The following is a 230,686-nucleotide window of genomic DNA, read 5'->3' as shown; positions in this document are numbered from 1 at the left end:
GCATGACCACCTTGAGGCCGGGGATATGGCTGTACCAGGCGGCATAACACTGGGAGTGCTGTGCCGCGACACGAGCCGCCGCGCCATTAGGGCCGCGGAACACAATCGGCGCGCCCATCTGGCCACCCGACATGTAGAGCGTCTTGGCTGCTGAATTGACGATCTGGTCTATGGCCTGCATGGCGAAGTTGAAGGTCATGAACTCGACGATCGGCTTCAGGCCGGCCATCGCCGCACCGACACCAATACCGGCAAAACCGTGCTCGGTGATCGGCGTATCCACGACACGGCGCTCCCCGAATTCCTGCAGCAAACCTTGCGTGACCTTGTAGGCGCCTTGATATTCGGCGACCTCCTCGCCCATGACAAAGACGTCTGCGTCGCGGCGCATCTCTTCGGCCATGGCATCGCGCAGCGCGTCGCGCACGGTCGTGGAAACCATTTCCGTTCCGGCGGGAATATCCGGATCGGCGGCAAGCTGTGCCGTGGGCGCGGCCGGAACCGGCTCGGCCTTTGCGGTGTCCTGCACGCCTGCAACGGCCTTTGCCGGCGCTTCGCCTTTTGCTGATTCTGCCTTGCCGATGTCGTCGGCGCTTTCGCCGTCCGCCAGAAGGACGGCGATCGGGGTATTGACCTTCACACCCTCGGTGCCTTCGTCAACCAGGATCTTGCCCAGCGTGCCTTCGTCGACGGCCTCGACCTCCATGGTCGCCTTGTCGGTTTCGATTTCGGCAATCACGTCGCCCGAGGCAACCTTGTCACCTTCCTTCTTCAGCCATTTGGCGAGATTGCCCTCTTCCATGGTCGGCGAAAGGGCGGGCATCAAAATTTCGATCGGCATGTCCCGTCCCTCTTCCTAGTGCGTCACATCTGTCCAGAGCTCGGACACATCCGGCTCGGCATCGGCCTGGGCGAATTCGGCGGCATCGGCAACCACGTCGCGGACACCCTTGTCGATTGTCTTGAGATCGTCTTCACTTGCCCACTTCTTGCCGATCAGTCGCGCCTTGACCTGTTCGATCGGGTCATGCTCGGAGCGCATTTTCTGCACTTCCTCCTTCGAGCGATATTTGGCAGGGTCGGACATTGAGTGGCCCCTATAGCGATAGGTCTGCATTTCCAGAATGATCGGGCCATTGCCGGAGCGACACCATTCGGTCGCCATTTCGCCGGCCGCCTTAACCGCGCGCACGTCCATGCCATCGATCTTGACGCCGGGAATCTTGAAGGACGCGCCTCGATTGGAGAAATTCGTCTCAGCCGACGAGCGGGTGACCGCCGTGCCCATAGCATAGCGGTTGTTTTCTATGATGTAGATTACTGGCAGCTTCCACAGAGAAGCCATGTTGAAGCTCTCATATACCTGTCCTTGATTGGCAGCGCCGTCGCCGAAATAGGTGAGCGAGACATTGTCATTGCCGCGATAGCGGTTAGCAAATGCAAGGCCAGTTCCGAGCGGCACCTGGGCGCCGACAATGCCGTGGCCGCCGTAGAAATTTTTCTCCTTGGAGAACATGTGCATCGAGCCGCCCTTGCCCTTGGAGTACCCTCCCTGCCGCCCGGTCAGCTCGGCCATCACGCCGCGCGGCGACATATCCATGGCCAGCATATGACCATGGTCGCGATAGGCGGTGATCATCTGGTCACCATCCTTCAGCGACATCTTCATGCCGGTGACGACAGCTTCCTGCCCGATATAGAGGTGGCAGAAACCGCCGATGAAACCCATGCCGTAGAGTTGGCCCGCCTTTTCCTCGAAACGGCGGATCAGAAGCATGCGCCGATAGGCATCGAGCTCCTGTTCCTTGTTGAAATCGGCTGGCTTGGGAGCCGAAGGGTTGGCCGGCGATTTGGATTTGACAGGCGCTTTCCTGGCGGCGGTTGCCATGCGTAACTCCCTGCTGGCGTCTCTTTATGGACATTGAGGGAGCGTGTTCGCATCACCTCACCCGCTAGAAGCTAGCATGCGGCTCGTCATTCTGCCATGCAGAAAAAATGCATGGCAGACATGCGGTAAGCGACTATAATCTTTATAAAATATGGCGATTAACGTAAATTATGTTAATCCGCTTTTCGAGGCGTCATGACGATGATTTCATTCGGCTTGGATAGATTCAGCGCCTTGCGCGCTTGCTCGTCGAGCATGTCCTTCTCCAAGGTTCCGTCATGCAGCAGAGCCACGCGGTGCTCAAGATCGGCGCGGCGCGCCTTGACGGCGGCGAGTTGCTCTTCAAGATTGGCTGTCCGGGCCTGTAGCCGGTACTTGGAGTAAATACCATATTCGCCGTGATAGGCGTGGAAGCCGAAATAGGCCAGGAATGCCGCACACAGGGTCGGGATGATGAGCCGCCCGGTATTTCTCTGCTTGTGCTGGCGTGTCCACATGGCGCAATCCTCTCCCCCCCTTTTCACCCATTGTACTTAATGGACGGTTACGGTGGATGGATTGCTATCAAAAAATGGGAGGCGATCGCCTCGCCTCCCAGATGCCATCAGCCCTTGACTGCCGAACGGCCGGCATAGACGGCCTGCTTGCCCAGTTCTTCCTCGATACGGATCAACTGATTGTACTTGGCGATGCGGTCGGAGCGCGACAGGGAACCGGTCTTGATCTGCCCGCAATTGGTGGCGACAGCGAGATCGGCAATGGTGGAATCCTCGGTCTCGCCCGAGCGATGCGACATCACCGCCGTATAGCCAGCCTTGTGCGCCGTCTCAACGGCATCCAGGGTTTCGGTGAGAGAGCCGATCTGGTTGACCTTGACCAGAATAGAATTGGCCACGCCCATGCGGATGCCGTCGCGCAGGCGCGCCGAATTGGTAACGAAAAGATCGTCACCGACGAGTTGCACCTTTTTGCCGATTAGGTCGGTCAGGATTTTCCAGCCTTCCCAGTCATCCTCGGCCATCGCGTCCTCGATCGAGATGATCGGGTAGTCAGCCGCAAGTTTGGCCAGATACTTGGCCTGCGCCTTGGGGTCGCGCGACTTCTTCTCGCCCTCATAGACATAGGCGCCGTCCTTGAAGAACTCAGTAGCGGCGCAATCGAGTGCCAGCGCGATGTCCTCGCCCGGCTTGTAGCCGGCCTTTTCAATGGACTGCATGATGAAGTCGAGCGCCTGCGGGGCGCTCTTAAGGTTCGGCGCAAAGCCGCCCTCGTCGCCGACATTGGTGTTATGTCCGGCATCCTTGAGCCGCTTCTTCAGCGTATGAAAGACTTCCGAACCCCAGCGCACGGCTTCCCGCAAGGTCGGCGCGCCGACCGGCATGATCATGAACTCCTGGAAGTCGATGGGGTTGTCGGCATGGGCGCCGCCATTGATGATGTTCATCATCGGCACCGGCAGCACCTGCGCACCGACACCGCCGACATAGCGATAGAGCGGCAGACCGGCAGACTCGGCAGCCGCTTTCGCCACGGCCAGTGACACGCCGAGAATGGCGTTTGCGCCGAGCCTGCCCTTGTTGGCAGTGCCGTCCAGTTCGATCATGGTGCGGTCGATATGGATCTGGTCTTCGGCCTCCATGCCGCCAATCGCCTCGAACAATTCGCCGTTAACGGCCTCGACGGCACGTTCGACACCCTTGCCGAGATAACGCGCACCGCCATCCCTCAATTCGACGGCTTCATGCGCACCGGTGGAAGCGCCTGACGGGATCGCCGCACGCCCCATCGAGCCGTCTTCCAGAACGACATCGACCTCCACGGTCGGGTTGCCGCGGCTGTCCAGGATTTCGCGGCCAACGATATCGACAATGGCGGTCATGGTTTTGTTTCCCCGTTTCGGTGATTTGAACGCGTTCGTCTTAGCTCAAGCGTGGCAAAACACAATCGCCCGAAATGAGGAGATCGGGTAGGTTCAAGTTCCTGATCGGGCGTTTGTCGTCATTATGAACTGTCAGAAGTGGTAAAAAAGAAAGGCTCCTTTCAGGGAGCCTTTCGATTCAAGATCTACAGGCATTCTCAATGCCAGTAAGGCGTCACGCCGTAGTAATTATGCGAGGCGTCACGCGCCGCCTCCCCGTCATCGCCGCTCAATTCACTGATGGAATAGGCGGGCGCGGCCTTGAGTTGCTCCTCGGTGAAAGGCACCACATAACCGCCGCGTTCCGGCACATAGTCCAGTGCAGACCACGGGACGGCGTGATATTTCTCGCCCATGCCGAGAAAGCCGCCGAATCCGACGACGGCAAACATGATGCCGTTCGACAACTTGTCCAGCATTACATCCTCGATGCTGCCGATCTTCTCGTCCCTCGTGTTGTAAACAGATGTGCCGATTACGCGCGAGGCGGCGATGGCTTCCGTATGTCCTGTCTGTGTGGTCATCATGACTCTCCTCATTGTTGTTAGCCTGTAGACACAATGAGGGGGCGCGGGCGAAAGTTCCGAGCCGTACCGATTCAATCCGTCAGAACGAACGTGACCTTCATGTTGACGCGGTAGGCACTGATGCGGCCGTCCTCGACTTCGACCGTCTGCTCCTGAACCCAAGCGCCCTTGACGTTCTTCAGCGTCTTGTTGGCGCGCTCAAGACCCTTCTCCAAGGCATCCTGAAAGCTCACCTTGGACGAAGCGGTAATTTCGGTAACGCGAGCGACGGACATGGCATTCCTCCTTGCGAATGAACCTGGCCCCCGTACAAGCGTACAATCACCGCGCGCCGCTCACAAGGCGGGGTCAAGCCTTTGCCACCCGGTCGAGCGCGATCAGCCGTTCAAGCAGTGCCGGCAGCTTGTCGAGCGGCACCATATTGGGGCCGTCGGAAGGGGCATTGTCAGGGTCCTGGTGGGTTTCGATGAAAACGCCGGCCACACCGACCGCCACAGCCGCGCGCGCCAGCGTCTCGACAAAGCGACGCTCGCCGCCCGACGAGTTCCCCTGCCCGCCAGGTTGCTGCACGGAATGGGTGGCATCGAAGATCACCGGCGCGCCAATCTCAGCCATGATCGGCAGAGCGCGCATATCGGAGACCAGCGTATTGTAGCCAAACGAGGCGCCACGCTCGGTTACCAGCACATTGGCATTGCCCGACTCCGTCAGCTTCGCGACGACGTTCTTCATGTCCCACGGCGCCAGAAACTGGCCCTTCTTGACATTGACGATCCTGCCGGTGCGGGCAGCAGCGATCAGAAGATCGGTCTGGCGCGACAGGAACGCCGGGATTTGCAGTACGTCGACATGGGGTGCAACGATCCCGCATTGCTCCTCATTGTGAATGTCCGTCAGCACCGGAAGCGAGAATTCCTTGCGCAGATCGTCGAAGACCGGCAGCGCCTTTTCCAGGCCAGCGCCGCGCGTGCCGCCAAGCGAGGTGCGGTTCGCCTTGTCGAAGCTGGTCTTGTAGACGAGCCCGATGCCGAGCCTGCCAGCCAATTCCTTCAATGCACCGGCCATGTCGAAGGCGTGCTGGCGCGATTCAAGCTGGCACGGCCCGGCGATCAGCGCCAACGGTGCCGAATTGTCGAAACGGACATTGCCGACCGTGACATTGGAATTGGGCTTGTTCATGCGGATTCCTCGAAAATGAAAGCAGCGCCCTGGCCTTTTGCCGGTGCGACGACGACGCTGCCGGCCTTCATGTCGGACGCGATGTCGTTTTCGGCAAGAACCGCCCCTGTCTTTTCAAGACCGGCGACCGAAAACACGATGGCTGTGAAGCTCAAAGCCGTTACCGCATTGTCTGTGGCAATGTGGTAACGGGCAGCATAGGCGGCCGGATCGAGAACCGTGAGTTTTGCATTGGGCAGCGACACGGCGCCGTCTTTCATGGATGCATCGGTACCAGCGGCATCCGCCAGGAAGCGCAGCGCGGCAGCGGGGTCGTCCGCAACGGAAATAATCTGTTTGATTGCCTGTGCACCGTTTTTATGAGCCTGCAGGGTCGAACGATCCACTTTCGGTGCATTCAGCCGCTGACAGGCGAAAATGAACGCATTTTGAGCGTCTGCCTTTGCCGCAAATGCCAACCGAAACGAGGCCGTGTCACTCTTGCCGGAAGCATCGACGAAGGGGCGTGAAAACTCCAGCATATTGCCGGCCGAAATACCGGCGTCCGCGTAGCGGTCATGATCGGCACTGGCGTCTTCAGTGCCGAAAACGACGGCGGAGAAACCCTCCTCGCTCCGGTGCTGGCGATACTGGCGATCGCGCGCAACGAAAACGTTCCCGGAGGCGGCAGCCTTCGCGACTTCTGCCGGATTTGCTATGGCGAGCGGCTCCATGAAAGTTCCGTCCGCGAGATAGATGCAGCAATTCTCGGTACCGAAGGGATGCACGCCGTTGGGTGCAACGGTGAAGCCGAGATGGGTCAAGCGATTACGCGCCGTAACGAGGCTTCCTGTCGGCAGGACGAGATGATCGAGCGGGTGGGTGGCGTTCATGGTTCTCGCGGTGTGCCTCATTCCTCTGTTCGGTTCAAGACCGGCTCTTGGTCCGTCGCCTTTCTGCCCTCTGCCCAAACCTCATCATTGCCACGCTGCCTTTCGGCCCTGTCTGTCATCTGCCCCGCCCTTAAGCTCGCTCGCTACGCTCGTCGCTGGCGGGGACCCCGGTATGGCCAGACGCCGGCTTGAGGCCGCACTTTACCGTTGCCACGCCCGGCTTTCGCCGTCTGGCCATTTCAAAGAGCTGACCTTTCGGGTTGAAAGGTCGGGAGACGGCGCATGGCATTGCGCCTGGTTATTTAAGTAGTGACGCTCTGCCATGCGCCGCCGGCGTTTCTACCCTTACCTTTCCCGGCCCATCGCCCATTTGCGGGCGCGAGCAACGCAGGTCCGGTTCGGGCCGGGGGGTTCCGTTCACTGCAACGGATAACGCACCCGGCGCCACACTTGCCTGGATGCTCGAGTGTGCACACCCGTTCCCGATAGCAAGCTGCTGAGACGGATTATGGGGGAGGGATGGTGGGTGTGGATAAAGTGGAGGCGAAGGAATGACCATGAAGCGGGCAAGCACCTGATCGGCAGGGGAAATATCTTTGCCAATGATTGATTGTCGTGATTTTTCATCCACGCCAATCGCGACTGTTCGCGGGACGGCACCCCCCTCTGGCCTGCCGGCCCGAGGGGGGTGTCTAGCGCCAGCCTTCCCTCACTCTGAGGTGAGAGCCCGAAGGGCGACCTCGAAGGGTCGAAGCACGCGCAGCGCTAACTGGAACCGCCCTCGTGGTTCGAGGCTTCGTCGCGCTACGCTCCACTGCGCACCTCACCATGAGGTCGGGGGCAGCGCATATTTCTTTGCCTTGAAGCGGCGACGTCACACAGACCTCCCTCATCGTGAGGAGGCAGCGTGAATTGCCGTCTCGAACGACGCACTGCTCCGGCCGGAGCCGTCCTCATGCTGAAAGACATCGAACGGCATCGCCTATAACCGCGATCCGCATTGAATATCTTTAAGGCAAGAACCGGTTAATCGCTCGCTTTCGCTACTTTTGTGGAAGGCTTATCCTGCTCGATTACGCGCTGGAGGGCGCAATTCGACAGGAGGGGAAATTCATCAATGACCATACAAGGCGCATCGCCCGGTCTCTATAACGAGGATCTGGCACCGGCAAAGGTCCGCAATTGGGGACCTTTTTCGATCTTCAATGTCTGGACATCGGACGTTCACAGCCTTTGGGGCTATTACCTTGCCGCCAGCCTTTTCCTGTTCTGTGGCGGCTTCGTCAATTTCATTATAGCGATCGGCATAGGCTCGCTGATCATCTTCGCACTGATGAATCTGGTCGGTTATGCCGGAGTTAAAACCGGCGTTCCCTATCCCGTTCTGGCGCGCGCCTCCTTCGGCATATGGGGCGCCAACATTCCTGCCCTGGTGCGTGCCATTGTCGCCTGCTTCTGGTATGGCGCGCAGACGGCAGCGGCGTCCGGCGCGATCGTCGCGCTGCTGACGCGCACCCAATGGTTCGCGGATTTCCACCAGAATACGCATTTCCTCGGTCATTCCGGCCTCGATGTGATCTGCTTCTTCATCATGTGGGTGTTGCAGCTGCTCATCATCCAGAGGGGCATGGAAACGGTGCGCCGCTTTCAGGATTGGGCCGGACCAGCCGTGTGGATCATGATGCTGATCCTGGCCGTTTATCTGTGCGTGAAGGCCGGTACCTTCGCCATCACCAGCGATATCCCGATGGACGTGCTTCTGGAAAAGACCAAGGATGCAGGCGTGCCCGGCACGCCCGGTTCATGGACGTCGCTGTTCGCGGTCGCGGCGATCTGGGTCACTTATTTTGCTGCTCTTTATCTCAATTTCTGCGACTTCGCGCGCTATGCTCCGGATAAGGCAGCCGTGCGCAAAGGCAACATCTGGGGCCTACCGGTCAATCTCATCCTGTTTTCGCTTGTGGCCGGCGTGACCACCATTGCGGCATGGGACGTCTATCATGAAGTGCTGATCCACCCCGACCAGATTTCGGCCAAGTTCGATAGCTGGTTCCTGGCGGCTCTGGCGGCGCTGACCTTCGCCGTGGCAACACTGGGCATCAATGTCGTGGCGAATTTCGTGTCGCCGGCATTCGATTTTTCCAATGTCTTCCCGCGTCAGGTCAATTTCAAGAAAGGCGGCTATATCGCGGCGCTGATCGCACTGGCGCTCTATCCGTTCTCGCCATGGGACGGGGGTGCCGCGAACTTCGTCAACATCATCGGGGCGACGATGGGACCGATCTTCGGCGTGATGATGGTGGACTACTATCTGATCCGCAAAGGCGAAGTCGATGTCGAGGCGCTCTATCACGAGGACGGTGAATTCCGCTTCCAGAACGGCTGGCACGTCAATGCCTTCATCGCCGCCGGTATCGGCGCGATCTTCTCGACCATCCTGCCGAACTTCACCGACTGGCTGCCGGCCTGGTGGGGCGTCTATGGCTGGTTCTTCGGCGTGGCGATCGCCGGCGCGGTCTATTACGCGCTGCGGCAGGCGGCATTGGGCGCGGGAGTCAAGGCGGCGAAAGCCTGAGCGACGACGAGGGCGGTGCCGGCCGCCCTCTCCTTCCTCTCCTTTTCAACCGATCATCTGAGCGAGTTCGCGCACCGTATTCCAGTTGCGCGAGGTGCCGACGCCGAGCCGCTTGTGATTCATGGCTGCGAGCAACCGGGAGTTGGGCATAGCGCGCGAAAAGACGATCCAGGGATCACCGCAAACGATACGGAATTTTTCATCGCCCGCCGCTGCATCGGCCAGATAACCCTCTGCTTCAAAAGGAACGGGCTGGCGCATAACCCTGACCGCGACCTGACTGGCGGCGACCGCCGATTCCTGCGGAAACGGGTTGCCGGCAGCAAGGCGCGTCCACGCCTGTGCCGAGCGCACGATGACGTCGACATGACGGCCAAAATTGTTCTCGAAAGTCGTTTCCAGCCGCTTTTCCAACGTGGCGACAGGTGCTTCCTCGGATTCGAAGACCAGATTGCCGGAAGCGACAAGGGTGCGCGGATTGGTCAGGCCGATTGCTTCGGCTATGGCCCTGAGATCGGCCATGACGACGCGGCGTTGCGGGGTAATGACGACACTGTAGAGCAATGCCACATAAGTGCGCATCGCGGCCTCGCGAACAGCTACACCAACCGGCTCTGCTCCACCGCCGCCGCGATGAAAGAGGCGAACAGCGGGTGCGGATCGAGTGGCCGGCTCTTCAGTTCGGGATGGTATTGGACACCGATGAACCACGGATGGTCCGCATATTCGACAGTCTCCGGCAACACGCCGTCCGGGGACATGCCTGCGAACATCAGTCCGCAAGCTTCCAGCCGCTGCTTGTAGTCGATATTGACCTCATAGCGGTGGCGGTGACGCTCGGAAATATCGGTATCACCGTAGATTTCGGCGATCTTGGAGCCGGTGGCGAGCCGTGCCTCATAGGCACCGAGCCGCATCGTGCCGCCAAGCTCGCCGGCAGCCTGGCGTTTTTCGAGCATGTTGCCTTTCAACCATTCGGTCATCAGGCCGACGACCGGCTCCTCGGTCGGCCCGAATTCGGTGGAGGATGCGTCTTCAATGCCGGCCAGCGAACGCGCCGCCTCGATGCAGGCCATCTGCATGCCGAAACAGATGCCGAAATAAGGCACCTTGCGCTCGCGAGCGAATTTGGCGGCCAGTATCTTGCCTTCCGAACCGCGCTCGCCAAACCCGCCTGGCACCAATATGCCATGGACTTTTTCAAGCCATGGCGCCGGGTCTTCCTTCTCGAAAATCTCGCTTTCGATCCATGCGAGCTTGACCTTGACGCGGTTGGCGATGCCGCCATGCGACAGCGCTTCGATCAGCGATTTATAGGCGTCCTTGAGGCCGGTATACTTACCGACGACGGCGATGGTGACCTCGCCTTCCGGGTTATGGATATGCTGCGAAACGCTCTCCCACGGCGCCAGCCTCGGCTTCGGCGCCGGGTCGATGCCGAAGGCGGCAAGCACCTCGGAATCCAGCCCTTCCTTGTGGTAGGCCATGGGCACGTCGTAGATGTGGCCGACGTCGAGAGCCTGGATGACGGCGCTGGCGCGTACATTGCAGAACAATGAGAGCTTGCGGCGTTCTTCATTGGGAATCGGCCGGTCGGCGCGCACCAGAAGAATATCGGGCGCAATGCCGATTGCCCGCAATTCCCGCACCGAATGCTGGGTCGGCTTGGTCTTCAGTTCGCCGGCCGTGGGAATGTAGGGCATCAATGTCAGATGCACGTAGACGGCGTTGTTGCGTGGCAGGTCGTTGCCGAGTTGGCGGATCGCCTCCATGAACGGCATCGCCTCGATATCGCCGGCGGTGCCGCCGATTTCGCAAAGCACGAAGTCGTAATCGTCGTTGCCGTCACGGACGAAATTCTTGATCTCGTCGGTGACGTGCGGGATGACCTGTACCGTCGCGCCGAGATAATCGCCGCGCCGTTCCTTCTCGATGATGTTCTTGTAGATGCGACCGGTGGTGATGTTGTCGTGGCTGTTGGCCGAGCGCCCGGTAAAGCGCTCGTAATGGCCAAGATCGAGATCGGTTTCGGCGCCATCGTCGGTGACGAACACCTCGCCATGCTGGTAGGGCGACATGGTGCCGGGGTCGACGTTGAGATACGGATCGAGCTTCTTCAATCGCACACGGTAGCCGCGCGCCTGCAGAAGCGCGCCGAGAGCCGCCGAAGCTATGCCTTTGCCAAGGGAAGAAACCACGCCGCCGGTGATGAAAACATATCGCGCCATGGGAACCATCGCTTAGCGCGGCTGGATTGATTCCGCCAGAGAAAAAACCGCCGCGCTGGCTTTTCTCCTAGTGGCGTTGCCCGTTTCAGGCCAAAACAAAAGGGCCGGCTTGAAGGCCGGCCCTGCCGAAAGCTTTGTCAGGCCATCAGAGAATGACGACCTTGGCACCCATTTTGACGCGCCGATAAAGGTCCATCACCTGGTTGTTGATCATGCGGAAGCAGCCGTTGGAGGCGCTGGTGCCGATGGTCTGCGGCTGGTTGGTACCATGAATGCGCAGATGCGTGTCCTTCTTGCCCTGATAGAGATAGATGGCGCGTGCGCCAAGCGGATTGTTGGGGCCGCCGGCCATGCCATCCTTGTATTGGCCGTAGTGCTTCGGCTCGCGCTTCTGCATGTCCAGCGTGGGAATCCAGCGCGGCCATTCCTGCTTGTCACCTACGGTCGTCGTACCCTTGAATTGCAGGCCATCACGCCCGACGGCAATAGCGTAGCGGCGCGCCTTGAACGGTGATTCGACCAGATAAAGCCGCCGTTCCGCGGTATCGATGACAATCGTGCCGGCCTCATAGCCGGTGAACTCCACCTCTTGCGGCTGGAACTCCGGCTTCACCTTGAAAGGCTTGCTCGCCTGACGCTTCTCCAGGACCGCATCCAGGGCGCGGGTTTCAGGCAGAAGCGATACGGATTGCGTCGCACCTCCGAAAAGCCCGGCGAACAACCCCCCGCTGCGATGCTGCGTGGAAACGTTCGAGCGCAGTTCACCTTGGTTCCCGGTCAGCACGACATTGGTCGCGGCCGGCGCGGCATCGCTTTCAGCTTCCTGGGTCGGCTGGGCCTGGCGAACCGGCTCCTCACGCTTCGAAGGCTGGCTGGCGATTTTCTTCTCGCGGGCCGAATCGGCATCATCCTTGCCGATCTTGGCAAGGAATGCGTCGTGCCTGGCATCCGCCCTGGCCTTGGCCGCTTCGCGCAACGCCATCTTCCTGTCGTGGATGGCCTTGGCCCTGGCCTCGGCACGGTCCTTCTTGATCTTGGCCTCCAGTTTGCCGATGCGCTTCAAATCGGCTTCGGTCGGCTTTTTCTTCCTTTTCAAGGCCCTGAGTTCAGAGGCATCGCTGCGAGCAGCGACGGTAATCACATCGGCGCGCGCCACGTTGGTGGCGACCGACATTGCCGGCATGGCCGCATAAGCCGGCGCGGCAAGACAGAGCGCCGCGCAAAAGCCGGCGAGGACGAAGCTGCGAAGCTGCATGATAAAACCCGATCAATGAAGCATGTTGCCCATGGCACAGCCCGACGCTCTCGGAGGGCGCCGCGTTTGCCGCCGGCAAGCTATAGTCGATCAGGATCGACCCTCTCAAGTGCCACGATGGGGTACACGCCGAGCCTGCGGCGCATTTGCCGCAACTGTGTTCAAACAACAACAGATTGCCTAAGGCACGCCTTCTGGAACCGGCACGAGTTTCAGGACGAAGACATGCGTAAAATCAACGAATTAAGGCGCATGGAGCGAATTCGACATGCCGCGGCGCGGTATACGCGGTATAGAGGTCGCAGGCCTGCGAATCATCCTGTCTTGAAGCCAAGGAAGCCGTCAGTTGTTCGGAACCTGCGGCTGTGCCGGTTGTGCCGCGCCGTTCGTCGCGGGCTTGTCTGCCTCCGGTTCCGGCTGCGCAGGCGCTGCCGGCTGTGCGGCACCCTCACCGGTCGGCGGCGTTTGCGAACTGGAAGCATCATCGCCGCTCGGCTGTGCCGGTGCGGTGCCACCCGGAAGCTGGTCCAGAATGCCCTGACCGCCCGTGCCATCCTGCTGCGTGGCCGGAGCGCGGTCAAGAATGTCCAAAGGCTTGTCGCCGTAGCGGGCAAGAAGCGACAGCGCCAGCGAAGTGGCAAAAAAGGCCGCCGCCAGGATCGCCGTCGTTCGTGTCAACGCATTAGCCGCGCCGCGCGCGGTCATGAAACCCGATCCACCGCCGGCCTCGAGACCACCACCTTCGGAACGCTGCAAAAGTATCACGCAGACCAGGGCGAGCACGATCAGGAGATGGACGACGATCAGTATGGTTTCCATAATCTACCTTGGCAGGGGCATGATAAGGCTTCGAGCAGCCGTGGCTTGGAGGCGGCTCCTTACAATGCTTTGATGGCATTTCCAAGCCCGCACCCGGAATATGGGGGCCGGCGGCTCCATTGCAATCGCCGCGACCTTGCTCAAAGTGTCCGATAGGCTTGCGCAATGCCGAGAAAATCGGTTGCTTTCAGGCTGGCCCCGCCGACGAGCGCGCCATCGACATTGGCGATGCCGAGCAACTCCGCGGCGTTGCCCGGTTTGACCGAACCGCCATAGAGAATACGCATGGCGGAGGAAGCCGGCCCGAGCTTCGCGGCCAACTGCTTGCGAATGTGGGCATGGGCTTGCGCGACATCGGCGATGGTCGGGGTCAGCCCGGTGCCGATGGCCCATACCGGCTCATAGGCAATGACGGTATTGACGGCGCCGGCCCCGTCGGGCACCGAGCCGGCCAGTTGCGAAGAAAGCACGTCCAATGCCCTGCCCGCTTCGCGCTCGGTCCTGGTTTCGCCGATGCAGATGACAGCGACAAGTCCACCGCGCCAGGCGGCCAGTGCCTTGGCATTGACCAGTGCGTCGTCTTCGCCATGGTCGGTGCGGCGCTCCGAATGGCCGACAATGACATGGCTGGCCCCGGCGTCTTTCAGCATTTCCGCCGAAATATCGCCTGTATGGGCGCCGTTTTCCCTGGCGTGGCAATCCTCGCCGCCGACCGATACCGGCGAGCCGGCCACTGCCTCGGCAGCGCGGCTGACAAGAGTGGCGGGCACGCAGACCAATGCCTCGGCTTTCGCATCGAGATCGCCGCGAAAGCCTTCGCCGATCGCGCGCAGTTCGGCGAGCGAGTCGCGTGTGCCGTTCATTTTCCAGTTACCGGCGACGAGCGGGCGAATTCCTGGCGTCATGGCGATGCACTCCTCGAATGCGTGACGGATCAACGCTTTCACTACCAAAAACCGGTCACAAAGCAATCGACACTGCCGCCGAAGGACGCTATTGCGCTTCTTTCAGGCAAAACCGGAACGGATCATGCTCAGCCTTATCAGAGACCTTGCGGGAACGTGGATTTCGAAAGCGCTGCTTTCCTTGCTTGTGCTGAGTTTTGCCGTCTGGGGCATTTCCGGCCGCGTCATGGGCACCATCGCCGGCCACACCGAGGTGGTGACCGTCGGCGGCACGTCCGTGTCGGTCAACGACTACCGGCTCGCCTATGATCGCCAGATGAACATGATGGCGCAGCAATTCGGCCAGCGCCTGACTACAGAGCAGGCAAAGGCGTTCGGCGTACAGAATCAGGTGCTTTCGCAACTGGTCTCGGGCGCCCTGCTCGATGAACAGGCGCGCAAGCTCGGCCTCGGGCTTTCCAAGGACAGGCTTGCCGAACTGGTCACCGGCGATCCTGCTTTCAAGGGGCCGACCGGATCGTTCGACCGCCGCACTTTCGAGTATCTGCTCAGCCAGGCCGGCATGCGGCCGGAAGACTATATCGCCAGCCGTGGTGAAGTGGCCAAGCGCCAGCAGATCGTCGACGCCCTGACCGGGGGGCTCAAAGCGCCGGATACCTTCCTCAAGGCCGTCGTGCTTTATCGCGGCGAGGATCGCACCGTTGATTATCTCGTGTTGCCCAAATCGCTGGTCGAGCCTGCTCCCGCACCGACGGATAGCGAAATCGACAGCTATTTCGAACAGAACAAGAAAACCTATGCGGCGCCGGAATACCGCAAATTCTCCTATGTGCGGCTGGAGCCGCAGGATATCGCCGACCCGACCGCGATCACCGATCAGCAGGTTCAGGAAGATTACGAAAAGAACAAGAGCCGCTACACGTCGCCCGAGGAGCGCACGATCCAGCAACTCGTCTTCAAATCAGACGATGCGGCCAAAGCGGCGCTGGATTCGCTAAAAAGCGGCGCGACCTTCGACAAGATCGTTGCAGCCGAAGGCAAGAGCGAAGCCGATGTCTCGCTGGGCACGCTGTCCAAGGACAAGATTGCTGAAAAGGCAGTGGCCGATGCGGCTTTCGCCCTCGGCGTCAACGAGGTCAGCCCCGTGGTGCAAGGCGCGTTCGGGCCGGTGCTGCTGCGCGTCACCGCAATCAAGCCGGCTGAGACCAAGCCTCTTTCCGAAGTGGCCAACGATATCCGCAACGACCTCGCGCTCGCTGAGGCCAACAGGATATTGCTCGACGTGCATGATTCCTATGAAGACGCCCGCGCCGGCGGCGCGACGATGAAGGAAGCTGCAGACAAGCTGAAGCTCAAGGTCGTCACCATCGATGCGATCAACAGAACCGGCGAACGGCCTGACGGCAGCGTCGTCAAGGATCTGCCGATCTCCGCTGATCTCATCAATGCCGTTTTCGATGCCGAACCGAATACCGAGAATGACGGGCTGACGACGGACGACAATGGCTATGTCTTCTATCAGGTGGATTCGATCACCGCCGCGCATGACCGCAAGCTCGAAGATGTCCGCAAGAAGGTCGTGGCCGACTGGACGGAGGCAGAAACCGACAAGCACCTGAAGGCCAAGGCCACGGAAATCGAGAAGCGTATCAAGGGCGGCACCGGCATGGATGCAGTGGCCAGCGAACTTGCCCTGGAAAAGCAGACCAAGCGCGGCCTCAAGCGTGGCGCCGACGACGCAGATTTCGGCAAGCAAGGTGCTGCCGTGATGTTCGGCGTTGGCGAAGGCGGCACCGGCATCGTGCCGACACCGGGCGGCGACGGCGAGATTGTCTTCAAGATTGCCGAGGTGTTCGAGCCGGCGGGCGCGGATGCCAGTTCGCTAACGCCGGAGCAGCAGAAATCGTTCGGCACGGGTTACTCCGACGATTTGCTTGAAGAACTGGTGGCCGATCTCCAGACCAAATATCAGGTCAGCATAGATCAGGCCGCGATTTCACAGGCGATGATGCAATGAGCGCGCTCAAGGCTCATATCGCCAAGGCGGCAGGCGGCAGCCCGCTCTCCTTCGAAGAAGCGCGCGAGGCGTTCGACATCATCATGTCGGGCGACGCAACGCCGGGCCAGATCGGCGGTTTCCTGATGGCGCTGCGCGTGCGCGGAGAAACGGTGGACGAGTTGTCCGGCGCCGTCGCAACCATGCGCGACAAGATGCTGCGCGTCTCGGCGCCAGCCGGAGCAATCGATATCGTCGGCACTGGCGGCGACGGTTCGCATAGCGTCAACATCTCGACCGGGTCGGCTTTCGTCATTGCCGCATGCGGTGTGCCGGTGGCCAAGCATGGCAATCGCGGGTTGTCGTCGCAAACCGGCACGGCCGATGTGCTGATGAAGCTCGGCGTCAATCTCGAACTTTCTCCCGAGGCGATCGGGCATTGCGTCGAGCAGGCCGGTATCGGCTTCATGTTCGCGCCCTCGCATCATCCGGCGATGAAGCATGTCGGCCCGGTGCGGATCGAACTTGGCACACGCACCATTTTCAATCTGATTGGCCCACTGACCAATCCCGCGGGCGTCGGTCGCCAACTTGTCGGCGTCTTCGCGCCGCAATGGGTGGAGCCGGTGGCCGAAACGCTGAAGGCACTCGGCACCGAACATGCCTGGGTGGTGCATGGCGATGGCTATGACGAGATCACCACCACCGGCGAAACCACCGTGGCCGAACTGGTCGGAGGCGAAATACGCACTTTCACGCTGACACCGGAAGCGGTCGGACTGCCGCGCGCTACCCGCGAGGCACTGCGTGGCGCGGATTCAGACTTTAACGCCAAAGCCTTGCGCGCCATGCTTTCCGGTGACACAGGGGCCTATCGTGATACGGTGCTGATGAATGCCGGCGCCGGGCTGGTGGTATCCGGTAAGTCAACGACGCTGGCTGACGGCATGCAGGCAGCGGCTCAGGCCATCGACAGCGGCCGGGCGCTGGGCGTGCTTGACAGGCTGGTGGCGGTTTCCAACGAATAGACGATGACCGACATTCTGAAAAAGATCGAGGCTTACAAGCGCGAAGAGATCGCGGCCGCCAAGGCACGCGTGCCGCTGGCCAAGATCAAGGCGCGTGCTGCCGATCAGGCCGCGCCACGCGGCTTTCTGGCCGCGCTTGAAGCAAAGCGCGCCAGGGGCAGATTTGCGCTGATCGCCGAGATCAAGAAGGCAAGCCCCTCGAAAGGTCTTATCCGCGCCGATTTCGACCCGCCGGCGCTGGCCAAAGCCTATTCGGAAGGTGGCGCTGCCTGCCTCTCTGTGCTGACGGATACGCCTTCATTCCAGGGTGCGCCGGAATTCCTCGTGGCCGCACGCAAGGCCGTGGCGCTGCCGGTGCTGCGCAAGGACTTCCTGTTCGATCCCTATCAGGTTCATGAGGCGCGCGCCTGGGGCGCCGACGCCATCCTGATCATCATGGCGAGCATCGAGGATGCGCTTGCGGCAGAACTGGAAGAAACTGCCTTTTCGCTGGGCATGGATGCGCTGATCGAAGTGCATGACGAGGTGGAGACGGAGCGCGCGCTGAAACTGCGTTCGCGGCTGATCGGCATCAACAACCGCAATCTGCGGACCTTCGAGACGTCGCTTGAAACCTGCGAGCGGCTGGCGCCGATGATACCGGCCGACCGGTTGCTGGTCGGTGAAAGTGGCATTTTCACCCACGCCGATTGCCAGCGGCTGGAAAAGAGCCGCATTGGAACCTTCCTCGTCGGCGAAAGCCTGATGCGGCAGCAGGACGTCAGCGCGGCAACTCGTGCGCTTCTCGGGCTTAATGCGGCGGCTGAGGCTATGTAATCGTGTCCGACCGCCCTTCCCTCACCCATCTCGGCGCGCAAGGTGAAGCGCATATGGTCGATGTCGGCGAGAAGGCCGAAACGCAGCGCACCGCGATCGCCGAGGGTTCGGTGGCGATGTTGCCTGAGACGCTGGCGATGATCCTCGAAGGCAACGCCAAGAAGGGCGATGTGCTCGGCACGGCGCGCATCGCCGGCATCATGGCGGCCAAGAAGACGCATGAACTGATCCCGCTCTGCCACCCGCTGCTGCTCACAAAGGTTTCGGTGGATATCGAGCCGGACCAGGCGCTGCCCGGCCTCAAGATCACCGCACTGGCGCGCGTCAGCGGCAAGACCGGCGTGGAAATGGAGGCGCTGACGGCTGCAACCGTGGCATGCCTGACTATCTACGATATGGCAAAGGCCGTGGATCGCGCCATGACGATTTCTGCTGTGCGGCTTGTGGAAAAGACCGGCGGAAAATCCGGTACCTACAGGGTGGAAACCTGATGGCGCTGGTTCCGGTTCCTGAGGCACTCGAGCGTCTTCTGGCCGATGCCCAGGCCTTGCCCGCCGAAAATGTCGCGCTGCACGAAGCCTTCGATCGGGTGCTGGCCGAGCCGCTGTTTGCGCTGCGCACGCAGCCGCCCTTCGACGCCTCCGCGATGGACGGCTACGCGGTCCGTTTCGCCGATATCGCGACGCTCCCCGCGCGCCTGACCGTGATCGGCACTGCGGCTGCCGGGCGTGGCTTTGACGGGTCTGTCGGCAACGGTCAGGCGGTGCGCATATTCACCGGAGCGCCGGTGCCGCAAAGCGTGGACACGATCGTCATCCAGGAAAATGTTCGCGTCCTCGCAGAAGGCCATATCGAGGTGGTGGAGCCGACCAGGCAAGGCCGCAACATTCGCCTCGCCGGGCTCGATTTTACCGAAGGAGACCGGCTGCTCGAAGCAGGCCGCCGTCTCGATGCGGCGGCGCTTTCGCTCGTCGCATCCGCCAATTATCCCAGTGTACGCGTGGTGGGCCGGCCACTGGTCGCTATCGTCGCCACCGGCGATGAGCTTTTGCCCGCCGGCAGTACGCTCGGCCCAGGCCAGATCATCTCGTCCAATGCCTACGGCGTCGCGGCCTCTGCGCGCACGGTGGGAGCCGAAGTGCTCGACCTCGGCATCGCCGCGGATCGCAAGGAATCTGTCGCCGCACTGGTGCGCAAGGCGGTTGCTGCCGGCGCCAATGCCATCGTGACGTTGGGCGGCGCCTCTGTCGGCGACCTCGATCTCGTGCATGAGGCCCTGACTGGCGAAGGCATGACGCTGGACTTCTGGAAGATCGCCATGCGCCCCGGCAAGCCGTTCATGTTTGGCCGTCTGGGCGCCATCCGCTGCCTTGGGCTGCCGGGCAATCCGGTTGCGAGCCTGGTGTGTTCGGAGCTTTTCCTCAAACCCTTGCTCGCCCGTCTTGGCGGCCGCGACTACCGGCACGACATGCGCGACGCTATTCTGGGCGCGGCCATGCCCGCCAACGAGCACCGCCAGGATTATGTGCGTGCCGCGGCTGTCCAATCGGACAACAAGCTGGTGGCGACACCCTTTGGCGTGCAGGATTCGTCGATGCTGAGGAAGCTTGCCGACGCCAACGCACTGATCGTGCGCGAACCCTTTGCCGAGGCGAGCGAAGTCGGAGCGGCATGCCGGTTGCTGATGTTGCGCTGAGCCGTGTTTGGTCTAAGGGCGGCCCCGGTTGATATTTTGGACGAATTGTGATGGCTTGAAGCGACATGAGGGTAATATTCTTTTCTGTCATCGGCTTGCTGACGTTGGTGAATTCGGCGTACGCGCTGGACAGCCGATTGCGTGCCGGCCTGCTCAAGCTTGACCCGCAGACACGGCTGGAGCAGCGCTGCGACGCGGAGGTGCTCGATCGCATCTCGCGTGACAATCACGGCTATCAAGCGGATCGCGTGGTCGCTTACACGTTCGCCAAGCCGGTCATGAAGAAAAATGCGATCAAGACACGAGGCGCGGCGTTTCGCAGCAAAGGTCAATGGTATCACCTGGATTACAAATGCCAGACCGCCCCGGACCATATGAAAGTGGTCAAATTTCACTACAAGATCGGTTCTGAAATCCCCAAGGACGAATGGTCCAAATATAATCTCTACCCTTGAGCGGTCAGGATCTTCTGGCCACACCTCCGCCGAGCAAGCCCGCTTGACGTGCCGGCGCATGGCGGTATAGCCATCGGGCAACCGAAACCGACATTCGGGAAAACAATCCGCTGATGGAAATCTTCACGGCCGCCGGTTTCTCGGCGCTTCTTCAAGTCATCGCCATCGATCTCGTTCTGGCGGGCGACAACGCTATTGTCATCGGCCTCGCGGCGGCTGGCCTGCCCGCGGACCAGCGCAAGAAGGCCATTCTGATCGGCGTTCTTGCCGCCACTGTGTTGCGCATCGTCTTTGCCGCCATCACCGTGCAATTGCTGGCCATATTGGGCCTTCTGCTTGTCGGCGGCATCCTGCTTTTGTGGGTTTGCTGGAAGATGTGGCGCGAATTGCGCACTTCGCAGGAGGACGAGGAGGAGGCAACCGAGGCACTCGCCAATGCACCGGGGTCGGGCAAGGCGCCGCGCAAGACGCTTATGCAGGCCGCGACGCAGATCGTCATCGCCGACGTCTCGATGTCGCTCGACAATGTGCTGGCCGTCGCCGGCGCCGCGCGCGATCATTTTTCGGTTTTGATCGTCGGCCTGATCCTGTCGATTGCCTTGATGGGCCTGGCCGCGAGTTTCATCGCGCGCCTGCTGCACCGCCACCGCTGGATCGCCTATGTCGGCCTGCTGATCATCCTGTATGTCGCGCTGGACATGATCTATCGCGGCACGCTTGAAGTGTGGCCGCACGTCAATGGCGTGATCAGCTAAGGCTGACGCTGTTTGGTGGGCGCACTGCCTTTTGCACGCCGCGATATTGCTTCATGACATGAAAAAGGGCGCCTCGAGGGCGCCCTTCCCGAGATTGTCCTGAACGTCAGTCTATTGCGGCAGCTTGTCGTCGATGCCCTTGACATAGAAATTCATGCCGAGAAGCACCTCGTCCTTGGCGACCTGGCCATCCTTGAGCCATTCGCTGCCGTCCTGTTTGTAAACCGGACCAGTGAAGGGGTTCCATCCGTCGGTGATTTTCTTCTCCGATGCCTCGGCCATGGCCTTCACGTCGTCAGGCATGTTCGTGAAAGGCGACAGCACGACAGCGCCATCCTTGATGCCGAGCCATACATTGTCGGGCTTCCATGTGCCGTCGAGAGCCGCCTTGATGCGCTCGATATAGTACGGCCCCCATTCGTCCGTATTGGACGTCAGTTGTGCATGCGGCGCGAACTTGATCATGTCAGAGGACTGACCGAAACCGTGCAGGCCACGCTCTTCAGCCACCTGCAAAGGTGCAGTGGAATCAGTGTGTTGTGAGATAATGTCTACACCTTGGTCGAATAAGGTCTTGGCCGCATCCGCTTCCTTACCCGGATCGAACCATGAACTGACCCAGACGATCTTGAGCTTGAAGTCCGGATTGACCGACTGCGCACCGAGCATGAAGGCATTGATGCCCATCACCACTTCGGGAATCGGGAAGGAACCGATATAGCCAGCGACACCCTTCTTCGACACCTTGGCGGCGATCTGACCCATGACATAGCGGCCTTCATAGAAGCGCGCATTATAGACGCCGAGATTGTCAGCCGTCTTGTAGCCCGTCGCGTGCTCGAACTTGATGTCCGGGAACTTCTTGGCCACCTTCACCATGGAATCCATGAAGCCGAAAGAGGTGCCGAAGATGATGCCGCAGCCCTCGCGCGCCAGGCGCTCGAAGGCGCGGTCGGCATCGGGACCTTCCGCCACGTTTTCCAGGTAGCTGGTCTCGATCTTGTCGCCGAGCGCCTTTTCAGCTTCCAGACGGCCCTGATTGTGCTGATAGGAATAGCCGAAGTCGCCGATTGGCCCGACATAGACCCAGCAGGCCTTCAACTTGTCCGCAGCCTGAGCGCCGACCACCATCGAAAGCGATGCGGCTGTGGCCATCAGGGCGATGAGCAGTCTTTTCATGATGGTACTTCTCCGTGTTGACCTGAGTGTTCCGTCGTTATCAGCGATCTGGCACGAATGGCTGTCCCAGCGAAGCGGGTGTGTTCATCATGGTCAGGCGCTTGTTACGCGAGATTAGAACAAGAACCACGATGGTTGCCAGATAGGGCAGCGAAGAAAGAATCTGCGGCGGCACGGGAATGCCGAAAGCCTGTGCATGGAGTTGGCCGATCCAGACCGCGCCGAAAATATAAGCGCCCACCAGCACACGCCACGGCCGCCACGAGGCGAACACGACCAGCGCCAGAGCGATCCAACCGCGACCGGCGCTCATGTTCTCGACCCATTGTGGCGTATAGACCAGCGACAATTGCCCTCCGGCAAGGCCAGCGCAGGCACCGCCGAAGATCACCGCCATATAGCGATAGCGAATGACGTTGATGCCGAGCGCATGGGCCGAGCCATGGCTGTCGCCAATGGAGCGCAGGGTGAGGCCCGCGCGCGTTTTGAACAGGAACCACGCCACGCCTGCGGTGAGCGCGATGGAAATGTAGAAGATGGGATCCTGTCCGAACAGGAATTCGCCGACCACCGGCAGGGTGGTCAGACCCGGAATGTAAAGATCGGGGAGCCGTTGGCCAGGCAGGCCGACGAATCCTGTTCCCATCATGCCCGAAAATCCGAGGCCAAGCAGCGTCAGCGACAGGCCGGTGGCGACTTGATTGGTCGCCAATGAGAGCGTCATCACGGCGAACAACAGCGAAAACAATGCCCCTATGGCAATAGCGGCAAGTAGGCCGAGCCACGCCGAGCCTGTCAGATAGCCGGCACCGAAGCCGCCCACCGCGCCCATGATCATCATGCCTTCGACGCCGAGATTCAGCACGCCGGAACGTTCCACCACCAATTCGCCGATGGCGGCAATCAGAAGCGGCGTGGCGGCGGTGGCAATCGTGAGAAGAATGGCGATGGTGATATCCATCAATGCACCTCCTCGAGCTTGGATGCCGGTTCCAGCTTGGGCGTGGTCATGCCGACCAGCCGGATACGGTAATGGATCAGCGTGTCGCAGCCGAGCACGAAGAACAGCAGCATGCCCTGGAACACGCGCGCCACCTTGTCGGAAAGGCCGAGCGCCGCCTGCGCGGATTCGCCACCCAGATAGGTCAGGCCGAGGACAAGGCCCGCGGCGACAATGCCGAGCGGGTTCAAACGGCCGAGGAAGGCGACGATAATGGCGGTAAAGCCATAGCCGGGCGAGATCGAAGGCAGCAACTGGTTGATGGCGCCCGACACTTCCGAGATGCCGGCAAGGCCCGCCAGTGCGCCGGACAGCATGAAGGCGAAGAACACCATGCGGCCGACGCTGAAGCCGGCAAAACGCCCTGCCCGCGGACTGGAGCCAAGAACCCGGACCTCAAAACCCTTTAGCATACGGCTCATCATCAGCCACACCAGTACGGCCGCGACCAGCGCGAACACGAAGCCCCAATTGGCGCGGCCGGATTGGGGCCAGAGTTCCGGCAATGTGGCGGCATCGGAAAACTGAACGGTTTGCGGGAAGTTGAAACCCTTCGGGTCGCGCCATGGGCCGCGTACGATCCAGTCCAGGAGAAGCTGCGCGACATAGACCAGCATCAGGCTGGTCAGGATTTCGTTGGTGTTGAAGCGGGCTTTCAGAAAGGCCGGGATCGCCGCATAGGCAGCGCCACCAACCATGCCCATCAGCAGCATCAGCGGCAGCACGAATGCGTTCTGGAATTCAGGATACGTCACCGGCAGGATGGAACCGACGATCCCGCCCATGATGAATTGCCCTTCGGCGCCGATGTTCCAGATGTTGGCGCGGTAGCAAACCGAAAGGCCGACGGCGATGAGGATCAAGGGTGCAGCCTTGATTGCGAGTTCGTGCAATTGCCACACCTGACTGAGTGGCTCGACGAAATAGGCGTGCAGCGCACTCACGGGGTTGACACCGAGCAGGGCGAACATGATCGACCCCGCGACCAACGTCAGCACGAATGCGATAAATGGCGACAGGATCGAGAAGAGCGCCGAACGCTGTGGCCGCTTGATGAGTTCAAGGCGCATCAGGCTGGCTCCAGCGGGTGTTCCGTGCGACCCGGCTCCGCACCACCCATCAAGAGGCCGATCGTCTCGAAATCGGCCTCTGCGATCGGCAGGGGCTTCGACAGTTGACCGTGATGCATGACGGCGATGGCATCGGAAATTTCAAACAATTCGTCGAGATCCTGGCTGATGACCAGAACGGCCGAGCCACTGCGGGCCAGTTCGATCAACGCCTGCCGGATATGGGCGGCGGCACCGGCGTCGACACCCCATGTGGGCTGGTTGACCACCATCACCGTCGGTTTGCGATCGAGTTCGCGCCCGACGATGAATTTTTGCAGATTGCCGCCTGAAAGCGAGGCTGCTTCGGGGTCCGGCGCGCTCTTGCGCACATCCATAGCCTGAATGATGCGCTGGGCAGCACCGGAAATGACGGCCGACTTGATCGTGCCGCCCGAGCCAAGAAAGCTCCTGGCATCGGTCGCATGGCGCGACAGAAGCAGGTTTTCGGAAAGTTTCATGCCGGGTGCGGCGCCATGGCCGAGCCGTTCCTCCGGCACGAAGGCGGCGCCCAGCAAGCGACGCCCGGTGATGGACAGCTTTCCGGCGTCCTTGCCACGAATGCGCACGGAAGCGGCATCGGGTTGCTGCACCTCGCCTGAAATCGCTTCAAAAAATTCGCCCTGGCCGTTGCCTGCCACACCGGCGATGCCGATCACTTCGCCGGCGCGCACGTCCAGATCGATGTCCTTGAGCGGTACGGAAAACGGCGTCGCTGGCTTGCGGCTGAGTTTGCGGATTTCGAGCAGGACCGCCGCCGTCTCAACGCCCTCGGCGGGTTCGCGCACCACTGCCTTGACCTCGTTGCCAACCATCATGCGCGCCAGCGATGAGGCAGTCTCCTCGCGCGGGTTGCAATGGCCGACCACCTTGCCGTGCCTGAGCACCGTAGCGCGATCGCACAGCCGCTTTACCTCTTCCAATCGGTGCGAGATATAAAGGATCGACTTGCCTTCGCTGCGCAGGCGCTCCAGCGTCTCGAACAACCGGTTCGCCTCCTGTGGCGTGAGCACGGAAGTCGGTTCGTCGAGAATGATGAGTTGTGGGGTCTGCAAAAGGCAGCGGATGATCTCGATGCGCTGGCGCTCGCCGACCGAAAGGTCGCCGACCAGGGAGTCAGGATCGAGCGGCAGGCCGTAACTGTAGGAAAGCGCCCTCGCCTTGGCGGCAATGGTGCTGATCGGCGAGCCGTCATCCAACGACAAAGCGATGTTCTCGGCAGCCGTCAGGGCCTCGAACAGCGAAAAATGCTGGAAGACCATGCCGATGCCGAGCGTCTTGGCGACGCCGGGGCTGGTGATGCGGACCGGCTCGCCGTTCCATAAAATGTCGCCCGAATGTGGTTCGAGCGAACCGAACAGCATCTTGACCAGAGTGGACTTGCCCGCGCCATTCTCGCCCAGCAACGCATGGACCTCACCCTTGGCGATGGTCAGGTCGATATGGTCGCAGGCCGTCAGCGAGCCGAATATCTTGGTGAGCCCCCTGACGCCAAGAAGGGGCACGGCATCATGTTGCGCCGCCACGTTACCTCCCATCCGTTGCCGGACATATTCTATGTTCCCGAAGGCATCGTAGGCGTTGCCCGCCTTTCAGGCAAAGCTGCCGCCTCGTTGAAACTGCTTCAAGAATTCCAGTGGAAACCCCATACCAGACTAAAGCACGGAACCGCCAAGGAATTCCAGCGAATTCAAGGTGTTGTGAGAAAGTTCGACATTTTTTATCCAACTGCCGTCAATCAAGGCACGAGGATCGTGGTGCCACTGGTCCTGCGCCCTTCGAGATCGGCATGTGCCTTTGCTGCGTCCTTCAACGCGTAACGCTGGTTGATCTTGATATCCACGATGCCCTTCTTCACCACGTCGAACAGAGCATTGGCCGAAGCCTCCAGATCGTCGCGGCTGGCGACGTAAACGAACAGGGAGGGCCGGGTGACGTAAAGCGAGCCCTTTTGCGCAAGGACGCCGAGATTGAACAGCGGGACCGGGCCGGACGACTGTCCGAAAAGCGCCAGCAGACCGCGCGGCTTCAGGCAATCAAGCGAGCCTTCAAAGGTATCCTTGCCAACCGAATCGTACACCACCGCGCACTTTCTGCCGCCGGTGATCGTGGCCACCTCGGCGACGAAATCTTTTTCGCGATAGTTGATGACATGGTCGTAACCGTGCGCCTTGGCGAGCGCGACCTTGTCGGCGGAGCCGGCCGTACCGATGACGGTCGCGCCCAGATGCTTTGCCCATTGGCCGGCGATCAAACCGACGCCGCCGGCGGCGGCATGAAAGAGGATCGTATCGCCCGCCGTCACCTGAAAGGTGCGGCGCAGCAGATATTCGGCGGTCATGCCCTTCAGCATCATGGCAGCCGCCTGCTCGTCGCTCACCCCTTCCGGCACCTTGACCAGCCGGTCGGCCGCGATCACCCGCTGCTCGGCATAGGCGCCCGTGCCAACGGCGTAAGCGACACGGTCGCCGGGCTTCAGATCGGCAACACCCTCGCCAAGTTCCATCACGACACCAGCGGCCTCGCCACCCGGAACCAACGGAAAGCCATTGGGGGCGGGATAAAGCCCGGTACGGAAATACACGTCGATGAAATTGAGCCCGATTGCCGTGTGCCTGACCAACACCTGCCCCGGACCGGGACGACCGGGATCTGCATCTTCATAAGTCAGGACTTCCGGGCCGCCATGGGCGTGAACACGGATCGCTTTAGACATTGTCAGCCTCTCTTCAAGCCGAGATTGGGGAAGAACTGCATCACACCGCCGATGCAGAACAGATAGATACCGGTGGCGATAATGCCGATCTTGGCGAATACGCCGACCTGGTCGCCTATCACGCCGATCTGGTCATAGAACTGCGCCAGCGCCGACTGCGCCAGCGCCAAAGCCCCGAAGGCGCACCAGAGCAGCGTCACCGTCAGATTGATCGGGCGCAGCCGCGCCACCCTGACAGGATGGAGAAAATTGATCGGCAGGAAGGTCAGGATACCTGCCACGACCACGACACCGAATGAAAGCCATTGGCCGGGCTCGATGACAAACAGGGTGAAGACGATCATGTTCCACACGACCGGGAATCCCTTGAAGAAGTTCTCCTTCGTCTTCATGCCGGTATCGGCATAATAGATCGCGCTCGACACCACGATGATTGCCGCCGACAGAAATGACAGCCCTTCACCCATGAAACCGCGCTGGTAAAGCGCGAAGGCCGGGATCAGCACATAGGTCACATAGTCGATGATGTTGTCGAGCATTTCGCCCGACCATGTCGGCAGGACTTCCTTGACGTCGAGCTTGCGGGCGATCGGCCCGTCTATGCCATCGACGAACAGCGCCAGTCCCAGCCACCAGAACATCGCCGTCCAACGTTCCTCGCTGGCCGCGACCAGCGACAGGAAAGCGAGGAAAGAGCCGGAGGCCGTGAGCAAATGAACCGAAAAGGCTCTCGCTTGCGGCCAGGTCACCTTCTTCTTCGGGCGTGGAATACGATCCGCGATCTTCTTCTTGGCCGTCGCCGCCTTCTTCATCGTAGGAGCCAACCTTTCCATGCAGGGCGCTTCGGCAAGGCAGGCGCGGGCACTGGCCACGCTTGCAGTGTCCGGCCGATTGCGGCCGACCATCGAGCGGTCATGAAGCGTCCCCTTTCCGACGACAGTAAGCGCAGCATCAGCACCAATACAAGCACTATGCCGCAGCCTCACCCTCCGCCCTCGGTTGATCCTATGGCGCACCCTGCCCTATATGCCAAGGCATAGATCGCTTTCAACCGGAGCCGATTGTGGACGATAGAACAGGCGCTTCCATCCTTGTTGCGGGAACTGGTCCGGCCGGGCTTGTTTCGGCGCTCGGCTTTGCCGCCGCCGGTTTTCAGGTCACACTCGTCGGCCTGGAGCCCGATGGCGGCGATAGGCGCACCACGGCTTTGATGAATCCTGCATTGAGCGTGCTGGAGAAACTTGGCCTGCTGGACGCCCTTGCATCCCAAACGGCGCCCATCAAGGCAATGCGGATCGTGGACGGCTCGAAAAGGCTTATCCGCAGCCCAGCCGTGACATTCCGCGCCGCCGAGATCGATGAGGAACAGTTCGGCCTCAATATGCCCAACAGCGTGCTGATACGCGTGCTGGTACAGACGGTTGCAGCGTGCCCCGGCATCGAGTGGCGCAAATCACTGGTTGCGCGTTGGACACTGGACGCGGACCGGGCCGTCGCGCATCTGGAGGACGGCAGCAAGGCGGAGGCATCGCTTGCCGTGGCCGCCGACGGCCGGGGTTCTCCGGCGCGCGAGGCTGCGGGCATTCGTATCTTCAGCCGCGCCTACCCGCAGGCGGCACTGGTGCTGAATTTCGGCCATCGTCTCGATCATGCCTTTACCTCAACGGAGTTCCATACGGAAACAGGCCCCTGCACGCAGGTCCCGCTGCCCGGCGGCTACCGCTCCAGTCTGGTTTGGGTGGTTCATCCCGAAACCGCCGAGGAACTTGCCGTACTTGATGATGAAAACCTGTCGCGACGTGTCGAGACCCGCATGCAGTCGATGCTGGGGCGGGTCGATGTCGAGTCTGGCAGACAGGTCTATCCGCTTTCGGCGGCCACCCCCTGGCGCTTCGCCAACAATCGAGTCGCGTTGGTGGGCGAAGCCGCGCATGTATTTCCGCCGATCGGCGCGCAAGGCCTCAACCTCGGCATCAGGGATGCGGACGATCTCATTGGAATTGCGTGCATTAACCGCTCTGATCCGGGTGGCGCGAAAGCCCTTGCTGCCTATGATATGAAACGGCGGCCGGATATCCTGGCTCGCAGCAGCGCCGTCAACCTCTTGAATATGGCCCTGCTTTCAAACCTGCTGCCGGCGCAGCTGGCCCGCAGCGCCGGGCTCAACCTGCTCGGCGGCTTCGCGCCGCTGCGTGCGTTCTTCATGCGCGAAGGCCTGCGGCCAGGGAGCGGTTTCTCTGCAATTGCCGGGGGTCTCCGGAGATAGGCCGCGCCGTTATGCCGGCGCTGCGGCGGCACGCAACGCCAACGGGCAAGTGTGGGTTTGGCACGCGGCCCAACGACCATTTCCATCACCCCCAATGCTGGCCCGTCAGCACACGGGATTGAATTGCTGCGCGCTCTGCGCCAAATAGACTCAAGAGTTTGAAGTGGTGAGTATGATGAAGACAGCCAAATTTTCGATCGGACAGGTGGTTCGCCACAGGCTGTTTCAATTCCGCGGCGTCATCTTCGATGTCGACCCGCAATTCGCCAACACCGAGGAATGGTACGAGTCGATCCCCGCCGAGGTCCGACCGAGCAAGGACCAGCCCTTCTACCATCTGCTCGCTGAAAATTCGGATACGGAATATATCGCCTATGTCTCGGAGCAAAATCTTCTGGAGGACGATTCAGCCGAGCCAGTCCGCCACCCACATATCCGCGACATGTTCGAAAAGATGCCTGACGGCAGCTACACGCCGAAGCACCAGCTTCGGCACTGAAGGCTGATCGCCAGTCTCGTCGTCAGCCTTCCTTTTTCGGCGCGACGACGCGCAAGGAAAGTTCGCGAAGCTGTTGCGGCGTCGCTTCTGACGGAGCATTCATCAGCAAATCATACGCCTGCTGATTCATCGGGAACATGGTGATCTCGCGCAGGTTCTTCGCCCCGAGAAGCAGCATCACGACCCGGTCGACGCCGGCCGCCATGCCACCATGCGGCGGCGCGCCATACTGGAAGGCGCGATAGAGGCCGCCAAAGCGCTCCTCCACCGTCGCGCGATCCAGTCCGACGATCTCGAAAGCCTTGACCATGGTTTCCGGCAGATGATTGCGGATACCGCCGGATGCGATCTCGAAGCCATTACAGACCATGTCGTACTGGAAGGCCTTGATGGTCAGCGGATCCTGCCCGTTCAGCGCCTCTATTCCGCCCTGCGGCATGGAAAACGGATTGTGGCCGAAATCGATCTTCTTTTCGTCTTCGTTCCACTCGTAGAACGGAAAATCGACAATCCAGCACAGTTCGAACCGGGCGCGATCGACAAGGTTCAACTCCTCGCCGGCGCGCGTCCGCGCCGCGCCGGCAAAGGTGGCGAACTTTTTCGGGTCGCCCGCGACGAAGAAGGCGGCATCCCCTTCGGCAAGGCCAAGCTGCTGGCGGATCGCTTCGGTGCGCTCCTCGCCGATGTTTTTTGCCAGCGGGCCGGCACCTTCGATCTTCTCGCCTTCCTTGCGCCAGAAGATATAGCCGAGGCCGGGCTGTCCCTCGCCCTGCGCCCATGAATTCATGCGGTCGCAAAAAGCGCGCGAACCACCGGTTTTCGCCGGGATTGCCCACACCTCCGCTTGCGCGTCGTTGGCCAGAATATTGGCGAACACCTTGAACCCTGAGTCGCGAAAATGATCCGAAACGGCCTGCATCTCGATGGGGTTGCGCAGGTCCGGCTTGTCCGAGCCATATTTGCGCATCGCCTCGTCGTAGGGGATACGGCGGAAATTCTGCGTTACCGGCTTGCCTTCGGCAAAGGTCTCGAACACGCCGCGCATCACCGGTTCCATGGTGGCAAGCACGTCATCCTGCTCGACGAAGCTCATTTCGAGGTCGAGTTGGTAGAATTCGCCCGGCAGACGGTCGGCGCGCGGGTCTTCGTCACGGAAACAGGGCGCGATCTGGAAATAGCGATCGAAGCCCGACACCATGATAAGCTGCTTGTACTGCTGCGGCGCCTGTGGCAGCGCGTAGAAGGTGCCTGGATGAATACGCGACGGCACCAGGAAATCACGCGCACCTTCCGGCGACGACGCGGTGAGGATCGGCGTCGAGAATTCAGTGAATCCGGAGCCTTCCATGCGCTTGCGCATCTCGGCGATGATGCGGGTGCGCTGGACGATGTTTCTGTGCAGCGTTTCACGGCGCAGATCGAGAAAGCGGTATTTCAGGCGGATGTCTTCGGGATAATCCGGCTCGCCGAACACCGGCAAAGGCAACTCATTGGCCGCCGAAAGCACTTCGATCCCGTTTGCGAAAACCTCTACCTCGCCGGTCGGTAGATTTGCGTTGATCGTTTCGGCTGTACGCGCCTTGACCTCGCCATCGACGCGAATCACCCACTCGCCGCGCACCGTCTCAGCCACTTTGAAAGCAGGCGAATCCGGGTCGGCCACGATCTGGGTCAGGCCATAATGATCGCGCAGGTCGATGAACAGCAGGCCGCCATGATCGCGGACGCGATTCACCCAGCCCGAAAGGCGAACTGTCTGGCCGACATCGGCCTTTCTCAATTGAGCGCAGGAATGGCTGCGATAGCGATGCATATCGAAAAATCCGGTCAGGGTTTGTCAAAAGCCGGAATGGGAACCGGCTCGTAAAATTGGCCGGAAAAGCGCATGAGAGCCCCGATTTGTCAAGGTAAACCGGCCGTTGAACCGGTTGGTGCGGCACCGTGGCTTGACGAACATGCTGCCGGCTGAAAAGAAAAGGGACCATTTCAGGATCAAATGCAATTGATGCACGTCATTACCACACAGGATGAACTTGAAACCGCCATAGCGGCCTTCGAGGCGTCCGACTTCGTCACCGTCGATACCGAATTCATCCGCGAGACCACGTTCTGGCCGATCCTGTGCCTGATCCAGATGGCGGCGCCCGGAACCACGGCGTTGATCGACCCTTTGGCGCCAGGGCTCGACCTCAAGCCGTTCTTCCGCCTTATGGCGAACGAGAAGGTGGTCAAGGTCTTTCATGCCGCCAGGCAGGACATCGAGATCATCGTTCATCTCGGCGATCTGGTGCCGCACCCGGTTTTCGACACCCAGGTCGCGGCGATGGTCTGCGGCTTCGGCGACAGCGTTTCCTACGATCAGATCGTGCAGAAGATCACCGGCACACGGCTGGACAAATCCTCGCGTTTCACCGACTGGCGTCAACGGCCACTGTCGGAAAAGCAGCTTCAATATGCGCTGGCCGACGTTACTCACCTCATCGAGGTCTATCAGCATCTGACAGCCGAACTCGAGCGGGAGAACCGCGCGCATTGGCTGAATGAAGAGATGGAAGTTCTGACCTCCCGGACGACCTATGATCCACCGCTGGAAGATGCCTGGAAGCGGCTCAAGATGCGTGTGCGCAAGCCGCTGGAACTGGCCATCCTACAGGCTGTCGCGGCATGGCGGGAGCGGGAGGCACGGGTCCGCGACGTGCCGCGCGGCCGTATAATCAAGGACGACGCCATCTACGAGATTGCCCAGCAGGCGCCGCGCGACGCTGCCGCGCTTGCCCGGTTGCGGACGATACCGAAAGGTTGGGAGCGGTCGTCAGGCGCGGAGTCGCTGCTTGACGTGGTCAATACGGCGCTCGCCGTACCAAAGGACGAACTACCCAAACTGCCAAAGTCATTCCAACCACCGGAGGGCACCGGAGCGGCCGCCGAGATCCTGAAAGTGTTGCTGCGGATCGTCGCCGAGAAGGAAGGTGTGGCAACGAAGGTATTGGCATCGTCCGACGACATCGAGCACATCGCTGCCGAGGGCGAAAAGGCCGACGTTCCGGCGATGCAGGGCTGGCGGCGTGCGGTGTTTGGCGATAAGGCACTCCGGCTGGTGCGTGGCGAGATCGGCATCAAGTTCGACAAGCGCAGGATCGCTGTTTTTGAGCTTTGATGCCTCTTTCGATCAGCCGGCGCCGAGCAAATGCAGCGCCAGCAGAACTGCCATCGCGATTACCAATAGGAAGCCGATTCCGAAAGAGCGGCCACGATAGCGGATATCGTTCCAGGCGACGTGCACGTAGCTGTGCAGGCAGCGTGAAGCAACGAACAGCCATGCCAATATGAGAGCGACGTAGGAAACGCCGTTGGTAACGAACAGGCCGAGGCAAAGCACATAGAACAGTACCGGCAGTTCGTATTGGTTCATCAGGTTATTGGAGACGGCGACGCTGCGCGCTGGTTCCTGTGTACGGGTCTTGTATTGGTTCGAAGTCGCTTCGCCGCTTGCCACAGCGCGCCAGCGGCACCAGCCAAGAACCATATAGAGAACGTACACCAGAAGCATGTGCGCCAGAATCGGCCAGAAGATCATTGTTTGACTCACTGGCTGCGTCCCTGCTCGTCTTCATTACCGGGCAAGCCGGCACGTTTGTGCCTTTCGCCGGCCAGATAGAAGGCCACGATAACCGCAAGCGGGATCAAACCAAGTGCGAATTTGGTGACGATCAACGCCGAGGCCAGGCCGAGCGAATCGGGATTGGCGGAAAGAAAATCAGACAGAAGCCGGACAACGGCGAAATTCTGCACGTAGTCCGCCAGCGTAAAGGGCAGCACGAGGGCCAACGCGAAACCGACTCGCACCGAATTTGACAATGCCGCAAAACGCGGCAGGCGCTGCCCGGCAGAAAGAAACAGAGCGATCAGGGTCAGCGAAAACAGTGCCGGAAAAACGAGGGCGAATGTCAGATAGTGCCAGACAATCACGATCTCGCTGCCGCGGCGCCCCAGAGCCGTCAGCCAGGCCATGCCTTCATCCGGCGTGAAGCCGAAAACCCGCATGTCGAGCGACGCGAGTCCGCCGCTCAATCGCCGGAAATAGAAGAATTCCAGCAATATGATGACGATCAGCATCCCCGCCGACACGGTTACGAGTGCGGCGGCATGGCGATGCAACTGAGCGGCGGCGTCGACCAGGTCCGCGAAGAACCCTGCCCTGTCAGATCGCGCCGGGGTAGTTCGGGCTTTCGCGGGTAATCGTGACATCATGGGCGTGGCTTTCACGAAGTCCTGCGTTCGAAATCCGAACGAAGGTAGCGCGCTGACGAAAGTCTGCAAGGTCACGCGCGCCGACATATCCCATCGCTGCTTTAAGACCGCCGGCGAGCTGGTGCAATACGCCAGAAACCGGTCCCTTATAAGGCACCTGCCCTTCGATGCCTTCGGGAACCAGCTTCAATGTATCGCGGACTTCCGCCTGGAAATACCGATCGGCCGAGCCGCGCGCCATGGCGCCGACCGACCCCATGCCGCGATAGGCTTTGAAAGACCGGCCCTGATGCAGATAGACTTCGCCGGGGCTTTCATCCGTGCCCGCCAGCAGCGAACCGATCATGGCCGCACTGGCGCCGGCGGCAAGCGCCTTGGCGAGATCGCCGGAGAATTTGATGCCGCCGTCGGCAATCACCGAGATGCCGGCCTTGTCGGCCGTCTCGACCGCGCCCATGATCGCTGAAAGTTGCGGCACGCCGACGCCCGCGACAATGCGCGTGGTGCAGATCGACCCAGGCCCGATCCCGACCTTGACGGCATCGGCGCCGGCATCGATCAGGGCCTTCGTGCCATCGGCTGTCGCGACATTGCCGGCCAGGATCCGCACGGAATTGGACAGTTTTTTCGCCCGCGTGACGGCGTCCAGAACGCGCTGCGAATGGCCGTGGGCGGTGTCGATGACGAGCAGGTCAATGCCGGCGTCGATCAGCCGCTCGGCCCGTTCGAATCCGTCGTCGCCAACGCTGGTGGCGGCGGCGGCGCGCAGGCGCCCTTGCGCATCCTTGCTGGCATGCGGATTGAGCTGCGACTTCTCGATGTCCTTGACGGTGATCAGGCCGACACAATTGCCCTTACCGTCAACGACAAGCAACTTCTCGATGCGGTGTTTGTGCAGCAGGCGCTTGGCTTCGTCCTGATCGACGGTCTCCTTGACGGTGATCAGGTTCTCGCGCGTCATCAATTCATAGACGTGCTGGTTGGGGTCGGACGCGAAGCGCACATCGCGGTTGGTGAGGATGCCAACCAGCCTGCCGGCCTTCTGGGTGCCCTTTCCGCCGCCCTCGACTACCGGGATGCCGGAGATGCCATGGGTTTTCATCAGCGCCAGCGCGTCCGCCAGCGTGGCATCGGGGCCGATGGTGACGGGGTTCACCACCATACCGGATTCGAATTTCTTGACCTGCCGAACCTGCTCGGCCTGCTCGGCCGGCGTGAAATTGCGATGGATGACACCGATGCCGCCGGCTTGCGCCATAGCAATTGCGAGGCGCGCTTCAGTCACCGTATCCATGGCCGCCGAAAGGATCGGCACGTTCAGTTCGATATCGCCGGCGATACGCGTCCTGACATCGGTCTGGTTAGGCATGACCTCCGAATGGCCGGGCTGCAACAGCACGTCGTCGAAAGTCAGCGCCAGTGCGCCGGTTGCGGTTTCGATGATTTTTCCCATGGCCATCCTCGGAATGCGTAAAAGGCGCTGAGACCAAAGATCTTCGCGCCGACTCGACTCTTTCCCTTTCAGGATTGGCGCTGGCTGGTAACACGTCTCCCAGCCGATGGAAAGCGGGACGTGGATAGACAATCGTACAAAGTAGGCATGCCTCGCGATGTTGTGAGAGCAATGGAGGCGACAGCGCCGCCGTGGCATGATACCCGGCCTCCCCGCCGGTCGTTGCCGGCGGATGCAAATTTCGGATGTTTTCGTGAACCGTATTACCCCGCTGGTTCTGGCGGTCGCCCTCTTCATGGAGAACATGGACTCGACGGTGATCGCGACATCGCTGCCGGCGATCGCCGCCGACATTCACACAAGCCCGATCGCGCTCAAGCTGGCATTGACCGCCTATCTCGTGTCGCTGGCGATCTTCATTCCAATCAGCGGCTGGATGGCCGACCGGTTTGGCGCCAAGCTCGTCTTTCGCATCGCCATCGGCGTCTTCATGGTCGGTTCGATCGCCTGTGCGGTTTCCAACTCGCTGACGGCTTTCGTAGGCGCGCGCTTCCTGCAAGGCATGGGCGGCGCGATGATGACGCCGGTCGGGCGGCTCGTACTGGTCAGGGCCACGCCGAAAAACCAACTGGTTTCAGCCATGGCATGGCTCAGCATTCCGGCACTGGTCGGGCCGCTGATGGGGCCGCCGGTCGGCGGGTTCATCACCACCTATTTCTCGTGGCACTGGATTTTTCTCATCAATATTCCGATCGGGATGATCGGTATCTGGCTCGCGACCCGCTACCTGCCGGATATTGAATCGCCGCCGCCCGCACGCCTGGACGGAATAGGATTCGTGCTCAGCGGTCTGGCCGCGTCCGGGCTGGTCTTCGGTCTTTCGGTTGTCAGCCTGCCGGCGTTGCCGCCGGCCATCGGCATCGTTACAATGCTGCTCGGACTGCTATCGGGCACGCTTTATTTCCTTCATGCACGGCGCGCGCCCAATCCGCTGCTGAAACTGTCTCTCTTCCAGGACAGGACGTTCCGGATTTCGATATTGGGCGGCGGCCTGTTCCGGATCGGCACGGGCGCGGTGCCCTTTCTTCTGCCACTCATGCTGCAAATCGGCTTCGGGTTGACACCTTTTGAGTCCGGCCTCATCACCTTCGTATCGGCCATCGGCGCCATCGGCGTGAAGTTCGCCACAAGCTGGATCTTCCGCAAGGCCGGCTTCCGGTCAGTTCTCGTTTTCGGCTCGCTCGTGTCGGCCGCAACGGTAGCTATCAATGGATTCTTCACACCACAGACGCCCTACGTGCTCATTATCGCCATGCTGCTTGCCGGCGGTTTCCTGCGCTCGATGTTCTTCACCGGCATCAATGCGCTGACGTATGCCGAGATTTCCAATACCGATACCAGCAAGGCAACGCCGATTGCATCGGTCGTCCAGCAATTGTCCGTCGCGATTGGCGTCGCGGTCGCCGGGAGCCTGCTGGAAGTCCTGACCCTCATTCATCGCGAGCCTTTACAACTCGGCGATTTCCACATCGCGTTTTACGTCGTGGCCGCCATATCCGCGATTTCCACGCTCTTCTTCATGCAACTGCCCGCGGACGCGGGCGGCGCGGTATCCGGCCATCGCCGCAGCGCGGGCAGACCATAAGGACCATTTCGCGAATAACTAGTCGCTGGCGTCGTCCACCCTGCCCTTAAAGTCCTTGGCCAGCAGATAAAGCTCCACCGATTCGTCGCGCGAGGCTGGCGGCTTGACGTGGTGAACGGAACGGAAGTTGCGCTTCAACAGATCGAGCACCGCATGCTCGGTGCCGCCCTGGAAGGTTTTCGACAGGAAATGGCCGCCCGGCTTCAACACTGAAATCGCGAAATCCGCCGCAACCTCGCACAAATGTTCGGTGCGGATATGGTCGGTTCTGCGGTGACCGGTGGTCGGTGCCGCCATATCGGACAGCACGATGTCGGGTTCCCCGCCGAGTTCCTCGATCAACCGCGCGGGTGCGGCGTCGTCGAGAAAGTCCATCTCCAGTACGAGCGCGCCGGGCACGGCATCCATACCGAGATAGTCGATCCCCACCACATGCGGGCTCTCCGGCGCGGATTTGGTGCGCGTCGCCGCAACCTGGCACCAGCCGCCGGGGGCTGCGCCAAGGTCGATCACCTTCATGCCTGGCTTCAGAAGCTTGTAGCGATCGTCGATTTCGATCAGTTTGTAGGCAGCGCGCGACCGATAGCCCTCAGCCTTCGAGCGTTGCACATACGGATCGTTCATGTGCCGTTGCAGCCAGCGCCGCGACGATTCCTTCAAACCGCTTTTCTTTTTCACCCGTGTCTTCAGCACGCGCGAGGCGCCGGATCCCGGCTTTTGCGGCTTTTTGTTCACCTGCGCCCTCGCCCATTGCTGCGCCACGCGCCGTCATCGGCCATCAATTCGCTCAAGATGCCTTCACGCAATCCGCGATCGGCGACGCGCAAGCGCTCCGAAGGCCAAACGGCGCGAATGGCTTCGAGGATGGCGCAGCCTGCCAGCACGAGGTCGGCCCGATCCGCGCCGATACACGGATTGGCAACACGCTCCTGAAAATCCCAGCCGAGCAATTTTTCGACCATCTGGTCCACGCTGTCGCGATCCATCCACAGCCCATCCACGCGCCGCCTGTCGTAACGCGCCAGATTGAGATGCACGCCGGCAAGCGTGGTGACGGTGCCGGAGGTACCAAGAAGGTGAAACTGCGGGCTGGCCGTAACATGGCTCAAGCGATGTCGGCCATCGAACGCATGCAGGCGGACCGCAACGTCGTCCACCATGGCGCGAAAGACGTCGCGCGTCACCGTCCGTCCGCCGAACCGTTCCGCCAGCGTCACGACCCCGACCGGCAGCGATGTCCAGGACACGATATGGTTCGCAAGACGAGGTGAGCGGTGTCGGCTGAGATCAACGAGCGCGATCTCCGAGGAGCCGCCTCCAATGTCGAACAGGACGACGCCCTTGGTATCCCGCTCGACCAGCGGCCCGCAGCCGGATACCGCCAGCCGCGCTTCGGTGCGGCGATCGATGATCTCCAGTTTCAGACCTGCCTCACGCTCAACGCGCGCAATGAACTCGGCACCGTTGGCGGCGCTGCGGCAGGCTTCGGTGGCGATCAGACGGGCGCGCCTGATCTTGCGGTTACGCAATTTGTCGGCGCAGATCTTGAGCGCCCCGATAGCGCGATCCATGGCCGCCTCGGAGAGCCGACCGCTGGTCGAAAGCCCTTCACCCAACCGGACAATGCGCGAAAACGCATCTATGACGCGGAACTGGCCGTAGCGCGTCGGAATCGCCACCAGCAGACGGCAATTGTTGGTGCCAAGATCGAGCGCCGCAAACACCGGCTGCTCACGCCAGAATGTTCGCCGGGGCGATGCAGAGGGTTCGCCGGATTGCGGCGAAACAAGCCGTGGGACGGCGTGGTCTCCACAAGATGGCTTTTTACCTGGTGTCTCCGCGCGCTGCTCCGTCACAGCCGCAATCTGCTGATCTCGTGCAAAGACTTTTCGGCCGCGCTTGCGCTTGCGACGCTTTTTGCCTTTGGCGCCGGGCTCTTCTCCAAAGTGAACGGCTGTGAGCGAATCCGGCGCACGCTTTTTCGCACGCCGCCCCCGAGAGCGCCTCGCACCGGGCGACGACGAATCTCCCGCGGAAATGCCCACTTCCGACGCTCCAGCGCCGGTGTCGTGGTCTTCCACTGTCATTTTCCTTCCGGCGCCGCGCGAACCGGATTGGCCAGACGCTGCATGCGCTCATGTCTCTACGTTGCCACAAATCTAGCAGCGACGCGTCCAATCACCAAGAGCAAAGCCGAGCATTCCGCATTATCCGCCATTCTGTTTCAAGCCGGGCGGTTGAATAGCCGACTTCGATCGGGCATTGCTCACTGATGGTCGGCGGCCGCTTTTGCTGCCAGGCCCGCATCGGAAGTGAGGCTTGGGGATACCGATGACGGTCGCTGCATGAACTGGACGCGCTATTTCTGGCCGCTTATCGGCCTTGCCGCCGTCGCCTTCTCCATCTGGCTGCTGATCGGCGAACTGCAAGGCATTTCGCTCGACGATGTGTGGGACGGGTTGACCGCCATCTCGACCTGGCGGTGGTTCCTCTCTGCATTCTGCGCGGTGGCAGCGTATGCCGCGCTTGCCGCCTATGACCACTTAGCCCTGCTGCATCTAAATCGTCGGGTTTCCTGGCTGTTCGTGACGCTATGCTCGTTCACCACCTACGCGCTGTCGCACAATATCGGCGGCTCGGTGTTTTCGGGTGCGGTAATTCGCTACCGCGCCTATGGCACCAAGGGGCTGAGCGGCCATGACGTCGGCATATTGGTCGGAATCTGCTGGATCACCTTCATCCTCGCTACATTGCTGGTTTCCGGCATCGTGCTTCTGATCGAGCCGGACCTGTTCGATCGGTTCTCGGATATCGGCTATACAAGCGTGTCGGCTGGCGCCGGCGCGCTAATGCTGCTTGTCGTTGTGGCTTATGTCTTTGGGAGTTGGCTGCAGTTGCAGCCGTTGAAAATCGGCGCGTTCGAGATTCAATATCCGCGCCTGCCAATCGTCGCGCGTCAGCTTCTCGTCGGACCAATCGAACTGCTGGCCGCCGCTGCCATCATCTTCTTCGCCCTTCCGGCGTCAGGCAATCCTGGCTACCTTGTCGTGCTGGGCGTTTTCCTGGCGTCGTTCTCGGCGGCGCAAATCTCGCACGCACCCGGCGGCATAGGGGTGTTCGAGGTCGTTTTCCTGACCGGCCTGTCGAATATGGATCCTGCTGGAGTCGTGGCGGCGCTGTTGGTCTTCCGGCTTTTTTACCTGATCGTCCCGCTCCTTATCGCACTGGTGATCGTCCTTGTGTTCGAACGATCTCAATTCGGCCGAACGGACAATTGAATCTGACGACGGGCTTGACTATTTCGAGGTGGGCGATAAAAGCGGCGCGGAAACGGCGACGTGATTTTAGTTCCAGCGCCGATGAAGCTTCCGGCTTCACACCAGTGCCTTGTTCAGGAAGGCATTTTGGGGAATAGGTTAACGGTAGACCCACGGACTCTGACTCCGTTAGTCCTGGTTCGAATCCAGGTTCCCCAGCCATTTCAATTCTTGCAAGAAATTCAGTTGCTTGGACTCCGGTGTTAACAGGGGTTGGCTGCACCTGCTGCTTAGTCGGAGTAACCCGAAAGCCGGATTCCGCTCTTCGGTCCGATGCTCCGGCCTATCCGGCAACAACTCCTCATGCCGAGCAGCAATCATACAAACACCATGACGGCAATCGCGCCGATCACGATCAGGATCAACCCGGCAATCAGCATGGGCAGAAGGGTATTGCCGCTCTCGGCCCCGCTCGCGGCCTCGGCGCTGGATATGACGCTTTTCGACTTCTGGCCTTCTTCAGCCATCCTGCATTCCCTTCATGAAATCGCTCCAACCTTCGAATATGGTTCGTGCAGTCGTGGGTCTTTGCGCTGGCGCAACAAACATACAGGTCGGGGATCGTCAATCTGTGCCGCCCCGATGTGCAGCCAGGAAGGTTCGAGTTCAATACGCGCGCAACGCCTTTGGCGGTTTGCGATTCGGCCCGTTCCGCACGCTTGGTTGATCTACCGCGCTGCGCGCGCCTTTACGCGCGGGGTTACCAGCATCACGCCATAATACGCTGCATAGCCTAGAAAGGCACCGGCCCAACAGGCGGCCGAAGCGTCCAGCAACGCCGTGTATTCCGGCGCACAGGCCGCGGTCACGCGCAAGATAGCGGCCAGAAAAACGAGCCCGTAAATCGCACAGGTGGCCGGGTTAGCACGCAATTGCCGTCCTGTATGGCCAAGGGTTGCGCGGGTCATGACAGCCAGCGTCATGGAACCGATAGCGCCGACACCCAACGCGTGAATGCCCGTGGCCGAAGGCACGGCTGGCCAGATGGCTGTCAGGCCAGTCAAGAACAGGCCGAGCGGCACAAAGCCGAAGGCGATATGGAGGATCAGAACCAGCGGATCTCGCCAGGCTCTTATGCCTCTCCACCTTAGGAGACGAAGACCATTCAAGGCCGCAGCCAGAATCAACAGGCCACCGGTCGGAATCTTTTCGGGAAGGAATGTCCATGCCAGCAGCGCCAGAGCCGAGAACAGGATCGCGGCCCCGTCGAACCGATCGAATGGTTTCGGCAATCCGCCCGGATTCTCCCTAACCAACCAATTGCGGGTAAAACTCGGTATGATCCGGCCGCCAATGACCATGATGAGGATGATCGCGGCACCGAGCCCGAGACGGCGGCTGAAATCGGATGTGCCGTCGTAATGCACTTCCAGATGGTAGGCTGCGTTTGCCCCCAAAAGCACGCAAACGGGTAGAAGAACCTTGAGGTTGCGCCAGTTGCGCCCGGCGACGATCTCGCCGCCCGCAGCGAGAATGACCATCAGTAAAAACAGGCAATCGACCGCCATCGCGGCGAACCAACCGACGTCGGCCGAAAAGAATACAGCGATGCGCCCCGCCAACCACGCGGCAACGAGCACCAGGAGAGGCAAGCCTTGGACCGGGAGTCGGCCGGTCCAGTTTGGAATGGCCGTCAACAGGAAACCCGTCATGATCGCGGCGAGATAGCCGAACAGCATTTCATGGACATGCCAATCCACGGGCGCAAACAGGCTCGCAGTTTCGATGCGGCCATAAAACAGAGGCAGCCAGAGCAGGATCGCCAGGCCGGCATAGAGCGAGCCGGCGAGGAAGAACGGTCTAAACCCATAGGAGAGGATAGCCGGGTATTTGCCTGGCCGGGTGCGTGGAATCGCCATATCACCGGTTTCCATCAATGATCCAACTGGCTTTAAGCCAGGGCTGACGAACATACTTTGTTGCAGCGCAAACGAGGCGTTGCTTGGCCTCAAAAGGGAACCTGTTCCGAAGGCCGTATCAAAAAGCCGCGACCCTGCCGCTTGCCGTTTTCTGGCTTGCCATGACATTGTCGCCACCGTCGCGCCGTCGTAATAATAAATGGCGTTCAGATAGCCGGGGAACCATTTGAGCCGCCTTGATCGATCACTCATAGCCGGGCTGCCGCCTTTCCAGGGCCTGGCGCCTGACGACATGGACCGCATTCTCGGTCTGGCCAGATCCCTGCGCGTACCCAAGGATCAGCCGATATTCGAGCAGGAGGTGCAGGCACATTCCTTCTTCCTGCTGCTCGACGGGCATGTCCGCGTGGTCAAATCCACGCCCGGTGGCCAGGACGTCATCGTGCGCTACATCAGTGCCGGCGAGTTGATCGGCATTGCCCATGCACTCGGGCTGACAGCCTATCCGGCCACCGCCATTGCCGCCGTCGATTGCGTGGTCCTGGCGTGGGCAGGCAGTTTATGGGCGGAATTCGCCGCCAAATACCCGGCGTTTGGCAGCAATACATTCAGGACGGTGGGAAACAGGCTACAGGATGCGCATGCTCGCGTCGTCGAAATGGCGACCGAGCAGGTGGAACAGCGCGTCGCCAATGCACTGCTTAAGCTGGTCCGGCAAACGGGAAAGCGCACGGATGAAGGTCTGCTGATCGACTTTCCGATTTCGCGCCAGGACATCGCCGAAATGACAGGCACCACTTTGCACACGGTGAGCCGGTTGCTGGTGGCGTGGGAAGAAAAAGGGCTGGTGAAGAGCGGGCGCCAGAAAGTGACGGTGGTACAGCCTCACCGCCTGCTGGTCGTGGCCGAAGGTCGTGGCAAACGCGACTAATCCGTGCGGGCCATGACCGCCCGCAATTCCCTCCCGAGTGTGGCTTCATCCATTCCGTGCTCGCGTGCCGCATCGGCAAGGGTGTGGAACGATGCGATCGGACAACCGACGCACAGCATATGATGACGTAAAATAAACGGAATGGCTTGCGGCCATTCGCGCATGATCTCGTCCATCGTCATGTCCGTATCGAAGCCCGGTTTCATCCAGCCGCCGCACCGTCAAAGGCGTATATTGACGCCATTCATGCAGATGGTCTTTGTCCGGCCGCAACCTTCTGAAACTTCCGCCTCGTCTTGAAACAGAACGACGCGCGGGCAGCAGAATTGTCGATCTTATCTCAGGCTTTCCTCGAGAATGGGAACGATGCCGGTGCTGTCTTTGCCTTGGTTAAAGGCAACGGCAAGTCGAAAACTATGGGAGATGCGCAATGCGCGATCCATGAACAAAACGCTGACCTCCGGCGGGCACAGGCGCTGCACCGTATTGCGAAACAGTGTGAGCCAACGACGGAAGTGCTTTTCTTCAAGGCCGGGTATGGCGAGGTGCGGGACGAGCGGTCGCCCCTCATAGCGCGATGTACGCAGCAGCGTCGCAGACCAGAAATCGCACATCTTTGCCAGATGATGCGGCCACGCGTCCGGCGCGATCCGGCTGGTAAAGATCGGCCCAAGCAGCGGATCGGCCCTGATCTCGTCATAGAAGCCATGGACCACCGCATGGATCATCGTTTCATCGAGCAGGTCGGGCAAGGGCTTGCCGTCGACAATGATGGTTCGTCCGTCACGGCTGATCTGGTTCATGGATAAAGCGTCTCTTCGGCAAATTCTGGTTGGTCATCTCGACCGCTCTCTTAAACGATATAAGAGGCGTGCCTGTATTTGCCAAAACGCAAACAGTTTTCAGCGATGCAGATTCGGCACTTCGTCGCCACTCTCATCGTCATCGAACAGGATGCGTTCGGCTGCGCCGTCGAGATCTTCATACTGGCCGCTCCTCAGCGACCACATGAACGCGCCTAGCGCCACAGCGCCGAGAGCCAGCGCCAACGGAATGAGAAAGATCAGGCTGTTCATCGCACTGGCGCAAGGTCGGTTTGGGATGCACGGTGCGCCTGCCTGGTGGCCGCATTCACTCCGGCATTCTGCTTGTGGATACGACCTGCACGCAGGCGCAGGGCATTGGCAACGACAATAACAGACGACAGCGACATTGCGAGCGCGGCAATTAACGGCGTCACCAGGCCGGCAATGGCGATGGGCAGGGCAATGGCATTATAGACGATGGCAAGGGCGAAGTTTTGCCGGATCAAACGCCCTGCTTCACGCGCCACTGTAATGGCCGTGGTTACGGCGCTCAAACTCTCATGCAGGAAAACGAAATCCGCCGCACTTCTTCCGATATCGGCGGCATTGGCTGGCGCCATCGAGACATGGGCGGCGGCAAGGGCCGGCGCATCGTTCAAACCATCGCCAACCATCAACACATGGTGTCCCCTGGTTTTCAGCCGCTCCAGCGCTCCGAGCTTGTCGCCGGGCAACAGGCCGCCTTGATGATCGGCAATGCCGAGGTTTTCGGCCAGAGCGGCAACCGCCGGAACCTGGTCTCCCGACAGGATCGACACGCCGAACCCGGCGTCGCGCAGCGCGGCGACGGTCTCGGTGGCACCGGGACGTGGCGTGTCCTCGAAGGTGAAACCGGCAAGCAGAACGCCGTCTTTGGACAACACTGTGCCATGTTGTTCATGGCCTTCGTCCAGCGCCCATGACGCCCGGCCCAATCGATAAAGGCTGGAGCCGCTCCGCCCCTCGATGCCCAGCCCTGGGAGTTCGGTGATGTCGGACAGGTCAGCGGCCAGCGAGACGCCCTCGATTCGGGCAAGCGCCTGTGACGATGGATGGCGCGAACGCGCTGCAAGCGCCACCGCAATGCCCATCGCATCGGGAGCCACGATATGCGTTTGCGTCAATGTCGGCCGGCCAACCGTCAGTGTCCCGGTTTTGTCGAAGGCAACCGCATCGACTGTTGTCAGCCGCTCGAGGCCCGAACCGTCCTTGACCATGATGCCGTTTTCGAAAAGGCGGCGTGCCGCCACCACCTGCACGATCGGTACGGCAAGGCCAAGCGCGCAGGGACAGGTAATGATCAGCACCGCAATGGCGACGCCGATGGCGCGGTGCCAGTCTCCGGTGGCAATCATCCAGCCGAGAAAAGTCAGCAAGGCAGTGGCGTGGACGACCGGCGAATAAAGCCGCGCTGCGCGGTCGGCAAGCCGCCGGTAACGGGTGCGGCCGCTCTCGGCCACCTCCATTAGCCCCACCATCTCCGCAAGGAATGAGTCCTGCGCGCGGGCGGTCGCGCGCAGGGTGAGCGGTCCCGTCAGATTGAGCGTGCCGGCCCGCACCGATGCCCCGGCCTTCACTGGCTGCAACGCGCTTTCGCCGCTGACGAGCGCGCAGTCGACATCGGATACCCCCTCCTCCACGATGGCATCCACAGGCACACGTTCGCCGGCGGCGAGAAGCAGGCGCATGCCGGGTTCGATTTCGGCGACCGGCAGGTAGTCGCGGCTGCCATCGCCGCGCAAAACGGTTGCGCCGCGTGGCGAGAGACGAGCCAGACCGCGCACCGCCGTGCGTGCCTTTTCGCGCATGATGTGATCGAGTGTGCGGCCGATCAGCAGGAAAAAGATCAGCGACGTCGAGGCATCGAAATAGGCGTGTTGGCCATGATGGAGCGTATCGTAGAGGCTAAGGGTGAAAGCGAGCGTGATGCCGATGGAGATCGGCACATCCATATTGGTGCGGCCGACCCGCAAGGCGCTCCAGGCCGAGGCAAAGAAGATGCGGCCCGAATAAAGAAGCGCCGGCAGCGCAAGCGCGGCCGATATCCAGTGGAATATCTGCCGGGTTTCGGCATCGGCGCCCGACCACACCGAAACCGACAATAGCATGATGTTCATGGCGCAGAAGCCGGCAACCGCCAAAGCGCGCACCAGGCGCGTCTGCTCGGGATCCTCCTCGCCCGTTTCCGGTTCAAACAAATGGGCGGGATAGCCCAGGCCTTCCAGCGTCGTGAACAGCGGCGGCGGACCATCGCCGCGCCATTTCACGGCAACGCGGCGGGTAGAGAGGTTGACTCGCGCCGATTCCACACCGGCGAGTTTGCCAAGCCCGCGTTCGACGGCCTGAATGCAGGCCGCGCAATGAATGGCGGGTACTGACAGATCGGTCTGCCGCAGACCCTCACCGAGATCGCGGCTTGCCAACCTGATCTCGTCGGCGGAAGGGTCCCACCCGATCTCGGCGGCGGCTTCTGTACCCGGCGCGCAGCAGCTCATCTAACCTGCCCCGTTCTCACTCGAGCGTCCTATCTGATCGCCTTATAGGCGTGCCATGTCGCGTGGCCCAGCAACGGAAAGATGACGATCAGCCCGACAAGCGCGGTGGCTACACTGACAAGAAACAGCGTCAGAACGATCGCACCCCACATCAGCATGACAGGCAAATTACGCCAGACCATGGAGATGCTGGTGCCCATGGCGGTGAAAGCATCGAGCTTCTGGTCGAGCAGCATCGGCACGGCAAAGACGCTGATGGCGAAGGAGAAAGCGGCGAAAAGTCCGCCGACCACCGATCCGACCAGAAGCATGCCCCACCCTTCCGGCGTCGTGAACAGCATCTCGGCGACATGATCGAGGCCGGGGAATGGCACAAGGCCGAAGAAGAGCGCGTAGATGATGACAGCCGCACGCATCCAGACCAGCATCAGCAGGCACAGGATGGCGCCGGTATAAAGCACCTGCGCGCCGGATGTCGTCTTGACGAACATCATGCGGCCGAGACTGACCGGCTGATGGTTTTCAAGCGCCCGGCTCTTTTCATAAAGCCCGATCGCCACCAGCGGCCCGACCACCATGAAGCCGGCCAGGGCCGGGAACAGGATGTAATCGAGCTCCAGTATGAACAGTCCCCACACGATAAGAACGGAAATCGCGAAAACGGCCAGCCCGTAGACGACGCTCGGGCCGGGACGATTCCACAGGTCGCGCCAGCCGGCGACAAGCCAGCCGAAGGCGGCGCTTGCCGGCAAATAGCGCCGGCGCAGTTCGGCCAGCGGAACGATCGTTTCGGAATGATCGAGATGAGCCATACCGCTCTCCTTTCAACAGGCGGATTTCGCCGCCTGCATCGGCGCGCCGTCACTTCCCGCCGTTCTGGCATGCGGCACGCAGTCGGGCTGCGAGGTAAACGAAACATAGACGAGATGCGCATTAGCGCCGAGAAACAGGACCACGCCGATAGCAATGCAAGCCCACACCAGCCATTTGCGCGGCTTGCGCGGTTTTGCCGGCGCGATCATCGTTTCGGCGGCTCCCTTCATTGCGGCGCCTTCAGCGTGTGAACATAAAGCGCTAGGATCTTGATCTGCAATGGTGTCAACCGCTCGCCCCAACTCGGCATATGGCCCTGCCGGCCATTGTAAACGGTCGTGTAAACCGCCTGCTGGTCGCTACCGTAGATCCATGTCTCATCGGTCAGGTTCGGTGCACCGAGTTCCTGATTGCCCTTGGCGTCCTCGTCATGGCACGATGCACAGTTCTGCGCGAATATCTCCTTGCCGGGCTCGATACGCGCGGCATCGCCCGCAGCCGGCTCCAGATCGGACAGCGAGCGCACATAGGCGACGACGTTCAGGATCTGCTCGCGATCGAGCATCTGGTCCTTGCCGAATGAAAGCATCTGCGAGGAGCGAGTGTCCTCGGCGGTGCCGTTGATGCCGACGCGGATCGTCTCAGCGATTGTCTCGGACGAACCGCCCCATAGCCAGGCCTTGGCCGTGAGATCGGGGAAACCCGGACCGCCGGTCGCCTTGACGCCGTGGCAGGCGGCGCAATTGTCCTCGAACAACCGGCGTCCCTCTTCCCTAACGGGCTGCATCAGCGCCGGGTCAGCCTCGATCTGCGCATAATCCAAAGCCTCGACCTTGCCGCCCCAGTCTTCGATGCGCGCGGCCTCGGCCTTGGCCACCTGCTCGGTGACGACATTGCGCTGGTCGAAGCCGAGCAGGCCCTTTGTGTAGGACACGCCGAACGGCCACGCCGGATAGAGCACCCAGCACAGCACCGCAAAAAGGAACGTGCCGGCAAGGAAGGCAAAAACCACCTTCGGGATAGGTGTCTCCAACTCCTCGATGCCGTTCCATATGTGGCCTGTGGTCGTCCGGCCGGTGACTTTGTCGCGCTTTCTTGGCTCCACGATCGTTCTCCAGCGCCTATTTCAAAGGCTTGTCGTCATCGTCCAAGATGCTGTTCTTGGCATGTTCGAAGCGCTTGGCGTTGGAAGGCCACAGCGCATAGGCCGTCGCCGCGATGGCGAGAGCTATGAGGTAGAACAATCCCCAGCTCTTGGAGATTGCCACGAGAGTGTCGTGCTCGATGCCCATGGCCTATTCCCCCACCGGAGTTGGCGCGTCCGCCGAGGCGGATTGCTTGTAGGCTGCATCGGTCAGGCGGCCGAGAATCTGAAGGTAGGCGACCAACGCATCCATTTCGGTTACGCGCGCCGGATCACCGTCGAACACACGCACATTGGTGGCCTCACCATAACGTTCCGACACGCCGGAGGCGGCGTCGGTGTCAGGTGTTGCCTGGCCATAGGCATCCTTTGAGGCGTTATCGATCATCTCCTGCGTATAAGGCACGCCGACCGACCGCTGCGCGGCGAGGTTCAGGCCGAGTTTGGAGAAATCCAGTTCGTTGCGTTGCAGCCAGCCATATTTCGGCATGACCGATTGCGGCACCACGTCGCGCGGATTGATCAGATGGGCGACGTGCCAGGCATCGGAATATTTATCGCCCAGCCGGGCAAGATCCGGCCCCGTGCGCTTCGACCCCCACAACATCGGATGGTCGTATTTGGATTCGACCGCCAGCGAATAAGGCCCGTAGCGCTCGACCTCGTCGCGCAGCGTGCGGATCATCTGGCTATGACAGGCATAGCAACCCTCGCGGATGTAGATATCGCGCCCGGCAAGCTCCAGTGGCGTATAGGTGCGCATGTCCGGCACCTCCTCCACCGTCTTGTGGATGGTGAACAGCGGTGCGATCTCGACAAAGCCGCCGATTGAAGCAACCGCCACGATGGCGACGACAAGACTGATCGTCTTGCGCTCCAGCTTGCGATGGAAGAATTCACGCATGAGTTCTATTCTCCGGCCTGGACGGCGTTGCGGGCGAAGACGGGGATGTCTCCCTCGGCGTCATTGTCGGTGGCGAGCGCCTTGCCGGCCCGCACCGTCATCCAGATATTGTAGGAACATATGATCGTGCCGGTCAGGAACAGCAGGCCGCCGAATGCACGAGCGATGTAATAGGGATGCATCGCCTCCACCGAATCCAGGAAAGAATAGGCGAGCACGCCGTTTTCGGTATAGGTGCGCCACATCAGACCCTGAATGATGCCCGAGTTCCACATCGCGAAGACGTAGACAACCGCTCCTGCCAGTGCGAGCCAGAAGTGTACCTCGACAAGCTTCGGCGAATACATGCTCTCACGCTTCCACAGCCATGGCACAAGCGCATAGAACGCCCCGAACACGATCATGGAATTCCAGCCGAGCGTGCCGGCATGGACATGGCCGACGGTCCAGTCCGTGTAGTGGGAGAGCGCGTTGACCGGCCGCATCGCCATGAACGATCCTTCGAAAGTGGCGATGCCGTAAAACACCGCCGCCACCATCATGAAGCGCAGCGTTGCGTCGTCGCGCACCTTGTGCCAGGCCCCGTTCAAGGTGGCGAGCGCGTTGCCCGCCGAAGCCCATGACGGCACCAGAAGCATGGCCGAAAACGACATGCCGAGCGTCTGCACCCATTGCGGCAGCGCCGTGTAATGCAGGTGATGCGAGCCGGCCCACATATAGAAGAAGGTGATGCCCCAGAACGAGATGATGGAAAGCCGATAGGAATAGATCGGACGGCCGGCATGCTTGGGCAGGTAGTAATACATCATGCCGAGGAAGCCGGCTGTCAGGAAGAAGGCGACGGCGTTATGGCCGTACCACCATTGCGTCATGGCATCCTGCACGCCCGAAAACAGCGAGTAACTCTTGGCCGAGCCAAAGGAGATCGGCACCGCGAGATTGTTGACGATGTGCAGCACCGCCACCACCAGAATGAAGGCCATGTAGTACCAGTTGGCGACGTAGATATGCGGTTCCTTGCGCCGCGCCAGCGTGCGCAGATAGATCGCGAAATAGACGATCCAGACAATCACCAGCCAGATGTCGGCATACCATTCGGGCTCGGCATATTCCTTCGACTGGGTAATGCCCATGAAATAGCCCGACACGGCCAGCACGCAGAACAGGTTGAAGCCGAACAGCACGAACCACGGGCTCAACTGGTCGGACAGGCGGGCGCGACTCGTACGCTGCAAGACATGGAAAGAAGTCGCGATCAGCGCGTTGCCGCCGAACCCGAAGATCACGCCCGTGGTGTGAACCGGGCGCATGCGGCCGAAACTCGACCATGCCTGGTCAAAAGTCAGATCCGGCCAGGCAAGCAGCGACGCAACCCATACGCCGAAGAACATGCCGAAAACGGCCCATGCCATCGTCAGGGCGATGCCGACCTTGGTCGGGTCGTCATAATATTGCGTCTGCTGTTCAGGGTCCGGCTGCGGTGCGTAGAAACCCGAAATGAGGACGAATGCCAGACCGACGCTGAAGGCCAGCACGACGAAGCCGTGAACGCCGAGCGGATCGCCTCGACCCCCAGCGGCCATGACCAGGCCGCACAATGACATCAGCACGAGGATCACCAGTGCGTATTGCCGTTCGGTTGATGTGAGTTGCGAGATCATGTCGTTGTCGCCCATGAAAAGAAGAGAGACCCTGTCCCTCGACACTCGTTTTTTTTGCTGCCTATAATAGCGCAGGCATTTGATCTTTGCGCTAACGCAATCACGGTAGGAAAGCGCTGCGGCATCTGCCCGCTGCGGCATCCGGCCGCCCGCGACAAAATGGAGCGTTTTCCGCAGCTTATCCTGCGAGCAGTGGGCGTGTCAGGTGCCGGCCGGCCAGTTCGGAGCGCATAGACACACCCCTGGCCCCGTGCCCGCGGCACCATCGCTCAGAAGCAGCACGCCGCCCTTTTCAAGGGCTTCGATGAGCAGCTTTTCCGTCGCGCGATGAAGCGCGTGGCGATGACATTCGAAATCCTTGATCGTGCTGCGCGAGACACCGGCGCAAAGCGCCAGATGCTCTTGCGTCCAGTTGAGCAAACCCCGTGCTGCTCGACATTGCTCCGGAAGCAGATTCATGGGTTCAGTGCCTTGCGCAATGACCCCAAACTCAACCATAATGGGCGAGAGTTGGCAAGCTTGCCGACATTCCATGTCATTACGGTGCGGGATGGCGAACGAAACATCGCTGCTTTTGATGATTGTGCTGCCGTTTTTCGGCAGCGTCCTTGCGCTGTTTCTGCCCTCGTATCGTAATGCTCCGGTTTGGCTCGCCGGTCTCGTGACTCTCGCCGTACTTTTGATTGCGGCGGCCTGCTATCCATCCGTGACAGACGCACGAGTGCTGCATAGTACCGTGGAATGGGTTCCGTCGCTGGGCCTTTCATTCAAGCTGCGCATGGACGGCTTTGCCTGGCTGTTTTCCATGCTGGTCAGCGGCATCGGCTTTCTCGTCGTGCTTTATGCCCGCTACTATATGGCGCCGGAGGATCCTATCCCGCGCTTCTTTTCGCTGTTCCTTGCGTTCATGGGCGCGATGCTCGGCATCGTGCTTTCGGGCAATCTGATCCTGCTGGTCATTTTCTGGGAGTTGACCAGCATCTTCTCCTTCCTGCTGATCGGCTACTGGCACCACAACGCCGCCGCCCGCGACGGAGCGCGCATGGCGCTGACCATAACCGGCATCGGCGGGCTTTGCCTGCTGGCCGGGGTGGTGCTGATCGGCCATATCGTCGGCAGTTATGATCTCGATGCGGTGCTTGCGTCGGGCAACGTCATCCGTCAAAGCCCGCTCTATGTGCCGACACTGGTGCTTGTCCTGCTGGGGGCGCTGACCAAGAGCGCGCAATTTCCCTTCCATTTCTGGCTGCCCAACGCCATGTCGGCGCCGACCCCGGTTTCCGCCTTCCTGCATTCGGCAACCATGGTGAAAGCCGGTGTGTTCCTGATGGCCCGGTTGTGGCCTGTGATGGCCGGCACCGACGAATGGTTCTGGATCGTCGGCTTCTGCGGCATGATGGCCTTCGTGCTTGGCGCCTATTTCGCGATCTTCCAGCAGGACATCAAAGGGCTGCTCGCCTATTCCACGATCAGCCATCTCGGGTTGATAACGATGTTGCTCAGCCTCGGCAGCCCGCTCGCGGCCGTGGCTGCGATCTTTCACATGGTCAACCATGGTACATTCAAGGCTTCGCTGTTCATGACAGCCGGCATCATCGACCATGAGGCCGGCACACGCGACATCAGGCGTTTGAGCGGCCTTTTCCGGTTCATGCCGATCACCGCCACGCTCGCCATGGTCGCCAGTGCCGCAATGGCCGGTGTTCCCTTGCTCAATGGGTTTCTATCGAAAGAGATGTTTTTCGCGGAAGCCATCGAGACACATGCGATTTCCATCCTCGATACGGCAGCACCCTATGCCGCCGTTCTGGGCAGCGCCTTTGCCGTCGCTTATTCGATCCGCTTCATTCAGGGCGTGTTCTTTGGGCCGCCGCCGGTCGATCTGCCGCACGAACCGCATGAAGCGCCCTTCCTGATGCGTCTGCCGATGGCGGTGCTTGTTCTGCTCTGTCTGGTGGTCGGCATCATTCCCGGCCTGACGATCGGCCCGTTCCTTCACGCTGCCGTGGTATCCGTGCTCGGCCCTGCCACACCAACCTACAGCCTTGCCGTCTGGCACGGCATCAACCTGCCCCTGCTGATGAGCGTCGCCGCGCTGATCGGCGGCGGCATTCTCTATCTGCTGCTCAAATCCTATCTGGCCCACAGCGAGGAAGGTCCACCGATCTTTCGGTTGCTCAAGGGGCAACGTATTTTCGAACGTGCCATGGTCACGATTTCGTGGCGGTGGGCTCGCTATATCGAGACACATCTGGGAACGCGCAGGCTCCAGCCGCAATTGAAACTCCTGGTCGGAATTGCCTTCATCGCAGGGTTCTTCTCCCTCTACCGGCGCGGCCTCGAATTCGGCGTTCCCTCTATGGCTGGAACCGAACCGGCATTTGCCGGTCTATGGATCATTGGTGCGTTATGTGCGCTTGCTGCTGCCTGGCAAGCAAAGTTCCATCGTCTCGCGGCGCTTATTCTTTTGAGCGGCGCCGGGCTTGCCACCTGCATCACCTTTGCATGGTTGTCGGCCCCTGACCTGGCGCTGACGCAATTGCTTGTCGAAGTTGTCACGACTGTCCTGATCCTGCTTGGATTGCGTTGGCTGCCGAAACGCGCTGCCGAATCAAGACGGATCGCTGCCGCCGCCGGTATTCGCCTGCGGCGCTACCGGGATCTTTTCATCGCGCTGGCCGCAGGCGGCGGCATGAGCGTCGTTGCCTATGCCGTCATGGCGCGTACACCGCCCAAGGGCATCGCCGACTTCTTCCTGGAAAACGCCTACATGCTGGGCGGCGGCAAGAATGTGGTCAATGTCATCCTGGTCGATTTTCGCGGCTTCGATACGCTCGGCGAAATCACGGTGCTGGGTATTGTCGCGCTGACGGTCTTTGCTTTGCTGCGGCGGTTCCGTCCGGCCCCTGACAGCATCGAGATGCCGGAGCAGCAGCGCATACAAAACACAAATGACGAAGCCCTGCCCGACCGGAATCCCGGCGACACGGTAAGCGATTATCTATTGGTCCCTTCCGTCATCATGCAGTGGCTGTTTCCGGTCATCATCGTTTTGGCCGCCTATCTGTTCATACGTGGTCACGATCTGCCGGGCGGCGGCTTTGCCGCGGGTATCGCCATGGCTGCCGCCTTCATTCTGCAATATCTCGCGGCGGGTACGGTCTGGGTCGAGGACAGGCTCAGAATCCTGCCGGTGAAATGGATGGGTGCGGGTTTGCTCTTTGCCGCTGCAACGGGCGCTGGCGCATGGCTGTTCGGCTATCCCTTCCTCACCTCGCATGCCCGTTACGTTGAATTGCCGCTCGTCGGTTCGATACCCGTGGCCAGCGCCATGCTGTTCGATCTCGGCGTGTTTCTGCTCGTCGTTGGCGCGACGGTGCTGATGCTGATCGCCATTGCCCACCAGTCTATCCGCCGGCTGCGCGCCTCGCGCGTCGCCGAGGCCGAAAAGGAGGCCACGTGATGGCGCTGGTGCTTTCTCTCGCCATCGGCGTGCTGATCGGTTCGGGTGTATGGCTGCTGCTCAGGCCCCGCACCTATCAGGTCATCATCGGTCTGTCGCTGATCTCTTATGGTGTCAATCTGTTCATTTTTTCGATGGGGCGGCCGCGCGTCGGAGCGCCTCCCTTGCTTGGTTCGGGTGGCCCCGTCGATCCTGCCGCCTACACCGACCCGATCCCGCAAGCTCTGGTATTGACCGCAATCGTTATCGGCTTCGCCACGACCGCGCTGTTCCTGGTCGTGCTTCTGGTCTCGCGCGGGTTGACCGGAAGCGATCACGTCGATGGCCGGGAGCCACGTTGACATGATGTGGTCGCACCATCTCCTGATCGCGCCGATCCTCCTGCCCCTCGTCACGGGCGCTCTGCTTCTGCTGCTGGATGAGCGCCGACATGTGCTGAAATCGCTAATCAATCTTGCGGCGACATTTGCATTAGCGGTCATCGCCATGCGCTTGCTTGCATTCGCTGATGTCGCTAATGCCGTGCCGAGCGTTTATCTGCTTGGCAATTGGGCAGCGCCGTTCGGTATCGTTCTGGTGCTTGACCGGCTTTCAGCGATGATGCTTACGCTGACCGCGATGCTGGCGCTGGCGTCCCTGGTGTTTGCGCTGGCGCGCTGGCACAGGAGCGGACCGCATTTCCATTCGCTTTTCCAACTCCTGCTGATGGGGTTGAACGGCGCCTTCCTGACCGGCGACCTGTTCAATCTTTTCGTATTCTTCGAAGTGCTGCTTGCCGCTTCCTACGGCCTTGTTCTGCATGGCTCGGGAATCGCGCGCGTCAGGGCCGGCATGCATTACATTGCGATCAATCTTGCCGGCGCCGCACTGTTCCTCATTGGCGTCAGCCTGATCTACGGTGCCACCGGGACGCTCAACATGGCCGATCTCGCGGCCCGTATCGCCACCCTTGCCGATGGAGATCGCGCTTTGCTGGAAGGCGGCGCAGCAATCCTCGGCATCGCCTTTCTGATCAAGGCCGGCATGTGGCCGCTCGGTCTTTGGCTTCCTGCGACCTATACTGCGGCGGCGGCGCCGGTGGCGGCAATCTTCGCCATTCTCAGCAAAGTCGGCATCTATGTAATTTTACGGCTTTCCCTGCTTCTTTTCGGGGCCGACGCCGGCGCGTCGAACGGTTTCGGAGAAAGCTGGTTGCTCTATGGCGGCCTGGCAACCATGGCCTTTGGCGCTTTCGGCGTCCTGGCCTCGCAAGCGATGGGACGACTTAACGGCTTTTATATTCTCGTTTCGTCGGGCACGCTGCTCGCGGCAATCGGCACAGCGGACGTCGGCGTCATTTCCGGCGCGTTGTTTTATATGGTGAGTTCGACACTCACCATCAGCGTATTCTTCCTTCTCGTCGAACTGGTCGAGCGGGCGCAGGATCCTGCCGCCGACGTGCTGGCCGTCACCAGGGAAGCCTATGGCGACGAGGACGAGGAGGAAGAGGAAGACGAAGTCGGCGTGGCTATCCCGGCCACGCTCGCCATTCTCGGCCTGTGCTTCACCGGCTGCAGCCTGTTGCTTGCCGGCATGCCGCCGCTATCCGGCTTTATCGGAAAATTCGCCTTGCTGAATGCCTTGTTCGGCATCGGCGAACAGATGAACTCTATCCCTGCGACGACCTGGCTGTTTGCCGCACTGCTGATCTTTTCAGGATTGTCGGCAATGATCGCCATGATGCGCGCCGGCATCCGCACTTTCTGGGCGCCGGTGGAGGGGGTCGTGCCACGCGTCATGCTCATCGAAATCGTGCCGGTAGGGTTCCTGCTGTTGCTATGCGTGGCCATGACGGTCGGGGGCGGGCCGGTGATGCGCTACATGGATGCGACTGCCCATGCACTTCACGCGCCGAGCGATTATGTCCACACCGTCCTCGGCACTCGACCGGTGCCGCGCGACAAGGCGGGAGGCCATTGATGCGACGGCTTCTTCCCTACCCCTTGCTGACTGCGTCCCTGCTGTTGATGTGGCTACTTTTAACCCGGTTCTCCGTCGGCCAGATCTTGCTCGGCCTCGTTATCGCGCTGGCGGCCTCGCGTGTCATGGGCGCGCTGCAACCGGCAAAACCGCGGTTGCGGCGCTGGATCAAAATCCCGTCGCTGACCTGGACCGTTTTTGGCGATATCCTGAAATCCAATATCGCCGTCGCGGGCCTCGTTCTTCGCGGCGGTTCTGGCAAGGCCCGTTCCGGCTTTGTTGTCGTTCCTCTTGAACTACGCGACCGGACCGGCCTTGCGATCCTCGCCTGTATCATCACCGGCACACCGGGAACGGCCTGGATCGAATACAATGCGGCCAGCGGCAAGCTTCTGATGCATGTGCTCGACATTGACGATGAAGAACGCTGTGTCGCCCAGATCAAGCAACGCTATGAAGCGCCCCTGATGGAGATTTTCGAATGAGCGCGATCATCCTCGTCCTGGCTCTGGCGGTGGCGCAGTTGATGCTGCTGGCGGCGATGGGTTGCTGCCTTTATCGACTCATTCGAGGGCCGCGCGCGCAGGACCGCGTTCTTGGGCTCGACGCACTTTATGTCTGCGCCATGCTTCTGCTGCTGACGCTTGGTATCCGCAGCGACAGCACGGTATTCTTTGAAATGGCGCTGGTTATCGCCTTGCTTGGCTTCGTCTCGACAGCGGCGCTGGCAAAATTCCTGATGCGTGGCGAGGTGATCGAATGACCGAACTCGCCGAACTGCCGCCATGGGCGGCGCTGCTTATCGCATTTTTCCTTCTGCTTGGCGCGAGCTTGACTCTGCTCGGCTGCATCGGCCTGTTGCGCTTCAAGACGTTCTATCAGCGCGTCCATGCTCCGACGCTCGGCACGACCTGGGGCGCAGGCGGCATTCTCATTGCCTCGATGATCTTCTTTTCGATGGTGCAATCGCGGCCGGTGCTGCACGAAATCCTGATCTCGGTGATGGTTTTCGTCACGACGCCCGTCACCCTCATGCTTCTGGCGCGGGCGACACTCTATCGCGACCGTGCCGAAGGGATGAGCGGGGTGCCGTCCCTTGATACTGGAAGCACGGGCGACGAAGCGACGGACTCGACCTATCCAACCCAGCGTTCGTAATCAGAAACGAGGAGATGCAGCGGCACGGTATCTTCCTCGATATCTGAAAAGCGACCGATCGGATCGCGGAAAATGTTATCGGTGAGATCGTCGTTGACGGTCGAAACCTCACCGATCAGCACATCCTTGCCTTCAGCCCAAAAAGCGTGCCAGACGCCCGGCAACAACGTTACACTTTCGCCCGGATCGAGCTTCAGCAAGCCGCCGGCCTCCAGCTTGCGGACCGTGCCATCGACCGGCACCGAAACCTCGGCCTTCGGGTCGATGCCGCCATCGGCGTCCGGCATGAACAGTTCCAGCACCAGCTTGCCGCCACCACGATTGATGATATCTTCCGCCTTGATGACATGGCGGTGCATGGGCGAGAGCTGGTCCTTACGCGAGATCATGATCTTTTCGGCATAAAGCATGCCGGCGCCCTTCTTCATGTCATCGAAGCGGCCATTGCGGACGGTGAAGAGAAATAGGCCGAGCTCGTCGAATTTGCCCTGACCGTAGTCGGTAATATCCCAGCCGAGCCGTGCGTCGAAGATACCTGCCGAATTCTGGCGGCTTTCCTTCATCTGCTGCGGCGTCCAATAGGCGAAGGGCGGCATGACATAGCCGAAGGAGCGGATGAAGGCGTCGGCCTCGCGGATGATTCTGTTGATTTCGGAACGTTTCATCGCCGGTATCTCCTCGCCGCGACAGGATTTTGCCGAAGCGATAGCCCAACAGCGTTTGCGTGTCGATTCCAGTTCCGGCAAGCGGATGTTGAAGAGACCAGTTTACTGACGATCCGCCCGCCGTGCCGCCATGCGGCGCATGGCGGTGACACGCCGGCGCATGATCTCGGTGCGCATGGCCATCATATGCAGCGCGAAAAACAGCACCGTGAACCCGATTGCCATAACCAGCAATGGCTCAAGCAGGCTGGGATCGATCGTCGGGCCGTCGAGACGGAAAACCGACGCCGGTTGATGCAGCGTGTTCCACCAATCGACCGAGAATTTGATGATGGGAATGTTGATGAAACCAACCAGCGTGACAATGGCTGCGGCCCAAGCGGCGCGGGCTACATCGTCCAGCGCGCGGGTCAGGGCTATAATGCCGAGATACATCAGGAAAAGAACGAAGACGGAGGTCAGCCGGGCGTCCCACACCCACCACGTCCCCCACATCGGCTTGCCCCAGATGGAACCGGTGACCAGCGCCAGCGCGGTGAAGACCGCACCGATCGGGGCTGCGGCCTTGAGCGCCACATCGGCAAGCGGATGACGCCAGACCAGCGTACCAAGCGCTGAAACCGCCATAATCGTGTAGCACATCATGGCCAGCCACGCGAACGGCACATGGATATACATGATGCGAACGGTAATGCCCTGCTGGTAATCTCCCGGCGCGGTAAAGCTCATATACAGGCCGCCGGCCAGGATCAGCACTGCGATGCCAAGCAGCCACGGAACCAGCCTGTCCGCGAGCGCCAGGAAGCGCGTCGGATTGGCCAGGTCGATCCAGCGGGTGCTGCGGGCGCTTGTGTCGCTCATCGCCCGCTACATAGCCTGCCCATCCGCCTGCGGCAATGCACAAGCATTGTCGCAGGCGGAAAGAGGTTCAGGCAGCTTCGTCAACCGGCGCGAGCCGAGGGCGACGACGCTCCTCGTCATTGACCAGACCGCCAGCGCGCAGAAGCGAGGCGAAACGGCCGTTGGCCTGTGAGAGTTCGGCAAACGAACCCATTTCGACCACCTTGCCCTTATCCATGAATACGACCAGATTGGCGTCGCGAACCGTGGTCAGGCGGTGGGCGATGATGAAGGTGGTGCGGTTACGCCGCAGATCGTCGATCGCCCCCTTCACCCGTTCCTCGGTTTCCACATCGAGCGCACTGGTGGCCTCGTCGAGCACCAGGATCGGCGCGTTCTTGAGAACGGCGCGGGCAATGGCGATACGTTGACGCTCGCCGCCGGAAAGCTGGCCGCCGCGCTCACCGACAATCGTGTCATAGCCCTCACCCTTGGACAGAATGAAGTCCTCGGCGACGGCGGCCCTTGCCGCGGCATGGATCTCTTCGTAGGCGGCGCTGTCACAGCCGATGCGGATGTTGTCCTCGATCGATCGATTGAGCAGGCCGGCGTCCTGGAACACCGTGGCAATGGCATGCCTGAGCGAGCGGCTGGTTACGGAGCGCGTATCCACGCCGTCGATCAGGATTCGCCCGCGAGCGGGCGTAAAGACACCCTGCAACAGATTGATCAGTGTCGTCTTGCCCGCACCGGTCGGTCCGACGATGGCGACGGTCTGGCCAGCCGGAACCTCGAAGGAAATGTCGTCCAATCCCTGCCCCGAATTCGGAAATTCGAAACCGACATTGTCGAAGCGGATATGACCGGTAACGGGTCCGAGCTCGCGCAGGCCCTCCGGCTCCACGACGGCCTTGGACGAATCCTCCATCCGGTAAAAATCCTCAAGCTTGGCACGGGCCTCGGAAATCTGGTTGACGAAGGCCGATACCTGCTCGAGACGCGAGATCAGCAAAGTGGCAAAGCCGGTGAAGGCAATGACTTCACCGATGCGCAATTCGCCATGCGTGACCAGATAGGCGCCGATCAGCAGAACGACCATCATCGAGATTGTCGCTGACAGGCGGTGCAGGGCGTTGGCCAATGCCCACCAGTCGAGAACCGGATATTGGGCATCGAGCAGCGATTTGACGTAGCGCTTGAGCGTTTCGGTTTCGTGGCCGATGCGGTTGTAGCTCTGCAGCACCGCAACATTGCTGACCGAATCCGACACATGGGCGAAAACGGTGTGATAGTGGCGCTCGACGCTGGCCTGCCCCTCTTTGGTCCGGCGCATAACGACGCGACCAATGACGAAATAGAGTGCGCCAAGCCCGATCAGCACCAGCGACATACGCAAATCAAGAGAAACAGCCGTCGGGATCAGGAGGACCAGAGCCACGGCGGTCGAAAGGTGCTGACGCATGAATTCCAGCCACAGGCTGAACAGCGTTTCGACAGCCCGCAGCAATGTGTGCAGCGAATTCGACGTGCCGCGCTCATGATGCCAGGCAAGCGGCATGGTAATGATGCGCTCGAAGGATTCGAACAGCACGGTACCCCGTCTCTCGTGGGCGAAACGGTCGGCATCGCGTGCAACGAAGACGAAGGCGATGATGTTGAAAGCGCCCAGGCCAGCCCACAATGCCAATGTCGGCACGAGTTCGCCGCCGCCGGATATGGCGTCGATCACCCGACCGAACAGGATGGGTTCCAGAATGGTTACAAGTGCCAACGCAGTATTGGCGCCGCAAATGAATGCGACGCGCTTCCTGTTGACGGCCAGATAACCTAGCGCTCTCCAGTAAATTTGCAGAAGGGACACGCGACTACTCCGCGAAACCATGAATGGGCGTACCAACACAGAAGCCACTGGCACGTCGCAAAACAATGCCCCTATGCACTTTCCGTTCCGGTTTGACCAACAAAAGATGGCAACGGACCGAAATCTGCCGTGATCTTCTAACAGCTTGAGATAAAAGGTGAAAAGCCCACCTTGCGGCAAAATAAAGGCAACGGCGCACTGCTGCCTTTATTTCGATGCGGAGGTTCCGGTTACCGGCGGAATGCGAACGAGGACCTCGCTTTGCCCCTTGGCCTTGATTTCCAAGGCGGAACCCTTGATCTTGCGGCCATCTACTTCAAGCGACACGCCTTTTGCACCTTTGGTGCGCACGACACGGACCTTGTAACTTGCCCCGTTCGTCTTGAGATTGGCCGTATAGCCATCCCATTCGCTGGGAAGCCGCGGTGTAAAGACAATGTGATCGCCCTGCCGTTCTATGCCAAGGATGCCTTCCACCGCCGCGCGATAGAGCCATCCCGCCGAACCGGTATACCACGTCCAGCCGCCACGGCCGCCCTTGTCACCCGCATAAATGTCGGCAGCCACCACAAAGGGCTCGACTCGGTAGCGCTCCGCAGCCTCTTCATCCTGCGCATGGTTGATCGGGTTCAGCATGGAAAAGCATCGATAGGCGTCGTCGGTGCGGCCCATTTCAGCCAATGCCATGACGAACCAGGTGGCTGCATGGGTGTATTGCCCGCCATTCTCGCGCACGCCGGGCGGATAGCTCTTGATATAGCCCGGCTCCTGTTTGGTTTTGCTGAAGGGCGGCGTGAACAGCTTGACGATTTGCAGTCCCTCATCGACCAGCCTGTCCATGACCTGGTTCACTGCCGTCTGCGACCGGACCGGATCGCCCTCGCCTGAAAGCACGCTCCACGACTGGGCGATGGAATCGATCTGGCATTCGTCGGATGTATGCGAACCGAGCGGCGTACCGTCGTCGTAACTGCCACGACGGTACCACTGGCCGTCCCAGGCGGTTTTTTCCAGCGCCTTTTTCAGCAGCTTGGCATGCTTTTCCCACGCCTGCGCCCGCTTGGCGTCGCCCTCAGCCTTGGCGATCTGGGCGAAATCACCCAGCGTGTTCAACAGGAACCAGCCGAGCCAGACACTTTCGCCCTTGCCCTTCTCGCCGACCCTGTTCATGCCGTCGTTCCAGTCACCGCCGAGAATCAGTGGCAGGCCGGCCTCGCTGCTGCGCTTGATGGCAAGTTCCAGCGCCAGGGCGCAATGCTCGTAGAGCGAGACGGATGTCCTGGATTGCTCCGGCGTGAAAAATGCGTCGTGCTCGCCTTCGCTGAGTTTCTCGCCTTCAATGAAAGGAATTTTTTCCTTCAAAATAGCCTTGTCGCCGGTGACGGCGATGTAGCGCGCAACGGCATGAGCCATCCACACGATATCGTCGGAAATGATGGTGCGCACGCCGGCGCCGGTGCGGGGCAGCCACCAATGCTGCACATCGCCCTCGGGGAACTGGCGCTTGACCGCGTTGACGATCTGGTCACGCGCAAGATTCGGATCATGCATCAAGAAGGCCAGCGTATCCTGCAACTGATCGCGGAAGCCGAAGGCGCCGCTCGCCTGATAGAAGGCCGAGCGCGCACGAATGCGGCAGGCAAGGCTCTGATACGGCAGCCAATGGTTGACCATGGCGTTGAGCGCCTCATCGGGCGTCTCGACCTGAATGGTATCGAGGAAAGCCCGCCAGTTGCGCTCGTTCTCACCAAGGCGACGGTCGAAATCCTTGCTCAGATGACGCTTGATCAGCGTCGTGGCTTCTTCGGCCGTCTCGGCATCGCCAAGCACCCAGAGCAAGGTGACATCGCCGCCTGCCGGAACGTCGATGTCACGGGCGAGCGCGGCGCATGGATCGTCCCCGACTTCGACACGGCCGGACAGGCTGGCACCAGCCAGGACGGCGCGCGGCGCGTCGCTGCCGCCGCCGCGCCCCAGGAATTCCTGACGATCGGCGGTCACGGATTGCGGCGCCTGGTCACTGGCGAGGAAGGCTACACGATCGCTGTAGTCGAGCCCGTAAGGGTTTCGCGCAAGGAGTGCACCTGTCTCCTTGTCCTGAGCCGGCACGATGGTCGCCGAGGTCTTGGAGCGATGCCCGCCCAGCACCCATTCGGCATAGGCATAGATGCGCAGGCGCGCCGGCTTGTCGCCGGCATTCTGGATACGCAGGCGCGAAATCCGCACCGGATCCTTTGGATCGACGATATGGGTATAATCCATCGAGAGCGGGCCGCGCCTGGTGCGGAATGTCGAAAAGCCCTGACCGTGCCAGGTCTCGTACATCATCGCCGGATCACGCACGACGGCGGCCATCGGCGAAAACGCCTTGCCGCTGTCCTTGTCGTGGATATAGAGCCCCTCGCCCGGCCTGTTTGTCACCGGATCGTTCGTCCAGGGCGTGATCTGGTAGTCGCGGCTGTTGCGGCTCCAGGTAAAGGCCGCGCCTTCGGCCGACACATGGAAGCCGAACCCTTCATTGGCGATGACATTGATCCAGGGTTGCGGCGTGCTGCGGCGTCCATCGAGGCGTATGACATAGTGCCGGCCGTGATTGTCGAAGCCGCCAAAGCCGTTCCACAAACTCAAGCCATTACCGTCGGCGCGATCATTTTCGCCATCTTCCATGACGGCAGCCATAGCTTCCGCCGGCTCCGGAGATTTACGCGAAGCCGACGCGCCGCCGGGCTGCGCCTCGTCTCGAGCCTGCACGGCCGCGGCTTCCGCGCGTTCGATCTGATCGAGGATCTTGCCGTTGCGGGTATGCAGGCAGATGTGCGCCACGGCCAGCAAGGTCTTGTAGGTGCTTTCATCCATCAGGTCGCGGCGGACAGCAAAAATGTGCTGGCGCGGACCGAGTTCCTTGCCGCGCAGGCGGCTGTTCTCGCACAGCGATTCGATCGCCTGCTGGAGATCCTGCACATAGGACGATGCCTGTTCATTGACCACGACGAGATCGGTCAACAAGCCGCGCGCGCGCATATATTCCTGGAATCGCAACGCTTGCGCGACAATATCGATGTCTGCGACATCATCGATGCGAACCGCAAAAATCGGGTAATCGCCGGAAACACTGGTCGGCCAGAGGCTCGACTGCTTGCCGAGGCCGGACGCGATGGCGTCAGGCTGCAGACGCATATAGGAATTCGGGTAGATGAGGTAGCGCGCCAGTTTCTGCACGCTGGCCGCATCGGCGAGGCTCAACTCCATATGCCGGGTCTGCACCTGCGAGCGCGTCCACGCCAGCATAGCCTGCCGGGCGAAACTTTCGGGATGATCGAGGCGTGTCATCGCCTCGTCGAGTTCGGCGCGGTTTGGCCCCACGACTGTCCAGAAGGTCAAGGAAATCTTCTTGTTGGCCGGCACGCGCACGCGCCGGCGCAACGCCGCGATCGGATCGAGCGTGAAGCCTGAATGGCCGCCCAGGCGGGCGCCACTGTCGAAGGCCGCCGCATTGGCGATCGTGCGCCCGCGCCCGATGAAAGCGCGGCGGTCGGTCTCAGCCTCGGTGTCGCGTGCAAGGCTCGACGGATCGGTGACGAAATGCGCCATGGCGATATCGGGCTCACCCGCATCGCGTTTACGCCGGGTTGCGAAAATCGCGCCGTTGTTCCGGGCAATCTCCGTCTCCACGAACATCTTGGAGAACGCCGGATGAGCGTTGTCGGAGGCTTCAGAGCCAAGCACCAGTTCGGCAAACGAGGTGACTTCGATATGACGGTCGGTCGCGCCGTCATTGTGCAGGGTGATGCGCCTGCCCTCGCCATTTCCTTCTGAAACGACGATACACTCGACCTCCGAGCGCAGCGAGCGCACGGTCTTCACAAAGCTCGCCTTGTCATCCGAGAAGATCGCATGCGCGGTCTCGCCATTGGCCCGGCGCGGCTCCGCCGTTGCCGACCACCATTCGCCGGTATCGGCATCGCGCAGGAATAGATAGGAGCCCAACCGGTCTTCCGTCGGGTCCGGCTGCCAGCGCGTGACGGCGAGTTCGCCCCATCGGCTGTAACCGGAACCGGTGGCCGAGATCATGACCGAATAGCGGCCATTGGACATCAGGCTGGTCGCCGGCAGCGCCCATGCAGGGTCGAGGACAATGCGCGTATCCAGGCTCTGCGGTTCGGATTCGTCCTTGCCCGGCCGCTCTTCCGCTTCGGTGCGAACCGTGTCGGCGGGAATTTCGCGCGGCGCCTTTTCCTGCAACAAAAGTTCGGCGGATTCGATGACCGGGTCGCTGTGAAAGCGATCACGCAAGCGGCCCTCGAATACGGCATCCGCGACGGCGGCGATCGACATGCCGGAATGATGCGCCATGTAGTTGTGCACGACCGCATGATCCGTGCCGTCCGGTACACGCTGCGGCGTGAAATCGACGGCGTCATAATAACCATGCCGGCCGAGCGCGCCGAGGCTTCTCAGCCGGGCCAGGTTCTCGACCGCCTCCCGTGGCATGAATTGCGCTGCCAGAATGGTCGCATAGGGCGCAATCACCGTGTTCTGGCCAAGACCACGCTTGAGACCGAGACCCGGCACGCCGAAATTGGTGTATTGGTAGTTCATGTCGCGGTCGCGCGCATTATACGCGGCCTCGGAGATCCCCCACGGCACGTTCTTCGAGCGGCCATACTGGATCTGGCGCTTGATGATGAGCTTGCTGGTCTGGTTCAGAATGCTGCCCTGCGGTTCCTTCATCACCAGAGGGGGCATCAGATATTCGAACATCGATCCCGACCACGAGATCAACGCCCCGCGATAGCCGATCTCCACGATCGGCCGACCGAGCTTGAACCAGTGTTCCGTCGGCAGATCGCCCTTGGCGACGGCAAACAGGCTGGTCAGGCGCGCTTCGGACGCGAGCAGATCGTAGCAGGATTCGTCAAGCTGATGCTCTTCCACCCGATAGCCGATGGAAAGCAGCTTGCGCTCCGGACGCATCAGGAAGGAAAAATCCATCTCGAAGGCAAAGGTCCGCGCGCGCCTGCGCAATTCCAGCAACTTGCCGCGCAGCGTCTCGACGGCGGTGTCGTCGCTGTGCGAATCATGCACATGCGCCTCGCAGGTCGCTTCCAGCCGGGCCGCCCAGTCGACGATCACATCGCTCTGCGAAGAGCCGACCTCGGTGTGGATCGCCGCTGCCAGCTTGCGAATTTCGCCAGCCAGCACAGCAAGGTTGATGGTGCGGATGGAAGCCATTTCGGGCTGTGCCTTGATGGTGCGGACGGCGCGCCGCATACCGTCCAGCCGGTCTGCCAGCCGTTGACGCAGCGGCCTGAGTTGGCGCCGGTCGTCGGGAAGCGCGTCCAGGCTTTCGTTGAGAATGGCGACGGCATCGAGAACGCCTTCGAAATCGCCCTGCAAATGCACCGATGGCGCTTCCGCCCATTCGGCGCAGGCAGCCGCCACCGCAACCAGATGCCCAGCCAGATTGCCGCTGTCCACCGCTGAAATATAAAGCGGATAGAGCGGGTTCAGGGTGCGGGTTTCATACCAGTTGAACAAATGCCCGCGGTCGCGGGTCATGCCTTCGATGGTTGAAAGCGTGGCTTCGATACGGGCTGCCGCATCGGACAGGCTGATCCAGCCGAAATCCCGCGCCGAGACGACCGACAGCAGATAGACGCCGATATTGGTGGGAGAGGTACGACCGGCCACCACGGGCGTCGGATTTTCCTGAAAATTATCCGGCGGCAGATGACGGTGTTCCTCGGTGACGAAGGTTTCGAAATAATGCCAGGTGCGGCGCGCGGCGATGCGTAGCGCATGAATGTCGTGCGCCGACAGATGCAACCTGTCCTCGGTTTCAGCCGAGCGGCTGATCACCCAGGCAAAGGCAGGCGATCCAACCCAGAACAGCGCGAAGAAAAAGGCGACGAAGGCACCGGTGGAATCGGCCAGCACGGGAATGATCAGCCCGACCAGCCCGATAATCACCGCGCCATACATCATGCCATAATAGGAGCCGAGATCGTTGCTGCTGCTCTTGCCGGCCTGTGAGGCGGTGCGCCATTCGAGCAGGTTCTTACGACTGACGAACAGGCGATAGAGCGTGCGGACGATCGCGTCTCCCATCATCCAGGCTGAATGCGCCATCAGAACGATCTTCAGCGCCACCATGGCGGTGCCGAAAAGAACATCGTGGGCGAGCGCCGAGAAATGACCGCGCGGCGTGGCATCGCGGTTCTTCGGCAGGATCGCGTTCACCACGTCGAAAGTGGGCGCCATAAACAGGGCAAGAATCAGCAGGGCCTGCCATTGCGCCGCTTGCGTGAAGGGCAGCAGTGTCCAGCCGGCGATCGCCGCCATAACCCAGAAGATCGGGGTGAGCGAGCGGCGCAGATTGTCCACCATCTTCCAACGCGACAAAGCCGGAACGCCGGAACGTGGATCGAGCATGAAGCTGAGCAATTGCCAGTCGCCGCGCGCCCAGCGATGCTGGCGCGACGCGTCCACCGAATAGCGCGTCGGATAATCCTCGACCAGTTCGACGTCGGTGACCAAAGCCGAGCGGGCGATCGCCCCTTCCAGAAGGTCGTGGCTGAGAACCGTGTTTTCGTCGAAGCGATCCTTCAGCGCCGCCTCGAAGGCATCGACATGATAGAGGCCTTTGCCGGTAAAGGAACCGGCGCCGAACACGTCCTGATAAAGGTCCGATACCGCGAAAACGTAAGGGTCCAGTCCGCGATTGGCGGAAAAAACGCGTTGGAAGAAAGAAGCGTCGTCGCCGGTCGTCAGCGACGGCGTGATGCGCGGTTGGAGAATTGTATAGCCCGCTGTCACCACCTGCCGCGCCGCGTCGTAACGTGGCCGGTTCAGCGGATGCGCCAGTTTGCCGACCAGCTTGGCGACGGCATCGCGCGTTGTGCGCGTGTCGGCGTCGAGCGTCATCACATAGACGACGTTTTCAGGCAGCGGCGCGTCCAGCGGCAGGAATGTGGTATCGCTGTCGCCACGCAGCAGAAGGTTCAGTTCATGCAGTTTGCCGCGCTTGCGTTCCCATCCCATCCAGCAACCCTGCACCGGATTGTAGAGGCGCTTGCGGTGCAGGAGATGGAATCGTGGCGTGCCCTTGGTGGGGTAGCGGGCATTGAGCCGGGCAAGCTGGCTGCGGGCGAATTCGAGGATTTCCGTGTCGGTAACGCCAATCTCGTTCTTGCTGTCCGGCCAATCCGAGAGCAACGCGAAATAGAGTTCGTCCGAGGCGTTGGCGAGGTGATGCACCTCGATGTTGCGAATGCTTTCTTCAACGTCATCACGCGAACCGATCAGTGACGGCACGACGACAAGCGTGCGGGCATCAGACGGAATTTCGTCCTTGTAGTCGTAACCGACCAGCCGGCTCGGTTTCAGAAACAGCAGGACAATCGTGTTGAAAAAGCCCAGCATGCCCTCGCTCGCCGGCACAGCAAACAGGATCAGCATCAGGGCAATAACCGGCACCGAAAGGCCGAGCGCGGCGAGCGCATTGCCCGTCACGTAAAGTAGAAGCAGCGTCAGAACGAAGACCGGCAGCACAATACCCAGCCATCCGGTTTTGCGGAATGCCCACATGAAATGCTGGCTGAGGGTCGGGCGGTAGCCGATTGCCGCTTCCAGTTCAGGACGGCGCGGCCCGACAAGGAAAAAACCGACATCGGCCCGCTTGCCGGGATCCGCAACTTCACCTTCGACCTGCGTTGCGCAGCCGGCAAGCTCTGTCGCCTTTTCGGCGACGTCATATTCCGAGCGATCCGAGCGCAGGGCCAGTTTCTCGATGGCCGCGCGATACTGATCACGGGATGAAAAATCGAGCGCGGCAAAATCGGTGCGCTCGCGTAACAGGGCGTCGAGGCGGCTGACTTCCTCAAACCAGACGGTCCAGTCAACGTCATTGATCAGCCTCAGGCCGCGGATGATATTGCCGGTCGTGACATTGCCGCTCGACAGGGTCCGGTGTTCGTCGAGGATGATCTCCTCGGCATCTGAGCCGGATTTTTCCAGCTCGCCTTCCAGCCATTCCAACGCCTTTCCGGCGTTTTGCGAGCCGTCGCGCAACCGGTAAAGAAGCTGGGTCGCGAAGGTCGTGTCCCGCGCGTGAGCCTTGTATCTGGAGAGGATTTTCAGATCCCTCGCATCGTCCGTCGACGCCAGAACCTGGTCGGCCACAGAGTTGGCGGCCAGGCGCATGTCGCGCGCCCGGCTGACGCGGACGGCCAGACGCCGCAAATTCTCCACCAGCACGAAACGCAGCAGCGACGGCAGCGACCAGATCTCGCCGATCTTCATCGGTTCGACGCTCTGGAATCCCTCTACAATGGCCTTGAACATTGACGCGGAGATCGAGCTGTCGCAATGCGCGACATAGGTCCAGGCCAAAGCCAGCGCACGCGGCACGCTTGAACCATCGGCAAGTTCCAGTGTCGGCAATTGCCGGTAGAACCGGCGCGGCAGATCTCGCTTGATCTGGTAAATCGTCTCCTCGACAACATAATTATTATCGAGCAGCCATTGGGCGGCCGGCGTTATCGTCTCGCCCGCAGCCTGCGCCGCATTTGTCGAGCGATAAACTTCAAGGATCTTCTTGGCGCTCTCACGAATGCGCGACTGAAAATCGAAAGGCATCAGCCCGGCAAGGTCGGATACGTCACCCTTGGCCAGGCTCACGCCCAGTTCCCGCAATGTGTCTTCATGCAGAAAAGTGGAACGGATCGGCTGCTCCGGCTCCGCTGGAAGCCTGGTGGTTACGTTTTCGATCTTTTCGGGACTGGTCTGAATATTCATTAACTATCCATGAGGCGGGACAACCGGCGGCGCAATGCCTCCGGTTGCGTTCACCCAAACCGATTCAAGCACGTTTGGTTGCGTCGCATTACAAGCCGAGTGAGATCGCACCAACATCCCGACGACAATAGCAGGCGTCGCCCCCCGGACAACCTCCGGGCACATCGTTTTGAACATGCCGACTGGATGGAGATGGAAGAATTGAGGCTTTTTCGTGTTTGAAAAGTAAGTTCCTCAGATATTTCAGCAAGTTACAGGAACGTCTGAAGTCGGCTTTTTAATTGGTCGCGTCTTCGTCGTGAATCCGGATCAGGAAAACGGTCGCAGACGGCCGCGGGATCACGCACAGCGGGCCATCGTTGGCGACCAGCCAGAGCGTCTCACCCGGCCCAATGGACGAACCATCGATTTCGATTCCGCCTTCATGGCACAGGATCATCCCGATCCCACCTTCCGCCGAGAAATCGAACGCAGCATTAACACTGGCTCGTTCGACCTGGTGCCGCATTCGCGTGCGACGCGTCATGACGTTGAGGTCGATAATCGGCCCCGCAACCAGCATTCCGCTGATGGCGCGATCGGCCGGAAAAGACAGTGGGGGCGATCTACGATCGAGCGTCAACGGTTCCTGGCCGTCGATCGCGAGCCTGATCCCCTCGCCTTCCAGTACGGATAGCGTGCGGTCGATGCCGGCAAACAGCGAGAACGGACCGTCAGAGGCAACATTGGCCATCGATACGCGCCAATCAAAAGAGTCCAGACTGGCATCGGCCGGCGAGACGGCAATTTCGGTCGTGACGCCGCCGCCGTTCTTCCAGGGCATGGAACGATAATCGTCGGCCCGTAGGATGCGCATCTGTGATCTACCCCGAAATGCCCGGCAAATTCAGGCCGCTGTTCTCTTTAGCAAAGCGGGCGGCGAAACAGATGTCCGCCGCCCGCTCCATACCCTCAAGAGGACGACTGCGCCGGCGCTTACAGCGCAGCGGTGACAATGATTTCGACGAGATATTCCGGGGCTGCCAGCTTGGCTTCGCCCGTGGCGCGCGCCGGCGCATGACCCTGCGGCACCCAGGCGTCCCATTCCTTGTTCATCTCCTCGAAGGTCGACATGTCGGCCAGCCAGATAATCGTCTGCAAGATCTTGGTCTTGTCGGTGCCTGCCTTGGCCAGGAGTCCGTCAATCGTAGCCAGAATGTCGCGGGTCTGTTCGGCGACGCTGCCACCCGGCTTGCCGACCTGACCGGCCAGGTAGACCGTCTCGCCATGGATGACGATATGGCTCATGCGCGGACCGATTTCGATACGACGAATGCTCATGTGCTTCTCTCCTTGATGATTTGGATGAAAGGGCAGTCGCGCCTGTTTAGAGAGGCCACGGCACGGCGGCAAGCCGGACAGAGGCAGAATCCCTTCGGCCAGACGAGAGCGGCCAGGTTGAAAAAACCTGCGCCGCTCCAATTGACATATGTAATAACATCACATAGGCAGGCGGCAACAAAACGCCACCCTGCGAAATCCATGACAGACCCCTGCCTGACCTTCCGCGATCTGACGCTGGGCTATGACAGCCATCCGGCCGTGCATCATCTCGACGGCCGCGTGGCGAAAGGCTCGCTCACCGCCGTGGTTGGCGCCAACGGTTCGGGCAAGTCCACGCTGATGAAGGGTATCGCCGGACTGTTAACGCCGATGGAAGGTGGCGTGGTCAAGGCGCCGGGCATACGCATCGCATATCTGCCGCAGCGCTCCGAGATAGATCGGACTTTCCCGGCGCGGGTGGTCGATCTGGTTTCGCTCGGCCTATGGCCCCGGCGTGGCCTGCTCGGCCGGCACACCGCACAGGACCGCGCCGATGTCGGCAAGGCGCTGCAAGCGGTCGGCCTCGCCGGTTTCGAGAAGCGGTCGATCGACACGCTGTCGGGCGGGCAGTTCCAGCGCGCTTTGTTCGCCCGCGTTCTGCTGCAGGACGCCGACCTGATCCTGCTGGACGAACCGTTCAACGCCATCGATGCGCGGACCGTCGATGAACTGATCGCACTTATCAGGCATTGGAATGGCGAGGGCCGCACGGTGATGGTGGTGGTGCACGATCTCGAACTCGTGCGCCGGAATTTTCCCGAAACCCTGCTTCTGGCCCGTCGCGAGGTGGCCTGGGGAAAGACTGGCGAAGCCCTGACCCCGGAACACATGCTGCGCGCCCGCCGTTTCCACGAAGCCTGGGAAGATGACGCACCATGGTGCGAGACCAGCGACCACGACCACGATCATTCCCATGAGGCACATGGGGGTGCGAGAGCGGCATGATCGACCTCCTTTACGTGGTTCTGATCGCGCCCTTCGCCGATTTCGCCTTCATGCAGCGCGCCCTGTTCGGTTCGCTGTTGCTGTCCCTAGGCGCATGCCCCGTCGGCGTGTTCCTGATGCTGCGCCGCATGAGCCTTTCCGGCGATGCGATGGCGCATGGCATCCTGCCCGGTGCAGCCGCCGGTTTCCTGTTCTTCGGGCTTGAAATTCTCCCGATGACCATTGGCGGACTGATCGCCGGCGCGATCGTCGCGCTGGGTGCCGGTGCGGTCTCGCGTTTCACGGTGCAGCGTGAAGACGCCTCGATGGCGGCATTCTACCTCATCTCGCTCGCCCTCGGCGTGCTGCTGGTGTCGATGCGCGGTTCCAGCGTCGATCTCATGCATGTCCTGTTCGGCACGGTTCTGGCGCTGGACAATGAAGCCTTGGCACTGATCGGCGGCATCGTCGCTGTCACGCTGGTCGTGCTTTTCGTCTTCTGGCGTGCGCTGGTCGCCGAATGTCTCGATCCGCTGTTCCTGCGCTCCGTGAGCCGGTTGGGGACGCCGGCGCATTTCATCTTTCTCGGCCTTGTCGTGCTCAATCTCGTCGGCGGATTCCAGGCGCTTGGAACGCTGCTATCGGTCGGCCTGATGATGCTGCCGGCGGCGAGCGCCCGTTTCTGGACCAGCCGCGTCGAGCCGATGTGCGTGCTGGCGGTGCTGATCGGCTTCGCATCCTGCCTGTCGGGCCTGCTGCTTTCCTATCACGCGGCCCTGCCCTCCGGCCCGGCTATCATCCTGTCTGCCGGCGTGGTCTATTTCGTCTCGATCATGTTCGGCACGCGCGGTGCCTTGCGCGCCCGCGCCATCCGACATCGCCATCGCATCGCCTGATCATCTCAAGGAGACTTCCAGTGCTGAAATCGATCCGTCTCGCCCTCGCCCTGAGCGTTATAACATTAACCGGTTTTGCCGTGACACCTGCCATGTCCGCCTCATTAAAAGTGGTGGCCAGCTTCTCGGTCATCGGCGATTTCGCCAAAAATGTCGGCGGCGAGCGCGTCGAAATCACCACCATTGTCGGGCCAGACGGCGACGCGCATGTTTATGAGCCGAAGCCGGCGGATGCGGCCGCTGTGGCCAAGGCCGACCTGATATTGGTCAACGGCCTGCATTTCGAAGGTTTTTTGCGGCGGCTGATCGAAACCAGCGCGCCTAAGGGAACCATCGTCGAATTGACAAAGGGCGTTGAGCCCATCGCTTTCAAAACCGAATTCGCGGAGGCGAAAGAATCTGGCTATGCCGGTGATGAGGGCCACAAGCACGATGAGGGGCACGAGCATGAAGACCATGATCACGGGGCCATCGACCCGCATGCCTTTCAGTCGATCCCCAATGCCCGTATCTACGTGAAGAACATCGCGGAAGCCTTTTGCGCGGCGGACACAGATGGCTGCGTCGACTACCAGACCAATGCCGCCGCCTATATCGAGAAACTCGACGCGCTGGACGCCGAAATGCGCGAAGCCATCGCCTTGATTCCGCAAAACAAGCGCACCGTCATCACTTCGCACGACGCCTTCGGCTATTTCGAGCATGAATACGGCCTGGCCTTCCTCGCCCCACAGGGGCTGGCGACCTCATCCGAGCCGTCCGCCGCCGATGTCGCGAAACTTGTTAAGCAGATCAGGCAGGACAAGGCGTCTGCCATCTTCATGGAAAACATCACAAATCCGGCATTAATCCAGCAAATTGCAAGAGAAACCGGAATCAAGGTCGGCGGCACGCTTTACTCCGATGCGCTGTCGCCGCCCGATGGTCCTGCCGCCACCTATATCGACATGATGCACAACAATATCCGTCAGATCAAAGGCGCGATCCTGGGAAGTTGACCGGAGCCGCGCCGATACACGCACAGACCTGTTGCCCCCGAGCGCAAGCGGTGGCACAACGGCGCGCACCGAGCGACAGCAGCTCTTTGATAGCAGGGACAACGGCATGGACTACCGTCAGATCACCGACAGCTATTCGGTTTCACCACAGATCGAGCCCGGCGACGTTAGCGCGATCAAGGCTGCCGGTTTCAAGAGCGTCATTTGCAACCGCCCGGACGATGAGCAGCCGGGCCAACCCTCGCACGATGCCGTCAAGGCGGCGGTGGAAGCGGCGGGACTGACCTTTCGCTATATCCCTGTTATCAGCGGCCAGATGACCATGGACAATGTCGAGGACCAGGCAAAGGTGCTTGGCGAGATCGAAGGCCCGGTGCTTGCCTATTGCCGCTCCGGCACCCGCTGCACCAATCTTTACGCTGCCATCCAGCAGATGAAGGGCTGACACGACCCCGCGCGGCGGCTGGCGACTTCCAGTCGCGGCGGTGGCCCGTGCGTGGCGGAGAGGTCGACCCTGCTTGCGTCAGATTTCGAAGTAGCTGTAATACTTTAAGCGGTTTGGGGCAGGTTTCGCTGCAACTGGAAATATTGAATAATGCATATGACGATAGCGATAATATCTATCGCCCTCCTGATTACTCCTTTCCTTTTCCTTTTATATAAGCCGCCGGAAGGTCCGAATCGTTTCGGAGAAGCCGCTCGAAATGTAAATTTCATAGATGCGATAAAGCGATTTTTCTCAAACTATTTCAATTTCACAGGTCGGGCGAGCCGTTCCGAGTTCTGGTACGCCATGCTCTTTTATGCGGCGGTAAGTTTCCTGATCGGTTTTATTGATGCTCCGGACATCGTGTTCTCGATATGGTCTCTCATCACGATAATACCGTTTCTGTCCGTCTCGGCGCGCCGCCTGCACGACACTAACCGGAGTGGCTGGCTTCAGATCGTGTCCTGGTTCGCCCCTGCCGGCACGATCATAGCTATCGTCTGGTTCTGCAAACCGCCAGGTGACTGATCGAAATGAGGAGTGCGGACACCGGTCGCGCCCTCAAAACAGTGCTTGCGAAACGGAACCCATATCGGTTCAATCGGCATTTGAGGCGTGCTGCCGCGCGCCTTTACTTTTCGTATTTCTCCACCGCCTGCTCGATGGCGCCGAAGATGGAACGGCCGTCCGTATCCTTCATTTCGATGCGCACCTTGTCGCCGAAATGCAGGAACGGCGTTTTCGCCTTGCCGGTCTCCAGCGTCTCGATAACGCGCTGCTCGGCAATGCAGGAATAGCCTGCCCCGCCTTGGCCCACCGGCTTGCCCGGTCCGCCATCCAGCCGGTTGGAGACCGTTCCCGATCCGATGATCGTTCCGGCGGCAAGCGGCCGCGTTCTTGCCGCATGCGCGATCAGCGCCGGAAAGTCGAAATCCATATCGATGCCGGCATTGGCGCGGCCAAACGGCTTGCCATTAAGATCGACGATCAGAGGCAGATGCAGCTTGCCGCCGTCCCAAGCCTCGCCGAGTTCATCCGGTGTGACGGCAACCGGGGAGAAGGAAGAAGACGGCTTGCCGTGGAAGAAGCCGAACCCCTTGGCAAGTTCGGCAGGGATCAGGCCGCGCAGCGAGACGTCGTTGGCGAGCATCACCAGCCGGATCGCCGCGCGGGCCTCGTCGCAGTCGGCTCCCATCGCCACATCGTCCACGACGACGGCGACTTCCGCCTCGAAATCGATGCCCCAGGTCTCATCGGCTGCACGGATCGGTTCGCGCGGCGGGACAAAGCTGTCCGACCCGCCCTGATAGATCAGCGGATTACTCGCAAAGCTTTCCGGCATATCGACCCCGCGCGCCTTGCGCACCAGTTCGACATAGTTGAGATAGGCCGATCCGTCCGCCCATTGATAGGCGCGCGGCAGCGGCGAATGGGCCTCATGCTCGTGGAAACGTGCAAACGGCACGGCATCGTGCTCCAGTGACTCGGCAAGGGCCGCCAGATGCGGCGCGATGCGATGCCAGTCATCGAGCGCGGCCTGCAAGGTCGGGGCGAGGAACGAGGCATCGGTAAAGCGCGTCAAGTCGCGCGAGACAACTGCCAGTTTCCCGTCGCGTGTCCCGTTCTTCAGCGTGGCAAGCTTCATGTGGTTCCGCTCCTCAATGGCGTGGCTACGCCGTCTCACATCATTATTGCATGAAAAATCGTGAGCCGGCGCAGCCGAGAAAAATAATTCCGTTGCCGATCAGCCGCTTGCCCGATCCATAGCGATTTCTTTCTCGCCGCTTTATCCACACCCGGCATCCTTCCCCCATAATCCGTCTCAGCAGCTTGCCAGCGGGAACGGGTGTGCACACTCGAGCATCCAGGCAAGTGTGGCGCCGGGTGCGTTATCCGTTGCAGTGAACGGAACCGCCCGGCCCGAACCGGACCTGCGTTGCTCGCGCCCGCAAATGGGCGATGGGCCGGGAAAGGTAAGGGTAGAAACGCCGGCGGCGCATGGCAGAGCGTCACTACTTAAATAACCAGGCGCAATGCCATGCGCCGTCTCCCGACCTTTCAGCCAGAAAGGTCAGCTCTTTGAAATGGCCAGACGGCGAAAGCCGGGCGTGGCAACGGCGAAGCGCGACCTTACCAGTCCATCACCACCTTGCCGGAATTGCCGCTCTTCATCGCCTCGAAGCCGGAAATATAATCGTCGATGCCGATGCGGTGGGTAATGAGGCCGCTCACGTCCAGCGGTCCCTGAACGAGCGCGATCATCTTGTACCAGGTCTCGAACATTTCGCGGCCATAGATGCCTTTCAAGGTCAGCATCTTGAAGATGACCTTGTTCCAGTCGATCTCGAAACCGGTCGGCGCAATGCCGAGGATGGCGATCTTGCCGCCATTGTTCATCGTGTCGATCATGTCGCGGAAGGCGGCGGCAGAGCCGGACATTTCCAGCCCGACGTCGAAACCTTCGGTCATGCCCTCCTCGCGCATGACATCGCGCAGCTTTTCCTTTGAAGCATCGACGACGTGATGGATGCCGAGTTTCTTCGCCAGCGCCAGCCGGATCGGGTTGATGTCGGTGATGACCACCTTGCGCGCGCCGACGCATTGCGCCACCAGTGCGCCCATGATGCCGATGGGGCCGGCTCCGGTGACGAGCACATCCTCGCCGACAAGATCGAAGGAGAGCGCGGTGTGCACGGCATTGCCGAGCGGATCGAAAATGGCGGCGACCTCGTCCGGAACATCGTCGGGAATGCGCACGACATTGTGCTGCGGGATAGCGACATACTCGCCGAAGGCGCCCGGCCGGTTGACGCCGACGCCAAGCGTGTTGCGGCACAAATGCCCCCTGCCCGCGCGGCAATTGCGGCAATGGCCACACACGATATGGCCCTCGCCGGAGACGCGCTGGCCGACCTTGTATTCGGTAACGGCCGAGCCGGTTTCGGCAATCGTGCCGACAAACTCATGGCCGGTCACCATCGGCACCGGCACGGTTTTTTCCGCCCATTTGTCCCAATTGTAAATATGAACGTCAGTCCCGCAGATCGCGGTTTTCCTGACCTTGATGAGCACGTCGTTGGGGCCGATCTCAGGCACCGGCACGCGCTCCATCCATATACCCGGCTCGGCCCTGGCCTTCACCAGCGCGCGCATCATGTTCGACATGGCTGCTCCTGCTCCTTACGAGATCACACCGAGTTCGCGGCCGACTTCCCCGAACGCCTCCACTGCCCGGTCGATATCGGTGCTGGAATGGGCGGCCGACATCTGGGTGCGAATGCGCGCCTGGCCTTTCGGCACCACAGGGAAGGAAAAGCCGATCACATAGATGCCGCGCTTGAGCATCCGCGCCGCCATTTCCCCGGCAAGGGTGGCGTCGCCCAGCATGACCGGGATGATGGGATGATCGGCGCCGGCAAGCGTGAAACCGAGTTTCGTCATGGACGAGCGGAAGCGCCCGGCATTGGAATAGAGGCGTTGTCGCAGACCGTCGCCATTCTCGACCAGGTCGAACACTTTCAGCGATGCGGCCGCGATGGCCGGCATCAGCGTATTGGAAAACAGATAGGGCCGCGAGCGCTGGCGCAGCCAGTCCACCACCTGCCGCCTGCCTGCCGTGTAGCCGCCGGATGCGCCGCCCAACGCCTTGCCGAGCGTGCCGGTGATGATGTCCACCCTGCCCTCGACGCCGCAATGCTCGGCCGCGCCGCGGCCATGCTTGCCAACGAAGCCGACGGCATGGCTGTCATCCACCATGACCATCGCGCCATATTTCTCCGCCAGATCGCAGACGCCATGCAGATTGGCGATAATGCCGTCCATGGAAAACACGCCATCAGTGGCGATCAGCTTGAAGCGGCAGTTTTCGGCCCTCTTCAACTCTTCCTCGAGCGCCACCATGTCGTTGTTGGCATAGCGGAAGCGTTTTGCTTTCGACAACCGTACGCCATCGATGATCGAGGCATGGTTGAGCGCATCGGAGATGACAGCGTCTTCCTCGGAAAGCAGCGTTTCGAACAGGCCGCCATTGGCATCGAAGCAGGAGGCATAAAGGATGGTGTCCTCCATGCCGAGAAAGGCGGAAATCCGCGCCTCCAACTGCTTGTGTTCCTCCTGCGTGCCGCAGATGAAGCGTACCGAGGCCATGCCGTAACCGTAGCGGTCGAGCGCCTTTTGCGCTGCCGCGCGCAAATCGGGGCTGTCGGCGAGGCCGAGATAGTTGTTGGCGCAGAAATTTAACACCTTGTCGCCGCCGGCAACTTCGATCTCGGCCGACTGCATGGAGGTGATGACGCGCTCGGATTTGTAGAGCCCGCCCGCCTTCAGCGTTTCGAGTTCGGAATCAATATGGGAAAGGAATGCAGCGGTCATGCTTTATCCTGCGTTGTTCGGGAACGACTGTCGCGCCGCGCGCGCGAAAAATCCATCACAAAAGCCGTGGCAAATGTATCGTCAACTGTCGATGTTCGCGCGCAAGACGGCCAGCATCTGCGCAAGCTCAGCGAGTTTTTCGTCGGGCAGTCCGCCACGCAGCCTCTTATCGAAGGTGATCGCGGCACCGCGCAGCTTGCGAAACAGCGATTCACCTGCCGGTGTCAATGACACCCGGTGCATGCGACGGTTGTCGGGATCGCGCTGGCGCGTCAGCAGACCCTGCGCCTCCATGCCGTTGAGATGATGCGTCAACGTCGCACCCCGGATGCCGATGGACGACGCCAGTTCGCGCTGATTGGCGGATTGCTGGGCCTTTATCGCAAGTAAAGTAAGCCAGACAGGCAGCGTGCCTCCCTCATCGGCAAGCGCCGTGTCGAAAGCCTGTGCCAACAGCCTCGCCGTCCTGTGCAGGTCGAACCCTATGGGTGGTCGGTCGGGGAACGGTGGTTTCATCGGATAGCCCTACCACACAAAACCAAACGATATGTTGACATCAAATAGTTCGATATCTAATCTTATGTCAAACCATTCCCGCAAAAAGGAGTCGGCCATGCAACTCATTTTCATCGTTATCCTTGGACTTCATGTGCTGACAGGCGTGTTCTGGGCCGGCATGACCATCACGCTTGCACGCGACCCCGAGATCCGGGCCGAGCGGTTCTTCCAGCCGCAAATGGGTTCGGCCAGCGTCGTTTTCATCACCGGTCTGTTGCTCTGGTATTTCTTTCACAACGGCGCGTTCGGCGACATAGAGATGGTTCTTTCCATCGGCATCGTCTGCGCAATCGCGGCGGCAGGCGTACTGGGCGCCATGGTCGGTTCCGCCCGGCGGCAATTGCAAGGCGCCAGCGCCGTGCAGGAAACCGCGCTGAGGGCGCGCATGAGCAAGGGGGAGCGCATCGCCGCCGGTCTGCTGGTGGTCACGGTCGTCTGCATGGCCATTGCCAGGCTGTTCTAGAACCAATCGTTCTGTCTTGCCTCTCCGAATCCCGATATAGTCGCCCGATGCCCATCCGCCAGCTTTCCGAAACCATGATCAATCAGATCGCCGCCGGCGAGGTGATCGAACGGCCGGCGAGCGTGGTCAAGGAACTGGTCGAGAACGCCCTCGACGCCGGCGCGACGCGGATCGAAATCGTCACCGGCGGTGGCGGCCTGAACCTTGTGCGCGTCACCGACGATGGCGGAGGCATTGCCGAGGACGAACTGGCGCTTGCTCTATCGCGCCATTGCACCTCGAAGCTTGTTCAGGACATCCACGATATCCGCTCGCTCGGATTTCGCGGTGAGGCGCTGCCGTCCATCGGCTCGGTGGCACGGCTGACGATACGATCACGAACGGCGCAGGCGCCCAATGCGGCTGAAATCGGCATAGAGGGCGGCCGTGCCTCGCCGGTGCGCCCTGCCGCAGCCAACCGTGGCACAACGGTCGAGGTGCGGGATCTCTTCTTCGCCACGCCCGCGCGGCTGAAATTCATGAAAGGCGAACGCGCAGAAAGCACGGCGACTTCCGATGTCGTCAAGCGCATGGCCATTGCCTTCCCCGCCGTGCGTTTCACGCTTGCCGGCACTGATCGCAGCACGCTCGAACTGCCGGCGACCGCGGACAACGCAGAGGGACGGCTGGACCGTATCGCGCAGGTCATGGGTCGCAATTTTCCGGACAACGCCTTGCCGATCAACGCCGAGCGCGAAGGCGTGCGCCTTTCAGGCTATGCCTCGATTCCGTCCTTCACTCGCGCCAACGCGCTCCAGCAATATGCCTATGTCAATGGCCGTCCGGTGCGCGACAAACTGATTGCCGGCGCGATCCGTGGTGCATATGCCGACGTATTGCCGCGCGACCGGCATGCGGTGACAGCGTTGTTCCTCAAACTCGATCCCGCTCTGGTGGACGTCAACGTTCATCCGGCCAAGACCGATGTCCGGTTTCGCGATCCCGGCCTCGTCAGGGGCCTGATCGTCGGCGCGATCAGGCAGGCGCTGGCTCAAGCGGGTATCCGCCCGGCCACAACCGGCGCGGAAGGCATGATAGCTGCATTCCGGTCAGGCGTATCGACCTACGGCCATGCCGGATTGGCCAATCACGTCTCAGCCGCGTACGACATCAATCGCTCGCCGCAGCGCCCCTTGTCGCCGGGTTTCGGTGAAAGCGAACAAGCGGCGTTCATGGCTGAACCAAGTGCCGATGCACGCGCGGCTCAAAACGTTGCGCACGAGCGCCTGCTGCACACGGATCTGGGCGCCGCCCGCGCGCAGGTTCATGAAAACTATATCGTCGCGCAAACTGTTGATTCTCTGGTGATCGTCGATCAGCACGCGGCACATGAGCGGCTGGTTTATGAAGCGCTTAAGAACGCGCTGCATTCCCGCCCCGTAGCCGCGCAAATGCTGCTTTTGCCGGAAATCATCGATTTGCCATCGGAAGACGCGGAACGTCTCGCGCTGCATTCCGAAACGCTGCGCCATTTCGGGCTTGGCCTGGAGCGTTTCGGGCCAGGCGCGGTGGCGGTGCGTGAAACACCGGCCATGCTCGGAGCGGTCGATGTGGGGCAACTCGTCCGCGACCTTGCCGACGAGATTGCCGACAACGATACCGCCGATACGCTGAAGGCGCGTTTGCATCAGATCGCGGCGACCATGGCCTGCCACGGTTCCGTGCGGTCGGGTCGGCGATTGAGACCTGAAGAAATGAACGCATTGCTGCGGCAGATGGAGGCGACACCGGGTTCAGGCACCTGCAATCACGGCCGCCCGACCTATATCGAGCTCAAGCTGGCCGATATCGAAAGGCTGTTCGGCCGGCGTTGATCGTGCTGTGGATGAGGCCAAATCTTGACCCGGCCAGCAATTTGTGGCGGAAACGACCAATGAAGCGTATGAGCGAATGATGATGAACCGTTTTGAAGGCCCCGGCGGCCGGGAAGCTCGTATCCGTTATCTCGACGGTGATTTCCAGATTATCAGCCCCGGCTCCTACGTTGGTTGCGCCGTCACGGGAGAGCATATTCTGATCGACGAGCTAAAATACTGGAGTGTCGCCCGCCAGGAAGCCTATGCCAGCGCTACAATCTCATTCCAGCGTGAACTGGAAATGAACCCTGAGTGGCGCCGCCACGGCAACTAACACGTAGGCGGCATTGGAATAATCCGAAAATCCGGATGCCGCTTTTCAGTCGGACGATCTGTTTTAATCCATCAATCGCCTTGCACGCCAAACCGCGAGTGTCTCACTGATGATGCGCTCCGGCGCGTGTTCAGGCTCGAACATTGTTTCTATTTCCAGCACCTCCAGCTCCGAGAGTATCTCGGTGGCAATGGGATCATGACGCAGCCTCGCAGCATCCTTTGCAGTAGTGAGCAGGGTCAGCCCATCGGCACGCGCCATCTGGATCAGTTCAGCAAGCTCATCCTCGGCGTAGAAATGGTGATCGGGGAAGGAACGTGTCAGAGCGACCGTCCCTCCAGCCTCCACGACACTGTCGAAAAATTTTTGAGGATGACCGATTCCGGCGAAGGCGAGAAGGCGTCGACCAACAAGATAGCCGCTCGGATGGTTTCGGGCTTCAAAGATCGGCTTGCCGGCTCGCGCAACCGTCCGCACGACTGCATCTGCGCCGGTTCCTTCGCCCATCTTTAAAAGCGCATCGGCGTAGAGCAACTGATCCGCAAGCCTCGCCCTAAGTGGCCCACCGGGAATGACATGTCCGTTACCGAGCCCGTGGCGTGCATCGATCACCACGAGCGCATAGTCGATATGGATGCGAGCACTCTGAAAACCGTCGTCCATGATAAGCAGGTCGCAGGAGTGCTTTTCGAGCAGGAGCCGTGCTGCCGCCGCACGGTTGGGAGAGATGGCCACGGGCGCATGTTCTGAAAGCAGCAATGGTTCATCGCCGACATGGCGCGCACCATCATTCAGCCGATCCACTACATGCGGTTTTCGGAAATTGCCGCCATGACCGCGCGACAGGAAGCCGGGTTTCAAGCCCATTTGCTTCGCATGCTTCGCCAGCGCGATAGAGACAGGCGTTTTCCCAGCGCCCCCCACGGTGAAATTGCCAACGCAAAGCACTGGTGCATCGATCTTTTCGCGCTTGGCGGACTTCAGGCGACGCCCCGCTTCAAAGCCATAGAGAAAAGAGAGGGGCGAAAGTGTCCAGGCGCGCCAATCCGATCTTTCCCACCAGAAGGGCGGAGCTTCCGAGGTCAACGGTCGCCGGCGCCCTTCAAGCGCGACTTGACGATTAGTGGCTGGATATACGGTTCAAGCGATTTCAATGTGTGGGCAAGCGCCCCACGCATCTGTTCAACCGTTGTTGTACCGGCGGCCATCATGTCATAGCGGGCCGCCTCATTGCTCAGAAGGAAGTTGACAGCGCCGGCCAACATGTTGCGATCACGTACCAGTTTCGCCCCACCTGCCTCTATTAGCCGCTGATAAGCTTCACGAAAGTTCTGCACATTGCGGCCGGCAAGAACCGCGGTTTCGAGCATAGCCGGTTCGAGAGGATTTTGGCCGCCTTGCAAGGTCAGCGAGCGCCCCACGAAAGCGATCTCAGTCAGCCGCAAAAAAAGTCCCATTTCGCCGATCGTGTCGCCGAGAAAAATATCGGTATCCGCGGTTATTCTCTCGCCTTTGCTACGACATACGACATTGAGACCCATGCTCGACATCTGTTCAGCCAATGCCTCCCCACGATCGGGATGACGTGGCACGATGATAGTCAGCAGGCCAGAATGCCGTTTACGCAGCGTTGCATGGATCTCAGCGGCCATAATCTCCTCCCCCTCATGGGTGGAAACCGCGCCCCAGGTGGGGCGCTCGCCAATTTGACGTTTCAAGGACTGAAGCGCGCGCTCGTCCACCGGTGGTGGTGGCGTGTCCACCTTCAGATTTCCCGATACGGAGACCGGCCGTGCGCCCAGCGCACGAAATCGCTCACCGTCAGCCTCGGATTGGGCGACGACATGGGCCAGATTTTCGAACAATGCTTCGGCGATATTGGGGCGCATTTTCCAAGCGGAAAACGATCGGTCGGACAGGCGGCCGTTGACCAGAACCTGCGGCACATGCCGCGCGCCCAGTTCAAGTATGGTCATCGGCCAAATCTCCGATTCGGCAATGATTGCCAGATCGGGTTGCCAATGATTGAGAAAACGGCTGATCGCAGGCTTCAGATCGAGCGGGACATACTGATGAATGACACCTTCGCCCAGCCGTTCCTGAACAACTTTTGCCGAGGTCACCGTGCCGGTTGTCAGCACGATATTAACGCCAAACGCAAGAATGTTCTCCACTAACGGCACAATGGCGATGGTTTCGCCAACACTTGCTGCGTGTACCCAGATCAAAGGGCCTTCAGGGCGAGGCCGGCTCGCCACACCATAACGTTCGCGGCTCCGCTCACGATCTTCCTTGCCCTTGGAGGCTCGCCAGCGCACATAGGGACCGGCTAGGGGATAGGCGGCCGCTCCCCCAAGGCGGTAAGCGGATAATGCGGCGCGCGCCCATCTTGCGCTCATTGCGGGTTGTCCACCAAAAAGTATGCCTCTTCGGTAGCCGCATTGAGCGACGCCGTTATTTCCTGGCGCTTTCTCTCCATCTCAAGCTCATCCGCGTCGGCCGCCACGAAAATCGGTTCGCCGGCTACGATGGCGCGCCTGCCGAAAGGAAGATTGATCGTGGTCCTGTCCCAACTCTTTTCAAGCACCTTGCGGCGGCTGGTAGCGAGCGCCGCGGGAAAAACAGGTCGACCCGAAAGTCTCGCCAGCAGCACGACCCCCATGCCGGCCTCGCGCGGCGTTCCATGCGGAATATCGGCGATCATGCAGACATTCTTGCCGGCAGCCAGAGCTTTCTTCAAGCTGATCAAAGCCTTGGCGCCGCCCTTATCAAGATGGCGGGCATTGTCACGCCCTCCCGAACCACGTACGGATTCAATGCCGAATTTCTCAATCATCAAGGCGTTCAGTTCCGCATCTGCGCTGCGCGATACCATGGCGACCAACGCCCGATCACTTGGATAAACGGCAGGCATCATAAGGTGCTGGCCGTGCCACAGGGCTATAATTCCAGGCTCCAGATTTGCATATTCGCTGTTTTGGAAGCGCATCGAACCCGAGACCGCCGGGTTGGTCAGGCGGTTGAAGCGCATGAATTGAACAAACAGGCTGGCGATCGCGCGCTTTACGAAACGAGATTCGGCCAGTGGCTTGCGAATCCGTTTCCACAATGTCTTGGTAGCGCTACCGCCGCGCTTTCTGTCAAGCTCGGCTACCTTGCGCCGCTGTGCCGCCGTCCTCTGCTCCATTTCAAGCGCCGGCCTTGTTTTCAGGATCCAGCAGGCGATGCAGATGCACGACGAAATAGCGCATATGTGCATTGTCAACGCTGGCCTGCGCCTTGGCCTTCCAGGCGGTATGAGCAGTTTGGTAGTCGGGATAGATACCGACGATATCCAGCGCATCGAGATCACTGAATTCGGTGCCGCCAAGCTTCTTCAATTCGCCGCCGAATACCAGATGCAGGAGCTGCGGTTTTTCTTCTTTCGCGTTCATTCCCGTACTTCGCATTTCATGGATTTGTTGATGTGTCTAAACTCATTTTGTGCCCTTTCAAAGGGCTCAGTCAGGCCGGCCTTTCAGTACGTCCGCCATAGCACCAAGCAGTTCGCCGCTACCGGCGCACAACGCGCCGTGACGGACCTTTTCCTCGCTGTAGCCAGGGAATTGGCCTCGGTCATCCAGCAGGCTGCCGCCAGCTTCGCGCAAAATGAGATCGGCCGCCGCAATATCCCAATCATGTGAGTTCGGCTTGACGAAACTGGCATCGAGCCGCCCAGCAGCAATCAGAGCGAGGCGATAGGCAAGAGAGGGAACGTATCCGTACAATTCCAACTGGTCGAGCCAGGTCTGCGGCAGACGTTCGACCAATGTCTTGGGGCCAGCAATATTGTGTGGTGCCTCCTGCCGGACATGGATGTGCTTATCGTTGCAGAACGCGCCGGCCCCGGCGGCAGCCCAATAGGTTTCCTGTTCCGCAGGGCATTCCAGAACACCTGCGACGGGCCTGCCCGTTTCAACTATCGCCACAGCGACACACCATGTGCTTTTCCCTGCCAGAAAAGCTCGCGTACCATCTATCGGATCAACAACGAAGGTACGTCGCTTCTGAAGCCGGGACAGGTCATCGGCGGTCTCCTCGGAAAGCCAGCCATAATCGGGACGAGCTTCGAGAAGAGTCTCGCGCATAAAGCGATCGACTGCGTAATCCGCTTCGCTCACTGGCGAAGTGCCGCCCTTCATCCAGACCTGCGGATCCTGGCCGAAGAACTCCATTGCGATCACGCCGGCTCTGCGGGCGGTGTCGAGCAACAGATCGAGATCTTCGCCAGATATGGGCTTCGCGTCGCCATCAATTTCCGGCAAGAGTCATTCCTTCGATCAGCAGAGTTGGCGCGGCGGTACCGAAATTGCGGTCCAGATCGCTGGCCGGGATCATGGTCATAAACATAGCCTTGAGATTGGAGGCGATGGTCACTTCCGACACCGGATAAGTCAGTTCACCATTTTCTATCCAGAACCCGGAAGCGCCACGACTATATTCACCTGTCACCATATTGACGCCGTGGCCGAACACTTCGGTAACGTAAAACCCTGATTTTAGCGCGCCGATAAGCTCATGCGGCGGCCTTTCACCCGGCTCTATAGCCAAATTGGTTGACGAAGGTGATACGGAAGACCCGCCACGCGCACCGCGTCCATTGGTGATGAGCCCAAGTTCCCTTGCCGCCGATGTTGAAAGGAACCAGTGGTTCAATACGCCTTTCTCAACCATAAGCATCGCTTCGCCTTCGACGCCTTCGCCATCGAAAGGGCGTGATGCCTGCCCACGCAACCGCAGCGGATCGTCGCTGACCGTGACCGATGCCGAAGCGACCTGCTTGCCCATCATGTCGCGCAGGAAACTGGTTTTGCGGGCAATCGCGGCCCCGTTGATCGCGCCAGCGAGGTGACCGGCAATGCCGCGGGCGACGCGTGGGTCGACCACCACGTCAACCGACCCGGTCGCGGCCTTGCGCGCCCCTAGACGCCGTACCGCTCGCTCGCCAGCCCTGCGGCCAACTTCCTGTGGCGTATCGAGATCGGCAAAATGTTGGCGCGAAGAAAAATCGTAGTCGCGCTCCATCGCAGTGCCCTCGCCCGCGATGACGCTGGCTGAACGCGAGAAACGGCTGGCAACATATTGCCCGATAAATCCATCCGATGTGGCAAGAACCAGTCCGCCAAGCCCGGCACTGGCGCCGGCGCCGGAAGAGTTCGTCACACCTTTCACCGCCAAGGCGGCTTCCTCCATTGCGAGCGCATCATCCTTGAGACGCTCCGCGGAAATGTCGGTTTCATCAAACAGGTCAAGATTGCGCGGAGACTTCACCAACAGCGCTCGATCGGCAAGCCCCTGGAACGGATCCTCCGGAGAGACCTTTGCCATGGCCACCGCCCTCTCGGCGAGCGCTGCGGGATCAGTGCCGGCCGTCGCCGACACACTGGCCAACCGCTTGCCGACGAATACGCGCAATGAGACGTCATCACTCTCGGAAGATTCGGTTCCTTCGACCTTGCCTAAACGGACGGAAACGCCTGTGGAGCGGCCAAGCACGGCGACCGCATCGGCGGCATCGGCGCCTGCTCGTTTTGCCGCTTCGACAAGCGCCGCAACACGATCAGACAGTTTGGCGGCGTCCAGCGCTTCAGTCATAATCTGTTTCCTGTATTTGCCGCGGCTTCGATGCCGACTCTCATGGGTTGATCTATTGATCCGCCCCGCCTTGTGCAATGCTGGAGGTCACCGCCGCTTCGATAGCCCGCTTCAATTCGTCCTTCACCTGGACCGTTTCGGCCATCACTGCATCCATCTTGAGAAAATCGAGCACGCGGAAGCGCGAAACCGGCGGGCGGATCAGAATATCCGGCTGGCACTGTGCAAGTTTGTTGGCGATGATAGATTGCATCATCAATTGCGTCGCGCCGAACATCAGGTCGACCGAGGTTGGGTGCTTGCGTTCAGCGTCGGAAGGCGCGCCAACAACATCGACGGCGATGATGATGTCGGCGTCATGCGTTATCAGATCAAAGGGAACCGGATTGTAGATCCCGCCATCAATGAACATCGTGCCGTCACGCAGCACGGGGCGAAAGACTGCGGGGATAGCGCATGAGGCGGCAAGGGCCGAGTAAAGATCGCCATTGTCCAACACAGCGAGTTTGTGGCCGAAATAGTCGGTTGCCGTGACCTTCAACGGGATGCCAAGTCCGGCAAAATAGGTGGGTACGTCCTCGGGCAGAAACGCCTTGAGGATACGTTCCACGTTGAACTGGCTGACCCGAAACCCGGTTTCCATCATTTCGGCCAGAGTACCCGGCCTTGCTTGCCACATGCGGCTGGCTACTGTCGCACGGTGAGACAGGATCGAGCGGGTATGGGCGTGAATATCCTTGCCGTTCATTCCGGCAGCCATGCAGGCGCCGACAACCGCACCGATCGACGATCCTGCGATCGCAACGGGCGCAATCCCAAGCTCGTCCAGAGCCTCCACGACATGAATGTGCGCGAGACCGCGCGCGCCCCCTCCCCCAAAGGCAATGCCGAAGGTCGGGCTCATTCCTTTTTGTCCTGCCCCGCTGATTTGTCTCCAGAAAGAGGTGGCCCGACAATCAACACCGCGGGCGCAACCGACAGCAGCTTCTTTGCAACGGCCTTGACCTCATTCAGTGTCACGCCATTGATCAGCGCCTCGCGCCGCTGGATGTAATCGATACCCAGCCTGTCGAGTTGCAACTCCAGCAGCGTGGCAGCGATAGACCCCGAAGAATCCAGATTGTTGATCGCGTAGGCACCAATCATGTAAGTCTTCATCGCAGCCAACTCGGCTTCGGTCGGTCCTGTCTCGATCATCTGTCGCACCGTGTCGCGAACCACATTCAGCGTTTCGCTCGCCCTGTCCGAGCGTGTAGCCGTGGCAATGAAAAGCATGGAAGAATGATCCCGGTCTATCAGTCCGGAACTAACGCTATAGGCTAGGCCGCGCTTTTCACGCACTTGTTTGAAAAGATGCGAAGTGAAGTCGCTGCCGCCGAGAATTTGGTTCATGAGCGCAGCCGCATAAAAATCCGGCGCTGAACGTTTTACGCCTGGATAGGCCAGTTGCAGCGATGTCTGGGGTAGGTCATAGGTCACCTGCAATTGTTGTCCGAGTCTCGGCGCGACATCCGCGACTGGCTTCAGCACCTGTTCCTGTGGCAAATCACCGAACACTGAATCCAGTTTGCCCTTCAATGTGGCGGCGTCAATATCTCCGACCACCGCCACATGCAGGCCATCCTTGGCAAAGATCGCCTCATGGAAGGCATGGAGGTCGTCGGCGGTAACGGTCGCGATGCTATCTTTCGTGCCTTCTTCCACCCGCCCATATGGATGATCGCCATAAAGCGCTCGTAACCATTTTTTCTGGGCGATGGTGTCGGGGTCCCGCTCGCCGGCAACGATGCCGGATAGGATCTGCGCGCGAATACGATCGATCGGCTGTTGATCGAAACGAGGTTTTTCGACTGCCAGCTTGAGCAGCGAGAATGCCTCGTCCTTGCGGTTGGAAAGCATGCGCATAGAACCGTAAATGCCATCGCGGGTTTCGCTGAAACCCATTTCCGCCCCGACATCATCGAGCTTGATCTGAAAGGCCTCACTGTCGAGATCGCCGGCGCCTTCATCGAACAGCCCGGTCATTAGATTGGCGAGCCCTTCCTTGCCCGCCGGATCTTGCGAACTGCCGCCATCGAAAACAAAGCGGATCGTGACGATCGGCAATGAATGATCTTCAACCAGCCATGCGGTGATGCCCTTGTCGGATTTGACTGACTGAATGTCGACGGCCGCATGAGCGGTGATTGCCGGCAGAATGAGAAACAGGAGCGAAAGCACGAACACCGCGGCAGACGTGGTAAATCTGGTTCGCGCGGCTCTAACGGAATTCATCGCTTCAATCCCCCGCTTCCGTCTTGGGCAGAAGATAGCCGGTCGTCGCACGATCCATATCCAGATATCGAGCCGCAACGACCTTTATGTCCTCCGCTGTCACCTTGCGAATTCTGTCGGGCCACGTCGCGACGTCCGCCACCGTGCCGCCGGTCGTCAGCGTCATCCCATAGATGTTGGCCATACCTGACTGCCTGTCGCGCGCGAAGATCATCGAGCGGACGAAGCGGTCTTTCGCCTTCTCCAATTCGGTATCGGTGACCCCGTCTTTGACGATCCGGGCGACTTGCGCCTCAACCGCCGCCTCGACGTCCGCGAGTTTGGCGTTGCCACGCGGCGCGGCATAAACGCTGAAACTCGTGCCGTCGAACATCCGGCCCATAAAGCTGGCGCCGACATTGCTCGCGATTCCCTGCTTGACGACCAGTTCCTGGTAGAGCCGGCTTCGCGTGCCTCCACCAAGAATTTCAGCCAACAGATCGAGCGCCTCGGCTTCGCCTGGCTTGGCGGTATGATAGGAGGGCACGACCCAGCGTGTGGAGAAGCTCGGCAGGCTGACGCGAGCATCCCTGAGTGTTACCGTTCGCCGCGTATTCTGTTCCGGTTCAACCGGACGAGCGCGCGGTGGCAATTCGGGACCACGTGCGAGTTTGCCGAAGGTTTGCTTTGCAAGCGCCTTGACTTTTTCCGGGTCGACGTCGCCGGCTACCACCAGCACCGCATTGTTGGGCACATAATAGCGATCGTAGAATGCCCTCGCCTCTTGGCGGTTGAGTTGTTGGATCTCCTGCATCCAACCGATAACCGGGATGCGGTAGGGCTCATTCTGGTAAAGGGTCGCGTTGACTTCCTCGTCGAGGATCGCCGACGGATTGTTGTCGACACGGGCGCGACGCTCTTCCATCACCACGTCGCGCTCGGTTTCGACCAGCTGATCGGAGAGCACGAGGTTGCGCATGCGGTCGGCTTCGAAAGCCATCATCTCGCCAAGCGAACCGGGCGGTATGGTTTCGTGAAAGCAGGTGTAATCATAGGAGGTGAAGGCATTATCGTGCCCTCCGATTGCCGCCACGGCGCGATCGAATGCCCCTTCGGGATGATTGGTCGTTGCCTTGAACATCAGATGTTCGAAGAAGTGAGCGATGCCAGACTTGCCTGGTGGCTCGTCGGCGCTGCCAACCTTGTACCAAACCATCTGCGTGACAATCGGTGCGCGATGGCTCGGAATGACGACCACCTGCATGCCATTCTCGAGCGTGAAGTCGGAGACCGCCCAGTCGGCAGCGGGAGAAGACGGCGCCTCGGCGGAAGCAGGCCCGGTTAATACAGCACCGAGCAACATGACATAACCCGAAAGGCGCAAGCGATCAGCCCAAACTGTCATGCAAGGCTCCGAGATGATTCATGCCGGGACGATAGGCAGCGTGGAACGAGGCGTGAAATGAATTATGTGTCATCTGCCCGACAATGACGGCCAAAGTCAGGTCATCTCGATGAAGCGAATCACGGTGTCGCCATAGCTGCGTTGCTCAACCGTCGCAAAACCTGGCCCCGGTTCGAAGGGCGCGCTTATATCTTCCTCCACGACGCAAAGCGCGTCGGGAGCCAGCCAACCGCCCGCCCGCGCGGATCGCAGCGCCTGTTCGCCGAGCCCTTTGCCATAAGGCGGGTCGGCAAAGATCAAACCAAAAGCGCCCAGTGGGCCGGCCTCGCCCAATGCTGTCGCATCGCGGCGAAATATTTTTGTGCGTCCAGTAAGGGCGAATGACTCAACATTTGTGCGAATGAGGCCGCGCCCTTCGACGGATTGCTCGATGAATACGGCATTCGCCGCGCCGCGCGACAACGCTTCGAGTCCCAAGGCACCGGTTCCGGCGAAGAGATCGAGTATGCGCGCTCCCTCAAGGTGACTTCCGAAGCGATGCGCCAAAACGTTAAAGACGGCTTCGCGCGTGCGGTCGCTCGTCGGTCGAATAGCGTCTGAGCGTGGCGTGGCGAGCGGCCTGCCACGGAATTCACCACCGACAATACGCATCAGCGGCCCTTCGGCCCCTTATATGGCCTGGAGCCGGGGCGACCGGGGCCACCCTTTCCTGAATGTGCAGGCCGATCGTCGCGAGCCTTACGGAACGGCTTCGATCCAGCATTTTTGTCAGGTGAACGACCGCGGTCTGGGCCACCCTCCGGCTTTTCCGTTGCCAGTTGATCCTTGCCCCTGGGGCGAGCATCCGGCGCCATCCAGACATTGGCATGGCGTTGACCTTGTGGCCGGCTTTCGGGACGCTCACGAGAATCAGGCTTTTTACCGAAATTGTTGCGCTCACGCTTCGTCGTCAATTTGCCGAGCGCTTCCTCGCGGCTATCTTCCCGGCGCCTGCGAGCCTTGATCAGTCCGCCTTCGCCGATCGGCTGCCGAATTTGTTTCGGTGCCCCTGCGGGGATTTCGGATCGAGGTTCGTAGCGCCGCACCGGCTTGTTGGAAAATGGTTGTGCGATGTCGGCTTCGAAATTCGCACCCGATTCCTCGATCAGGCGTTCGCCAAGTTGATCCCGCAATGTGCGCCCCTTGACCTCCAGAACATGGCCTTCTGGCAATTCATCCAACTGGAACGGCCCATAAGAAATCCGAATCAGGCGCGTCACGTTCAATCCAAGAGCACCCAGTATGTTTTTCACCTCGCGGTTCTTGCCTTCCCGCAGACCGAGCGTCAGCCAGGCATTCGTACCTTGCTCTCGATCGAGCGTTGCCTCTACGGCGCCATAAAACACACCATCGACGGCAATTCCCTCACGCAAACCTGCCAATGCGCGCTCTTCGACCTTTCCATGGACACGTACCCGGTAGCGGCGCAGCCAACCGGTCGCCGGCAGTTCAAGCACGCGCGACAGCCCGCCATCATTGGTCAGCAGCAGCAACCCTTCGGTGTTGATGTCGAGACGCCCGACAGTCATCAATCGCGGCAGATCGGCGGGCAGCACATCGAATACGGTCCTGCGGCCCTGCGGATCGCGATTGGTCGTCACTACGCCGGCAGGCTTGTGAAAGAGAAACAGCCGCGTACGCTCGATCGGCGGAATTTCCGTACCGTCGAGTTGGATGATATCCGCGGGCATCACGTTGAAAGCGGGCGATGAAAGAACCGTCCCGTTGACCCTGACGCGACCGGCGGCGATCAGTTCTTCGGCGTCCCGCCGTGAAGCGATACCGGCACGCGCCAGCCGCTTGGCGATGCGTTCGCCAACCTCCCCGGAAATATCCGCCGGGCGCGGACGCGGCTTGAAGCTGGACCCCTTCACATTGGAACTGCCATCAAAGCGGCGCTGAGGTCGATCAGGACGACGCTCTCCTTCGCCCCTTTCGAATCGCGGAGGGAATGTCTTGCGCGGCTCTTCATTCTTGTCGAAGCGTCGGCTTACCGGCTTCTCCGAACTATATGGTTTCCCTTCCGGCCTCGGCCCCTTTCGAAATGGTCGCTCGCCTTCCTCAAACCCGCGTTTTGGCCGCTCTTCATCGGTTGCTGCCTTACCGGTTCTCGGAGCGAAAGCTTTTTTATCGCCATGACGCTCGGCAAACGACTTGCCGGACGAGCGACCGGAAAATGGCTTCTTGCCAGCGCCGAATGATGGCTTGCCGGGAGCCCTCCGACTTTGATCGGAGCCGGGAGCGTGGCGGCGTGCGCCTATTGATTTTGGGCGATGACCGCGCTTGGAATGATTGTCGTTGTCGTCCATGTGGCATTTACCCGTTTGCGCGGCTAGATAACAGGATCGCCGATCAGTGGCGAGGAGATAATAAGGATGCAAAATCCTTGAAACGCACGGATTTCATGGCAATCGCCCTGCAGGAGGCTGAGGCAGCCGGCAAGCGTGGCGAGATTCCTGTCGGCGCCGTGATCGCGGCAGGCGAAAGCGTCGTCGCAAAGGCAGGAAACCGCGCGCGCGAACTGGCCGATCCAACCGCCCATGCCGAAATACTGGTGATCCGTGAGGCCTGTCTGACCCTTTCGCAAGAACGTCTCGCGAACCTCGACCTCTACGTCACGCTCGAACCTTGCACCATGTGTGCCGCTGCCGTTTCTTTTGCCCGGTTGCGGCGCCTTTATTATGGCGCACCAGATGAAAAAGGCGGCGCGGTCGCCAATGGCGTGCGCTTCTTCGCCTCGCCGACGTGCCATCATATGCCGGACATCTATTCCGGCATTGCCGAAATCGAGGCTGCGTCCATGCTCAAGAGCTTCTTTCAAGCGCGACGCGATTGAGTTGACCGGTCAAGTCAGCGACAGGGCCTTGCCCGTCACCACCAGTCGAACCAGCCGCTTCCTTTGCCTTCAGCTTCGCGCTTCAGGCGCCGCTGCTTCTTGTATTCATCCTCACCGATATCGCCCTGCGGCGCGGTGGATGCCGGTACGCGATAGGTTAGAGGCGGCTCACTCAGATATTTGCGCTCGGTCGCGCTACCCTGCTTGCCTTCCGCAAGGCGACGATTGATCTCGGCACGGCGCGCTTCGCTGCCAATAGCGCTGCTCGTATCCGGTCCCAGATCGCGCTCGCGGTACGATGTTTGCCTTTTCGCGGGTTTGGTCGAACCACTCGAAATATCATTGATGATCTGTGGCTGATAATTGGGATCGTCAGCGTGTTCGGTTGCATATTTGCGCAGGCGGGCGCGACGCTGTTCAGGCGATTCGGGCCATTGATTGCTGGCAACCTGCGTAATGTCTTCCTGTGGAGCAGGCAGCGCCTCCTGCCCCCCGGAAGCCGGCTTCACCAAAGCAGGGCGCGGCCGATAGTCGATATGCGGATTTTCTTTCGGCTTCAGCGAAAAGGCACCAGAAAGGTCGCCGACAAGTTGTTCGGCAGAAGTTTTGTCGGTGCCATAGGTGGGCGAACTAACACAACCGGAGGCGGCAAGCGCCGAAACCGCAAACGGAGCCAGCACCAGCGCACGCGCATGATGTCGGGCGATCATGCCAAAAAATCTCACTTTTGATTGCCTCTTCGTCGCTACCGGTCGATATCCGGCGTCCGTCATCGCACGCTCTTCAAACGGAAATCCGGCGACAATTTGTCGTCGTGAGTTTCGCGCTTCTAGCTTAAGCCTTCGTCAAGAGCAATGCACAGCCAACCGACATATGACATTTACGCACCTTACATGCATCCCAGCGCCTTTAACTCATGCAAAACTCCCGCATCTCGCGCGGAGACGTCGGGGAATGTGGCATCGATGCCGACATCGGCGGTGTAGCGCCACGAGCGCGCGCATTTGCGCAAACCGTGATCCTCGGCCTTTTCGATCACCACTGCAACGCCAGGAACCTCACGCAACGCAAACGCTCCGGCGGGCGCTGCCTCACGCGACACGACCAGTTCGCTGGTGATGCTGATCTCGGCCATGTCGACGCCGTCGAGCGCCGACGCCAGTGTATGGTCAGCGATATAGGTCACCGGCACCGCTTCCAGCGAGGAGCCAATGGCCTTGCTGGCCCGCTGAAGTTCGAGCGCACCTGTAACCACGCTGCGCACCTTACGGATTTTTTTCCATTTTTCGGCCAGCAGATCGTTACGCCACACCGCCGGCACGTTCGGAAACTGTTCAAGATGCAGCGATTGCGCGTCCGGATTCCGGTCGAGCCATGCCTCCTCAGTCGTAAATGGCAGCATTGGCGCCAGCCATTTCACCAGGCAATCGAACAGATGCCGGACCACCTGGATCGCAGCTTTGCGCTTCACGCTCGACGGCGATTCACAGTAGAGTGCATCCTTGCGGATATCGAAATAGAAGGCGGAAAGCTCGATATTCATGAAATCGAGCAGCGCGCGGGTGATGCGCTTGAACTCAAAGGCGTCATATCCGGCTCGTACGATTTCGTCCAACTCGGACAACCGGTGCAGCATCAGTTGTTCAAGTTCGGGCATTTCGGCAAGCGGCACCTCCTCGCCCTTGTCATGAGCGAGCGTACCGAGCATCCAGCGAAGCGTGTTCCTGAGCTTACGATAAGCATCGATGTTGGTTTTCAGGATCGTCTTGCCGAGGCGCTGATCTTCCCAATAATCGGTCGTCATCACCCACAAGCGCAAAATGTCGGCGCCCGACTGCTTCATCACATCCTGCGGCACAACCGTATTGCCGAGGGATTTCGACATCTTGCGGCCTTGTTCGTCCATGGTGAAACCATGGGTGACGACGGCATTGTAAGGTGCCCTGCCTCGCGTGCCGCAGCTTTCGAGCAACGAGGAATGGAACCAGCCGCGATGCTGATCCGAGCCTTCGAGATAAACGTCTGCCGGCCATTTCAGATCGGGCCGATCTTCCAGCGTAAAGGTGTGGGATGAACCAGAGTCGAACCAGACATCGAGAATGTCCTTGACCATCACCCAATCTTCGTTGACGCGCGCGCCCAGAAAACGCTCACGCGCGCCCTCGGCGAACCAGGCATCCGCGCCTTCCGCCTCGAAAGCCTGGACGATGCGGGCATTTACGGCGGGATCATCGAGCACATTGCCATTGTCATCGGTGAACACCGCAATCGGCACGCCCCAGGCGCGCTGGCGCGACAGCACCCAATCCGGCCGCTCCTCGATCATGGCGCGCAGCCTTGTTTGCCCGGCGGCGGGCACGAAGCGGGTTGCGTCAATCGCTTTTAGCGCACGGCTACGCAGCGTTGTGCCGTCGCTCAGGTCTTTATCCATATGGACGAACCACTGCGGCGTGTTGCGGAAGATGATCGGCTTCTTGGAGCGCCAAGAATGCGGGTAGCTGTGCTTCAGCCGCCCACGCGCAAACAGCAGCTTGCGTGCAATCAGGGCCTCGATAACGGCCTTGTTGGCATCGCCCTTTTTGCCGTTGTCATCGATGACGCGCGCCGGCCCGCCCTCGCGATCCGGCCCGAAACCCGGTGCGTCCCTGGTGAAATAGCCGGCGTCGTCCACGGTGAAGGGAATTGCCGGATCAATGCCTCGGGCCTCCAATTCGCGCGCATGGTCCATCCATGCCTCGAAGTCTTCGCGGCCATGGCCGGGCGCGGTATGCACGAAACCGGTGCCGGCGTCGTCGGTGACGTGATCGCCGGCAAGCATGGGAACGGAGAATTCATAACCGCCGCCGAAGCCTTTGAGCGGGTGAGAAAGGACAAGTGCGCCGAGTTCGTCCTTTGAAACGTCGCGCAGACGATTCATCGTCAGTTTCGCCCTGGTGGCAGATTCTTCGGCCAGGGCATCGGCGAAGATCAGCTTTTCACCGGCCTGCGGGCCAAAATCATTCTCGGCTGCCGTAACCTCATAGAGGCCGTAGCCAATGCGTGGTGAATAGGCGACCGCGCGATTGCCGGGAATGGTCCAGGGCGTGGTTGTCCAGATGACGACAAAAGCACCCGCCAAGGTCGAACCATCCTTGACCGGGAACTTCACCCAGATCGTATCGCTCTCATGGTCGTGATATTCGACCTCGGCTTCGGCCAGCGCCGTGCGTTCGACTACGGACCACATTACCGGTTTGGAGCCGCGATAAAGCTGGCCGCTTGTGGCGAATTTCAAAAGCTCGCCCGCGATACGAGCCTCGGCGTGGAAAGCCATAGTCGTATAGGGATTTTTGAAATCTCCTACGACGCCAAGACGCAGGAATTCTTCGGTCTGGACACCAATCCAGTGCGCTGCGAACTCGCGACACTCCTTGCGGAATTCGTTGATCGGCACTTCGTCCTTGTTCTTGCCGGCGGCGCGGTATTTTTCCTCGATCTTCCACTCGATCGGCAGACCGTGGCAGTCCCAGCCCGGAACGTAGTTGGAGTCGAAGCCCCGCATCTGGAACGAGCGGGTGATGACGTCCTTGAGGATCTTGTTCAGCGCATGACCGATATGGATATTGCCGTTGGCATAAGGCGGGCCATCATGCAGCACGTATTTCGGGCGGTCGGCCGCATCTTCACGCAGGCGCCTGTAAAGGTCCATATCCTGCCAGCGCTTGACCAGCAGCGGCTCCTTTTCGGGCAAGCCGGCGCGCATCGGAAAATCCGTCTGCGGCAAATTCAGCGTCTTTGAATAGTCAATCGTCTCGGCGGTGTCGGTCATCTGTCTGCCATATCGGTTGCCGGCTCGGTCAGGCTCCGGCGTTCAACTATCATGTTCTGGAAAAAGCGCGAGGGCGCGGCCATAAATTCCCGGTGCTTCCGGCGGCAGAGCAAGCTCAGCCGACCTGAAACACCGGGCTGCTAATTCGTATCGCAATGGCGATCATGCGCGAAAAGCGGAACATGGCGCGCTTTTAACCGATGGAGCGACAGTAATAAAGTGGCCTTTGATTGCATCACAAGTGAAGTCGAAGCGATAGCTGGTCTTAACTCCAGAATCCGAGCAACAGGAGCCGGTTTACCCCGGATTTCCATAGCTGGACGAATACGACGCCCGGCCCTAGTCTTGCCTTGCGTACAGATATTCCAGGGAGGCGGTCGTGACGTCCAGCGAAGATGACATCAGAAATGCGATTGGTGAAACGCGGGCCAAGTGGGGATGGTTCGTCGCTCTCGGCGTGCTGTTGCTGATTTTCGGCGGCATCGCATTCGGCAATCTATTCGTCGCCACCGTCGTTTCGGTCTATTTCATTGGTTGGCTGATCCTGCTCGGCGGCGTTATCGAGATCATCCATGCTTTTGGTGTGAAAAGCTGGGGCCGCTTCTTCTACTGGCTGCTATCGGGCGTGCTTTACGCCATTGCCGGCTTCTTTGCCTTCTACAATCCGCTGCTGGCCTCGGCCGTACTGACTTTCCTGCTTGCGGTGACGCTGATCGCCGCTGGGCTGCTCAGGATTTGGGTCGGCTATCAGCACCGGGCCGAAAAAGGCTCCGGCTGGATCATCGCGGCCGGCATCGTCACGCTCCTCGTCGGCCTGTTGATCGCCTTCCGATGGCCCGCCAACAGCCTGTGGATTCTGGGGCTGTTCCTGGCCATCGACCTGGTTTTCCAAGGCTGGACCTTTATCGCCTTCGGTCTCGCCCTGAAGGCAAAAGCCAGAGCTTAAAAGGCGATCTTGGCGTCGAGGCCGGAAAGCGGCCTCACGCCGGCAAGCAGCGCCCTTGCCTCTTCCTCGTCGCGCTTCATCTGTCCGACGAGCGCATCAAGACCATCGAATTTTTTCTCGCCACGCAGATAGCCGAAGAAGGACACCGCGCAGGTCTCGCCGTAAAGATCGCCAGAAAAATCGAAAAGGAAGGTCTCAAGAAGCGGCGAGCCATCCTCGTCCACGGTCGGGCGGCGGCCGAAACTCGCCACCCCATCGTGAAGCGCGCCGCTGGCTCGTCGGAAGCGCACGGCATAAATGCCTTCCTTCAACGTGGTCTCGGGCGAAAGCTGCATGTTGGCGGTCGGGAAGCCGAGCGTCCGGCCAAGTTTCTGGCCGCCGATCACCGTGTTCTGAACCGTATAGCGGTAGCCGAGCAGGCCCGCCGCCTCGGCGGGCTCCCCGGTGGACAACAACGCGCGGACGCGGCTTGAAGAAATCACCTCGGCGTCCTCGTCGCGGAACGCGTCGACCAGTGTGACGCCGAAACCATGCCGCTCACCGGCCGCCATCAGATAGGCCGGACCGCCCTGACGATCCTTGCCGAAATGAAAGTCGAAGCCGGTCACGACATGAGTGATGCCGAGATTATGCTCCAGAATATCGGTCACGAAAGTTTCGGCCGAATGGCCGGCGAACTCACGGGTAAATGGCTGTTCGACGACCGCCGCGAAGCCCAGAGCATAAAGCAACCTTGCCTTCATCGGCGGCGGAGTCAGCACGAAATGGGCTTCGTCCGGGCGAAAGATTTTACGCGGATGCGGCTCGAAGGTCAGGACAAGCGCGGGCACGTTACGGCGTCTGGCCTCAGTGAGCGCGCATTCCAGAACGGCCTGATGGCCGCGGTGAACGCCATCGAAATTGCCGATTGCCACCACACCGCCTTTGAGGCGCTCAGGCAGGAAGGCCGAGTCCAGGATGCGGTCGCAGGTTTCCATGGCTGGACCTACACAAGCTTCGGCATGACGGCGACAGGCCGGTAACCGTGATTTTCCAGAAATGCCGCCAGCCGCGCCGGGTCGGGATTTTCCGGGTCGCCATATTCGCGTGCATGGATGCCGCCCGACACGTAGAGAACATCGAAATCATTGTCGACCGCGCCCTTGATATCGGTGGCCATGCCGTCTCCGATCGCCAGCACGGCTCTTTGGTCGACCGCGCCGCCCAATACGTCCTCGGCGGCTTGCAAGGCCGCCCGATAGATAGGCGCATACGGCTTGCCGGCAATCTGCGTACGGCCGCCAAGTTGCGTATAGATGCGCGCCAAAGCCCCGGCGCACCAGATCAGGCGCTCGCCGCGTTCCACCATAATGTCGGGATTGGCGCAGATGAACGGCAGATTGCGTGAGCGCAGCCGCATCAGCAATTCGCGGTAATCCTCCGGCGTCTCGGCTTCATCATCGAACAGGCCGGTGCAGACCACCGCGTCGGCCTCGACATCTTCGACAAGCTCAACATCGAGCCCATCATAAATCTTCAATTCCCGCTCCGGGCCGAGATGAAACACCCGGCGCGGCCCCTGTGCGATCAGAGCGCGGGTAACATCTCCAGAACTCACCACGCGGTCGAACACGCCTTCGGGAACGCCAAGGCCATGCATCTGGACGATCACATCGTCGCTAAGACGTGGTGAGTTGGTGATCATGATGACGGCAAGGCCAGTGTCGCGTGCCCGAGTCAACGCTGCCGCCGCTGCGGGGAAATGGCGCTCGCCATTGTGCAACACGCCCCACACATCGCAAAACAGCGCCGAATAGCGGCCGGAAATGCCGTCCAGAGAAGCGATCACATCGGGCTGGTCCGCCATGCCGTTCGTTGCTTTCGTTAAAAGAGTGATGGTCCGCGAAATTGATGGAGCGGCCTGCAATTAGCCGAAGCACACTGCCCTGTCATCATCTTTGCGCCGACTCGCCGGCAAACGGACAACCCAGCAACGGTTAACGAGGGCCTATTGCGTTTGGATGATTTGGACGTGTCGAACGAACCGCAGATTCAAGTTTTTATGAGATTACGCGCCATTGAATTGGCTTTGCGGGGTTTGGCCGATGGACTGGAAAATTTCTGGCAGGCAGGTAGATGGCGTTGACCGGATCGCCGCCAAATTCGCCGCACACGCCAAAGCTTATCCGGCATGCAAAAAGGGCAATTTTGCTGTCATGTTTGGCCTGGCACTGATCCCCATACTGGCGGCGGTCGGCGTGAGCGTCGACTATGTTCGCGCCTATAAGGTGCAGACCTTCATGCAGGATGAGGTGGATACCACCGCCCTTGGCAGCGCCCGGCTGGGGCAAACCGGCAATTACGACCCGCTGATTCAACTTGCCAGCACCACCATCAACCAGCGTTTCGGCAATGGCGCATGGATCGAAGGGCTAGATGTGCAGGGACATTGGATTTCCGCCACCGATTTTCAGGTCGATGCCAGTGGTACTGTCCCGGTGACGATCCTCTCGGCCGTTCCGGGCATGCCTGGCGGCGTTCCCGTTTCAGCGAGCGCGACGGTGCGTGTTGCTGAACCCAAATACATTTATCCGCCGCCAACGCTTAGCGAATTAGACCCTGACGCTGACGACTACAACCGCATCTACGTCTATTGTTTCGACAAGACGAAGAAGAGCGAACCAGATAAAGGGCGATCCGAAGAAGTTGCTATAGCCGATAATGCCGGCACAAAATATTCATACACTATGCCCTCATGCGATCCAGGACAGGTACTCAGCTACCGCCTGAAGAACGTCCGAAACGCGAGGAAAAACAAAGACCTATGGGATAGCAAAACTGCTACGCCATACGACTATTACACCGATACAGTCCTCAACAATGAGGGTGCCGAGATGTACGATCTAGGCGGCTGGAAAATCCTTCAAACCGTGCTTTGCGCCAATTTGAATGAATGCAAGGGCAAGAGTAAAGGAGGCATCCTGCCGGAAGGAACGGGACAAAATCCTACATTCGATACGGCAGCATGTTCGCCCGGAAAATTCATGTACTATGGCTGGGAAGACCGGCCGCCGGGCCGAGGTTCCAGCGACCAGGACTATAACGATATTCGTATCATCATGAGCTGCCCCACCGTCGAAGCTGTCGGAGATCGAACCGTTCGGCTGATCCGATAATTTTTGCGCTGCTGGACAGTCGGCCTGCCAGCAGCGCTGTTTTGTCGTTCACATCGGGCGACGTTCGGGAATCCTGCGCTCCGGTTCGACCAGCCTGCGATAAAGATGCCAGGTCGCATGGCCGAGAACCGGGATGACGACCGCCAGACCGGCGAAGAGCGGAATTGAGCCGATCACCAGAAGTGCCGCAACGATCAGCCCCCAAAGTGCCATCTGCAACGGGTTCATCACCACGGCACGAACGGACGTTTCAATGGCCGCCACCACACCGACATCGCGATCAAGCAGAAGCGGGAAAGCAATTACCGTCGTTGCCAGCACCACCACGGCAAAGACGAAGCCGACCGCGTTTCCGACAAGGATCAGTTGCCAGCCCCTGGCTGTGGTGAAAACTTCACCGAGAAAGCTTTCCAGCGAAGCCGGCGGCATGTCGCCGAAAAGACCGGTGTAGATTGACTGGGCCGTAAACAGCCACAGCAGGAAAAATGCAAATAGCATGATGCCGATCACGGCGATGGAATAACGTGCAGGCGAATGACGCACATCCCATGCGTGGCGCCACGAGGTATCGAGGCCGCGTTCACGCCGGCGGCTGATCTCATAAAGCCCTATACCTGCGAACGGCCCGATCAGCGCAAACCCCGACATCAGCGGATATACGAGATGAAGTGCGTTGGCGCCGGTCGTCCACCGGGTCAGGATAATGCCGACGATTGGATAAATCAGGCAGAGAAAAACATAGTGAGACGGCTTTTCCCAAAAATCCTCGGCGCCGAGCCGCAGAGCGTCGCCAATATCCCTCATCGTGATATGCCGCACGACCGGTTGCGCGAGCATGCCCTGCGCATCTGCCATGACATGAAAATTGGCCATAACCTTTCTCCCGTGCAACGGGCAGTCATCGCCATGATGGCCGCCCATGGCTGCCATTGAATGTGGGCACTCTAGCAGATTTGATGCCGCTTGTGTTGCGTCCCCCGCAATTGTGATGAAATTCACCCTGCCCGGCAAAAGCCACGATCCGCAGGTTATGAGGCAGCATGACAGTGACCGCATCCGGCAGCCTTTCTCTCGAATGCCCGCCAAACATAAAGCGCCGCAGATTTCTCAAGGCTGCCAGCCTTGGCATCATATTGGGTCTTGCCGGTTGCGGCGCGCTCAACATGGAAACAGGCGATGGCGTATCGACTTCAGCCGTATCGACGCTTGCGCGTATTCGCACGGCGGCGGGCCTGCGCGTGCTGGCCGCCGATCGGCGGTTGGAGCGCGCGGCCTTGCAACAGGCGCGCTACATGGCGGCTGCGCGTTCGATGACGCATAACACCGGCTGGGGCCGCGATTTCGTGTCCCGCGTCAAGGACAACGGCATTGAGGGCGTGGCGGCCGAAAACATCGCCGAGGGCCGCATGGATATCGAACGGCTATTCGCCATGTGGATGGATTCACCACCTCATCGGCGCAATATGCTCGATGGACGATTCACCCGTTTTGGCCTGGCTTACGTCCGCGATGCGAGAAATCCCGATTGGCGCTATTGGGCACTGTTGCTGGGCACGTGAGCAGATGGTTCTCAATCCATGTGCGCTGCTGGCGCACTGCCTCCACCCGCATTTCCATATTGCGGGCGGCGCAACAGGAAGATCAGCGGCAGCGCTGCCAGCGTGACCAGCATCATCAGCTTGAAGTCGTCGACATAGGAAATCATCAAAGCCTGGGTATTGACCATCCCGTCGACCCGCGCCAACGCCGTTGGGTCGCTGCGCGCGGCATCCGGCATCGCCATCCAGAGATTCGGGTTGAAAGGATTGATGTGTGCTGAAAGCTCCGCATGGTTGACCTGAACGTTGCGCGTCAACAGGGCCGAAACGATCGAAATGCCGATCGACGAGCCGATGTTGCGCACCAGGCTGAACAGCGCGGTCGCATCGGTACGGAAGCGCGCGTCAAGGGTGGCAAAGGCGACTGTGGTCAATGGAACAAAGACGAGGCCAAGCCCCAAGCCCTGAACGATGCCGGAAACGATGATCGGCCAGGAATCCATTTGCGGCGAAAAACCGGACATGTCGTACAGCGACTGTGCGGTCAAAAGCAGTCCTATCACCACAAGAATGCGCGGATCCATCCGGTGAACGATGCGCCCGACCACCAGCATCGAGATCATCGTGCCGACGCCGCGCGGTGCCATGACGAGGCCCGTCGTGATCGTCGGGTAGGCGAAGATGGCCGATAGCATGGGCGGTAGAAGTGCGAGGCTTGCCAGCAATATCACCCCGATCACAAAGATGAAGACAAGGCCGGTTGCAAAATTGCGATCCAGAAAAATCTTGGGATCGATGAAAGGATGATCGCCCATGATGGTATGAACGATGAATATCCAGAATCCGGTAAGCGACAGTCCGAGTTCGATCCATATCTCTACGGACGAGAACCAGTCCGCGTCGGCGCCGCGATCCAGCATAAGTTGAAGTGCCCCGACTCCCAGCGACAGCATGGCGAAGCCAAAGAAATCAAAGCTGCGCGCCCGCTTGGCAATGCTTGGCAGATAGATCAACATGCCTATGAAGGCGACAATACCAACCGGCAGGTTGATGAAGAACACCCAGCGCCAGTTGAAGCTTTCGGTCAGCCAGCCGCCCAGTGTCGGACCGATAATCGGCCCGACCATGATACCAGCTCCCCAGATCGCCATAGCCTGACCGTGGCGCTCCCTTGGATTGATGTCGAGCAGGAACGTCTGCGACAGCGGGACGATGGCGGCGCCGAACACACCCTGCATGAGACGGAATGCCACCATCGACTCCAGGCTCCAGGCAACACCGCAGAGCATGGAAAAGACAACGAATCCGACAACGGATACGAGGAATAATTCCTTGCGCCCGACGCGATCGGAGAGCCAACCTGTCACCGGCGTCATGATCGCCGCCGAGACGATGTAGGACGTCAAGACCCAGTTGATCGTGTCGCGCGATGCACCGAGGTCGCCGGTCATCGACGGCAATGCAACATTGGCAATCGTGGTGTCGAGCACCTGCATGACCGTTGCCAGCATGATCGAAATCGTGATCAGGCCGCGATGCGGAACCTCTCGATGCGTTTCGGGCGTGCTCATGACAAAACTTCACTATGAGAAGACGAAACCGCACCTTTCCGGAACGGCTTCCCGGACAGCGGAACCTGACCGTTAGCGGAATGCCCTACGCGGTGGGACGCGAAAGTCGAAGCGGGGGTCACATCGACCTGGCATTTCCGCCGAGCGGCAGGCCCGCCATCCGGAAACTGAAAATCAGTCCGCAATATCAATGCCATAAAGGTTAGCCGATGTTTCAGTCGTTAGAGCTCAGCGCGTTCAGGTGAACGCATGAAGATGCTCTACCTCTTTCACCGGAAGCCTGACCTCTTTCGGGCTCAATATCGCGTTGCGTCGTCATCTCGCTTCACCTGCGGCGAGATACCTTGTTTTATTCGGCCTTGGCGTCGGCCGCGAAGGCATGGCCGAACAGGCCGCCCAAGCCGCGTGTCACGCCGGTATCGACCGTCACCGTCGCGCTCATACCTGCGCGGAGTGCGAGTGCCGCATCCTTGTCGGTGATTTTCACCCGGACCGGAATACGTTGCGTGACCTTGACCCAGTTCCCGGTTGCGTTCTGGGCCGGCAACAATGAAAACTCAGCGCCCGTACCGGCGCCTACCGCCTGGACGGTGGCTTCGAATGTCTTGCCCGGATATGTATCGAGCACCACTTCGGCCTTCTGGCCGGGCTTCATATTGGTAAGCTGGGTTTCCTTGAAATTGGCGTCGACCCATATGTCGTCGGTTTCCACCAGAGAGAACAGCGGCGTGCCGACGCTGACATATTGACCGACCTTGAAGGAGGCAGCCTGGTAGATGACGCCATCGGCCGGCGCGAAAACCTTGGTCTGCGCCAGATTGTAGGCAGCCCTGTCGCGCGCGGCCAGAGCAGCCAGCACTTCGGGATGCTTGTCCGTCTGAATATCGGGATTGCCGTCGAGAGCGGCCTTGGCGCTAACCACCCCCTGCCCGGCCACGGCGACTTCCTGGTGCGCCTTGTCGAGGTTATTGCGCGCCTCATCAAGCGATGATTGAGTGCTGATGCCTTTCGCCGTCAGATCCTTGGTGCGGTCGAACTCGCTTTGCTGGTAGGCCAGATTGCTGGCTGAAAGCCGCTGCTGGGCAAGGGCCGTCGTATAGGCCGCACGCAATTGCTCGACCTTCAACCGCGCCTGAGCCACGGCGGCATCGGCCTGCTCCAAAGCGATTTGGTAAGGCTGGGGATCGATGGTGAAGAGAACATCACCCTTCTTGACTGGCATGTTGTCGGCAACATTGACGGCAACGATCCGCCCGGCCTCGTCGGCGGCGATCGAAACCCTGGCCTGCTGGAGATTGGCGTTTTCGGTTTCCTGGTAACGACCGCCGGTGATCCAGAAATAACCGCCGCCAACCACAAGCGCCAACGGCAAAGCCACCATAAGAATAAAGCGGAGGCCCCGCTTTCTCTTCTTCTTGGGCTGAGGCGATTCAGTTTCGACGGAAGGCACCACAGCAACCGGAGGATTGGCGTTCTCCATCTCCAGCTTCTCAGCCCGTTCCTCGCTCACTTTGGATACTGCGTTCATAATTATGCACTTTCCAGCGTATCGTTTTTGGCATCGGTGGCACGCCCTGACCCACAGGGAAGTTCCCCCGATGCATTGGTGCCATCGCACAATGAAAGATTTTCAATGAGCGCTTCCAGTCCCTTCACCAAAGCCTGCCGTGTCTCTTCAGGCAATCCATCAAGAGCTTCGTCGCTTACCTGGCGAGCCACGGCCTTCAATTCCGCATAGGCATCGCGGCCCTTTTTCGTCGTGAAGATCACACGAACGCGACGATCAGTGGCGTCGGAGCGGCGCTCGATCCAACCGTTTTGAACCATGCGATCAATCAGGCGGGAGACGCTGATCGGCTCGATCTCAAGCAGTTCGGCCAATCGTGCCTGTGTGACCCCTTCTTCCTTCGCGACCCAGAACAACAGGCGCCACTGCGAACTCGACATGCCAAGTCCAAGGCCATCGGCGCGCCGCTCGAAGCTCTTGCGCACCAAGCGGCCTGCCGCGTGGACCAGAAATCCCAATGTTTGCTGACGATCAGAATTCATGAGCGGCATATATAATAAGCATGCTCATGATTCAATCCGCAGTCAGATTCTATAATATGGTGATTTTGCATGGCAGCCATGTGATTTCGTTCTATCGTTAACGGTCTCCTGACATGGCTGTGTAGAAAAATTCGTAGCCTGCTGGCCGCCAATCCTTGACTTCAAACATGGCGGCCACTAGATCACGGCGGCGTTGGCACTCATCTATATCGAGTGCTAATGCCGATCCGGGGGAGCCGGATAGAGGAAATCCTTTCTCATCATTTCATCTGAGGAAAACAAATGGCAAAGTCGAAGTTCCGCCCGCTTCATGACCGTGTGGTCGTTCGCCGGGTCGAATCCGAGGAAAAGACCGCCGGCGGGATCATCATCCCCGATACGGCCAAGGAGAAGCCGCAGGAAGGCGAAATCATCGCCGTTGGTTCTGGCGCCCGCGACGAGGCTGGCAAGCTGGTTCCCTTGGACGTCAAGGCCGGCGACCGCGTCCTGTTCGGCAAGTGGTCGGGCACCGAAGTCAAGCTCAATGGCGAAGACCTTCTGATCATGAAGGAATCCGACATCATGGGCATCATCGGCTAAAGCACGATCCCGAACCGGGTGCAGCGAAGAGTTGCAGACCTTTCGGACAAGATCACGCTCGATCAATCGCCGTTTCCACCCGCACCATCAACTGAATTTCGGGCTGAAGGCCCAGGAGCACAATAATGGCTGCTAAAGACGTAAAGTTTTCCCGTGATGCCCGCGAGCGCATGCTGCGCGGCGTCAATATCCTCGCCGACGCGGTGAAGGTCACACTCGGCCCGAAGGGCCGCAACGTCGTCATCGACAAGTCGTTCGGCGCCCCGCGCATCACTAAGGACGGCGTCACCGTTGCCAAGGAAATCGAGCTTGAAGACAAGTTCGAGAACATGGGCGCACAGATGGTCCGCGAAGTCGCTTCCAAGACCAACGACAAGGCCGGCGACGGCACCACGACCGCAACCGTTCTCGCCCATGCGATCATTCAGGAAGGCCACAAATACGTTGCCGCCGGCATCAATCCGATGGACCTGAAGCGCGGCATTGACATGGCTGTCAGCGACGTCGTCGCCCAGCTGGTCAAGTCGGCCAAGAAGATCAAGACCTCGGAAGAAGTCGCCCAGGTCGGCACGATCTCGGCCAACGGCGAGACCGAAATCGGCGAGATGATCGCCAAGGCGATGCAGAAGGTGGGCAACGAGGGTGTCATCACCGTCGAGGAAGCCAAGACCGCCGAGACCGAGCTCGAGGTCGTCGAAGGCATGCAGTTCGACCGTGGCTACCTGTCGCCTTACTTCGTCACCAATCCCGACAAGATGATCGCTGATCTGGAGGACGCCTACATCCTCCTGCACGAAAAGAAGCTCTCCAACCTGCAGGCAATGCTGCCGGTTCTGGAAGCCGTCGTGCAGACCTCCAAGCCGCTCGTCATCATCTCGGAAGACGTCGAAGGCGAGGCACTTGCCACGCTGGTCGTCAACAAGCTGCGTGGTGGCCTGAAGATCGCTGCCGTCAAGGCGCCGGGCTTCGGTGATCGCCGCAAGGCCATGCTGGAAGACATTGCCATCCTCACGGGCGGCCAGGTCATTTCCGAAGACCTCGGCATCAAGCTCGAGAATGTCAGCCTCAACATGCTCGGCCGCGCCAAGAAGGTGTCGATCTCCAAGGAGAACACCACCATCGTCGACGGTGCCGGCAAGAAGGGCGAGATCCAGGGCCGTGTTGCCCAGATCAAGCAGCAGATCGAGGAAACCACCTCGGACTATGACAAGGAGAAGCTGCAGGAACGTCTCGCCAAGCTGGCGGGCGGCGTTGCGGTCATCCGCGTCGGTGGCTCGACCGAAGTGGAAGTGAAGGAAAAGAAGGACCGCGTTGACGACGCGCTCAACGCGACCCGCGCTGCCGTCGAAGAAGGCATTGTGGCTGGCGGTGGCGTCGCGCTCCTGCGCGCTTCCAGCGCTATCAAGGCCACCGGCGCCAATGCCGACCAGACGGCCGGCATCGCCATCGTTCGCAAGGCCCTGCAGGCTCCGGCCCGTCAGATCGCCACGAACGCCGGTGAGGAAGCCTCGATCGTCGTCGGCAAGATCCTCGACAACAAGGGCGTTTCCTTCGGCTACAACGCGGCCAAGGATGAGTATGGCGACCTGATCGCACTCGGCATCGTCGACCCGGTCAAGGTGGTTCGCACGGCACTTCAGGACGCGGCTTCGGTCGCCGGCCTGCTCGTCACCACCGAAGCCATGATCGCCGACGCTCCGAAGAAGGACAGCGGCGGTGCCGGCGGTATGCCTGGTGGCATGCCCGGCGGCATGGGCGGCATGGGCGGCATGGATTTCTAAGGAAATCCACCCGCAACCCAATATGAAAGGGCGGCTCTCGGGCCGCCCTTTCTTCATTCCGGTTCGGCTATGATCTCCCCTGTCAGCAGCGCAATCTCAAACCGCAACAGGCAGGCCTGCATAAAGGTCGAGAACACTGACACAAGCGGACGCAGCCTCCCGACCCTTCGTGTCGAAATGCTGTAGGAAAAATGCGCGATGCGCGGGCGTCTCCTGAAAATTGTGCGGCGTCAGTACCACCGAAAGCACCGGGATGCCGGTTTCCAACTGCACCTGCATCAAGGCTGAGACAACTGTCTGGGCGACGAACTCATGCCTGTAAATTCCGCCATCGACTACAAAGGCCGCGCCAACGATTGCTGCATAATTACCGCTGAGTGCCAGTTTCCTGGCAAGAAGCGGAATCTCGAAAGCACCGGGCACGTCGAACACATCAATCGGCGCGCCCGCATCTGAGCGCTCATCCATGGCGTCGAGAAAGCCTTTGCGTGCCTCGTCAACAATATCGGCGTGCCAGCGCGCCTGAATGAAGGCGATTCTGGCGGGTGTAATCTTTCTATCTATCTGATTCATGGCCATCTCCTGTTCTGCAAGCAACCAGAATCAGGGCGCCGAAACGACCGCAAAGGCTTGCAATCAGCCCATTGCTGCCGTTCCGTTCTCTTCCATCCGGACTATGACCGTCGGCTCCGGAATCACACCGGATCTGCTGACCCTTTCCGGAAAACCGAAAAGGCGCTCGCGGGCTTAAGCTTTTGCTCTTACCGCCGGTGGGGACTTCCACCCCGCCCTGAGAACGTGTCCGACTGGAGGCCGAACGGCGGCATATTGCTCATATCCGCCGCCATTGTCCATCGCCCGAGGCGACCTGTCCCTACAAATCGCCTGAACTGGCCTGCATGTTGTTGCTTCTTATGCGGAATGCGGTGGCGGCCATTCTGAACCGATTTGCATCGACGCCAACGTCATTCTTTCCTTGAAGCCGACTGTGCAACACGTTAGGCCGTCCCCATATTAAGCGAATGCGGAGCGCAGCCGTGAGCACCACGCAAACCAGAACCGAAACCGATACATTCGGCCCGATCGAGGTCGCATCAGATCGCTACTGGGGTGCGCAGGCACAACGCTCGCTGGGCAATTTCAAGATCGGATGGGAAAAGCAGCCGGCGGCAATCGTGCGGGCGCTCGGCATCGTCAAGCGCGCGGCGGCCGAAGTGAATATGGAACTTGGCAGGCTGGATCCAGAACTTGGCAAGGCCATTGTCGAGGCGGCGCAGGAAGTGATCGACGGAAAACTCAACGATCATTTTCCACTGGCTGTGTGGCAGACCGGTTCAGGCACGCAATCAAACATGAATGCCAATGAGGTCGTCTCCAACCGCGCGATCGAACTGCTCGGCGGTGTGATGGGCTCCAAGAAGCCGGTTCATCCCAACGACCACGTCAATATGAGCCAATCGTCCAACGATACCTATCCAACAGCCATGCACATTGCCTGTGCCGAACAGATCATCCATCATCTGCTGCCGGCGCTGAAACATCTGCATGCCGCTCTCGATGCCAAGGCCAAGGCGTTCGACCATATCGTCAAGATCGGCCGCACGCACACGCAGGATGCAACGCCGCTGACCCTCGGCCAGGAATTTTCCGGTTATGCCGCGCAGGTCGCGTCCTCGATCAAGCGCGTTGAACTCACATTGCCGGGCCTGTGCGAACTGGCGCAGGGCGGCACCGCCGTCGGCACCGGCCTCAACGCGCCTCTCGGTTTTGCCGAGAAGGTGGCGAAGCAGATCGCAACGACCACCGGTATCGATTTCGTCACCGCGCCAAACAAGTTCGAGGCGCTGGCAGCGCATGATTCCATGGTGTTCTCGCATGGCGCCATCAACGCCGCCGCAGCAGCCCTGTTCAAGATCGCCAACGATATCCGCTTCCTCGGCTCCGGCCCGCGCTCCGGCCTCGGCGAGTTGGCGTTGCCGGAAAACGAGCCCGGTTCCTCGATCATGCCGGGCAAAGTCAACCCGACCCAGTGCGAGGCGCTGACACAGGTTTGCGTGCAGGTGTTCGGCAATCACGCAGCGCTGACCTTCGCGGGCAGCCAGGGCCATTTCGAACTCAACGTCTATAATCCGCTGATGGCCTATAACTTCCTGCAATCCGTGCAATTGCTCGGCGATGCCGCCGTTTCCTTCACAGACAATTGCGTGGCCGGTATCGAGGCGCGGGAAGATAACATCAAGGCCGCGCTTGAACGCTCTCTGATGCTGGTCACGGCGCTGGCGCCGACGATCGGCTATGACGCCGCCGCCAAGATCGCCAAGACGGCGCACAAGAATGGAACGACATTGCGCGAAGAAGCCTTGGCGACCGGATTGGTCAGCGAAGCGGACTATGACCGGCTGGTTCGCCCCGCCGAGATGACACACCCCGGATAGCCCTAGATCCTTCATTTCAGTGAACGATGTGTCGTCGACATGGCGTATTTAGTGAACGACACTTTTGGTGTATTGGGAACTCAATTCAACATTCAAAGAGAGATCCCATGTCCACCTCCGATTCGGTTGCCGGTTCCGGTACCGCCGCCAGTGCTCCGGTTGTCGTTCTGGCCGGGCGCGTGCTGCTTTCCATCCTGTTCATCCTGGCCGGCTTCGGCAAACTGACGTCGATTGCCGGAACTGCCACGTTCTTTGGCAGTATCGGCCTGCCGATGCCGACTGTGACCGCAATTGTGGTCGGCCTTGTCGAATTCCTCGGCGGCCTTGCCATCCTCGTCGGCTTCAAGACTCGCATAGCAGCCGTTGTGCTGGCAATCTTCGTACTTGGCGCGACTGCCGTTGCTCACCTTGATTTCTCTCAGCCTGGCAACGCGCTGATGCTACAGAAAAATCTCGGCCTGATCGGCGCATTTCTGTTTCTGGCTGTGCTGGGTGCCGGGCGATTTTCCATCGATGCCCGTCGCGGCTGAAATCACGAATTTCAACTTTGAAGGAGGGCGTGGTTCACACCGCGCCCTTTTTGTTTTCGGCGGATTATCGCTATTTGACGGCGATACTCGGACCGTCTTCCACGGCTAGAATCAATTTGCGTGCCGCGACTTTCGCCAATTGCGCCAACCTGCCCGCCGGTCGTTCGCCATAGAGGCCGGCAAGTTCCGCCGGTAGCACGAGCGCCAGAGTTCCATTGTCCCGCTCCTCCCATTTCAAGCGCGGGATAACACCTGGCATTGCAGCGGAAAGCACATAGACGACACGCATGGCGGCGGCGAGCAGGCGCGCGCGCTCCAGATAGCGGGGCGTTGCAAGCGTCATCAACTCCGCTGCCGATTCGTTGAACACGCCTTCATGTCGAAAAAGATTGGTGAGCGCCAGGAATGCCCTGCCCGGATGATCGACGCCGATGAAAGCCGCATGAGCGATGATGTTAAGCGACTGCTTGCCGCGATATTCGGGATGAGCGCGCCAGCCGATGTCGGCCAGCAGACAGGCGGCGCGGCGATAGCGCGCTTCGTCCTCCGTCTCATCGAGATTGAATGCGGAAAATGTGCTTCCGGTCCAGTCTGCCAGTTCGTGGGCGTGGGCGGTGGAGCGCGCACGTAGCAATGCGAGTTCCTCGCAGGCCGAAATCAACGGATCGGCCTTGCGCTCGTCCTCGTCGAGCAGTGAGTAAAGGAAGCCCTCGCGCACGCCGAGCGCCGAAACGAGGATGTGTTTCGGATTCAGGCGGGCGACAATCTCTTCCATGACAATGGCACCATAGGGCAGGAGCGAGCGTCGTGCCTTCGAGACACCTTCTATCCCTCGCACCTTGTCGATGTCGCCCTTGGCAACCTGCTTCAGAAAGCCCCCGATACTTTCCACCGCGATCTCATAATGATGCATGACGCCGAGTGGATAGGCCGTGCTTTCCATGTGCAACCGGGCAAGATTTCGCCAGGTTCCACCAACGGCGTAGAAGGTGCCGCCCTGCCCTTCATTCAGAATCCGGGCACGCGCAAGTTCCTCGCGTGCAATGCGTCTTGCCTTGGAAAGCGAATTTTTAGCCATGTCCTGAAGGCGCAACCCGCCAAGCGGCAAGGTGATGCCATCGCCAACCGTTTCGCGATCGACACCGACGAGTTCCAGGCTGCCGCCGCCGAGATCTCCGGCAATGCCGGCTGCGTGATGAAAACCGGAAATGATCCCAAGCGCCGAATAACGAGCCTCTTCGCGCCCCGACAAGACCCGGATTGGTGTTCCAAGCACCTGTTCGGCGCGACGGATGAAATCCGGCCCGTTTACCGCCTCGCGCGCGGCGGAGGTGGCCAGGACATGCATGGTATCAGCGCCGGACTGCTCCGACAGGCTGCGGAACCGTCGGAACTCGTCCATGGAGCGCGCGACAGCCTCGGGGTCAAGCTTCCCGGTAGAAGCAATGCCGCGGCCAAGGCCGGCCAGCATCTTTTCGTTGAACAAAAGCGTCGGCGAGCGTGCCAACCCCTCATAGACAACGAGGCGGATGGAATTGGAGCCGATATCGACGATGGAGATGGGCCGGCGATCTTGCAACCGCCCCTGCGAGCCAGCGAGCATCAGCCCTTCGCTGCTTCGATTTTCTTGCGGCGCTTGAACTGCGCGATGCGTTTCGGCGCATGTGATTTCAGCGCATCGCCCCGTCCAGACAGGCTCGGATTGGTCATGAAGTATTCCTGTGCGTTGAACGGCTCCTCGCCCTCCTCCAGCGCCACGCGCCGGGAAGTGCCATCCGCCAATACTTCGAAACTCTGCTGGTTGTCCATGATGTTGCCGAGCATGATCTGTCCGAGGATCTGTTCATGCACCGTCGGATTGGTGATCGGCACCATCGCTTCGACACGCCGGTCGAGGTTACGCGGCATCAGGTCAGCCGAGCTGATATAGACGATGGCGTCATCCGAAGGCAGGCCATGACCGTTGCCGAAGCAATATATGCGGCTGTGCTCTAGGAAGCGGCCGACAATCGATTTCACGCGGATGTTCTCCGATAGACCCGGAACCTGCGGCCGCAGACAGCAGATGCCGCGGACTACGAGGTCGATTTCGACGCCAGCGCGGCTAGCTTCATAAAGTGCGTCGATGATGATGGGATCGACCAGAGCGTTCATCTTCATCCAGATTCGCGCCGGCCGACTGGCACGAGCGTGCTCGATTTCCTCCGTGATGTGGCCAAGGATGCGGCTACGCAGCGTATAGGGTGACAGTGCTATGCACATCTCTTCGGTCGGCTCGGCATAGCCGGTGATGAAATTGAAGATTTGCGCCACGTCGCGGGCGATGCGAGCGTCGGTCGTGAAGAAGGACAAATCCGTATAGATACGCGCCGTGATCGGATGGTAATTGCCTGTGCCCAGGTGCACGTAATTGCGCAACCGGCCATCCTCGCGCCGTACCACCAGTGACATCTTGGCGTGTGTCTTCAATTCGAGGAAACCGAACACCACCTGCACGCCGGCGCGTTCGAGATCGCGCGCCCAGCGGATGTTTGCCTCTTCATCAAAGCGGGCCTTGAGTTCGACCAGCGCCGTCACGGATTTGCCGGCCTCTGCGGCATCAATCAGCGCGCGCACGATCGGGCTGTCGTTCGAGGTGCGGTAGAGTGTCTGCTTGATCGCCACCACTTCCGGGTCGGCGGCGGCCTGACGAAGGAACTGCACCACGACGTCGAAGGATTCATATGGATGGTGGACGACGATGTCCTTCTCACGGATGGCCGCGAAGCAATCCCCGCCATGCTCGCGGATGCGCTCGGGAAAGCGAGGATTATAGGGGATGAACTTGAGATCGTCGCGCGGCACCGCGACGATTTCGGAGATCTGGCTGAGCGCCAACGGGCCGCTGAGGATACTGATACGGTTGGCCGGCACACCAAGTTCGCCAGCGACGAACTCGCGCAATTCTTCCGGCATGCGATGGTCGAATTCGATGCGAATGACGGAGCCGCGCCGCCTTCGCTTCAACGCCGTCTCGAACAGGCGTACGAGGTCTTCCGATTCCTCCTCGACCTCGATGTCGCTGTCGCGGATGATCTGGAACGTGCCGGAACCCTTGACCTCGTAACCCGGAAACAATTTGCCGATATAGAGCCCGACCGCCTCCTCCAGCGGAATAAAGCGCACATGGTTCTTGCGGTCAGGCAGGCGGATGAAGCGCCGCAATGCCGGCGGCAGGCGTAATAGCGCGCTCATCGCTTCACCATCCTTGCGATGGCGCAATTGCAGCGCCATCGAGAAGCCGAGATTGGGAATGAACGGAAACGGATGCGCTGGATCGATGGACAGCGGCGTCAACACCGGAAAGACCTGCTCCTGGAAATGATCTTCCAGCCAGATCCTTTCCTCCTTGGTCAAATGCGCGCCGTCGATCGTTTCGATACCTTGCTTGTTGAGCAACAGCATCAATTCGGAAAGGATCCTCTGCTGATCTTCCTGCAGGCGCTCGACCTCATGCAGAATCTGGTCGAGCTGCTGCTCCGGGGTGCGCCCGTCGGGGCTCCTGAGCGTGATGCCCTGGCGGACCTGACCGGCCAGGCCAGCCACGCGGACCATGAAGAACTCGTCCAGATTGGCGGCCGAGATCGACAGGAAACGTACGCGCTCCAGAAGCGGATGACGGTCGTTGCGCGCTTCTTCCAGAACCCGCCGGTTGAACTGCAACCAGGAAAATTCGCGATTCACAAAGCGGTCGGGGTTGCCCTGGGCCAGCGCGGCCTCGGCATCGATGAATTCCGTCTTTACCGGCTTCAACTCGCTCATCGTGATCCTGTCTCCAGCACAAACCGCCGGTTATCCGGCTCAATTTAGCCTGTTGCATGGTTTTACGACAGTTTGATTTCAACGTTCTTGCCAAGACGTCACTTATGATCCAAACGCTGCATAACGGATCGGATTGCGACAGGAGACAATGATGGCCGGCGGTTCCATTCCCCATTTCCAGAACGATGCAGGGCATGCGTCGATCGAGATCGGCGTGAAAGAATTCATGTGCGTGGGCGCCAGTTGGCCGCAGGATCATCCACACGTCTATATCGACATGGGCGAGGACGACGAGACGGTCTGCCCCTATTGCTCGACGCTCTATCGCTATTCGCCCAAGCTGAAGGCGACTGAAACCGTTCCGGCCGGTTGCCTGTTCGTTGAACGCGCCGCCTGAGCGCGCATTCTCCAATGCCGGCCAATGAAACCCGATCCGTCATAATCGCCGGGGCGGGTATAGCCGGACTGACCGCCGCCCTGGCGTTTTCCCGGCGCGGCTTTTCGGTTCATTTGTTCGAACAGGCCTCACACATCGAGTCGTCAGGTGCAGGCATTCAACTTTCACCGAATGCGACCCGCATCCTCGACCGCCTCGGTGTTCTCTCGCCCCTTCGCGCCAAGGCAATTCAACCGCAGGCCGTCGTGCTCAAGGACGCTACGACGCTCCGCGAACTGGCAAAGGTTCCGCTGGGAGAAGCCGCCGAAATGCGCTGGCACGCGCCCTATCTGGTTATTCATCGCGCCGATCTGCAACAGGCTTTGATGGCAGCCGCGCTCGACGCCCCGAATATTGAACTGACTACCGGCACACCTGTCCGCGATATCATTGCCGGGCCTGAAAGCGTCGCGGTGCTTGCGGGAGATAAAGCAGGCAAGCCGGTTTCCGGATCACTCTTGATTGGCGCAGACGGCGTATGGTCCACCGTCCGCGGCCTTTGCCGCAACCATGCGGACAGTCGGTTCACCGACGAACTGGCATGGCGAGCCACGATTCGCGCAGACAGCGCCGCTGGTGCCGCTTTCTTCCAGATCGGTGCGATGCATTGCGTGACCGCTTTCCTGAATGGCGGCTTCCATCTTGTCGCCTATCCGATCTCGGCGGGCGCAGAGATCAGTCTGGTCGCGTTCACGCCCGGAGAGCGCATCGCCGATGGACCGTCCGGCAAGGCGGAACCTTCCATTCTGGAGCGCGCCTTGCGGCGCGCAGCGCCCTCGCTCGTTGATTTGATAAAGACGGCTGGCCCGTGGTCCACATGGCCGCTCCACACCGTCGATGCAAAAGCAGCCTGGACGGCATCCAATATTGCGCTCATCGGCGATGCGGCACATGCAATGACACCGTTTGCCGCGCAGGGGGCCGCCATGGCAATCGAGGACGCGGAAACAATCGCCAACTTCGTCTCAAGCCGGCCGGGCGATCTTCCCGCCGCGCTTCAGGAATGGGAATCGGTACGCCGACAACGCGTGTTGCGCGTGATCCGGCGCGGTGCACTGAACCGGTTGGCATGGCATGCGGCCGGCCCGGTGGCGCTTGCCCGCAATCTGTTTCTGAAAAGCCGCTCCGCCGAAAATCTCGTCGCCGATCTCGACTGGCTCTATGGTTGGGGTGCGTCGGAAAACTGAGTTATGTTCATGGTTTCTCTCTGTTTCTTTCCGTAACGCATTGTAACTTCGAGATTTCCGAGGAGACAAGGTATGGATAAATTCACTGGAGGATGCCTATGCGGCAACGTTCGACTCGTCGCGACGGGCCGGCCATACCGGGTCGGCATTTGCCACTGCCTCGACTGTCGCAAGCATCATGGGGCGCTCTTCCACGCCTCCGCGATATTCCCCACTGGCGCAGTGAAGATCAACGGCGAAACGCGCGAATACGCCGGGCGATTTTTCTGCCCGAATTGCGGTTCTCCCGTTTTTGGGCGCACAAGCGACGAAATCGAGGTGAATCTGGGATCGCTGGATGCCCCGAACCAACTGACCCCAACTTACGAACTCTGGACTACCCGTCGCGAATCCTGGTTGCCGCCGTTTCCCCTCAAGAGGCGATATGAGCATGATCGCAACGCCATAAGCCGCTTTGAGGAATAAATGCCAAACAAAGCCGGGCGTTTCCGGTCAGTGCAGGATCTGGCTGAGGAACAGCTTGGTGCGCTCATGGCGGGGATTGTCAAAAAACTCGCTCGGCGTGTTCTGCTCGACGATCTGGCCGGCATCCATGAAGATCACACGGTTCGCCACCTTGCGGGCAAAGCCCATCTCGTGCGTCACGCACAACATGGTCATGCCCTCCTCGGCAAGCCCGACCATGGTTTCCAGAACTTCCTTGATCATCTCCGGGTCGAGCGCGGACGTCGGCTCGTCGAACAGCATGATGCGCGGGTTCATGCACAGTGAACGGGCAATCGCCACACGCTGCTGCTGACCGCCGGAAAGCTGGCCGGGATATTTGTTGGCCTGCTCCGGGATCTTGACGCGCTCCAGAAAATGCATGGCCGCTTCCTCGGCCTGCTTTTTCGGAACCTTGCGCACCCAGATCGGCGCCAGCGTGCAGTTTTCCAGGATGGTCAGGTGCGGAAACAGGTTGAAGTGCTGGAACACCATGCCGACCTCGCGGCGTACCTCGTCGATCTTTTTCAGATCGTTGGTCAGTTCCTTGCCGTCAACGATGATCTTGCCCTTCTGGTGCTCTTCCAGCCGGTTGATACAGCGGATCATGGTCGACTTGCCGGACCCTGACGGGCCGCAGATGACAATGCGTTCGCCGCGCATCACCTTCAGGTTGATATCCTTCAGCACATGGAACTCGCCATACCATTTGTGCATGCCGATGATATCGATGGCCACATCCGTATCCGAGACGTGCATGCGCTTGGTATCGATGTCCAACTCGTCCGCGCGGACCGCGTTTTCGGTAGCCATGAACCGATTCCCCTTGTCTGTTTATCTACGACCGGTGTCGAGCCGGCGTTCCATGAACATTGAATAGCGCGACATGCCGAAGCAGAAAATCCAGAAGATCAATGCCGCGAATACGAGTCCGGAAATCGGCGTTTGCGGCGAAGCCCAGGTCGCATCCGAGAAGTTCTGCCGCACGACGCCAAGCAGGTCGAACATCGAAATAATGTAGACTAGGCTGGTATCCTTGAACATACCGATGAAGGTATTGACGATGCCGGGTATGACCAGTTTCAACGCCTGCGGCAGGATAATCAGGATCATTTTCTGCCAGTAGCCCAGGCCCAGCGAATCGGCTCCTTCATACTGTCCTTTCGGGATCGCCTGCAGGCCTCCACGCACGACTTCGGCCATATAGGCAGCCGCAAACAGCGACACGCCGATGAGCGCGCGCAGGAATTTGTCGAAGGTTACGCCCTCCGGCAAAAACAGGGGCAGCATGACGCTGGCCATGAACAGAACCGTGACCAGCGGCACGCCACGCACCGTCTCGATGAAGACGACGCAGGCCGTCTTGATCACCGGCATTTTGGAACGCCGCCCCAGCGCAAATATGATGCCGAGCGGCAGAGATACCACAATACCGACATAAGACAGCGCCAGCGTGACCAACAACCCACCCCAACGGGGCGTCTCGACATGCGGCAAGCCGAATACACCGCCGACCAAAAGGAAAAAGGCGACCACCGGAAATATCAGGAACAATAGAATTGCGTTGAGGCCCTTGCGCGGCACCCGTGGCATCGCCATCGGCACGATCAAAGCCACGAACAGGATTGCAACGAGAATCGGCCGCCAGCGCTGATCGATAGGGTAACGGCCGAACATGAATTGGCCGAACTTCGCCTGGACGAATGCCCAGCATGCGCCGGACCAGCCATCGGGCTGGACACCGCCTTGTGCCACCGTCGCGCAGACGCTGCGGTCCGGCCCGGTCCATTGTGCGTTGACCAGCGCCCATTCGATGAACGGCGGCAGGAGATAGGCGACGATCAGCAATCCTATTATGGTGAGCACAGTATCGCCGACGGAGGCAAACAAATTCCTGCGCAGCCAGGAGCCGAGGCCTCGTTCACCGCGTGGCGGCGCCTGAGCTATTACCATTTCTGCGCGCACAAAGGTAAGATCGTGTTCCTGCATGATCAACTTACCTTTCCACCAAGGCCATCTTGGCATTGAACCAATTCATGAAGGCTGAGGTCAAAAGGCTGATGCCGAGATAAACGATCATCCAGATCACTACGATTTCAATTGCCTGCCCGGTCTGGTTCAACACCGTTCCGCCCGTAGCCACGAGGTCGGGATAGCCGATGGCAATGGCAAGCGACGAATTCTTCGTCAGGTTCAGATATTGGCTGGTCAGTGGCGGAATGACGATCCGCATGGCCTGCGGCACGACCACAAGCCGCAATATCTGGGCGGGTCGCAGGCCAAGCGCCGCCGATGCTTCTGTTTGGCCCTTGCTGACCCCCAATATGCCGGCGCGAATGATCTCGGCAATGAAGGCCGCCGTATAGAAGGATAGCGCCAGATAAAGCGACATGAATTCCGGCTTCACCTGCAAGCCGCCGGAAAGATTGAAGATGGACTTCTTCGGCAAATCGAAGCTGACCGGAAAACCGCTGGCCGCGAATGCCAGCAGTGGCAGGCCGACGATGAGGGCGAGCGAAGTCCAGAACACCGGAAAGGTTTGTCCTGTGGCCATTTGGCGTTGGCGCGCACGCCGGGCCACGAACCACGCCATGGCGACGCCGACAACGAAAGCCACCAGGATCAGCCACGATCCCTCGCCCCAGATGGCATGAGGGAAATAAAAGCCGCGATTGTTGAGATAGGTGCTGAACGGCAGCTCAATACTGTCGCGCGGCATGGGCAGCACGGACAAGACGCCGAAATACCAGAAAAAGATAACCAGCAGCGGCGGGATGTTGCGAAACACCTCGATATAAATCGTGCAAAGTTTGCGGATCAGCCAGTTCCTGGACAATCGCCCGATGCCGACGAGGAACCCGATAACGGTTGCGGTGACGATACCGGTGGCGGCTACGATCAACGTGTTGAGAAAGCCGACCACCAGGGCGCGGCCATACGTCATGTCCGAATTGTATGCGATCGGAGTCTGGCTGATGTCGAAGCCAGCGCGGCTGTCGAGGAAACCGAAGCCCGACGCGATGTGCGAGCGATGAAGATTATCGATAACGTTGTTGACGATCCACCAGATGCCGCCGATCAGCAGAACGGCAACGAGAACCTGGAAGAACATTCCACGTATCTTCGGGTCGTTGATAAAGGAGCTGCGACTATTGTCCTCGCGAAGAATATCCTGCGATGCCATGTGATCGTCCCCTGACAGAAAAGCCGGGAAGCAGCGGATCTGCCTCCCGGATCATTCTTTCAATCAGCGGATCGGCATGCCGTATTGCAGACCTCCCTTGGTCCACAGCGCATTGAGGCCACGCGAAATCTTCAACGGGCTACCGGCACCGACATTGCGGTCGAAGATTTCGCCATAGTTGCCAACAGCCTTGATGATATTGACGGCCCAGTCATTGGTCAGACCGAGATCGGTGCCGATCTTGGTGTCAGTCTCGCCGCCCAGCATGCGCTTGATCTTCGGATTCGGCGAGTTCTTCATCTCGTCGACATTGGCCTGAGTGACACCGAGTTCCTCGGCATCGAGCAGGGCGTAATAGGTCCAGCGCACGATGTGGAACCACTGGTCGTCGCCCTGTCGCACCGCCGGGCCGAGCGGCTCCTTGGAGATGATCTCGGGAAGCACGACGTGGTCGTCAGGTGACTTCAGCGTCAGGCGAATGCCGTAGAGGCCCGACTGGTCGGTCGTGTAGACGTCGCAACGGCCCGAATCATAGGCTGCGTTCACCTCGGCCAGTTTCTCGAACACGACCGGATTGTATTCCATCTTGTTCGCCTTGAAATAATCGGCGAGGTTGAGTTCGGTGGTCGTGCCCGCCTGGACGCAAACGGCGGCGCCGGAAAGCTGGAGCGCCGAATTCACGCCAGGCAGCTTCTTGGCGTTGATCATGAAACCCTGGCCGTCGTAATAGGTCACGCCGGCGAAGTTCAGGCCAAGCGCCGTATCGCGGTTGATCGTCCAGGTCGTATTGCGGGAAAGCAGGTCGATTTCACCCGACTGCAAGGCGGTAAATCGCTCCTTGGCCGTCAACGGCGTGAACTTGACCTTGCTGCCGTCTCCAAACACCGCGGCGGCGACCGCACGGCAGAAATCAACGTCGAGGCCCTTCCATTCACCCTTGTCATCGGGTGCGGCGAAACCAGCCAGGCCCGTGTTGACACCGCATTGGATGAACCCCTTGGCCTTGACGTCGTCCAAAGTGTTCGCCGAAGCCACCGAGGCCATCAAGCCAAGCGCCGCCGCTCCCAGAACACCGATTGCAATATGTTTCATACCCACAGACCCTTTTTGTGTTGTCAGGCTTGAACCTGTTTTTCCTGTACGGGTGAAGTTGTCCAATTCCGGCCCATTTCCGGCAGCGCCGCATCGAACCGACGCGCGAACCATCTCCCCTTCACAAGTTTGCATCGAAGGCGATTATTTCCGTGAGGTCAAGAAAGAATGACCAAACTCAACGCGTTTACGACGAAGGACTATTGCACAGGAGTCGCGGCAGGGTTGAGATCCCGCGGTTACGTTCCATTACGCAATCATCTGAAATTGGCCCATGCGAAGGCGATTTCTGGCAGGTGTCCAGCGGTTGCACGATCCGCAGCCGCCTTTTATGCCTAGCGCTCGGAAAGAGAGTGATCCCATGGCAGAACAGAACAAGCAATTGGGCGTCAACACCCGCCTCATCCATTCAGGTTACGATCCGCGTGACTATTACGGATTCGTCAATCCGCCTGTGGTGCATGCCTCCACGGTGCTCTTTCCCGACGCCGCGACCATGGCCTCGCGAGGCCAGAAATACTCCTACGGCACGCGAGGAACGCCGACCACCGACGCGCTGACGGACGCGATCGACGCGCTCGAAGGATCTGCCGGCACGATTGCCGTTCCGTCCGGTCTTGCCGCCGTCACGGTGCCGCTGCTCGCCTTCGCGGCAGCCGGCGATCACATGCTGATTGTCGATTCGGTTTATCATCCAACGCGGCATTTCGCCGACACCATGCTCAAGCGAATGGGCGTCGAGGTCGAATATTACGACCCGCATGTCGGCGCGAGTATTGCAGACCTCATCAAGCCAAACACGCGCGTGGTCTTCACCGAATCGCCGGCTTCCAACACCTTCGAGGTGCAGGACATTCCGGCCATCGCCAAGGCCGCCCATGCAGCCGGCGCCATCGTGATGATGGACAATACCTGGGCTACGCCGCTCTATTTCCGTCCACTCGACCATGGCGTCGACATCTCGATCCACGCGGCGACGAAATACCCCGGCGGCCATTCCGACATACTGCTCGGCACCGTCTCAGCCAATGAAGCCTGCTGGCCGAAACTTCACGAAGCGTTCGTGACGCTCGGATGCTGCGCAGGGCCGGATGATGTCTATCAGGTCTTGCGTGGACTGCGCACCATGGGCGTACGGCTCGAACATCACCGCAAAAGCACGCTGGAGATAGCGGCATGGCTGGAAACGCAGAATGGCGTGGCCCGCGTGCTGCATCCGGCCCTGCCGAGCCACCCCGACCATGCCTTGTGGAAGCGGGATTTCTCCGGTTCCAGCGGCATTTTTTCAATCGTGCTGGCCGGCGGCGGCCAGAAGGAGGCGCACGCCTTCCTGGATACGCTGAAACTGTTCGGGCTGGGCTATTCCTGGGGCGGCTATGAAAGCCTGGCCGTTCACGTCTTCCTGGGCGACCGGGTGGTTGCCAAGGGACCGACCGAAGGGCCGGTCATTCGCCTTCAGATCGGCATGGAAGATGTCGAAGACCTGAAAGCCGACCTTGCCGCCGCACTTGCCGCCGCAGCTTTCTGATATTTTTCAGGCGCCGGAAGCGATATCGGCCGAAAACCGGAGCTCGCGCAATGGCCGCACCTTGGCGGTCGTCGCGGCATAGGTCGGGTGGGCCTTGAAGGCGGCCAGCGCCGCCTCATCCTTGAACTCCGCATAGACGACAACATCGATCCGGTCGCAGAGCGGATCGACCTTGCTGTTCAGCGCGACTTCGAACAGTTCCGAATGCGGGATTTCACCCAGGGCTAACAGGCCTTCGCGGACGACCTGTGCCTCGACCTCATGTTTGGCACTGAAGAAAACGATATGTCGAATCACTGCATTCTCCTTCGCCGCCCGGTTCGAGGAAGCGATATGGAGCGCCTTTTCAGGCAGTGAGGAAAATCCGTCAACCCGCAGCGATGTCGCGGCGCTGGTCTCCGCCTAGCCGGTGACGAGGCGCACGACCCCGTTTGCCTCCCGCACCGCCCGATCGAGATAGCGCCCCTGATTGTAGAGACCGTCCCAGATAACGAACAAGGCGATGATGCAGACGACGATAACGTATCGCATGGCAGGATTCGCGTTTCGGCCATGGCGATCATAGCATTGGCTTCGACCTTTTGGCAGCGGATCTGCCGGATAATTGCGTTCGATACGCCTTTGCATGTCGCCAAATGAATGGACGCCCTATCCTGTGAGGCTTAGGTTGGGTTGATTGATCGTGCAGAACGGGAGCGGAAGATGACTGGTAAAGACGACGAAGAAGGCACGGCGCAATACGCTTCCCCGCCCTGTTTCATGCACGAACTGGACCCTGCTTTCCAAGCACCGATCGCCGATTGGGCCGACGTACGGCGCTGGCGCAAGGCAGAACGCGAAAGGCTGATCGCCGCCCGTCTTGCCGTATCAGCCGATGAAAGAGCAGCCATGTCGGCGCGGATCGCCAAGGGGCTCGACGCCGTCATCGGCGACATTGACGGCCGTATGGTCAGTCTCTACTGGCCGTTCCGCGGCGAACCGGATTTGCGGCCGTGCATGGACGAGATCAATGCGCGCGGCGGCCGCACCGCCCTGCCCCTGGTGATCGAAAAAGGCCAGCCGCTGGTCTTCCGGGCCTACAAGCATGGCGACAAGCTGGTCAAAGGCGTGTGGAACATCCCCATTCCGGAAACCGGCGATCCGGTGTTTCCCGATATCGTGATCTCGCCCGTGGTGGGCATTGATCCAAACCGCTACCGCCTCGGCTATGGCGGCGGCTTCTACGATCGCACGCTGGCGGCGATGCCGTTCAAGCCGATGGTCATCGCCGTCGGCTATGAACTGCAACGAATCCCCACCATCTATCCGCAGGCTCATGACATTCCGATGGATCATCTGGTGACGGAAGCTTCGTAAGCGTCACGCCATTTCGGGCTTTAGACCCATTGCCGTGCGATCGATGATCTCGCGCAGTGCAAAGGAGGAATTGATCTTCGTCACATGCGGCATTGCCGACAGCCATTCCTTGTGAATGCGCTCGTAATCAGCCAGATCCTTGGCCGCGATGCGCAGAATGTAATCGTACTCCCCCGACATCAGATGGCACGAAAGCACGTTGGGGCAACGCTTGATCGCCGTTTCGAAATCCGAAAGCGTCTTTTCGAACTGCCCCGTCAGCGATATATGGACGATTGCCGTCATCTGATGGCCGAGCGCGGCATTCGACAAGCGCGCATGATAGCCCCTGATGGCGCCGGACTTCTCCAGATTATCCAGGCGGCGCGAACAGGCCGATTGCGATAGACCGACTTTTTCGGCCAAGGCCGCATTGGGCATGCGGCCATCTTTCTGCAACGCCTCTAAAATAGCGATATCGATCCTATCAAGCGCCAATTTTCACAATTCCTTCGAATAAAAGTAATTTCTGCGCAATTAATATCGATCTCTCCCCATTTCAACAAGCATCTTCGCAAACACATTCCGCCCGTTCCGTGCTTGAATTTCTGCCCCGTGGATTTCACGCCGCATCGATCGGAGGAGAACGAGAATGCGTGTCGGTTGCCCCAAGGAAATCAAGAACAACGAATATCGTGTCGGGCTTACCCCCGGTGCGGTCCGCGAATATGCCGCCCACGGCCATGAGGTGCTGGTCGAGACTGGACTTGGCACCGGCATCGGCGCGGACGATAATGCCTATCATGCGGCCGGCGCCAGGATTGCGAAGACAGCCGAAGAGGTCTTTGCCAAATCCGACATGATCGTCAAGGTCAAGGAGCCTCAACCCGGCGAATGGACTCAGTTGCGCGAGGGGCAAATCCTCTACACCTATCTGCACCTCGCACCCGACCCGGAACAGACAAAGGGGCTTCTTGAATCCGGCGTTACCGCCGTCGCCTATGAGACGGTAACGGACGATCGCGGCGGGTTGCCGCTTCTGGCGCCGATGTCGGAGGTCGCCGGGCGGCTCTCCATCCAGGCCGGCGCCACGGCGCTGCAGAAAGCCAATGGCGGACGCGGTATCCTGCTTGGCGGTGTGCCGGGCGTGCTGCCAGGCAAGGTGCTGGTTATCGGTGGTGGTGTCGTTGGCCTGCACGCGGCGCGCATGGCAGTTGGGTTGGGTGCCGATGTCAGCATCGTCGACCGCTCGATCCCGCGGCTTCGCCAGCTTGACGACCTGTTCGGCGGGCGGGTGCATACCCGCTACTCGACGGTCGAGGCGCTGGAAGAAGAATGCTTTTCCGCCGACCTGGTGATTGGCGCGGTGCTGATTCCCGGCGCGGCGGCACCGAAGCTCGTCACCCGCGAGATGCTATCGGGCATGAAGAAGGGTTCTGTTCTGGTGGATGTGGCAATTGACCAGGGTGGCTGCTTCGAGACCTCGCACGCCACCACCCATGCCGACCCGACCTACGTGATTGACGGCGTCATCCATTATTGCGTCGCCAACATGCCGGGTGCCGTGCCGATCACCTCGGCGCATGCGCTCAACAATGCAACGCTGCATTATGGCTTGCAGCTTGCCGACAAGGGATTGACGGCCATCATGGACGATCCCCACCTGCGCAATGGCCTCAACGTCCACAGGGGCAGAATCACCAATCGCGCAGTCGCTGAATCGCTCGGCTACGATCTGGCCGAGCCGCAAGCGGCGCTGGCCGCTGCCTGATCGTTACGGCAGGCTCATATCTGTTCCAAGCGACGCACCGTCTCAAGCAGCGGCGTTTGAAACGCCCCCGGCTTCGGCTGGGGGCATTTATTGTCGAAGCTGTCCTGTGCGCAAGCCAACAAAAAAGCGGAGCCAAAAGCCCCGCTTCCTCGTCCGCCGGTTCGATTGCCGGTACATCCGCGGTCAATCATCATCCGACGGCTGTCAATCTACCGTAGAAATGTAACGGCGGTGCGACAGATCAAATTCAATATCGCCAGATCTTGGTTAACAAATCCCTAATCCATCAAGGCGTCGAGCCCACGAACCAGGCCCTTGAACTCGCTCACGCGCCGTATGGCGAGCAGCGTGCCTGCCACATAGGGCGCAGCGGAAGAGCCCGCGTCATGGCGGATCGTCAGGCGCTCGTCCGGCAATCCGAACAGGGCCTCGCAAGATAGAATGTAAGAGGGCAGCCGGACGGCATGAACCTGAACGCCCGTGCCCGTCCCGACTGCGGCACCGCGCGTCTCCGGCACGCCAGACACGTCTGACACAGGACGCGCCGTTGCAGGCTGGCGAATCTCGGCCAGCATCTCCGCCAACTCCCGAGCCGTGCCTGACGGCGCGTCAGCCTTGCCGGCGCTGGCATAGTCGATCACTTCGACGTCCGGCACATATTTGGCCGCCATCAGCGCAAAGCGCTTCATCAGGGTGGCTGTAATGGAGAAATTGGCGGCGGCAAGCACGCCGACACCGTTGGCGCGCGCCGCCTTGTCGATTTCGGCGTAGTCCGCAGCACCAAGTCCCGACGTGCCGATGACCATATGCCGGCCTTTCGAGACCGCCTCCAGAGCATGCGCCTTGACGATATTCGGCTTGGTATAATCGACCACTACATCCGAGGCGCTGGAAAGGGCGTCGGCCAACGTGCCGGAAACGACAACGCCGTTTTTTTGTCCCCCGGCGGTTACGCCCGAATCCTGCCCCGCCGCATTGCGCGACACCGCACCAACAAGCGCCATATCCGTCTGCGCCGCGATTGCAGGTATCAGCGCCTTGCCGACCCAACCGGTCGCACCGGCCATTATCACCTTGATCGTCATCGTGTCCGTCGCTCCAGTGGTCGGTTCCTATCGCATCACGCTTGCCATGCGCTCATCGAACGGCATGGTGCGGACAATCTCCTGCTTTTGCGCCACCGGTTGAAACCCGATTTTCTGGTAGAGCGGCAGCGCGGCCGGATGATCGAGCGTGCAGGTCTGCACCGTCACGCGCTTCGGTCCATGCGACCAGCAAGCCGCAACCGCAGCCCCCAGAAACCAGCGGCCAAGCCCCTGCCCCATCGCATGATCCATCATGCCGAAATAGGCGAGTTCCGCCTCGGCGGGCAGATGCGGCTTGACATCGAAAAAGCCAGCGGGCGTGCCATCGAGGTAAAGGATGCGGATATCGCGATCTTCACGATGGATGGTTGCCGAAAGCTCTTCGTCGTTCAACCGCAGCACATTCACCCACTGCCATTTGCGCCCGACGCGATCGGTCAGATAGCGATAGAAATGCAATGGAATATCGCGCGCGCGCAGCAGTGCAATCTGTCGGTTCATCGGCGCCGGTGCGTAGTGGACCGGCGGCGCCGCCATTTCCAGGAACGTGACTGTTACCGGGATATCCTGCGAAACATCGTCCCGCATATCAGACCGTCTTACCAGAGGCCGGACCGGTTTCGACCAGCGTATCGGTTCGCCCACCCCATTCAGTCCATGAGCCGTCATAAAGGCGATTGTCGGTATGGCCAAGCGTCTCCAGCGCAAGCGTGATCGCCGCTGCCGTCACGCCTGAACCGCAGGAGGTAACGACCGGACTCGAAAGGTCGATCCCGGCGTCCTCGATGACTTTTCGCAACGCCGACTTCGGCAAAAGCGTACCGTTCTCGGCCAGCGCCGAGGCCGGCACGTTGCGCGCGCCGGGCATATGACCGGAGCGCACGCCGGCGCGCGGCTCCGGCTCGGTTCCGGCAAAGCGGCCCGGCCCGCGCGCATCCGCAATCTGGCTGTCACCAGCCGAAACGATGCCGCGCATATCCGCCAGGCTGGCGACGCGCCGGGCATCGAAATCGGCGTGAAAAATGCAGGGAGCGACCTTGGTCGGTTCCGCCGTCACCGGTCGGCCCGCCGCCTTCCAGCGATCGAAACCACCTTCCAGAATGAAAACCTGAAAGACGCCCATGACCCGGAACATCCACCAGACGCGCGGCGCCGAGAAGAAACCCGGCCCATCATAGACGACGATGGTGTCGTCGGCGGAAATACCCATCGTGCCGGCATATTGCGCAAACTCCGGCGGATCGGGCAGCATATGCGGCAACGGACTGTTCTGATCCGAGGCGGCATCGATGTCGAAGAACACGGCGCCGGGAATGTGGGACGCCTCATATTCGGCGCGCGCGTTGCGCTTTTGCGCGGGAAGATACCATGACCCGTCAACGATGCTGAAACCGGGCTGGCCCAGCCGCTGCTGAAGCCAATCGGCATCGACTGTGAAGGGGCTGTCCTCGGCCATCATGTTCTCCCTGCTGCATTGCAGCAGCCACTATAGAGCCGGATCAAGCCGCTGGCATAGGCCCGAAACGAAGCCGGAAGCGGCGATTTTCACGTCCTTTCTTCTCGATCTTGCCGATATGGATCTCGCCGACCTCGATTGTGCGCGCCACATGCGTGCCGCCGCAGGGCTGACTGTCCACACTGCCATCCTCGCCAATGCCGACCAGCCTGATTCTACCGGTGCCGCTCGGTGGCCGCACATTCTTCGACTTCACCAGGCCGGGGTTGGCGGCAAACTCCTCGTCGGTGATCCAGCGGGTAAAGACCGGATGATCGGCGCGCACCAGTTCCATCAGCTTTTCGGTTACATCCTCCTTGCCGATGGAGGCATCGGGCATGTCAAAATCGACGCGCGAGTCGTCAACCGCCACGGCAGCGCCGGTAATCGGAAACGGGCATACCACGCTGAGAAGATGGCAGGCGGTGTGCATGCGCATCAGAAGATGGCGCCGCTCCCAGTCGATGGCGAGTTTCAGCTTTTCACCAACCTCCGGCACCGGCTGATCGGGTGCGGGGACATGGATGATCTCGTTCTTCGTCTCGCCGGTCACTGTCGCGGCAATGGCGATCCGGTTGCCATCAGCGCGCTCGAATGTGCCGGTATCGCCCGGTTGGCCGCCCGACGTCGCATAGAAAACGCTGCGATCGAGAATAATGCCGCCCCGATCATTGACGCCGACGACCACGGCCTCGGCCTCCCGCAGATAGGAATCGTCGCGGAACAGCGCGTCTGTCTTGAAACTCATCAGGCGACCTTCTCATACGGCACATCGATTTCGCTTTTCGTCTCCATCCACGCCGGAACGGGAAGGTTCTTCGTGCGCAGGAATTGCGGATTGAAAAGCTTCGACTGATAGCGCGTGCCATAATCGGCGAGGATCGTCACGATGGTGTGGCCCGGCCCCAACTCTCGAGCCAGCCTGATGGCGCCGGCGATATTGATGCCGGTGGAACCTCCAACGCACAGGGCTTCCTCCTGCACAAGATCGAATATGATCGGCAAGGCCTCGTCATCGGGAATCTGATAGGAAAAATCGGGCGCGAAGCCTTCCAGATTGGCGGTAATGCGGCCCTGCCCGATACCCTCGGTGATGGAACCGCCTTCCGATTTCAGTTCGCCTTGCGTGTAGAAGCTGAAGAGCGCAGCGCCCAGCGGGTCAGCCAATCCGATCTTGACGGCCTTGCTGTGTCCGCGCAGGCCGGCGGCGATGCCGGCCAACGTGCCGCCTGAACCGACGGCGGACACGAAACCATCGACCTTGCCGCCGGTCTGCTGCCAGATTTCCTCAGCCGTCGTGTGGATATGGCCGTCCCGGTTGGCGACATTGTCGAACTGGTTGGCCCAGATCGCGCCATTCGGCTCGCTTTTCGCCATCTGCTCAGCAAGCCGCCCCGACAGTTTCACATAATTGTTGGGATTCTTGTAGGGAACGGCCGGAACCTCGATCAGTTCAGCGCCGAGCAGACGGATCGTATCCTTCTTCTCCTGGCTCTGCGTTTCGGGGATGACGATGACGGTGCGGTAACCCAGCGCCTTGGCGACAAGGGTGAGCCCGATACCGGTATTGCCGGCTGTGCCTTCGACAATGACGCCGCCTGGCCTAAGTAACCCACGCTTTTCGGCATCGCGGATAATGAACAGACCGGCCCGATCCTTGACCGACTGGCCGGGATTCATGAATTCGGCCTTGCCCAGAATCTCGCAGCCGGTGGCGTCCGATGCCTTGTTGAGACGGATCAAGGGCGTGTTGCCGATCGTGTCGATTACCGAACCGTACATGGAGCGTTCCTTCCAACCACCGTGCCTGCCGAGTTGTATGGTCTAGAAACGCACGTCGATCGTTTCAAGGAAAGAAATTTCCTGGACCAGTCGCATTTTGGTCCCCGCTATGCGGCAATGTCCGAATCGAGGGACAAACGCCTGACAATCGGAAGGGTATTCGATCAAAGTTGCCCTTTTCTTTCAAATCCTGTCCGCATAGGTGACTAGCGCAAGGGACAGCCAGCGGAACTATGGAATGACACTTTATCGCGCCGATCCGAAGGATGGCGTCGCATGGATAACCGGTGGCAGTTCCGGCCTTGGCCGGGCGCTTGCGAAGCAACTCGCGAGCGATGGCTACGTCGTTGCCGTAACGGCACGCGAGGAAGACCCCATCGACATTCTGGTGGCCGAAGCCGGGTCCCTGCCCGGCCGCATCGTGCCCTGCCCCTGCGACGTAACCGACGAAAAGCGCATGGCCGAAACCGTTGCGATGATCGAAAACCAGCTTGGCCCGATCGCACTCGCCATCTTCAATGCGGGTGCCTATGTGCCGATCGCTGGCGAGAACCTGTCAGTGCGCAAGTTCCGCAATTTATATAATGTCAACGTGCTTGGCATCGTGCATGGCCTCGTGCCCATGGTTCGGCAGATGCAACAGCGTGGGCAGGGTCAAATCGTTCTGGTCGGCTCCATCAGCGCCTATTTCGGCTGGCCGACGACGGCCGCCTATGGCGCGACCAAGGCGGCCATCAATCTCATGGCGCAATCGCTGAAATTCGATTTCGACAAGATCAATATCCGCATTCAGGTCATCAATCCTGGTTTTATCGACACGCCGCTGACGCGAGGAAACGGTGTGCGCATGCCGGCGCTGATGAAGCCTGCCGATGCGGCGCGGCGCGCCGCCAGGGCAATTCAGCGCGGAGGGTTCGAGACCACCTTCCCACGGCGGCTGACGCTCGGCCTGAAACTGCTCAACCTGTTGCCGAGGCCCGTCTGCCACTGGACCATCGAAAGGCTTACCGGCTGGCGGAAGCGGCCCTTGAGCTTTGGCCGCGACCCTCGGAAATGCCGGGAAGATCTATGATCACCCGCACGCCGGTTTGCAACACGCGGGTGGTTTGATCGACACCGCTCAAGCCAGAGCTCCTGGATGTCGACACATCCAGAACGCCTCAATCGTAAGCGCGGCCCATCCGGGCCACTTGGCTTTCGCGCCAACGGGCGCGGCGCGCAGTCGCGCGCTCCAACGGTCATTCAAAATGACGTTGGCATCAAGCAGCGCGAGTTGCCGGGCGCTTGCCACCAAACCGACGCTTGTTGTTGCCCTTGAAGGGCTTTGTGCCCTGGGGTTTCGCGCCTTGCGGCTTGCGTTCGCCATCCGGCTTTGACGCCGCGGCACGATTCGCGAAAGACTTGCCGCCGAAACGCTTCTTTCCAAAACCATCCTTGCGCTTGCCGAAAGGTCGTTTGTCGGCTTCATTGCGACTGTCATTGGCCGGTTGCAATTTCCGCTCTCCGACAGCGGGCCGCTGCGGATCGGGACTGGCCAGATGATCGGCAGCCACGGGCAGTTTCATGCGGATGATACGCTCGACCTGGCGCAGTTTGCTGTTCTCGGACGGATCGACCAGAGTGATGGCCACCCCGTCCAGCCCATTGCGGCCGGTGCGGCCGATGCGGTGGACATAGCTTTCCGCCTCGTCCGGCAGATCGAAATTCACGACATGGCTGATACCGGGCACATCGATGCCGCGGGCCGCAATATCGGTGGCAACGAGAATGCGCACCGAGCCATCGCGAAAGCCGTTCAAAGCCTTCTGGCGGGCGTTCTGGCTCTTGTTGCCATGGATGACCGCCGCCACGAAACCGTCGCGCTCGAGGTCGCGAGTGACACGGTCGGCGCCATGCTTGGTGCGTGCGAAGACGATGACCGAGCGCATCGCATCGTCGGCCAGCATAGTGGATAAAATCTGCCGCTTCTGCTTGGTGCGGGCAAGCACGACACTTTGGGAGATTTCGGCAACGGTGGTGCTCTGCGGGGAAACCTCGACACGCTTGGGCGCACGCAGCAGGCCTTGGGCGAGTTCCGCGATCTCGTCCGGCATCGTAGCCGAAAACAGCGCCGTCTGCCGTGCCGGATGCGTCGCCTTGGCAATGCGGCGGACATCGTTGATGAAGCCCATATCGAGCATGCGATCGGCCTCATCGAGGACCAGCCAGGTCGTCTCGGAAAGGATCACATCCTTCTCACGCACCAGATCGGTCAACCGGCCGGGCGTAGCGATCAGAAAATCGACGCCGGGCGCGATGCGTTTCACCTGGCTGCCGCGCGAAACGCCGCCAAGCACCAGCGCGGTCGAGATATGCGTGCCCTTGGCGAGCAGCTTCACCGTATCTTCGATCTGAACCGCGAGTTCGCGCGTCGGCGCGAGAATAAGCGCGCGTGCGGTCCTGGGCCGGCGCTTCGTGCCGAGCGCGATGATCTTGGACAGGATGGGCAGCGCGAAAGCCGCGGTCTTGCCCGAACCGGTCTGGGCGATGCCCAATATGTCCCGGCCTTCCATCTGGGCAGGAATCGCCTGCTCCTGAATGGGCTTCGGTGTCGTGAAACCTGCGGCGTGAGTGGCTTTCAGAAGCTGCCCGGTTATTCCAAGTCTCTCGAAACCGGTCAGTTCCGTATTGTTTTCGTTGGTCAAAATTTTTCTTCTTTCATGCAGCCATGGCTGCAAAACGATTGGGCGGCGGGGCGCAACCCGCTACCGGAAAATTCACATGAAACGACAAGGCGGCGGACGGGATGCGTCCGCGCGGCTGCGCTGTCGTGCCCGCCGGTCTGCCGAACGGGGCTTGTTCACAGCTTTCCGTTGCCGGAAAGGTGAAACAGACGCAACCAGTCCCAATCTCAGGAGAAAGCCGGTTCTTCGCACCGGCCCAAGCGCCTATGACCGCGCATATGGAGCAGTTCGGGGCAGAAAGCAAGAGCGTGATGTTGCAATGCAGCATTTCGGTAAGTGCGTGCTTCGAGACGCCGGCGTCGCCGGCTCCTCAGCATGAGGAAGGTAGGTGCGACTCCAGTTTGAGTAGTGCGTCGTTCGAGACGGCAGCACGCTGCCTCCTCACGATGAGGGAGGTTTGTGTAACGTCGCCTCAAAGCAACGGGACAGGCGTCTAATGCCGCCCTCTCAAGATAGCGAAAAACAGGCATTGCCCCCGCCCTCATCCTGAGGTGCGAAGCGAAGCGGAGCCTCGAAGGACGAGGGCGGCTCCAGTTCTCGTGGATGGAAATTTATCGCCTGCCGCAGCCGATAAGAATAAATCCGTTGCCAATCAGGCGCTTGCCCCGTTAACGGCGGTTTCCTTCTCCCCGCTTTGTCCACACCCGCCATCCTTCCCGCATAATCCGTCTCAGCAGCTTGCCAGCGGGAACGGGTGTGCACACTCGAGCATCCAGGCAAGTGTGGCGCCGGGTGTGTTATCCGTAACAGTGAACGGAACCGCCCGGCCCGAACCGGACCTGNCGTTGCTCGCGCCCGCAAATGGGCGATGGGCCGGGAAAGGCAAGGGTAGAAACGCCGGCGGGCGCGGACAACCGTGCCATATAATTGAACTTAGGAGGTACGGCCCCGCGCCCGCTTCCCGACCTTTCAAGTTTGAAAGGTCCGTTCTTTGAAATGGCCAGGGCCGAAAGGCAGCGTGGCAACGGTGAAGTGTAGCCTCAGCCCAGCCTCTGGCCATACCGGGGTCTCCGCCAGCGACGAGCGACAGCGAGCGAGCTTAAGGGCGGGGCAAGGAGCGTCCCCGCCAGCGACGAGCGCAGCGAGCGAGCTTAAGGGCGGGGCAGACGACAAACAGGGCCGTAAGGCAGCGTGGCAACGGTGAAGAGCGGCTATGCCCGGTCTCCTACGCCATGAGGAAATAACGCACGACCAAAGCCGTGCTTGCGCTCAGGCAGTCGCGTGGCTACCAAAACAAACTACCCATCATGGGCGCTCATCAGGGTGCCCATGATGGGCTTCCAAGAGGGACGTGCGATGAAAGACGTGCTGAAAGAACTCGAACGCCGCCGTGAGATTGCCCGCATGGGCGGCGGACAGGCACGCATCGCGGCCCAGCATAAAAAAGGAAAATTGACAGCGCGCGAACGCATCGAGGTCTTCCTTGACGAAGGCTCGTTCGAGGAATTCGACATGTTCGTCGAGCACAGATCGACCGATTTCGGCATGGAGGACACTCGGATCGCCGGCGACGGCGTGGTAACGGGTTGGGGCACCGTCAACGGTCGCCCGGTCTATCTCTTCGCCAAGGATTTCACCGTGTTCGGCGGCTCATTGTCTGAAGCGCATGCCGAGAAGGTGCAGAAAGTCCAGGATATGGCGCTGCGCAACCGTGCGCCCATCATCGGCCTTTACGATGCGGGCGGCGCACGAATCCAGGAGGGCGTGGCGGCGCTTGGCGGCTATGCCGAGATCTTCCAGCGCAATGTGCTTGCTTCCGGCGTGATTCCGCAAATCTCCGTCATCATGGGGCCGTGCGCGGGCGGCGACGTGTATTCGCCGGCCATGACCGACTTCATCTTCATGGTACGCGACACCTCCTATATGTTCGTGACCGGCCCCGATGTGGTCAAGACCGTGACCAATGAGACGGTGACAGCCGAGGATCTTGGCGGAGCCTCGGTCCACACCACAAAGTCATCGATTGCCGACGGCGCCTATAATAACGATGTCGAGGCGCTTTTGCAGATGCGCCGTTTCGTCAATTTCCTGCCGGCCTCCAATACCGCCGAAGTTCCCGAGATCGAATGTTTCCAGCCGGTGACCGATCACGACCTTTCGCTCGACCGACTGGTGCCGGACAACGCCAACAAACCGTACGACATCAAGGAACTGATCCTGAAAACCGTTGATGAGGGTGATTTCTTCGAGATCCAGTCCTCCTTCGCCAGAAACATCGTCACCGGGTTCGGTCGCATGGAAGGCCGTACAGTTGGCTTCGTCGCCAACCAGCCGATGGTGCTGGCGGGCGTTCTGGATTCCGACGCCAGCCGCAAGGCGGCACGCTTCGTGCGCTTCTGCGATTGTTTCAATATTCCGATCGTCACTTTCGTGGACGTTCCTGGTTTCCTGCCCGGCACGGCACAGGAATATGGCGGCCTCATCAAGCACGGAGCCAAGCTGCTGTTCGCCTATGCCGAAGCGACGGTGCCGAAAGTCACCGTCATTACGCGAAAAGCCTTCGGCGGCGCCTATGACGTGATGGCCTCAAAACACCTGCGCGGCGACATGAATTACGCCTGGCCGTCGGCACAGATCGCGGTCATGGGCGCCAAGGGCGCGGTGGAGATCATCTACCGCAAGGACATCGGCGACGCCGACAAGATAGCGGCACATACCAAGGCTTACGAGGACCGCTTCCTGTCGCCGTTCGTTGCCGCCGAGCGCGGCTATATAGACGAGGTGATCATGCCGCATTCGACTCGCCGCCGCGTCGCACGCGCGCTCCGGATGCTGCGCAACAAGGATCTCCAGAACCCCTGGAAAAAGCACGACAACATCCCGCTGTGAAGACGGGAACCGGCGGCTAGGCGCGTTCAAGCCGCGGCGCTGACAACCTCGTTAAAGGTATCGAGATCGACATAGAACACCCGAATGATCTCGGCGATCAGTTCGTCGTCGTCATAACCTTGTGATTTCAGGATGTTGACGGCCGTCAATATGTCGAAACGTTCCGTCAGGCGTCGCTTCTGATAATCCTCGAGATAACGTTCCATCGGCAAGCCCCTCCCTGCCCGATTGCCTCAACGCGTCGAAACGCACAGATCGGAGGTATGCTAGAACCGCTCGCTTGCGTGGAACTTGCCAACAAGACCAGCGCCTCCCTTCGATCTGCCCCAAACCCGGACTGACACGGAAACGTGGCCGACTCACATGGCCGTTGCAAAGCTAACACAGCTTGTTTCAGTCTTGAAAAGATCGAGTTTTTTGGTTGCGGCGCAAAGACTTTCCCGCTGTGATCAACGACCGAAGAAGGCGAGACGAAAACGCGGAGCGCATTGCCGGCGATGAAGCGCAACATCATACCGATCGTCGTCAGTTCGCTCATTCTGACAGGCAGCATCGATCCGGCGATTGCCGGCTATGCCGACGGTAAATTACCGGACGGCATCTATCACTGCGAGGCTTACCTGCTCGGCCGTTTTCTCGATCTCGGCGACATTTCGATCAAGGGGCGTGTTTACAGCGAACCTCGCCTCTTCGGGCCGCCGGGGCAGGGATATAATTACCAGATGGATACAATGGGAGAGATCACCTGGCTCGGCCCGCTTGGCGGCTATAGCTCCGGCGGCAACCGCATATCGCTCACGCAAGCCACATTGGAAGAAGGCGCGACCCCGTCATTTGATATCATCATGCGGCAGGCTGACGGCGCCTTCACCGCCTCCACCTGCACGAAGCGGCCATAGTCTGTTCTGTCAGGTCTCCAGAATTTCTTTAACCACCGTCGCCAACTGTTTGAGAGAGAATGGCTTTGGCAGGAAGCCGAATTGCGCGTCGGCGGGAAGATTCTTTGCAAACGCATCCTCCGCATACCCGGAAACGAAGACGAACTTGATGTTGGCCTGGCGCTTGCGCAATTCGCCAAGCAAGGTCGGGCCATCCATTTCCGGCATCACGACGTCGGAAACGACAATATCGACCTTGCCTTCGAGCTGTTCAAACACCTCAAGCGCCTCTACACCGGATGAGGCTTCATGGACCGTATAACCACGCGAGGTCAGCGCCCGCACCCCACCCATGCGCACGGCATCCTCATCTTCCACCAAAAGCACGGTGGCCGAACCTGAAAGATCCTTGGCCGCCTCCGCCTGCTTGGCTGGTGTAACAGGAGATTCGCTCCGCTCGTCTATGGAACTGGGTACGTCCTTAACCGCCTCGGCAATATAGCGTGGCAACAGGATGCGGAAGATCGTTCCCTTGCCGACTTCCGATTCACAAAAAATGAAGCCGCCGGTCTGCTTGATAATGCCATAGACCATGGAAAGGCCGAGACCAGTGCCCTTGCCGACTTCCTTTGTGGTGAAGAACGGCTCGAAGATCTGCTTTAGAGCATCGGCGGGAATGCCGGTTCCGCTATCCTCGACTTCGACCATGACGTAATCGGCCGGCACCAGTTCGCGGTAGCCCAGGGTTCTGCTTTCCTCCGATGACACGTTGCGCGTGTGAACAGTGAGATCGCCACCGCCCGGCATGGCGTCACGCGCATTGACGGCGAGATTGACCACAACCTGCTCGAACTGTCCGATATCGACCTTGACCGGCCAAAGGTCGCGCCCATGATCGATCTTGAGCTTGATATCGTTACCGACGAGCCGGGCCAACAGCATCCTGAGGTCGGCCAGAACATCCGTGAGGTTAAGCACCTCGGCGCGAAGCGTCTGTTTGCGCGAGAATGCCAGAAGTTGCCGCACAAGCGAGGCGGCCCGGTTGGCGTTCTGCTTGATGTTCATGATGTCCGGGAAGGACGGATCAGACGGCCGATGATTGGTCAGAAGCAGGTCCGACGCCATGATAATGGCGGTGAGCACATTGTTGAAATCATGGGCAATGCCACCGGCAAGCTGACCCACCGCCTGCATCTTCTGGCTTTGGGCCATTTGAGCCTCAAGTGCCTTCTGCTCGGTCGTCTCGACAGCATAGACGATTGCCGCCTCCTCCGCGGCGTCGCCATCCGTGCCGTCCGCGACAGCATTGACGTAGAAGCGGACATGCCGCTCCTCATTGTCGGGCAGGACAGTATCGATCGGCGTGATATCGGCCTGACGCTGCCTGGCCTTGTCGAGTGCGGTTGCGAAAGCGTTCCGATCCCGCTCGTGTATGACGGTGTCGAGACGGACACGCCGGTCAAGAGCATCGCGGTCCACGACACTGGAAAATAGCGAAAGGAACGGCGCATTGGTGCGCAATATGCGGCCGTCTTGATCCACGCCGGCAATCGCCATCGGCGTCGAGTTGAAGAACCGCGTGAATCGGATCTCTGAAGCGCGAAGTTCCGCTGAGGCGTCCTCACCCTGCGTACGATTGAGTACGATGGTTCGCGTCGGCCCGGTCGAACCATCACGACTGGCCGAAACATGATGCATGAAACGCACCGGCAGAACCTCGCCTGCGATCGTCGTCATATCAAGATCGATAACGGCGTTGCGCGTCGTGCCGGGGTCGGCACGCACAGAGCGCACCAGCGCCATGCCGTCACCGGCAACGATCTGCTGCAAGGTAACAGCACCTGGTGTGAAACTGGCAAGATCGATGCCCAGCCATTCAGCCAGCGTGGCGTTGATATAGGTGACACGGCCGTCTTGATCGGCCGAGAAAAAACCGGCAGGCGCATGGTCAAGATGATCGATGGCTTTCTGGAGATCGAGGAAGAAGCGTTCCTGTTCCGCTCTCTCCTGGGAAATATCGGCTAGTTGCCAAGCTTGCAGCGGCTGACGCTGTCCGGGAATATTGAAAAGCCTTGCGCGGACTTTATACCAATGCGCGCCGGCATCGGCACCTGAGCGGATCGGCTGGGACAGCCGGAACTCACCATCGCCGATTTGCCCGTCACGCAGGCCAGCTGCCAGGCGATAAATAGTCGCCGCGGCCTCCGGGATGTCCGAAAAAAGGGCCTCCACGGTTTTCAGGTCCGCGCTGGAGGCTGCACCGGTCATGTCCGCATAGGCATGATTGGCGTAGACGATACGGCTCTTGTGATCGATGACAAGCAGGCCTTGCCCCATTGAATCGACGAAAGCCTTGGAAAGCTCATCTCCGCTCGAACGCGGCACCATTTGTATGAAGCCGATAGCCGTGGCGAACAGAAAGCCAACGCCAATCATCGCCAACACGCCCAGCAAGCCGAGCAGAAACGGATCACCAAGACGCTCGCGGAAAAGCACAAAGAAGATCGCGGCAGCGATCAGCACCAGAATAAAAATGACAAGCCGGGTGACAGCACCTGGCCTTGTGGTCTGGCCCATGATCGGCACCGGATAGAAATCTCCGCGCGCTTCCTTGACCATGTGCCCCCTGCCTGCGATTCTTGGTGCCCCGCTCCCGCCCGGTTGAATCATATTCTCCCCTTGCGGGGAAGGCCTCGATAGCAACTGTCCATGAAAAACGGCCGATTTGGGCATTGCATGGTGCCGGAAGCGTCAGTGCTTCATACATGGCGATGTCGAGAATAGCGACTTGCAGGCTGCCAATCCGTTGCTTAGTCTCCCGCCCGGCGACATCGGGCAGTCTAAAACAGGCGAATTGGGGGGCCTATGCTAGAATCATTAAACCGAATTGCAGGCCCAAGCTACGCGTCGGCCCTGTTGTGGACCTTCGCTGCACTCATTTTTCTGGTTATCGTGCTGGTTATCGTCCGTCTGATCCGCAGCATGACGTTTGGTACCTTTGTCGTCGGAGGGCGCAACCGCAAGACGCGGCTTGCAGTCATGGACGCCACCGCTATCGATAGCCACCGCCGGCTGGTTCTGATTCGGCGCGACGATATCGAACACCTCATTCTGATCGGCGGGCCGACCGATGTCGTGGTTGAGCGTGATATCAGGCTGATCCAAGCGCGCCGTCCGGGTCCGTCCGGAGATCTCGCTCAAGGGCAACGTCCGCCACCCGCCCCGCGCCGACCTCAAGCATCTTCATCACAGCCTCAGCCCACCTCTCGTCACGAGCCACCTGTTACAAAGCCACCTATCGTCGCACATCCAACGAATATGTCGCCGATCCAACACAACAACATTGCCGTGCAAGGAAAATCCGAACCATATAAGCCGCTTCAATCCGACCCCATCGATGATACGCTGATGAGTGAGTTGGAAGTATCTCTGGATGCGCTATCCGTGCCGGAGCCGGTAACTCCCGTGAAGGCTCAGCCGTCCCTGGATGACGAAATGGCACGGCTGCTTGGCGAACTGTCTTCGCACAAGAAACAGGTATAAAAAAATGGCCGTAAACCGGCCAGCAAAACAGTTGATCCTGAAGAATTCCCGGACTTAATCGTCGCGATAGACTTTTTCGCGACGTTCATGCCGCTCCTGCGCCTCGATGGACAAGGTCGCGATGGGACGGGCATCAAGGCGCTTCAACGCGATGGGCTCACCCGTTTCCTCGCAATACCCGTATGTGCCTTCCTCTATGCGCTGCAGCGCGGAGTCGATCTTGGAAATCAGCTTGCGCTGCCGGTCACGGGCACGAAGTTCGATCGCCCGATCCGTTTCAGAAGACGCACGATCGGCAAGGTCAGGAAGATTGGCGTTTTCCTGCTGGAGTATCTCCAGCGTCTCGCGCGCTTCGCGCAGAATGTCATTTTTCCAGGAGACCAGCTTGTGGCGGAAGTATGACTTCTGCCGTTCGTTCATAAATGGCTCGTCTTCGGTGGGTATGTAATCGGCGGTAAAGATTTCGTTCATACGACTCACCCGACAACCCAAGATTTGGCGCCTATATATTCGCGGTGCCTACCGGGCACAAGCGTAAACAGCGACGTTTTCACGCATTTGTTAAGTCGTGGCTGTGAACGCGATTTCCGTGGATTCACCATGCGTTGCGCTACGCGCCGGTGGCGGCTAGGTTTGATGATATTTTCGCCAGTGCGTTGAAAGGGGAATGGTTGAGCAGGCTCTATCTTCTCAGGCATGCTAGGGCCGGCTGGGCAAAACCCGGAATGAAGGATTTCGACCGGCCGCTCGATGAAACCGGAATTGCTGACGCCAAGGCCACGGGCGAAGTCATGCGCGCTTGTCATTATGTTCCGGATCTTACCCTGTGCTCGACAGCCCTCCGCACGCGGGAGACGTTGGAGGAGATTGCTGCATCGACCGATACGGGACGGGTCATCTTTCTAGATGCCCTCTACTCTGAAGACGCCGGCACCTACCTTGACCTGATCCTGCAAAACGGCAGCGCCGGATCGCTACTGGTGATCGGTCACAACCCGATGATGGAAGATCTGGCAATGGCCGTTTCGCGCGGCGGCGAAGAAAGCGCTCTGACCTTGTTACAGCATGGCTTTCCCACATCCGGGCTCGCGGTCATACGCTTCGAGAAAAGCCTAGGGCGGGCAGCACCTGACAGCGGCTACCTCGAAGCCTTCCTTTTGCCCATGCACCAATGAACGTCCTTCAAAACCCGCAAGGAATGCCTATATCGGAAGACCGCAAAACGAGGACAGACGCTTGGCATCTTCGTTGACCACCTTCACCGACGAAGCCAGGATCGCCTTCGACACGCTGTCGGGCCGCACGGCTGGCCTTTTCTTTCCCTCGATCCGGCTGGGCGTTACCGGCCTTTCGCGCGCCGGCAAGACGGTATTCATCACCGCATTCGTCCATAACCTCATTCACGGCGGACGCCTGCCCCTGTTCGAGGCACAAAAATCCGGTCGCATTGCCCGTGCCTTTCTCGAAGAACAACCGGACGATGCGGTACCTCGCTTTCAATATGAAGACCATGTGGCGACGCTTGTCGGCCAGCGCCTTTGGCCACAATCCACGCGTGCCGTTTCGGAGTTGCGGTTGACCATCGAATATGAATCGGCGTCCGGCTGGAACCGCATGTTTGCGGCTGGGCGCCTTGCGGTCGACATCGTGGACTACCCCGGCGAATGGCTGCTCGATCTGCCCTTGCTAGGCAAGTCCTTTACCGATTTCTCTCGCGAGGCCTTCGATCTCGCACGTCTGCCCGTGCGCGCCGATCTTTCACAGGCATGGCGCGAACTTAATGCAACCGTCGCACCTGATGACGACGCCGACGAAATGACCGCGCGGCGTTTGGCGGAAAGTTTCGCGGCCTATCTGCTCGCATGCAAGCACGACGATCGCGCGCTTTCCACCTTGCCGCCCGGCCGCTTTCTGATGCCGGGCGATCTGGAAGGTTCGCCGGCGCTCACCTTCGCCCCCCTGTCCGATCTCGACGGCCGCCGTGCTCGCCCCGGTTCCCTCCATGCCATGATGGAGCGGCGCTACGATGCCTACAAGACGCATGTGGTGAAACCCTTCTTTCGCGAGCACATCGCTCGACTCGACCGCCAGATCGTGTTGATCGACGCCATGCAGGCGTTGAATGCCGGGCCTGCCGCACTGGCCGATCTCGAGCGCGCTGTTACAGAAATCCTGGCCTGTTTCCGGCCCGGTCGCGGTAATTTCCTCACAGATCTGGTGTCTCGGCGCATAGATCGTATCCTGATCGCCGCCACCAAAGCCGATCATTTGCATCATGAAAGCCACGATCGCTTGCAGGCGATCGTGCGACGTATCGCCGACCGTGCCATCGCGAGGGCAAATTTCACCGGCGCCACGGTGGACGTCGCGGCCATGGCTGCCGTACGCGCCACGCGCGAAGGCACGGTAAAACAGGATGGAGAAACACTCCCGGTGATTATCGGCATGCCCTTGGCCGGCGAACGTATCGGAACGCAGACATTTGACGGCAACACGGAAACCGCCATCTTTCCTGGAGACCTGCCGGAAGATGTACGAACGGTATTTGCGGAAAATGCCGATCCAGAAAATGGGGCTACAGATTCCGCCCTCCGCTTCGTTCGCTTCAGGCCGCCCAAATTGGAGCGAACCGCAGAGGGAGTAACTCTTTCGCTTCCGCATATCCGGCTCGACCGTGCGCTGCAATTCCTGATCGGAGATCGCTTGGCATGAGCGTAAGCCGCGAACCGGCCGCATTCCCGCTGGCCCCAAAAACGGAAGAACCGGCAACCCTTGCCGGTGCTAAAAGCAGCTCCCCTTCGCAACCGCGACGCAAGCCTGTCGCGGTTTCCCCCCAGAGGGTGACTGCCATTCCCGATGCCGTCGATGTGTTCGACGAGCTTGACACGGCATTGACCGAGCCGCCGCCGGCAACGGTGGCACGCCGGCGTTCACTGATTGGCACGATTTTTTTTGGTGCGGTCGGCGTTCTTGTCTCGCTGGCCATCGGATTATGGACAGACAGCCTCATCCGCGACCTGTTCGCGCGTGAGCCCTGGCTGGGTTGGCTGGCGCTTGCCATGGCCGGAATCGCACTCCTTGCGTTGGTTGTCATCCTGGCACGTGAATTCATAGCAATCGCCCGACTGGCGGAAGTGGAAAAGCTGCAACGCCGCGCCCTCGACGCCGTCGCAAGAGACGATGGCAAGGCGGCCCGCGCGGTTGTCCAGGAATTGTCTTCTTTCGTCGCCTCCAAACCGGAAACGGCGGCCGGTCGCCGCGCCCTTGCGGACCTGGGTGAGGAAATCATCGATGGTGGCGACCTTATCCGACTCGCCGAAACGGAAATCCTCGCCCCGCTCGACACCCGCGCAAGACAGATAATCCTCGATGCCGCGAAGCGTGTATCGTTGGTCACGGCGGTTAGCCCCCGTGCGCTGGTCGACGTCGCCTATGTCGTTTTCGAGGCAGGACGTCTGATTCGCCGGCTATCGGAGCTTTATGGCGGCAAGCCGGGAACATTGGGCTTTTTCCGCCTGGCCCGCAGCGTGCTGGCGCATCTTGCTGTAACGGGTTCCATCGCGATGGGTGACAGTGTAGTGCAACAACTTGTCGGGCACGGGCTGGCGGCGCGACTGTCCGCCAAGCTCGGTGAAGGCGTCGTCAACGGTATGATGACGGCACGAATCGGCATCGCGGCCATGGAAACGGCGAGGCCCCTTCCCTTCACGGCGCTGAAGCGCCCCCGCATGAGCGATTTTCTTTCAACCCTGACCTCCTTCGCCAGTCGCAAAGGCAAAGAAAAGCCAGCTGACGGGCACTGACGGGCTGTGTCAGCTCTGGCAGAATAACGCAGGTGACGAACCGTTAACCATTCTTCTCCATGTTTCGTCTGAGTTCCATCATGATGTAATTGTTGCTTTGGTGCCGTCGATGAAAAGCGTGATCCTGCCCGCAGTCTTGTCGCTCACTGCCGCGCTGGCTTTGCAGGTGGGCCTGACGACCAAGGCAAAGGCGTCCGAGCAGGACAAACGCTTTTTTCACTCCATTGAAGGTCAATGGTCCGGACCGGGTGAAATTGTCGCCGGAAAGTACAAGGGCACCAAATTCAACTGCAATTTCGTCGGCTCGACCCCCGCCGAAGAGATCGGTATGACGCTTGATGGCGGCTGTCGGGTTGGTGTCTTCACGCAAAAGATGTCGGCAGTAATCGAACATAAGAGTCGGCAAGGCTATCGTGGCACCTTTATGGGCGGCGCGAAAGGCGCCGGTCTCGATGTTGTCGGTGGGAATGTCGTCAACGCGCGCAAGGTGGTCTTCGCTATCAACCGCAATGAGTTGCGCGGCGTTATGCAGGCGCGTGTGCCCACTGATAATTCAATGATCGTGACGGTGTCGGTACGGGTCGGCGACCAACTGGTTCCGGTGATCGGTATGAATCTCAAGCGCATCGATGCCGTCGCCGTAGGATCTGTAGCCGCGAACTGACGACAGGCAAACCTTAGATTCAGTCAATTTTTTCGCTGAGCAGGCCGGACACGAAATCGAACAAGCCGGGCCGCCTGTCACGTCTCAACCGCTCGGCCGTGACCACGGAGCGAACTTCGGTGAAAGCTCTGTCCAAATCGTCATTGACGATGACAAAATCATATTCCGTCCAATGTTCGATCTCGTCACGGGCATTATCGAGTCGTGTTGCGATCACCGCTTCCTGATCCTCGGCGCGCCGTTTCAGGCGCGCCTTGAGTTCTTTCATCGAAGGCGGCAGGATGAAGACGGAAACGATGTCGCCGCGCACCTTCTCCTTGAGTTGCTTGGCGCCTTGCCAGTCTATGTCGAACAGCATGTCGCGACCTTCGGCCATTGCTCGCTCCGCCGGCTCGCGCGGCGTCGCGTAGAAATTGCCGTGCACCTCGGCCCATTCCAGCAATTCGTCATTGTCGCGCAGGATCTCGAACTCCCGCCGTGTACGAAAATGATAATGCATGCCGTCGATCTCGCTGCCGCGGCGCGGTCTCGTCGTTACGCTCACGGAAAGCTCAAAGCCCTGATCGCTCTCGATCAGGTTGCGGGCGATCGTCGATTTTCCCGCCCCCGAAGGCGAGGACAGGACAAGCATCAAGCCCCGGCGACGTATGCGGGAACCGGCATCCTTCGGCACCATGGGCTACTCCAGATTCTGAACCTGTTCGCGAAACTGATCGACGACCGCCTTCAGTTCCAACCCAATCGAGGTGACGGCAGCGGCATTCGACTTGGAGCACAGGGTATTCGATTCGCGGTTGAATTCCTGCGCAAGAAAATCGAGCTTGCGCCCGATGGCACCACCGCCGGCCAACAACGCGCGACCGGACGCGACGTGAGTTTTCAGGCGGTCGATCTCCTCGCGAATATCGGCCTTCGTCGCAAGAAGCGCCGCCTCCATGGCGAGCCGCCCCTCATCGACGCCAATACCGGCATCCAGCAAAAGGCGCACCTGATCCGCGAGGCGTGTACGGATCGCCGCCGGTTCACGCGAAGGATCGGCTTCCACTCGCGACGTCAGCACCTCGACGACATCCAAATGCCCGGACAACAATTTGCTAAGCGCTTCGCCCTCTGCCCGCCTTGCCTGTTCAAGGCTGGACAGTGCCTCCTCCAAGGCCGCCAGAACGACCGTGTCAAGCGCCGCCCGCGCGTCCTCTGTCTCGACTGTCTCCGGTGTTTCGAGAACGCCGCGTAGCGCAAGCAAGCCGTCTGATGTCGCCGGGCCAACTCCGAACTGGTCCTGAAGGCGTTTGGCCAATCCAGCCAGGTCTTTCAGAAACGCCTCATTGACCACAGGCTGTGCCTGCGTACCGGCAAGCCGACTGATCGTCAGATTCGCCTGAAAATTACCGCGTACGAACCGCTTCTGGATCGCCTGGCGAACACCGGCTTCCAGCCGCTCATAGCCCGGCGGTAACCGCAACCGGACCTCGGCGCTCTTTCCGTTGACCGATTTGATTTCCCACGCCACCGCCGTGCCGTCGCAAGCAGCAGCGGAACGCGCAAAACCGGTCATGCTCTGCAAATTCATGGCTGCCCGTCCCTGCCCGCCACTATTGCGCGGTATCGACGCCCGCGCCGTCCCCTTGTTCGTCATCGGGTTTCTGGGCGGCAGCCTTGGCGGCTTCTTCAGCCTGTTTCTTCTGGTAGGCGCGATAGCGGGCGACATTGTCATTGTGCTCGGCCAACGTCGCCGCGAACACATGGCCTCCGGTTCCATCGGCGACGAAATAGAGGTCCTCGACCTTGGAGGGATTGGCCACGGCCTCCAGCGAGGCGCGGCCGGGGTTGGCTATAGGGCCTGGAGGCAAGCCCTTGATGAGATAGGTATTGTAAGGCGTCGGCTTGTCGATGTCGGATTGATAGATCGGCCGGCCAGTAGGTTTGCCCTTGCCGCCGAACAATCCGTAAATGATCGTCGGATCCGACTGCAGACGCATGCCCTTCTCAAGACGATTGAGGAACACGGCCGCAATCCGCGAACGCTCGTCCGGCTTACCGGTTTCTTTCTCTACAATCGATGCCAGTGTCACAAATTCATTGATATTGGCAAGCGGCAGATCCGGGGCACGATGCGTCCATATCTGATCCACCAGTCTTTTCTGATCGGCGACAAGCCGGTTGATCATTTGCTGACGGGTCATGCCACGGGTAAAGCGCAGCGTGTCGGTAGCAAGGCTGCCCTCCGGCGGAAGCGTTGCCGGCATGTCGCCAACCAGTTCCTCCTGTGCAGCGATGCGCTCGAAAGCCTGTTCTACCGTCAGGCCTTCGGGAATGGTCAACGAATAAGTCACCGACTTGCCGCTCTTCAGCAGGTCCATGATGTCATGCATCGAGGCATGCGGCCTGATGGCATATTCGCCAGCCTTAAGTGCCTGATCATTGCCATAGGCGCGCACACCGAGCCGGAAAATGCGAGCATCGGTGACAAAACCGCGTTGCTCCAGTTGATTGGCAATCACGCCGACGCCGGTATTTTCCTTGACGATGAATGTGTCGCCGCTGGCGGAGGGACCGGGTTCATTGAAGGCCTGCCGCCCAAAAAAGACCGCCACGCCGACTGCCAACACCAACAGCACAACCAGCGAGACGACGAAGTTCAGGAACACCACGATCTGGCTGCGCGAGGCGCGCGAACGTTTTTTCGGCGGCGGCGTACCGGCTTCGGGCCGCAGTGCCTCGCTTGCGGTCTTCGGCACGATAGGCCCTGCCACGGGTTTCGCGTCGCTCAATTGCTCGTCGCTACCCGGATTGGTGTTCATGGTACGCACCTGCTTGATCTGGCACCGATTCCTTCGCGGCAGATTAGGGGGGAATATGGCGAAATTGACAACGCCCGCACCATGCGAATGATCGCCTCAAAAGGTCGATCAACCATTGTAACGCTGGAAGACGAGCGAAGCGTTTGTGCCACCGAAACCAAAGGAATTGGAAAGCGCGACGTCGATAGTACGGGCACGCGGCTTGTGCGGCACAAGGTCGATCGCCGTCTCGCGTTCTGGATTGTCGAGATTGATGGTCGGCGGCGCGATATTGTCGCGGATAGCAAGGATCGAGAAGATTGCTTCGGCGGCACCGGCGGCGCCCAGAAGATGGCCGATCGAGGACTTGGTCGAGGACATCGAGACCTTCGAGGCGCCATCGCCGACCAAACGCTCGACAGCGCCTAGTTCGATGGTATCCGCCATGGTCGAAGTTCCATGCGCATTGATGTAGTCAATGTCGGCCGGCTTGAGATTGGCGCGTTTCAGCGCCGCGCTCATGCAGCGAAAAGCACCGTCACCGTCCTCGGCAGGCGCCGTGATGTGATAGGCATCGCCAGTCAAACCATAGCCGGTAACTTCGGCATAGATCTTCGCGCCGCGCGCCTTTGCATGCTCCAGTTCCTCCAGCACGACAACGCCCGCGCCCTCACCCATGACGAAACCGTCACGGTCGCGGTCATAGGGGCGCGATGCCTTTTGCGGTTCGTCGTTACGTTCGGTGGAAAGAGCGCGGCAGGCGGCAAAACCGGCGAGAGAAAGGCGGGTGACAGGCGATTCTGCGCCTCCGGCCAGCATTACGTCTGCGTCGCCCCACGTGATCAGACGCGCCGCATCGCCGATGGCGTGCGCGCCCGTCGAGCAGGCGGTGACGACGGCGTGATTCGGCCCCTTGAGACCATGACGAATTGAAACCTGGCCCGAAACCAGATTGATGATCTGGCCTGGGATAAAGAACGGGCTGATGCGGCGCGGGCCGCGCTCCTGCAGGATGATCGCGTTTTCCGCGATACCCTCGATGCCGCCGATACCGGAACCGATCAGCACGCCGGTAGCGCACTGATCATCGTGGGTCCTGGGTTCCCAGCCGGAATCCTTCAGCGCTTCGTCTGCTGCGGCGATCCCGTAGAGGATGAAGTCGCCGATCTTGCGCAATTCCTTCGGCTCAAGCACGGCCTCGGGGTTGAAGCTGTTGTCGGCGCCGTCACCGCGCGGGATGACGTGTGCGATCTTGCACGGCAAGTCGTCCACCTCGAAAGATGTGACGCGCCTTGCCGCGCTTTTACCGGCCAGAAGCTCTTTCCAGCCGTGCTCGAAGCCCATGCCGAACGGCGAAAGCAGGCCAAGGCCCGTGACGACAACACGTCTCATCGCGCGTTCTCTCTGCTGGCACCGGCGAAAGTGTCAGGCCGAAGCCTTGTCGATATACTTCACAGCGTCGCCGACCGTGAGAATGGTTTCGGCCGCGTCGTCTGGGATCTCGACGCCGAATTCCTCTTCGAACGCCATGACGAGTTCGACCGTGTCGAGGCTGTCGGCACCCAGATCGTCGATGAAGCTCGCCTGTTCCGTTACCTTGTCGGCATCGACGCCGAGATGCTCGATAACGATCTTCTTGACGCGCTCTGCGGTGTCACTCATGTGGGCATCCTCGCTTAAAGTTGTCTGTCTTCGTTAGCGGGCGCATTGCCGCTAATCAAGCTGAAAGATAGTCCTGCCGATACACAACGAAGCAGGTCGGTTTTTGCCCGAACCGCCGGGTTGCGGGCCGCATTACACGAAAAGTAATGCATATCCAAGGTGAAATGGGCCTTATCAACCGCCGTCAGATCATCGCCATGCCGCCATTGACGTGAATCGTCTGGCCGGTGACATAGGCTGCTTCATTGGAAGCAAGCCACGCAACGGCAGAGGCAACTTCCTGGCCGGTGCCCATGCGCCGGGCCGGAATGGCGGCCATGATTGCATCCTTCTGCTTGTCATTCAGCTTGTCGGTCATGGCCGATTCGATGAAGCCCGGTGCCACGCAGTTCACCGTGATGTTACGGGTTGCGATCTCCTGCGCCAACGATTTGGAGAAGCCGATCAAGCCGGCCTTGGCTGCACAATAGTTCGCCTGGCCGGGATTGCCCGTGACGCCGACAACCGAACTGATATTGATAATGCGGCCATGACGGCGACGCATCATCGGATGGGTCAATTCACGCGTCAGCCTGAATACGGCGGTGAGGTTCACCTCCAACACCTTGTCCCAATCGTCGTCGGACATGCGCACAAACAGCCCATCACGGGTGATGCCGGCATTGTTGACCAATATATCGACACCCCCGAGATCGGCTTCCGCCTGCTGGCCCAGCGCCTTGACGGCATCACGGTCGCCGAGGTCGGCGGGAAACAGCTTGACCCGCTCGCCGAGTTCGGAAGCCAACGCCTCAAGTTTCTCCTTGCGCGTACCGTGCAGGCCGACGGTTGCGCCCTGGCTGTGCAGGGTTCTGGCGATCGTCTCGCCAATACCACCGGTCGCGCCGGTAACGAGCGCGTTACGGCCGGTCAGATCAAACATGTTCCGCTCTCCATTGCGTCCGTTCTGCCAAAGCAGAGGACAATCTCTAATCTCTTAACCCAATGCGGTGAGCGCCGCATCCACGTCCGCCGGTGTGCCAATCGGCGCTGTAGCCATATCGCGGTTGATACGCCGGGCCAGCCCGGAAAGCACCTTTCCGGCGCCGACTTCATAAAGTGTCGTCACGCCATTCGCGCCAAACCACTCGACCGTTTCGCGCCAGCGCACACGCCCGGTAACCTGCTCGACCAGTCGCGCGGAGATCAGATCCGGATCGCGGGAAGGCTCAACGGACACGTTCGAGACAACCGGCACGACAGGTGCGTTCTTCTTCACATCTGCCAACGCCTCTCGCATCGCGTCGGCGGCCGGTGCCATCAATGCGGAATGGAAGGGCGCCGAGACTTGAAGCATCAGTGCGCGTTTGGCACCTTTTTCCGTGCATAGCCTCGCGGCAAGCTCGACAGCGGCTTTAGCGCCGGAAATCACCAGTTGTCCGCCGCCATTGTCGTTGGCGACTTGGCACACCGAGCCTTTGGCCGCCTCGGCGCAAGCCGCCTCGACATCGCCCTGCTCCAGACCGATAATCGCCGCCATTGCGCCCTCACCCACCGGCACCGCCGATTGCATGGCATTGCCGCGGATGCGCAAGAGCCGCGCGGCATCGGCCACGGAAAAGAAACCGGCCGCCGCTAATGCCGAATATTCGCCAAGCGAATGACCGGCCACGTAGCCGACCTTGTTCCTGAGCGAGAGGCCGCCTGCTTCCAGCGCACGGAACGCGGCAAGTGAAACCGCCATTAACGCCGGTTGAGCATTGGCCGTCAGCGTCAAGGTCTCATCCGGGCCTTCCCAGATCACCCTGGACAGCTTTTCGCCAAGCGCATCATCCACCTCTTCGAAAACGCGTCGTGCCTCGGGAAAAGCTTCGGCAAGGTCCTTGCCCATGCCGACAGCCTGGCTGCCCTGTCCCGGAAAGGTGAATGCAATGGCCATTTGTCGCCCCGCTTCTTGATTCAGCCAGCCTGTTGCGCAAGGCGGAAGTCCAAGTCAAGTCTGCCGCTTGCAAATTGCGGCGGCTGATATCCTCTGCCTGAGACGCCGAAACGATCACTCATCATTAAAACACCACACGATTTGTTCGCCTGCTCTTCTCAATTCCGACACACGCCCTAGCCTTTCGTGACAGTTGCATGACACTCATATGACGCGTAATCCGCGCCAGGCTTTGCAATCGGCAAGAAAATGACAGACGCGACCGAAGAAAAGAACCTCTACGCAAGCGACCAACCGGCTCACAAGGCTGGCCTGGCCATCAGATGCCTGCGCTACTCGGCCATGACACTGGTTCTGTCGGCCTTGCTTGTCTTTGCCATCGAACTGATTTTTCGTGGCAGCTTAAGTAGCACCGCAAATTTCTTTCTGCAGCCGTTCAAACCTGGCTGGACTACGGTCATGCTGTTTGCTCTTGCCCTGGTTGGCCTTGATGCGCTGCTTGGACGTTCCTATCAAGCGTTGCTGGTCGTCGCACCGCTGACATTGACCCTGGCGTTCATCGGACATCAAAAGTCGCTTTATCTCGGCGACCCGCTCTATCCGACCGACTTCCTCTTTGCGCGCCAGATCCTCGATCTCATGCCGCTTCTGGTCCGCGAGCGGCCATGGACTGCTGTGGCCATGGTGGTCGGCATAGTCGTCTCTTTGACGCTGCTGGTTGTTATCTGGTGCCAATGGCGCCGGCGCATGCCCGCTCTCGGTTATAAGGGTCGCCTGGCGCGCTTGGCCTTTGTGGTTCCGCTCCTCGCTTTCTTCGTCTCGATTATGGATTACGGTACCTTTTCGTGGACGCGAGACCGGTTGCAGATCATACCGATGATGTGGGACCAGAAGGAAAATTATGCCTCCAACGGCTTCGCGCTTGCCTTCGCGATGAACGTGCCTATGGCGCACGTATCGGCTCCGGACGGCTATTCCGCCAAGGCGATCGATGCCATTCCCCGGTCGGCGACTACAATTGGCATGCCGGATCAAAAGCCGGACATTATCATAGTCATGAGCGAATCCTTCTGGGATCCGACCCGCTTACCCGGCGTTTCCATCCAGCCCGATCCGATCCCGACCGTGCGCGCTTTGCATTCCGGTCACGTAGTCTCGCCTGAATTCGGCGGCATGACCGCCAATGTCGAATTCGAGGCGTTGACAGGATTTTCCAACGCCTTTCTGCCGGCTGGCAGCATTCCCTACCAGCAATATGTACGCGCGCCGATCCCGTCGCTCGCCACCTTCCTGCGAGGCGAAGGCTATGAGGCACGCGCAATCCACCCCGGCACCAGTTGGTTCTGGAATCGCTCGCTGGTCTACAAGGATTTCGGCTTCGATGAATTCAAGTCGGAGGAGAACCTGCCTGCCCTGAAAAAGCGCGGGCCGCTGGCTTCGGATGCCTCGATGACCGAGGAGATCATTCGAGAGGCCGATGCAACCGAAAAGCCATTCTTCTTCTTTGCCGTCAGCCTGCAAAACCACGGCCCCTACGAACCGGACCGCTACGCGAATCCGACGCATAATGTGCAAGCTCCAATCAGCCAGTGGGCCCGCGATTCGCTGCGCAGCTATGCCGAGGGTGCTTCCGATGCCGACAAGAGCCTGCAGCGCCTGATCGAGTGGGCAAAGCAGCGCGAGCGCCCGACAGTCATCGCGTTTTTCGGTGACCATCTGCCTCCTCTGGGGCCGGTCTACGTCGAGACAGGTTTCTTGAAAAGCAACGTTGCGCCGCGCAAGGAGGCCGCCGATAAGATGCTGCTGCATCACGAGACGCCACTGGTCGTGTGGTCGAACCGTGAAGGCCCGGTTGAAGATATGGGAGCAACCAGCCCGGCATTCCTGCCCTACCACATTCTCAAGTCCGCAGGGATCACCCACCCCTATTATACGGGCTTTTTGGGTGAACTCAGCCAGCGTTATCGCGTTGTCGACCGCAACATGCTGATGGAACAGGACGGCGAAACCGTCGCGGACTGGGCGCGGCAGAAAGAGATCGATCCGGGCATTCGTAATTTCCGCCTGCTGCAATACGATATGATGTTCGGCAAGCACCGGTCTGCGAGCGACTTCTTCCCCGAAATGGGCGAGCGCCTGCATACGCATACGAGTTGAAGCAATAGGAAAGCTGTCCCGACGGGTGAAAATCGCCGGCAGGCTTGACTTTCCGAGCGCGTTCTTTATGTGTCGCGCCAAGTTTCCCCGCGTCCGGGTGTCTCCCGTGCATCAGCGGCTAGAACCCCACAACATTAACGGACGAAGACCATGGCTAAAGCCGCAAACATCAAGATCAAGCTCCTCTCGACCGCAGACACCGGCTTCTTCTACGTGACGAGCAAGAACAGCCGCACCAAGACCGACAAGCTGTCATTCCGCAAGTATGACCCGGTTGCAAGGAAGCATGTCGAGTTCAAGGAAACGAAGATCAAGTAATCTTCGTCACATTCCCGATACATCTCAAGACGCCGCCTTTGGGCGGCGTTTTTGTTAGCATTACGGGGTATTAAGGGGGCCGGCCGGCATTGGCAGCGGTACGAGGAGGCCACTATGCGCCAAGCCGACCGGCCGACCCCACGGACCCAGGAGATGCGGCGGACCTGAGCATCATGGGGTGTCTTCACGGCGCTCAATAAGCCAAACTATGCGGCTATCCTCGCCTTTGTGCCGACATTTGCGCAATTGCTTATAAAGATCAACCGTTTCTTAACCACAGCTCGCTACTCGCCTCGGTTAAGGTAAACGCGTAACCTTTCCGCGTCAGCCGCTGGCGAAGCGTCAGATCAGGCCGCCTTGGCAACGACGCGGTTGCGACCGCCGCTCTTGGCCTCGTAAAGTGCGAGGTCCGCGCGCTTCATCAGGGCCCCGACCGAATCCACCCCTTTCAGGACCGAAGACACACCGACACTGATCGTCACCGGCACCGTCTTGGCCTCGCTCCCAAGCGTAAAAGGTTCCTGCGCGATGCCGGCACGAATACGCTCGGCGACTTTCTCGGCAATCGGCCCTTCCGTGTCCGGCATGACCACCACGAATTCTTCGCCGCCGAAGCGGCAGGCGAGATCGATGCCGCGTACGCTCTTGCGCAGACGCTGGGCGAATTCGCGCAGAACGGCGTCGCCACCATCATGGCCATAGGTGTCGTTGATCAATTTGAAGCGATCGAGATCGGTTATGAGCATCGATAGTGGTCGCCGGCGAGTCACGGCCCGTTCGAACAGCGTCTGCAGATGGCTATCGAGATAACGGCGGTTATGCAGGCCGGTCAGCGGGTCGGTCACAGCCATTTCGATGGTCTGGGTGACACTGGCACGAAGTTCGTCATTGTAACGCTTGCGGCGAACCTGGGTGCGCAACCGGGCGATCAATTCCTGCTGGTCGATGGGCCGAATAAGAAAATCATTGATGCCGAGTTCCAACCCGCGAACGATGCGACGGTCCTCTCCAACTTCTGCAAGCAAGATAATCGGTACGAAGCGTGTGCGATCGAGCGAGCGCAACTGCGAACACAGCCGCAACGGATCAAAATCGGCAAACCCGGTCGAGATCAGGATGCATTCATACGCGCTTTCGGCCGCTTGGAAGAAACCTGCATGTGGATCGCTCGCAATATCGACATCGGCAACGTTGCGCAGCATTCTTTGCACCCGCTCGACCGATGACGGGCGCTCGTCGATCAGCAGCACTTTGGGTGCAGTATCGCTGGACTGGAAATTGCGGCTGAGCAATTCCTCGATACCGATATTGCGCGTTGTGGAGGCGCGCAGGCGCAATTCATCGGTCAGCATCTTGAGGCGCACCAGGCTTTTGACGCGCGTCATCAATTGCAGATCGTTGACCGGCTTGGTGAGAAAGTCATCCGCACCGGCCTCCAGGCCACGCACACGGTCCGTCACCTGATCCAGCGCAGTGACCATGACCACCGGGATGTGCGAGGTAGTCGGGTCGCTCTTCAACCTTCGGCACACCTCGAATCCGTCCATATCGGGCATCATCACGTCGAGCAGCACCACATCGACCTTGCCGTTCTCGCAAGTCTCGATGGCGTCCGGGCCGTTGCTCGCAGTCAGCACCTCGAAATATTCCGCAAGCAACCGCACTTCGAGCAGCTTTACATTGGCTGGAATATCATCGACGACGAGGATGCGCGCGGTCATATCAACGGTTCCGGGACGATATCGGGATAGGCATTATGCGTCCCCCAGATAGGATTTGATGGTTTCGATGAAGCGGGGAACGGAAATCGGCTTCGAAATATAGGCCTCGCAGCCTCCCTGGCGAATTCGCTCCTCGTCGCCCTTCATGGCGAAAGCGGTGACAGCAATGACGGGAATGACATGCAGGTCATCGTCCTCCTTTAGCCATTTCGTCACTTCCAGACCCGAAACCTCCGGCAACTGAATGTCCATCAGGATGAGATCCGGTCGATGCTGGCGAGCAAGATCGAGCGCCTCGAGCCCATTCCTGGTCCGCACCGTATCGTATCCGCTGGCTTCGATAAGGTCGCGAAAGAGCTTCATGTTGAGCTCATTGTCCTCGACGATCATAACCTTCTTCGGCATCAACATCCCGTCCTCGGCGCGCTCGTGCCAGGAAGCGCCGTCCTGCGATCCCTTGGGGAACGCACCAAGCCCATGCGGGCACACTATCGCGAGATGATTGACGAAACGGAAACCTGTCGCCGAAAACCCGCGAGACGTCGCCTGGCGCGCCTTGCAGGCCACCAGCGGCTTGCCGCCGGCAGCACTTGCCATTACTTGCGGGGCAAGACTTCGAGAATCTCACCCCGGCCTGAAGGTAGTGATGACAGATAATGCGTCAATGTGCGAGCAAGCGGAAGCGATTGCGGTGCGTGCGCTCGGCTTCGTGGCGGCTGACCCCGAACTGCTGCCGCGATTCCTTGCCATAACCGGCATTGAAGTCTCGTCCATAAGGCGTGCCGCCGCGGAACCCGGCTTCCTTGCTGGCGTGCTGCAATTCATCCTGGCCCACGAGCCGACGCTGATTCGCTTTTCCGACGAGACAGGCACGCCGCCCGAAGCTGTTGGCAAGGCGCTGAAGGCGCTGCCGCTCGGCAGCGACAATTACGACATTTCGACATGAGCGAAGATCCCGAAACCGCGCGCCAGATCGCCGAACTGTCCGCTGACGAGAGGCCGCTGCTGGTGCTCGACGTCGATGACGTCGTCCTTGAATTTATCCGCCCTTTTCCGCTTTTCCTGCAAAAGCGTGGCTACAGCCTGGTGATTGCCTCCTTCAAGCTAACCGGCAATATCGCTGAAGCGGCAAACGGACGTATCATCGAACAGCCGGAAGTGACTGCATTGCTTGATGAATTTTTCGGCGAGCAGTCAGATTGGCAAAGCATAACAGATGGCGCGGCCGAGGCGCTCGCAATGCTGGGCAAACACGCCGAGATCGTCATGTTGACAGCCATGCCGCACCGGCACCGAGCCGTGCGGCGCCGGCATTTGCAGGCTCTGGGCCTGCATTACCCACTATTGACGACCGAAATGGCCAAGGGGCCGGCAGTGGCGAAACTGCGCGGCCGCACTGCGCGCCCGGTCGCCTTTGTCGACGATCAGCCGTCAAACCATATCTCGGTGCGCGAGGCCTTGTGGGATGCCCACCTGTTTCATCTGATGGCCGACAACTCGCTGCGCGAATTCCTGCCGCCCTTGCCCGACGATATCCATGTCGTTTGGGACTGGCACGAGGCGACGCCGAAGATCGCCGAGGCACTGGCCCTATAACGCCAGTCGCATCAGCGGCCGTCCAGCCTTGCGCTCCGCAATGCGCTCGAAACCAGCCTTTTCGAACACGCGCGAGGACCCGACATAGAGCCCTACCGAGCGAGAATCGCGAGACTGGTCCATCGGGCTCGCCTCTAGCAAACGTGCCCCGTTGCTGCGGGCAAAGTCGATGCCGCCAGCGACCAGACGATGCGTCAGGCCCTGGCCGCGTGCCTTGCTGCGGATAAAAAAACAGGAGATGGCCCATATTCCCGGATCGGCGGCATCATCCGGGTCGAGCGGTGCGGAAGCCTTGCCCTGATTGTTCCACTCCGGCACGTCGGCACGCGGCCCCACCTGCATCCAGCCAACCGCCGCGCCCGCTGCAAAGGCAAGCAGGCCCGGCGGCGGGCCAGCCTCAATACGCGCCTTGATGTGGTCCTTGTTGCGCTCACGGTTGTTTTCGCGGCGCACGCGCGGCGGCAGGCGATGATGCGTGCACCAGCAGCCGTAGCAGGCGCCCTGCCTGCCGAACAAATCCTCGAAATCAGGCCAAAGCTCCGCTGTTGCCGGTGCAATGCTGATTGTCATCCCTTGTCTCCAGACCTTTGTAAGCTACCGCCTTGCCGAGGCAACCACGATAGCATAGCATTGCCCGCGTTCTGTTTATGTTCACATCTATGGGCCTTGCTGTCAACGATCCCAACCACGGCTTCTGCCGCGACTGCCTGACCTTGCAGCGTACCGTAAGCCGACGTTGCGAGCGTTGTGGTAGCCCTCGTCTGGTGCAGCATGAGGAGCTTTATCGTCTGCATCTGGCGCATATCGATTGCGACGCCTTCTACGCCTCAATTGAAAAGCGTGACAATCCTGCTCTCAAGGACAGGCCTGTCATCATCGGCGGCGGCAAACGCGGCGTGGTTTCCACCGCTTGCTACATTGCGCGCATCCATGGCGTTCGCTCGGCCATGCCCATGTTCAAGGCACTGGAAGTCTGCCCCGAGGCCGTCGTCATCAAGCCGGATATGGAAAAATATGTCCGTGTCGGGCGCGAAATGCGCGCCATGATGCAGGCTCTTACCCCCTTGGTAGAGCCGCTTTCGATTGATGAAGCCTTCCTTGATCTAGCAGGTACGGAAAGGCTACATGGCCTGCCATCAGCACTGGTCCTGGCACGATTTGTTCAAACCATCGAGAAGGAACTCGGCATTTCCGCCTCGGTCGGTCTCTCCTATTGCAAATTTCTGGCCAAGGTCGCATCGGACTTGCGCAAGCCACGCGGCTTCTCCGTCATAGGCGAAGCCGAAGCGATCAGCTTTCTGGCCGAACAGCCGGTGACGATGATCTGGGGCGTCGGCAAGGCTTTCGCAGCATCGCTGGAGCGTGACGGTATCCGCATGATCTCGCAATTGCAGAAGATGGAGCGTGCCGACCTGATGCACCGCTACGGCGTCATAGGCGACCGCCTGTATCGGTTGGCTCGTGCAGAAGACGATCGACAAGTCGATCCGCGGCGCGACACCAAGAGCGTCTCGGCCGAAACCACATTCGACATTGACATTGCAAGCCTCGACGACCTCGCGCCTGTACTGCGCGCTCTGTCGGAAAAGGTTTCGACACGGCTCAAAAAGACTGACATTGCCGGGCGTACCGTAGTGCTGAAGCTGAAATCGCGCGATTTCAAGATCCGCACCCGCAACCGTCAACTCGGCGATCCGACACAGCTTGCCGACCGCATCTTCTCCGTCGGTCTGGATATCCTGAAGCGGGAAATAGACGGCACACGCTACAGGCTGCTCGGCATCGGCGTCAGCGACCTGTCCGACGCCGCCAATGCCGACCCGCCGGATCTCGTCGATGTCCGGGCGCGCAAGCGCGCCTTGGCCGAAGGCGCCATCGATGCCCTGCGTGACAGGTTCGGCGGCAAGGCGGTGGAGACAGGCTATACGTTCGGCAAGGGACATCGCGGACGCCCCACCCGTCCGGAGGAAGATGAAGGGCCGGAACTGCAACACCCTTGGGAGCGGATTTGATTGTCTACTGCCGTTTGAGTTCGATCCGGCTGGTCACCACCGACTTACCGGTTTTCAAGTCCGTGTCGGTCGTCGTGAGGCGCATGCCGTTGTCACCGATTTTCTCAACCGTCATCCTGGCATTGCGATCACCGTTGACTTTTTTCGCCCAGCGGATGTCCAAATTGATCGCGTCACCGGAGCGGCCTCCCTGCAAAGCGGCCGGGCCGGTCCCGGCGCCAATATAGGTACCGCTATAAGCGCCATCGCTCACTTTCAACTCCGCGCCAATCTTCCGGGTAAACACCAATAATCCGCGGCAAGTACCCGTCAAAGAAAGTGTTTCCGTCGTTGTCGCCGATTTGAATTTGCAGGAAACTCCGATCGTTGGCGTGGTAATACGTATTTTGACCTTACCCTTCCCTGCCCAATTCCCTTCCAAAGAATGCAAAAAGGACCCCTCTCCAGCGTGGGCCGGTGCGGCACCAAGAAAACAGAACGCAAGGGCGATTCCTGCAACGGGACTTCTCATCTTTGCCTTTCCCAACCGATATCATACTCAACCTATGGGCCGATGGCTGGTTCCATTGGCGATGCCATGGACCAAACCCAAAAGCTCACTCACCATCGTCTGGAATCTTCAAAATATGGCCACAGGCCTTGCAATGCACCGCATCCGGCTCGTGACGCTGCAAGCCGCATTCCGGACAAGGGAAGAATACCTTTGTCGGGCGGAATATCGACTGCGCCAACCGGACGAACAGCGAAATGCCGATGATCATGGTGACAATGGCCGTTAATTTGCCCGCCGTTCCGGGCAGCACAATGTCGCCGAAGCCCGTCGTCGTGACGGTGGCGACAGTCACATACATGGCGTCGATATAGCCAGCCATGCCCGACCCGTCGCGGTAAAAAACGGTGTAGACGAAGCCGCTGATGACAAAAAGGAAGGTCAACAGATTGACGACCGCATGGCTGGCTTCCCGCCATTCGTCCCAGTGCCGCATCGGCAGATGCCGCCACAACGCGCCACTGCGCGACAGTGACCACAGTCTCAAAATGCGCAGGAAGGCCAAGTTGGCAAGGGCCGTCGGAAAAAGCAGAGTAAGCAGGATGAAGCCGTCTACCCACGATGTCGGCTGTCTCATCAGCCGAACGACATCGTTGGAGGCCAGCAGCCGACCGGCAATATCGAGCGCGACGATAGCCGCCACCACATAGTCCAGCCACAGAAAGGATGGACTTTCCTGCAAGACGGGCGTGGCGATGAAGAACCCGATGATCGCAAGATCGATGACGATAGCTGCGAGTTGGAAACGGAATGCCGCCGGCGTTGTGCCATGATAGAGAATGCGCAGCGTATTGCGCAGGCGATCCAGCTTGGTCTGGTCTTCCGTTTCTTGCGTGCCCGCCTTCACACCAATTCCACTTCCACGACCCCCGTTACGGCGCGCATGGCCGAAGCCACCTGCGGGGAAATACGGTAACGGCTAGGGAGTTCGATCTCGACCTCGCCTTGCCCGTCCTGCTTGATGACAACGAAACTCACCTGCCCCTCGCCTTTCGCGCCAAGCTGCCCCGACAGCATGCCGAGTGGCGCGGTGTCGCGAATGAAGACGCGCAACGCCTTCTGGATGCGGCTTGCCTCGTCTTCCAGCGACTGCACGGTCTGGATGCGCAGATTGACACCCTCCGGGCGATCCTCCGCCGAGACGGTGATGACCAGTGACTTTCCGGGTTCCAGCAGGTCGCGATATTGCGCCAACGTTTCGGAAAACAGCACGGCCTCATACTGGCCGCTGGTATCGGAAAAATTGACCACACCCATCTTGTTGCCGGTGCGCGTCTTACGCTCCTGTCTGGAGGTGACGGTGCCGGCCAGCCGGCCAGCCGTGGCGCCGCGTTTTGCGGCGGCGGAAAACTCGGCCCAGGTCTGTGCGCGCATCTTTTCGAGTGCCGATTTGTATTCATCAAGTGGATGAGCCGAAAGATAGAAGCCGACGATCTGGAATTCGCGATGCAACCGATCGGCGGCGAGCCACGGTTCGGCCGCAGGCAGGTTGAGCGCCTGCGATTGACTGCCAAGCGAAATACCGAAAATGTCCGCTTGGCCGGACTCGGCATTCTGCTGCGCCAAGGCAGCCAAGCTCATCATGCGCTCCACGCCCGCCAACATCGCGGCGCGGTCATGGCCGAAACAATCGAGCGCACCCGCCATAATCAGACTTTCGAATACCCGCTTGCCGACGATCTTCGGATCAATACGCCCACAGAAATCGGAAAGGCTTTTGAAAGGCCCCTCCTTGCGCCTTTCAACGATGTGTTGAACGGCGGCATCGCCGACGCCCTTCAACGCCGCCAGCGAATAGAAGATCCGGTTTTCACCGACTTCGAAATCACGGAACGAAGTCAGCACCGATGGCGCGACAACATCGATTCCCAGACGCAGCGCGTCCTGTCTGAAGTCGGCCAGCTTATCGGTGTTACCCATGTCGAGCGTCATCGAGGCTGCCAGGAATTCCACTGGATAGTGCGCCTTCAGATACGCCGTCTGATAGGAAACGACCGCATAGGCGGCTGCGTGCGACTTGTTGAAGCCGTAGTCAGCGAACTTGGCCAGAAGGTCGAAGATGAAATCGGCTTGCGGCTTCTCGACACCGCGCTCCACCGCGCCGGAGACGAAGCGCACGCGCTGCTTGTCCATCTCGGCACGGATTTTCTTACCCATGGCGCGGCGCAACAGGTCGGCCTCGCCGAGTGAATAGCCGGACAGTTCCTGAGCGATCTGCATGACCTGTTCCTGATAAACGATGACGCCCTGCGTCTCCTTCACCAGATGGTCAATCTTCGGATGGATCGAAGCGGTTTCCTCCTCGCCATGCTTGCGGGCGTTGTAGGTCGGAATGTTCTCCATCGGCCCCGGCCGATAGAGCGCAACCAGGGCGATGATGTCCTCAATGCAGTCCGGCTTCATGCCGATCAGCGCCTTGCGCATGCCGGCGCTTTCCACCTGGAACACGCCGACAACCTCACCACGAGAAAGCATGGAATAGGTCTTTTCGTCGTCGTAAGGTATATGCGCCAGGTCGATATCGACGCCGCGGCGGCGGATCAGTTTTACGGCGGTGTCGAGCACCGTCAGCGTCTTGAGGCCGAGGAAATCGAACTTAACCAGGCCCGCCTGCTCGACATATTTCATGTTGAATTGGGTGACCGGCATGTCCGAGCGTGGATCACGATACATCGGCACCAGTTCCGACAATGGCCGGTCGCCAATGACAATGCCGGCGGCATGTGTCGAAGCGTGGCGATATAACCCTTCCAGCTTCAAAGCCATATCAAGCAAGGTCTGGACGATGGGCTCCTTCTCAGCCTCCTCGGCAAAGCGCGGCTCATTGGCGATGGCGTCTGCGAGCTTGACCGGATTGGCCGGGTTCTGCGGCACCATCTTGGTCAGACGGTCGACCTGCCCGTAAGGCATCTGAAGGACGCGCCCGACATCGCGCAACACCGCACGTGCCTGCAACGTTCCGAAGGTGATGATCTGGCCGACCTGGTCGCGGCCGTATTTACCCTGCACGTAGCGGATCACTTCCTCGCGACGATCCTGGCAGAAATCGATGTCGAAGTCGGGCATCGAGACGCGTTCGGGATTAAGGAATCGCTCGAACAGCAGGGAGAAGCGCAGCGGATCAATATCGGTAATGGTCAATGCATAGGCGACCAGTGAACCTGCGCCCGAACCGCGTCCCGGCCCCACCGGGATGCCATGCACCTTCGCCCATTTGATGAAGTCCGAGACGATCAGGAAATAGCCTGGAAACTTCATGCGCTCGATAATGCCGAGTTCGTAGTCCAGACGCTTTTCATAGTCCTGAATCGTATGGCCAGCAGTCGGCCCGTGTGCCTCAAGCCGATGTATCAACCCGTCACGCGCCTGACGCTTCAACTCGTCGGCCTCCGCTTTTTCCGCCGCTTCCGCATCGGCGGCATCGGCGCTGGCAAAGCGGGGTAGGATCGGCTTGCGGCTTTTTGGGTAATGGGAACAGCGCCGCGCGATCTCTAATGTATTGTTGAGCGCTTCCGGCAAATCTGCAAAGAGTTCAGCCATTTCGGCTTGCGTCTTGAGGTGATTGTCCGGCGAAAGACGGCGGCGCTCATCGACCGCGATAACAGAGCCTTCGGCAATGGCGATCAGCGCGTCATGCGCCTCGTAGTCCTCACGGGACAAAAAGAAGGCCTCGTTGGTAGCAACCAGTGGCAGTTCGTGACGATAAGCAAGATCAATCGTCGCCTGCTCGATTGCCCGATCGTAACCGCTCATGCGCTCCAATTCGATATAGAGCCGGTCACCAAACAGGGCTTTCAACGTCAGGAGCCGCGCTTCGGCAAGGTCGCGATGCCCCTCCTTCAAGGCGGTGCCGAGCGGCCCACGCGGCCCGCCGCTGAGGCAGATCAACCCCTCGCCAAGAGGTGCCAGCATTTCGGCCGTGATGTGGACAGGCTCGCCCGACGGCGTGTCGAGATAGGTCCGGCTCACCAGCCGCACGAGATTGGCGTAACCGATTTCGGTGGCGGCGATCAGCACCAGCGGATGCAATGCCGGTCCGTTGCGGCGACGATGATCGCGTTGGGTATCGGCTTCATCGGAAAAAGCAATGTCCAACTGGCAACCGACAATCGGTTGAATGCCGTCCTTGGTGGCTTTTTGGGCAAATTCGAGAGCGCCAAACAGATTGTTGGTGTCGGTGACGGCAATGGCAGGTGCGCCATCCTTGAGTGCATGGCCAATGATCTTGCCGAACGGCAGCGCGCCTTCCAGCAGCGAATAGGCCGAATGGGCGCGCAAATGGATGAACGTGTGATGGGTGCTGGCTAGCCTGGTATCAGTGGTCATGGATATCGTATATTCCGAGAGTCGGTTCCGTCATTGTCACGAATGAAGTGCGCCAGGTCGAGTCTGAAGGCTTGGCGCTCACAGGAAGATACGTCAACAGCGAGCTGTTGTGTGCCTCGGTCGCATTATTTCGCAAACGCACAACTATTCCTTCGCAATCGCACAAGAATATGCGACAGCATTCCGCCTGAGGTCAGGGAAGGAGCAGAATGAGCGCGTCCGTGCAAACAAGCGTTATCACGCCGCCACAAGTGCTTGCTGCCAAAGGCCGCACGCCGCTCGTCTGCCTCACTGCCTATACGACGCCAACAGCGAAACTTGTCGATCGCCATTGCGAGATGGTGCTGGTCGGCGACAGCGTCGGAATGGTGCTGCACGGATTGCCCGACACGCTCGGCGTCTCCCTAGACATGATGTCCATGCACGGCAAGGCGGTACGGCGCGGGCTGGAACATGCGCTCATGGTGGTGGACATGCCCTTCGGTTCCTATGAAGAAAGTCCGCAGCAGGCATTTCGCAATGCCGCCCGCCTGATCACCGAGACGGGATGCGAAGCGGTCAAACTCGAAGGCGGTGAGGCCATGGCGGAGACAATCCGCTTTTTGACCCGGCGTGGCATCCCAGTGATGGCGCATGTCGGACTGACCCCGCAGGCAGTCAACGCCTTCGGCGGTTACGGCGTGCAAGGGCGTGGCGCGGACAGTGAGCGCATCCGGGGCGATGCAATTGCCGTCACGGAGGCCGGCGCATTCTCTGTGGTGCTGGAAAAGATTCCCGATCCGCTCGCCCGCCGCATCACCGCCGACATTGCCATTCCCACCATCGGCATCGGAGCTTCAGCGGCATGCGACGGCCAGATTCTCGTGACCGACGACCTGCTCGGCCAGTTCGGCGACTTCCTGCCGAAGTTCGTCAGGCGTTATGCCGATCTCGGTGCGCAGGCGGAGGCGGCGATCGCAGCCTATGCGAAGGACGTGCGAGCGCGGCAGTTTCCGGGGCCGGAGCATGTTTTTGGTGACACACCTGCCGGCAAACCAAAGAGAGAAATCGGGTGAGCGTGCCGATTGTACGCACCTTGGCCGATCTTCGCTTGGCAGTTGCCGGATGGCGGGGCGCAGGCGAAAAGATTGCCGTCGTGCCGACCATGGGTGCGCTGCATGAAGGGCATCTCAGTCTTGTTCGGACAGCTCTCGGCAATGCCGACCGCGTGATTGTGACCCTGTTCGTCAACCCAAAACAGTTCAATAGCGCAACCGACCTTGCCGCCTACCCCCGCACAGAAGAAGCCGACGCCGCCAAACTCGCTCCGTTCGGCGTCGATATGCTCTATGCGCCCGGCGCGGAGCAGATTTATCCGGCAGGCTTTTCCACGAAAGTTTCAGTCAGCGGTGTCAGCGAAGGCCTGTGCGACGCGTTCCGCCCCGGCCATTTCGACGGCGTGGCGACAGTGGTCGCCAAGCTGTTCCTTCAAACCGGCGCCGACAGCGCCTATTTCGGCGAAAAGGATTTCCAGCAACTTCATGTCGTGCGGCGCATGGCGCGCGACCTCGATATCCCAATCGAGGTCGTCGGGTGCCCGACCGTGCGCGAAGCTGACGGGCTGGCGTTATCCTCCCGCAATCAACGCCTGTCATCGGCAGAACGCGCAATTGCACCAAGACTGGCAGAAATCCTGTTTGCAACCACCGATCGCCTCGTCACAGGCGCCGCAACCGAGGCCACCCTTGCTGAAGCCAGGGCGGCAATCGTCAAAGCAGGTTATCGTGAGGTCGAATATCTGGAATTGCGTTCATCCGCCGATCTGACGCCGCTTGAGCGAGTGGATCGTCCGGCACGCCTGCTGGTCGCGGCATGGCTCGGCAACACACGCCTCATCGACAATGTCGAAGTGCCGGCTTCCCCGATAACCTGACGCATCGGGCCTCACGCAAATTCCATGATGACCGCATCGACTGCGAGGCTATCGCCAGACTTGGCGTTGAGCTTTTGAACTGTCAAATTGCGCTCGGCGCGCAGCACATTCTCCATCTTCATCGCTTCGACCACGGCCAGCGTCTCGCCGGCCTTGACCTCCTGCCCCTCGGAGACGGCAATCGACACCACCAGTCCCGGCATCGGGCACAGCAGCATTTTCGAGGTATCCGGCGGCAGCTTCACCGGCATCAATTTTTCCAGTTCGGCGGTGCGCGGCAGCATCGGATGGGCAACAACCGACATGCCCTTCCAGGCAATGCCGAGACCATTCACCACCGGACGCAATTGCGCAGCGATTTTCCGCTTGCCGATCGCTCCGTGCCAGACCGCCTCGCCCGGCCGCCAGTCGGATGCAACGGTGAACGACTTCTGGCCCTCAATGGAGAGATCGATTTCCATCGGGATCGAGACCATGCCTTCCTCGACCGAGACCGGCAGGTAGTCGTCACCAATCCTGACGACCCAATCCTTCTTCAGTTGGCCCGAATGAGGCGCTAAACGCCCGCCGAGCCGGTCGAGGCGATCCTTGCGCAGCAATTCGACCGAAACGGCGATGGCGGCCAGCACGGCGCTGTCCTCAGTGTCCGGTACGATCGGCGAAAAGCCGTCAGGATACTCCTCGGCGATGAAGCCTGTCGAAAGCCGGCCCGCGCGCCAACGTGGATGCTGCATCAAGGCCGACAGGAAGGGGATGTTGTGTTCGATGCCGTCGACAACGAATTCGTCCAGCGCCTCCGCCATGGCGTCGATGGCCCGGATGCGTGTCGGTGCCCAAGTGCACAGTTTGGCGACCATGGGATCGTAGAACATCGAAATTTCCGACCCCTCGGTAACGCCAGTGTCGTTGCGCACGATGACGTCGCCACTCTTGCCTTCCGCCGGCGGTCGATAGCGGGTGAGCCGGCCAATGGACGGCAGGAAATTGCGGTACGGGTCCTCGGCATAGAGACGGCTCTCGACCGCCCAGCCGTTCAGCTTCACATCTTCCTGTTTGATCGCGAGTTTCTCACCCGCAGCAACGCGGATCATCTGCTCGACCAGATCGATGCCGGTAACAAGCTCTGTCACCGGGTGCTCAACCTGCAATCGTGTATTCATTTCAAGGAAATAGAAGTTCCTGTTCTTGTCGACGATGAATTCGACCGTACCGGCGCTCTGATAATCCACAGCTTTGGCGAGCGCCACGGCCTGCTCGCCCATGGCGGCACGCGTTTCTTCATTGAGGAAAGGCGAAGGCGCCTCTTCCACGACCTTCTGATTGCGGCGTTGAATCGAGCATTCGCGCTCACCGAGATAGATGGCGTTGCCATGCGCGTCGGCCAGCACCTGAATCTCGATATGGCGTGGGTCGACCACGAATTTCTCGATGAAGACGCGATCGTCGCCAAAGGAACTCTTGGCCTCCGAGCGCGCACGCTCAAAACCGTCGCGCACTTCCGTTTTGTCCCAGGCGATGCGCATGCCCTTGCCGCCGCCGCCGGCGGATGCCTTGATCATCACCGGATAGCCGATCTGACCGGCGATTTTCTCGGCTTGATCCGCGTCCTCGATAACGCCGAGAAAGCCCGGCACGGTCGAGACCTTGGCATCATTGGCGAATTTCTTGGATTCGATCTTGTCGCCCATGGCGCGGATCGCCATGGGTTTCGGGCCGATAAAGACGATGCCTTCTTCTTCCAGCGCCTCGCAGAAAGATGCGCGCTCCGACAGGAAGCCGTAGCCCGGATGCACGGCCTCGGCCCCGGTCTGCTTGCAGGCGGCAATGATTTTTTCAGCAACCAAGTAGCTTTCCGCCGCCGGCGAAGGGCCGATATGAACGGCCTCATCGGCCATCTCGACATGCACAGCATCGCGGTCGGCATCGGAATAGACGGCGGCGGTGGCAATACCCATCTTGCGGGCGCTCTTTATGACGCGGCAGGCGATCTCACCGCGATTGGCGATCAGGATCTTCTTGAACATCGGCGCGTCATTCCTTCGCTCTGGCCTTAAATCGGCAAATTTTCTTTTATGGATTTCAACAGCGGTGCTCAAGCCGACGAAGGACGAATGGTCGCGCCGGCGTAAAGATACGCCGCCAATGCGCTGATCCGGCTTTCCGGCTCTCGCCTTGACTGGTAAGCCTCCCGAGAATCGAAATGGGATTGCCTGGAGGGTCTGGATGAAAACCCGTGCCGCTGTTGCTGTTGCCGCCGGAAAACCGCTCGAAATCATGGAGGTGGACCTCGAAGGGCCGCGCGAGGGCGAGGTTCTGGTCGAGATCAAGGCGACAGGCATCTGCCATACCGACGAATTCACGCTGTCAGGTGCCGATCCGGAAGGCATTTTTCCGGCAATTCTCGGGCATGAGGGCGCAGGCATCGTCGTTGACGTCGGCAAGGGCGTGACTTCACTGAAAAAGGGCGACCATGTTATTCCGCTCTACACGCCGGAATGCCGTTCCTGCCCGTCCTGCCTGTCGCGCAAGACCAATCTGTGCACCGCGATCCGCTCGACGCAGGGACAAGGCCTGATGCCGGACGGCACCAGCCGCTTTTCCATCGGCAAGGACAAGATCTTTCACTATATGGGTTGCTCGACCTTCTCCAACTTCACCGTGCTGCCTGAAATCGCGCTGGCCAAGGTCAATCCCGACGCGCCTTTCGACAAGATCTGCTACATCGGTTGCGGCGTGACCACCGGTATCGGTGCGGTGATCAACACCGCCAAGGTGGAGATTGGCGCGACGGCGGTGGTGTTCGGGCTCGGCGGCATTGGCCTCAATGTCATTCAGGGCCTGAAGCTCGCCGGCGCGGACATGATCATCGGCGTGGATTTGAATAATGACAAGAAGGCATGGGGCGAGCGCTTCGGCATGACGCATTTCGTCAATCCGAAGGAAATCGACGGCGACATCGTTGCCCACCTCGTCGACATGACCAAACGCGGGGCCGACCAGATCGGCGGCGCCGATTACACGTTCGACTGCACAGGTAACGTCAAGGTCATGCGCCAAGCCCTTGAATCGTCTCATAGAGGTTGGGGCAAGTCGGTCGTCATCGGTGTCGCCGGCGCCGGCCAGGAAATCTCCACGCGGCCGTTCCAACTGGTCACCGGCCGCACCTGGATGGGCACAGCCTTCGGTGGTGCGCGCGGCCGCACCGACGTGCCGAAAATCGTCGATTGGTACATGGATGGCAAGATCCAGATCGATCCGATGATCACGCATACGCTGAAGCTCGAAGACATCAACAAGGGCTTCGATCTGATGCACGCCGGGGAGAGCATCCGCAGCGTGGTAATCTATTGAATTGAATGAAGAAATGAGCGCGCCACCCGCCATCTATGTCGATGCCGATGCCTGCCCGGTAAAGGCCGAGGTGGTGAAGGTGGCTGAGCGCTTCGGCATTGTTGTCAGCTTTGTTGCAAATGGCGGGCTGCGCCCGTCGCGCAACCCAATGATTCGTGCGGTTGTCGTCCCGAAAGGGGCCGATGCGGCCGACGACTGGATTGTTGAGAATGCGCGGGCCAATGACGTGGTGGTCACGGCGGACATTCCGCTTGCCGCCCGCGCTGTGGCGCTGGGCGCGCATGTTTTGGGTCCAACCGGCCGCCCCTTCACCGCCGAGACGATCGGCATGGCGGTGGCGATGCGCGACCTGAAGCAGCATTTGCGCGAAACCGGCGAAAGCAAGGGCTACAATGCCGGCTTTACGCCGCAAGATCGTTCGCGTTTCCTTGGCGAACTGGATCGCATCTTGCGACGCGCGGTCAAATCCGCCACATCTGACTGAACGAAACAGCCCAGCGGGCCGGTCGTCATGTCTGCCAAAAAACCGTTGCACCGCCATGTGCAATTTTCGGTTTCCGCCTGCATCGGCGTCATCGCGCTTTTTGCGGCCCTGCTCGTTCATGCGCCTCTGGCCTATTCCATTGGCGCCAATGTCTTCTTCGCCGGCTATATCGGGCTTGTGCTGATACAGATGCCGCGGCTCACCAGCGGCTATCTGAGCGAAAATGCGCGGGCCGCCGATCAGCCGGTCACGGTGATCTTCATCGTTACCTTCCTTGTCGTGTGCGTCGCCATCGCGTCGCTATTCCAGCTTATCAACGCCAAGGGGGACCCGCACCCGGTCGAACTGATTTTCGCAATGGCCTCGGTCCCCCTCGGCTGGTTCACCATCCACGCCATGTTCGCGCTCCATTACGCCCATGTCTTCTGGATGAACGACGACGAGACGGACAGCCAATCGAAACGGAGCGTGCCCATCGGCGGGTTGCAATTCCCTGGCAAGAAGAAGCCCGACGGTCTGGATTTCCTTTATTTTTCCACCGTTATAGGCATGACCTCGCAAACGTCGGATACCGGCGTGACAACCACCCAGATGCGAAGGATCGTGCTGATCCATTCGGTAGCGTCGTTCTTTTTCAACACGGTGATCGTTGCCGCCGCGGTCAATCTTGCGGTCAGCCTTGGCGGCTAAACCGGCGGCGTCCCCGCGCCTCAACGTGCACAAATCCGTGATCGGTCTGAAACATTGAAAGCCCGCCCGCCGTAGTGAGCTAGGATGAATGCAAGCGCCGCCATGCGCGGCTGGAGAGGCAGGAATGGACACCGCCGTCAGCGCCCGGACGTCCGAGCAGGACAACATCGCGATCGAGAGGCCACTGGTCTATCGCCAGTCGGCATGGACCCGGCTGACCCATTGGCTATGGGCAGCGGCGCTGTTCTTCCTGCTGCTGTCCGGCCTCAACATCTTCAATGCGCGCCCGCAACTCTATATCGGCCAGGAATCCGGTTTTGGCTACGACAATACGATCCTTCAGATCGGCGCGATCAATACGCCGAACGGCCCGCGCGGCTACACCGACATTTTCGGCCACCGCTTCGATACGACCGGCGTGCTCGGTTGGTCTGGCCCGAAAGGTTACGAGCGTCCCCGCGCCTTTCCGTCTTGGGCGACGATCCCCTCCTATTACGATCTCGGTACGGCCCGCGTGGTTCACTTCTTCTTCGCCTGGGTGTTGAGCGCCACTCTGCTGGCGTGGCTGCTGGCCAGCCTGTTCGACGGCCATATCCGCCGCGATCTTGCTCCGCGTCTAGGCGACCTTCGCCGATTGCCGCGCGACATTGCCGATCACGCCCGCCTGAAATTCCATCATGGGCGAAACTACAACACCTTGCAGAAACTGAGCTATGGCGTCGTGCTGTTCGTGCTTCTGCCGCTGATGATCCTGACGGGGCTGGCCATGTCACCGTCGATGGATACGGTGCTGCCCTTCCTGACCGAGATTTTTGCTGGGCGGCAGACGGCCCGCACCATCCATTTCGGCATCATGGTTCTGCTGGTGCTGTTCTTCGCCGTTCACATGCTGATGGTGCTGGCCGCCGGGCCGGTCAACGAACTGCGCTCGATCATTACAGGTTGGTATCGAACTGATTCGCCCGAGAGCAGCAACTCCTCCAAAGGAAGCGCCTGAAATGGCAAAAAAATTCCAGATCAGCCGGCGCAAATTCCTGACAGGCGCCAGTCTTGGGCTTTCCGGTGCGGTGCTTTCCGGCTGCGACGCTTTTGACAGCGGGCTGGGTGTGGGGGACGGGCTGCGTTCCTTCCTGGAAAACGCCAATGACCTGACATGGCGGGCGCAACGCCTGCTGGCAGGCCGCGATTCGCTGGCGCGCGAATATACCCAGGCCGATATCCGCCAGCCGATGCGACCGAACGGCGTCACCGCCCCGGATGACGCACATTATCATGAACTGCTTGCCAATGATTTTTCCGATTGGCGCCTGAAGGTGACGGGAATGGTCGAAAAACCCCTGTTGCTGTCGCTGAACGACCTCCAAACCATGCCGAGCCGCACCCAGATCACCCGGCACGACTGTGTCGAGGGCTGGAGCGTCATCGCCAAATGGACTGGTGTGCCGCTTTCGCTTGTGCTCGACCGCGCCGTGGTCAAACCTCAGGCGCGCTATGTCGTGTTTCATTGCCTCGATACGATCGACCGCAGCCTTTCCGGAAACATCAAATATTATGGTTCGATCGACCTGATCGACGCACGCCATCCGCAGACAATTCTCGCCTATGGACTGAACGACAAACCCTTGCCGGTGGAGAACGGCGCGCCGCTGCGCGCACGCGTCGAGCGGCAACTCGGCTACAAAATGCCGAAATACCTTTCACGAATCGAAGTCACCGACGATTTCACCGGAATGGGCGGCGGGCGTGGCGGCTATTGGGAGGATAATGGCTATGACTGGTATGCCGGAATTTGACACGACTGAAATTATTTATATTCAATTTCAATGGCTTGAAATTTAATCCGGATATTAATCTTGTGATTCGTGGCCGTATCGGCCATGTTTATCTGGCACAGTCGGTGACCGCCGGCAGAACCCAACGACGATCAATCAGGAGGTGTATCGGGTGTCCGACACCACGAATATCTTTGAAGAATCACCGGATTTCGATACGTTTGGCGGGCGTCTCTCACGAGCCATCGACGCCAGCGAACTGAACACAAAAGACTTGGCTGGACGCCTCGGCGTCAAGAAATCCACGGTCCTCGCCTGGGAGACCGACCGCTCTCAACCAGGCTCTCATAGACTTACAAAACTCGCCGGAATGCTTGGTGTCAGCCTGTCCTGGCTGTTGCACGGCGTCGGCATCGGTCCTTCCGAGGCGAGCGAGGAAGAAACCGCCGGCGCGGTAGGCGAACAATTGGCCCGGCTGAAACTGCTCCATCTGGAAACCGGACAGCTCATCGGTCGTATTCAGGGCGATCTGGATCGGCTCGCTACAACCGGCGCCCGCTAGGGTCAAAAGAAATCACGCAGCATTGTTTGCGCGCCTTGTCGCCGGCAGGTGACAAGGCGTTGCCGCTAGGCTATGCAATGCGCGTCGAGGGTCTAACGACCCTGCCTGCTCACGGGAGAGAGTAGCGAAAGCTGCCGCCGAAGGGGAAATCGCCCGAAATCTCTCAGGCAAAAGAACCGTAGCAGGCCAAGACGCTCTGGAAAGTCGGGGTTTACCCCGCGCCGAAGGTGTAAGCGCTGCCGACAGAGTTCCGGGGCGCGAGTCTCTCAGGCTTCAGACAGAGGGGCACGGAGTGGCCGCATGGTGCGGCTGCCGCGTGTTGTTCTGGAGAAACCATGGCGGGCGACGAAACCAAACATCTTCCCCTCGAGGACCTGCATCTCGCTGCCGGCGCCAAGTTCGGCGCTTTTGCCGGCTGGTCGATGCCGCTGACCTATCCGGCCGGCGTGATGAAGGAGCACCTTCACACCCGCGACCATGTCGGCCTGTTCGACATCTCGCACATGAAGCTGTTCGAGATTTCAGGCCCCGGCGCTGCCGCGCTGCTGGCCCGCGCCTGCCCGCTCGATGCGGCGGCGCTGGAGCTTTCGCAATCCAGATACACTTTCTTTCTCAACGAAGCCGCCGGCATCCTCGATGACCTCATCGTCACCAGGCTGGGCGACCAGCGCTATGTACTGGTAGCGAATGCCGGAAATGCCGCTGCGGACGAAGCGCATCTGCGCGCGGTAGCGAAGGGTTTCGACACGGAAATCAAGCCGCTCGACCGCGTTTTTCTGGCCATACAGGGACCGGACGCCGAAGCGGCACTTTCCAGCGCCGGTGTCGACGCCGCCACGCTTCAATTCATGCACGGCATCGAACCAAGACAGGACTGGTTCATGAGCCGCTCCGGCTATACCGGCGAGGACGGTTTCGAGATCGGCCTGCCGGAAAAGGATGCGCGTGCCCTTCTCGGCAGCCTGCTTGAAGACGAACGCGTCGCCTGGGTCGGGTTGGCCGCGCGCGACAGCCTGCGGCTGGAGGCCGGGCTTTGCCTGCATGGCCAGGATCTGACAGCAGAGACCGACCCGGCGAGCGCCGGCCTGACGTGGGCGATCTCCAAGGACTTGCGCACATCGGGCACTTTCATTGGAGCCGAGGCACTGCGCGCCATTCTTGCGCGCGGTGCTGACGAAAAACGTGTCGGCCTCAAGCCGGAAGGCAGGCAGCCCGTACGCGCAGGCACCGCCCTCACCGACGCAGACGGTAAACCCGCCGGCCGCGTTACCTCAGGCGGCTTCGGCCCTTCCGTCGGCCATCCGGTCGCCATGGGCTATGCCGCAGCGCCGTTGGCAAAACCGGGAACACAACTGTTTGCCGATGTGCGCGGCAGCAAGATTCCCGTCGTGATCGTTTCCCTACCCTTCACCCCTCACCACTACCGCAAAGGATGATTTTTATGGCGAAGACCTATTTTACCGAAGATCACGAATGGCTCTCTGTCGAAGGAGGCGTCGCCACCGTCGGTATCACCGATTATGCGCAGGAACAGCTTGGCGACCTCGTCTTTGTCGAACTGCCGGATGCCGGCAAGAAACTCGCCAAGGGCGATACGGCGGTGGTGGTCGAATCGGTGAAGGCCGCTTCCGACGTTTATGCGCCGGTCGATGGCGAAATCACCGAAGCCAACGGCGCGCTTTCCTCCGATCCGGCGCTGGTCAATACGGCGGCGACCGGGGACGGCTGGCTATGGAAGATGAAGCTTGCCGATGAAAGCCAACTCGACGGTTTGATGGACGAGGCCGCCTACAAGGCTCATATCGGCTGACAGCAGGACGAAAAATCATGACCACGGCACCATTTTCCTTCTCGACCCGCCATATCGGGCCGGGTGTAGACGATTCATGCGCCATGCTCGCCGCAATCGGCGTGCCATCGGTGGAAACGCTGATTTCCCAGGCCGTACCGAAGTCGATCCGCATCGACCGGCCGCTGGCCCTGCCCGCTCCGGCGAGCGAGGCCGAGGCACTTGGTGAACTCTCGGCCATCATGGCCAAAAACACCGTTCTGAAAAGTTTCATCGGCACCGGCTATCATGGCGTGCATGTGCCGCCGGTGATCCAGCGCAACCTGTTTGAAAATCCGGCCTGGTACACCGCCTACACGCCCTATCAGGCCGAGATCAGCCAGGGACGGCTGGAGCTTCTGTTCCACTTCCAGACGCTGGTGACCGAACTGACCGGCCTGCCCCTCGCCTCCGCCTCGCTGCTCGACGAGGCAACCGCCGTGGCCGAAGCCGTTGGCATCGCCTGGCGTTTCCATTACGGCAAGCGGCCCAAAGTGGTCATCGCGGGCGCGCTGCATCCGCAAATCCTGGACGTGGTGAAAACGCGCGCCGAGCCGCTCGGCATCAGAATCGAAGCCGACAAGGCCGACGATCAGACAGCAGCGGTGATCGTGCCCTGGCCCGACACGTTCGGCGTCTTCGGCGATTATTCAGCGATTGTCGATGAAGCGAAGGCCACCGGCGCCCTGATTATTGCCGTGGCCGATCCGCTGGCGCTCACGCTGGTCGAAGCGCCCGGAAAGCAAGGCGCCGACATTGCCGTCGGTTCCTTGCAGCGCTTTGGCGTTCCCATGGGCTATGGTGGACCGCATGCGGCCTATATGGCGGTTTCCGACAGGCTGACCCGCCTGATCCCCGGCCGGCTGGTCGGCCAGTCGGTCGATACCAAAGGCAGGCCCGGTTATCGTCTGGCGCTTCAGACACGCGAGCAGCACATTCGCCGCGACAAGGCGACCTCCAACATCTGCACCGCGCAGGCGCTGCTCGCCAATATGGCGGCTGCCTATGCCATCTGGCACGGGCCGCAGGGCCTGCAAGCCATGGCGCAGCACATTCACAACCTGGCCGCCCGATTCTCGGCAGGGCTCGCGAGCGCAGGCCTGACGGTTGCCGGCGTGGAGATATTCGACACCGTTACGGTGACGGTTGAAGGCCGCGCCAAGGCAATTGCTGCCGAAGCCGAACAGTCCGGCCGACTGGTCCGGCTGATAGACGAAAACCGGATCGGCATCAGTTTCGATGAAACCTCCACCGAGGAGGATCTTCAGGCGCTGTCCGCACTGTTCGGCGCGACGGCGCCAGTGGAAGCGGCATCGATGCTGCCGGAGGAGCGGCGCGGCAAGAATTTCATGTCGCAACCCGTGTTCCATGAAATCCGCTCCGAAACCGAGATGATGCGTTTCCTGCGCCGCTTGGCCGACAAGGACCTTGCCCTCGACCGCGCCATGATCCCGCTCGGCTCCTGCACGATGAAGCTCAACGCGGCGGCGGAGATGATCCCGGTAAGCTGGCCCACGATCGCCAATCTGCATCCTTTTGCGCCAAAGGCACACTCTGCCGGCTATCGCGAGATGATCGGCCAGTTGGACGATTGGCTCTCCGAGATCACCGGTTTCGATGCGGTTTCGCTGCAGCCCAATGCCGGCAGTCAGGGCGAATATTCCGGGCTGCTGGCGATCCGCCGCTATCATCATTCGCGCGGCGAGGATCATCGGACCATCTGCCTGATCCCCTCCTCCGCCCACGGCACCAATCCGGCAAGTGCGGCCATGGCAGGCATGGACGTGGTGGTCGTGCGCTGTACCGAAGACGGCAATATCGACATCGACGACCTGAAGACGAAGGCGGCGGAACATGGCGACAGGCTTGCGGCGCTGATGTTCACTTACCCGTCGACACACGGCGTGTTCGAGGAAGGCGCGAAGGACATCTGCTCGATCGTGCATGAGCATGGCGGACAGGTCTATTTCGACGGCGCCAACCTCAACGCGCTGGTCGGTCTGGCGCGTCCGGGCGATATCGGGGCCGATGTCTGCCACATGAACCTGCACAAGACGTTCTGCATTCCGCATGGCGGCGGCGGCCCCGGCATCGGACCGATCGGCGTCAAGGCGCACCTGAAGCCCTATCTGCCGGGCCATGTCGCGGAGGGGTCGGCGCATGCGGTGGCCGCCGCGCCCTTCGGCAGTGCCTCCATCCTGCCGATCACCTGGATGTATATCCGCATGATGGGCGCGACCGGGCTGAAACAGGCGACGGAAACGGCAATCCTTTCGGCCAACTATCTGGTGGCGCGGCTGGAAAAGCATTTTCCGGTGCTCTATCGCGGCCGCAGCGGGCGTGTCGCGCATGAGTGCATCCTCGACACCCGCGTGCTCAAGGAAGGTTCGGGTACCAGTGTGGACGACATCGCCAAGCGGCTGATCGACTATGGCTTCCATGCCCCGACCATGTCGTTTCCGGTGGCGGGCACGCTGATGGTCGAACCGACCGAGTCCGAGCCGAAACGCGAACTGGATCGCTTCATCGCGGCGATGATCGCCATTGCCGGTGAAGCGGAAAGGGTGGCGAAGGGTGAGTGGCCGAAGGATGACAACCCGCTGGTCAACGCTCCGCATACCGCTGCCGAAGCTCTGGCAGGCGAATGGAAACACCCCTATTCGCGCCTTGAAGCCGCCTTCCCGGCGGGCGACGCCGATACGGCCGCCAAATACTGGCCGCCGGTCTCGCGCATCGACAATGTCGCGGGCGACCGCAATCTTGTCTGTTCCTGCCCGCCGGTGGAGGCCTATCTCGACGCGGCGGCCGAATAATCGCGCCAAAAGCCAAAGGAGCCGGGCGAAGGTCCGGCCCCTTTCATAGTGTGCGGACGCTTGCCTCGCTTGCCGGGAAACGATAAGAGCGGGCTGCTCCCTGAACGGAACACGAACCTCAATGATCCGAAACGCAAATCATGCCACTATCGTGGTGTGATTCGCTTTTGAAGAACCGGTTCTTATGGACGACATGAACGACCTTTTCGGCACCGCGGACAAGCGGCCGCGTTCCACCTCGCGCCCGGTCGATCCGCTGGTGCAGGCGGCGCGGCAAGCCGGCAACTCGGCCAGCACTCCCGCCGCGCGCGACGGAGCGGAAAGCTACAGCGCCGCCGACATCGAGGTGCTGGAGGGTCTGGAGCCGGTTCGGCGGCGGCCGGGCATGTATATCGGCGGCACCGACGCCAAGGCGCTGCATCATCTGTTTGCCGAAGTGATCGACAATTCCATGGACGAGGCAGTCGCCGGCCATGCCACCTTCATCGAGGTCGAGCTTTCGGCCGACGGTTTCGTGACCGTGACCGACAACGGCCGTGGCATCCCCGTCGATCCGCACCCGAAATTCAGGAAGCCGGCGCTCGAAGTCATCATGACGACCCTGCATTCGGGCGGCAAGTTCGATTCCAAGGTCTACGAAACTTCCGGCGGCCTGCACGGCGTCGGCGTCTCGGTGGTCAACGCGCTGTCCGATCATCTCGAGGTCGAGGTCGCGCGTGGCCGCCAACTCTATCGCCAGCGTTTTTCACGCGGCCATCCGGTCGCCGGGCTGGAGCAGCTTGGCGAAATTCACAACCGGCGCGGCACGAAAATCCGCTTCCACCCCGACGAACAGATTTTCGGCAAGGGCGCGACCTTCGAGCCGGCGCGCCTGCTGCGCATGACGCGCTCCAAGGCCTATCTGTTCGGTGGCGTCGAAATCCGCTGGATTTGCGACCCTTCGCTGATCAAGGACAAGGACGACACGCCGGCGCGCGCCACATTCCATTTCCCCGATGGGCTGAAGGACTATCTCGCCGCCTCGCTCAATGGCGATTTCCAGGTCACGCGCGAAATCTTTTCCGGCAAGAGCGACAAGCAAGGCGGCCACGGTTCGGTGGAATGGGCCGTGACATGGTATGGCGGCGACGGTTTCCTCAGTTCCTATTGCAACACCATCCCGACCGGCGAAGGCGGCACGCATGAGGCCGGTTTCCGCAACGTGCTGACGCGCGGCCTGCGCGCCTATGCCGATCTCGTCGGCAACAAGCGCGCCTCCATCGTCACCTCCGAAGACGTGATGATCTCGGCAGCCGGCATGCTGTCGGTGTTCATTCGCGAACCCGAATTCGTCGGCCAGACCAAGGATCGGTTGGCGACGGTGGAAGCCGTGCGCATCGTGGAAAACGCCATCCGCGACCCGTTCGACCTGTGGCTCGCGGCCAACCCGCAGGAAGCATCCAAGCTGCTCGACTGGGTGATCGCCCGCGCCGACGAGCGTGTGCGCCGGCGCCAGGAAAAGGAAGTGTCGCGCAAGAGCGCGGTGCGCAAGCTGCGCCTGCCCGGCAAGCTGGCCGACTGCACGCAAAACGCCGCCGCCGGCGCCGAAATCTTCATCGTCGAGGGCGATTCGGCTGGCGGCTCGGCCAAGCAGGCGCGCGACCGCGCCAGCCAGGCGGTGCTGCCGCTGCGCGGCAAGATCCTCAATGTCGCCAGCGCCGGCAATGAAAAGCTCGCCGCCAACCAGACGATTTCCGATCTCACCCAGGCGCTCGGCTGCGGCACGCGCTCGAAATATCGCAATGAGGATTTGCGCTACGACCGCGTCATCATCATGACGGATGCCGATGTCGATGGCGCGCATATCGCTTCGCTTCTCATCACCTTCTTCTACCAGGAGATGCCGCAATTGATCCGTGGCGGTCATCTCTATATGGCCGTGCCGCCGCTCTATTCCATCCGGCAGGGCGGCAAGGTCGCTTACGCGCGCGACGACGCCCACAAGGACGAGTTGCTGCGCACCGACTTCTCCGGCCGTGGCAAGGTCGAGATCGGCCGTTTCAAGGGCCTCGGCGAGATGATGGCCAGCCAGCTCAAGGAAACCACAATGGACCCGAAGAAGCGCACTTTGCTTCGGGTCGATGTGCTGGACGAGGAGGCCGCCACCAAGAACGCGGTCGATGCATTGATGGGCACCAAGCCCGAGGCGCGCTTCCACTTCATCCAGGAGCGGGCCGAATTCGCCGAAACGGATTCTCTGGACATCTGAGCGCGGCCTGGCGATGCCCGCGCCCTCGCACCCCATGAAAAGGGCCTTCCGCACACGCCGCAAGACGGGGCCGTGCTGATGTGGGAGCGCATTCTCGACCGGTTGGGCAGATCACCGCGCGCACTCATCAGCCCGACGCGCTCGGACTGGGTCTTTGCCCTGCGTACGACCTGCGCCGGGCTGATCGCCCTGCTCGCCGCCTATCTGTTCAAGCTGGAACACCCGCAATGGGCGATGATGACAGTGTTCATCGTTGCCCAGCCGGTAGCCGGCATGGTCCTGGCGAAAGGCTTCTACCGGTTGATAGGTACGCTGGCCGGCGCAATCATGGCGGTCGCTCTCGCCACCACGCTTGGCGCCTACCCTTGGGTATTCATCGTGGTGCTGTCGCTGTGGATCGGGCTTTGTACCTTCATCTCCTCGCTGCTGCGCAACCCGGAAGCCTATGGCGCGGCGCTTGCCGGCTATACGGCGACGATCGTCGGCCTGCCGGCTTTCGGCCACCCGCACCTCATCTTCGATCTGGCGACGGCGCGCTGTGCCGAAATCGCCGTCGGCATCGTGTGCGCGGGCATAACCAGCCGCCTGTTCCTGCCGCAACTCGCCCGCGACGCCATGAGCGCGCGCCTCAAGCGCTGTATCATCGATCTTGCATCCTATGCTGCCAGCGCATTCGGCGATGAAGACACCGACAAGCTCGATTCGCTTCACCGCAAGCTGCTCGTCGATGCCCAGGCGCTCAACGAGATGCGCACTTACGCAAGGCTGGAGGCTCCGAGCCTGACGGGACGCGCTCATCCGGTACGGCGCACGATCGGCTACCTGCTTTCGGCGCTTTCCACGGCGCGGATCCTGCACGCCCACAAAGCCCCGGACAACAAGGCACTATTGCCGGTACGCCGGGAATTGCGGCAACTGGTCAAGGAACTGGCGGAGACATCAGGCGCGCTGAACGACGTGCGGCCCTGGATCGCGCGCTTCGAGGCGATTTCGGCAAAGGCGCATGATGTTTCGGCCGATATCGGCACGGAAGGATCCGACAAGGTCGGCACGCTGACACGGCTTTCGATCGCCGGTGAATTTGCCGATACAATGAAAGAAGTCTTGCGCGGGCTGGATGCCTTGAACCGTCCTGCCGGTCATCGACCACGCGACCGGCGGCAACCGGCGCTCGTCATTTATCGCGATTACTTTGCGGCGTGGCGCAATGCCGTGCGCGCCGCAATCGCCACGCTATTGGTGGCGGTCTTCTGGCTTGAGACGCAATGGACGCCGGCAGCGGATGTGGTCATCATCGTTGCGGTAGTGGCCAGCCTGTTCGCGCCGCGCCCCTCTCCCGTGCAGGTCGCCTGGGGCTTCTTCAAGGGAACCGTGCTTGCCCTGCCTTTCGCCTTTGTCGTTGGCCAGGTCGCCACGCCGGTACTGCCGGGGATCGGCTGGTTTATCCTGTTGGTGGTGCCGGTGCTGCTGCCGGCAGCATTGGCGATGACAAATCCACGCATCGTCGGCGTCGCCACCGCTTTTGCCATAAACTTTCTGGTCTTCCTCAATCCCTATCAGGCCATGGGCTATCATCCATTCGAATTCATGGCAGGCGCGGCCTCCATCCTGATCGGCATTTTGCTCGCCATCGGCGTCTATCTCGTGGTGCTGCCGGCCAATCCGCTGGATACGGCACGCCGCATCGCACAGGCCATGCGCGAAGACCTTGTGCGGCTTTGCCTGCGCGAGCGCATTCCGCGTCGTTCCGCCTTCGAGAGCCTGGCTTACGACAGGATCAACCAGTTGATGCCGCAGGTGCAAAGGCTTGGATCACGCGGCGACAAATTGTTCGGTGGCGCCGTCGCATCGGTGACGGTCGGACTGGAAATTCTCAGACTGCGCAAGCTTCAGCAAACCGCTGCCGGCAACCCGGATATCGCCCTGCCGATCGCGGATTACCTGAAGCGGCTGGCTCGCGCGTTTTTAATGCGCGCTTCCGCCGATAGCTGGTCTGCCGCCATAACCCGCATGCGAGAGGAGTCGGCAAGTATGGGTGCAACTCGCGACAGCGCGCAATTTCTGCAATTTGCCGCTTCATTGCGGGTGATTGCCGCGGCAATCGAAGCTTATCCGAGCTTCTTCCGTAAACACGCCTGAACCACTTATACCAGAGGTCGCCGGCGCGCGGTCGCGCGCTCCAACGGTCATCCAAAATGACCGTCGATATTATGCGGCAGCCAGCGCCAGGGCATGCCGACGCGCATTGTCACGCAACGCATCGACATGGATGGCCCGGATCATGCCAGCAAGTTCCTTTTCCGCCGGTTGATCGCCAAGGCCCTCCAGCATCGCCCAGCTAACCTCCTGCACGCCGGCGATGCGACGGCCATTGGCGACATCGCGCCATATCCGGATCGCACGCAGCAGCGGCCCATGAGCTGCATCCGGCAAACCGGCCCGACGCAACAGCGCTCGCACGGCACCGTCATGCCCGCTCGAAAGAAGCGCCCTCACCCGCCTCTCGCTCTGCCCGGTCAACATGACCAGGGCCGAGCCGAAGAAATCCACCTTGCCATGCGCGACCGCGCGCACGATGAAACCTGTCGTGAGTTCGCCACGCAACCTCAGATGCCCGACCAGCGCCTCGTGCTCCTCGGCTGGCGTATTGTCCAGAAGCGTTATCGATGCCTTCACGCAAGCATTGCGCAACACCCGCTCCGCTCCGGTCCTGCCCATCAGCGCCACAAGCAGCGGCGACCCCTGAAGGGCTTCGGAGACCTTGAGAAGAAGCATGTGTCGGCAATCAGCCGGCAGCCGCGCATCGGCGATCAGCGCCTCGCGCACGCCGGCCAGATGGCCATGCCGCTCGGCCATCCGATGGAAACTGAGCGAGGCTATATCGGCGCCGCTGTTGGCGAGCAGCGCCAGACATGCTTCCGGCTCGCCGATCTCGGCAATCGCTGCGGCAAGGCTCATGGAGACCTGCGAACGCCCCGCGATCAATGCCTGAGTCTCCTTGCGCCCGGCGGCAAGCCGGTCGATCAGGTCGACATCCGTCAGCAGCGGCGAACGCCCGATCACCATGGCGGCAATTTCCGGCTGGTCGGCTGCAAGCGCCGCAATGATCTGAACCGGCGCATGGCTGCTCATCGAAAGGGCATCGGCCATCGCCTGCCGCACCTTGGCCGAAGGATCGTCAAGCAGCAGGGTCAGCGCGGCTTCTGCGGCGCAATGATCCTCGAAGCTCAGATTCGGCGAGATGTAAGCTCTTGCCAATGCGCTGGCGGCAGCGGCGCGTTCGCCAACGCGCGCAACCGCGGCCCATTTCAGGAAATGCGAAACAACCACTCGCCAACCCCGCCCGCAATATTTCCAAACCCGGCGGTAGACGTAAGGAAAAATCATTTACAAACGGTTCACCATGTTTGTTAGGAAACGACGCGACCGCAGCTTGCGGGCCGTTCCGCCCGCGCCTATCACCAGCGAAGGAGGAGTTGCGATGGCTGGACTTTATCTGGAAGACCTTGCCGCCGATCAGGTTTTCTCTCACCCGTTGCACAAGACGGTGACCGAAAGCGACAATATGCTGTTTTCGGTGATGACCTTGAACCCGCAGCCTTTGCATATCGATTTCGACTTCGCTGCCAAGACCGAATGGGGAAAGCCGCTGGTCAACTCGCTGTTCACCCTCGGCCTGATGATCGGCATTTCGGTGAACGACATCACCGTCGGCACCATCATCGCCAATCTGGGCATGACCGAAACGGTGTTCCCGCATCCGGTTTTCCACGGCGATACGATCCGCGTCGAAACGACAGTGATTTCGGTGCGTGAATCGAAATCCAGGCCGGATCGAGGCATCGTCGAATTCGAGCACCGCGCCTATAACCAACACGATGCTCTGGTCGCCAGATGTACCCGTCAGGCGATGATGCGAAAGAAGCCGGCCTGATGCGCTCGCTGCTGTTCGTTCCAGGCGATTCGGAAAAAAAGCTCGAAAAGGCAGCGGCTTGCGAAGCCGACGCGCTGATCGTCGATCTGGAGGATTCGGTCGCGCCGGCCAACAAGGCAGCCGCTCGCGCCATCGCTGCCAACTGGCTCTGCGCCCACCGCGATGATATTCGCGCCACGCTTTTCATTCGCATCAACGACCTTTCGAGCGGCCTTGCCGACGACGATCTCGCGGCTCTGGTCCCCATGCGGCCGGACGCCATCATGCTGCCGAAATCGAACGGCGGCCATGATGTGCAACAACTGGCCGTCAAACTGCGCGTCCAGGAGGCGCAAAACGGCCTGCCTGACGGCCGGATCAGAATATTGCCGATCATCACGGAAACCGCGGCGGGCGTGCTGGCAGCCGCCAGCTATGCCAGTGCGAGCAAACGCCTTGCCGGCCTCACATGGGGTGCCGAAGACCTTTCGGCGGTGCTCGGCGCGCGCCCCGCCCGCAACGATGACGGTGGCTATACCGATGTTTTTCGCCTGGTGCGTTCAATGACCATTCTGGCGGCGGCGGCGGCGGACGTCGCGGCCATCGACACTGTCTTTCCGAATTTCCGCGACATGGCGGCTTTCGAGGCGGAATGCATCGAAGCTGAACGGGATGGGTTCACCGGCAAGATGGCCATCCATCCGGCGCAGGTTCCCGTCATCAATGCCGCCTTCACCCCCTCGGCGGAGGCCATCCGGCACGCGCAGGCCGTTATTGCCGCCTTCGAGGCGGCCGGCAATCCCGGCGTCGTCGGTCTTGACGGCAAGATGATCGACCGGCCGCATCTGCGCCTGGCCCAGCGGTTACTGACGCGGGCGAAGGCAGCCGGCGCCATTTAAGTCCTCACCCTCATCCCTGCCATGGCCCGGTATAGTCGCCGTAAAGCGTCGCTGGATCGGGCCGCGGCCGGTCTTGAACCTGCCCGTCATAGGAGCCGACATGGATGAAGCCGATCACCCGCTCATCCGGCGCAAGGCCGAGGATCGCCCTGCCCTCCGGCATATCCGAATACCAGTTGGTGATCATATTGGTGCCGTAGCCGAGCGCGTTGGCGGCGAGAATGAGATTCATGGCCGCCATCCCGCCGGAAAGAAGCATCTCCCATTGCGGGATTTTCGGGTGATCCTTGGCGCTCGACACCACGCCGATCACCAGCGGCGCGCGCGAAAAGCGCGTCAATTCCTGGTTACGCCGCCCTTCCGGCATTGGCCCATTGCGCTCTTCGGCAAGAGCGGCCAGTTTTTGGCCGATCTCCACCCGCGCCTCGCCGCGATAGAGAATGAAGCGCCAGGGCGCCAAGCGGCCATGGTCCGGCACGCGCACTGCCGCCGTAATCATGGTGGCGATCTCGGTATCGTTCGGTGCCGGCTCCTTGAGGTCCTGAATCGGTACGGAGGTGCGGGCCAGCAGGAAATCAATGATCGGCGAGGTCATAGCGCAAATTCCGGTCTGTCTGGTTGGTTTTGCCTGAAGCACGCCATAGGCCGTCAGGCGGCGGGCTGGCTCGAAAGCGGCGATTTTGTCGTCTTGCCGGATAAGCCGGTGAGTCTTCTGTCTTGAAATTGCCACCGCCTTGGGCTTCATGGCAAGCATGTTCCTCGGCTCTCGTCCGCTTTTCCTTTTTGCACTCGCGGTCACTCTTGCCGCCGCACCCGCGCATGCCCGCGATGGCGGTGCGCTGCAAGATTTCAAACTGCCGGGCATGACCGATTATCGCGGACCGCATGACAGGGCCGCGCCGCATTCTGAAAAGGACGGCGAGATCACGCTGAGCGCCCAGTTGATCGACAAGGGGCCGGATATCACGCGTGGACTGGTGTGGCGCGTCTTCAAGCCGAAACCAGGCCCTGACGGCAAATTGCCGATGGTTGCTTCCGCGCATGGCGGCACCAGTGTCTTCCACCTCGATCCGGGAAGCTATCTGGTTCATGCCGCCTATGGCCGCGCCGGCGCTACCAAGCGCATCACCGTCACCGATCATGCCAAACACGAAAGCATGGTACTGGATGCCGGCGGTTTGAAGCTGAACGCGGTGCTTTCCGGCGGGGTGCGCATACCGCCGAAGAAACTGCGCTTCTCCATCTATGACAGCGAAACCGACTCACATGGCGAGCACGCATTGATCATCCCCAATGTGCAACCCGACACGGTGGTGCGCCTCAATGCCGGCACCTATCACGTCGTCTCAACCTATGGCGCGGTCAACGCGGTGATTCGTTCCGATATCCGGGTCGAGGCAGGCAAGCTGACCGCGGCGACCGTCGAGCACCGGGCGGCCGAAATCACTCTCAAACTGGTACGGGATTCGGGCGGAGAGGCCATAGCCGACACCTCATGGTCGGTGCTCAACCAGGCCGGGGACCCGATCAAGGAAAGCGTCGGCGCCTTCGCGCCCATGGTGCTGGCAGAGGGCGACTATACGGCCATCGCCAAGAACCGCGACCGAATCTACCAGAAGGACTTCACCGTGGTTGCCGGCCGCAATACGGAAGTCGAAGTCATCGCTTCCGAAGAGAATGCCATCGACCCCGAAGAAGGGGCCGACTAATCAAGGTTTTGAGATGAAAGAGGCGGCGGATTCTTCCGCCGCCTTGAACCTGTCAGGCCGTTTGCTTACGTCGCAAATCCGGCGGTGTGGCTTCTTCGGCCAACGCCGTAACAGCTTCAGCCAGACCGAGCGAATGCTGATCGCGCGACCCCAGCCGTCGGATATTGACCGTCTCTTCTTCCGCCTCGCGCTTGCCGCACACCAGGATCACCGGCACCTTGGCAAGCGAGTGTTCGCGCACCTTGTAGTTGATCTTCTCGTTGCGCAGATCCGCTTCGGCGGACAGACCGGCGGCTTTCAGAGCAGCGACGACCTTGCCGGCATAGCCGTCGGCATCGGATGTAATCGTCGCCACCACCACTTGTAGCGGGGCGAACCATAGCGGGAAATGACCCGCATGGCTTTCGATGAGGATTCCGAGGAAGCGTTCCAGCGAACCGACAATGGCGCGATGCACCATGACCGGCTGCTTCTTTTCCGAATCCGCGCCGATATAGAAGGCGCCGAAGCGCTCCGGCAGGTTGAAATCGACCTGCGTGGTGCCGCATTGCCATTCGCGACCGATGGCATCCTTCAGCGTATATTCGAACTTGGGACCGTAAAAGGTGCCTTCACCCTCGTTGATGCCGGTCTTGATGCGGTTGTCCTCGCGCGCCATGCGAGCGAGCGCACGCCGCAAAATATCCTCGGCGTGATCCCACATCGCATCGGTGCCGACGCGCTTTTCCGGACGGGTCGCGAGTTTCACCACCACCTCCTCGAAGCCGAAATCCTTGTAGACCGACATCATCAGATCATTGATCTTGAGAATTTCAGCCTCAAGCTGCTCCTCGGTGCAGAAGATGTGCGCGTCGTCCTGCGTGAAGCCGCGCACACGCATGAGCCCATGCAGCGCGCCGGACGGCTCGTAACGATGGACCGCACCGAATTCCGCAAGCCTGATGGGAAGATCGCGGTATGACTTCAAGCCATGCTTGAAGATCTGGACATGGCCGGGACAATTCATCGGCTTGAGCGCGAAAACGCGCTGGTCGGCATCGGGATCGTCGGGATGGGTGAAGGCATGAGCCGACTTCACCGCAAACATATTCTCCTGATACCAGCCCCAATGGCCAGACGTTTCCCATAGCGCCTTGTCCAGAATCTGCGGGGCGTTCACCTCCTGATAATCGTCGCCGAGGCGACGGCGCATATAGGCAATCAGGTTCTGGAACAGCTTCCAGCCCTTGGCGTGCCAGAAGACGACACCCGGCCCTTCCTCCTGAAAATGGAACAGATCCATCTCCCGGCCCAGCTTGCGATGATCGCGCTTCTCGGCCTCCTCCAGCATGTGAAGATAGGCGTCAAGTTGCTTCTGATCGGCCCATGCCGTGCCGTAGATGCGCGTCAGCATGGGATTGTTGCTGTCGCCGCGCCAATAGGCTCCGGCTACCTTCATCAGCTTGAAGGCGGAACCGATCTGGCCGGTGGAGGCCATATGCGGGCCGCGGCAAAGATCGAACCAGTCGCCTTGGGCATAGATCTTGATGTCCTGATCGCCCGGAATGGCATCGACCAGTTCCACCTTGTAGGCCTCGCCCTTGTCGGCAAACACCTGCCTGGTCCTGTCGCGCGACCAGACCTGCTTGGTGAACGGCTTGTTGCGCTGGATGATCTCGCGCATCTTCTTTTCAATTGCCGGGAAATCCTCGGGCGTGAACGGCTCGTTGCGGGCAAAATCATAATAGAAGCCGTTCTCGATCACCGGCCCGATGGTCACCTGCGTTCCCGGCCACAATTCCTGCACCGCTTCAGCCAGCACATGAGCGGCGTCATGGCGAATCAATTCCAGCGCGCGCGGGTCGTCGCGGGTGACGATCTCGACCTTGCCGGAAGAGCCCAGCGGATCGGAAAGGTCGCGCAATGCGCCGTCGAACGTGTAGGCGACCGCCTTTTTGGCCAGCGATTTGGAAATGGATTCGGCAAGCCCCGCGCCGGTCGTCGCGGCGTCATAGTCGCGCACGGAACCATCGGGGAATGTGAGGGAAACGTCAGGCATTGGAATCTCCTATCCAGTCCCGCAAACGAGCGCGGGTGGTGATGGCCGGGTCAAAACGGCAGCGAGCGCTTTTTAGGCAGAGATTCCAGCTCCGTAAAGGCGTGGAACGATCAAGCTCCGGCTGAATTGCGCTTTTTTCCCGCCAGCCGGTAACGCCAGGGCGCCCACCAGGCGAAGTGTCGGCCGAGCACCTCCGGCACATTGTCGATGCCGCATGTGCCGCCTGGTCCGCAGCGCGCGACCCGAAACAGGCTCAGCCAGAAGCCGGCCCACAATCCGTGTCGTGCAATCGCCTCATAGGCGTATTCCGAACAGGTCGGCAGATGCCGGCAGGTGTTGCCGATAAAGCCGGAGAGCGTAAGTTGATAGAGACGAACCAGCCCGATGCCGGCCACGCGCGTCGGCGTGCGCGGCCAAGGGCCGCTCCAGTTGCGGGAGCGACCTTTGCCGGTTCTGCCGTGCGTATGATCGTGCAGCGGATTCATTTGCGCATAAGATAAGCGACTCGCGCCGCTATTGCGACGCGATCACCGATCGCGATCCCGGGAGCGCTGTGTTTTGTCAATTAATGCTGAACAGTGAGTGCAGATTGTTCAGTTTGAACACTGCCAACGCTATCCCTATCTTGGCTGCAAACAACATGGCGCCAACCCGAACTTTTCGGCGGCGCCCCTTTCGCGACCGGCCGTGGCCGGATTTCCCGCGGATCGAGACCGACCATGAGCAAGCCTGTCGAATTTGGAATGGACACTTTTGGGGATGTCACCGTCGGCGTGGATGGCAAGTTATTGCCTCAAGCCCAAGTCATCCGCAATGTGGTTGACGAAGCCATCCTCGCCGATGAAGTCGGCATAGATTTCATCGGCGTAGGCGAACATCACCGTGCCGACTTTGCCGTCTCCGCGCCAGAGGTCGTGCTGGCCGGCATCGCCACTCGCACCGAGCGTATCAAGCTGGGTTCGGCTGTCACCGTGCTGTCTTCCGACGACCCAATCCGGGTGTTCGAGCGATTTTCGACGGTGAACGCCCTGTCGAACGGGCGCGCGGAAGTGATCCTCGGCCGTGGCTCCTTCACCGAATCCTTTCCGTTGTTCGGCTACAAGCTCAACGACTATGAAACGCTGTTCAACGAAAAGCTCGACCTGTTCGCCGCCCTGCTTGAAAACGGGCCGGTAAACTGGGAAGGCGAGTTGCGGCCGCCGCTCAAAAACGTGACGGTCTATCCGCAGGTCGAGGACGGCAAACTCAGCGCATGGATCGGTGTCGGCGGCAGCCCGGAATCCGTCATGCGTTCGGTGCATTACCGTATCCCGATGACGCTTGCGATCATTGGCGGCGATCCGAAACGCTTCCTGCCGTTCGTGAGCCTCTACAGGCAGGCGCAGGAGCAAGCAGGCGCCAAGCCGATGCCGCTCGGCGTGCATTCGCCGGGCTATGTTGCGGCGACCGACGAGGCGGCGCGCGAGGAGCTTTGGCCGGGCTATAAGGCGATGCATGACCGCATCGGCCGCGAGCGTGGCTGGCCGCCGACCACAAAGGAAAGTTTCATCCGCGAGATCGAAAGCGGCTCCACTTATGCAGGCTCGCCTGAAACCGTGGCCCGCAAGATCGCAGCGACCATCAGAACACTTGGAAACGACCGCTTCGACCTGAAATACTCATCAGGCACCACGTCGCACGAGAAGATGATGAAAAGCATCGAACTCTACGGCACCAAGGTGATCCCGATGGTAAGGGATATGCTGGCCGAAAAGGACGAGGCGGCTTAGGGTCAGGACCCGAAAAGTTGGAGGCTTTTCGGATAAGATCATGCGGCAAAACAAATATCTGGAGCGAGAAGGCGGTTCAATTCGACCTGTCTCGCTCCAGGTCGGAGATTGCTACCTACCGGGAGGCGGTTCAGGCCGCCTCCTCTACCCGTTTCTTTTCGATCTGGTCGATACAATCGACAACGGCATCGAAGGTCAGCATGGTCGAGGCATGGCGCGCCTTGTAGTCGCGCACCGGTTCCAGATATTTCAGGTCGGCAAAACGGCCTTCCGGTGGCGGCCCGTTTTCCTTCAACATCTTCAGCATGGTTTCACGCACGGCCCGCAACTCGTCCGCTGTGGCGCCAATGACATTGGCGGCCATGATCGAAGACGAGGCCTGGCCGAGCGCACAGGCCTTCACGTCATGGGCAAAATCGGTGACGGCGTCGCCCTCCATCCTGAGATCGACCGTCACCGTCGAGCCGCATAGCTTGGAATGGGCGCGTGCGGTGGCGTCGGGATGCTCCAGACGGCCGATGCGGGCTATATTGCCTGCAAAGCCGAGGATTTTCGCGTTATAGACATCATCGATCATGATTTTTCATTCCGCTGGCGGAACGTGACCAGCAATCGCCGTTAGTACACTTTCATTCGTCGCATCCATCCTTATATAATGACTGCGCTTCGGCAACGGCAAGGTGCGCTGATCATCCAGCCCTGCTAAGTCGCAACACGGCTTTCGACGTGCCTCCCGAAGGAACCGCGAAGGGCGATTTGGAATTGTGTTCCCATGGGAACAAACGGAGACATCTTCATGGATGCCGTTGTGAAGAAGTTCGTGCCTCAGGTACCGCACCAGCCGGGCGTTGAGCGTCCTAGCCAGGCCGAGGTCGAGGCGGCTGTGCGCACGCTGATCCGCTGGACGGGAGACAATCCGGAGCGGGAAGGCCTGCTCGACACGCCGAAGCGCGTGGCAAAGGCCTATCGTGAAATGTTCGGCGGCTACGACATGGATCCCGTCGAGGATCTTGGCCGGACCTTCGAGGAGACGGCGGGTTACGACGGCATCGTCATCGTCAAGGACATCGATTTTCATTCGCATTGCGAGCACCACATGGTGCCGATTATCGGCAAGGCGCATGTCGGCTATCTGCCGGATGGCAAGGTCGTCGGCCTGTCGAAGATCATCCGCGTGGTGGAGATATTCGCCCGCCGCCTGCAGACGCAGGAAACCATGACGGCGCAGATCGCCAGCACCATTCAAAATGTGCTCAAGCCGCGCGGCGTCGCTGTTTTGATCGAGGCCGAGCATATGTGCATCGCCATGCGCGGCATCCGCAAGCAGGGCTCGACGACACTGACCTCCAGCTTCACCGGCGCCTTCGAGGATTCGCCCGAGGAGCAGGCGCGTTTCATGGCCATGGTTCGCAATGGTGGGAAATAACGAGGCCGGTAAAACCTCTTCTGCCGCCGCTGCGCAGGCGGTGGGGAATCCGGTGTTTCCATCCCCGCCTCGGGACAAGGTTTTGCTGGAAGAAGGCTTGTCCTTCACGCCGCGTTTCGATGCCAGCGGGTTGGTGACGGCCGTCGTCACCGACGACCGGGACGGCACGCTTCTGATGGTGGCGCATATGAATGCCAAGGCGTTGGCGCTCACCTTGCAGACCGGTGTCGCCCATTACTGGTCGCGCTCGCGCAAGACACTTTGGAAGAAGGGCGAAACCTCCGGCAATCTCCAGCATGTCGTAGCCGTGCTCACGGATTGCGACCAGGACGCGATATGGTTGCGTGTAAAAGTTGCCGGCCACAATGCAACTTGTCACACTGGCCGGCGTTCATGTTTTTATCGGACTGTGCAATTGATCGACGGCAAGGCCACTCTTTCTGATTATGCCGATGAAGCTCCGTCCGATGCGCATGAAACGTATCGGAAGCAAACGTGACGACCTCATCTACTTCCCTCATTCCAATTCATCATTTCGATACGTACACTCTGTAAGCTTGGAGCGAGACAAGGGAGACCATGATGCTCGAATGGGCGTCATTGCGAAGCAGGCCGGAAATTCAAGGGGCAGATAGCCTTGCCCTATCCGGCGCTACGGCCTCCAATCTCCAAAAGACCGGAATAGCATTGGCGCTCGGCGGCGGCTGCGCCCGTGGCTGGTCGCATATCGGCGTGTTGCGGGCGCTGGACGAAGCCGGTATCGAGATTTCGATGATCGCCGGCACGTCGATCGGCGCGCTGGTCGGCGGCTGTTATCTGGCCGGAAAGCTCGATGAACTGGAAGCCTTCGCGCGCGGGCTGACGCGGCGGCGCATCTTTGGCCTGCTCGACCTGAATTTCGGCGGCAACGGCCTGTTCGGCGGCATGAAACTGGACGCCCGTCTGCGCGAGCATATCGACGGACTCCGTTTCGAGGATTTGCCAAAGCCCTTCGTGTGCGTAGCCGCCGAAATCCGCACCGGCCATGAGATCTGGCTGTCGAGCGGTTCCCTCATCAATGCCATGCGCGCCTCCTACGCCCTGCCCGGCGTGTTCGAACCGGTCAACTGCAATGGGCGTGTGCTGGTGGATGGCGCACTGGTCAACCCGGTGCCGGTCTCCGTCTGCCGCGCCTATGAGGAGCCTTTGGTCGTGGCGGTCAATCTCAGTCACGAAATCTACGGACGGGCTGCCGTGATCCGCCATAATGCCGGAGAATTGACGGTGGCCAAAGACGCAAATCAGGCGGGATTTCTCGGCGGGCACCAGACGCGCGAGGCCAAGCTCGGCATCACCGGCGTCATGGTGGAAGCTTTCAACATCATACAGGACCGCATTTCACGCGCCCGGCTCGCCGGCGACCCGCCCGATATCTCGCTGCAGCCCAAGCTCGGTCATATCGGCCTGACCGAATTCCATCGTGCCGACGAATTGATCGCCCTGGGGTACGAGGCGACGATGGGAAGGGTTGCCGAGCTTGAGCAATTACGGGCCACACTGGCATAATCAGGTCAGCCCGGCGCCGCATCGACAATGCGAAACTGGATCCTGCGATTGCCGTTCCAGTAATTGCCCGACAGAGAGCCCGCCAGATGTATGGGGCGGCCCCTGTTCTGGAACAGGAAATCGCCAAGCGCGGTGTCGGCGGCGCGAAAGGCGATTGCCTGGAGACGGCCGCCACTCTCCGACTGGAGATCGGCTCGGACATGATTGGCGCCGACCAGACGAACCTCGTTCAGCCGGTGGCGCGGCAAGGCAAATAGCGGCGCGACATGACCAGCGCCATAGGGGCCGGCTTGCTCCAGCGCATCCAGCAGGTCCAGCGTAGCGCCTTCTGCTGAAAGGGCGGCGTCGATCAGCAGGCTTTCCTCGTTTTGCAGGCGAAAGACGTCCGCCGCCGCCCGTTCCTCGAAAAAGGCGCGCAGGGCTCCCAATTTCTCCCGCTCGACGGTGAGGCCCGCTGCCATGGCATGTCCGCCGCCCTTGACCAGCAGCCCGGCATCCGCCGCTTCGCGCACCAGTCGACCGAGATTGAAGCCTGGCACGGAACGGCCGGAGCCCGTGCCGACCCCGCTGGCGTTGAAGGCAATGGCGAAAGCCGGGCGGCGCCCATGATCCTTCAGTCGCGAAGCGATCAGCCCGACAATGCCCGGATGCCAGGTCTCGGAAGCGGTGACGATTACCGCCGGACCATTACCGCTTGCCAGTTCGGCATCGGCCTCGGCTCGCGCCTCGGCCAGCATCTCCTGCTCCATGGCCTGCCGTTCCTGATTCAGCCGATCGAGCGTTTCGGCAATCGTGCGTGCCTCCACCGGATCGTCCGCAGCCAGCAGACGGCTGCCTAAAGCCGCGTCGCCTATCCGGCCGCCGGCATTGATGCGCGGACCGATCAGGAACGCCAGATGAAAGCTGCTTACCGGCTCGCCTATGCGCGCGGCACGGGCAAGTTCGACCAGTCCGACATTCGTCTGCTGGCGCATGACCTGCAAACCCTTGACGACGAAGGCGCGATTGACGCCGGTGAGCGGCACGACGTCGCAGACCGTGGCCAACGCAACCAGATCGAGCAGCAGCAGCAGATCGGGCTGGGCGGTCTGCGGCAGACGGCTGCGGAGAATGCGAGCGGTTTGAACCAAAGCCAGAAAGACGATACCGGCGGCGCACAGATGCCCCTGCCCCGACAGATCGTCCTCGCGGTTGGGATTGACGACCGCATTGGCCTCCGGAAGCGGGCCGCCCACCTGATGATGGTCGAGAACCACGACGTCGGCGCCCGCTTCTCTTGCGGCATCGATGGAAGCGGCACTATTGGTGCCGCAATCGACGGTGACGACAAGCCTGGCGTTGCGTGAGACGAGTTCACGCATTGCGTCCGGATTCGGCCCGTAACCCTCGAAAATGCGATCAGGAATATAGATTTCACACGGCACGTCGAAATGCGTGAGAAACCGCTTGAGCAGAGCAGACGAAGCAGCGCCATCGACGTCATAATCGCCGAAGATCGCCACTTTCTCTTTTGCCACGATGGCATCCGCGATGCGCGAAGCAGCCTTGTCCATATCGGTCAGAGAGGCCGGATCGGGCAGAAGTTCGCGGATGGTAGGGGCAAGGAATAAAGCCGCATCCGTCGCCAGCACGCCGCGCCCGGCAAGCACGCGCGCGACAATGTCGGTGACGCCGTGGCCCTGCGCAATGGCCAGCGCCGCCATGTCCTGTCTCTCGGAGAGCCGGTGGGTCCACGCCACGCCGGCTGCCGAACGCCTGACATCGAGAAAGAATCGCCTGTCGCCGCTCATGACAGACATAGGCTGAAAACCGTATTCATCCGGTGATCAGATAAGGCCAACCGGCTAAAATCAAAACTTTTCAAGATCCTGATGCCGCGCCTTGATCTCGCGCACCGTGCGTGAGGACGACCGCAGCACGATGGTATGAGTGGTGATGAAGTTGCGGCCGAACTTCACGCCGGCCAGCATGTTGCCGTCAGTCACGCCGGTGGCTGCAAACAGCACGTCGCCCTTGGCCATCTCGTCGGCGGTGTACACCTTGACTGGATCGGCAACGCCCATTGTCGCCGCGCGCTCGACCTTTTGCGGCGTATCGAGAATGAGGCGGCCCTGCATCTGGCCGCCGGTGCAACGCAGAGCGGCGGCGGCCAAAACACCTTCAGGGGCACCGCCGGTTCCGAGATAAATATCGATTCCCGTCTCGTCCGGATCGGTAGTATGGATAACGCCGGCGACGTCGCCATCGCCGATCAGGCGGATGGCAGCACCCGTTGCCCGCACCGCTTCGATCAGTTTGGCGTGGCGTGGCCGGTCGAGGATACAGGCCGTGATTTCTTCGACCCGAACGCCCTTGGCTTTGGCCAGATTGGCGATGTTTTCGACGGGCTCGGCGTCAATATCGATGATGCCTTTTGGATAACCCGGCCCGATTGCGATCTTGTCCATATAGACATCCGGCGCATAGAGCAGACTGCCCTTTTCGGCGATGGCGACAACGGCCAGCGCGTTCGGCAGGTTTTTGGCGCAGATCGTCGTGCCTTCCAGCGGATCGAGCGCGATATCGACTCCCGGCCCCTTGCCGCTGCCGACTTCCTCGCCAATGTAGAGCATAGGCGCCTCGTCGCGCTCGCCCTCGCCGATCACCACCGTACCCTTGATGGCAAGCCGGTTGAGTTCCTGGCGCATGGCATCGACAGCGGCTTGATCGGCAGCCTTCTCGTCGCCGCGCCCGCGAAGCCGCGCGGCAGCCACCGCGGCACGTTCGGTCACGCGGACCAGTTCCATCGTCAGGATGCGGTCAAGTCCGCCAATCGCCGGTGCCATGTTCATCGGTGCAGATATCCCCGTTTGCTGCCTGCAGTTCTTCGCAGGCAGCCCCTTTTGTCAAAGCCTTGTGGCGGCGGCAAGGCCGGTTTGGCGGCAACGGCGGTATCAATCGATTGAATGGCCGATGCCGCCGCGCGCGAAGCCCGCCGAAAGCCTCAATACCAGCGGCGATTGTTGTCGCCATTCACCTGACCGGCCAGAAACCCGACGGCGAAGCCGATTATGCCGCCAAGAACCAGAGCCGAAGAAATGGTGCCGGGGTTCTGCTGAACCGTTTCCGAGACGGTTTGAGCGCCGGCGCGCAGTTGCCCCGCGGCACGTGAGGCGCGTTCCGACGCGCCCTCGTACCAGCCGGAAGCCTCTTCCGACAATTCTCCGGCGCGATCGGCCAACTGCCTGTTGATCTTGTTCATCTCGCGACGCAGTTCGCCGATCTGTTTCTTCATCGCTTCCTGAACGTCGGTGCTTTTAGGCATTTCAGCCATTGTGAATTCCTTTCATTGCAAAGTTGCGGTGCATGCGAGACTGCGGGGCTACTAGAGCGCCGTGCGTTCAGTTGAACGCACAACGGACGCTCTAACACTTTGATGGAGCATCGGAATAACTCGAAAACCGGATTCCACTTTTCGATCCGATGCTCTAGAAAACCGCCAGATATTTCAGCAGCGAGATAACGCCGATGATGATGATGACGATCTGCGCAATCTGGCGCGTGCGCCCATCAAGCGGTAGCCGCTGGATGAGATAAAGCACCAGTATGATGACCAGAAAGGTGATCAGTATGCTGATAAGTAGGCTCATGGTCCCTCGCTTGCGTGAATGCAAAAAAACAACGCCCATACAACGGTGCGGACGCGCTTAAAGTTCCCGGTGAGGCGAACGCGGCATGCGAAGGATAGCGGCGATGTCCGGTCTCAGCCGGCGCGCTCGATGCGAATAACCTGCGGCTTACTGGTGAGATGGCCGTCTCTGGTGATGCTCTCGACGGCCTTGCGCACGGCGGCTTCGGTTGTCTCGTGGGTGACAAGGATGACCGTCTTTTGCGCCGTTTCGGATTCGGCGGCATGCTGGACGATGGATTCCAGCGAAATGTCGTTGTCGGCCATGCGCCGGGCAATGGCGGCAAACACGCCGAGACGATCGTGCACGGTGAGCCGGATGAAATAACCACCGGCGTGGCTGCGCATGCGCGCCTTCCTGTACGGTTTCAGTTCCTTCGCGGGACGTCCGAACACGGGGCCATGCTGGAAACCCGGCTGGCTCTTGGCAATATCGGCGATGTCGCCGACCACGGCGGATGCCGTGGCATTGCCGCCGGCACCGGGGCCGGAAAGCAGCAATTCACCCAAAATATCCGTCTCGATGGCAACCGCATTGGTCACGCCATGCACCTGAGCAATTACACTGGCAGTCGGCACCATGGTCGGATGCACGCGCTGCTCTATGCCGCTTTCGGTGCGCTGCGCGACACCCAGAAGCTTGATGCGGAAGCCAAGATTGCTTGCTGCGCGAATATCGGCCTGGGTGATGTTGGAAATGCCTTCCAGATAAATGTCCCCGGCGGCGATCTTCGTGCCGAAGGCCAGGCTGGTCAGGATGGCAAGCTTGTGGGCAGTGTCATTACCCTCGATATCGAAGGTCGGGTCGGCCTCGGCATAGCCTAGGCGCTGCGCATCCTTGAGGCATTCCTCGAAGCTCAGGCCCTCAGCTTCCATGCGGGTCAGGATATAGTTGCAGGTGCCGTTGAGGATGCCGAACACGCGATTGACGGTGTTGCCGGCCATGGCCTCTCGCATCGTCTTGATGACCGGGATGCCACCGGCCACCGCCGCCTCGTAATTGAGCAGCACGCCCTTCTTCTCGGCGGTCTCGGCCAACGCCACGCCATGTTTGGCCAGCAGCGCCTTGTTGGCGGTCACGACATGACGGCCGGCATCGAGCGCGGCCTTGACGCAAGCCAAGGCCGGCCCGTCCTCCCCGCCGATCAGTTCCACGAAAACGTCGATATCGGCCTTCTTCGCCAGTTCCACCGGATCGTCGAACCATTGCGCCGAAGACAGATCGACGCCACGATCGCGTTTGGCGTCACGAGCCGAAACTGCGTTCACAATAATGTCGCGGCCGCACTGGCGGGTTAGTTCGGCGGCCTTGTCGGCAAGCACGCGCGCTACGGCGGCGCCGACCGTGCCGAGGCCGGCAATTCCAATACGCAAGGGTTCGGCCATGTCAGGCGCCTTTCGCTTACATCGATGTGGATATGCGGAAAATACTCAGCGATGAACGGCGAGCGGCACCACATTGTCGGATGGGCTGGCGCTGTTGGCCAGAAACTTCTTGATACTGCGCGCCGCCTGGCGGATTCGGTGTTCGTTTTCGACCAGCGCCACGCGCACGAAATCGTCGCCATACTCGCCAAACCCGATGCCCGGCGCCACCGCCACATCGGCATGTTCGATCAAAAGCTTGGAGAACTCCAGCGAGCCGAGATGCCGGAAAGGCTCGGGAACTGGCGCCCAGGCAAACATCGAGGCCGCCGGTGCGGGAATCGGCCAACCGGCACGACCGAATGCTTCCACCATCACGTCGCGGCGGCGATGATAGGTCTCGCGCACTTCGGCTATATCCTTGCCGTCGCCATTGAGGGCAGCAGCAGCAGCCACCTGGATCGGCGTGAAGGCGCCATAATCGAGATAGGATTTCACCCGCGTCAACGCAGCAATCAGCCGTTCATTGCCAACGGCGAAGCCCATGCGCCAACCGGGCATCGAAAAGGTTTTCGACATGGAGGTGAATTCCACCGCCACGTCGATGGCGCCGGGAACCTCGAGCACCGAAGGCGGCGGATTGCCGTCGAAATAGATTTCCGAATAGGCGAGGTCCGACAGGATAATGAGGTCGTTCTTCTTCGCGAACGTCACCACGTCCTTGTAGAAATCGAGCGAGGCAACCAGCGCTGTCGGGTTCGACGGATAGTTCAGGATCAGCGCCAGCGGCTTCGGCGTCGAATGTTTCACGCCGCGCTCCAGAGCCGGAATGAAGCGATCGTCGGGCTCGGCCTGCATGGACCGGATGACGCCGCCCGACATGATGAAACCGAAGGCATGGATCGGATAGGTCGGATTCGGGCACAGCACCACGTCACCCGGCGCGGTGATGGCCTGCGCCATATTGGCGAAACCTTCCTTCGAGCCCAAGGTGGCGACGATCTGGGTTTCGGGATCGAGCTTTACCCCGAAGCGGCGGGCGTAATAGGCAGCCTGGGCGCGGCGCAGACCGGGAATGCCACGCGAGGATGAATAGCGATGGGTGCGCGGGTCGCGCACCACTTCGCATAATTTGTCCACGATGGCTTTGGGCGTCGGCAGGTCCGGATTGCCCATGCCGAGGTCGATGATGTCGGCACCGTGCGCACGGGCACTGGCCTTCAGCCGATTGACCTGCTCGAACACATAGGGCGGAAGCCGGCGGACCTTGTGAAATTCTTCCATGTCAGTTCCAGGCGAACAGCGGAAGCGGTTGGCTCATCAACCGCTGGCGCGCGATATAGACTTATTTGCAATTCGGGTCGAGGGCGGGATCGCATTTGCCCTCTATAGACTCGAGCGTCTCGCCACCATGGGTTTTGGCAAGCGTGCTCAGCGTCGACGCATCCGATGGCGGCGGCGCCGATCTCGGTGACGCCTGCGACGTCTGTACGGCCTTCAACTGAGCCAGCTTCGCCCTGGACTGGTCGGGGGTGAACTGCGGGGCCGCCGATTTGGGCACAATGTTGAGATTCGGGAAGGCGCCGGTGTCCTTCGGTCCCTGCATGTCCGTTGCAGATGAAGATGCTTGCGGCCCGCTGTCGACTGCCCCCCCTCCGGCACAGCCGGCAGGCAGGAGAAGGACTGCCATCAGCGCCATGCGGCAAAACGGCGGGAAGGACGAAAAAGCAGTCTTCGCGACACTATATGTCATATTGTTTCCTGGCAGCGGGAGTAGCAAAGTAAAATCGGGCGCGGTGGTAACCACAATATGTCAGGAAAGCGCCCTGGGAGGAACAGCGCAGACCATGGCTGAAAAATCCGATCCAGGCAAAACGCAAGGCACCAGCCACGCCCAATCCGTCGAGCAATATCTGGTGAAGGACCCGGAACGCTTCGCCCTCAACATGGCGCGCGTAATCGAGCAGGCTGGAAAGGCCGCCTCGGCCTGGATGGAACCGCGCGAGAAGGGCGAGATTCGTGACCATGCGGCCGAGCCGATGGCCGATATGGTCAAGACGTTCTCCAAGCTTACCGAATACTGGCTTTCCGACCCCAAACGCGCGCTGGAGGCGCAGACACGGCTGTTTGCCGGTTATATGAGCATTTGGGCCAACGCCGTGACCCGCGCCAGCGCCCTGCCCGGCAGCGAGGACATCGAGGACGCGGTCAAGCCGGAGCGCGGCGACAAGCGTTTCCAGGATCCGGACTGGGGCCGCAACGCCTTTTTCGACTTCCTGAAACAGCTCTATCTCCTCACCTCGCGCTGGGCGGCCGATCTGGTCGAGCAGGCCGATGGGCTCGACGAGCATACGCGCCACAAGGCGAACTTCTACGTCAAGCAGATTTCCAACGCCATATCGCCGTCGAATTTCGTGCTGACCAACCCGGAACTGCTGCGTGAAACCGTCGCCTCCGACGGCGAGAACCTGGTGCGCGGCATGAAGATGCTGGCCGAGGACATCGCCGCCGGGCGCGGCGACCTGAAACTGAGGCAGGCTGACTATTCCGGATTCGAGATCGGCAGGAACGTCGCCGTATCGCCCGGCAAGGTGATCGGCCGTTCCGACGTCGCCGAGATCATCCAGTATGCGGCGGCGTCCGATACCGTGCTCAAGCGACCGCTGCTGATCTGCCCGCCATGGATCAACAAGTTCTATATCCTCGACCTCAACCCGCAGAAATCCTTCATCCGCTGGGCGGTCGAACAGGGTTACACCGTCTTCGTCATCTCCTGGATCAATCCCGACCAGCGCCACGGCGCCAAGAACTGGGAAGCCTATATCCGCGAGGGGCTACAATACGGGCTGGACATGGTCGAAAAGGCGACCGGCGAACGCGAGGTCAACGCCATCGGCTATTGCGTCGGCGGCACGCTGCTGGCGGCAGCCCTTGCGCTGCTGGCGCAGGAAGGCGATGAGCGCATCCGCTCGGCAACCTTCTTCACCACGCAGGTCGATTTCACCCATGCCGGCGATCTGAAAGTGTTCGTCGATGAAGACCAGGTGTCGGCGGTCGAACGCTCGATGAGCACCAAGGGCTATCTGGACGGCACGAAGATGGCCACGGCATTCAACATGCTGCGCTCCAGCGACCTGATCTGGCCCTATGTCGTCAACAATTATATGCGCGGCAAGGATCCGATGCCTTTCGACCTGCTTTACTGGAATGCCGATTCGACGCGCATGGCGGCGGCCAACCATTCCTTCTATCTGCGCAACTGCTATCTGGAGAACAATCTCTCGCAAGGCCGCATGGAACTGGCCGGGCGCACCGTTTCCTTGGCTGACGTGACCATCCCCGTCTATAATCTCGCCGCCCGCGAAGACCATATCGCTCCGGCCCGCTCGGTGTTCATCGGCTCACGCTTCTTCGGCGGCAAGGTCGAATATGTGATGGCGGGCTCCGGCCATATAGCAGGCGTGATCAACCCGCCGCACCTGAACAAGTACCAGTATTGGACCGGCGGCAAACCCGCGGGCTTATTTGAGGATTGGCTCGAAAAAGCCGCGGAACGGCCGGGTTCGTGGTGGCCGCATTGGCAAAAATGGATCGAAAGCCAGGATAAAGCCCGCGTCGCGGCGCGCGTGCCCGGTGTTCATATGAAAACCTTTGGCGAGGCGCCCGGCAGCTATGTGCGGGTGCGCGTGTAACAATCTGTAATGCGCGGTGAATTGACGCTCGGCTCAAACCGGGCGAAATGGTCACGGTCAAGGGGGATTCGTGCCTTGATCGCGGCCTTTCCTTGAATTTGTTCAAGGCTTGTAAAATTGACACAGCCCGCCTGTTGCGCGGCAGTTTGAAACGCATTGATTTCGCTTGCAGCGAGTAAAGCTGCTTCCGCAGCGTCGAGCAGATTTTTTAGGGGTAGTTGGTTTTGAGATCGAGGGGACCGTACCTTGCGAAAGGAGCATGCCGCGCTGTCTCGGCAACGCTTTTCGCCGTTCTGCTGGCCTCCTGCACCTCAACCACCGATCCCGTTGTCATGGCCGGCTTCAATACGGACTCGACCAGTCTTGCCCAGGCCGCGCAATCACAAAGCGCGCCAGCCACGGATGAAACCGATTCCCTCACCGCATCGACGACGCCCCAGCCGCTGATGTCCACTGAAGGCGACACTGCCCTGCCCGACAAGGTCGCCTATCTGCCAGTTGCCAATCCCGCTTCCGAATTCCCCATCGCCGTGCCGCCCGGCGCGCAGACGCTAGCAAGCAACACGCCGAAGGAATTGGAAGCGCCGGCTCAGGCAGAGGCGCAGACTCAGGCAGAGGTGCCCGCTGAGAAGACGTCAAATGCGGCCGAAGCCGACAAGGATGCCGCCCCTGCCATGACCAATGCGGTTTATGTCACGGCCGGCGAAATGCCGGCAAAACCGGCAGAGGAACACAAGCCGAAAAAGAAAAGTTTCCTTGCCTCGCTGTTTGGCGGCTCGTCCTCATCCGGTAAAGCGGAACATGATAGCAAGGTGGAAGCCCAACCGGCCGCCGCAAAGCCCATAATCACGCTTGCTTCCGCAAAACAGGAGATCAAGCCGGTTGCCGCTTCCGTTACCGGCTTCACCGGCGATGCCTTGCCTGGCGTTCGCCGCCAGACCGCGCTTTTCGAGATCACCCGCAAGTCCGGTACGGACGACGACAGCGATGTCGATATCAATGAAGACGAGGGTCCGGGCCTGTATCAGGTCGCCTCGGCCGCCGGTATGGCGCGGCTGGCCCCAAATGGGCTTTTGAAACAGACCGAGAGCGTCGATGTCGCTTGTCTCAAGCCATCGCTGGTGCGCGTACTGAAAAAGATCGAAGCGCACTACGGCAAGAAGATGATCGTGACTTCGGGCTATCGTGACCCGGCGCGTAATCGCCGCGCGCGTGGAGCGCGGCGCTCGTTGCACATGTTTTGCGCGGCGGCCGACATTCAGGTGCCGGGCGTCAGCAAATGGGAACTGGCCAATTATGTTCGTTCCATGCCCGGTCGTGGCGGTGTCGGAACCTACTGCCACACCAAATCGGTCCATGTTGATGTCGGTCCTGAACGCGACTGGAACTGGCGCTGCCGCCGCCGCAAATAGTTTCAGGCAATCAGAAAACCCGGACGCACAAAAAAGTTGCGGCTTCCTGTGTCGGACGGGTTGCCCCATTGGAATAACACGGTTATATGCCGCACTCACCTGAGCGCGCCCATCGTCTAGCGGTTAGGACGGCGCCCTTTCACGGCGCAAACAGGGGTTCGATTCCCCTTGGGCGTACCAGTCTTTTCAATATCTTCGCAAGAATGTCGTGAAGTTCGGCGTCATCGCACCTTCGGCAGCGAAACTGCCGGAAGCCGCATGGCGGGCAATTTCAGATCGCAGGCACGTCGAACAAGCAAATTCGATCGTCTGGCCCACAAAAACACGCGCCGGAGCGGTGGACAACCGGTCGCCGATCGCCCAGTCTGCACATTCGGGTCACGGAGATGACTCTGGTCAGGACCAAATTTACGGTCCGGGCTGAAATGAAAATGGGGGAATCGTCAGAACGTATGAACACTGCCACCCGTCGATGGAAACTCTACGACACGCGGCTGGCCTGGGCGCTTGTTGCGCCCGCCGTCCTGCTGTTGTTCTTTCTCCTGATCCTGCCGATCCTGATGATGGCGGTCTATACCTTTTTCACATTCGTGACCGCAGGCGTCGAATCGGCGACGCTGACGCTCGCCAACTGGCAGGAATTTTTCACCGACAGCTATTACCACGGCTTTCTGCTGAAGACCGCGCGGATTGGCGCAACAACAGCCTTCATCTGCGCCGTGGTCGGGTACTTCCCCGCCTATTTCATCTGGGCGACGAACTTCAAGCACAAATGGCTGCTGCTGCTGTTGTTGATCGTGCCGTTCTGGATCAGCTTCATCATCCGCACCTTCTCATGGATCAATATTCTGGGCCAGCAGGGCGTCATCAATGTCACATTGCTCAAGCTCGGCATCATCAGCGAGCCGCTGCCCATGCTCTACACCGAGGGTGCAGTGGTGATGGGCCTGATTCACTTCCTTTTGCCGTATATGATCCTCAACGTTTACGTCAGCCTGGAGAGCATCGACCGCACGCTGATCGACGCCGCGCGATCCATGGGCTGCACCAATGCGCAGGCCTTCCGCGAGGTGACGCTGCCGCTCTCATTACCCGGCCTTGGCGCGGGGCTGCTGCTTTGCTTCGTGCTGGCAGCCGGCAGCTACGTCACGCCGCAATTGCTGGGCGGCAGTCGCGACGCGCTGTTCGGCAATCTCATCTATGACACCATTATGGGCCAGCTCAACTGGCCGATGGGCGCGACACTGTCCATCGTGCTGTTCGTGTTACTCGGCCTCGTCGCCGCCGCCTATAGCCGCTATGTCGGGCTTTCGCAGATCGTCAAGGGGCTCAGCGCATGACCGGCGCATCCGTTGCCGCACGCGAGGGCCGATGGGCCTGGCGCTTCACCGGATTCATGACGGTGTGCGTCTATATCTTCATGTTCGCGCCGATCGTCGCCACCGTCATCCTGTCGTTCAACGATTCGATGTTCGGCGGCTTTCCGATGACCGGCGTGAGCCTGCGCTGGTACGCCAAGTTGATGACCAACGAGCCGGTGCTGGCCGCCTTCAAGACTTCGCTATGGATCGCGCTGGTGACGGCAGCGGTATCGACATTGGTCGGTGTGATCGCGGCTGTGGCGCTGGTCCGGTTCGACTTCCGTGGCAAGCAGACCATCAGCACGCTGGTGCTTTTGCCGGCTCTGGTGCCCGAAACCATATTGGGCGTCGGTCTTCTGGTGTTGATTCAGGCCGTCCATCAACCACGCACCCTGTGGCTGCTTCTGCTTGGCCATATCCTTTTGACCCTGCCCTATGTGGTGCTGATCGTGCAGGCACGGCTTGTCGGCGTCCGCCGCTCCTATGAAGAAGCGGCGCTTTCGCTCGGTGCGCCACGCATTTCGACATTCCGGGAAATCACGCTGCCGCTGCTCATTCCGGCAGTCATGGCCTCGATCCTGCTCGCCTTCACCATTTCCTTCGACAACACCTCGGCCAGCCTGTTCTGGCGGCCAGCTGGCGTCGAGACGATGCCGACGCAGATTCTGGCCATGTTGAAAATCTCCATCAGTCCGGAAATCAACGCACTCGGCACCATCATGATCCTGGTGACGGTGGGTGTCCCGCTTGTCGGCGGGGCGATCCTGCAAGGGGTCTCGCACTTCAGAAAACGGTCCAACAAAAAGGGGAATCAGCCATGAAAATGACCAATATCAAACGTCTGGAGCGGCTCAGCGAGCGCTACCGCAACGGCGACATCAGCCGCCGCAACTTTCTCGGGCTGACGGCCGCCGCTGCAGCGGCAACCGGGCTTTCGATGCCATGGATGGGCCGCGCGATGGCGGCGGTCAGCGAAGTGCGCTTCGACGGCTGGGGCGGCACGGTGCAGGACGCGATCGATAAATACGCCTTCCAGCCCTACACCAAGAAGACCGGCATCAAGGTGGTACAGGGCACGTTCGGCGACGAGAACGAGATCATCACCAAGATCAAGACGGCGAGCCCCGGCGACTTCCAGGTCGTCCATTCGTCGGGCGTCAATTACTACATCAAATACGTCAATGCCGGCTTCAATTCGGAGATCAACGAAGCCAACATTCCCAATATGGCGAATGTGTCCACGGCAATGATCGAGCCATTCCGCAAGATCACGCCGAAGCTCTCGGCCGTGCCATATGACTATGGCACAACCGGCATCGCCTATAACACCGATGTCATCTCGCCGGAGGAGGCCAAGGAGCAAGGCCCGATGCTGCTCCTCAACAAGAAATACGCGGGCAAGATCGGCGGTTATGCCGACATGACCACGCGCGTCTGGTACGCCGCGTTGCAGACTGGACAGGATCCGAACGATATCAAGGACATGGATGCGGTCTGGGCGAAAGTGCGTGAAGTGCGCGACATGGCCAAGAAGTTCTGGAGTTCGGGCGCGGAACTGATGGACCTCCTGTCCAAGGGCGAGATCGTGGTAACGGACGCCTGGTCGGGCCGCGTCGCCTCGCTGCAACAGCAAGGTCGCCCCATCGGTTATCTCGATCCGCCAAAGTCCTATGGCTGGATGGAAGACATGCTGATCCTGAAAGGCTCGCCGATGGCCGAATGCGAGGAACTGGTCAACTTCATGCTCGACCCGACCACCTCGATCGCAGTCGCCGAAGGCCAAAGCTATCCGCCTTCCCTTGATCCGACCAAGGTGAAGCTCACCGAGAAGATCGAGAAATTGCCGGCCTTCGACCCGACGGGCAAGATGGAGTCCATCACATTCGCGGACCCGATCTATTGGGCCGAGAACGAGGATGCCTGGAACAAGCAGTGGGACAGGATCTCGAAAGGTGCATGACACGACGATGAGCGACGCAAGCTCCGATCCCCGGCCGTTCACGGCCGGGGATTCGTCGCAGGGCGGCCAGCCGGCCGTCGATTTCCGCGACATCGACATCGCCTATGGCAAGTTCATGGCGGTAAAGGATTTCTCGCTGTCGATCGCCAAGGGTTCCTTCGTCACCCTGCTCGGGCCATCCGGCTGCGGCAAGACGACGATCCTGCGCTCGCTGGCGGGGCTGGTGGACATCACCACCGGCCAGATTTCCATCGGCGGGCGGCGTGTCGACGACGTGCCGATCTACAAGCGCAATATCGGGCTGGTATTCCAGAATTACGCGCTGTTTCCGCACAAGAGCGTGTTCGACAATGTCGCCTTCGGCCTGAAATATCGATCCGTACCCAAATCCGAGATCGCCGCAAAGGTGACCAAGGCGCTGGAAATGGTGCGCCTGCCGGGCAGCGAGAAGAAACTTCCGGCGCAGCTTTCAGGTGGCCAGCAGCAGCGTATCGCGCTGGCGCGCGCCATCATCTTCGAGCCGGAAGTGCTGTTGATGGACGAGCCGCTTTCGGCGCTCGACGCCAATATGCGCGAGGACATGCGCGTCGAGATCAAGAAAATCCAGAAGGAAACAGGCATCACCGCCATCTTCGTGACGCACGATCAGGAAGAGGCGCTTTCGATGTCGGACCAGATCGTGGTGATGAATGCCGGCAGGATCGAGCAGATCGGCACGCCGCAGCAGGTCTATGACGAGCCGGCGACGGGTTTCGTCGCCAATTTTCTAGGCAAGGCCAACATGCTGCCCGGAACCGTGTCCGCGGCGGACTCAAGCGGCGCCACGGTGGCGCTGGAATGCGGCTCGGACGTCAAGGTGGCGGCGCCGCGCGCGCTCGCCAAGGGCGACGGCGTAACGGTGGTGGTGCGGCCGCAGAAGCTTTCCGTCACCAGCGGTGCGGACGGCAACAGGCTTGCCGGCAGGATCGTCTCTGCCTCTTATCTGGGCGGCAGCGCCGTCTATGAGATCGACATTGCCGGCAGCATCGTGCGGGCCAACAGCGCCATTGAAGGCAAGCCGCTCGCCGAAGGCGATGCGGTCGAGGCCGGATTCGAGCCGCATGACTGCATATTGCTGGACGCGCAGGGCCGGCGCATCGCATAGACGCGTTCAGGGGACGAATTCAGGGGCGGCCTGAACTCCGCCCTCGCCTTATGCGCCCTCGCACTCCACAGTGCCGCGGCAGCAATAGGCAACCGGCCCCGTCATCACAGCCATGTCGCCGACCAGCTCGATCTCAAGCGGCCCGGCAGGCAGATGAACGGTGAAGCGGTTCGTCTTGCTCAAGCCCTTCAGGCGTGCCGCGAAGGCCGCAACGCAAGCGCCGGTGCCGCAGGCTTGCGTCAACATTCCCGGCCTTTCCCAGACCGCCAGCCTGATCGTCCGGGGATCGACCAGTTCGGCGGCCCCTACATTGACGCCCTCGGGAAACAGCGGATGGTTCTGGATCGCCGGTGCAAAGCGCGACAGATCGGTTTCCGCCAGACGTTCGACGAAAAAGACCACATGCGGATTGCCGATCCAGAAACCGGCGCCGTCGCGCAGCGGCCCGCTTTCCATCGGCAGATGCAGCATGTCCACTTCTTGCGCCACCGGAAGCGCGCGCCAGTCCGTACCGATCGGGCCAAGCTCGACGCTGACCTGCATGGCGCCGGCCCGGCGGCAGGCAAGCAGGCCGCCGCCCGTTTCGAGCAGGATGTCTCTGCGCCCGCTTTCCTCCATCAGAAGATGCGCCACGCAGCGCGTGGCATTGCCGCAGGCCGATACCTCCCGCCCATCAATGTTGAAGATGCGCATCGCCGCGTAAGCGCCTGTCACCGAAGGCTTTTCGATTGTCAGCAACTGGTCGCCCCCAACACCGGTATGGGTGTCGCAGATGCGCACGATATCCGGCACCGCAAAGCCGCGCGGATCGTCTCGCCGGTCGAAGATGACGAAATGATTGCGCAGGCCGTGCATCTTGACGAAGGCACGGCTGCGACCGTGGCTGGCGGGAAAGGCGACGGACATGGGAACGGCACTCGCTGGCATTAGAGCACCGGACCGAAAAGTGGAATCCGGTTTTCGGGTTATTCCGATGCTCCATCAAACTGTTAGAGCGTCCTTTGTGCGTTCGATTGAACGCACGGCGCTCTAAGACGCCATCAGATCATCGGCCTTGATCCGAAACAAGGGCCAGCAACGGCGAATGAACGGTTCAGTGAAGCGACGGCTTCTTCGCCACCGGGCGCTTCTTCGGGCGCAGCATGTCGCGCGCCATGACGCCGCTGGCACGGCAGAACGCCGCGAAGGCACGGCATGCTTCCTCGGTGGAGACCACGCCGACCGATGCGCCGAAACAGGCATTGAAGGCAGTCTGATAGAGCTTCCCCTGCCGGCCCTTGGGCCAGTCGCCGAGAAAATCCAACGCCTGCTCGACACCGTAGATTTCATCGATCGGCATATCGGCGGTCACGGTCACCCGCACCGGCACTTCAAACTGCAAATTGTCCATTTTCAAATCGTCTCTCGGCAGACCCGTCACCTGTCCGGCAACGCCTGTCGTGCCGGAAAGTTTCACCGCATGGCGGTGCTTCTTCACCGAGATTGTGTCGGCAGTGCGAATTTGGCGCGCGCCAACTCACAAAAAAGTTCAAAATCAGTTTACGCCAAGCTTTTTCTGCAAGCTGCTCGACGAGGTCGTGTACTGGAAGACGATGCGCTCGCCGGGGCTGACGATGCGCTTGGCGGCCTGCGCCATCAGCGCCGCCTCATGGAAGCCTGAAAGGATGAGCTTCAGCTTGCCGGGATAGGTGTTGATGTCGCCGATGGCAAAGATACCCGGCTCGGAGGTTTCGAACTTCTCCGTATCGACGGGGATGAGGTTTTCGTCGAGGTTCAATCCCCAATCGGCAATCGGGCCGAGTTTCATCGTCAGGCCGAAAAAGGGCAACAAACGCGTGCAGGCGATCTCGACGTCGCCGTCCGGCCCCTTGACGATGGCTCCCGAAAGCTGGCCATCCGTGCCTTTCAAGCCGCTCACCTGGCCGATCTGAAAGTCGAGATGTTTCGTTTCCTGCAACGCATACATCTTGTTGACGCTGTCGGGTGCGGCCCGAAATTCCGGCCGGCGATGAACCAGCGTGATGCTTTTGGCGATCGGCTGGAGATTGAGCGTCCAGTCCAGCGCGGAATCGCCGCCGCCGACGATGAGGAGATCATGGCCGCGGAAATCTTCCATGCGCCGCACCAAATAAAAGACGCTTGTGCCCTCATAAGGCTCTATGCCGGGAATCGGCGGCCGCTTGGGCTGAAAGGAGCCACCACCGGCGGCGATCACCACCACCTTTGCCTCGAAAACCTCGTTTTCGTCGGTAGTCAGGCGAAACGATCCGTCCTCACGGCGCTCCAGCGCCGATACCATGCGGTTGAAGGTAAAATCCGGCTTGAACGGGGCCGCCTGTTCCATCAGCTTGTCCACCAACCCCTGCGCGGAGATCGAAGGCCAACCGGGAATGTCGTAGATCGGCTTTTCCGGATAAAGCTCCGCGCATTGGCCGCCGGGTCGGTCGAGAATGTCGATCAGATGGCATTTGAGATCGAGCAGGCCGAGTTCGAACACGGCGAACAGGCCGACCGGCCCTGCCCCGACAATCAGGACGTCTGTCTTGGTGATCCCGCTCATGCATTGCACCCTTGCCTGCGATGGACCGAGACTGCATGAGCATCGGCCCGCGAGCAAGGCCAGCTTTTTACCTCCTGACCTGCAACTTGCCGCTACGGCTCCCTGCCCTTCGGGCGTTCAGCCTCTTTAAAACGTCCACCGGACGTTTCAATCCGCCCAAGAGCAGGCCGGGCCTTCACCGTTCGTCGCTGAAAAAGCCAAATCGTTGGCTTTTTCTCGGCCTACGGCCGATCGCTCCTCACCCCTGCCGCTCGGGAACGCGTACGACAAGGCCGTCCAGTTCGTCGCGCACCCTGATCTGGCAGGACAGGCGCGAATTCGGCTGCACGTCATAGGCGAAGTCGAGCATGTCTTCTTCCATCGCCTCCGGCTCACCGACGATGTCCTTCCATGCCTCATCGACATAGACATGGCAGGTGGCACAGGCGCAGGCGCCGCCACACTCCGCCTCGATGCCCGGCACGGCATTGCGGATCGCGTTTTCCATGACCGTTGAGCCATTCTCGGCCTCGACATCGAAATGCGTGCCGTCATGGGCGATATAAGTCAGCTTGGTCATTGCGTTACCTGGGCATTACCTGAGGGGAAAGCCGCAGAAACAGGCGGCTTCCGCGGAGATAATGACTTGGCACAACAAGTCAACCATTGTGAGAAGGCGTCACGCCATGGCGCATTCGGCAAACTGCGCGTGGACCAAGGGCGATTTGGCTGCTTTTCTCAGCGATTGATGGCGGCGATGAAATCGCGCACTTCGTCAATCAAAGTGGCGAGACGGCCGATGGCAGGTCCGTCTTGCGGGTTTTTCTCGATTTCGGCGGCGCAATCGGCGACCGCGAAGGCGCCAACGCCGCGCGCCGATCCCTTCAGGCCGTGAGCCAGCGAAATCCGCTCTTTCGTATCGGCATCGGCAATGCGGTCGCGCACATCCGCCACTTGCTGCGCGAACAAAGCCAACACTTCGCGCTCCAGGTCGCGGTCGCCCATGGTCTGGCGCGAAAGGTGTTCCAGATCGAACGGCCGAAGCGGTGCCGATCCACAGGTTTCGCCGCCAGGCCGCGAAAACGCCACGCCGGATTCCTGCATGTTTTAACTCCGTCAACCACGCAAACACCTGCGCTCCAAGGGCAAAAAGCCTATGCCGGCAAGGTGCATAGGAGGTTAACGCCGCCGCCGAAATTTTGCCTCACCCGCATGCGGAACTCACGGCTCCGTTAACCTTATATTTAAAGTTTTACGTATGTGCCGGAATGCATGTTTTCTTTACCCCCCTGTGTCATTACGATACGAGGCGTCCATATTCTGCCTCAGACGCGGGGCCTGAGAAGCCGAAATAGGCCACAGACAGGGTCCGCAGTAGCAGCTAGTACAGGGTAGCGAAGGCATGGCGAAGAAAACAACGGCCAAGAAGAATCTCGACAACGAAGTAGCCAAGGAACTCGAAGAAGCACTCGATTTCGATTTCGCCAACAATCTGGATGGCGACCTCGATATCGCAGCTTCCATGGAAGACCTCGAGGCGCAGATTTCAGAAGCTGCCGACGAACTTGCCCGTGCCAGCCGCGCCGAGAAGGAAAAGCCCGTGGCGGATTCCGAGGTCGACGAGACGCCCTCGCCGACCAAGCTGTTCGCCGCCAACCAGCCGAAGGCCGAGGAACCGAAGGAGACGCTGCGTCCTGTCGAACCCGCCGCCGGCAGCACGCCGGCCGCCTTGTCGCCCGCCAATGACGACAGCCAGAAAGATTACCGCTCGCTGATACGCGGGCTCAATCGCCGCGGGTCCAATGCGGTATATTGGGTCGTCGCGTTTGTTTCGCTGGCGTGGATTGCCGGTGCCGCGGGCTTGGCAAACCTTCTGTTCGGCTCCGACATCTGGCAGATTCGCTCGCTCGACCAGCTTCTTGCCCGCCCCGAACTGATCGGTCTTGCCGTCGCGGCCATCGTTCCCGTGGTGCTGTTCTGGGCTTTCGCGGCCATGGTGCGGCGTGCGCAGGATATGCGGCTGGCCGCACAATCGATGACGGAAGTCGCCTTCCGTCTCGCCGCGCCTGAAAATCTCGCGCAGGACCGCGTGATGACGATCGGCCAGGCCGTGCGCCGCGAAGTGGCGGCAATGGGTGAAGGCATCGAGCGCACGCTGGCGCGCGCCGTCGAACTGGAAACGCTGGTCCATAGTGAAGTCAACCAGATCGAACGCTCCTATTCGGAAAACGAATCCCGCATCCGCTCGCTCGTGGATGGATTGGGCAGCGAGCGTGAAGCCGTCGTCGGCCATGCCGAGCGCGTGCGCGCTTCGATTGCCGGCGCCCACGAGACCTTGAAAGACGAAATCGACTCCGCCGGCGAACGCATTCGCGAAAGCATACTCGGCGCTTCGACCAACCTGTCGATGACCATCACCAACTCCGGCGACACGCTCATCGACCGCATCAACGACAGCTCGCTGTCGATCTTCGACACGGTGGAAACCCGGCTCGACACCATCACCGACCGGCTCTCGACCTCGGGCGAGGCCTTCGCCAGCCTGCTCGATACGCGCATTGCCAAGCTGACCGACAGCACGGACGGCCTGACCCGTTCGCTGACGGAACTGCTCGACGACCGCACCGCCGGCATGGTTTCGCTGCTCGGCGGCGCCGCTCGCAATCTGAACACCGAATTCGAGGAAAGCCTCAACAATATCGAGCGCACGCTGGCCGAGCGTGGCCAGGCGCTGATCAGCGAGTTCGAAACCCGCGCCGAGGCGCTCGATACGGGCACGCAGAAGCTCAACGCGGCGCTGGAAGCACGCGCGCGTCAGATCAACGAGACGCTGGTCGAGCGCGCCCGTGAGATCGCCACCACCTTTACGGAGGGCAAGGACACGCTTGCCGCCATGATCGATCAGGGCAAGGCCCAGATCAACGAGGATATGGCTGGCATCGTCACCTCGACTTCCGCGATGCTCGAAAGCCATTCCAACGATTTCGCCAGCCGCATGGAAGCGGCGCGCCATGTCGTGTCGCAAAGCTTCGAAGCCGATATCCAGCGGCTCGCCGATGCGCGCACCGGTATCGAGGAAGCCGTCGAGCACCACAGCCGCAAGCTGGCCGAAAGCAGTGACCGCATGGCGGTCGCCATGCAGTCCGACCTCGCCAAATTCGCCGACAGCCGCACGGCCATCGACGACGCTCTGGCCGGTCAGGTGCACAAGCTGGCCGAAGGTCGCGATCTCATTGCGCGCGCGCTTGAGGAAGATTTGCGCAAGGTCAACGAATCCCGCGCGGCCATCGACGCCTCTCTCGGCGCACATCTGGAAAGGTTGGACGAAGGCCGCAACCGGCTTTCCAAGGCCCTTAGCGAAGACTCGCAAAAACTGGTCGAAGCGCGTGGAACCATTGATGAAATGGTTGCCGGTCATGTCGGAAAGCTGGCCGAAGGCCGCAATATTCTTTCGCGCGCGCTGGAAGCCGATCTGGGCAAGCTGGAAGAAGGCCGCGCCGGGATTGACGGGCTGGTCGCCGCCCAGGTCGAGAAGCTGGCGCAGGGCCGCGACGTGCTGGCCAGGGCATTCGAGGCCGACGCCAACAGGATCAAGAACCTGATGGAGAGCCATTCGGTCAAAATGACCGAAGATCGCGGCGAACTTGGCCGGGCTCTGGAATCCGATCTGGCCAATATCCACAAAATGGTCGAGGACCATTCCGGCCGGCTCGCCGAGGAACGCAGCCTGCTTTCCAGGACGCTTGAATCCGATCTGGCCAAGCTGGCCGAAAGCCGCTCCGGCATTGACGGGCTGGTCGCCGGTCAGGTCGAAAAACTGGCCGAGGGCCGCGATATCCTGCGCCGGGCGCTGGAAAGCGACCTTGTCACCATTCGCGAGACGCTGTCCGAGCAGTCGCGCCAGCTTGGCGACGACCGCGGCGAATTCGCCGCCGCGCTGGAGCGCGACCTGCAAAGCGTCAACACGCTGGTTCACGACCATATGGAACGTCTGGCGTCCGACCGCTCCACTCTTTCGCGGGCGCTGGAAGACGATCTCGCCAAGCTGGCCGAGAGCCGTTCCAGCATCGACGGGCTGGTCGCCGGCCAGGTCGAGAAGCTGGCCGAGGGCCGCGATATCCTGCGCCGCGCGCTCGAAAGCGATCTCAACACGATCCGCGAGGCCATGGACGAGCAGTCGCACAAGCTGGGCGATCACCGCAATCAGCTTTCGCGGGCGCTGGAGGAAGACCTGCGCACGGTCAACAGCCTCATCGACGATCACATGGCTCGGCTGGTGCAAGATCGCGCCACGCTTTCAGGCGCGCTGGAGGAAGATCTTTCCAAGCTCGCCGACAGCCGCTCCAGCATTGACGGGCTCGTCTCCGATCAGGTCGAGAAACTGGCCGAAGGCCGCGATATCCTGCATCGCGCGCTGGAGACAGACCTCAACACGATCAAGGATGCGATTAGCGAACAGGCGCGCAATCTTACCGGCAATCATTCAGAATTCTCGCGCGCCATCGAGGGCGACCTGGAAAACATCCGTGCGCTGGTCCAGAGCCATATGGATCGCCTCTCCGACGACCGTGCGACGCTTTCCGAGGCATTGCAGGCCGATCTTGCCAAGCTGGCCGAAAGCCGCGCCGGCATCGACGGGCTGGTTGCCGGCCAGGTCGAAAAACTGGCCGAGGGACGCGACATTCTGCGCCGGGCGCTGGAAGCCGACATGCAGAAGCTCGTCGCAAGCCGTGGCGAGATCGACGAAATCATCACTGCCCATGTCGGCAAGCTGGCGGAGGGCCGCAGCATGCTGACCGTGGCGCTCGAGCAGGATCTCGACAAGCTGGTGGACGCCCGCAGGCAGGTCGATACCGCCGTGACCGGCCATATCGACCAGATTGCGGCGCGCAGCACGCTGATCTCCGATCGGCTGGCCGGCGACGTCGCACGCATCGAGGACGCCTTCGAGCGCCAGGGCGGCGTGATCGAGGAGCGCACGGGCGCGATCGAACGCGCGCTTGCCTCCGGCATAGACAACATCCGTGGCGTGCTGGAAAAGAGCGCCCTGTTCGTCGCCGGCGCCCTGCGCGAAAAGGTCATGGAAGTCACCGCCGCGCTGCATGAGCAGGCCGGCACCGCCTTCAGCGATGCCGACCGCAAGATCGCCGAGCGCGCCGAACAGACCTCCACCGCCCTGCTGGCGCGTGCCGAAGACATTGCCCGCGCCTTCGAGGATGCGGATCAGCGGCTTGCCGCCCGCGCCCAGGACACGTCGAGCCTGCTGCTGGCACGCGCCGAGGAGACCGCGGCACAGCTGGACAGCAAGGCGCAGTCCATCGCCGGCACCTTCGACGCCGCCGATCAGAAGCTGGTTGCCCGCGCGGTCGAGACGGCGCAGTCGCTGGCCGCACGCGCCGGCGATATTTTGCGCAATTTCGAGGATGCCGATCAGCGGCTGTCCTCGCGTATCGGCGAATCGGCGCAAGCATTGGCGGCGCGCGCCGGCGAGCTCGGCCAGATCTTCGATGCGGCCGACAGCCAGTTGAAGTCGCGCATCGCCGAGGGTTCCGAGGCACTAACCGCCCGCGTGGCCGAGATCGGCCATGTCTTCGACGCGGCCGACAAGCGCATGGTTTCGCGCATCGCCGACAGCACCTCCGCCATCAGCGGCCATGCCGACCAGATCGTCGGCGCCTTCACCGACACCGAGCAGCGCGTGGCGCAGCATGTACGCCAGACCGGCGAGGAACTTGCCGCCCACGCCCGCGAGATCGAGCAGGCGCTTTCGGGTGCCGACGAGCGGCTGGCCGCCAGTGCCGCGACAACGGCTGCCCGCGTCGGCGAGCATGTCACGGAGGCCGAGAACCGGCTGGCCCGCTCCGCCGAGACGATGCGCGAGGCGCTCGGCCAGCAGGTCTCGCAGGCCGAGAACCAGCTTGTCGAACGCGCCAATGTCATCGCCGAGACGTTCACCGCGGTCGGCCAGCATATCGGCCAGAGCACCAATGACGCGGCCAGGGCCATCGGCGACAACACCCGCGAGCTGAACTCCATGCTCGCTGCCCGCTCCACCGAGATCTCGAAGATTCTGGATGAGACGGCACGTCCTCTCGTCGAGCGCTTCGCCCAGGGCGGCGGCGAGTTGCAGCGCAGCATGGAGGAAGCGACCGAGCGCGCCACCGAGAAGCTGCGTCTGGAAAACGCGGCGCTGGCCGAGGCCATCGCCAGCCGCACCGCCGAGACACTGTCTTCGGTCGAGAATGCGCGCAATACACTGGCCGAGGGCGTCAGCGGCCTGATCGACCGGATGGGCCAGTCGAGCGCGCAGTTGAACGCGCTGATCGAGACGGCATCCGCCAATCTCGGCCAGGTCGAAAGCCAGCTTTCAGGCAGCACGCAGAGCTTCGCGGCAACCACCGAAAAGGCGGCGCAGACCTTCGCCAGCTCGGCACGCCTGGTCGATTCCAACACGACACGGCTCACCGAACTGTCGTCCACGACGCTGCGCGAAGTGGCCTCCATCGCCACCAAGTTCGATGAGCACAGCCGCCTGCTTGCCAGCGCGTCCGAGTTGCTCGGCTCGGCCCAGAGCAATCTGGAGCACACGCTGGAGCGGCAATCTTCGCTGGACGACCTGGCGGTCGGCCTGGTCAAGAAGTCGGAGGAACTGGAAAAGGTCATGCAGTCGTTCGAAAATCTGGTCGGCCAGACCCTCCAGAGCGCCGAAGGCAAGACCATGGCTTCGGCCGACAAGATCCGCGAAACCATCAGCGAGCTTGTCGAATCCGCCACCAAACGGTTCGCCGACGCCACCGACGAGATGCGGCGCACCGCCGGTTCCATCAAGAGCGAGCTGGATCTTACCCGCGCCGAGCTCAAGAAGGGCGTCATCGAGATGCCGGAAGAAGCCAAGGAATCGACCACGGCCATTCGCCGCGCCGTTTCCGAGCAGATCAACGCGCTCAAGGAACTGTCCGACATCGTCGCCAAATCCGGCCGCACCGTGGATGTACAGGAGCCGCGCGGCACGCCGCCGGCGGCGGCAACCCGGCCCGCCGAACCCTCGCGGCCAGCCCCGCAGCCGCAAGCCGCTTCCCGCGCTCCGCAGGGCGGCGGCACGGCGGTTCGCCAGCGCGAGCCGGAAACGCGCACCCCCGAAACAAGGGGCTCGCAGGGCGGTTGGGTGCGCGATCTGCTCAGCGGCGCCTCGCGTGACAGCGGCGCTGCCAAGCCGGCGCCAGCCGAGGCGCAACGCCCGGCCCCTGCCCCGCGCTCACCGCTGCATGTCGTGGAATCGCTCAACTCGCTGTCCGTGGACATTGCCAGGGCCATCGACCACGACGTTTCGATCGAGTTGTGGAACCGCTACCGGCGCGGCGAGCGCGACGTGTTCACACGCCGCCTCTACACGCTCAAGGGCCAGCAGACCTTCGATGAAATCCGCCGCAAATATCAGGCGGAACCGGAGTTCCGCTCCGCGGTCGATCGCTATTGCGGCGATTTCGAGAAGCTCTTGAAAGATGTTTCGCGCAACGATCGCGACAACATCATGGGGCAGACCTACCTCACCTCCGATACCGGCAAGGTCTACACGATGCTGGCTCACGCCAGCGGCCGGCTCCAGTAAGGTCGGACGCATATGATGAGGAAGGCGGGGCCAGTCCCCGCCTTTTTCACTCTGGGCACACAGGCCGAACAGCTTTCTCCGGCAGCAAGCGTGCCACTCATGGTGGTGCGTGCTTCGAGACGCCGGCCAGCCGGCTCCTCAGCATGAGGGAGGGTGGTGCTTCCCCCTCCTTCGCCTCCCGAGTTTATCGAAGGGCATCCATCTCCCCACAAGGAGAGAGATCGGATGTCACAATGGCTTTCGCCAATCACAAACGCCGCGGAACCGGTGAAGACGGGCAAAGCTGCAAATCTTCCTCCTTGTGGGAGGCGGCCAGCGGGCAGCAAGCGTGCCACTCATGGTGGTGCGTGCTTCGAGACGCCGGCCAGCCGGCTCCTCAGCATGAGGGAGGCTGGAGTTTGAAATCCCTGGCTTAAGCTTGATGGTGAAACGAGACTCACCGCTCAGATCTGCGAATCGGTCCAGCGCACGATCTCGGTGGAAACGGTGCCGAAAGCCTGATCCAACGCCGCCACATAGGCCTGATTTCCGCCCCCCCTGACCGGCGCGCGGGCGCTGAATGTCCTTGCCGCGCGCACCTCGCCATTGCGGTCGTTGAGCAGGCGCACGAACAGTTCGACCTGCGCGTGCTCGCCGCCATCGACACGAATGTCGAAGGCACGAATTTCGGTAATGACCTGATAGTCGATGGCCAGCCCTTCGCCCGGCTTGCCGACACCGGCGAAACTGCCGGCGCCCTGGAATGTTTCAGCCAATCGCGCCTGCACGATCAGCGGCAGCCGATCCGCCCATTGCGCGCCCTTCAGATACTGGATCGAGGCCGGCGACGGCTTGATGACGATGTTCTGGCCGTCAAGCGCCTTGAGCGCGGCAGGTTCGGCGATCAGAATCTGGCGCCGGCTGTGATGCTGCGCGGTTACGGAAGGCGCTGAAAGCTCGAACGTATCAAGCGGCGGCGGGCCGGCGCCAAGCGCGGCACAGCCGGCCATGACGAAACCGGCCAGCGTCAGGGCCAGCGGCGCCGACGCGCGACGCAGCAGCGCCCTGCGGATGGCCGGCCGGTCCCGCCCGGCATCGCCGCCGTCATCACTTGTCTCAGGAAGCAAACTCAACGCCGTGCCCTCCCGTCATACTGGCGAACCTCGCCGGCGCCACCGGACAAGATGCGCTGTGGATTGCGCTGGAAATCACTGACGGCCTGCTCGATACGATCGATCGAACGGCGGCTGTCTTTCACCAACGCCTCGACATTCTGCAAGCCCTGACCGGAGAAGCGCGCCAGATTGTCGGTGATGACGCCCAATTTCGAATTCAGCGTGTCGGCCACCTGTTTGAACGACTTCAGCGTCGCCCTGGCATCGGCAACCAGCCCGTCTGCCTGGTCGGAGCCGAGCAGCTTGTCCACCTTCAGCAAAATGCCGTCCACCCGCACCGAAGCATTGTTCAACCGCGCTGCAAGCTGCTGTGCGTCATGGATGGTCTGGTCGATGTCGTCGGCGCGGTCGGCGAATTTATGCGTCACCACGGCAACGTCCGCCGCCGCCTTGTTGGCGTTCTCGCTGGCTTCCTGGATATTGGCGATCGCTTCACGCACATCCTTGGGGTCGATACCGTCGAGCACGCTGTTGACCTTGTCGAGCGTGCCTTGGGTCTTGGCGGCAAAGCCGTTGATCGAACCGACCGCCGTGTTGACGTTCTTGATGACGTCGTCGAACTGGTCGCTCGTCGTCTTGAGGTTTCCGGTGAACGTATCGATATTGGCGACGATCTCTTTCACCCTGTCCTTGTCCACGGCATTAAGCAGCCCCTCGGCCGCCTTGAGCGTACCGTCGAGCTTGCCGGAAACGCCTTGAAGTTCGACGGCCAAAGCGCTGACACTGCTCAAGAATTTATCTATGCCATCCGAGTTGCTGGCCAGCGCGTCGGAGAATTTCTGGACATTCTGCACGGTTTGGGTCAGCGGTCCGCGCACATCGTTGGTGAAACCTTCAAGCTGGGACAAAACCTTGTCGGCGCGGGTAAAAATGTCCTGCGCGGTTTGCAGCAAATTGGTGACAGCCGACGGATTGGCTGTAATTTCAGCGACAGTCCCGTTGATCTCCGCCTCGTCGAGCAGTTTCGGCTCATGCGGGTTTGCGCCCTTGAGCTCGATATTCGCCTGCCCGGTCAGGCCCGCCAGGCCGATAAACGCCTTTGTCGATTTGGTGATCGGGGTCAGCCGGTCCACCTCGGTGTCGGCGATGGCGACCGTGGGGTTGTCGACATCGATATAGACGCGGCGCACGTCACCAACCTTGACGCCGTTGAACAAGACGAAACTGCCGCGCCCCAGGCCGGACGCGGAGCCCGGAATACGCACGCGCAAAAGCACCGTCTCGCCGCGGTCGCCGATGGCGGACGACCAATAGACGAAAGCGAATGCCGCCAGGATCGCAACCAGCGTGAAAATGCCGACAATGACGTAGTTGGCTCTGGTTTCCATTGCTCTACTTATGGCTGTGCGCGGGAGGCAAGATCAAGTTGACGGGCGCGCTTTCCGCGGAAATATGACTTTACCCACGGTTCCTCGCTTTTCAGCATGTCCTCGATGGTGCCTTCGACAAGCACTTTCTTGTTGCCGAGCACCGCGACGCGGTCGCAGGCGGTGAACAGCGAATCGAGATCATGCGTGACCATGTAAACGGTCAGATCCATGGTATCGCGCAGCTTGACGACCAGTTCGTCGAATTCGGCGGCGCTGATCGGATCGAGGCCGGAGGTCGGCTCATCGAGAAAGACGATATCGGGGTCAAGCGCCAGCGCCCTAGCCAGAGCGGCACGCTTGATCATGCCGCCCGACAGTTCCGACGGGAACTTCTGCGCGGCATCGGGCGGCAGGCCGACAAGTTCGATCTTGAGCAGCGCCAGTTCATCCATCAGCTTTCTCGGCAGGTCGAGATATTCGCGCATCGGCACCTGCACATTCTCCAGAACGGTGAGCGCCGAAAACAGCGCGCCATGCTGGAACAGGACGCCGAGCCGCATGTCGATCTTCAGGCGCTCAATGTCGCTCGTCTCCTCGACATCGACACCGAAAAGCCTGATCATGCCGGATTGCTTGCGGTTGAGCCCGAGAATGGTGCGCAGCAGAACTGATTTGCCGGCGCCCGAAGCCCCGACGAAGCCGAGAATTTCGCCTCGCCTGATTTCGAGCGACAAATGATCGAGGATGACCTTGTCGCCGAACGCGACGGTGATGTCGTGCGCCGACAGCACGATCTCGTCGCTCTCGCTATAGGTGGCTGTTTCGGTCATCGTCATGGGTCAGAAATTGATCGTGGCGTAGAATATGGCGAACAGGCCATCGAGGACGATGACCACGAATATCGATTTCACCACCGAGGCGGTGACGTGCTGGCCGAGCGATTCAGCGCTGCCGCCGACCTTCATGCCTTCGACCGAGGCGATAATGCCGATGATCATGGCCATGAACGGCGCCTTGATCAGCCCGGCGAAGATGGTGCTCAGGTCGATCGCCACGCGCAGCCGGTCGATGAAGGCGGCGGGCGGAATGTCCGAATAAAGCCAGGCGGCCATCATGCCGCCGCCGAGCGCCGCGAAATTGGCGAAAATGGTCAGGCATGGCAGCCCGATGGCCAGCGCGACAAGGCGTGGAAACACCAGAACGCCGATCGGATTGAGGCCGATGACCTTGAGCGCGTCGACCTCTTCGCGCATTTTCATCGAGCCGATCTCGGCGGTGATCGCGCTGCCGGACCGGCCGGCGATCATGATCGCCGTCAAAAGCACGCCAAGCTCGCGCAGCACCAGCACGCCGACCAGATCGACCACGAAGATGTCGGCGCCGAAATAGCGAAGCTGGTAGGCGCCCTGCTGCGCCACGATGGCGCCGACAATGCCGGCCATCAGCACCACCACCGGAATCGCGCCCACGCCCATGCGATCGATCTGGTTGAAGATCGCCGCCGGATTGACGCCATGGCCGCGGCCGAGTTTCATCTGGGCGCCGCGAATGGTGGCGCCCAATATGTTCATGGCGGCCAGAAAATCGTCACGCATGTCATAGACACGCCGGCCGATCGCTTCGAGAAAGCGAATGATGACATTGGGCCGCCGCTCCGATGCCGACTCCTGGCTACGCCGGACGGCATCGCCCACCGCGCCAAGCAGGATGGAGGTCACTTCGCTTGCCCCCTGGGTATCGACTGCCGCGCCCTTCTTCTCGGCCACGTCGATCAGCCGCTCGATCAGCCAGGCGCCGGCCGTATCGATCTTCCCGATGCCCGAAAGATCGAGGGTCAGGGCGCGAAAGCCCGCCTGCTCGATCTTGCGCATCTCGCCATCGACCCCGGCGATGGTGCGTGTCGTCCAGTTTCCGGAAAAGGTACAGCGCAGGGCGTCCCCGTCCTCGCTGGCAGCGACTCGAGGCAAATGGTCATCAGCATCTTTACCGGTCGCGCTGCTTGTGCCGCGTCTGCCGATCGTCAACATGGAGCATTGTTTAGCGTGGCAGGCCGATTCTGTCGATTTGGCGATGCCGCCGCTCCTGCCAACCGGGGTAGAAAAACATGGTGCGTGTCATTTCTGTCGAAGCCGAGCGTTTTCCCATTGCCGGCACCTTCACCATTTCGCGCGGATCGAAAACCGAAGCCGAAGTGCTGACATGCACCATACGCGACGGCAATGCCATCGGGCGCGGCGAATGCGTACCCTACAGGCGCTATGGCGAGACGATGGAAAGCGTGCAGGCACAAATCGGCCAGTTGCGCAGCCAACTCGCCATGGGGCTGGATCGCGAGGCCCTGCTCGACGCCATGCCGGCGGGGGCCGCGCGCAATGCGATCGATTGCGCGCTATGGGAGCTCGAAACCAGGATGAGCGGTGTATCGGTGGCGAAACGGCTCGGCCTGACGCCTGTGGCGCTGGAGACGGCCTATACGCTGTCGCTGGACGAACCGGGCGCCATGGCGGCGCAAGCCCGCAAGAATGCCGCCCGACCACTGCTCAAGCTCAAGATCGGCGGCGGCGGCGATGATCTGGCCCGCATCCGGGCGGTGCGGGAGGCGGCACCGGACAGCCGTCTCATTGTCGATGCCAATGAAGGCTGGAGTGACGATACGGTCGCAAAGAACCTCGCTGAAGTGGCGGATCTCGGCGTGGCGCTGGTCGAACAACCCTTGCCGGCCGGAAAGGACGCGATGCTTGCGACCTTCAAGCATCCGGTGCCGGTCTGCGCCGACGAAAGCCTGCATGAGACCAAAGACCTCGCAGCGCTTGCGGGGCTTTACGACGCGATCAATATCAAGCTGGACAAGGCCGGCGGCCTGACCGAAGCTCTGCGGCTACGCGACCGCGCGACAGAGATGGGTTTTTCGATCATGGTGGGCTGCATGGTCGGCACGTCGCTGGCGATGGCGCCGGCCGTGCTTCTGGCGCAGGGCGTGGACTTCGTCGATCTCGACGGCCCGCTGCTGCTTGCGCGCGACCGCAAACCCGGCCTCACCTATCACGGCTCGCTGGTGTCGCCGCCCGATGCAACATTGTGGGGTTGAGCGAGGCGAAAAGCCAACAATATCCCAACAATGCAAACCGGTTGCGCCGGACCTGCTTCAAGCGCTAATTTTCCAGTATTTTCAAGGAGAACAATGATGGATCTGGGTATTGCCGGCCGCAAGGCGATCGTATGTGCATCCAGCAAAGGATTAGGGCGCGGTTGTGCCATGGCATTGGCCGAAGCCGGCTGCGATCTGGTGGTCAATGGACGCAACGGCGAACTGCTGGCAATGACCGCGGCGGAGTTGCGTGAGCGTTTCGGCGTGGCGGTGACGGAAGTTGCCGGCGATGTCTCGAAACATGAGATACAACAAGCACTTATCGCCGCCTGCCCGGAGCCGGACATCCTCGTCAACAACAATGGCGGCCCCCCCTTCCGCGATTTCCGCGAACTCGACCGCGAGAAGATTCTCGAAGGTGTCACGCAAAACATGGTGACGCCGATCGAACTCGTCAAAGCCGTCATCGACGGCATGGCGGCGCGCGGCTTCGGCCGTATCGTCAACATTACTTCGCTGTCCGTCTACGTGCCGATCCCCGGCCTCGACCTTTCCTCAGGCGCGCGGGCCGGCCTCACCTCGTTCCTGGCTGGCGTGGCGCGCACGGTCGCTGACCGCAATGTGACGATCAACAGTCTCCTGCCTGGCAAGCTCGACACCGACCGGCTGCGTGGCCCGCATGAAGCAGGAACGATCGAGGATCCGGCGGCGGGTGCGGCGCGCAAAGCGCGCATTTCCGCCGATATTCCCGCCAAAAGGCTCGGCTCACCGGAGGAATTCGGGCAGGTCTGCGCGTTCCTGTGCTCGGTTCATGCCGGCTACATGACGGGCCAGAACATCCCCATCGACGGCGGACTTTACGTGAGCGCGTTCTGATGGCTCGCAATACCGGGCGCGCATGTTAAAAGGAATCGGCCAGCAAAAGGGGGAAATTCCATGGTCGGTGACGACGACAAAACCAAACGCACCGACCTCGAGGACGCCGCTCTCTTCTTCCACAAATACCCGATCCCCGGAAAATTGGAGATTCAATCCACCAAGCCGCTCGGCAACCAGCGCGATCTGGCGCTCGCCTATTCACCGGGCGTCGCTGCGCCCTGCCTGGCGATTCAGGATGAGCCGGCGACGGCTGCTGACTACACAGCCCGCGCCAATCTGGTCGCGGTGATCTCCAACGGCACCGCCGTGCTCGGCCTCGGCAACATCGGACCGTTGGCTTCCAAGCCGGTAATGGAAGGCAAGGCAGTTCTTTTCAAGAAATTCGCCGGTATCGACGTGTTCGACATCGAGATCGACGCACCCGAAATCGAGCGGATGGTGGACACCATTTCCGCACTGGAGCCGACTTTTGGCGGCATCAATCTGGAGGACATCAAGGCGCCTGAATGCTTCGAAGTCGAAGAACGATTAAAGGCGCGCATGAAGATTCCGGTGTTCCACGACGATCAGCACGGAACGGCGATAATCGTGGCGGCAGCTATCCTCAACGGGCTGGAATTCGCGAGCAAGAAGATCGAGGACATCAAGATCGTCACCTCGGGTGCCGGCGCGGCGGCACTCGCCTGCCTCAATCTTCTGGTCTCTCTCGGCGCCAAGGTCGAGAATATCTGGGTCACCGACCGGCACGGCGTTGCCTATAAGGGCCGCGTCGAGGAAATGGACCGCTGGAAGGACCCATACGTCAAGGATACCAACGCCCGTACATTGGCCGATGTCATCGAGGGCACTGACGTCTTTCTCGGCCTGTCGGCCGCCGGGGTTCTAAAACCGGAATTGCTGCCGCTGATGGCGGAAAAGCCTTTGATCCTGGCACTGGCAAACCCCACACCGGAGGTCATGCCGGAAGTCGCACGATCGGTTCGGCCGGATGCCATGATCTGCACCGGCAGGTCTGACTTCCCTAATCAGGTCAACAATGTATTGTGTTTCCCTTACATATTCCGGGGGGCGCTAGACTGCGGCGCGAGTGCCATCAACGAGGAGATGAAGATGGCGGCAGTGCGCGCCATCGCCGCTCTGGCGCGCGAAGAACCCTCCGATGTCGCCGCCCGTGCCTATTCCGGTGAAACCCCGATCTTCGGGCCGGAATTCCTGATCCCTTCGCCTTTCGATCCGAGATTGATCCTGCGCATTGCGCCGGCTGTCGCCAAAGCGGCTTGTGATACGGGCGTCGCGACCCGTCCGATCGCGGATATGGCCGCCTATATCGACAAACTCAACCGCTTCGTCTTCCGATCCGGCCTTGTCATGAAGCCGGTATTTTCGTCTGCAAAAACAGCCATTTCCAAACGGGTTATCTATGCAGACGGCGAAGACGAACGCGTGCTGCGCGCCGCCCAAGTGCTTCTGGAAGACGGTATTGCTCAGCCGATACTGGTCGGCCGCCCGCATGTCGTAGAAGTAAGGCTCAAACGCTATGGCCTGCGTATCCGCCCCGGCACCGATTTCGAGCTCATCAATCCGGAAGACGATCCACGTTATCGGCATTACGTCGATTTATTGATTGAACTTGCCGGGCGGCGCGGCATAACCCAGGAGGCCGCGCGCACGCTAGTGCGCACCAACAATACGGTAATCGCAGCACTCGCCCTGAAACGCGGCGAGGCCGATGCGATGATTTGCGGGCTGGAGGGTCGGTTCGACCGGCATCTGCGCTATGTCACCCTCATCATCGGTCCGCGCGAGGGCGTGCGGGATCACGATCTTTCGACGCTTTCCATGCTGATCTCGCAGCGCGGTGTTATCTTCCTGACCGACACACATGTCTCGATCAACCCAACGGCAGATGAGATCGCTGAGATGACAGTATTGGCGGCTGAGGAAATCAGGCGCTTCGGAATCGAGCCGAAAGCCGCCCTGCTCTCCTATTCCGATTTCGGCTCGCGCGACGGTGAAACCTCACGCAAGATGCGCGAGGCCGCAGCAATCCTCGCGCGCATCGCACCCGACCTTCAATGCGACGGCGAGATGCATGCCGACTCCGCCCTGTCTGAGAATTTGCGGCAACGCGTCTTCCCGCATTCTCGTCTGGAAGGCGAAGCCAATCTCCTTGTGTTCCCGAATCTCGATGCGGCAAACATCACTTTGACCACTGTGCAGACAATGATGGACGCTCTGCATGTCGGGCCTATTCTGCTCGGCACCGACAAGCCGGCTCATATCCTCACGCCATCTGTAACATCGCGCGGCGTGGTCAACATGACGGCCTTGGCGGTGGTGGAGGCCGCACAAAGGGCTCAGGCGACGGTTCCTCCGATCAGCCTTGGCGCGAACAGCGATATATAGGCAAGGAAACGGTTAACTGGCCCGCCGTACTATCTCTCCGGCTTGCGGGGCGACTGACGAGATGAAAGGCAGCGGAAAACGACTGGCATTGGCCGCGACACTGTTGGGCATCCTGGCCACCATGGCACCGGCGCATGGTGCGACACGCACCTGCCATCAATTGGAGAGCGCACTTATAGCTGCGTCGCGCAGCGCCGCCACTCCAACTGCGATCAGGGCATACGACAAGGCCATCCATCGTCAAAACATGGAGATCAAGGTAACGCGCGACCGTGCCCGCGAAATCGATTGTGGCTTTTCGCTTTTCTCCAGAAACATTCGCCAATGCGCAATCCTGAACACCTCTATTCAGCGCATGGAAACCAATCTCGATACGCTGCATCGGAAACGTCAAGCCCTTGCACAAGGCGGTTCAATGCATGTGGGTTCGCGCATCCGCGCCGAGATGGAAGTGCGCGGATGCCGAGAAAAGCCAATCAAAGTCGGTAGCGTAAAGAGCGTCGCCAAGGCACTCTCAGCGGACGCTTCATCTGATCCCATTGCGCGCAACGGTACCGCTTCCGTTCTCGATATTCACGGCAGTCATATCGTCGTGCTGCCCAATGCATATGGTCGGGGTGCGGGCGACTTCAGAACTACTTGCGTACGCACCTGCGACGGCTATTTCTTCCCGATGTCGAACGCCGCTACACTCGGCGACTTTCAGCGCGATCAAGCCAATTGCGAGTCCGCCTGCCCCGGGACGGAAATGCAGATATTCTACCAACGCGGCATGAACGGCGACACGGCAAATATGCTGTCGGCAGCTACCGGCAGAGCCTATAGCGAGCTATCCACTGCCTACCGTTATAAACGCCTAGACATTGAGCGATCACCTGCTTGCGGATGCAATGCCGCACGGCCTTTCTCTATAATCGGCGGCACTTCTTCCCGTCGTGCAGCCACATCTCTTGAAAGCCTCACTGGTTCATCGTCAATCCTGACGGAGCCATCACAGTCCGAGGCCGAAAGCCTTGCTGCGCAAACCGCAATCCCACAATCCGGATCTGAGACAACCGAACGTGCCTCCGACAAGCACAAGATCAGGGTCGTCGGGCCAAGGTTCTTTCCCGACCCAAAAGCGGCAATAGATCTGCAAGTTCCGGCCCCGATTCAAGGCCGGTAAGCGCCAGCCGCAACGGCATGAACAACGCCTTGCCTTTACGGTCGCCTGCTTTGCGGATCGCCGCTGTCCACGTCTTCCAGACATGTTCGCCCCAGGGATCCTCAGGCAGGAGATCGAAGGCCCCACGCAGAAAATCGCGGTCTTCCTTTGAAAATTTCGGCTTTTTCTCAAGATCTTCGTTGACGATGCGCCACCACACAAGCGCATCCGAAAGCCTGTCGAGATTGCCGCGAACCGCGTTCCAGAAGGGTTCCGCCCTTTCACCCGTCACTCCGAGAATGGCAAGGCGATCGCGCGCATCTGAAAACGGCATATGATGGAGAAGCGCACGGTTCAGTACGACCAGTTCGTCAGCGTCGAACTTGGCGGCGGATTTCGAGGTAGAAGCAGGATCGAACCGATCCGCCAACGCGGCCAAGGACGGCATTGCGGCTACATTTTCCGACGTTCCGATCAGAACTGCCAGAGAAGCTATAGCCATGGGCTCAATGCCGGATTCCCGCAAGCTTCCAATAGAAAGCGCGCCGCTACGCTTGGAAAGCCCCTCGCCTGACGCGGTGGTAAGCAAATTATGATGGCCAAAGATCGGCGCCTCAGCGCCCAGCGCCTTGAACAAGGCGATCTGCACGCCGGTGTTGGTGACATGATCGTCGCCACGGATAATGTGAGTCACGCCCATCTCGATGTCGTCGGCCACCGAAGGCAAGGTGTAGAGATAACTACCGTCCTCACGCACCAGAACCGGATCCGAGAGCGAAGCCAAGTCGACGGTTTCCTCACCGCGCACCAGATCGTTCCAGTGGATCTCGGTACGCTGCGGTTCAAGTGGGTTGCTGATAAAATTGGGCAACAGAAAACGCCAGTGCGGCCGTCGGCCGTCGGCCTGAAACTCGGCAACCTGCTCGCTGGTGAGAGCAAGCGCTTCGCGGCCGTAAACGGGTGGCAGACCGCGTGTACGCCGCACTTTTCGTCTGAGATCAAGTTCCTCAGGCGTTTCATAGCAGGCGTAGAGTAGTCCAGCCGCTTTCAATCTCTCGACGGCAGCATCGTAATGCTCGATCCGCTTCGATTGATATTCTGTGGCATCCTGAAAGATGCCCAGCCAATGCAGATCGTAGAGGATGGAATCGGCATTATCCTGCGTAGAGCGCGCAACGTCGGTATCGTCGAAACGTTGGATGAAGCGGCCCTTGTGCTTTTGCGCAAAAAGCCAGTTGAACAACGCCGTGCGGGCATTGCCGATATGAATACGGCCAGTGGGCGATGGAGCGAAACGGACTGTAACGGTCATGAATGGGGCGTAAATGATGCCCCAGTCTTTTGCAAGCCAGCCAACCGCTCGTCAAAACGGCATCGCAATCCCGCCCACCAGCCATTCCTGCCTACGACGGCACGAGCGCGACTAATTCACCGCTTGCTGTTGTGGCGCTGTCATATCCGACGCCACCGGTAATTCAGCACTGGCAAGTTCTTCAGCGCACAGATCGGCGGCCCCCGCGACAGGCTTTTCCATTTTCGCAAACGTCACCCAACCGCCGTCCGAGACAAAACTGTCTCGTTTCCAGGAATCGGTCTTCTTCAATTCCGCCAGCGACGACGCTGCATTCGGTGCGCTCAAGAAGCGATGAACGCAGATGTTCGCGGCCAATTGTGCCGAGGCTTGTTTGGCGGCGAGATCAGCTTGTTCCGTAGCAGAACCGCCAGTGACCCAACCTCCCCAGGAAAACCCGACAATCATCGTCAGTACGCAACTCGCCACGCAAGACCAGAACCAAACGCCCTTGGACGG

209 protein-coding genes, 2 tRNA genes and 2 riboswitches (2 of these 213 cut by a window edge) are annotated in these 230,686 nt (G+C 60.4%); of the genes, 88 read left to right on the top strand and 123 right to left on the bottom strand.

The window, feature by feature from the left end; all coding sequences use genetic code 11:
* From BFN67_RS10235 to BFN67_RS10200, 8 genes are all read right to left on the bottom strand, one after another.
* On the bottom strand, positions 1-841 hold the 5' portion of the coding sequence (locus BFN67_RS10235; RefSeq protein WP_080919497.1) for a pyruvate dehydrogenase complex E1 component subunit beta. 539 nt of this gene lie to the left of the window's left edge; only the first 841 of its 1,380 coding nucleotides appear in the window; its start codon is at positions 839-841; its stop codon lies off the left edge, out of view.
* Positions 842-856: 15 nt separating this feature from the next.
* The gene (gene pdhA / locus BFN67_RS10230; RefSeq protein WP_080919496.1) at positions 857-1,888 is read right to left on the bottom strand and encodes a pyruvate dehydrogenase (acetyl-transferring) E1 component subunit alpha; all 1,032 of its coding nucleotides are present in this window, start codon (positions 1,886-1,888) and stop codon (positions 857-859) included.
* Between the two features lie 173 nt (positions 1,889-2,061).
* Complete coding sequence (locus BFN67_RS10225) at positions 2,062-2,385, bottom strand: FtsB family cell division protein (RefSeq protein ID WP_080919495.1); 324 nt, start codon at positions 2,383-2,385, stop codon at positions 2,062-2,064.
* A 107-nt stretch (positions 2,386-2,492) separates the two neighbouring features.
* Positions 2,493-3,767, bottom strand: a complete 1,275-nt coding sequence (gene eno / locus BFN67_RS10220) for a phosphopyruvate hydratase (RefSeq protein ID WP_080919494.1) — start codon at positions 3,765-3,767, stop codon at positions 2,493-2,495.
* Between the two features lie 197 nt (positions 3,768-3,964).
* Positions 3,965-4,330, bottom strand: a complete 366-nt coding sequence (locus tag BFN67_RS10215; RefSeq protein ID WP_080919544.1) for a PRC-barrel domain-containing protein — start codon at positions 4,328-4,330, stop codon at positions 3,965-3,967.
* Between the two features lie 74 nt (positions 4,331-4,404).
* On the bottom strand, positions 4,405-4,608 hold the full coding sequence (locus BFN67_RS10210) for a dodecin family protein (protein ID WP_080919493.1): 204 nt from the start codon (positions 4,606-4,608) through the stop codon (positions 4,405-4,407).
* Positions 4,609-4,681: 73 nt separating this feature from the next.
* Positions 4,682-5,512: a 3-deoxy-8-phosphooctulonate synthase gene (kdsA, locus tag BFN67_RS10205; protein ID WP_080919492.1), complete on the bottom strand. Its 831-nt coding sequence runs from the start codon at positions 5,510-5,512 to the stop codon at positions 4,682-4,684.
* Positions 5,509-6,384: a VOC family protein gene (locus BFN67_RS10200; protein ID WP_080919491.1), complete on the bottom strand. Its 876-nt coding sequence runs from the start codon at positions 6,382-6,384 to the stop codon at positions 5,509-5,511. The genes kdsA and BFN67_RS10200 overlap by 4 nt, the downstream gene beginning before the upstream one ends.
* Before the next feature lie 1,117 nt (positions 6,385-7,501).
* Between BFN67_RS10200 and BFN67_RS10195 the strand changes: the two genes are divergently transcribed.
* A complete protein-coding gene (locus tag BFN67_RS10195; RefSeq protein WP_080919490.1) occupies positions 7,502-8,959 on the top strand; it encodes an NCS1 family nucleobase:cation symporter-1 in 1,458 nt (485 codons plus the stop codon).
* 45 nt (positions 8,960-9,004) lie between these two features.
* Here BFN67_RS10195 and BFN67_RS10190 read toward each other — a convergent pair whose 3' ends face one another.
* The 5 genes from BFN67_RS10190 to tpiA all read right to left on the bottom strand — a co-directional run bounded on the left by BFN67_RS10190 (position 9,005) and on the right by tpiA (position 14,166).
* Entirely contained in the window at positions 9,005-9,541 is a 537-nt protein-coding gene (locus BFN67_RS10190; RefSeq protein ID WP_080919489.1) for a DUF1697 domain-containing protein, read from the bottom strand.
* A gap of 17 nt (positions 9,542-9,558) precedes the next feature.
* Positions 9,559-11,196, bottom strand: a complete 1,638-nt coding sequence (locus tag BFN67_RS10185) for a CTP synthase (RefSeq protein ID WP_139789110.1) — start codon at positions 11,194-11,196, stop codon at positions 9,559-9,561.
* A gap of 136 nt (positions 11,197-11,332) precedes the next feature.
* Positions 11,333-12,442, bottom strand: a complete 1,110-nt coding sequence (locus tag BFN67_RS10180; RefSeq protein WP_080919488.1) for a L,D-transpeptidase — start codon at positions 12,440-12,442, stop codon at positions 11,333-11,335.
* Between the two features lie 342 nt (positions 12,443-12,784).
* Positions 12,785-13,261 (bottom strand): preprotein translocase subunit SecG, encoded by a 477-nt coding sequence (gene secG, locus BFN67_RS10175; RefSeq protein ID WP_080919487.1) that lies wholly within the window; start codon positions 13,259-13,261, stop codon positions 12,785-12,787.
* A gap of 140 nt (positions 13,262-13,401) precedes the next feature.
* Positions 13,402-14,166: a triose-phosphate isomerase gene (tpiA, locus tag BFN67_RS10170; RefSeq protein WP_080919542.1), complete on the bottom strand. Its 765-nt coding sequence runs from the start codon at positions 14,164-14,166 to the stop codon at positions 13,402-13,404.
* Positions 14,167-14,290: 124 nt separating this feature from the next.
* Here tpiA and BFN67_RS10165 point away from each other — a divergent pair, with 124 nt between their 5' ends.
* The 7 genes from BFN67_RS10165 (at position 14,291) to BFN67_RS10135 (ending at position 20,912) form a co-directional block, all read left to right on the top strand.
* Positions 14,291-16,183: a peptidylprolyl isomerase gene (locus tag BFN67_RS10165; protein ID WP_080919541.1), complete on the top strand. Its 1,893-nt coding sequence runs from the start codon at positions 14,291-14,293 to the stop codon at positions 16,181-16,183.
* Positions 16,180-17,190: an anthranilate phosphoribosyltransferase gene (gene trpD / locus BFN67_RS10160; protein ID WP_080919486.1), complete on the top strand. Its 1,011-nt coding sequence runs from the start codon at positions 16,180-16,182 to the stop codon at positions 17,188-17,190. The genes BFN67_RS10165 and trpD overlap by 4 nt, the downstream gene beginning before the upstream one ends.
* Before the next feature lie 3 nt (positions 17,191-17,193).
* Complete coding sequence (gene trpC, locus BFN67_RS10155) at positions 17,194-18,006, top strand: indole-3-glycerol phosphate synthase TrpC (protein WP_080919485.1); 813 nt, start codon at positions 17,194-17,196, stop codon at positions 18,004-18,006.
* Positions 18,007-18,008: 2 nt separating this feature from the next.
* A complete protein-coding gene (gene moaC, locus BFN67_RS10150) occupies positions 18,009-18,497 on the top strand; it encodes a cyclic pyranopterin monophosphate synthase MoaC (protein ID WP_139789109.1) in 489 nt (162 codons plus the stop codon).
* On the top strand, positions 18,497-19,702 hold the full coding sequence (locus BFN67_RS10145; protein ID WP_080919483.1) for a molybdopterin molybdotransferase MoeA: 1,206 nt from the start codon (positions 18,497-18,499) through the stop codon (positions 19,700-19,702). The genes moaC and BFN67_RS10145 overlap by 1 nt, the downstream gene beginning before the upstream one ends.
* A gap of 137 nt (positions 19,703-19,839) precedes the next feature.
* On the top strand, positions 19,840-20,157 hold the full coding sequence (locus BFN67_RS10140; protein ID WP_425349766.1) for a DUF930 domain-containing protein: 318 nt from the start codon (positions 19,840-19,842) through the stop codon (positions 20,155-20,157).
* Between the two features lie 113 nt (positions 20,158-20,270).
* On the top strand, positions 20,271-20,912 hold the full coding sequence (locus BFN67_RS10135; protein WP_080919481.1) for a TerC family protein: 642 nt from the start codon (positions 20,271-20,273) through the stop codon (positions 20,910-20,912).
* Between the two features lie 111 nt (positions 20,913-21,023).
* Here BFN67_RS10135 and BFN67_RS10130 read toward each other — a convergent pair whose 3' ends face one another.
* The 6 genes from BFN67_RS10130 to pcsA form a co-directional block, all read right to left on the bottom strand.
* The gene (locus tag BFN67_RS10130) at positions 21,024-22,091 is read right to left on the bottom strand and encodes a BMP family ABC transporter substrate-binding protein (RefSeq protein WP_080919480.1); all 1,068 of its coding nucleotides are present in this window, start codon (positions 22,089-22,091) and stop codon (positions 21,024-21,026) included.
* A gap of 40 nt (positions 22,092-22,131) precedes the next feature.
* The gene (locus tag BFN67_RS10125; protein ID WP_080919479.1) at positions 22,132-23,052 is read right to left on the bottom strand and encodes an ABC transporter permease; all 921 of its coding nucleotides are present in this window, start codon (positions 23,050-23,052) and stop codon (positions 22,132-22,134) included.
* Entirely contained in the window at positions 23,052-24,164 is a 1,113-nt protein-coding gene (locus BFN67_RS10120) for an ABC transporter permease (RefSeq protein WP_080919478.1), read from the bottom strand. Before BFN67_RS10120 ends, BFN67_RS10125 begins: the two co-directional genes overlap by 1 nt.
* Positions 24,161-25,738, bottom strand: a complete 1,578-nt coding sequence (locus BFN67_RS10115) for an ABC transporter ATP-binding protein (RefSeq protein ID WP_080919477.1) — start codon at positions 25,736-25,738, stop codon at positions 24,161-24,163. Before BFN67_RS10115 ends, BFN67_RS10120 begins: the two co-directional genes overlap by 4 nt.
* Before the next feature lie 200 nt (positions 25,739-25,938).
* Positions 25,939-26,916, bottom strand: coding sequence for a quinone oxidoreductase family protein (locus BFN67_RS10110; RefSeq protein WP_080919476.1), 978 nt, complete (start codon positions 26,914-26,916; stop codon positions 25,939-25,941).
* Between the two features lie 2 nt (positions 26,917-26,918).
* Entirely contained in the window at positions 26,919-27,728 is an 810-nt protein-coding gene (pcsA, locus tag BFN67_RS10105; RefSeq protein ID WP_080919540.1) for a phosphatidylcholine synthase, read from the bottom strand.
* A gap of 251 nt (positions 27,729-27,979) precedes the next feature.
* Between pcsA and BFN67_RS10100 the strand changes: the two genes are divergently transcribed.
* Positions 27,980-29,182 (top strand): UbiH/UbiF family hydroxylase, encoded by a 1,203-nt coding sequence (locus tag BFN67_RS10100; RefSeq protein ID WP_080919475.1) that lies wholly within the window; start codon positions 27,980-27,982, stop codon positions 29,180-29,182.
* Between the two features lie 175 nt (positions 29,183-29,357).
* Positions 29,358-29,681: a heat shock protein HspQ gene (gene hspQ, locus BFN67_RS10095; RefSeq protein WP_080919539.1), complete on the top strand. Its 324-nt coding sequence runs from the start codon at positions 29,358-29,360 to the stop codon at positions 29,679-29,681.
* A gap of 22 nt (positions 29,682-29,703) precedes the next feature.
* Here hspQ and aspS read toward each other — a convergent pair whose 3' ends face one another.
* Positions 29,704-31,494 (bottom strand): aspartate--tRNA ligase, encoded by a 1,791-nt coding sequence (gene aspS, locus BFN67_RS10090; protein WP_080919474.1) that lies wholly within the window; start codon positions 31,492-31,494, stop codon positions 29,704-29,706.
* A gap of 192 nt (positions 31,495-31,686) precedes the next feature.
* Here aspS and rnd point away from each other — a divergent pair, with 192 nt between their 5' ends.
* Complete coding sequence (gene rnd / locus BFN67_RS10085; RefSeq protein WP_080919538.1) at positions 31,687-32,838, top strand: ribonuclease D; 1,152 nt, start codon at positions 31,687-31,689, stop codon at positions 32,836-32,838.
* Between the two features lie 12 nt (positions 32,839-32,850).
* On the opposite strand, the gene BFN67_RS10080 is transcribed toward rnd, so the two are convergent.
* From BFN67_RS10080 to guaB, 3 genes are all read right to left on the bottom strand, one after another.
* Positions 32,851-33,258, bottom strand: a complete 408-nt coding sequence (locus BFN67_RS10080; protein WP_342587443.1) for an MAPEG family protein — start codon at positions 33,256-33,258, stop codon at positions 32,851-32,853.
* 8 nt (positions 33,259-33,266) lie between these two features.
* Positions 33,267-33,797: a hypothetical protein gene (locus BFN67_RS10075; protein ID WP_080919472.1), complete on the bottom strand. Its 531-nt coding sequence runs from the start codon at positions 33,795-33,797 to the stop codon at positions 33,267-33,269.
* Between the two features lie 85 nt (positions 33,798-33,882).
* Complete coding sequence (gene guaB / locus BFN67_RS10070) at positions 33,883-35,385, bottom strand: IMP dehydrogenase (RefSeq protein WP_080919537.1); 1,503 nt, start codon at positions 35,383-35,385, stop codon at positions 33,883-33,885.
* A gap of 253 nt (positions 35,386-35,638) precedes the next feature.
* On the opposite strand from guaB, the gene BFN67_RS10065 reads away from it, so the two are divergent.
* Positions 35,639-37,030, top strand: a complete 1,392-nt coding sequence (locus BFN67_RS10065; RefSeq protein WP_080919536.1) for an MFS transporter — start codon at positions 35,639-35,641, stop codon at positions 37,028-37,030.
* 18 nt (positions 37,031-37,048) lie between these two features.
* Here the strand turns inward: BFN67_RS10065 and BFN67_RS10060 are convergent, their stop codons facing one another.
* A complete protein-coding gene (locus tag BFN67_RS10060; RefSeq protein WP_080919535.1) occupies positions 37,049-37,765 on the bottom strand; it encodes an RlmE family RNA methyltransferase in 717 nt (238 codons plus the stop codon).
* Positions 37,762-39,117 (bottom strand): Ppx/GppA phosphatase family protein, encoded by a 1,356-nt coding sequence (locus BFN67_RS10055; RefSeq protein ID WP_192856789.1) that lies wholly within the window; start codon positions 39,115-39,117, stop codon positions 37,762-37,764. The genes BFN67_RS10060 and BFN67_RS10055 overlap by 4 nt, the downstream gene beginning before the upstream one ends.
* A 258-nt stretch (positions 39,118-39,375) precedes the next feature.
* Between BFN67_RS10055 and BFN67_RS10050 the strand changes: the two genes are divergently transcribed.
* Positions 39,376-40,308: a lysylphosphatidylglycerol synthase domain-containing protein gene (locus tag BFN67_RS10050; RefSeq protein ID WP_080919471.1), complete on the top strand. Its 933-nt coding sequence runs from the start codon at positions 39,376-39,378 to the stop codon at positions 40,306-40,308.
* Positions 40,309-40,435: 127 nt separating this feature from the next.
* Positions 40,436-40,509 (top strand) — tRNA-Gln (locus tag BFN67_RS10045).
* A gap of 155 nt (positions 40,510-40,664) precedes the next feature.
* Here BFN67_RS10045 and BFN67_RS24510 read toward each other — a convergent pair.
* Together BFN67_RS24510 and BFN67_RS10035 are read right to left on the bottom strand one after the other, a co-directional pair.
* Entirely contained in the window at positions 40,665-40,814 is a 150-nt protein-coding gene (locus BFN67_RS24510) for a hypothetical protein (protein WP_192856788.1), read from the bottom strand.
* Between the two features lie 201 nt (positions 40,815-41,015).
* On the bottom strand, positions 41,016-42,206 hold the full coding sequence (locus BFN67_RS10035) for an NnrS family protein (RefSeq protein WP_080919533.1): 1,191 nt from the start codon (positions 42,204-42,206) through the stop codon (positions 41,016-41,018).
* Positions 42,207-42,432: 226 nt separating this feature from the next.
* Between BFN67_RS10035 and BFN67_RS10030 the strand changes: the two genes are divergently transcribed.
* Positions 42,433-43,137 (top strand): Crp/Fnr family transcriptional regulator, encoded by a 705-nt coding sequence (locus tag BFN67_RS10030; protein WP_080919469.1) that lies wholly within the window; start codon positions 42,433-42,435, stop codon positions 43,135-43,137.
* Here the strand turns inward: BFN67_RS10030 and BFN67_RS10025 are convergent.
* The 11 genes from BFN67_RS10025 to BFN67_RS09975 all read right to left on the bottom strand — a co-directional run bounded on the left by BFN67_RS10025 (position 43,134) and on the right by BFN67_RS09975 (position 51,458).
* A complete protein-coding gene (locus BFN67_RS10025; protein ID WP_080919468.1) occupies positions 43,134-43,343 on the bottom strand; it encodes a DUF1858 domain-containing protein in 210 nt (69 codons plus the stop codon). The two genes, BFN67_RS10030 and BFN67_RS10025, sit on opposite strands and share 4 nt — an antisense overlap.
* 129 nt (positions 43,344-43,472) lie before the next feature.
* Positions 43,473-43,940 carry a group III truncated hemoglobin gene (locus BFN67_RS10020; RefSeq protein WP_080919467.1) on the bottom strand — a complete coding sequence of 156 codons (468 nt, stop codon included), beginning with the start codon at positions 43,938-43,940 and terminating at the stop codon, positions 43,473-43,475.
* 99 nt (positions 43,941-44,039) lie between these two features.
* Positions 44,040-44,213 (bottom strand): cbb3-type cytochrome oxidase assembly protein CcoS, encoded by a 174-nt coding sequence (gene ccoS, locus BFN67_RS10015; RefSeq protein ID WP_080919466.1) that lies wholly within the window; start codon positions 44,211-44,213, stop codon positions 44,040-44,042.
* On the bottom strand, positions 44,210-46,477 hold the full coding sequence (locus BFN67_RS10010) for a cation-translocating P-type ATPase (protein ID WP_080919465.1): 2,268 nt from the start codon (positions 46,475-46,477) through the stop codon (positions 44,210-44,212). The genes ccoS and BFN67_RS10010 overlap by 4 nt, the downstream gene beginning before the upstream one ends.
* Before the next feature lie 29 nt (positions 46,478-46,506).
* Positions 46,507-47,289, bottom strand: coding sequence for a DUF2189 domain-containing protein (locus tag BFN67_RS10005; RefSeq protein WP_080919464.1), 783 nt, complete (start codon positions 47,287-47,289; stop codon positions 46,507-46,509).
* A 12-nt stretch (positions 47,290-47,301) separates the two neighbouring features.
* Positions 47,302-47,520, bottom strand: a complete 219-nt coding sequence (locus BFN67_RS10000; RefSeq protein WP_245295213.1) for a hypothetical protein — start codon at positions 47,518-47,520, stop codon at positions 47,302-47,304.
* A complete protein-coding gene (gene ccoP, locus BFN67_RS09995) occupies positions 47,517-48,395 on the bottom strand; it encodes a cytochrome-c oxidase, cbb3-type subunit III (protein ID WP_080919463.1) in 879 nt (292 codons plus the stop codon). The genes BFN67_RS10000 and ccoP overlap by 4 nt, the downstream gene beginning before the upstream one ends.
* Positions 48,396-48,411: 16 nt before the next feature.
* Positions 48,412-48,582 (bottom strand): cbb3-type cytochrome c oxidase subunit 3, encoded by a 171-nt coding sequence (locus tag BFN67_RS09990; protein ID WP_080919462.1) that lies wholly within the window; start codon positions 48,580-48,582, stop codon positions 48,412-48,414.
* Between the two features lie 3 nt (positions 48,583-48,585).
* Positions 48,586-49,338: a cytochrome-c oxidase, cbb3-type subunit II gene (gene ccoO / locus BFN67_RS09985; protein WP_080919461.1), complete on the bottom strand. Its 753-nt coding sequence runs from the start codon at positions 49,336-49,338 to the stop codon at positions 48,586-48,588.
* 5 nt (positions 49,339-49,343) lie between these two features.
* Positions 49,344-50,999: a cytochrome-c oxidase, cbb3-type subunit I gene (ccoN, locus tag BFN67_RS09980; RefSeq protein WP_080919531.1), complete on the bottom strand. Its 1,656-nt coding sequence runs from the start codon at positions 50,997-50,999 to the stop codon at positions 49,344-49,346.
* A 201-nt stretch (positions 51,000-51,200) separates the two neighbouring features.
* Positions 51,201-51,458 (bottom strand): helix-turn-helix transcriptional regulator, encoded by a 258-nt coding sequence (locus BFN67_RS09975; RefSeq protein WP_080919530.1) that lies wholly within the window; start codon positions 51,456-51,458, stop codon positions 51,201-51,203.
* Positions 51,459-51,549: 91 nt separating this feature from the next.
* On the opposite strand from BFN67_RS09975, the gene BFN67_RS09970 reads away from it, so the two are divergent.
* The 6 genes from BFN67_RS09970 to mnhG are packed head-to-tail and all read left to right on the top strand — an operon-like array spanning position 51,550 to position 57,579.
* Entirely contained in the window at positions 51,550-54,462 is a 2,913-nt protein-coding gene (locus tag BFN67_RS09970; RefSeq protein WP_080919460.1) for a monovalent cation/H+ antiporter subunit A, read from the top strand.
* Complete coding sequence (locus BFN67_RS09965; RefSeq protein ID WP_080919459.1) at positions 54,462-54,803, top strand: Na+/H+ antiporter subunit C; 342 nt, start codon at positions 54,462-54,464, stop codon at positions 54,801-54,803. Before BFN67_RS09970 ends, BFN67_RS09965 begins: the two co-directional genes overlap by 1 nt.
* A gap of 1 nt (position 54,804) precedes the next feature.
* The gene (locus BFN67_RS09960) at positions 54,805-56,421 is read left to right on the top strand and encodes a monovalent cation/H+ antiporter subunit D (RefSeq protein WP_080919458.1); all 1,617 of its coding nucleotides are present in this window, start codon (positions 54,805-54,807) and stop codon (positions 56,419-56,421) included.
* The gene (locus BFN67_RS09955) at positions 56,421-56,906 is read left to right on the top strand and encodes a Na+/H+ antiporter subunit E (RefSeq protein WP_080919457.1); all 486 of its coding nucleotides are present in this window, start codon (positions 56,421-56,423) and stop codon (positions 56,904-56,906) included. The genes BFN67_RS09960 and BFN67_RS09955 overlap by 1 nt, the downstream gene beginning before the upstream one ends.
* Positions 56,903-57,184 (top strand): K+/H+ antiporter subunit F, encoded by a 282-nt coding sequence (locus tag BFN67_RS09950; protein ID WP_080919456.1) that lies wholly within the window; start codon positions 56,903-56,905, stop codon positions 57,182-57,184. Before BFN67_RS09955 ends, BFN67_RS09950 begins: the two co-directional genes overlap by 4 nt.
* Positions 57,181-57,579, top strand: coding sequence for a monovalent cation/H(+) antiporter subunit G (gene mnhG / locus BFN67_RS09945; RefSeq protein WP_080919455.1), 399 nt, complete (start codon positions 57,181-57,183; stop codon positions 57,577-57,579). The genes BFN67_RS09950 and mnhG overlap by 4 nt, the downstream gene beginning before the upstream one ends.
* On the opposite strand, the gene BFN67_RS09940 is transcribed toward mnhG, so the two are convergent.
* From BFN67_RS09940 to BFN67_RS09915, 6 genes are all read right to left on the bottom strand, one after another.
* Positions 57,558-58,244 carry a D-lyxose/D-mannose family sugar isomerase gene (locus BFN67_RS09940; RefSeq protein WP_080919454.1) on the bottom strand — a complete coding sequence of 229 codons (687 nt, stop codon included), beginning with the start codon at positions 58,242-58,244 and terminating at the stop codon, positions 57,558-57,560. The two genes, mnhG and BFN67_RS09940, sit on opposite strands and share 22 nt — an antisense overlap.
* A gap of 102 nt (positions 58,245-58,346) precedes the next feature.
* Entirely contained in the window at positions 58,347-59,105 is a 759-nt protein-coding gene (locus BFN67_RS09935; protein WP_080919453.1) for a heme ABC transporter permease, read from the bottom strand.
* A 67-nt stretch (positions 59,106-59,172) separates the two neighbouring features.
* On the bottom strand, positions 59,173-60,945 hold the full coding sequence (locus BFN67_RS09930; protein WP_080919452.1) for a glucan ABC transporter ATP-binding protein/ permease: 1,773 nt from the start codon (positions 60,943-60,945) through the stop codon (positions 59,173-59,175).
* Positions 60,946-61,152: 207 nt separating this feature from the next.
* On the bottom strand, positions 61,153-69,741 hold the full coding sequence (locus BFN67_RS09925) for a glycoside hydrolase family 94 protein (protein WP_080919451.1): 8,589 nt from the start codon (positions 69,739-69,741) through the stop codon (positions 61,153-61,155).
* 277 nt (positions 69,742-70,018) lie between these two features.
* Positions 70,019-70,597 carry a HutD/Ves family protein gene (locus BFN67_RS09920; protein WP_080919450.1) on the bottom strand — a complete coding sequence of 193 codons (579 nt, stop codon included), beginning with the start codon at positions 70,595-70,597 and terminating at the stop codon, positions 70,019-70,021.
* Positions 70,598-70,716: 119 nt separating this feature from the next.
* A complete protein-coding gene (locus BFN67_RS09915; protein WP_080919449.1) occupies positions 70,717-71,061 on the bottom strand; it encodes a RidA family protein in 345 nt (114 codons plus the stop codon).
* A gap of 201 nt (positions 71,062-71,262) precedes the next feature.
* On the opposite strand from BFN67_RS09915, the gene aztA reads away from it, so the two are divergent.
* The 5 genes from aztA (at position 71,263) to BFN67_RS09890 (ending at position 74,936) form a co-directional block, all read left to right on the top strand.
* Positions 71,263-72,048, top strand: coding sequence for a zinc ABC transporter ATP-binding protein AztA (gene aztA / locus BFN67_RS09910; protein ID WP_080919448.1), 786 nt, complete (start codon positions 71,263-71,265; stop codon positions 72,046-72,048).
* The gene (gene aztB / locus BFN67_RS09905; RefSeq protein ID WP_080919529.1) at positions 72,048-72,923 is read left to right on the top strand and encodes a zinc ABC transporter permease AztB; all 876 of its coding nucleotides are present in this window, start codon (positions 72,048-72,050) and stop codon (positions 72,921-72,923) included. Before aztA ends, aztB begins: the two co-directional genes overlap by 1 nt.
* 20 nt (positions 72,924-72,943) lie before the next feature.
* Complete coding sequence (gene aztC / locus BFN67_RS09900; protein ID WP_080919447.1) at positions 72,944-73,921, top strand: zinc ABC transporter substrate-binding protein AztC; 978 nt, start codon at positions 72,944-72,946, stop codon at positions 73,919-73,921.
* 106 nt (positions 73,922-74,027) lie between these two features.
* Complete coding sequence (locus BFN67_RS09895) at positions 74,028-74,366, top strand: protein tyrosine phosphatase family protein (protein ID WP_080919446.1); 339 nt, start codon at positions 74,028-74,030, stop codon at positions 74,364-74,366.
* Positions 74,367-74,516: 150 nt separating this feature from the next.
* Positions 74,517-74,936 (top strand): DUF805 domain-containing protein, encoded by a 420-nt coding sequence (locus tag BFN67_RS09890; RefSeq protein WP_245295212.1) that lies wholly within the window; start codon positions 74,517-74,519, stop codon positions 74,934-74,936.
* A 103-nt stretch (positions 74,937-75,039) separates the two neighbouring features.
* Here the strand turns inward: BFN67_RS09890 and BFN67_RS09885 are convergent, their stop codons facing one another.
* From BFN67_RS09885 to BFN67_RS09870, 4 genes are all read right to left on the bottom strand, one after another.
* On the bottom strand, positions 75,040-76,053 hold the full coding sequence (locus BFN67_RS09885) for a fumarylacetoacetate hydrolase family protein (RefSeq protein ID WP_080919445.1): 1,014 nt from the start codon (positions 76,051-76,053) through the stop codon (positions 75,040-75,042).
* Between the two features lie 485 nt (positions 76,054-76,538).
* On the bottom strand, positions 76,539-77,573 hold the full coding sequence (gene tdh / locus BFN67_RS09880) for an L-threonine 3-dehydrogenase (protein WP_080919444.1): 1,035 nt from the start codon (positions 77,571-77,573) through the stop codon (positions 76,539-76,541).
* A gap of 15 nt (positions 77,574-77,588) precedes the next feature.
* Positions 77,589-78,779 carry a glycine C-acetyltransferase gene (locus tag BFN67_RS09875; RefSeq protein WP_080919443.1) on the bottom strand — a complete coding sequence of 397 codons (1,191 nt, stop codon included), beginning with the start codon at positions 78,777-78,779 and terminating at the stop codon, positions 77,589-77,591.
* 81 nt (positions 78,780-78,860) lie between these two features.
* Complete coding sequence (locus tag BFN67_RS09870; RefSeq protein ID WP_080919442.1) at positions 78,861-79,295, bottom strand: MarR family winged helix-turn-helix transcriptional regulator; 435 nt, start codon at positions 79,293-79,295, stop codon at positions 78,861-78,863.
* 97 nt (positions 79,296-79,392) lie between these two features.
* Here BFN67_RS09870 and BFN67_RS09865 point away from each other — a divergent pair, with 97 nt between their 5' ends.
* The 3 genes from BFN67_RS09865 to BFN67_RS09855 all read left to right on the top strand — a co-directional run bounded on the left by BFN67_RS09865 (position 79,393) and on the right by BFN67_RS09855 (position 81,969).
* Positions 79,393-79,800 (top strand): hypothetical protein, encoded by a 408-nt coding sequence (locus BFN67_RS09865; protein WP_080919527.1) that lies wholly within the window; start codon positions 79,393-79,395, stop codon positions 79,798-79,800.
* A 47-nt stretch (positions 79,801-79,847) separates the two neighbouring features.
* Positions 79,848-81,653 (top strand): DNA mismatch repair endonuclease MutL, encoded by a 1,806-nt coding sequence (gene mutL / locus BFN67_RS09860; protein WP_080919441.1) that lies wholly within the window; start codon positions 79,848-79,850, stop codon positions 81,651-81,653.
* A 79-nt stretch (positions 81,654-81,732) separates the two neighbouring features.
* The gene (locus BFN67_RS09855; protein WP_080919526.1) at positions 81,733-81,969 is read left to right on the top strand and encodes a DUF2093 domain-containing protein; all 237 of its coding nucleotides are present in this window, start codon (positions 81,733-81,735) and stop codon (positions 81,967-81,969) included.
* A 63-nt stretch (positions 81,970-82,032) separates the two neighbouring features.
* Here BFN67_RS09855 and lpxK read toward each other — a convergent pair whose 3' ends face one another.
* The 11 genes from lpxK to BFN67_RS09800 form a co-directional block, all read right to left on the bottom strand.
* Entirely contained in the window at positions 82,033-83,055 is a 1,023-nt protein-coding gene (lpxK, locus tag BFN67_RS09850; RefSeq protein ID WP_080919440.1) for a tetraacyldisaccharide 4'-kinase, read from the bottom strand.
* Positions 83,052-84,368, bottom strand: a complete 1,317-nt coding sequence (gene waaA / locus BFN67_RS09845) for a lipid IV(A) 3-deoxy-D-manno-octulosonic acid transferase (protein ID WP_080919439.1) — start codon at positions 84,366-84,368, stop codon at positions 83,052-83,054. The genes lpxK and waaA overlap by 4 nt, the downstream gene beginning before the upstream one ends.
* On the bottom strand, positions 84,365-85,156 hold the full coding sequence (locus tag BFN67_RS09840; RefSeq protein WP_080919438.1) for a lysophospholipid acyltransferase family protein: 792 nt from the start codon (positions 85,154-85,156) through the stop codon (positions 84,365-84,367). Before BFN67_RS09840 ends, waaA begins: the two co-directional genes overlap by 4 nt.
* 1 nt (position 85,157) lies before the next feature.
* On the bottom strand, positions 85,158-85,403 hold the full coding sequence (locus BFN67_RS09835; protein ID WP_080919437.1) for a DUF4170 domain-containing protein: 246 nt from the start codon (positions 85,401-85,403) through the stop codon (positions 85,158-85,160).
* 66 nt (positions 85,404-85,469) lie between these two features.
* A complete protein-coding gene (locus BFN67_RS09830; RefSeq protein ID WP_080919436.1) occupies positions 85,470-86,273 on the bottom strand; it encodes a 3'(2'),5'-bisphosphate nucleotidase CysQ in 804 nt (267 codons plus the stop codon).
* Positions 86,260-87,603 (bottom strand): TldD/PmbA family protein, encoded by a 1,344-nt coding sequence (locus BFN67_RS09825; protein ID WP_080919435.1) that lies wholly within the window; start codon positions 87,601-87,603, stop codon positions 86,260-86,262. The genes BFN67_RS09830 and BFN67_RS09825 overlap by 14 nt, the downstream gene beginning before the upstream one ends.
* Positions 87,604-87,655: 52 nt before the next feature.
* Positions 87,656-88,507, bottom strand: a complete 852-nt coding sequence (locus tag BFN67_RS09820) for a patatin-like phospholipase family protein (protein ID WP_080919434.1) — start codon at positions 88,505-88,507, stop codon at positions 87,656-87,658.
* The gene (locus tag BFN67_RS09815; protein WP_080919433.1) at positions 88,504-89,877 is read right to left on the bottom strand and encodes a M16 family metallopeptidase; all 1,374 of its coding nucleotides are present in this window, start codon (positions 89,875-89,877) and stop codon (positions 88,504-88,506) included. The genes BFN67_RS09820 and BFN67_RS09815 overlap by 4 nt, the downstream gene beginning before the upstream one ends.
* 4 nt (positions 89,878-89,881) lie before the next feature.
* The gene (locus BFN67_RS09810) at positions 89,882-91,261 is read right to left on the bottom strand and encodes a M16 family metallopeptidase (protein WP_080919432.1); all 1,380 of its coding nucleotides are present in this window, start codon (positions 91,259-91,261) and stop codon (positions 89,882-89,884) included.
* 96 nt (positions 91,262-91,357) lie between these two features.
* Positions 91,358-91,912 carry a 16S rRNA (guanine(966)-N(2))-methyltransferase RsmD gene (gene rsmD / locus BFN67_RS09805; protein WP_080919431.1) on the bottom strand — a complete coding sequence of 185 codons (555 nt, stop codon included), beginning with the start codon at positions 91,910-91,912 and terminating at the stop codon, positions 91,358-91,360.
* Entirely contained in the window at positions 91,912-93,609 is a 1,698-nt protein-coding gene (locus BFN67_RS09800) for a pseudouridine synthase (RefSeq protein WP_080919430.1), read from the bottom strand. Before BFN67_RS09800 ends, rsmD begins: the two co-directional genes overlap by 1 nt.
* 77 nt (positions 93,610-93,686) lie before the next feature.
* Between BFN67_RS09800 and BFN67_RS09795 the strand changes: the two genes are divergently transcribed.
* Positions 93,687-94,136: a nucleoside deaminase gene (locus BFN67_RS09795; protein ID WP_080919429.1), complete on the top strand. Its 450-nt coding sequence runs from the start codon at positions 93,687-93,689 to the stop codon at positions 94,134-94,136.
* 35 nt (positions 94,137-94,171) lie between these two features.
* Here BFN67_RS09795 and BFN67_RS09790 read toward each other — a convergent pair whose 3' ends face one another.
* A complete protein-coding gene (locus tag BFN67_RS09790; RefSeq protein WP_139789115.1) occupies positions 94,172-94,846 on the bottom strand; it encodes a hypothetical protein in 675 nt (224 codons plus the stop codon).
* Between the two features lie 179 nt (positions 94,847-95,025).
* Positions 95,026-97,944, bottom strand: a complete 2,919-nt coding sequence (gene ileS, locus BFN67_RS09785) for an isoleucine--tRNA ligase (RefSeq protein ID WP_080919427.1) — start codon at positions 97,942-97,944, stop codon at positions 95,026-95,028.
* 379 nt (positions 97,945-98,323) lie between these two features.
* Here ileS and BFN67_RS09780 point away from each other — a divergent pair, with 379 nt between their 5' ends.
* Positions 98,324-98,890: an HdeD family acid-resistance protein gene (locus BFN67_RS09780; RefSeq protein ID WP_080919426.1), complete on the top strand. Its 567-nt coding sequence runs from the start codon at positions 98,324-98,326 to the stop codon at positions 98,888-98,890.
* On the opposite strand, the gene BFN67_RS09775 is transcribed toward BFN67_RS09780, so the two are convergent.
* Positions 98,887-99,867 carry a bifunctional riboflavin kinase/FAD synthetase gene (locus tag BFN67_RS09775; RefSeq protein WP_080919425.1) on the bottom strand — a complete coding sequence of 327 codons (981 nt, stop codon included), beginning with the start codon at positions 99,865-99,867 and terminating at the stop codon, positions 98,887-98,889. The two genes, BFN67_RS09780 and BFN67_RS09775, sit on opposite strands and share 4 nt — an antisense overlap.
* A gap of 8 nt (positions 99,868-99,875) precedes the next feature.
* On the bottom strand, positions 99,876-100,736 hold the full coding sequence (locus BFN67_RS09770) for a TIGR01459 family HAD-type hydrolase (RefSeq protein ID WP_080919424.1): 861 nt from the start codon (positions 100,734-100,736) through the stop codon (positions 99,876-99,878).
* A gap of 238 nt (positions 100,737-100,974) precedes the next feature.
* On the opposite strand from BFN67_RS09770, the gene BFN67_RS09765 reads away from it, so the two are divergent.
* Positions 100,975-102,045: a TadE/TadG family type IV pilus assembly protein gene (locus BFN67_RS09765; RefSeq protein WP_080919423.1), complete on the top strand. Its 1,071-nt coding sequence runs from the start codon at positions 100,975-100,977 to the stop codon at positions 102,043-102,045.
* 48 nt (positions 102,046-102,093) lie between these two features.
* Here BFN67_RS09765 and BFN67_RS09760 read toward each other — a convergent pair whose 3' ends face one another.
* On the bottom strand, positions 102,094-102,918 hold the full coding sequence (locus BFN67_RS09760) for a DUF2189 domain-containing protein (protein ID WP_080919422.1): 825 nt from the start codon (positions 102,916-102,918) through the stop codon (positions 102,094-102,096).
* 167 nt (positions 102,919-103,085) lie between these two features.
* On the opposite strand from BFN67_RS09760, the gene BFN67_RS09755 reads away from it, so the two are divergent.
* The gene (locus BFN67_RS09755; protein WP_080919421.1) at positions 103,086-103,604 is read left to right on the top strand and encodes a CAP domain-containing protein; all 519 of its coding nucleotides are present in this window, start codon (positions 103,086-103,088) and stop codon (positions 103,602-103,604) included.
* 11 nt (positions 103,605-103,615) lie between these two features.
* Here the strand turns inward: BFN67_RS09755 and BFN67_RS09750 are convergent, their stop codons facing one another.
* The 3 genes from BFN67_RS09750 to BFN67_RS09740 all read right to left on the bottom strand — a co-directional run bounded on the left by BFN67_RS09750 (position 103,616) and on the right by BFN67_RS09740 (position 107,203).
* On the bottom strand, positions 103,616-105,154 hold the full coding sequence (locus BFN67_RS09750) for a DHA2 family efflux MFS transporter permease subunit (protein ID WP_080919420.1): 1,539 nt from the start codon (positions 105,152-105,154) through the stop codon (positions 103,616-103,618).
* A 349-nt stretch (positions 105,155-105,503) separates the two neighbouring features.
* Complete coding sequence (locus tag BFN67_RS09745) at positions 105,504-106,682, bottom strand: HlyD family secretion protein (RefSeq protein WP_080919419.1); 1,179 nt, start codon at positions 106,680-106,682, stop codon at positions 105,504-105,506.
* 2 nt (positions 106,683-106,684) lie between these two features.
* Positions 106,685-107,203, bottom strand: a complete 519-nt coding sequence (locus BFN67_RS09740) for a MarR family winged helix-turn-helix transcriptional regulator (RefSeq protein WP_080919525.1) — start codon at positions 107,201-107,203, stop codon at positions 106,685-106,687.
* A 282-nt stretch (positions 107,204-107,485) separates the two neighbouring features.
* On the opposite strand from BFN67_RS09740, the gene groES reads away from it, so the two are divergent.
* Positions 107,486-107,782 (top strand): co-chaperone GroES, encoded by a 297-nt coding sequence (gene groES, locus BFN67_RS09735; protein WP_080919418.1) that lies wholly within the window; start codon positions 107,486-107,488, stop codon positions 107,780-107,782.
* Positions 107,783-107,907: 125 nt separating this feature from the next.
* On the top strand, positions 107,908-109,563 hold the full coding sequence (groL, locus tag BFN67_RS09730; protein WP_080919417.1) for a chaperonin GroEL: 1,656 nt from the start codon (positions 107,908-107,910) through the stop codon (positions 109,561-109,563).
* 96 nt (positions 109,564-109,659) lie between these two features.
* Here groL and BFN67_RS09725 read toward each other — a convergent pair whose 3' ends face one another.
* Positions 109,660-110,136: a 6,7-dimethyl-8-ribityllumazine synthase gene (locus BFN67_RS09725; protein ID WP_080919524.1), complete on the bottom strand. Its 477-nt coding sequence runs from the start codon at positions 110,134-110,136 to the stop codon at positions 109,660-109,662.
* Positions 110,137-110,216: 80 nt separating this feature from the next.
* Positions 110,217-110,365: riboswitch (FMN riboswitch) on the bottom strand.
* Between the two features lie 235 nt (positions 110,366-110,600).
* Between BFN67_RS09725 and fumC the strand changes: the two genes are divergently transcribed.
* Positions 110,601-111,998, top strand: coding sequence for a class II fumarate hydratase (gene fumC / locus BFN67_RS09720; RefSeq protein ID WP_080919523.1), 1,398 nt, complete (start codon positions 110,601-110,603; stop codon positions 111,996-111,998).
* A gap of 107 nt (positions 111,999-112,105) precedes the next feature.
* A complete protein-coding gene (locus BFN67_RS09715) occupies positions 112,106-112,528 on the top strand; it encodes a DoxX family protein (RefSeq protein ID WP_080919416.1) in 423 nt (140 codons plus the stop codon).
* A 70-nt stretch (positions 112,529-112,598) separates the two neighbouring features.
* Here the strand turns inward: BFN67_RS09715 and ppx are convergent, their stop codons facing one another.
* The gene (gene ppx, locus BFN67_RS09710; protein WP_080919415.1) at positions 112,599-114,131 is read right to left on the bottom strand and encodes an exopolyphosphatase; all 1,533 of its coding nucleotides are present in this window, start codon (positions 114,129-114,131) and stop codon (positions 112,599-112,601) included.
* Positions 114,131-116,329, bottom strand: a complete 2,199-nt coding sequence (locus BFN67_RS09705; RefSeq protein ID WP_080919414.1) for an RNA degradosome polyphosphate kinase — start codon at positions 116,327-116,329, stop codon at positions 114,131-114,133. Before BFN67_RS09705 ends, ppx begins: the two co-directional genes overlap by 1 nt.
* A 151-nt stretch (positions 116,330-116,480) precedes the next feature.
* Here BFN67_RS09705 and BFN67_RS09700 point away from each other — a divergent pair, with 151 nt between their 5' ends.
* The 3 genes from BFN67_RS09700 to BFN67_RS09690 all read left to right on the top strand — a co-directional run bounded on the left by BFN67_RS09700 (position 116,481) and on the right by BFN67_RS09690 (position 118,417).
* A complete protein-coding gene (locus BFN67_RS09700) occupies positions 116,481-116,726 on the top strand; it encodes a zinc-finger domain-containing protein (RefSeq protein ID WP_080919522.1) in 246 nt (81 codons plus the stop codon).
* A 14-nt stretch (positions 116,727-116,740) separates the two neighbouring features.
* Positions 116,741-117,952 (top strand): FAD-dependent monooxygenase, encoded by a 1,212-nt coding sequence (locus BFN67_RS09695; RefSeq protein ID WP_080919413.1) that lies wholly within the window; start codon positions 116,741-116,743, stop codon positions 117,950-117,952.
* A gap of 72 nt (positions 117,953-118,024) precedes the next feature.
* Positions 118,025-118,417: a GFA family protein gene (locus tag BFN67_RS09690; protein ID WP_080919412.1), complete on the top strand. Its 393-nt coding sequence runs from the start codon at positions 118,025-118,027 to the stop codon at positions 118,415-118,417.
* A 27-nt stretch (positions 118,418-118,444) separates the two neighbouring features.
* On the opposite strand, the gene BFN67_RS09685 is transcribed toward BFN67_RS09690, so the two are convergent.
* From BFN67_RS09685 to BFN67_RS09670, 4 genes are all read right to left on the bottom strand, one after another.
* A complete protein-coding gene (locus BFN67_RS09685; RefSeq protein WP_080919411.1) occupies positions 118,445-119,248 on the bottom strand; it encodes an amino acid ABC transporter ATP-binding protein in 804 nt (267 codons plus the stop codon).
* Between the two features lie 21 nt (positions 119,249-119,269).
* On the bottom strand, positions 119,270-120,424 hold the full coding sequence (locus BFN67_RS09680) for an amino acid ABC transporter permease (protein WP_080919521.1): 1,155 nt from the start codon (positions 120,422-120,424) through the stop codon (positions 119,270-119,272).
* A gap of 7 nt (positions 120,425-120,431) precedes the next feature.
* The gene (locus tag BFN67_RS09675) at positions 120,432-121,619 is read right to left on the bottom strand and encodes an amino acid ABC transporter permease (protein WP_080919410.1); all 1,188 of its coding nucleotides are present in this window, start codon (positions 121,617-121,619) and stop codon (positions 120,432-120,434) included.
* A gap of 63 nt (positions 121,620-121,682) precedes the next feature.
* Positions 121,683-122,711 carry an amino acid ABC transporter substrate-binding protein gene (locus tag BFN67_RS09670; RefSeq protein WP_080919409.1) on the bottom strand — a complete coding sequence of 343 codons (1,029 nt, stop codon included), beginning with the start codon at positions 122,709-122,711 and terminating at the stop codon, positions 121,683-121,685.
* Between the two features lie 361 nt (positions 122,712-123,072).
* Between BFN67_RS09670 and BFN67_RS09665 the strand changes: the two genes are divergently transcribed.
* Positions 123,073-124,239 (top strand): cystathionine beta-lyase, encoded by a 1,167-nt coding sequence (locus tag BFN67_RS09665; protein ID WP_080919408.1) that lies wholly within the window; start codon positions 123,073-123,075, stop codon positions 124,237-124,239.
* Positions 124,240-124,245: 6 nt separating this feature from the next.
* Here the strand turns inward: BFN67_RS09665 and BFN67_RS09660 are convergent, their stop codons facing one another.
* Both BFN67_RS09660 and BFN67_RS25060 read right to left on the bottom strand, forming a co-directional pair.
* Positions 124,246-124,536 carry a Dabb family protein gene (locus BFN67_RS09660; protein ID WP_080919407.1) on the bottom strand — a complete coding sequence of 97 codons (291 nt, stop codon included), beginning with the start codon at positions 124,534-124,536 and terminating at the stop codon, positions 124,246-124,248.
* Between the two features lie 105 nt (positions 124,537-124,641).
* A complete protein-coding gene (locus BFN67_RS25060) occupies positions 124,642-124,770 on the bottom strand; it encodes a hypothetical protein (RefSeq protein WP_280951316.1) in 129 nt (42 codons plus the stop codon).
* Between the two features lie 171 nt (positions 124,771-124,941).
* Here BFN67_RS25060 and BFN67_RS09650 point away from each other — a divergent pair, with 171 nt between their 5' ends.
* Entirely contained in the window at positions 124,942-125,595 is a 654-nt protein-coding gene (locus BFN67_RS09650) for a 5-formyltetrahydrofolate cyclo-ligase (protein ID WP_139789105.1), read from the top strand.
* Positions 125,596-125,598: 3 nt separating this feature from the next.
* Here BFN67_RS09650 and BFN67_RS09645 read toward each other — a convergent pair whose 3' ends face one another.
* Complete coding sequence (locus BFN67_RS09645; protein ID WP_080919404.1) at positions 125,599-126,072, bottom strand: Lrp/AsnC family transcriptional regulator; 474 nt, start codon at positions 126,070-126,072, stop codon at positions 125,599-125,601.
* Positions 126,073-126,226: 154 nt separating this feature from the next.
* Here BFN67_RS09645 and ald point away from each other — a divergent pair, with 154 nt between their 5' ends.
* Complete coding sequence (gene ald, locus BFN67_RS09640; protein ID WP_080919403.1) at positions 126,227-127,345, top strand: alanine dehydrogenase; 1,119 nt, start codon at positions 126,227-126,229, stop codon at positions 127,343-127,345.
* 278 nt (positions 127,346-127,623) lie between these two features.
* Here ald and dapB read toward each other — a convergent pair whose 3' ends face one another.
* The 5 genes from dapB to BFN67_RS09615 are packed head-to-tail and all read right to left on the bottom strand — an operon-like array spanning position 127,624 to position 131,707.
* Positions 127,624-128,430 (bottom strand): 4-hydroxy-tetrahydrodipicolinate reductase, encoded by an 807-nt coding sequence (dapB, locus tag BFN67_RS09635; protein ID WP_080919402.1) that lies wholly within the window; start codon positions 128,428-128,430, stop codon positions 127,624-127,626.
* 27 nt (positions 128,431-128,457) lie between these two features.
* On the bottom strand, positions 128,458-129,018 hold the full coding sequence (locus BFN67_RS09630; RefSeq protein WP_080919401.1) for a GNAT family N-acetyltransferase: 561 nt from the start codon (positions 129,016-129,018) through the stop codon (positions 128,458-128,460).
* Position 129,019: 1 nt separating this feature from the next.
* Positions 129,020-129,886 (bottom strand): 3-mercaptopyruvate sulfurtransferase, encoded by an 867-nt coding sequence (sseA, locus tag BFN67_RS09625; RefSeq protein WP_080919520.1) that lies wholly within the window; start codon positions 129,884-129,886, stop codon positions 129,020-129,022.
* A 43-nt stretch (positions 129,887-129,929) separates the two neighbouring features.
* On the bottom strand, positions 129,930-130,673 hold the full coding sequence (locus tag BFN67_RS09620; protein ID WP_080919400.1) for an alanyl-tRNA editing protein: 744 nt from the start codon (positions 130,671-130,673) through the stop codon (positions 129,930-129,932).
* Positions 130,673-131,707, bottom strand: a complete 1,035-nt coding sequence (locus BFN67_RS09615; protein ID WP_080919399.1) for a cysteine synthase A — start codon at positions 131,705-131,707, stop codon at positions 130,673-130,675. The genes BFN67_RS09620 and BFN67_RS09615 overlap by 1 nt, the downstream gene beginning before the upstream one ends.
* Positions 131,708-131,945: 238 nt before the next feature.
* On the opposite strand from BFN67_RS09615, the gene BFN67_RS09610 reads away from it, so the two are divergent.
* Positions 131,946-132,779, top strand: coding sequence for an SDR family NAD(P)-dependent oxidoreductase (locus tag BFN67_RS09610; protein ID WP_080919398.1), 834 nt, complete (start codon positions 131,946-131,948; stop codon positions 132,777-132,779).
* Positions 132,780-132,966: 187 nt separating this feature from the next.
* Here BFN67_RS09610 and BFN67_RS09605 read toward each other — a convergent pair whose 3' ends face one another.
* Positions 132,967-134,424: a DEAD/DEAH box helicase gene (locus BFN67_RS09605; protein ID WP_425349765.1), complete on the bottom strand. Its 1,458-nt coding sequence runs from the start codon at positions 134,422-134,424 to the stop codon at positions 132,967-132,969.
* A 1,302-nt stretch (positions 134,425-135,726) separates the two neighbouring features.
* Here BFN67_RS09605 and BFN67_RS09600 point away from each other — a divergent pair.
* Positions 135,727-137,259, top strand: coding sequence for an acyl-CoA carboxylase subunit beta (locus tag BFN67_RS09600; RefSeq protein WP_080919397.1), 1,533 nt, complete (start codon positions 135,727-135,729; stop codon positions 137,257-137,259).
* Between the two features lie 26 nt (positions 137,260-137,285).
* On the opposite strand, the gene BFN67_RS09595 is transcribed toward BFN67_RS09600, so the two are convergent.
* On the bottom strand, positions 137,286-137,465 hold the full coding sequence (locus tag BFN67_RS09595; RefSeq protein WP_080919396.1) for a hypothetical protein: 180 nt from the start codon (positions 137,463-137,465) through the stop codon (positions 137,286-137,288).
* A gap of 291 nt (positions 137,466-137,756) precedes the next feature.
* Between BFN67_RS09595 and BFN67_RS09590 the strand changes: the two genes are divergently transcribed.
* Entirely contained in the window at positions 137,757-138,158 is a 402-nt protein-coding gene (locus BFN67_RS09590; RefSeq protein ID WP_080919395.1) for a hypothetical protein, read from the top strand.
* A 9-nt stretch (positions 138,159-138,167) separates the two neighbouring features.
* On the opposite strand, the gene cckA is transcribed toward BFN67_RS09590, so the two are convergent.
* Positions 138,168-140,756, bottom strand: a complete 2,589-nt coding sequence (cckA, locus tag BFN67_RS09585; RefSeq protein ID WP_080919394.1) for a cell cycle histidine kinase CckA — start codon at positions 140,754-140,756, stop codon at positions 138,168-138,170.
* Positions 140,757-141,002: 246 nt separating this feature from the next.
* Here cckA and BFN67_RS09580 point away from each other — a divergent pair, with 246 nt between their 5' ends.
* The gene (locus BFN67_RS09580; RefSeq protein WP_080919393.1) at positions 141,003-141,680 is read left to right on the top strand and encodes a flagellar biosynthetic protein FliO; all 678 of its coding nucleotides are present in this window, start codon (positions 141,003-141,005) and stop codon (positions 141,678-141,680) included.
* 54 nt (positions 141,681-141,734) lie between these two features.
* Here BFN67_RS09580 and dksA read toward each other — a convergent pair whose 3' ends face one another.
* A complete protein-coding gene (gene dksA / locus BFN67_RS09575; RefSeq protein WP_080919392.1) occupies positions 141,735-142,151 on the bottom strand; it encodes an RNA polymerase-binding protein DksA in 417 nt (138 codons plus the stop codon).
* A gap of 200 nt (positions 142,152-142,351) precedes the next feature.
* Between dksA and BFN67_RS09570 the strand changes: the two genes are divergently transcribed.
* From BFN67_RS09570 to BFN67_RS09555, 4 genes are all read left to right on the top strand, one after another.
* Complete coding sequence (locus tag BFN67_RS09570) at positions 142,352-142,855, top strand: SixA phosphatase family protein (RefSeq protein WP_080919518.1); 504 nt, start codon at positions 142,352-142,354, stop codon at positions 142,853-142,855.
* A gap of 61 nt (positions 142,856-142,916) precedes the next feature.
* Positions 142,917-144,392, top strand: coding sequence for a YcjX family GTP-binding protein (locus tag BFN67_RS09565; protein ID WP_080919391.1), 1,476 nt, complete (start codon positions 142,917-142,919; stop codon positions 144,390-144,392).
* On the top strand, positions 144,389-145,483 hold the full coding sequence (locus BFN67_RS09560) for a YcjF family protein (RefSeq protein ID WP_080919390.1): 1,095 nt from the start codon (positions 144,389-144,391) through the stop codon (positions 145,481-145,483). Before BFN67_RS09565 ends, BFN67_RS09560 begins: the two co-directional genes overlap by 4 nt.
* Before the next feature lie 109 nt (positions 145,484-145,592).
* Positions 145,593-146,147 carry a hypothetical protein gene (locus tag BFN67_RS09555; RefSeq protein ID WP_080919389.1) on the top strand — a complete coding sequence of 185 codons (555 nt, stop codon included), beginning with the start codon at positions 145,593-145,595 and terminating at the stop codon, positions 146,145-146,147.
* Between the two features lie 19 nt (positions 146,148-146,166).
* Here the strand turns inward: BFN67_RS09555 and gmk are convergent, their stop codons facing one another.
* The 7 genes from gmk to fabD all read right to left on the bottom strand — a co-directional run bounded on the left by gmk (position 146,167) and on the right by fabD (position 152,507).
* Positions 146,167-146,823: a guanylate kinase gene (gene gmk, locus BFN67_RS09550; protein ID WP_139789103.1), complete on the bottom strand. Its 657-nt coding sequence runs from the start codon at positions 146,821-146,823 to the stop codon at positions 146,167-146,169.
* A 3-nt stretch (positions 146,824-146,826) separates the two neighbouring features.
* Positions 146,827-147,717, bottom strand: coding sequence for a YicC/YloC family endoribonuclease (locus BFN67_RS09545; protein WP_080919388.1), 891 nt, complete (start codon positions 147,715-147,717; stop codon positions 146,827-146,829).
* A gap of 22 nt (positions 147,718-147,739) precedes the next feature.
* Positions 147,740-148,948 (bottom strand): endolytic transglycosylase MltG, encoded by a 1,209-nt coding sequence (gene mltG, locus BFN67_RS09540; RefSeq protein WP_080919387.1) that lies wholly within the window; start codon positions 148,946-148,948, stop codon positions 147,740-147,742.
* Between the two features lie 108 nt (positions 148,949-149,056).
* Entirely contained in the window at positions 149,057-150,319 is a 1,263-nt protein-coding gene (gene fabF / locus BFN67_RS09535; protein WP_080919386.1) for a beta-ketoacyl-ACP synthase II, read from the bottom strand.
* Between the two features lie 33 nt (positions 150,320-150,352).
* A complete protein-coding gene (locus tag BFN67_RS09530; protein WP_006203723.1) occupies positions 150,353-150,589 on the bottom strand; it encodes an acyl carrier protein in 237 nt (78 codons plus the stop codon).
* A 184-nt stretch (positions 150,590-150,773) separates the two neighbouring features.
* Positions 150,774-151,511: a 3-oxoacyl-[acyl-carrier-protein] reductase gene (fabG, locus tag BFN67_RS09525; RefSeq protein ID WP_080919385.1), complete on the bottom strand. Its 738-nt coding sequence runs from the start codon at positions 151,509-151,511 to the stop codon at positions 150,774-150,776.
* A gap of 54 nt (positions 151,512-151,565) precedes the next feature.
* Positions 151,566-152,507 carry an ACP S-malonyltransferase gene (gene fabD / locus BFN67_RS09520; RefSeq protein ID WP_080919384.1) on the bottom strand — a complete coding sequence of 314 codons (942 nt, stop codon included), beginning with the start codon at positions 152,505-152,507 and terminating at the stop codon, positions 151,566-151,568.
* A gap of 342 nt (positions 152,508-152,849) precedes the next feature.
* Between fabD and BFN67_RS09515 the strand changes: the two genes are divergently transcribed.
* Together BFN67_RS09515 and rpmG are read left to right on the top strand one after the other, a co-directional pair.
* Entirely contained in the window at positions 152,850-154,664 is a 1,815-nt protein-coding gene (locus BFN67_RS09515) for an LTA synthase family protein (protein ID WP_245295214.1), read from the top strand.
* 150 nt (positions 154,665-154,814) lie between these two features.
* Positions 154,815-154,982: a 50S ribosomal protein L33 gene (gene rpmG, locus BFN67_RS09510; protein ID WP_080919382.1), complete on the top strand. Its 168-nt coding sequence runs from the start codon at positions 154,815-154,817 to the stop codon at positions 154,980-154,982.
* A 347-nt stretch (positions 154,983-155,329) separates the two neighbouring features.
* On the opposite strand, the gene BFN67_RS09505 is transcribed toward rpmG, so the two are convergent.
* Entirely contained in the window at positions 155,330-156,703 is a 1,374-nt protein-coding gene (locus BFN67_RS09505) for a PleD family two-component system response regulator (protein WP_080919381.1), read from the bottom strand.
* Between the two features lie 33 nt (positions 156,704-156,736).
* Positions 156,737-157,114, bottom strand: a complete 378-nt coding sequence (locus tag BFN67_RS09500; protein WP_280951319.1) for a response regulator — start codon at positions 157,112-157,114, stop codon at positions 156,737-156,739.
* A 235-nt stretch (positions 157,115-157,349) separates the two neighbouring features.
* On the opposite strand from BFN67_RS09500, the gene BFN67_RS09495 reads away from it, so the two are divergent.
* Positions 157,350-157,649, top strand: a complete 300-nt coding sequence (locus tag BFN67_RS09495; RefSeq protein WP_080919380.1) for a DUF3572 domain-containing protein — start codon at positions 157,350-157,352, stop codon at positions 157,647-157,649.
* A complete protein-coding gene (locus BFN67_RS09490) occupies positions 157,646-158,299 on the top strand; it encodes a hypothetical protein (protein WP_080919379.1) in 654 nt (217 codons plus the stop codon). Before BFN67_RS09495 ends, BFN67_RS09490 begins: the two co-directional genes overlap by 4 nt.
* Here BFN67_RS09490 and BFN67_RS09485 read toward each other — a convergent pair.
* On the bottom strand, positions 158,294-158,869 hold the full coding sequence (locus BFN67_RS09485; RefSeq protein ID WP_080919378.1) for a GNAT family N-acetyltransferase: 576 nt from the start codon (positions 158,867-158,869) through the stop codon (positions 158,294-158,296). The two genes, BFN67_RS09490 and BFN67_RS09485, sit on opposite strands and share 6 nt — an antisense overlap.
* Positions 158,870-158,958: 89 nt before the next feature.
* Between BFN67_RS09485 and BFN67_RS09480 the strand changes: the two genes are divergently transcribed.
* The gene (locus tag BFN67_RS09480; protein WP_483423523.1) at positions 158,959-160,311 is read left to right on the top strand and encodes a DNA polymerase IV; all 1,353 of its coding nucleotides are present in this window, start codon (positions 158,959-158,961) and stop codon (positions 160,309-160,311) included.
* Positions 160,312-160,315: 4 nt separating this feature from the next.
* Here the strand turns inward: BFN67_RS09480 and BFN67_RS09475 are convergent, their stop codons facing one another.
* The 3 genes from BFN67_RS09475 to dnaE form a co-directional block, all read right to left on the bottom strand.
* Positions 160,316-160,822: a hypothetical protein gene (locus BFN67_RS09475; protein WP_080919376.1), complete on the bottom strand. Its 507-nt coding sequence runs from the start codon at positions 160,820-160,822 to the stop codon at positions 160,316-160,318.
* Between the two features lie 85 nt (positions 160,823-160,907).
* Positions 160,908-161,708 (bottom strand): ion channel, encoded by an 801-nt coding sequence (locus BFN67_RS09470; RefSeq protein WP_080919375.1) that lies wholly within the window; start codon positions 161,706-161,708, stop codon positions 160,908-160,910.
* Positions 161,705-165,187 (bottom strand): DNA polymerase III subunit alpha, encoded by a 3,483-nt coding sequence (dnaE, locus tag BFN67_RS09465; RefSeq protein WP_080919374.1) that lies wholly within the window; start codon positions 165,185-165,187, stop codon positions 161,705-161,707. The genes BFN67_RS09470 and dnaE overlap by 4 nt, the downstream gene beginning before the upstream one ends.
* Before the next feature lie 209 nt (positions 165,188-165,396).
* Between dnaE and panB the strand changes: the two genes are divergently transcribed.
* Positions 165,397-166,242: a 3-methyl-2-oxobutanoate hydroxymethyltransferase gene (panB, locus tag BFN67_RS09460; protein ID WP_080919373.1), complete on the top strand. Its 846-nt coding sequence runs from the start codon at positions 165,397-165,399 to the stop codon at positions 166,240-166,242.
* Positions 166,239-167,099, top strand: coding sequence for a pantoate--beta-alanine ligase (gene panC / locus BFN67_RS09455; protein WP_080919372.1), 861 nt, complete (start codon positions 166,239-166,241; stop codon positions 167,097-167,099). Before panB ends, panC begins: the two co-directional genes overlap by 4 nt.
* An 11-nt stretch (positions 167,100-167,110) precedes the next feature.
* Here panC and BFN67_RS09450 read toward each other — a convergent pair whose 3' ends face one another.
* A complete protein-coding gene (locus BFN67_RS09450; protein WP_080919371.1) occupies positions 167,111-169,123 on the bottom strand; it encodes an acetyl-CoA carboxylase biotin carboxylase subunit in 2,013 nt (670 codons plus the stop codon).
* Positions 169,124-169,322: 199 nt separating this feature from the next.
* On the opposite strand from BFN67_RS09450, the gene BFN67_RS09445 reads away from it, so the two are divergent.
* The 11 genes from BFN67_RS09445 (at position 169,323) to BFN67_RS09395 (ending at position 182,986) form a co-directional block, all read left to right on the top strand.
* Positions 169,323-170,450, top strand: coding sequence for an S-(hydroxymethyl)glutathione dehydrogenase/class III alcohol dehydrogenase (locus BFN67_RS09445; RefSeq protein WP_080919370.1), 1,128 nt, complete (start codon positions 169,323-169,325; stop codon positions 170,448-170,450).
* Positions 170,451-170,463: 13 nt separating this feature from the next.
* Entirely contained in the window at positions 170,464-170,934 is a 471-nt protein-coding gene (locus tag BFN67_RS09440; RefSeq protein ID WP_080919515.1) for a YaiI/YqxD family protein, read from the top strand.
* 27 nt (positions 170,935-170,961) lie between these two features.
* On the top strand, positions 170,962-171,624 hold the full coding sequence (locus BFN67_RS09435; RefSeq protein ID WP_080919369.1) for a DUF1345 domain-containing protein: 663 nt from the start codon (positions 170,962-170,964) through the stop codon (positions 171,622-171,624).
* A gap of 124 nt (positions 171,625-171,748) precedes the next feature.
* Positions 171,749-172,621 (top strand): cytochrome b/b6 domain-containing protein, encoded by an 873-nt coding sequence (locus tag BFN67_RS09430; RefSeq protein WP_139789102.1) that lies wholly within the window; start codon positions 171,749-171,751, stop codon positions 172,619-172,621.
* A gap of 1 nt (position 172,622) precedes the next feature.
* Positions 172,623-173,417 (top strand): molybdopterin-binding protein, encoded by a 795-nt coding sequence (locus BFN67_RS09425; RefSeq protein WP_080919367.1) that lies wholly within the window; start codon positions 172,623-172,625, stop codon positions 173,415-173,417.
* A gap of 151 nt (positions 173,418-173,568) precedes the next feature.
* Positions 173,569-173,958, top strand: a complete 390-nt coding sequence (locus tag BFN67_RS09420; RefSeq protein ID WP_080919366.1) for a helix-turn-helix domain-containing protein — start codon at positions 173,569-173,571, stop codon at positions 173,956-173,958.
* A 102-nt stretch (positions 173,959-174,060) separates the two neighbouring features.
* Positions 174,061-174,147, top strand: a riboswitch (glycine riboswitch).
* 146 nt (positions 174,148-174,293) lie between these two features.
* Positions 174,294-175,394 (top strand): glycine cleavage system aminomethyltransferase GcvT, encoded by a 1,101-nt coding sequence (gene gcvT, locus BFN67_RS09415; protein ID WP_080919365.1) that lies wholly within the window; start codon positions 174,294-174,296, stop codon positions 175,392-175,394.
* A 5-nt stretch (positions 175,395-175,399) separates the two neighbouring features.
* Positions 175,400-175,768, top strand: a complete 369-nt coding sequence (gcvH, locus tag BFN67_RS09410; protein WP_080919514.1) for a glycine cleavage system protein GcvH — start codon at positions 175,400-175,402, stop codon at positions 175,766-175,768.
* A 14-nt stretch (positions 175,769-175,782) separates the two neighbouring features.
* Positions 175,783-178,599, top strand: coding sequence for an aminomethyl-transferring glycine dehydrogenase (gene gcvP, locus BFN67_RS09405; RefSeq protein ID WP_192856792.1), 2,817 nt, complete (start codon positions 175,783-175,785; stop codon positions 178,597-178,599).
* Between the two features lie 184 nt (positions 178,600-178,783).
* Complete coding sequence (parE, locus tag BFN67_RS09400) at positions 178,784-180,847, top strand: DNA topoisomerase IV subunit B (RefSeq protein WP_080919363.1); 2,064 nt, start codon at positions 178,784-178,786, stop codon at positions 180,845-180,847.
* Positions 180,848-180,925: 78 nt separating this feature from the next.
* Positions 180,926-182,986: an FUSC family protein gene (locus BFN67_RS09395; RefSeq protein ID WP_080919362.1), complete on the top strand. Its 2,061-nt coding sequence runs from the start codon at positions 180,926-180,928 to the stop codon at positions 182,984-182,986.
* 69 nt (positions 182,987-183,055) lie between these two features.
* On the opposite strand, the gene BFN67_RS09390 is transcribed toward BFN67_RS09395, so the two are convergent.
* Complete coding sequence (locus BFN67_RS09390) at positions 183,056-184,177, bottom strand: DUF2336 domain-containing protein (protein WP_080919361.1); 1,122 nt, start codon at positions 184,175-184,177, stop codon at positions 183,056-183,058.
* Between the two features lie 151 nt (positions 184,178-184,328).
* On the opposite strand from BFN67_RS09390, the gene BFN67_RS09385 reads away from it, so the two are divergent.
* Positions 184,329-184,781, top strand: coding sequence for a MaoC family dehydratase (locus tag BFN67_RS09385; RefSeq protein ID WP_080919360.1), 453 nt, complete (start codon positions 184,329-184,331; stop codon positions 184,779-184,781).
* Positions 184,781-185,659 (top strand): HpcH/HpaI aldolase/citrate lyase family protein, encoded by an 879-nt coding sequence (locus tag BFN67_RS09380; protein ID WP_080919359.1) that lies wholly within the window; start codon positions 184,781-184,783, stop codon positions 185,657-185,659. Before BFN67_RS09385 ends, BFN67_RS09380 begins: the two co-directional genes overlap by 1 nt.
* 10 nt (positions 185,660-185,669) lie before the next feature.
* Here the strand turns inward: BFN67_RS09380 and BFN67_RS09375 are convergent, their stop codons facing one another.
* The gene (locus tag BFN67_RS09375; protein WP_080919512.1) at positions 185,670-186,254 is read right to left on the bottom strand and encodes a nitroreductase family protein; all 585 of its coding nucleotides are present in this window, start codon (positions 186,252-186,254) and stop codon (positions 185,670-185,672) included.
* A gap of 157 nt (positions 186,255-186,411) precedes the next feature.
* Here BFN67_RS09375 and BFN67_RS09370 point away from each other — a divergent pair, with 157 nt between their 5' ends.
* Positions 186,412-187,368, top strand: coding sequence for a hypothetical protein (locus BFN67_RS09370; protein ID WP_080919513.1), 957 nt, complete (start codon positions 186,412-186,414; stop codon positions 187,366-187,368).
* A gap of 52 nt (positions 187,369-187,420) precedes the next feature.
* Here the strand turns inward: BFN67_RS09370 and thrS are convergent, their stop codons facing one another.
* Together thrS and yidD are read right to left on the bottom strand one after the other, a co-directional pair.
* Positions 187,421-189,406: a threonine--tRNA ligase gene (gene thrS / locus BFN67_RS09365; RefSeq protein WP_080919358.1), complete on the bottom strand. Its 1,986-nt coding sequence runs from the start codon at positions 189,404-189,406 to the stop codon at positions 187,421-187,423.
* A gap of 110 nt (positions 189,407-189,516) precedes the next feature.
* The gene (yidD, locus tag BFN67_RS09360; RefSeq protein ID WP_080919357.1) at positions 189,517-189,891 is read right to left on the bottom strand and encodes a membrane protein insertion efficiency factor YidD; all 375 of its coding nucleotides are present in this window, start codon (positions 189,889-189,891) and stop codon (positions 189,517-189,519) included.
* Positions 189,892-190,125: 234 nt separating this feature from the next.
* Between yidD and BFN67_RS09355 the strand changes: the two genes are divergently transcribed.
* Entirely contained in the window at positions 190,126-191,175 is a 1,050-nt protein-coding gene (locus BFN67_RS09355; protein WP_080919356.1) for an LLM class flavin-dependent oxidoreductase, read from the top strand.
* Positions 191,176-191,305: 130 nt separating this feature from the next.
* Here BFN67_RS09355 and BFN67_RS09350 read toward each other — a convergent pair whose 3' ends face one another.
* A complete protein-coding gene (locus BFN67_RS09350) occupies positions 191,306-191,752 on the bottom strand; it encodes an iron-sulfur cluster assembly scaffold protein (RefSeq protein ID WP_080919355.1) in 447 nt (148 codons plus the stop codon).
* A 219-nt stretch (positions 191,753-191,971) separates the two neighbouring features.
* On the opposite strand from BFN67_RS09350, the gene folE reads away from it, so the two are divergent.
* The 3 genes from folE (at position 191,972) to BFN67_RS09335 (ending at position 194,146) form a co-directional block, all read left to right on the top strand.
* Positions 191,972-192,601 (top strand): GTP cyclohydrolase I FolE, encoded by a 630-nt coding sequence (folE, locus tag BFN67_RS09345; protein ID WP_080919511.1) that lies wholly within the window; start codon positions 191,972-191,974, stop codon positions 192,599-192,601.
* 97 nt (positions 192,602-192,698) lie between these two features.
* Complete coding sequence (hisI, locus tag BFN67_RS09340; RefSeq protein WP_342587442.1) at positions 192,699-193,100, top strand: phosphoribosyl-AMP cyclohydrolase; 402 nt, start codon at positions 192,699-192,701, stop codon at positions 193,098-193,100.
* Positions 193,101-193,183: 83 nt separating this feature from the next.
* Positions 193,184-194,146: a patatin-like phospholipase family protein gene (locus BFN67_RS09335; RefSeq protein ID WP_080919510.1), complete on the top strand. Its 963-nt coding sequence runs from the start codon at positions 193,184-193,186 to the stop codon at positions 194,144-194,146.
* 5 nt (positions 194,147-194,151) lie between these two features.
* Here the strand turns inward: BFN67_RS09335 and recJ are convergent, their stop codons facing one another.
* From recJ to BFN67_RS09300, 7 genes are all read right to left on the bottom strand, one after another.
* Positions 194,152-195,936, bottom strand: a complete 1,785-nt coding sequence (recJ, locus tag BFN67_RS09330; RefSeq protein WP_080919353.1) for a single-stranded-DNA-specific exonuclease RecJ — start codon at positions 195,934-195,936, stop codon at positions 194,152-194,154.
* Positions 195,937-195,996: 60 nt separating this feature from the next.
* A complete protein-coding gene (glpX, locus tag BFN67_RS09325) occupies positions 195,997-196,977 on the bottom strand; it encodes a class II fructose-bisphosphatase (protein ID WP_080919352.1) in 981 nt (326 codons plus the stop codon).
* A gap of 152 nt (positions 196,978-197,129) precedes the next feature.
* Entirely contained in the window at positions 197,130-197,459 is a 330-nt protein-coding gene (locus tag BFN67_RS09320; protein WP_080919351.1) for a hypothetical protein, read from the bottom strand.
* A gap of 154 nt (positions 197,460-197,613) precedes the next feature.
* Positions 197,614-197,775, bottom strand: a complete 162-nt coding sequence (locus BFN67_RS09315; protein WP_139789100.1) for a Thivi_2564 family membrane protein — start codon at positions 197,773-197,775, stop codon at positions 197,614-197,616.
* Positions 197,776-197,888: 113 nt separating this feature from the next.
* Positions 197,889-199,199: a homoserine dehydrogenase gene (locus tag BFN67_RS09310; RefSeq protein WP_080919349.1), complete on the bottom strand. Its 1,311-nt coding sequence runs from the start codon at positions 199,197-199,199 to the stop codon at positions 197,889-197,891.
* A 45-nt stretch (positions 199,200-199,244) separates the two neighbouring features.
* A complete protein-coding gene (locus tag BFN67_RS09305; RefSeq protein ID WP_080919348.1) occupies positions 199,245-200,462 on the bottom strand; it encodes an LL-diaminopimelate aminotransferase in 1,218 nt (405 codons plus the stop codon).
* A 61-nt stretch (positions 200,463-200,523) separates the two neighbouring features.
* Positions 200,524-200,931 carry a hypothetical protein gene (locus BFN67_RS09300; RefSeq protein ID WP_080919347.1) on the bottom strand — a complete coding sequence of 136 codons (408 nt, stop codon included), beginning with the start codon at positions 200,929-200,931 and terminating at the stop codon, positions 200,524-200,526.
* Positions 200,932-201,025: 94 nt separating this feature from the next.
* On the opposite strand from BFN67_RS09300, the gene BFN67_RS09295 reads away from it, so the two are divergent.
* The 7 genes from BFN67_RS09295 (at position 201,026) to BFN67_RS09265 (ending at position 208,747) form a co-directional block, all read left to right on the top strand.
* The gene (locus BFN67_RS09295; RefSeq protein WP_080919346.1) at positions 201,026-202,870 is read left to right on the top strand and encodes a PHA/PHB synthase family protein; all 1,845 of its coding nucleotides are present in this window, start codon (positions 201,026-201,028) and stop codon (positions 202,868-202,870) included.
* Positions 202,871-203,202: 332 nt separating this feature from the next.
* Complete coding sequence (locus tag BFN67_RS09290; RefSeq protein ID WP_245295211.1) at positions 203,203-204,282, top strand: YcbK family protein; 1,080 nt, start codon at positions 203,203-203,205, stop codon at positions 204,280-204,282.
* A 105-nt stretch (positions 204,283-204,387) separates the two neighbouring features.
* Positions 204,388-204,462: transfer RNA gene (locus tag BFN67_RS09285), tRNA-Glu, on the top strand.
* 272 nt (positions 204,463-204,734) lie between these two features.
* Positions 204,735-205,622 carry an ABC transporter permease gene (locus tag BFN67_RS09280; RefSeq protein WP_080919344.1) on the top strand — a complete coding sequence of 296 codons (888 nt, stop codon included), beginning with the start codon at positions 204,735-204,737 and terminating at the stop codon, positions 205,620-205,622.
* Positions 205,619-206,464, top strand: a complete 846-nt coding sequence (locus BFN67_RS09275; protein WP_080919343.1) for an ABC transporter permease — start codon at positions 205,619-205,621, stop codon at positions 206,462-206,464. Before BFN67_RS09280 ends, BFN67_RS09275 begins: the two co-directional genes overlap by 4 nt.
* Positions 206,461-207,603, top strand: coding sequence for an extracellular solute-binding protein (locus BFN67_RS09270; RefSeq protein ID WP_080919342.1), 1,143 nt, complete (start codon positions 206,461-206,463; stop codon positions 207,601-207,603). The genes BFN67_RS09275 and BFN67_RS09270 overlap by 4 nt, the downstream gene beginning before the upstream one ends.
* Positions 207,604-207,610: 7 nt before the next feature.
* Positions 207,611-208,747, top strand: coding sequence for an ABC transporter ATP-binding protein (locus BFN67_RS09265; RefSeq protein ID WP_080919341.1), 1,137 nt, complete (start codon positions 207,611-207,613; stop codon positions 208,745-208,747).
* A 48-nt stretch (positions 208,748-208,795) separates the two neighbouring features.
* On the opposite strand, the gene dapF is transcribed toward BFN67_RS09265, so the two are convergent.
* The 5 genes from dapF to BFN67_RS09240 form a co-directional block, all read right to left on the bottom strand.
* On the bottom strand, positions 208,796-209,653 hold the full coding sequence (gene dapF / locus BFN67_RS09260; protein ID WP_080919340.1) for a diaminopimelate epimerase: 858 nt from the start codon (positions 209,651-209,653) through the stop codon (positions 208,796-208,798).
* Positions 209,654-209,840: 187 nt separating this feature from the next.
* Positions 209,841-210,224 carry a DUF982 domain-containing protein gene (locus BFN67_RS09255; RefSeq protein ID WP_245295210.1) on the bottom strand — a complete coding sequence of 128 codons (384 nt, stop codon included), beginning with the start codon at positions 210,222-210,224 and terminating at the stop codon, positions 209,841-209,843.
* A 57-nt stretch (positions 210,225-210,281) separates the two neighbouring features.
* On the bottom strand, positions 210,282-211,307 hold the full coding sequence (locus BFN67_RS09250) for an NAD(P)/FAD-dependent oxidoreductase (RefSeq protein ID WP_080919339.1): 1,026 nt from the start codon (positions 211,305-211,307) through the stop codon (positions 210,282-210,284).
* Positions 211,308-211,545: 238 nt separating this feature from the next.
* Positions 211,546-211,866, bottom strand: a complete 321-nt coding sequence (locus BFN67_RS09245; RefSeq protein ID WP_080919338.1) for a 2Fe-2S iron-sulfur cluster-binding protein — start codon at positions 211,864-211,866, stop codon at positions 211,546-211,548.
* Between the two features lie 158 nt (positions 211,867-212,024).
* Complete coding sequence (locus tag BFN67_RS09240; RefSeq protein WP_080919337.1) at positions 212,025-212,390, bottom strand: Hpt domain-containing protein; 366 nt, start codon at positions 212,388-212,390, stop codon at positions 212,025-212,027.
* A gap of 298 nt (positions 212,391-212,688) precedes the next feature.
* Here BFN67_RS09240 and BFN67_RS09235 point away from each other — a divergent pair, with 298 nt between their 5' ends.
* Entirely contained in the window at positions 212,689-218,895 is a 6,207-nt protein-coding gene (locus BFN67_RS09235) for an apolipoprotein A-IV repeat region-like domain-containing protein (protein ID WP_080919336.1), read from the top strand.
* Between the two features lie 443 nt (positions 218,896-219,338).
* Here BFN67_RS09235 and BFN67_RS09230 read toward each other — a convergent pair whose 3' ends face one another.
* From BFN67_RS09230 to BFN67_RS09215, 4 genes are all read right to left on the bottom strand, one after another.
* Entirely contained in the window at positions 219,339-219,884 is a 546-nt protein-coding gene (locus BFN67_RS09230; protein ID WP_080919508.1) for an ABC-type transport auxiliary lipoprotein family protein, read from the bottom strand.
* A 119-nt stretch (positions 219,885-220,003) separates the two neighbouring features.
* The gene (locus BFN67_RS09225) at positions 220,004-221,377 is read right to left on the bottom strand and encodes an MlaD family protein (protein ID WP_080919335.1); all 1,374 of its coding nucleotides are present in this window, start codon (positions 221,375-221,377) and stop codon (positions 220,004-220,006) included.
* An 8-nt stretch (positions 221,378-221,385) separates the two neighbouring features.
* Positions 221,386-222,195, bottom strand: a complete 810-nt coding sequence (locus tag BFN67_RS09220; RefSeq protein WP_080919334.1) for an ABC transporter ATP-binding protein — start codon at positions 222,193-222,195, stop codon at positions 221,386-221,388.
* Positions 222,196-222,198: 3 nt separating this feature from the next.
* Complete coding sequence (locus BFN67_RS09215; protein ID WP_080919333.1) at positions 222,199-223,386, bottom strand: ABC transporter permease; 1,188 nt, start codon at positions 223,384-223,386, stop codon at positions 222,199-222,201.
* A gap of 77 nt (positions 223,387-223,463) precedes the next feature.
* Between BFN67_RS09215 and dgcA the strand changes: the two genes are divergently transcribed.
* The 4 genes from dgcA to BFN67_RS09195 all read left to right on the top strand — a co-directional run bounded on the left by dgcA (position 223,464) and on the right by BFN67_RS09195 (position 228,897).
* On the top strand, positions 223,464-224,447 hold the full coding sequence (gene dgcA, locus BFN67_RS09210) for an N-acetyl-D-Glu racemase DgcA (RefSeq protein WP_080919332.1): 984 nt from the start codon (positions 223,464-223,466) through the stop codon (positions 224,445-224,447).
* Between the two features lie 96 nt (positions 224,448-224,543).
* On the top strand, positions 224,544-225,323 hold the full coding sequence (locus tag BFN67_RS09205; RefSeq protein ID WP_080919507.1) for an SDR family oxidoreductase: 780 nt from the start codon (positions 224,544-224,546) through the stop codon (positions 225,321-225,323).
* Between the two features lie 60 nt (positions 225,324-225,383).
* Positions 225,384-227,732, top strand: a complete 2,349-nt coding sequence (locus BFN67_RS09200; RefSeq protein ID WP_080919331.1) for an NADP-dependent malic enzyme — start codon at positions 225,384-225,386, stop codon at positions 227,730-227,732.
* Positions 227,733-227,793: 61 nt separating this feature from the next.
* Positions 227,794-228,897, top strand: a complete 1,104-nt coding sequence (locus BFN67_RS09195; protein ID WP_080919330.1) for a DUF2865 domain-containing protein — start codon at positions 227,794-227,796, stop codon at positions 228,895-228,897.
* On the opposite strand, the gene gltX is transcribed toward BFN67_RS09195, so the two are convergent.
* Together gltX and BFN67_RS09185 are read right to left on the bottom strand one after the other, a co-directional pair.
* Positions 228,815-230,188 (bottom strand): glutamate--tRNA ligase, encoded by a 1,374-nt coding sequence (gene gltX, locus BFN67_RS09190; protein ID WP_080919329.1) that lies wholly within the window; start codon positions 230,186-230,188, stop codon positions 228,815-228,817. The two genes, BFN67_RS09195 and gltX, sit on opposite strands and share 83 nt — an antisense overlap.
* Before the next feature lie 111 nt (positions 230,189-230,299).
* Positions 230,300-230,686: the 3' portion of a hypothetical protein gene (locus BFN67_RS09185; RefSeq protein WP_080919506.1), read on the bottom strand. Its footprint extends 36 nt past the window's final position; 387 of the gene's 423 nt are visible here — the last part of the coding sequence; its start codon lies off the right edge, out of view; the stop codon is at positions 230,300-230,302.

Source organism: Manganibacter manganicus, from assembly GCF_002075885.1.
In the GTDB taxonomy this organism is placed as follows: Bacteria; Pseudomonadota; Alphaproteobacteria; order Rhizobiales; family Rhizobiaceae; genus Mesorhizobium; species Mesorhizobium manganicum.
This window is presented reverse-complemented; position numbering and strand designations above follow the sequence as displayed.

Coding starts and splice junctions, on each gene's coding strand:
- pdhA (WP_080919496.1), bottom strand. CDS start 1,888: ATGGCAACCGCCGCCAGGAAAGCGCCTGTCAAATCCAAATCGCCGGCC.
- BFN67_RS10225 (WP_080919495.1), bottom strand. CDS start 2,385: ATGTGGACACGCCAGCACAAGCAGAGAAATACCGGGCGGCTCATCATC.
- eno (WP_080919494.1), bottom strand. CDS start 3,767: ATGACCGCCATTGTCGATATCGTTGGCCGCGAAATCCTGGACAGCCGC.
- BFN67_RS10215 (WP_080919544.1), bottom strand. CDS start 4,330: ATGACCACACAGACAGGACATACGGAAGCCATCGCCGCCTCGCGCGTA.
- BFN67_RS10210 (WP_080919493.1), bottom strand. CDS start 4,608: ATGTCCGTCGCTCGCGTTACCGAAATTACCGCTTCGTCCAAGGTGAGC.
- kdsA (WP_080919492.1), bottom strand. CDS start 5,512: ATGAACAAGCCCAATTCCAATGTCACGGTCGGCAATGTCCGTTTCGAC.
- BFN67_RS10200 (WP_080919491.1), bottom strand. CDS start 6,384: ATGAACGCCACCCACCCGCTCGATCATCTCGTCCTGCCGACAGGAAGC.
- BFN67_RS10195 (WP_080919490.1), top strand. CDS start 7,502: ATGACCATACAAGGCGCATCGCCCGGTCTCTATAACGAGGATCTGGCA.
- BFN67_RS10190 (WP_080919489.1), bottom strand. CDS start 9,541: ATGCGCACTTATGTGGCATTGCTCTACAGTGTCGTCATTACCCCGCAA.
- BFN67_RS10185 (WP_139789110.1), bottom strand. CDS start 11,196: ATGGTTCCCATGGCGCGATATGTTTTCATCACCGGCGGCGTGGTTTCT.
- BFN67_RS10180 (WP_080919488.1), bottom strand. CDS start 12,442: ATGCAGCTTCGCAGCTTCGTCCTCGCCGGCTTTTGCGCGGCGCTCTGT.
- secG (WP_080919487.1), bottom strand. CDS start 13,261: ATGGAAACCATACTGATCGTCGTCCATCTCCTGATCGTGCTCGCCCTG.
- tpiA (WP_080919542.1), bottom strand. CDS start 14,166: ATGACGCCAGGAATTCGCCCGCTCGTCGCCGGTAACTGGAAAATGAAC.
- BFN67_RS10165 (WP_080919541.1), top strand. CDS start 14,291: ATGCTCAGCCTTATCAGAGACCTTGCGGGAACGTGGATTTCGAAAGCG.
- trpD (WP_080919486.1), top strand. CDS start 16,180: ATGAGCGCGCTCAAGGCTCATATCGCCAAGGCGGCAGGCGGCAGCCCG.
- trpC (WP_080919485.1), top strand. CDS start 17,194: ATGACCGACATTCTGAAAAAGATCGAGGCTTACAAGCGCGAAGAGATC.
- BFN67_RS10145 (WP_080919483.1), top strand. CDS start 18,497: ATGGCGCTGGTTCCGGTTCCTGAGGCACTCGAGCGTCTTCTGGCCGAT.
- BFN67_RS10135 (WP_080919481.1), top strand. CDS start 20,271: ATGGAAATCTTCACGGCCGCCGGTTTCTCGGCGCTTCTTCAAGTCATC.
- BFN67_RS10130 (WP_080919480.1), bottom strand. CDS start 22,091: ATGAAAAGACTGCTCATCGCCCTGATGGCCACAGCCGCATCGCTTTCG.
- BFN67_RS10125 (WP_080919479.1), bottom strand. CDS start 23,052: ATGGATATCACCATCGCCATTCTTCTCACGATTGCCACCGCCGCCACG.
- BFN67_RS10115 (WP_080919477.1), bottom strand. CDS start 25,738: ATGGGAGGTAACGTGGCGGCGCAACATGATGCCGTGCCCCTTCTTGGC.
- BFN67_RS10110 (WP_080919476.1), bottom strand. CDS start 26,916: ATGTCTAAAGCGATCCGTGTTCACGCCCATGGCGGCCCGGAAGTCCTG.
- pcsA (WP_080919540.1), bottom strand. CDS start 27,728: ATGAAGAAGGCGGCGACGGCCAAGAAGAAGATCGCGGATCGTATTCCA.
- hspQ (WP_080919539.1), top strand. CDS start 29,358: ATGAAGACAGCCAAATTTTCGATCGGACAGGTGGTTCGCCACAGGCTG.
- aspS (WP_080919474.1), bottom strand. CDS start 31,494: ATGCATCGCTATCGCAGCCATTCCTGCGCTCAATTGAGAAAGGCCGAT.
- rnd (WP_080919538.1), top strand. CDS start 31,687: ATGCACGTCATTACCACACAGGATGAACTTGAAACCGCCATAGCGGCC.
- BFN67_RS10080 (WP_342587443.1), bottom strand. CDS start 33,258: ATGATCTTCTGGCCGATTCTGGCGCACATGCTTCTGGTGTACGTTCTC.
- BFN67_RS10075 (WP_080919472.1), bottom strand. CDS start 33,797: ATGCTGATCGTCATCATATTGCTGGAATTCTTCTATTTCCGGCGATTG.
- guaB (WP_080919537.1), bottom strand. CDS start 35,385: ATGGGAAAAATCATCGAAACCGCAACCGGCGCACTGGCGCTGACTTTC.
- BFN67_RS10055 (WP_192856789.1), bottom strand. CDS start 39,117: ATGACAGTGGAAGACCACGACACCGGCGCTGGAGCGTCGGAAGTGGGC.
- BFN67_RS10050 (WP_080919471.1), top strand. CDS start 39,376: ATGAACTGGACGCGCTATTTCTGGCCGCTTATCGGCCTTGCCGCCGTC.
- BFN67_RS24510 (WP_192856788.1), bottom strand. CDS start 40,814: ATGGCTGAAGAAGGCCAGAAGTCGAAAAGCGTCATATCCAGCGCCGAG.
- BFN67_RS10035 (WP_080919533.1), bottom strand. CDS start 42,206: ATGGCGATTCCACGCACCCGGCCAGGCAAATACCCGGCTATCCTCTCC.
- BFN67_RS10025 (WP_080919468.1), bottom strand. CDS start 43,343: ATGAAACCGGGCTTCGATACGGACATGACGATGGACGAGATCATGCGC.
- BFN67_RS10020 (WP_080919467.1), bottom strand. CDS start 43,940: ATGAACCAGATCAGCCGTGACGGACGAACCATCATTGTCGACGGCAAG.
- ccoS (WP_080919466.1), bottom strand. CDS start 44,213: ATGAACAGCCTGATCTTTCTCATTCCGTTGGCGCTGGCTCTCGGCGCT.
- BFN67_RS10010 (WP_080919465.1), bottom strand. CDS start 46,477: ATGAGCTGCTGCGCGCCGGGTACAGAAGCCGCCGCCGAGATCGGGTGG.
- BFN67_RS10005 (WP_080919464.1), bottom strand. CDS start 47,289: ATGGCTCATCTCGATCATTCCGAAACGATCGTTCCGCTGGCCGAACTG.
- BFN67_RS10000 (WP_245295213.1), bottom strand. CDS start 47,520: ATGAAGGGAGCCGCCGAAACGATGATCGCGCCGGCAAAACCGCGCAAG.
- BFN67_RS09990 (WP_080919462.1), bottom strand. CDS start 48,582: ATGGGCATCGAGCACGACACTCTCGTGGCAATCTCCAAGAGCTGGGGA.
- ccoO (WP_080919461.1), bottom strand. CDS start 49,338: ATGCGTGAATTCTTCCATCGCAAGCTGGAGCGCAAGACGATCAGTCTT.
- ccoN (WP_080919531.1), bottom strand. CDS start 50,999: ATGATCTCGCAACTCACATCAACCGAACGGCAATACGCACTGGTGATC.
- BFN67_RS09975 (WP_080919530.1), bottom strand. CDS start 51,458: ATGAATCTGCTTCCGGAGCAATGTCGAGCAGCACGGGGTTTGCTCAAC.
- BFN67_RS09970 (WP_080919460.1), top strand. CDS start 51,550: ATGGCGAACGAAACATCGCTGCTTTTGATGATTGTGCTGCCGTTTTTC.
- BFN67_RS09965 (WP_080919459.1), top strand. CDS start 54,462: ATGGCGCTGGTGCTTTCTCTCGCCATCGGCGTGCTGATCGGTTCGGGT.
- BFN67_RS09960 (WP_080919458.1), top strand. CDS start 54,805: ATGATGTGGTCGCACCATCTCCTGATCGCGCCGATCCTCCTGCCCCTC.
- BFN67_RS09955 (WP_080919457.1), top strand. CDS start 56,421: ATGCGACGGCTTCTTCCCTACCCCTTGCTGACTGCGTCCCTGCTGTTG.
- BFN67_RS09950 (WP_080919456.1), top strand. CDS start 56,903: ATGAGCGCGATCATCCTCGTCCTGGCTCTGGCGGTGGCGCAGTTGATG.
- mnhG (WP_080919455.1), top strand. CDS start 57,181: ATGACCGAACTCGCCGAACTGCCGCCATGGGCGGCGCTGCTTATCGCA.
- BFN67_RS09940 (WP_080919454.1), bottom strand. CDS start 58,244: ATGAAACGTTCCGAAATCAACAGAATCATCCGCGAGGCCGACGCCTTC.
- BFN67_RS09935 (WP_080919453.1), bottom strand. CDS start 59,105: ATGAGCGACACAAGCGCCCGCAGCACCCGCTGGATCGACCTGGCCAAT.
- BFN67_RS09925 (WP_080919451.1), bottom strand. CDS start 69,741: ATGAATATTCAGACCAGTCCCGAAAAGATCGAAAACGTAACCACCAGG.
- BFN67_RS09920 (WP_080919450.1), bottom strand. CDS start 70,597: ATGCGCATCCTACGGGCCGACGATTATCGTTCCATGCCCTGGAAGAAC.
- BFN67_RS09915 (WP_080919449.1), bottom strand. CDS start 71,061: ATGAGCATTCGTCGTATCGAAATCGGTCCGCGCATGAGCCATATCGTC.
- aztA (WP_080919448.1), top strand. CDS start 71,263: ATGACAGACCCCTGCCTGACCTTCCGCGATCTGACGCTGGGCTATGAC.
- BFN67_RS09895 (WP_080919446.1), top strand. CDS start 74,028: ATGGACTACCGTCAGATCACCGACAGCTATTCGGTTTCACCACAGATC.
- BFN67_RS09890 (WP_245295212.1), top strand. CDS start 74,517: ATGCATATGACGATAGCGATAATATCTATCGCCCTCCTGATTACTCCT.
- BFN67_RS09885 (WP_080919445.1), bottom strand. CDS start 76,053: ATGAAGCTTGCCACGCTGAAGAACGGGACACGCGACGGGAAACTGGCA.
- tdh (WP_080919444.1), bottom strand. CDS start 77,573: ATGTCGAACATGATGCGCGCGCTGGTGAAGGCCAGGGCCGAGCCGGGT.
- BFN67_RS09875 (WP_080919443.1), bottom strand. CDS start 78,779: ATGACCGCTGCATTCCTTTCCCATATTGATTCCGAACTCGAAACGCTG.
- BFN67_RS09870 (WP_080919442.1), bottom strand. CDS start 79,295: ATGAAACCACCGTTCCCCGACCGACCACCCATAGGGTTCGACCTGCAC.
- BFN67_RS09865 (WP_080919527.1), top strand. CDS start 79,393: ATGCAACTCATTTTCATCGTTATCCTTGGACTTCATGTGCTGACAGGC.
- mutL (WP_080919441.1), top strand. CDS start 79,848: ATGCCCATCCGCCAGCTTTCCGAAACCATGATCAATCAGATCGCCGCC.
- BFN67_RS09855 (WP_080919526.1), top strand. CDS start 81,733: ATGATGAACCGTTTTGAAGGCCCCGGCGGCCGGGAAGCTCGTATCCGT.
- waaA (WP_080919439.1), bottom strand. CDS start 84,368: ATGAGCGCAAGATGGGCGCGCGCCGCATTATCCGCTTACCGCCTTGGG.
- BFN67_RS09840 (WP_080919438.1), bottom strand. CDS start 85,156: ATGGAGCAGAGGACGGCGGCACAGCGGCGCAAGGTAGCCGAGCTTGAC.
- BFN67_RS09835 (WP_080919437.1), bottom strand. CDS start 85,403: ATGAACGCGAAAGAAGAAAAACCGCAGCTCCTGCATCTGGTATTCGGC.
- BFN67_RS09825 (WP_080919435.1), bottom strand. CDS start 87,603: ATGACTGAAGCGCTGGACGCCGCCAAACTGTCTGATCGTGTTGCGGCG.
- BFN67_RS09820 (WP_080919434.1), bottom strand. CDS start 88,507: ATGAGCCCGACCTTCGGCATTGCCTTTGGGGGAGGGGGCGCGCGCGGT.
- BFN67_RS09815 (WP_080919433.1), bottom strand. CDS start 89,877: ATGAATTCCGTTAGAGCCGCGCGAACCAGATTTACCACGTCTGCCGCG.
- BFN67_RS09810 (WP_080919432.1), bottom strand. CDS start 91,261: ATGACAGTTTGGGCTGATCGCTTGCGCCTTTCGGGTTATGTCATGTTG.
- rsmD (WP_080919431.1), bottom strand. CDS start 91,912: ATGCGTATTGTCGGTGGTGAATTCCGTGGCAGGCCGCTCGCCACGCCA.
- BFN67_RS09800 (WP_080919430.1), bottom strand. CDS start 93,609: ATGGACGACAACGACAATCATTCCAAGCGCGGTCATCGCCCAAAATCA.
- BFN67_RS09790 (WP_139789115.1), bottom strand. CDS start 94,846: ATGATCGCCCGACATCATGCGCGTGCGCTGGTGCTGGCTCCGTTTGCG.
- ileS (WP_080919427.1), bottom strand. CDS start 97,944: ATGACCGACACCGCCGAGACGATTGACTATTCAAAGACGCTGAATTTG.
- BFN67_RS09775 (WP_080919425.1), bottom strand. CDS start 99,867: ATGGAAACCTGCGACCGCATCCTGGACTCGGCCTTCCTGCCTGAGCGC.
- BFN67_RS09770 (WP_080919424.1), bottom strand. CDS start 100,736: ATGGCGGACCAGCCCGATGTGATCGCTTCTCTGGACGGCATTTCCGGC.
- BFN67_RS09765 (WP_080919423.1), top strand. CDS start 100,975: ATGGACTGGAAAATTTCTGGCAGGCAGGTAGATGGCGTTGACCGGATC.
- BFN67_RS09760 (WP_080919422.1), bottom strand. CDS start 102,918: ATGGCCAATTTTCATGTCATGGCAGATGCGCAGGGCATGCTCGCGCAA.
- BFN67_RS09755 (WP_080919421.1), top strand. CDS start 103,086: ATGACAGTGACCGCATCCGGCAGCCTTTCTCTCGAATGCCCGCCAAAC.
- BFN67_RS09750 (WP_080919420.1), bottom strand. CDS start 105,154: ATGAGCACGCCCGAAACGCATCGAGAGGTTCCGCATCGCGGCCTGATC.
- BFN67_RS09745 (WP_080919419.1), bottom strand. CDS start 106,682: ATGAACGCAGTATCCAAAGTGAGCGAGGAACGGGCTGAGAAGCTGGAG.
- BFN67_RS09740 (WP_080919525.1), bottom strand. CDS start 107,203: ATGAATTCTGATCGTCAGCAAACATTGGGATTTCTGGTCCACGCGGCA.
- groES (WP_080919418.1), top strand. CDS start 107,486: ATGGCAAAGTCGAAGTTCCGCCCGCTTCATGACCGTGTGGTCGTTCGC.
- groL (WP_080919417.1), top strand. CDS start 107,908: ATGGCTGCTAAAGACGTAAAGTTTTCCCGTGATGCCCGCGAGCGCATG.
- BFN67_RS09725 (WP_080919524.1), bottom strand. CDS start 110,136: ATGAATCAGATAGATAGAAAGATTACACCCGCCAGAATCGCCTTCATT.
- BFN67_RS09715 (WP_080919416.1), top strand. CDS start 112,106: ATGTCCACCTCCGATTCGGTTGCCGGTTCCGGTACCGCCGCCAGTGCT.
- ppx (WP_080919415.1), bottom strand. CDS start 114,131: ATGCTCGCTGGCTCGCAGGGGCGGTTGCAAGATCGCCGGCCCATCTCC.
- BFN67_RS09705 (WP_080919414.1), bottom strand. CDS start 116,329: ATGAGCGAGTTGAAGCCGGTAAAGACGGAATTCATCGATGCCGAGGCC.
- BFN67_RS09700 (WP_080919522.1), top strand. CDS start 116,481: ATGGCCGGCGGTTCCATTCCCCATTTCCAGAACGATGCAGGGCATGCG.
- BFN67_RS09695 (WP_080919413.1), top strand. CDS start 116,741: ATGCCGGCCAATGAAACCCGATCCGTCATAATCGCCGGGGCGGGTATA.
- BFN67_RS09690 (WP_080919412.1), top strand. CDS start 118,025: ATGGATAAATTCACTGGAGGATGCCTATGCGGCAACGTTCGACTCGTC.
- BFN67_RS09685 (WP_080919411.1), bottom strand. CDS start 119,248: ATGGCTACCGAAAACGCGGTCCGCGCGGACGAGTTGGACATCGATACC.
- BFN67_RS09680 (WP_080919521.1), bottom strand. CDS start 120,424: ATGCAGGAACACGATCTTACCTTTGTGCGCGCAGAAATGGTAATAGCT.
- BFN67_RS09675 (WP_080919410.1), bottom strand. CDS start 121,619: ATGGCATCGCAGGATATTCTTCGCGAGGACAATAGTCGCAGCTCCTTT.
- BFN67_RS09670 (WP_080919409.1), bottom strand. CDS start 122,711: ATGAAACATATTGCAATCGGTGTTCTGGGAGCGGCGGCGCTTGGCTTG.
- BFN67_RS09665 (WP_080919408.1), top strand. CDS start 123,073: ATGGCAGAACAGAACAAGCAATTGGGCGTCAACACCCGCCTCATCCAT.
- BFN67_RS25060 (WP_280951316.1), bottom strand. CDS start 124,770: ATGCGATACGTTATCGTCGTCTGCATCATCGCCTTGTTCGTTATCTGG.
- BFN67_RS09650 (WP_139789105.1), top strand. CDS start 124,942: ATGACTGGTAAAGACGACGAAGAAGGCACGGCGCAATACGCTTCCCCG.
- ald (WP_080919403.1), top strand. CDS start 126,227: ATGCGTGTCGGTTGCCCCAAGGAAATCAAGAACAACGAATATCGTGTC.
- dapB (WP_080919402.1), bottom strand. CDS start 128,430: ATGACGATCAAGGTGATAATGGCCGGTGCGACCGGTTGGGTCGGCAAG.
- BFN67_RS09630 (WP_080919401.1), bottom strand. CDS start 129,018: ATGCGGGACGATGTTTCGCAGGATATCCCGGTAACAGTCACGTTCCTG.
- sseA (WP_080919520.1), bottom strand. CDS start 129,886: ATGGCCGAGGACAGCCCCTTCACAGTCGATGCCGATTGGCTTCAGCAG.
- BFN67_RS09620 (WP_080919400.1), bottom strand. CDS start 130,673: ATGAGTTTCAAGACAGACGCGCTGTTCCGCGACGATTCCTATCTGCGG.
- BFN67_RS09615 (WP_080919399.1), bottom strand. CDS start 131,707: ATGTACGGTTCGGTAATCGACACGATCGGCAACACGCCCTTGATCCGT.
- BFN67_RS09610 (WP_080919398.1), top strand. CDS start 131,946: ATGACACTTTATCGCGCCGATCCGAAGGATGGCGTCGCATGGATAACC.
- BFN67_RS09600 (WP_080919397.1), top strand. CDS start 135,727: ATGAAAGACGTGCTGAAAGAACTCGAACGCCGCCGTGAGATTGCCCGC.
- BFN67_RS09595 (WP_080919396.1), bottom strand. CDS start 137,465: ATGGAACGTTATCTCGAGGATTATCAGAAGCGACGCCTGACGGAACGT.
- BFN67_RS09590 (WP_080919395.1), top strand. CDS start 137,757: ATGAAGCGCAACATCATACCGATCGTCGTCAGTTCGCTCATTCTGACA.
- cckA (WP_080919394.1), bottom strand. CDS start 140,756: ATGGTCAAGGAAGCGCGCGGAGATTTCTATCCGGTGCCGATCATGGGC.
- BFN67_RS09580 (WP_080919393.1), top strand. CDS start 141,003: ATGCTAGAATCATTAAACCGAATTGCAGGCCCAAGCTACGCGTCGGCC.
- dksA (WP_080919392.1), bottom strand. CDS start 142,151: ATGAACGAAATCTTTACCGCCGATTACATACCCACCGAAGACGAGCCA.
- BFN67_RS09560 (WP_080919390.1), top strand. CDS start 144,389: ATGAGCGTAAGCCGCGAACCGGCCGCATTCCCGCTGGCCCCAAAAACG.
- BFN67_RS09555 (WP_080919389.1), top strand. CDS start 145,593: ATGAAAAGCGTGATCCTGCCCGCAGTCTTGTCGCTCACTGCCGCGCTG.
- gmk (WP_139789103.1), bottom strand. CDS start 146,823: ATGGTGCCGAAGGATGCCGGTTCCCGCATACGTCGCCGGGGCTTGATG.
- BFN67_RS09545 (WP_080919388.1), bottom strand. CDS start 147,717: ATGAATTTGCAGAGCATGACCGGTTTTGCGCGTTCCGCTGCTGCTTGC.
- mltG (WP_080919387.1), bottom strand. CDS start 148,948: ATGAACACCAATCCGGGTAGCGACGAGCAATTGAGCGACGCGAAACCC.
- fabF (WP_080919386.1), bottom strand. CDS start 150,319: ATGAGACGTGTTGTCGTCACGGGCCTTGGCCTGCTTTCGCCGTTCGGC.
- BFN67_RS09530 (WP_006203723.1), bottom strand. CDS start 150,589: ATGAGTGACACCGCAGAGCGCGTCAAGAAGATCGTTATCGAGCATCTC.
- fabG (WP_080919385.1), bottom strand. CDS start 151,511: ATGTTTGATCTGACCGGCCGTAACGCGCTCGTTACCGGCGCGACCGGT.
- fabD (WP_080919384.1), bottom strand. CDS start 152,507: ATGGCCATTGCATTCACCTTTCCGGGACAGGGCAGCCAGGCTGTCGGC.
- BFN67_RS09515 (WP_245295214.1), top strand. CDS start 152,850: ATGACACTGGTTCTGTCGGCCTTGCTTGTCTTTGCCATCGAACTGATT.
- rpmG (WP_080919382.1), top strand. CDS start 154,815: ATGGCTAAAGCCGCAAACATCAAGATCAAGCTCCTCTCGACCGCAGAC.
- BFN67_RS09505 (WP_080919381.1), bottom strand. CDS start 156,703: ATGACCGCGCGCATCCTCGTCGTCGATGATATTCCAGCCAATGTAAAG.
- BFN67_RS09500 (WP_280951319.1), bottom strand. CDS start 157,114: ATGTTGATGCCGAAGAAGGTTATGATCGTCGAGGACAATGAGCTCAAC.
- BFN67_RS09495 (WP_080919380.1), top strand. CDS start 157,350: ATGACAGATAATGCGTCAATGTGCGAGCAAGCGGAAGCGATTGCGGTG.
- BFN67_RS09490 (WP_080919379.1), top strand. CDS start 157,646: ATGAGCGAAGATCCCGAAACCGCGCGCCAGATCGCCGAACTGTCCGCT.
- BFN67_RS09485 (WP_080919378.1), bottom strand. CDS start 158,869: ATGACAATCAGCATTGCACCGGCAACAGCGGAGCTTTGGCCTGATTTC.
- BFN67_RS09480 (WP_483423523.1), top strand. CDS start 158,959: ATGGGCCTTGCTGTCAACGATCCCAACCACGGCTTCTGCCGCGACTGC.
- BFN67_RS09475 (WP_080919376.1), bottom strand. CDS start 160,822: ATGAGAAGTCCCGTTGCAGGAATCGCCCTTGCGTTCTGTTTTCTTGGT.
- dnaE (WP_080919374.1), bottom strand. CDS start 165,187: ATGACCACTGATACCAGGCTAGCCAGCACCCATCACACGTTCATCCAT.
- panB (WP_080919373.1), top strand. CDS start 165,397: ATGAGCGCGTCCGTGCAAACAAGCGTTATCACGCCGCCACAAGTGCTT.
- BFN67_RS09450 (WP_080919371.1), bottom strand. CDS start 169,123: ATGTTCAAGAAGATCCTGATCGCCAATCGCGGTGAGATCGCCTGCCGC.
- BFN67_RS09445 (WP_080919370.1), top strand. CDS start 169,323: ATGAAAACCCGTGCCGCTGTTGCTGTTGCCGCCGGAAAACCGCTCGAA.
- BFN67_RS09440 (WP_080919515.1), top strand. CDS start 170,464: ATGAGCGCGCCACCCGCCATCTATGTCGATGCCGATGCCTGCCCGGTA.
- BFN67_RS09435 (WP_080919369.1), top strand. CDS start 170,962: ATGTCTGCCAAAAAACCGTTGCACCGCCATGTGCAATTTTCGGTTTCC.
- BFN67_RS09430 (WP_139789102.1), top strand. CDS start 171,749: ATGGACACCGCCGTCAGCGCCCGGACGTCCGAGCAGGACAACATCGCG.
- BFN67_RS09425 (WP_080919367.1), top strand. CDS start 172,623: ATGGCAAAAAAATTCCAGATCAGCCGGCGCAAATTCCTGACAGGCGCC.
- gcvT (WP_080919365.1), top strand. CDS start 174,294: ATGGCGGGCGACGAAACCAAACATCTTCCCCTCGAGGACCTGCATCTC.
- gcvH (WP_080919514.1), top strand. CDS start 175,400: ATGGCGAAGACCTATTTTACCGAAGATCACGAATGGCTCTCTGTCGAA.
- parE (WP_080919363.1), top strand. CDS start 178,784: ATGGACGACATGAACGACCTTTTCGGCACCGCGGACAAGCGGCCGCGT.
- BFN67_RS09395 (WP_080919362.1), top strand. CDS start 180,926: ATGTGGGAGCGCATTCTCGACCGGTTGGGCAGATCACCGCGCGCACTC.
- BFN67_RS09385 (WP_080919360.1), top strand. CDS start 184,329: ATGGCTGGACTTTATCTGGAAGACCTTGCCGCCGATCAGGTTTTCTCT.
- BFN67_RS09380 (WP_080919359.1), top strand. CDS start 184,781: ATGCGCTCGCTGCTGTTCGTTCCAGGCGATTCGGAAAAAAAGCTCGAA.
- BFN67_RS09375 (WP_080919512.1), bottom strand. CDS start 186,254: ATGACCTCGCCGATCATTGATTTCCTGCTGGCCCGCACCTCCGTACCG.
- BFN67_RS09370 (WP_080919513.1), top strand. CDS start 186,412: ATGTTCCTCGGCTCTCGTCCGCTTTTCCTTTTTGCACTCGCGGTCACT.
- thrS (WP_080919358.1), bottom strand. CDS start 189,406: ATGCCTGACGTTTCCCTCACATTCCCCGATGGTTCCGTGCGCGACTAT.
- yidD (WP_080919357.1), bottom strand. CDS start 189,891: ATGAATCCGCTGCACGATCATACGCACGGCAGAACCGGCAAAGGTCGC.
- BFN67_RS09355 (WP_080919356.1), top strand. CDS start 190,126: ATGAGCAAGCCTGTCGAATTTGGAATGGACACTTTTGGGGATGTCACC.
- BFN67_RS09350 (WP_080919355.1), bottom strand. CDS start 191,752: ATGATCGATGATGTCTATAACGCGAAAATCCTCGGCTTTGCAGGCAAT.
- folE (WP_080919511.1), top strand. CDS start 191,972: ATGGATGCCGTTGTGAAGAAGTTCGTGCCTCAGGTACCGCACCAGCCG.
- BFN67_RS09335 (WP_080919510.1), top strand. CDS start 193,184: ATGCTCGAATGGGCGTCATTGCGAAGCAGGCCGGAAATTCAAGGGGCA.
- recJ (WP_080919353.1), bottom strand. CDS start 195,936: ATGAGCGGCGACAGGCGATTCTTTCTCGATGTCAGGCGTTCGGCAGCC.
- glpX (WP_080919352.1), bottom strand. CDS start 196,977: ATGAACATGGCACCGGCGATTGGCGGACTTGACCGCATCCTGACGATG.
- BFN67_RS09320 (WP_080919351.1), bottom strand. CDS start 197,459: ATGGCTGAAATGCCTAAAAGCACCGACGTTCAGGAAGCGATGAAGAAA.
- BFN67_RS09315 (WP_139789100.1), bottom strand. CDS start 197,775: ATGAGCCTACTTATCAGCATACTGATCACCTTTCTGGTCATCATACTG.
- BFN67_RS09310 (WP_080919349.1), bottom strand. CDS start 199,199: ATGGCCGAACCCTTGCGTATTGGAATTGCCGGCCTCGGCACGGTCGGC.
- BFN67_RS09305 (WP_080919348.1), bottom strand. CDS start 200,462: ATGGAAGAATTTCACAAGGTCCGCCGGCTTCCGCCCTATGTGTTCGAG.
- BFN67_RS09300 (WP_080919347.1), bottom strand. CDS start 200,931: ATGACATATAGTGTCGCGAAGACTGCTTTTTCGTCCTTCCCGCCGTTT.
- BFN67_RS09295 (WP_080919346.1), top strand. CDS start 201,026: ATGGCTGAAAAATCCGATCCAGGCAAAACGCAAGGCACCAGCCACGCC.
- BFN67_RS09290 (WP_245295211.1), top strand. CDS start 203,203: ATGGCCGGCTTCAATACGGACTCGACCAGTCTTGCCCAGGCCGCGCAA.
- BFN67_RS09280 (WP_080919344.1), top strand. CDS start 204,735: ATGAACACTGCCACCCGTCGATGGAAACTCTACGACACGCGGCTGGCC.
- BFN67_RS09275 (WP_080919343.1), top strand. CDS start 205,619: ATGACCGGCGCATCCGTTGCCGCACGCGAGGGCCGATGGGCCTGGCGC.
- BFN67_RS09270 (WP_080919342.1), top strand. CDS start 206,461: ATGAAAATGACCAATATCAAACGTCTGGAGCGGCTCAGCGAGCGCTAC.
- BFN67_RS09265 (WP_080919341.1), top strand. CDS start 207,611: ATGAGCGACGCAAGCTCCGATCCCCGGCCGTTCACGGCCGGGGATTCG.
- dapF (WP_080919340.1), bottom strand. CDS start 209,653: ATGTCCGTCGCCTTTCCCGCCAGCCACGGTCGCAGCCGTGCCTTCGTC.
- BFN67_RS09250 (WP_080919339.1), bottom strand. CDS start 211,307: ATGAGCGGGATCACCAAGACAGACGTCCTGATTGTCGGGGCAGGGCCG.
- BFN67_RS09245 (WP_080919338.1), bottom strand. CDS start 211,866: ATGACCAAGCTGACTTATATCGCCCATGACGGCACGCATTTCGATGTC.
- BFN67_RS09240 (WP_080919337.1), bottom strand. CDS start 212,390: ATGCAGGAATCCGGCGTGGCGTTTTCGCGGCCTGGCGGCGAAACCTGT.
- BFN67_RS09235 (WP_080919336.1), top strand. CDS start 212,689: ATGGCGAAGAAAACAACGGCCAAGAAGAATCTCGACAACGAAGTAGCC.
- BFN67_RS09230 (WP_080919508.1), bottom strand. CDS start 219,884: ATGGCCGGCTGTGCCGCGCTTGGCGCCGGCCCGCCGCCGCTTGATACG.
- BFN67_RS09225 (WP_080919335.1), bottom strand. CDS start 221,377: ATGGAAACCAGAGCCAACTACGTCATTGTCGGCATTTTCACGCTGGTT.
- BFN67_RS09220 (WP_080919334.1), bottom strand. CDS start 222,195: ATGACGATGACCGAAACAGCCACCTATAGCGAGAGCGACGAGATCGTG.
- BFN67_RS09215 (WP_080919333.1), bottom strand. CDS start 223,386: ATGTTGACGATCGGCAGACGCGGCACAAGCAGCGCGACCGGTAAAGAT.
- dgcA (WP_080919332.1), top strand. CDS start 223,464: ATGGTGCGTGTCATTTCTGTCGAAGCCGAGCGTTTTCCCATTGCCGGC.
- BFN67_RS09205 (WP_080919507.1), top strand. CDS start 224,544: ATGGATCTGGGTATTGCCGGCCGCAAGGCGATCGTATGTGCATCCAGC.
- BFN67_RS09200 (WP_080919331.1), top strand. CDS start 225,384: ATGGTCGGTGACGACGACAAAACCAAACGCACCGACCTCGAGGACGCC.
- BFN67_RS09195 (WP_080919330.1), top strand. CDS start 227,794: ATGAAAGGCAGCGGAAAACGACTGGCATTGGCCGCGACACTGTTGGGC.
- gltX (WP_080919329.1), bottom strand. CDS start 230,188: ATGACCGTTACAGTCCGTTTCGCTCCATCGCCCACTGGCCGTATTCAT.